Genomic DNA, 195,804 nt, shown 5'->3' on the forward strand with positions numbered 1-195,804 from the left:
CACAAATAAACCAATATAAAAATAAATGAACAAATTGAATGAGTCGTGTAGTATTCATTGGTTAGCGTAGCAAGCAATACAGGTTTTGATTGTGGAAAAATACTCGCCTGAAGAACGGCATCAGCACATTATTGAACAGCTCAGATCACAAAATAAGGTAATGGCGTCCGAGCTGGCAGAACGTTTAGGCACGACGGAAGCAACCATACGTCGCGATCTCAGACATCTTGCCGAACAGGGTTTGTGCAAGCGCATTCACGGTGGGGCAATGTCGTTTGCGCCAGCGTCAGGCACCCAGCAAGAACGATTGCAGCGCAATAGCGATGAAAAGCAACGTCTTGCCGGCCGGGCTTTAACCGTTGTAAAAGCACACCAATTGATATTCTTGGATGCATCCAGTACCAATTTAATTCTGGCCGGGATGTTACCAAAAGATAAGCAACTCACTGTGGTAACCAACAGTCCGTTAATTGCACTTTGTTTGTTGGAACAGAACGCGGTTAAAGTGATTCAAATTGGAGGAGAGTTAGACCCAATAGTAGGCGGAGCGGTTGATAATGTAGCTATCCAGGCTCTCAGCCGATTTCACTTTGATATCTGTTTTCTGGGGGTGTGTGCCTGGTCTTCGGAGCATGGTTTTAGCGCCAATAATTTCCAGGATGCCGAATTCAAACGGGTAGCGGCATCGCGTTCCAGCGAATCGGTGGTCATGATCACGCAGGATAAAGTTGACGTATTCGGGCGATATCCGTTTTTAGCATCAGATCAGTTGGGTTGTTTGATTAGCAGTGACCACAGTAATGCCTTGCACGCGGTGTTTGCCAATGCAACCTGTCAATGGATAACCACGCAATAATAGATGGGACAAAAGCAACAAAGATGTGAAAATAGTTATCAGGTTGTAAATGCAGTCACATTGGTGTATTTTTGATTGAAATGCTACCGGTGGCACAATAAAGTTATTTACAATTAGCCAGTCGGTTTACAACGTGAATTTTCAAAGGTGGTTCATTATGGCAAAAGCCATTACGCTTTTTTGCACGCTAATCTGGTTTGCGCTTTCCCTCTCTCAGGCTCAGGCTGGCGGGCCTGAAAAGGCCTTCGATGGTGCTTTGGGATTTGGTCAGTATACTCAGGGCGGACGTGGTGGAAAATTACTTGTTGTAACGTCTTTGGCCGATAATCCCGAACACCCGGAACCCGGTACACTGCGCCATGCTGTTAAGCAAAAAGGCCCGCGTATTATCGAATTTGCGGTGTCAGGGGTAATTCATCTGCAAGATGTGCTGGAGATTACCCAGGATAATGTCACCATAAACGGGCAGACATCCCCCTATGGCATTGTGGTCACCGGTGCACAGACATCGATTAAAGCGAATCAGGTCATCCTGCGTTATCTGCGCTTTCGTCCCGGAGCCGAACAAGGGGAAGGCGATGCGTTAAATGCCAGAGACAGACAACATATCATTATTGATCATTGCTCGTTGAGTTGGGCAAACGATGAGGTTGCATCTTTTTATAATAATCAATGGTTTACTTTGCAGAACTCAATCGTTTCCGAGAGCTTGAAAGAAGCAGGACACCACAAAGGCAGTCACGGATATGGCGGTATTTGGGGCGGCGCTAAAGCCAGCTTCATTCGTAACCTGATAGCCCACCACGACAGCCGTAACCCGCGTATTAATGGCTATCGGCTAAAACCGCCTTATTCGCAATCTGAGACGCTGGTTGATATTCGCAACAACGTGTTTTTTAACTGGGGCGATAATAGTGGATATGGTGCAGAAGGCGGGAAGTTCAACTTAATTAATAACTACTATAAACCTGGCCCAGCCTCTGAGGCAGAACATTTTTTCCAATTCTGGTCGAGTACTGATTTACCCGGTACCCAGGCATATGTTGCGGGTAATGTTATACACGGAAAGCCTGAGGTAGAAAGTAACAACCGCCTGGGATTGTCGGTAAAAAACCAGAATAAAATGTCGCAGCAGGAAGTTGAAGATGTGTATTCATCTGCATTAGTAAATAGCCCATTTGAACAGCCTGAGGGTGCTACGTTGTCAGCTAACGACGCATTTGATTTGCTGATTGTGAAAGCGGATGTTGGTGCAAACCAAAATGCCCACGGCGCGTTTCAGGATTCAGTAGATATGCGATTACTGAATGAAGTAAAGCGGGGCGAAGCCACGTTTGGCAACGGGCTGATTAACACTGAACACACTGTGTTGGGTGCTGGTGGCTGGGCCGCCTATGCGTTGGAATTTTCTGCCAAAACTCACTAAATAACTTAAGAATGAGACACGTTTTACGTGTCTCTGCCTGCACCGTTAACGGGTGCTATTTTACTGTTTTCCCTTTGTTTGCCCTTTTTCACTCTGCTGTTACTATTTCTTTCCTAACCTGTGCTATTTCTGTTAATAAAATGTTGATCTCGTGATTTAATGGCGATATATTGCCACCGGTGGCACTGGTTTGGTGTGTTATGCCTGTTGTACCTGCCATCAGAAAAAATTATATCGCCACTCATCAACACCAGCCTGCGGGCTCGTGTCTGGAGAAAGGATTATGAGAACATTTAAGTTAAACGCGGTAATGGCCTGCCTGGCATTCAGTTTGCCCGTTTACGCACAGCAAGCTTCGACCCCGGCCGAACAGCAAGCGCAACAAGAAAAAGCCAACGCCACAGCACAGCAGTCTGCTCAACCAGAAGCAGATGCTCAGCAAGCCGAACAAAATGCAGAACAACAAGATCTGGAAATCATCCAGGTTAAAGGCGTTAAGACGGCAGATTTAAAAGCCCGTGACCTTGAACGAATGAAAGACGGATTCAGTTCTGTTATTTCTACCGACGAACTGGGTAACTTTGTTGACCAGAACGTAGCCGAGTCGTTACGCCGTCTGCCAGGTGTTACGCTTCAGCGTAGCGAAGGCGAAGGTAAATTTGTAGCCGTTCGGGGTCTTGGTCCCAGCTTCGTTACAGTTAGTATGAACGGCGCTGAAATGGCCGGTGCAGGTGAAGACCGGGCAGTGAGTCTGGATGCCTTACCGGCGGATTTATTGGGTACTATCGAAGTACTAAAATCACTCACACCGGATCAAAACCTGAACTCCATTGGTGGTACGGTAAACGTAAGAGCTATTTCGGCTTTTGATCGCGGTAAAGAAACGCTGAACCTGAAAATCCAGGACGCTTACAACGAGCTTCGCGAGTCGCATTCTCCCCGCTTCAGTCTGAACGGCACCGAATTACTGATGGGCGACAAAATCGGTATCGGTTACGCATTGTCGTATGAAGACCGCGAAACGCTGATAGACGAAACCCGTCATCACAGCACAAACGAAATGAATTTCTATCGCGCCGATTTCCCGCTATCAGCTGACGACATCGCTGCCGGTAATTTGGGACCAGAAATACTGGCCCCATCGCAACTGGAAATTCGTCGTGAGATTGCCGATCGCACCCGCACTGCAGGTGCACTGAACGTTGAATATAAGCCATCGGATGATGCTTATTACTATATCAAAGGCACCTACACTAAATATGAAGACGGTGACTTTGCCCTGCGTGAGTTTTACGACTTCCAGGATGCCGGTTCGTTTGGCAGTAACGAAATACTGTACGTAAACGACCAGACCAAAGAATTTATCCTGTCTGACATCGACGTGTTCCATCAGCAATTTATTCAGGAAAGTACCAACGAAACCACTACGTTCAGTATTGGGGGAAGAAATACCTTCGATAAAACCTGGATCCTGGATTATGAATACGCCCGTTCCAAGTCAGAAGAAGACTCCCGTGGCGACCGTCGGGTGCAGTTCCGTGAACGCGACTTAATTGTGTATGGTCAGGGCTCGCGTAACAACATTAAAGCCCAGGTGATGACACCTGAAGAGGCCGCCGCATTCGCCGGGTTGGACTATACCGACGACATGTTTGGCAGTTCTGGTCGTGGTGATGCCAGTGATTTGAGTAACTTCGAATTTGATAACCTGTTCCTTGAAGGCGGTTTGCGCACTGATGATCTGGAAAGCTTCCAGGTAAACCTGCGCAAAGACGTGTACAGCGACTATATCAACTACATCAAAGTAGGTGGCTTGTTTACACAGCGCTACTACGATCGCGATAAAAACCGTTGGAGCTTCGACCCTTCTGCTGCCGATTGTAACGGCGACCAGGCGTGTATTGATGTTGTGAATTCCAGTCTGGCAGATTATGTCAGCGCCATTCCTGCTAACAGTACATTCCAGTATCCGTTTGAAAGTGCGGCCACGGTGGATGCTATGGTTGCGGTTACTCGCCAAACGGTAGAAAGCGCGACGAATGGCGAAGAGTCAATTGAGAGCACGAAAGGCGATTACACCATTAACGAAGACACCAAAGCCTTGTATGCCATGACAGAAATTCCGTTGGGTGCAGATGCAACGCTGATCACAGGTGTGCGTTGGGTGGAAACTGAATTTGCTTCTACCGGCTTTATGTCACTGGAAAACGATGACTTTGAGTTTAATGGTGCTGGAAACGGCAGCCTGGACATCGCTATTCCATTACCGGAAGCATCCATTAAGTACAGTGAGTTCTTCCCAAGTGCTCATTTGCGTTACGAGCCTACCGAAAATATTTTGGTACGCGGCGCGGTATGGAGCAGCTTTACCCGTCCTTCATTTAGTCAGGCTCGCGCCTATGCAACGTTCGACAGCGACATTGAATTGTGTCCGCCTGCCAGTGACAACTGTGATGACTCACAGGGTGGAGCAAGCATTCGCCAGTTGCAGGATTACATTCTGGCCTCAGACAACGCGTTGGACGTAGGTAACCCTAACCTCACGGCGATGACGTCAATTAACTACGACGCGTCATTAAGCTGGTACGCCAGTGAAAACCTGTTTATGGAAATTGGCCTGTTTTACAAAGATATTAAAAACTTCATTGTTGATGTAAACGGTATTTCCATGTCATTGGCTGACCTGCCAGTGAGTTTGCCGGTAAATCAGGTAACGCAATTCGTTATTCCCCAGGATCTGGTTTTGGATGAAATCAACATCACACTAAACGGTGACAAAGCCAAAGTGTACGGTGTGGAACTGAGTTACAACCAGTATTTTGAAAACGGCTTCTTTATTCAGTCTAACGCTACCTTCCTCGACAGTGATGCGCGTTTGGATGGCACGGTTCGTCAGGGCTCATTGCCTCTGCCAGATCAGGCTGACCAGACTTTCAACTTCACGGTTGGCTGGGAAAACGAAGTGTTCTCGGCGCGGTTAATTACTAACTACCGGTCTGAGATCCTTGAGCAAATCGGTTCTTGTCCGACGACTGCTGATGTGAGCAATGTGAAAACCTGTAAGATCTGGGGAGACCAGTATCAGGCGGGTTACACCAGCGTAGATATGAAACTGAAATACGACCTTAGCGAAAACATACAGTTGTATTTCGATGCGCTGAATCTGACTTCGGCTGAAGACCTGCGCTACTTCGAGGGTAATGAATACAGCGGTGGCAACATCCTGTACCAGAAAGAAGTGTACGGCCAGACCTATCAGTTGGGTGCCACGATCAAGTTCTATTAATGCAGGGATTGAGGCATAGCCTCAGAACAATTAATCGAATCGGGAACGTGGCATTTCATAACGGGTAACAGCGGTTGCCCGTTAGCCGACTTCCCGCTCCATCATCCTTGGGAGGGTGAACATGAAAAAGCTCAATCGCATAGCCGCCATGATGAGCGGCGCCGTGCTGGTGACCGGCTGCGGATTTGAACAAACCATAAACGTAAAAGAAGAGCCCGCACCTGCGCTTACCGGCCAGTTTGTTGATGCACCGGTTGGCGGCTTAGGCTACCGCTCAGAATCTTTCCCCGACGGAACAACGAATGCCAACGGGGAGTTCTCTTATTTTCGCGGCGACCAAATTACCTTCTATATTGGTGATTTTGAGTTCCCTAGCGCACCGGCATCAAGCATTTTAACGCCGTTGGCGCTGTTCCAAACCGATAACCCATTTAATCCGTCAGTAGTGAATACGCTGCGCTTACTGCAGGCGCTTGACGCAGATGCAGATGCCAGCAACGGTATTAGTATTTCTGCCAACGCCGCAGCGGCTGCACAAATGGCCCTGGCTGATGGCGAAACCATTGAAAGCTTTTTTGCTCAGGACCCAGCGGACTTTGCTGCCGACGTAGAGCCATGGCTTGCTACGGCAGGCGGTAGTGCCAGTTTGGTTAGCTACGACGATGCCGTAGAACACTTTGTGAATTATCTGGAATCAGAATACGGCACGCTGCTTACCAATGCCATTAACGTAGAATTGATTACCGGCACGCTTTACAACACCTTCATTCGCGGCAAAACAGCGGTTAAAAACAGCATCGATTTTACCCCGGATGACGCTACCGGAATGACGGGTACCTTTACCATGGTGGAAGGGGAAACCTCCGTTACCGGTACTTATGGCTATGCCTTTGGTCGTCGGGCGTTGGTGTTGACCACAGAAACCAGCACCCATTACCTGGTGTCGCGTTCGTTTAATACCGTGAATCAGGTTTACAGCATGTGTTGGTTCGACAACCCAACCCAGGCCGTTACCAGTTTGGTACGTAGCTGTGATGCCGACGAAGATCCGAAAAACAATTTACTGGTATTAACCGAAGAGCAAGCCGATCTGGAACTGATTGCACTGGAAGAGGCCGCGTCAGCTATTGAACCAGCGCTGGCGGAAAGCTTTGATACCGATATCACTACGTTCTTCTCTTCGGGTTACAAGCGTTTAAGCGACGATGAAAACGCTGGCCCTATGTACTACAAAACGGGCGGTAGCCCGATTATCGATCCGGATTTAGGCCAGTTAACCCTGGCTGGTGCACGTTTTACTATAGGTAACGCGGCTGCAAATCCAGGCGCAGAAACTGCCGATACCGATACGGTAGGAACGGGTATTTTTAATATCAGCCAGGGCTTTACCATCAGCTTTGACGTGGTTGCCCACAATGGCGCCGGTAGCCTTAACGTGTATGTAGACAACAACACGACCAGCCAAAGCAAGTCAATTCAGGGCGCGGCCAGTAAGTTTATTGGTTTAAGCATTACTGAAGAAAACTTCCCGGTAGGCCAGCGATATACTTACACCTATGTACCGGGCACAGATGTGACCGGATTGCCAGCAGATGATCCGGATGCGCGTATTTTAAACCCAGATGTAACCAACTCGTTCTTCCAGTTCCGTACCGATAGTTCTGGTAGCATCACGATCGATAACCTGACCATTGAAACGGTGGCGGATGCGGTGGATGTGCCTGATGAACCGGAGGAACCAGAAGAGCCTGAAGAACCGGATACACCGGAACAACCTGTTATTCCTCAGGTTGACTTGCCGCTGGTTTACAACTTCGTGGGTGTAACTGAAGACATTTTCTCAGACGCCTTTGCCAGCCTGGTAAACAGTGCCGGTGAAACGCTGCCAATGTACACCCGGACCGGGGGCACGGTGGTAGTGGTTAGCGAAGGTCTACAAATCGATTCTGGTCGCTTTACCATCGGTAACTCCACACCTGATGTGGAAACCTCGGCGGATGACGTTACTCACTCTGGTGTACTGGATTTAAGTCGCCCGTACAAAGTTGTAATGGACATTGTGTCGGTAAGTGATCCCGATGGCGATAACAACTTCCAGATTTATGTTGATAACAACACCAGTAGCAGTAGCAAATCTATACTCGGTGGAGCGTCAAAATTCTACAGCGAACTGATTAACACGCTTACTCCTGGCACTACGCTGGAAGTGGAAGGGCCCATCGCGTCTGAAAACTCCTTCCTGCAACTTCGTACAGAAAGCGGCGGTACCGTTGTGATTAATAACTTGCGTATCGAATATCTGGACGACACCAGCGTGTTCTCGTGTGACGATCAGCCTGAATTGTATTTCTGTGATGACTTTGCCAGCGGTACAACCGACAACTGGGAAGTACTGGCGCAGCCAGATAACACAGAAGGCGCGATAGGCAGTTTCGACATCTACAACGATGAAGGCAACAAAATGCTGCGTTACACCGCAGGCAGTGCCGGTGGCGAAATTCTGCAGTTAACCGAAGCCGCCATGGCGCAAATTCCGGATACCGCAGATTATTTTGTTGAAGCGCGAATTCGTCCTCGTCAGAACAGCACTACTGCCAATAAACAGCTCTACTTTACTGCCCGTTACGACAGTGAAGGTAACTGGTACGGCGGCGGTATGAACCTGCAAAATTCATCCAGTAACACACGGATTGAAATTGCAATCAGCACAGAGGGTTCAATTAGCCGTCCGGTTCAGGCAAAAACACCGCTGTTAATGGGTGAGCAGGACGGAACCGATGGCGTGTGGTATCGCGTACGCTTCGACCTGGTAGGCGAAACGCTCACAGCGTACCTCGACGGCGAAGAAATGGGCTCAGTAACCGATAGTACGTTCACCGCGAAAGGGCTGATTGGTATGTTCACCAACAACCGTTCGTTTGAAATGGACGACTTTAAAGTAGGTGACCCGAGCGTTAAACCCGTACAGCTAACGCTGGACTACAAAGACACTACTTGGGATACCACTACCACCAGTGATCCTCTGTACGTGTATGTCACTGCGGTGAAGAACGACGGCATTACTGACGATACTTACACTGTTACATCGTCTAAAGACAGCGTAGTAGCCGTAACGGTTGATGGCCCTAACGTAACGCTTACTCCGGTAGGTGCAGGTAGTGCTACCATTACCTTTACGTCTGGCTCTGACGCCACACTGACCCGCAGTATCGACGTAATGGTAACCGAAGGTTTCGTCATGCCTTCCAGCGAGTACGGCGATTTAACCGGCAAGGTATCACCAGCGACGTCAGCGACTGGCGCGTACATCGATGGCAAGCTGATGCTGACCTTCGACAGCGCACCTACTTTGGGTGAAGTGGGCGAGGTACGTATTTACAACGCTGCAGACGATACAGTGGTGGATGTGATTTCCCTGGGTGGAGAGATTAACACGCTGGGTTACACCGGGCAGGATCGTTTGCGCAGAGTGAACTACCGTGCGTTTAACGTAGATGGCAACACCCTGACCATTGTACCGCATAACAATGCGCTTGCTTACGACCAAACTTATTACGTTGCAATAGGTGACGGTGTGGTTACCAATACACAACTGAACGGCGTGGACTTTACCGGAATGGGTAAAAACGCTGGCTGGTCATTCTCAACGCAGGAAATTGGCCCGTCAGGCAGCGATGTAACCGTGGATGACGACGGTCAGGCAGACTTCCGTACCGTACAGGGCGCACTGAACTATGTAATGGAAAATGTGGCAAAAGACACCGCAGCTACCATTACAGTGAAGTCGGGTATGTATAACGAACTGCTGTATGTTCGCAATAAAAACAACCTGACCATTCAGGGTGAAGACCGCGATGATACCGTTATTTACTACGACAACTATGAGTCGTTCAACGGCGGCACAGGTGGCAGCGAACCGCTGGGCACAGGCACACCAAATGGTGGTCGCAGTGTGTTCCTGGTAGAAAGTGCTGACATGCTGGTACTGAACAACTTCACACTGAAGAACAGTCATACCCGTAACAACGTGGATTCAAACCAGGCGGAGACCATTTACTTCAACAGTAGTCACCGTTTAGTCGCCAACAACATGAACTTCATGAGTGAGCAGGATACTCTACTGCTGAAAGGCTACAGCTGGTTCTATAACACGCTGGTGGCGGGTAACGTCGACTTCATTTGGGGTTATGTAACGGCGGCCTTGTTTGAAGACAGTGAAATCCGCACTATTGGTGATTCCAAGTACGGTGCTGATGCAACATCGCCAGGTGGCTATGTGCTGCAGGCCCGTGTACAAAACGCAACCGATCCGGGCTTCGTATTCCTGAACAGCGACTTCACACATGGTCCTGGTCCATTGGGTACAACAGTAGAAGCGGGTTCAACTTATATTGCACGCAGTGGTGGTAATAGCAGCTACTTCGACAATATTACGCTGATCAATAATACCTTTGGTGAGCACATTGCTACTGTAGGTTGGGCATACGACGGTATTAACAGTCAACCACAGCCAACACCTGATCCGGCAACGGCTACGGGAGGCTGGCGCGAATACGGCAGCACAGATGCGCAGGGTAACCCGTTGGATCTGAATGCACGTGTGGGCGGATATATTCTCACTGAAAGTGAAGCCGCTAATTACAGCAGCCGAACTGCAGTGTTTGCCGGCTACAACGACGGCGCAGGTTGGGATCCTCAGCCAATTGATGCTCCTGTGATTGTTGAAGCGGAAATTGATAAAGGTTTTGCGGGTTATAACTTCGATATTACCGGTGGTGCTGGTGGTATGGTCGTTACCGTGGATACTGGTGCTAAGTTAACCGCAGCCCTTGAACAGGCCAAAGACGCCAATTCACCTATCACCATTTATGTTGATGGTGTGATCACCGACGCCAACAATGATGGCAGCGGCCGCTCTATCGAGATTAAAGACATGGATAACGTGTCGATTATCGGTGTGGCTGACCGCGGTGAGTTCGACGGTATCGGTATCTCGATTCGCCGTGCAAACAACATCATTGTACAAAACCTGAAGATTCATCACGTATTAACCGGTGGTAAAGATGCTATCTCTATCGAAGGCGATAACGATGGTTCAACTACCAGCAATATCTGGATCGATCACAATGAGCTATACAGCACGCTGAACGTAGATAAAGACTACTATGACGGTTTGATTGACTCGAAATCAGGTGCCAAAAACATCACGATTTCGTACAACTACCTGCACGATCACTGGAAAGCATCGCTGCATGGTCATACCGAGTCTGATACAGGCAGTGATAACACCGAGCGTTTGATCACGTTCCATCACAACCGTTTCGAAAACATTGAGTCGCGTTTACCGCTGTTCCGTTACGGTCATGGACACCTGTACAACAACTACTACAACAACATCAATTCAACCGCCATTAACTCGCGAATTGGTGCAGAGCTGCAAGTCGAGAACAACGTGTTTGAAAACACGCAGAACCCGATTGTATCGTTCTACTCAGACGTGATCGGTTATTGGAATACGTCAGGTAACTTGTTTGGTACCGGTGTAACCTGGACGACGCCATCTGGCACCGACGTATCGGCTGGTCCTGATCAAACGCCTACCAGCAGCTATGAAGTGCCTTACGATTACAATCTGGATGACACCAGCATTGTGAAGAGCAAGGTAATTAACCATGCGGGTGTGGGTAAGCTTGACCAGTCTGGTTTGGATATTCCTGCAATCACAGACGGCAGTGGTGATGGAGATAGCGGTACTGGCACAGGTGAAACTACCGATGTTACCTTGCCATACACCGAAGACTTCAATGCGGCAGATGCCTCAGCCTTCTTCAGTGCCGACTACAAGTCTCTGCCTGATGACAGCTCGGCTGCACTGTACAATGTTACTGGTGGTGGTAGCGGTATCACTATAACCGACGGCCAAATCACTCTGGACAGCGCCCGTTTCTCAATCGGAGACACGCAGCCAGGTACTGAAACGGCTGCAGGTGACACTGCCGGACGGGGGGTATTTGACTTAAGCCGCCCTTACAAAGTGCTTGTTGATGTTATTAGCGTAAGTGATCCGGATGGTGACAATAACTTCCAAATCTACGTAGACAACAATAGCAGTAGCAGCAGTAAGTCTATGCATGGCGGTAGCTCGAAGTTCTATACCAAGCTTATCGGCGAACTGACCGTTGGTACGCTGGAAGTAGAGGGCCTGGTTGCCACAGCAAACTCCTTTATACAGCTTCGCACGGAAAGTGGCGGCGTAGTGGTACTGGATAACCTTCGACTGGTGTATCTGGAATAATATTTCCCGCCAATCCAACATGCAGGTTGGCACCTGCAAAATATAAAAAATCCGCGTAACTGAAAAGTGCGCGGATTTTTTTATAGGTGTAAATAAGATGATTGATTTACACGCTTCGATAACGGGTTTACATACCATTCTTGATCTTTTTTTGGTTTTCTACTGTAATAAAAACAGTCACTAAAATAATTTTGGTATACATTTTTGGTTTTAGTGACGTTTGTATTGCCGCTTTTTATCACAATAGACACAAAGGAGGATGTTATGATGAAAGCAATAAAACGATTCTTCAAACGAGCGCATCCGTACACGGTGGCGTTTTATTTGGGCAGGAAAAATACCCAACGTATTTTGGATTGCAAGATCAAGAAGAAGTCAGAGTTACTGTCTGAACATCACTGAGCAGTTCACGGCAACAAGTCATTGTAAGTCGGTTTCTCTCTACCACGGAAAAAAGAGCGGAATCAACAAGTAACAACAGGAAAAAACCCACAGCAACATCGGTGTGCCCAACTTTATAAAATCGCTAAAGCGGTATTTTCCTGGTTCAACAATCAGCGTCACTATGGGCGAAGCGATGGGTGTCATAAAGGCTGCTGATGCCGCAAATAAAACCGTTAATGCCAAGGGGTAGGGCGATACCCCTAACTGCTGCGCCAGACTAATTGCTATTGGGGCCATCAGCACCGCCGACGCGGTATTCGATAAAATATTGGTAAGTAGCGCAGTAATAAAGAACACCATAACTAATAACGTTTGTGGTGAGGCGCCTTCGGCAACGTGCAGTAAACTCTCTACTATGAGGGTTGTGCCACCGGTTTGCTGAAGCGCATCGGCTAGTGGCAGCATACCGGCCAGCAGTACCAGGCTTTGCCAGTGAATTGCCCGGTAAGCATCGGCGGCACTTAAACAGCGGGTTACCACAGCCGCCAGCGCAGCAATTAATACGGATGCCACCAATGGCATCCAGTTGAACACTGAACTCAACACCATTAGTGTGGTAATCCCCAAAGCTACCGGCATTTTCTGAAATGCCGGTACCACTTCCGATGCCTCTGCGGGCTTTTCCAAAACCACAAAATCATGATTTTGCTGTTGCAGGTGCGTGATTTTGGCCCACGGCCCTGTGACTAACAAACTGTCGGACGGCTGTAAAATGAGATCCTGAAATTGTTCAACGGAACCCCTGTTGCGTCTTACACCGAACACATCCAGCCCGTACCTGTCGCGAAACCGGGTTTCCCGGATGGTTTTGCCGATGAGCCTGGATTCCGGGTGAATCAACACACTCACTGCACCAAACTCCCAACTGCGATACTGAGCTTCCAGTTGCGAAGGATGAAAACCGAATAGTTGATAGGTTTGCTTAACTGTGTCCAGCTGATCAGCCGGAATAGCGACATGTAATACATCATCGCTGTGCAGCACAATATCGGGTGAAACGCCGGCTTTTAGTTCACGCCAGCCCCTTACTCGTTGAGAAAGGTCCAGAATGCGTAATCCATGGCGATTGTAAAGTTCACTTTGTGCAATGGTTTTGCCGTGCAAAGGAGAATCCGGGCCAATTTGCAGGTATACCAATTCCCGGTTTACCCGGTATTCATCCCACAACGCCTGAATCGTGCGTTGTACCGACAGTGTTTCATCTTTACCCGAGTCAGGCAGCCAGTGTTTACCAACTGATACCATGTAAACCATTAGCCCGGCTAATACCACTGCCCCCATTATGCTGAAGGAGAAGAAGCCCAGAGGTTGGAATCCCTGACTGCTAAGTGCGCCGCTGATCACCAGGTTGGGCGGAGTGGCAATGAGTGTAAGCATGCCACTTACCAGCGCTGCATACGACATTGGCAGTAACAGTTTGCCCGGATTGTTTGCCGTGTGACGGGCAATTCGCATAACGATAGGAATAAAAATAGCAACGACTGCCGTAGAGCTCATTACAGCGCTCAACATGGCGCAGGCCAGCATAAGCATGATCAGTAATTTGGTTTTCGACCCCTGGCTGTGATCAGCTATCCAATCGCCAACAAATCTGGCGACGCCCGTACGGTCGAGCATTTCCCCCACCACCAACAGGCCCGCAATGAGCACAACCACCGTATTGCCAAAGCCGGAAAGCGCGCTTCCAACCGTAGTGACACCGGTTAGCATAAGCGCCAGCATAACCATAATGGCAATCATGTCGTACCGTACGCGGTTTGTTGCCATGAGCAGCGCGGCGACGGCAATAATGACAAACACAATATGGACATGCCAATGAGCAGGTATCGATAGCACGATCATGTCTTCCCTGAGGTTGAACGGTTAGTAGGCATATCAGCTTAACGCTGCCTGGTGGGCTGGCACCAGTCATTGGATCAATAAATCAGGTAATAGCAGAAAAAGAGCCGAAAATAATTGTTCGACATGCGCTTAAAACCTCCCGTGTAGTGGGTCTGTTCGCTATCCTTGCGAACAACACGGGAGAGATCCTCAGGTAAATTAACCCATCATTTTAACAGTTGAGTTTTCCGATGGTTTAGGTCAGCTGCGTCTACAACAGGCCAGTTATCGTCCCAGGTAATGGGCAGAATACGTAATTTTTGCAGTGCATTATCGGCGGTTTCATAGGCGTGAAGTACCAGATAGTCTTTTCCGTCGAAGGTGTAGGCCGCATTGTGGCCCAGCGCTACCCAATCTTTATTGCCTTCAATCACCAACGTGCCGCCGCCTTCAAGCAACGACACGCCGTCCCTGTCCAGATAAGGTCCTGTCACAGTTTTACTGCGGCCAACGCGTACGTTATAGGTGCTGTCCATGCCGCGGCAACACTTGTCGAAAGAGACAAACAAATAGTAATAGCCGTTTTGCTTAAAAATATAGGGCGCTTCAATGGCACCTTCTCCCGGATCAGCATCATTAGCGACACTGGCTCCGGGACGTTTGGCAATGGTGTGCCACTCTTGCGGTTCAGCCAGACGCACCATATCGTCATCCAGTTTTACCAGTTTTAACCCTTCCCAGAATGACCCGAAGCTCATCCAGGCATTGCCCTCGTCATCTTCAACAATGGCTGGGTCAATGGCGTTCCAGTGGTCGCGATTGGGCACAGAGTCAATCACAACGCCGTAATCAATCCATTCGTAATCCGGCGATGTTGGGTCCAGCGTGGTGTTAACCGTTACGCCAATGCCAGAGGTGTTTTTGCCGAACGCAGAGGCGGAGTAATACAGGTAGAATTTACCGTCTTTTTGATAAATATCCGGTGCCCATAGATGGCCATTAAAGCCTGGTGCTACGCGGCGGGCCCAGCTTGGCTCGTCGGGAAATACCCGCCCCGTAAGCTGCCAATTCACCATGTCTTTCGATTCGTAGTAGGTAATACCAGGCCCGGTGCTGAATACATAGTAAGTATCTCCGGCTTTGGTCATAACCGGATCGTGCACTTCAACCTGCTTGGCGTGCGCGCCGCAGCCAGCGATGAGCAGGGCGCTTGCTAACACCCCTGAGCCAGCTTTGATTAATCGCGTTGCCAGCGGGAAAGTTCGATATTGAATCATTTTTACCTCAATTCAAAAAGCGTTTGCTAAGTGTAGCAGCGATCATGTTAAATATGTAATACAATATTAATAATTGATTAGCAATTTGGCAACCGCAAAACAGGTGTGAGCTATGTTACAACAAACTATCAAATACGCACTGCAACTGGTAAGCCTTACCCTGGCTGGGGTGAGCATGGTATCGAATGCAGCCCCACTTGAACCAATTGATAACCCGATAGTGGTACAGCGAGCCGACCCTTGGATAGTCAGGCACGATGATACCGGGTGTTATACATTCATTGGCACGTCGCCGAAGTTTGATGAAATTGAGCTGCGTGCCGCCTGCCGGTTAAACGATTTGAAAATTGCTGAGCCAAAAGTGATTTGGAAGAAAAACGCCAAAGGCCCGATGAGCGTAAATATATGGGCTCCGGAGTTACATGAAGTCGATGGCGATTGGTATATATATTTTGCCGCTGGTGATATTGATCACCCGTGGAGCATTCGCATGTACGCACTGAAAAATACAGCAGAAAACCCCATGGATGGAAAGTGGGAGGAAGCGGGGCGCATTGCTACGCCTATCGATTCCTTTTCGTTAGATGCTACCTCATTTGAACATCGTGGAAAGCGCTATTTGGTGTGGGCCCAGCAGGATGCCAAACGAACCTATAATTCCGCTTTGTGGATAGCCGAGATGGACTCGCCCACATCAATTAAATTCGAGACGGTAACCTTACTCAGCGAACCTAAACTTAATTGGGAAGTACTTGGCTATAAAGTAAATGAAGGCGCGGCCGTTATCGTCAGGCATGGTCGTGTGCTGATTACCTATTCAGCCAGTGCTACCGATCATCGTTATGCGATGGGATTGTTATGGGCAGATGAAAACGCGGATTTACTGGACTCTGCTAGCTGGCACAAGCGCGAGGAGCCCATTTTCACTACTAATGCGGAAGCCGGGCGTTTTGGTCCGGGCCACAACAGTTTTGTAAAAGCCGAAGATGGTAAAACGGATGTGATGATTTACCACAGTCGCGACTATGAAACACTGCGCGGTAACCCTTTGACCGACCCAAATCGACACGCCAGAGCGCGGGTTATTTATTGGGATGCCGAGGGATTTCCAGTATTGCACCCCGAGTTAACTGACTAGCGACAATAAGGTAAAAATTAAGGAGCGTGGATGTTTAGCAGATTGGATTATTCCATTCTGAGCGGTATTCTCCAGTGCCATCCTGATTGATATTTTGGCGTACCATCGCGGTTTAATATTGTCTCCTGTCATCGCAGTTTAATATTTTCACCTGTCATCGCGGTTTATAATTTTCTGCTGTCATCCCGGTTTCGCGAAGCGAAGACCGGGACCTCCAGTCTTGCAATGCAATAGCACAACCACTAAGATTAAATTTCATTCAATTGCACGCTTCATAGGGAAATGAAAATGGATGCAATCAGCTCAGTTCAGCTCGTCATATTAGGTATTGTCGTTGTAGCGTTAATGCTCGAACTCATAGCCGTGAAACAAGGCATGTTGGTTCGGGTGGAATATTCCAAAAGAGCCAGGTTTGCATTGGCACTGTTTGTTGTAATAACTTTCGCTTTCTTCGCCATTATTAGTCCCGGTCCGGCTCAACCGCTATTTGCCCTGTGGGGTTTAGCGATAGCGATAATTATTTACCGTAAGAAAGACTGGCATAAAGTGAAACCAGGGCTGTGGGGTTAATATGGAAATAATCGCGTTTTTGTTAGTCGTACTTCTAGGCTTTCTCTTTAGTGTCTTACCCTGGCTTTGTGCATTGTGTTCCCGCAAAGCGTCAGGCGCTAAAAAATTAATTTGGTTTCTTTTGTCTTTTCTTTGTTCCTGGCTAGGTTATGCCGTTTACTATTTCCTGATTGTAAAACCAGAATGGGAAGATAAGCCTGCACGCCCCGAAAAGCGTGTGCCGAGAAATGAAAACGGTATGCCGATTAAAATGGTAGAGCGCAACTAACGCCTACTTGTTACATGCCTTATTCAGGTTGTGAACACTGTCTGCAAAGGCACTACCCAGCGTAATATAGTCTTTTGAATGGTAGTGCCAGCCGTCGTCCAAATGTTGGAAGGACTCGGTTACCGTAACCAAATCAGCGCACACATCTTCCTGCTCAAACACCATTTGTGCTTGTTGCACAATGTGGCCCCAGTTCATACGTAAGCCGTCTTCCGGGTCATTGTGAGAGTCGGTAATTTTGCCTATGACTACCGGTAAGTCAGGTGCTCTCAACGCTGCGCGTAATAGCGCCATGATGTTTTTCAGGTTGTGCAAATACTGATTGGCCACCACTTCGCTGTCGTAGGCATCCGACTCACCTTGCATCCAAATAATCCCCGCTGGAATGAGGGTGTCGGCCTCACCATCGCCATCGATATCTCGAACTGCAAAGGCCTGCTGGAATGTATTCAGTGCGTGATCATACTGATTTATTCCATTACCCCTGCGGTAGTCGGGAAACCAGTTGTTACCTACGCCATAGCCCAGTGCTGAACCACCCAGAGCGTACTTGATAATGGCGACATTGTCGTTGGGGCTAAGTTCAGCTATACGGTGCCCAAAACCCAGTTCCGGACCAAAAAAATCAGAGTGATGATTGGCTTCACCGTCAGATTTAAACTTTCTGCCATATCCGGGTTGTAGCGCATCCCAAATGCCTCTCCCACCACCATTGCTGAAGTCGCCAGCTGGGTTGCCATTGAAGATTCGTATTGCAGGTTGTGCAGAGGTATAGGGCTCGGAAAGCTCGGCATTATTGCCGTAACCCGCCATATTGGATTGCCCACCCAGGTAATACACCTTGTAGGTTTTAGCTTGCGCAGTGAGCGCAAAAAATGACAGGAGCAACAGGATGGAATAAGGTTTCATCGGCATATATTTTTTGTATGTTTCGCGTGATACACCCAGCTTACTGTATGTTGTCGCCGGTGTGTTGCTTTATTTAATTCGGTTTCAAATACGAAAAAGCGGGCGATTACATACTCCGTAATCGCCCGCCATCCAGGGTCAACTCATATTGGGTTTACCAGAAGCGAATATAGATGAACGCAGTAATGCCCAGAATCCCAATGGTGTGGATATAATCCCATTTATCGAGGCCGTCGATCACTTCGCGCATAGTGCCTTTACCCAGTGTTCTGAACGTCAGGCCTTTGAGTTTTTCGTCGCTTGCGCGCTCGGTAAACATACTTACTGCAATCATCACAACCGTAACAATCACAAACAGCAGAATACAGTAGTACAGCCAGTTCATGTTGATGATCCAGGCAAAGGCAGTGCCTTCAATGCTGTCTCTGAAAGGCAGTAGCACCAGACGGATCATGCCAAGTACGAAACCCGATACCAAACCAATATAACCAGCGGCCGGTGTAATTCGGCGACTAATCAAACCGAGCAGGAAGACGGCGGCAATACCAGGCGCAATCAGCGATTGCACGCTTTGCAGATATTCATACAACACATCGGCAATCAGGCTCATCACGGGGATCCACAGAATACCCAGTACCACAATAACAATGGTGGCAATCCGGCCTACTTTTAGCAGGTGCTTCTCGGTGGATTCTGGTTTGAATTTCTTATAGAAATCGATAGTGAACAGGGTAGCTGACGAGTTGAATAGCGATGCCAGCGAACTCATCAATGCTGCTACCAAACCACCAATTACGATACCTTTCACGCCTGAAGGTAATAACTGGGCTACCAGCGTTGGAAAGGCCTGATCGGCGCTGTCGTAGCTGATTATGCCTTTAGTTTTTAAGGCAACGGCAATCATGCCAGGGAACAGGAAAATAAATACCGGAAGCAGCTTGAGATAACCGGCAAACATGGCACCACGACGCGCTTCTTTTATGCCTTTAGCTGATAGCACGCGCTGAACGATATACTGGTCGGTACACCAGTACCAAAAACCAATAATAAATGAGCCAAAGATAATGCCTGGCCAGGGGAATTCGGCATCACTGGCCGAACGAATAAGGTGCAGATTAGCTTCGTTGATGCGTTCAACTTCAGACCAGCCACCCACTTGATCCAATCCCACCACCAGAATGACTACCGAACCAATGATCAGTACTGGGGTTTGCAGTACCGACGTCCACATAATGGCTTTCATGCCGCCAAGGACGGTATAGATACCGGTAATAATGACCAGACCCAACGCCGAGATCCAGAAAAAGTCGATACCCCAGATACTGTCGATACCTAAAATGGTTTTAAAGGCAATTCCACCTGCATACACAGTTACCGCCACTTTGGTGAGTACATAACTGATTAGGGATATCACCGACAGGAACGTACGTGCCGATGAATTGTAACGGCGCTCCAGAAACTCAGGCATGGTGTACACTTTACTGCTCCAGTAAAACGGTACAAAAAACCAGCCCAGCAACAGGATGATCCAGGATTGCAGTTCCCAGTGAGCCAGCGCCATACCCGATTGCGCACCGGAACCAGACAACCCTACCAGGTGCTCAGAACCGATGTTGGAAGCAAATATTGAGGCGCCAATGACTAACCAGCTGGCATTACGGCCAGCGAGAAAATAGTCAGCAGTGTCTTCTTCCTTTTGACGCATCGACATGCCAACAACACCTAGCAGAAGGACAAAAAATCCGGCTAGCACGAGCCAGTCGAGGGTACTTAATTCAACCATGAATGAACCTTGAAATGTACGGCAGAAAATTATTGGATAAAAATATTATATTACAATTCGATGGATGAAAAGTGTTTTTGTTAATACTGCGTTAATGTGTTGCTGTGTAATGTTGTAAGAATCGTGACAAATTAACGCCCGAAGTGCTTGCACTACTGGGCTTTACGTCATTATGATGGGCTCAGAATTTTAACAATAGTTTAGGGCCTGTTTATCTTTGCTGTACAACTTTTGGTCTATATGAAAGCATTTTAATCGCGAAACAGCCCTGCAGGCATAGTTGTTCTACGTCAAAGGGCTGTGACAAAGAGTAAAATGCTTTCATGACGACCCCTTCGGGCAGCGCCTGTTTGTCATTTATCCTGTGTTGACTGTTTTTGATTTAGCCCACTAGACCTGCAAACAGTCGCCTTGTCTAAATGACAAACAGACTGCTGCAAAAGTGTATAGCAAAGTTAAGCAGGCCCTAGCTCAGCGCCGGTGGAAAAGTATGATAGTATGTCGGTGTGAGCCACTAAGCAGAAAAGAATAAACTCCCATGGCGCGAATTGAGAATTTAAACCTATCTCAGCGAGTTACAAATGAGCTGGGTAAGTCAATCATTGCAGGCAAATACGGCGAAGGTAGCGGATTGCCTACTGAAGCACAGTTATGTGATGAATACGGTATCAGCCGCACAGCGGTTCGTGAAGCCGTAAAAATGCTGGCGGCCAAAGGCCTGATTTCATCCAGACCCCGTCAGGGTATACGCGTAGAGCCGCCGGAAAACTGGAATTTATACGATACCAGTGTACTGGGGTGGATGCTTGAAAGCAGTCCGTCGCTGTTGGTACTCAAAGAGTTTTTACAAATGCGCCTTGCTATTGAACCTCAGGCTGCCGCACTGGCTGCCCGTCGCGGTTCGCCAGAAGCCATCGCGCAAATCGAAAAAGCACTGGCAGACATGGACAGCGCAGCACAATCTCACGGCTCAATTCACGAACCTGATTTGGCGTTCCATACCGCGATATTATTGGCCAGTGGCAATCGCTTTTTCTATCAGCTGCGCGATTTTATTCGCACCGCACTGAATGTGAGTTTTCAGTACACCACCAATGCCAAGGACAGCTTACAGACTATTGCCGATGAACATCGCAAAATATATCTGGCAATTAAGAGCGGTGAGGCCGAGCGCGCCAAGAACATGATGGCATATTTAATTGACGAGGCCATGGCGTATATCGAGTTAAAAATCAGTGAATCTGCTAAGGCAGAATAAAGATTTTTAAAGGCATTTCTGTTATGGTGTCACGGTCGTTTAGCGCTGGTAAATTCTGGTTATGATCCAATCTTCTGATACAAACGCACAGTATCCTAGCTTACGTGGCAAAAGCGTTTTCATTACTGGTGGCGGCACCGGCATTGGAGAAGTCATGGTGGAGCAATTTTGCGCACAGGGTGCCAAAGTTTGCTTTGTAGATGTAAATTGCGAAAAAAGTCAGGCCCTGGTTGAACGTTTGAACCAGCGTTATAGTGCGGATGTCCTTTTCATTGAGTGCGATATTCGCGATATCCCCAGTTTGGAACAGGCGATCGCAAAAGCCGGTGAAGTAAATGGTGATGTGAGTGTGCTGGTGAATAACGCAGCCGATGATACCCGTCACGAACTGGAAGAAGTGGATGAAACCTACTGGCAGGATCGCATGGATGTGAATTTGCGCCCGAGCTTTTTTGCCGCCAAAGCCGTGATAGCACAAATGCGACGTGCTGGTGGTGGCAGTATTATAAATGTGGGCTCTGTAAGCTGGCGTCAGAAGCAAACCTGTATGCCTGTGTATACCACGGCAAAAGCGGCCATCGATGGACTAACCCGCACCCTGGCAGCTAAGTTAGGTGCAGATAAAATCCGGGTAAATACGCTGGTGCCTGGCTGGGTAATGACAGAGCGTCAGATGACGCGGTGGGCAAGCCCGGACATCGTGCAAGAAGTCCAGCAAGCCCAGTGTATTCACGAAACGCTGCTGCCGATTGATATTGCTAAAGCCGCCTTGTTTATGGCGTCTGACGACAGCAAAATGATGACCGCGCAAACTCTCATCATCGACGCTGGCTGGGTATAACTGCCAGCATTACTGTTTTTCCATTAGTTTAGTCATTCCCCAACCCCGCTTTTCACGGGGTTACCTAATCGTTTCACCTTACTTTCTCTGACTGGTATCAGTCCGATGGTGCTATGTGTCAGGCAATGAATTGCACCTGGTGTTGTAATACCAATTCGCATTTCATAACAACACTAAAATCTTCCGTAAACACCAGTTGTTGCAAATTTGTGTAAATTCTGGCAATGTCCACACCTTAAAAGTAATATAATATGTAAATTGTTTTAAGTAACACACCCAAATTGTGTTTACGATAGGAATATTTGTTTGACCGATTTTATGCTGGTGTATCTGGTCTTGATTGTGGGTGCCTGCCTGCAAAGCGTTATCGGCTTTGGTCTGGGCTTGTTGGGTGCGCCACTGATTTATCTGCTCATGCCTGAGTTAGTACCAGGGCCTATGATCCTTAATGCGTTACTGCTCACCACGCTATTGGCTGTAAAACATCAGTACGACATCGATTTAAAGCAAACTGGCTTCTCTATTTTGGGAGGCACCGCAGGGGTACTCGTTGCGGGTAGTGTGTTGCTTTACATCGACGCACATCAGTACCAGATGCTATTAGGCTTTTGTATTCTTGCAGCCGTAGTGTTATCGCTGGTAGGGGTAAAGCCCAGAATCAGTATTATCAGCAACCTTATTGCCGCCATGGTGTCTGGATTTATGGGTACCACTACCTCCGCGGGCGGTGCACCTATGGGGTTGCTGTATCAGTCTGAAGACAAGAATAAAATAAAAGCCAATCTCAGCGTGTTCTTTGTATACATCAATATGTTCGGCATAGCCGTGCTGTGGTTCACAGGGGCGGCTGGACACAAGGATTTAGAGCTATTCCTGCGCTGCATACCGGCCATTCTGATCGGATGGTTGTTGTCATATTTTGTTAACCGTAGAATCAATGAGGAATTTACCCGCAAACTCATTCTTGCCGTGGCGGCATTTGCAGGTGTGGTGCTCATTCTGGCACACTAAGCCTTCGTTTTATTCATTATCAAATTGTAAACTTATGGCTGTGGCTGCACTTCGTGCTTTATATCCTGTTGCCTGCACCCTCGGAGAAGGACTCCATTACAGCGCCTCCCTGGATCGCCTGTTTTGGGTAGACATTAAAGCGCCTGCGCTGTTTCAAATGTGTATGCGGACGCGCAGTCATCAACGTGTTCCCATGCCAGAGCCGATTGGCTGGGTTAAGGAAACCGCAAGCGGCCAATGGCTGGGTGGGTTTCAGAGCGGTGTGTACTGGCTTAATCGGCATTTCCAGCCAGAAGATAAAGTGTGCGCACTGCCCGATGAACCACTTTCAAATCGCCTTAACGATGCCAAAACTGATCGCCAGGGACATTTGTACTTCGGCACCATGGATAACCATGAACAACAACCTTCCGGTCAGTTGTACAGGCTCACCGCTCAAGGTGCGGTCTCTGTTGATAGCGGATACATTGTGTCTAACGGGCCGGCGTTCAGCGTTTGCGGAGCGTACCTGTACACAGTGAGTTCTTCTGAACGCGTTATTTATCGGGCCAGGGTTGGGCGTGCGGGCGACTTAATCGACAAACACCCCTTTATTCAATTCAGCATGGTTGATGGCTATCCTGACGGGCTGACCGTGGACTCAAGCGGCAACCTGTGGGTGGCTTGTTGGCAGGGGTTTGGCGTGCGATGTTATTCTGCGTCTGGCAGATTTATCCGGCACATTATGTTACCTGCGCCCAATGTAACCAATGTTACCTTTGCCGGAACCCATTATGACCGATTATTTGTTACCACTGCCCGAATTGGCCTGAGTGAGTCTGTACTGGCAAGATACCCTTTGTCAGGCGCACTTTTCGAACTGGATGTGACGCAGCGCGGTATTGCTGAACACCCGGTTTATATGGGGTGCTAACTGGGCGAGTAGACATACAATCAATCGCGCTAGTTAACCCGTGCCACAGAATCCCGTTTCACAATAGTAGGCGTATATTTAAACGTTGTGCCCGGTTCTGGAAAATGCCCTTTTGCGCAATCCAAAGCAAGACTGGCCGCATGCTTTGCCATCATTTCGATTGGATAACGCAATGTGGTGAGCTTGGGGCGACAGTATTTGGCAAGTAATACGTCATCGTATCCGACTACCGACACTTTATCCGGCACAGAAATGTTGTGATCCAATAACATAGACAGCGCGCCGGCTGCCATCGCATCATTGTATGCCAGAATCGCGGTAAACTTTACGCCTCTGGCTAACAGGTTTTGTACAGCGATTTCACCGCCTTCCTGATCCGGTGTAGCAAACTCAATATGAGACTCCGGCAGGTGCTTACCCGCTTCGCTAAGGGCCAGTTTTATCCCATCCAAACGCTGAACCGGGTCGAGAATTTGATAGCGGCTACTAATTACGGCAATGTTTTCATGCCCGTGATGCAGAATATGTTCTGCCATTAATTTACCGCCGGCCTGGTTATCCAGCCATACGCAGCGATTGCCAATAGCTTCTATGTATCGGTTGATCAGAATAAAGCCCGGTACCTGCTTGGCGAACTGCACCAGCGTATCATCGTCGAGAAATTTACTGTGTACCACCATAGCTTCACAGCGATGCTCCATTAACGTCTCAATAGCGCGCATTTCCGTTTCCGGACTGGTAGACCCTGCACTCATCAGAATCTGGATGCTGTTAGTTCGGCACATTGTTTCGATACCGTGTGCCAGGCTGGCGAAAAAGGGATCGTGTAACTCGGCAATTACTACGCCTATCGCTGGATTTCGCTGGGTAACGAGCGCGCGCGCATTGGCATTGGGGCGATAGCCCATCTCATCCATAATTTTTTTCACGCGCTCGCGCGTTGCATCGCCTACTTTAGGTCCATTGTTTATAACACGGGAAACCGTGGCCAGTGACACGCCTGCCGCGCTGGCTATATCTTTTATTGTTGCCATGTAGCTATGAAATCCTGTTACACATTTTCGTCGTTAGAGTAAAACATTTCCCTGCCGGGCGGTAATGCTTTTTGTCACTCAATAGGCAAGCCTATACAAATTGTTAACAGAGTCTATCACACTTGTTGATTTATGAGGTAAAACGTATAACCTTTTGTGCTAATACAGATAAAAGAGATCAGCATGACACAATTTAAAGCAGGCATTGAATCAGCATCATTTGGTAGTGCAGAGTGCGGCAATGTTGAGTTACTTACGCTCACCAATGAGCAGGGTATGCAGGTAAAAGTGAGCACATTAGGCGCTACTCTGGTGAGCGTGAGCACAGAAGATAAACACGGTAAATTCGCAAACATTGTGCTTGGCATGGATTGCGCTGAAGACTATCTCGCAGACAGCGCCTATTTGGGACGCACGATCGGCCCGGTAGCTAATCGGATTGCTAATGCCCGGTTTAGTCTGGATGGCAACAAGTATGAGCTGGAAAAGAACGACGGTGAAAACTGCCTGCATAGCGGCAGTACTGGTCTGCATAACAAGCTCTGGAGCGCCAGCCATAGTATCACCCCACAAGGTTGTGAACTTGTCTTAACCGTTAAGCACGGCGATCTGGAAGGCGGATTTCCTGGCAATAAGCAATTTCAGGTGTGTTACCTGCTGGGCCACAACAATACGCTGACCATTTCATTTATTGCCCGCTCTGATAAGACTACACCGGTAAGTCTGACTAACCATGCATATTTCAATCTTGCGGGCACCGGTGATGTTCTGGCGCACCAGTTGAGAATGCACTCTAATGCAATTACGCCGGTAGATTCTACCTTGATCACCACCAAGGAATACTTGCCTGTTTCAGGTACGCCTTTTGATTTTGAACCAGCTAAAACTTTGGTTAAGGGGTTGGTAAGTAATCACATTCAAATGCAATATGGCAGTGGTTATGATCACAATTTCGTGCTTGAAGGAGAGGGGGGGCCCTTTGCCATATTGAGTGAGGTTAATAGTGGTAGAAGAATGACCGTATCCACTGATATGCCGGGTGTGCAGCTTTACACGGGTAACTTTGTACAGGGTACACGAAACGCAGTGGGTGATGCTCCATTTGTTAAGCATGCGGGCGTTTGCCTGGAAGCTCAGAATTTCCCTGATGCACCGAACTGGCCTGATCGGCCGGATTTCTGGATCACACCTGAAAAACCATATAAAGCCTATATTCGCTTCGCATTTGACGTGTTGAGCGAGTAATTCACATAGCCTTGCGCTGCCAGCTTTGCTGGCAGCCTGACGTGCTGAGTTTGAGTAAGCTTAAAAAAGTAACCTTACTTCCTGCCGGTCTGTCGTCTCCTAATACGATTCCGGACATAAATATGCTATTGATATCAAGTAATAATTTATTTGTGAAATGATATCCTGAACTGAATTGTTAAAAAATTACATAGTTAGTTTGTTTACAAAAACGAATTTTTATTTACAATAGGTAAAACGTTTAACCTAATCATCATTACACACCACATTGTTGAACAAAGTTCGTATTTTGCAGCGATATTTGGTGTATGAATTGCTTAAAGGGCTTTGGAATGACTACTGCGTTCAATCCTTCTGATCATCCTCATCGTCGTTACAATCCATTGATTGGCGAATGGGTGCTGGTTTCGCCGCATCGGGCAAAGCGCCCATGGCAGGGCCAAAGTGACGAACCCGACAACACGCCCCGTCCGGCCTATGACGAAACCTGCTACTTGTGCGCTGGCAACAAGCGTATTAACGGTGAGATGAATCCGGCATACAAGCAAACTTTTGTGTTCACCAACGATTTTGCTGCGCTGCAGGAAGATACACCAGATGCCGAGTCAAGTGACCCACTGTTTCGCTTTCAGGCTGAGCAGGGTTGTAGCCGGGTAATTTGCTTTTCGCCGGATCACAGTAAAACGCTGCCAGAATTAACCCCTGCTCAACGCGAAGCTGTGGTTGCCACCTGGATGGAACAAACAGCAGAGTTAAGCAACGCTTACACCTGGGTACAGGTATTTGAAAATAAAGGGGCTATGATGGGGTGTTCAAATCCGCATCCTCATGGTCAGGTATGGGCACAAAAACACATGCCTACACTCGCCGCCAAAAAATCTGAGCGCTTTGCTGACTACTTCAATACGCATGGAAGTAGTTTGTTACTGGATTATGCTAAGCGTGAACTCGCGCAGGAAGAGCGGGTAGTCTGCAGCAATGACGACTGGGTTGTGGTAGTGCCTTACTGGGCCGCCTGGCCATTTGAAACCCTGTTGCTGCCGCGCTTTGCTGTGTCCTCATTGGCTGACATTACAACAGAGCAAGCGGTATCGCTGGCCAACATTGTTGGCGTGATCACCACAAAGTACGACAACTTGTTCAACACTTCATTTCCTTATTCGATGGGATGGCATAGCCAGCCTTTCAGTGGCGAACTCCGCCCGGATTGGGGATTGCACGCCCATTTCTTTCCACCGTTGCTGCGCTCAGCAAGCGTACGCAAATTTATGGTGGGATACGAAATGATGGCTGAAGCGCAACGTGATATTACGCCAGAGCAGGCTGCTGAACGCCTGCGCGCATTATCCAGTGTGCATTACAAAGAGAATAAATAAGATGGCGAAAGACAACGCATTATTGGCGGTATTTGAAGAATTCTATCAACACAATCCAACCGCAGATGTACATGCTCCAGGCAGGGTAAACCTGATTGGCGAGCACACGGATTACAACCAGGGATTTGTTTTTCCCGCGGCAATTAACTTCGGCACCAGAATCCTGGGTTCTGCCCGGGACGATCGCAAAGTGAGTGTTGTTGCGGTTGACTACGATTACGCAAAATGTGAGTTTTCATTGGACGACATTGAGCATGTAGATTACCCGGGATGGTCAAACTATGTACGCGGCGTTTGCAAAGAATTGTTGCTGGTATATCCACAATTACAGGGCGCCAACCTGGTCATTACCGGTAACGTTCCGCAAGGAGCGGGGCTAAGTTCTTCCGCTTCTTTTGAAGTGGCCATTGCGAGTGCGTTTAACGCGCTGTATCAACTAGATCTGGATGGTGTGAATGCGGCACTGATTGGTCAGCGTGCAGAGAACAACTTTGTTGGGTGTTCCTGCGGTATTATGGACCAGCTTATTTCTGCTATGGGCAAAAAAGATCAGGCCATGTTACTGGATTGTAGGGACCTGTCTCGTCAATATATAAGTCTGCCAGATGATTTTGCCATTATGATCATCAATTCAAACGTAAAACGTGGGCTGGTAGACAGTGAATACAACCTGCGTCGCCAGCAGTGTGAAGGTGCAGCAAAAGCAATGGGTGTGGCGAGTTTACGCGAAGCGGACTTGGCCTTACTGGCTGAGCATCAGGGGAATATGAGTGATGAAGAGTTTCGCCGTGCCCGCCACATTATTACCGAGAACGAACGCACGGTTGCCATGTTTGCAGCGTTAAAGCAAAACGACATAGCAACCGTAAGTGCCCTGATGGGGCAGTCTCATGTATCAATGCGTGACGACTTTGAAATTACGGTACCGCCAATTGATTATCTGGTAGAGATTGTCGGTGAAGCAATTGGCAGCCAGGGCGGTGTGCGTATGACCGGCGGCGGCTTTGGCGGTTGTGTTGTTGCTTTATTACCAAAAAATCTCACCGAAAAGGTGACTAAACTGGTGGAAGCAAAGTATCATGCCCACACACAATTGAAACAAACGATTTACATTTGTACGGCTGAGCAAGGGGCTTTTGTTTAAAAACGCCTCTTAGCTGCCCGAAATGTAGTATTAAAACAACAAAAAGTGTATGGAAAATAGTATGAACATAGCAACGCTGGATATAGCGCTCTTTGTCGTTTACGTGGTTGGCCTGATTGGGATTGCCTGGTGGGTATCACGTGAAGAGAAAGGACATGAAAAAGACACCAATGATTACTTCCTCGCAGGTTCGAGTTTACCTTGGTGGGCCATCGGTGCATCACTGATAGCGGCTAACATTTCTGCTGAGCAGATTATTGGTATGTCGGGTTCAGGTTACATGGTGGGTCTGGCGATTGCTTCTTATGAGTGGATGGCCGCTATTACCTTAATCATTGTAGGTAAGTACTTCCTGCCTATTTTCCTTAAACACAAAATTTACACCATGCCACAGTTCCTTGAGCAGCGCTACGACCACCGGGTTCGCATGGTAATGGCGGTATTCTGGCTGGGTGTTTACGTATTTGTAAACCTGACTGCGGTATTGTGGTTAGGTGCTCTGGCTATTAATACCATGGCCGGGATTGATTTGATGTACGGCATGATTTTCCTGGGGCTTTTCTCGTTAGCATATTCGCTGTACGGTGGTCTTAAAGCCGTTGCGATGACCGATATTATTCAGGTTGTGCTGTTGGTGGCAGGCGGTTTATTCCTGTCTTATACCGCATTAAATCTGATTGGCGACGGACAGGGCGTGATGGCTGGTTTCAATATTGTAACCGAACAGCTTCCTGGTAAATTCGACATGATCCTCAGCGAGGACAACCCGCATTATATGGACCTGCCAGGATTGTCGGTACTCATTGGTGGTCTGTGGATCATGAACCTGTCTTACTGGGGTTTCAACCAGTACATTATTCAGCGCACACTGGCCGCGAAAAGTGTGCACGAAGCACAAAAAGGGATCGTGTTTGCAGCCTTCCTGAAAGTACTGATGCCTTTAATTGTAGTGCTGCCCGGTATCGCCGCCGTATTACTGGTGCCTGATTTGGAAAAAGCGGACCAGGCCTACCCATCGTTGATGACCCTGATGCCTGTTGGCCTTAAGGGCATTATCTTTGCTGCGCTGGTCGCGGCGATTGTGTCGTCACTGGCGTCAATGACAAACAGCGTATCAACAATCTTTACCATGGACATTTATAAAGATCGCAACCCAGGTAAATCACAGCAGCACTACGTAAAAATAGGCCGAATCGTGAGTCTGGTCGCATTGTTAATCGCCATGGTGGCAGCGAAACCGTTATTGGGACAGTTCGATCAGGCATTCCAGTATATTCAGGAATTCACCGGCTTCTTCACACCGGGTATTGTGGCTCTGTTTGCGCTGGGTATGTTCTGGAAGAAAACTACCGCGAATGGCGGTCTGGTAGCGGCAATTGGCTCAGCGGTATTCAGCCTGAGCTTCAAACTGTTACTGCCTGAACTGCCGTTTATGGACCGCGTTGGCATTGTATTCCTGCTGTGTGTTGGCCTGGCAGTGATTGTAAGCCTGATTGAAAGCAAAGGTGACCATGCCAATGCGGTTGAACTAAAAGACATCGACTTTAAAACCACTTCTGGTTTCAACCTGGCGTCACTGGCGCTCACCATTGTAGTGGCCGCGTTTTACATCATTTGGTGGTAAACCGCTAAACAAATATTACATCAGCCCCTCTTGCAGGGGCTTTTTTTACCCGCTATTCACCTCTTCTTTGGCATGCCTCATTTTGTGGAATGAGGAGGAAACAATGTATAAGACATTATCAGCATTACTGTGTTTATCCGGCATTGCACTTTCTGTGTTGGTGCCAGTCGCACCAATTCAAACGCGTGATGTCTCGCATATCTCGCCGGTTATTCTGACTGTGTGCAATAGTTATACATTGTGATTAGAAAGAGCAGAATCGGTTGAATAGTTGAACAAGAAACGCTATAACCAAAGGTGGTGGCGATGTGCTTATAGGCGCAATGTGCAATTTTTTACCCAATCCATGGAGACGTGAGTGACTACAGCGTCAGCAGTGAAATTGTACGATTCATTTCACTCCGACAAATACGGCAGTGTGAAGCTGCGTATTATTGGTAATATCCTTGTGTCTCAGTTTGAAGGTCCTTGTGGCGTGCGCTTAGCGAAGTATTTTAAGCGAGACGTTATTGATTTTGTTTCCGTACTCGAGAGCCAGCCCTGGGCATACATGAGTATTTCCAACAGTTTCGAAGCTGCCACTACGGATGCGCTGGCAATATTAACCGAATCCTTCCTGGCTTGTGCTAATCGCGGCTGCAGAGCAGAAGCCTACGTTATGCGCTCACCCATAGCTCGCCATCAGGTAAATGCGATGCGTTCAAAGGCCGGACTTGAACATACCCCTGATATTTTCTTTGCCGATTACCGAAGTGCACGGCGACATTTGAATACTGTTTTAGTGGGATCTGCATCCTTCGTACCACCGGCTTAATTCATCCAGAGACATTCCGTTTGTAGGTTATTCGCAACGGCAGTGTGTTTGGCTTTGTCGTTTTAATGTTCCTTTTATACGGTCAATTAGACAAGATTCCTTTTGATGAGCTAGCGGCATTCTTTGCTGAAAGCCTCAAATAGCGGTTTTTGATTGGGTACATAGGCTGTAAAGGGCAGTAGAAACTATTCAGGTCTCTTCTGTCGTTTAAGAGCCTATACAATTGGTTGTAAAGATATGTCGATGGCTTTACTATTTTCCTCATCACTGTTCGCCGGAGTTGCGATTGCTATGCCATTCAGGAAAGTCAGCTTTTTAGGCATTACGCTGGGTGTTACTGCCGACAAATACGGTGCCGGTTTCAGCTTTTCCTATGATGGCGCGCTTTGGAAAAAACTCACTGCCTCGATTCAGCGCAAGCGCCGTAAACAAATGGTTGATAAACACGCTGCTGATGCTGGAAAGTCGTCTTCTAAGCCTGTGTTAATGAACCAGGGATCCCTTGAAGAGCACATAAACAGTACTTACTGGTATCACACACTGCATTTTAAAGACGGGCTAAGTACGCCCGGGCAATTCGATCAAAATCCTATATTAGCGCGTTACTGCCTGCCTGAACGCCTTGACGGTAAGCGGGTGTTGGATGTAGCAACGTTCGACGGTTTCTGGGCGTTTGAATTTGAAAGGCGTGGCGCTCGTGAGGTGTTAGCACTGGATGTTGAAGGACCCGCAGATTGCGACTATTTACCATCCAGAATGGCAAAGGCAACTGAAGAAGAGCTCAGCATTAAATTTGGGCGTGGTTTTGCGATTGCCAAAGCGGCCTACCATTCCAGTGTGAAGAGGGTGATATGTAATGTGTACGACCTGTCACCAGAGACATTCGGTATGTTCGATGTAGTGCATTCCGGGGATTTTCTGATTCATTTGAATAATCCTGTTAAAGCACTGCAAAACATTGCGAAAGTCTGTTCCGAGTACGCCATTATTTCGGATGTTTATGATCCTGGCCTGGATGTAATGGGCAGCAGAAAGTACATACAGTACCATGGCGGGCACAACGATGTTACCTGGTGGAGTTTTAGCTTGTCTGCCCTAAGAGCAATGATTGAGGATGCGGGGTTTAGTAGAGTAGAGCTTATAGCCAACTTCGCTTATGGACAGCGTGGACATCCTGAAAATATGCATCACGCTGTGTTTAAAGCGTATAAATAGCACTCACTTTCTTTGTACGCAAAATGGAGGAAATTGCTTGTGTTGAACGCATATTATACTCCTATACATGTATTTATATTGGACATCCGGGAATAAAAAAGCCCGGACACTAAGCCGGGCTTCTGGGTTAAGTAATTGCCATTATCGATATCTGGCCACCTTAACATACACAGTATTATGCGTTTATCGCAACTCTACGTTTCTTGCCAATTAATGCCAGGCCAAGACCTATCAAAGCCAGACCTGCTGGTGCTGGAACTGTGCCGGTATTATCTCCACCTGCGGTTGCAGAACCAAAAGTAATATCATCGTAGGCAATTTGGTTTACCGTACCGCCAAAGTCAATCGAATAAGCGGTACCCGCGAAACCAGCACCTACAGCAGTCCAGTTACAGAAACCACCATTCGGGTCCCCTGAACAATTGTCAGAAAACTGAGCATTAAGATTGAGGGTTGCCAGCAGATTACCTGTCGCATTCAATCCGTCATAAACAAATACAGACGCTGTTGTTGCTGAAGAATAGAAAAATGAAAATCCATCCGTAAAACCTGCGTTGTAGTTGAGTATTGCTGTACCCGTTAAGAAAAACATAACGGCATCACCGGAAGGTTCATTGGCTATGTTACCGGTACCGCCTGCGTCTGCGTCAGTAATACCCAATGAATTACTACCAAAAGCAATACCGTAATTCGTGCCCGAGTTACCCATGCTATCGGTACCGCCATTATAAAAGTCGTTAATGGCAGCCTGGTTTCCAATACCTTCAAAATCTAATACGATAATGGCTGCGTTGGCAGCGCCAGAAACTGCCAGTAAAGTCAGGGCGGCAATCGTGTTAAGCAGCTTTGATTGCGTAAATTTTTTCATTTAACTTTCCTTTTAAATATCACTTTTTGTCTTTGAGTCGTGTAATTAAATACGCATTGCCATTTCACGAACACGACGTATTGGACTCGAACACCTTTTGGTCCATTCACTTCCTGAGCAAAAAATGAACCAAAATAAATTATCTAATTAAATCAGTGGATAACTGTGGAATGCGAGCAGTATAAAATTTGATCTGTATGAAATATGGACAGTTTTTGTTAGTGCTTAATCACGTGAGTAAAGTCTTTTTACACTTATTAAAGCACGTGGGGTGGCTTTACAGTGATATGGAATCCGGAAAGATGGATTTTTGGGGGATTGATTAGATTGTGCAGATTGTGAAGGGGGTAAAAACCCCCTTCACATTTTCTACTCGCTCAATGCCACAAGGGCTATTTCACCGAGTTCAATACCCCGTCGATGTTCGTGATGATTTGCGCGGGATGCTGGTAACTGAAGCTGTAATCCCGTGAACTGAGTTAAATCCAACGCACTTACTCTATTATTAACGGGTAAAGTGACAGGCATAAACATGGGGTAAGCCCGCGGCATTACTGTTTCAACCGGCTTTAATTCATTCAACGGAATAACCAACGTTTGCCATTCGTTGGTAATGGCAACGCTGGCGCCATACGCAAGGCCATCATTGGCAATGACGCCCAGCGATAACACGTCTTTGTGTGTCGTTGCTCTAACCCTCAATGCGATTGCGTTGTAGCCTGTTACATTACGGGTTGCCAGACTCAGGTTTTTGGGGAGTTCTGTGCGTAGCAATGAGCCGCCCATCATAGGATGAGGCTCAAATACCTCCAGCAACACACTTTCGCCCTCAGCTGAGGCTGATGATGCTGGCCAGGCAATGGCTTGTTGCGGGGTAATGATCGCATTGCGATCAAGCGCCGGATCGAACACCACAATCGGTGAGTGTTTTGGTAATAACACCGTGTGATACTGACCCGCTGTTACATGGTCCCAGTCCTTTGGATTGCCTGCTACTTTGCCCGGAAACGTTGTGGTTTGTCCGCTGTCGTTTACCGTAAAGACATATTCCAGCTTACCCGGATGTTGCCAGGCTTTGTCTTTGGGCAGTGATGTTTCAAATATGCCTTGTCCGTTAGTTGACATGGGCATAGCGATGTAGTCGTTGTAACCCTGATATTTTAGTAGCAGACTAACCTGTGCACTATTACTGACGCCCTCTACTTTAACGCGAAATAGTAACGGGTCGCCCAACGTATGCTGCCGCACAGCCTGATGAATTAACACTGGCTCTGCAGTTTGGATAGCGGGTAAATAGTAGCGATTATCGATAGTGGCGATAGACTTCACGCCGGATTTTTCAGATAGCACATAGATGCCCGGCTGCACGGAAATACGACCGTTTTTCGCCTGAACGGTTTGTTGGGCGGGCTGTGTTTCAGCCCCACCAATACGCACCGCTGTATAGCGGCTACCCAGTTCTGGCAAGTTAATCTGAATATCACGATGCTGCACGTATAACCGGCTTACCTCGCGTTTTAGGCTGGGGGACTGATACGCATCCTGCAAGTTGATCACATCGGGAAAGACTTCTAAACGCCAGTCGCCATTGTCCAGGCGGTCCAGAAAGTAGGCACCACTGCCGGTGTAATTGACCAGCGGTGAGCTGCCGACACCGGCGACATGTTCCAATGTTTCTGTTTGTTTGGGATTGGTATTCGTATTGTTGGTGTAATAAAACTGCTTACCATCGTCGAAAACGGCAAGGTTGTCGGCATAGCTGAGTTGCGTATGGCCAAACTGGTTGTTCGCCGGGTAGTCTGCAGCCTGGTAATCAACCGGCAGTGCACGAAATTCCTCGCCTGCAATCATCAGGCTTATCGCCTTACCCGGTGTGTACAGCAGGTTTAAAAAGTGCGTGTTGTAGTCGGAGTTGGTGTCGGCAATCACCGCAGGATCGTAAGCAAACTGCGTGGCCCACTGAAAGCCTGCCTGTTTAAAGCTGCGCGCCATCGCGGGGTACATGACCGTATGCGGCACGTCTGCGGCATCAAATTCGTACACCATTCGCGCTTTCGGTGCACAGGCTTCAATGCCAGCAAACGGGTCGGTATAGCGAGAAACCGCGGGCAGCATATTGGTATTCATCGCGCTGTATTTCAGTAAACCTGTGGGATACCACTGATAAGCAATACCGTCGATATTGCTGTTACACAAGGCCTGTGCAAATTGCTGATTGTTGCCCTGTTCGGCAATGTTGTAGAACAATGGCTTGGTTACACCCGCGGCACGTACCGCGTTGATTAACCGGTTAACGTAAGCCTTTGCGTCCTCAGAAGGTTGAGGGTGCTTGGGTTCGTTAAACAGTTCAAAAGCAATGATATCGGGGTCGGTACCAATTATCCGATTGGTAAAGCGGTTTTTGTGCTGCAAAAATTGCTTCAGATAGCGTTCCTGAGCGGCAATTAAATGTTCTTTTTCATTCATGTCTGACTTGCTGAAGCCAACTGCAAAGCCGGGTTCCTCAGGATCGGGCTCAGGATAACCTGAGCCCCACCACGCAATCGGCGTAATAATGGCCTTTATGCCGCGTTCCTGTAAACGCATCATCAGATAATCAAATAGCTCAAGATTGTGATTGTTCAGCAAGTTACCTTGCTTATCGCTGATGACTTTGTCCCACACGTGAATGCGGTAGGCATCGAGTCTCAGGCGAGCAATGTGATCCACATCCATGTCGATAGCGGCTTTGTGATCGATACCACGGCGCTTGATGGCGCGATAGCCGTAGGCAAACGGTGCGCTGTAATTCACACCAAACAGGGCGACAGGTTCGCCAGTGTCCTGCCAGCGCATTTCGCCGTTTTCAACCACAACGTCACGCGCATCGGCATTCAGAGCAACTGATAACAGCACTGCACACAGAAACGGCAGTGCGTAGCGAAGAAGTGAACGTGATAGCGACATTGTATTACTCCTTGTCACCCTTGTAGCCATTAGGGTTGTTTGATTGCCAGTGCCAGCTTGAGGCCACCATATCAGTTAAATCCCGTGTAGCCTGCCACCCCAGTAACGATTTAGCGCGATTGGCATTAGCATAGCATTTTGCGACGTCACCTGGGCGACGCGGGGCAAATTTGTAGGGCACAGCGCGCTCACTGGCGGCCTCATAGGCCTTTACCATTTCCAACACTGATACGCCCTGCCCGGTGCCCAGGTTAATGATATGCGAGCCTGGACTGGCTGCCAGTTGCTCCAGCGCGGCAACGTGTCCTTCCGCGAGGTCGCACACGTGAATGTAGTCACGCACACCGGTACCGTCGCTGGTTGAGTAGTCATTACCAAACACCGACAGCTGCTCTCGCTTGCCACAGGCTACCTGAGCGATAAAGGGCATCAGGTTGTTCGGAATGCCATTGGGATCTTCCCCTATCAGGCCACTCGGATGTGCGCCAACGGGGTTAAAGTAACGCAGAGTAATGGCACTGAAACGCTCAAAGGCCACACAGGTATCCTGCATCACCAGTTCAACCATGTACTTACTGCGTCCATAGGGGTTGGTTGGTGCCAATGGGAACGACTCATCAATGGGTACGGTATGCGGATCGCCGTATACCGTTGCCGAAGAACTGAATACCAGTGCCTGTACGTCGGCTTCCAGCATGCACTCAATCAAGGTTTGACTGGCAGTCACATTGTTGCGGTAGTACATCAGTGGTTTTTCAACGGATTCACCTACCGCTTTGGAGCCTGCGAAGTGAATTACGCCGTCGAAGTCATATTGGCTGAACACGCCTTGCAGCAGTGCCTTGTCGCCCACATCGCCTTCGAAGCAGGTAATAGACTGGCCTGTAATGGCTTCTACGCGTTTGAGTGCCTGTGGGTGACTATTGCTAAAATTGTCGATAACGACGACCTGGTGGCCTGCGTTAAGCAGGGCCACACAGGTGTGCGTGCCGATATAGCCCGCACCACCAGTGACCAGAATTTGCATGCCTTAGATTGCTCCTGAATCGTTAAAACGTGAAAGTGGCCTCGGCGAGTCCCGGGCCAGAAACGGTGATGGTTGCGCCGCTTAACTGTTCACCTGCTTCAACTAAAAGTGCAGCTTCACCACGGGCAGTCGCAATAGGGCTTTGATTTAATATGGTAATGTCGCCAGTACTGCTGGCTGAAAGTTCGATGTTATTGACGAAAGCCGGGTTGCCATTGGCGTCTAACAATTGAGCGTACACGAATACCACGTCTTTCACGCCTGCTTGAACCGGCATACCGCTTTCATCAATACGCAAGGCGATTTGGGTGGGGGCTGACGCCGTAGTAACTCTGTGAGTAGCAACAACCTGGTTATCGATGAGCGCTTCTGCGCGCAACGTACCCGCTTCAAACCCAGTCAGCTTAAAAGTAAACGGTGGATGCGCCAGGTGTGAACTAAGTGAATCGGTATCCGGTGCTTGTTGTGCAATCAGGGTATCGTTCAGATACAGCTTAACCTGTTCGGCGTTAGAGAATACCCGCACAGTTGGGCTGGAATCAGCTTGCCAGTCGCTGGCAATGAATACCATAGGCCCGCTGGTGTAGCGAGTATCAACTTCTTCGGGCGAGCGTTGGCTCTGGAACAAGTAGTAACTGTACTTGGGCTGACGATACAGACTCATGATACCTGATGACTCAATGTCGTCAGCGTAGCCGCGGTTGTAGTCAAACATTACCCAGTAGCCGTCTGCAAAGGCGGGCACAGTAAAGTTATCGTTGTGTGCTTCCTGCAGGTTCAACGCCTGTTGTAATAATCGTTGTTCACCGCTGTTGAGCAACTGACGACTGGTACGCTCTTCTTCCTTCAGGCCTTCCCAGGCATCCTGGTTCAAACCGGCGTTCTGCGCATAGTATTCCCAGTCACCGTATTCAGACACAATGTATGGCTGGTTTGGCGTGCTGTAGTGCTGCAAACGGTGTTGGCGGGCCTGCACGAAGATGTCGTAACCCTTTTCCCAACCGGCAGAAAACGCACCAGGGTATTCGGTTTTAACCGTGTTGTGCAGTGTTGCAATGAACTCGTCCGGCATATCCGATTCATTTAACGAACATTCCCAGGCGATCACGCTGGCGTGATTGCGGTCTCGGCGAATGAGGTCAGCGCAGCTGTCGATAATATGCGCTTCGAAGGCCGGATCGGCATTATAAAACTGCCAGCCTAGCACGGCGTTGAGCAGCACTAAACCCAGTTCATCTGCCGCTTGCATGAAAGCGGGTGAGTGCGGATAGTGAGACAGGCGCACATAGTCAAACCCAGCAGACTTAATTTTTACTGCATCGCGATAGTCGGCTTGTGGAGAAACCGCATACCCAACAAAAGGGTATTCCTGATGACGGTTAACGCCGCGCAGGAAGGATTTCTCACCGTTGATCAGCAGTTCGTGGTGTTCATTAAAGGCAAATTCGCGAATGCCGATTTTGCGCTGCTGGCGTTCAACCAATTCATTGTTGCGGCGCAGCTCGGTAGTCAGGGTATACAGGTTAGGGTGAGCGGGTGACCAGAGCCTGGCGTGTTCAACGGTAAGTTGCTGATCAATGTGTTCTGCCTGACCGGGTTCAAGCGAATATTGGGTTTGTTGGGAAAGCGTTTGCCCATTATTTTCTAGTGTTTGTACCAGCGTAAAGGTAGCTGGCGTTGTAGTCTGGTTAGATACGTGGGTTTTGATGTTTACGGTAGATACGTCTTCACTCACCTGTGGGTAGGTTACGAAGATGCCGCCGCCTGCTGGGATATCGGCCAGGATCTCGTCGGTAATGTGCAGCGGGTCTTTCACCATTACACTCACACCGCGATACAAGCCGCCATAAGTATTAAAATCCAGTAATGCCAGTGGTTTCGGGCCCGTAATGGGATTGTCCCGGTTGTCCAGTTTCACGGTTAGCGTGTTACTACCAGGCTGCAGGTAAGGTGTGAGGTTCAGTGTGAAAGGCAGGTAACCACCGAGGTGCTCGCCAAGCGGTTGGTCGTTCAACCACACGGTAGCCACGTTCATCGCGGCTTCGAAGCGCACCAATACGGTTTTATTGTGCCAGTTGGCTGGCGCGTCGAAGGTTTTCTTATACCATGCAATGCCTTGCCACTGATTATTTACCACTTCGGGCTCGAGGTTTGGAGTGTGTGGAAGCTGCACGGTTTGCCACGTATCGGCAGGTGCCAGACCGTTTTCATCGGCTTTGGTGAATTGCCATTGCAGGTTAAAATTTTCCGTTTGGCTTATCGCAACCTCAGACGCGCTGCTATTGGTTTTAGTGGTGTCTGAAGGCAGATTAGGTTGGCAAGCGCTGAGCCAGAGTACATTGCTCAATAGCAATGCCGTACGAGCAAAATAGTTCACGAAGTAACCTCAGTTTATCTAATCGTTGTAACAAAAGGCAGAATGGGTATTGCATAAAAGCTGGCAGAATCTGGCACACACGTCAGATTCTGCCATAACACGCTGCCCGTGGGTCTCAGGCAGCGATGTTCCTTACATAGCGTATTGGAAACCAACCAGGTAACGCTTGCCCCATTCGATGTAACTACCAATGCGGCTTGGGTCGTTATCGAAGTAGCTTTGCGATACTTCGTTCGTCAGGTTTTGCCCCTGCAGCATGATTTTGAAGTTGTCGGTAACATCGTAAGAGATACTGGCATCAACCGTTGCTTCGCCGCGAGTTGTAGTGATTTCCGTTGGATCCCAGCTACCTACGCGTGTATAAGCACTGCGGTAGTTGTAGGATACCTTGGCATCAAATCCGGCTTTGTAGTACCACAGCGTGAGGCTACCCACGTTCTTCGACAAACCACCTAATGGCAGTGGATTGTCTTCCGGTACGAACTCAGTCACGTTGCTATCGGTATAGCTGTAGTTTGAGTAAATACCCAGGCCGTCAAAGGGCTCTGGCAACATAGTAAACGCTTGCTGATATAACACTTCGAAACCGCGGATTTGGCCGCCGTCACCGTTCACCGGACCGCTGAACTGATATTCAACACCGTTAAAGGTAATGGTATCGGTTGCGCTGCCCACGTGAGTTTTCAGGTCTTTAAAGAACAACGAGAATGTCAGTGCTGCGTCTTCCGCAAAGAAGTACTCGTAACCTAAGTCAATCTGATCAGCCACAAAGGGGTTCAGTTTAGGGTTACCGCCCGAAGCTGTTTTCACTGGAGATTGGTTATCCAGCCAGAAACCGGTGCGCATTTCTACCAGTGGCGGACGAGACATAGTGCGTGCCAGGCCAACACGTACCTGAGCGTCTTCGCTTACCGATAAACGCAGGTTAAGTGAAGGCAGGATTTCGCTGTAGCTGTGATCTACTGACGTTGGGTCAATGGTTACGCCGTCTTCGGTTTGGTAACCGGCAGATGTAGACTCTGTGCGAACATAGCGCACACCGGCGTTACCGGTATAAGGAATACCAAACAGTTCGCCGTCCAGGTTAACCATAACGTAAGCCGCAGAGTTGGTTTCCTGCACGTTCCACGAGTTTAATAAGTTCTGCGCTTGTGGTTCGTAGTCGTTGCGGCTGTCAATGCCTCCAAACGCCTGATTTACCACAGATTGCCAGTTATTGATTGTGTAAAGATCAGGTGATACAAAGCCGCCGCCCAGTGCGTAGCTGCTGCCGTAGCCGCTTACCGAACTGTCGGTTACGCCCTGCCACCAGGTCACTACGTCGTTGTCTTTTTCGCGATCAGACCAACGCACACCAAAACTAAACTGCGTAGCATGGCCCCAGTCTACAAAGCGCGACATGTCTGCTTTGATGGTCAGCATTTCGTCGTCGAGAATACGGTCGTTGTCAACTGTCATGCCATTCAGCGTGTAGTAATCCGGGTTGCCGATATCTTCACTGGCGACAACCTCCAGGCGATCACCGCTTACATCCCAGCCAATATCAACCGGCGTTGGGCCTGTATAGGTTGACGTGACATTTACCCAGCGCGATTCGATGGATGCGTTTGAATAGCCCACATCCAGTGCGGTCAGCCACACATCACCCTGCCATTCCAGGTTAAGGCCGGTGCTTACTAATTCGTTTTGCTGGAACCAGGTGGCGTTATTGGCTGAGTGATTGGCCCAAATTAAACCACCAGAAGTGATTTGTTCACCGCCGTTTTCGGTAGATTCAATTTGCGTGTCGTACTGAGAATTCTGGTAGTTCCATACGCTGGTATTCTGCCAGTTGCCCCAGCCGTCAAACCAGAATTGATCTTCGCGCTCTTCGATGTCGAACTTAGAGTAGAACAGGTTGTATTTTACTTGCAGTGAATCGGTAGGTAACCACTGAATCACAGCCATACTGCCAACACGCTCGGTGTTGCCGCCTTTAGTGGCAGATTTACCGCCCCATGGCGCGGCTTCTTTAATACCGTTTTCGTTTACGTCACCCATGTCCCATTCGTATTTATTGTACGAGTAAGACGATGTTTCACGCTGCACGGATGGCTGATCCTGATAGGCCACACCAAAAGCAAAGCCGAAGCGGTCGGAGATAGGTTCAATAATGCTGAAGCTGCCGCGCTTGCCGCTGGCATCGGCGGTGGGAATGTCGTCTCCCAATACATAATCCATAGCGTGAGCACTAATAGTAACCAGACCTTCGTCGCGCGACAAAGGCTCAACAAAATTCATGTTTACCAAACCTGAAATACCGCCTTCGGTTTGGTTGGCCATAGGGCTCTTGTATACTTCTACTGAGCTTATCAGCTCTGCAGGAAATTGCTCATAGCGCACGCTGCGGCTTGGCTCGCCACTGACGATTTCACGGCCATTCATGGTAGCCAGGTTCAAGCGTGGGCCCAGACCGCGAATTGACAGAATACTTGGATTGCCGCGGTCGCGATCGGCAGCTACGCCGGGTAAGCGGGCAAGTGCATCGGTGATGGTTACATCAGGCAACTGGCCCAAATCATCCGTTGAAATAATCTCAACGGTGGAGTCTGCCAGTTTCTTGTGTTGCAAGGAGCGAGTAAGCGTGCTGCCAAAACCCCGAACGGTAATGACTTCGGTTTCTTCTTCCTGTACTTGCGCAGATGAGTCTTCCTGGGCATGTGCCACAGACAATCCTAATCCCTGAATTAATGCGAGTGCGGTAAGGCTCAGTTTAAATGGTGTTTTCATATTTTACTCCCAAGGCAAGAGTGACTCGTTTTTCAAGAAATGCAGTCGTTACCTGTTTATTAATTATTCGTGTGTTTAGGTTAACGGCCACACTAACAATAACATATTTATAACATAGGAGGGAAAACGTTTTCCATAAAAAGTGATGTAATTTACAAAATATTTTTAAATATTCATAAATTACATATATTTAAATGGTGAAACGATTTCCTGTAATTATGTGGAGTGGTTCAAATGTGAACGATTTTGATGAAAGTGGTGGGTGCATCAGGACTGTGGTTCAGGTTTAAATCACTTTGCATGCTGATAAACTTCATTTTGTTTAGCACAACCAGAGTAAAAAGGGCGAGTTGTGATTCCCAGCAAGAAAAGTGGAAAGCGCTTGGCAAAAATAGGTTATACTGGCAAGCTTCGTTAAACATAATTAAGCACGACAGACGCTCAAAGCGTAGAACAGATTTACAGGAGACATCCATGGCAACACGAGGCGTTAACAAAGTCATTCTGGTCGGTAATTTAGGTAACGACCCGGAAGTGCGTTACATGCCCAACGGCAACGCCGTTGCCAATTTAAGCATCGCAACCAGCGAAAGCTGGAAAGATCAGCAGGGTCAGATCCAGGAACGCACTGAATGGCACCGTCTGACGATGTATCGCCGTTTAGCCGAGATCGCCGGTGAGTACCTGAAGAAAGGCTCGCAGATTTACGTTGAAGGTAAATTGCAAACCCGTAAATGGCAGGATCAGCAAGGACAGGATCGCTACACTACTGAAATCATCGTAGACCAGATGCAAATGCTGGGCGGTGGCAGTCAGGGCGGTCAGGGTGGTCAAACCGGCCAAAATGCCGGTTATCAGCAACGTCCACAAGGCAGTGGTCAGCAGGGTGGTTACAACAACGCGGGTAGTTATGGCGGTAATCAGGGCAATCAGGGCGGCGGCTATCAACAGCCACAGCAGCGGCCACAAGGCGGTGGTCAGTCAACGCCTCCTATGGCAGAGCCTGATTTCGACTTTGACGACGATATTCCATTCTAAGCCGATCAATATTCAGCGTGTAATACATAAAAAGCCCCGTTCTCCGGGGCTTTTTGTATTGGCTTTGGTGTCAGATCGCTTGTAGCTGGCTAACCACTAACGCAAACGTCTGCTGGAAATCACTCACAACAGCAACACCGTACCCAATCCCAAAAAGGCAACAAAGCCTACTATGTCCGTTACGGTTGTTAAAATTACCGAGCCAGATAAAGCCGGGTCGATATTAAATTTTTCCAGTACAACGGGCACCAGTACCCCGGATAATGCTGCAGCAACAATGTTCACCAGAATCGCAATGCCAATCACTGCACCTAACCAGGGCTGTTGGAACCACATCATCGCTACCAGGCCAATAATCACGGCCCAAATCACGCCATTGAACCCGCCTACCTTTAACTCTTTAACCAGCAATGCCCGCATGTTGGCGCCAGACACCTGATTGAGTGCCAGGCCACGAATAACCAGGGTCAGCGTTTGGCTCCCTGCAATGCCGCCCATACTGGCAACTACCGGCATCAGCACGGCAAGTGCCACCACTTGTTGCAACGTGGCTTCAAACAAACCAATAAATGCACTGGCCAGAAATGCGGTTAGCAGGTTAATACCGAGCCAGATTGCCCGCCCCTTCGCGCTTTTTCGCACCGGCGAAAACAAGTCTTCGTCTTCGTCCATACCAGCAGTGGCCATTAGCTGTCGCTCGTAGTGTTCGTGGGTTAGCTCTGCTGCTGTGGTGACATCTACCCGGCCAACCAGCTTTGCCTGTTCGTCTAACACAGGCAGAGCACCGTATTCAGACGTTTGCACGGCGATGGCGGCTTCAATACACGATTGTGAAGCACTTACTACTGGCAAGTCATCCAGAGACAGGTCTACTAAAGGAATGTGCTCTGGTTGCGCATGTATCTGGCCCACTTCCACGGCTTCGGAAAACTGCCCCGAACGATTGACTAAGAAAATCAGGTCGGTGTGACGGGGTATCTCACGTCTTAGCAAGCGGTTCGCATCGCGCACTTTTGCATTGAGCGGCAGTACCAGGAAATCATGAGTAACCCAGTGTCCAATTTGTTCTTCTTCGTAGGTATTTGCCTGGGCAAAGTGCATGCGCTGCACTTTATCCATTGCGGCATAAGCGCGCTCGGTTAGGTCACCAGACAGTGAGTCTGCCAGTTCCAGCAAGTCTTCTGCGTCGATATCGGTGAATATGCTGTCCCATTCTTCGTTGCTGGTAGCTTCAATTAGCACCTCACGAGGGTCGCTACGCATTTCAATGAGTACATCGAGCTTTTTGCTGACCGGCAGGTTTTCCCATAGTGCTAAACGGTCATCGATAGGCAATGACTCTAGCAGTAATGCGGTTTCCGATTCGTCTGACTGGGCCAGCAGCACTGATACATTAGCGCTCTTTTGTTCGGAGTCGGCGCAGTGAATGACTTCACCAATTAAATTAGAGAGAGGCTCCGACATGTTTATTTGTTCCTATATTCATATAGTTGGGTTTATAGACGTGTCTGAAAAACAAAAAGGCACATATTTTGTGACTTATTGAAACGCGGTAGCGTCTAACCAGAAATATACCTGTTACTGAACAGGCCATTTACCGGTAAAGTGTGGTAACGGCCCTTCCTGATAAAATGAGTAACCAGAATGACAACGGATGAAGAGAAACTAAAAGCCCTGTTTCAGGCATCTTCGCCTGAGACCAATCATGATCTCGCCTTGAGCAAAGTGCTGGCTAAATCGCACAAGGTTACCGCTGTAAAAGATGTAGCCGGCCTCTTTACAGGCTGGATTTGGGTTGTTTTTCTGGGTTTTGGCGCTTCCCTTTATTCTGCCAGACGGCAGATGCAAAAACACGCTTTACCGCCAAGAAAACAACATAATAAACATAATGGACACACTGGAGGAGCAGAATGAATTTAGACGCATGGACAGAGTCGTTCAGCCAGGCGCTTACCCGCTTCTGGATCGAGATTGCAGGATTTCTACCCAATTTCCTGGGTACCGTATTCGTGGTGGTATGCGGATATTATGTATCGAAATACACCACGCGCTGGTTGGCGAAACTGATTAGTCGTCTGGGCTTCGATAGCTTGTGTCGCAAACTCGCCCTAACCAGTGCATTAAAGTCGATTGGGGTAAAAACCCTGCCATCTGATTTGGTTGGCAAGCTGGTGCATGTGTTTTTTGTATTAGTAATCCTGGTGGCCGGTGCGGACACCCTTGGCCTGGATAGGTTCTCAGCGATATTGGATGAATTTGTATTGTATTTACCCAAGTTGGTAGGTGCGCTGTTTATTACCGTTGTGGGCTTGTTCATTGCAAAAGCAGGCAAGTCCCAGGTGGAAACCTCGTTAAATAACATTGGCGTAGAATACGGTGCCGCGGTAGGCCGGTTATTGCAGTTACTGGTAATGTTTATTACGTTCTCTTTGGTAATTGGGCAACTGGAACTGGAAACCGCACTTCTGAATGTGGTGTTTACAGTGTTAATTGCCAGTCTTGGAGTAGCGCTGGCTCTGGCACTGGGATTGGGTACCAAAGACATTGCCAGCAGTATTGTGTCAGGTATTTATGCCCGGGAGCAGTTACAACCGGGAGACGAAATTGAATTTGATGGCTTTACAGGTTATATCGTTGCGGTTACTACGGTGAATACGTTGGTGGAAAACAGTGAAGGCAAGCGCTTGAGTATTCCCAACGATCAGTTGTTAACGAAAACCTACACCACTACGCAGTATAGTGCTGCGCAGCCGATGGATAACGAGGCAAAGGATTAAACACTGAGATGACGGCAGCAGAGCAACGCATTAAGCAAGTCTCTGCCCGACTATCAGCACTCAAAGATGAAGAGTTGGTAAGAATTGCACGATTGCAACTGCCTTATGTGACAACGGCTTATGAGGTGCTATTTAACCGTTATTACGGTGTGTTAATGCAAATATGTTTCCGCTACCTGGGCAGCACAGAAGAAGCGGAAGAAGCCGTAAATGATGCAATGTTAAACGTGTTTAATCGACTGGACCAATTTGAAGAGCGCGCAAGCTTTAAAACCTGGATTTATAAAATTGCCTTTAATCAGTCGCTCGACCGCCTCAGAAGGAAGCAGGTTGAGCAGGTTGAATTTGACGAGGAATTGCACAGAACTGCAACGCCATTGTTAAATCAACCACAACACAATTCGGCGCAACTTGATGCATTGCTTGCTAAGCTGAGTATTGATGAGCGATCTATCGTTGTGTTCAGACTGGTGGGTAACTTAGAGTTTTCAGAGATTGCAACCATAGTTGAGCAGAAATTAAGTACAGTAAAAATGCGCTACAAACGAGCGCTGGACAAACTGGCTGTTGGTGCACAGAACCAGCAGTAAAACGGTGTTTTTGGGTGTAATGGGAAGGTCGGATTTCCCCTTTGTTTTCCGACGTAAAGAGCTCGTCTGTAGGGCGTGCACAGCTTCCCATTTCCCCCTTTTTTAAGAGGACAAATGAATGCGTAAACAGCTGAATGTTCCCGTTTTATTGATTGTACTGGTAGCCATAGTGCTGGTATTTGGCGCGCATTACTGGCTGAGTAATAACCAATCTGCACTGCCAAATGTGGCGGCTAAAGCCGCCGAGCCTATTCCATCACTCCCCGATTTTACGCTATTCACCGATGTTCAGACCAAAAAAGAGACCTTTTTTGAATTACTGTATCCCATTATTCAGGAAGAAAATGCGCATGTGCTTGCGGTGCGAAAAGCGTTGTTGAGCCTACAACAGGTTGACGCGCTTAGTGATAGTGAGCGGCAGTGGATAAGCGAAGTGGCAGAGTACTACAAAATTGAAAACGATGATGACACACCGGTGGAGATCAATCAGGCGTTAATCGATGAGCTATTGGTACGGATTGATTACGTACCGCCTTCATTAGCATTAACTCAAGCGGCGATTGAATCTGGCTGGGGCACCTCGCGATTTTCCCGCGAAGGAAATAATTTGTTCGGTCATTGGTGCTTTGTCAAAGGTTGTGGCATTGTGCCTAGTGATCGAGATGAAGGGCGATACCATGAGGTGGCAAAGTTCTCAACGGTTAATCAGGCGGTACGCGCTTACTTGCGCAATCTGAATACACACTATGCTTATGAAGAGTTTCGGGCGCTAAGGGCACAGCTCAGAAATAACAACAAACCCCTTACCGGCAAGGCGCTGGCCAATTCGCTGGGGCATTATTCTGAGGAAGGGGAACATTACATACAGAAAGTGTCCCGTTTTATTGATCACAACAAGCTGCAACGTTACACCCGCCAGTTTGAAGAGGCGGTTATTCAAACCGAATCTCAGTCTGAAGCGGCATCCGCCCGTTGAAGTCTGACGGGATGTTAAGAGACACCATCTGTTTGAAAATTATATCTTTTAACGTTGATGTCCCGTCTTTGCAATTACGTAGCGATGCTCAGAGGAAACTTCTGAACACCGATAAATTAAATAACCATTACCGGACGGTAATGCAGCCGGTCATTCTGCTCGTTTGAAATTAGTTGCTTTTGGAATTGGCGGTCGGGGCGGTTGAAGAAGGAAAGCACATTGAAAATTTGTATTCTGTCACGTAACAAAAAGCTGTATTCCACTCGCCGTTTAAAAGAAGCAGCGGAAGCTAAAGGGCATGAAGTCGATGTTATCGACACACTACACTGCTACATGGACATTACCAGCAACAAGCCTTCGGTGCGGTTCAAAGGACAACCGTTACCTCAGTATGATGCCATCATTCCTCGTATAGGTGCGTCGATTACGTTTTATGGTACGGCTGTTGTCCGCCAGTTCGAAATGATGGGCAGTTTCAGCTTGAATGAATCGGTGGCAATCAGCCGTTCGCGCGATAAGCTGCGCTCCATGCAGTTGTTGTCGCGCAAGGGGATAGGCTTGCCGCGTACCGGCTTTGCCCACAGCCCTGATAGTGTAAAAGATTTGATTCAGAACGTGGGTGGTGCGCCTCTGGTAATCAAACTACTGGAAGGCACACAGGGTATTGGCGTGGTGTTGGCTGACACCAATAAAGCGGCAGAAAGTATTATTGAAGCGTTTATGGGCATTAAAGCCAACATTCTGGTACAGGAATTTATTAAAGAAGCGGGAGGTGCCGACATCCGCTGTTTTGTGGTCGGCGGTAAAGTGGTAGCGGCTATGAAGCGTCAAGGCGCGCCCGGCGAGTTCCGTTCCAACCTGCATCGCGGGGGCAGTGCTACGTTAATTAAGCTCACCTCGGTAGAACGTGCAACGGCAGTGGCCGCCGCAGCGGCGATGGGCCTGAATGTGTGTGGTGTCGATTTGCTGCGTTCAAGTCACGGACCGGTTGTAATGGAAGTGAACTCGTCACCGGGCCTGGAAGGCATTGAAGCTGCTACCGGTAAAAACGTAGCTGACATGATTATTGAATTCATTGAAGCCAAAAAAGATAAACCGCACAGCACCAAAACGAAAGGTCAGGGCTAATCAATGGCAAAACAGGCTCCCCTGGAAATTGGCGGGGTGAAAATCCTGCCAGGGACCTCACATAAAATCCGTCTTACTTCTGCCCGACTTTACACAGATACCGATATCGCTATTCCCGTTGAGGTAGTGCGCGCCAAACGCGCCGGCCCAACCGTGTTCATTAGCGCAGCAATTCACGGTGATGAACTCAATGGTATTGAGATTGTTCGTCGGGTGATGGACGCCCGATCCTTCAAACTCACTCGCGGCACGCTTATCGCTGTGCCCTTGGTGAATGTGTATGGCTTGCTTATGCAAAGCCGTTACATGCCGGACCGCAGAGATTTGAATCGCAGCTTTCCAGGGTCAGCCAAAGGCTCTCTCACAGCCAGGCTGGCGCATCTGTTTCTGGAAGAAATTGTTAGCAAGTGTCAGTATGGTGTGGATTTACACACGGGGGCTATTCATCGCAGTAATCTGCCGCAGATTCGCGCTAATCTGGAAGATCCCGAAACGGCGGAGCTGGCCAATATATTCGGTGTACCCGTGTTGCTCAATGCCAATCTGCGCGATGGTTCGCTACGTCAGGCTGCCTCGGAATTTGGTACTAAAATTCTGCTTTACGAGGCTGGAGAGGCTCTGCGATTCGATGAATTGTCAATTCGTGCCGGAGTTAAGGGGATCTTTAACGTGTTGTCGAGTTTAGGCATGGTGCCAAAACGACGTAAACGCGCTCAAAAAATTGAACCCTTTGTCGCCAACCGCAGTTTGTGGCTGCGTGCACCGGAAAGCGGCATAGTGCGCAACCTGAAACAGCTGGGCGACAGGGTAAAAAAAGGCGATTTACTGGCAAATGTGTGCAGTCCAAGTGGTGCCTATATTCATCCGGTCACTGCGCCGCGCTCTGGGATAATCATTGGGCAACAGAATATTCCGCTGGTGCAGGAAGGGGATGCGATGTTCCATATTGCGATGTTCGAAGAGCCAGGTGATGTGGTCGAAAATATGGACTTACTGGTGGAAAACCTGATGCCCAGTGAAGACGCAGTACCAGCGGATCCACAAACTGTTTTATCTGCCGGATAGATGGGCGGGGAGAGAGCAATGAAACGTGCCAAAATGACGGCTATTATTACGCTATTAGTGTTATGTGCCGTGTTTATTTTACAAAACACCAGTACAGTGGAAATTACCTTTATCTTCTGGACAGTGAGTATGCCCAGGGCAGTTTGGATTGTGGTAGTACTTCTGGTGGGTATCGTTATAGGTGCACTATTGAATCATAACAAGCGGTATATTTTTCGGTAGCGCTGTCATTATCCTGAGAGGGCAAACTTCTATGCGAATTGGTATAAATATGTTCTGTCCAAAATGTCACGGGAAATTCGACCATGTGCAAACGCCAATGGGTGTCATTGAACGGTGCAGAAGCTGCGGCGGATTATGGTTTGATGTACTGGAACACGCCGATCACAAAGTGATCGCCAAGGCCATCGATACCGGCGATAAAGAATTGGGCGCCTTGTATAACGACACCCGGGATATACATTGCCCGGTTTGCGTGAACACCCGCATGTTAAAAATGACAGACAGTGCGCAAACTCATATTCAGTTTGAAAGTTGTCCCGGCTGTCATGGTCGATTTTATGACGCCGGCGAGTTTGCCGACTTTGCACAGTTAACTATCAGCGATGTCCTGAAGCGCGTGGGTATACTGAAAAAATAGTATTGTGCTGGCATTTACTTGTGCAGCATAGCGCGCATGTGTCGGGCAATCACTGCTTCCTCATCGGTGGGAATAACCCTTACTTTCACAACACTGTTAGCGCTGTGAATAACGGGTGAATCGTTAAGATTTGCCGTTTCGTTGATTTCTACACCTAACCAGCCAAGTTGCCCACATACTCGCTGGCGAATAGCCGCAGCGTGTTCGCCAACGCCAGCGGTAAACACCAGAGTGTCCAGCCCTTGTAATTCAGCAACCAAGGAGCCTATGGCTTTAATGATATAGTGGCAATATAAGGCGATAGCCTGTTCTACGGCTGGCTGAACGGTGTAGTCCAGCAGTACTCGCAAGTCACCGCTCATGTCAGACACACCTTTTAACCCGGAATCCTTGTATAACATTGCCGTGAGCGTGCTGGCATCTATGCCTAATTGGGTTTGGCAATGCAGCACAAGGCCAGGGTCCAGGGAACCACAGCGGGTAGCCATCATAAGCCCTTCCAGTGCTGTAAACCCCATGGTGGAGCTGATACTTTTACCTTTGTGCATGGCACACGCGCTGGCGCCGCTGCCCAAATGCAAAACAATGCATTTCCCACCACTTCCTGGGGTAAGGACGGCCAGCTGCTGACTGATGTATTCGTACGACAGTCCGTGAAAGCCATATCGACGCAAGCCTTTATTACGCAGCGTCGCTGGCAGTGCATACAGGGTGTGCAGTGTTGGTTGCGACTGATGAAATGCCGTATCAAAACAGGCTACTTGCGGCAATTCCGGGTGCGCTTCCCGTAATACGTCGATAGCATGCAGGTTATGAGGCTGATGCAAGGGAGCCAGTCCACAAAGATCATGCAAAATAGCAAGATTGTTGTGATCAATGACCACCGGTGCTGCATATTTTTCACCACCGTGTACAACACGATGGCCAACGGCTGCCACGTTACCGGCATGATGTAATATGGATTCCAGCGACGAGGAAAAGGTCGCTGGTGAAATATCCATATTGCCACGTTCTGCAACACTTAAGTCGTCAATGTTGAACACGGCATATTTAAGTGTGGACGAGCCACTGTTAATAACCAGATAGTGCCCGGCAGAATCTGCATTCATTGCCCTTGTCCTTCACGTTTGCGCTGAAAGACCAGCGCCATGGCGCAGGACGCCTTGCGCGTCATGGGGCCCCCCGCACGACTGGTGAGAATAATCGGTGCCCGGGCGCCAAGCACAATACCAGCCCCCTCAATGCCAGATAGATAGCGCATTTGTTTGAATAACATGTTGCCGGATTCCAGATCGGGTGCAACCAGAATATCGGCATCCCCTGCTACCTGAGACATAATGCCCTTCGATTTCGCGGCTTCGCTGGAGATGGCGTTGTCCATGGCTAATGGCCCATCCAGCAGTCCTCCGGTGATCTGCCCGCGTTCGGCCATTTTGCACAAAGCGGTAGCATCCAGTGTGGACGGAATTTTCTCTTCAACGGTTTCCACCGCAGAAAGGATCGCCACTTTGGGCGTGCTGTTAGTGAGCGTGCTCACCAATTCGATGGCATTTTGAATAATGTCTTTCTTGGCAGCCAGATTCGGCCGGATATTAATGGCTGCATCGGTTAAAAACAGTGATTTATGGTAGCTGGGAGCATCGAGTGCAAAAATATGGCTCATCACCCGGCCAGTGCGAAGCCCATATTCTTTATTGAGCACTTCGTGCATCAGTTCGTCGGTGTGTAAATGGCCTTTCATCAGGGCTTCTGCTTCACCAGCAGAAACCATTTTTACTGCCGTCTCTGCAGCTGCGTGGCTGTGCGGTGTGTCTACCAGCCTAAACCGGGTAATATCCAGATCGTTTTCCGCAGCAACCTGTTCGATTCGAGCCTTTGGACCCACCAGAATGGGCTCAATCAGGTTGTCTGTGGCCGCTTCTATCGCCCCAGCCAGAGAGTTCACATCAACCGGGTGCACCACACAGGTTTTGAGCGGACGCATGCCTTTCGCCATGGTCATAAACTGCTGATAGCGAGCGCTGGATTCTTCTTTCAGTTCTATTGCGGGCAGCGAAGCGCGCGGGCGGGCAATACTCTCAATCGGTGCTTTAACCAAGGCTTGCCCTGTGATCACCGTTTCGTTTAACTGATTTACACAGGTGCAGTTTAGCAGCACTCTGTGATGCTCCTGCTTTTCGGCTACGGTCACTGTAACGGTCAGATTGTCGCCCAGTGAAACCGGCTTCAAAAAGGTAAAGTCCTGTTTTAGATAAATAGTACCCGGCCCGGGGAGTTGGGTGCCTAACACAGTCGAAATCAGCGAGCCGCCCCACATGCCGTGAGCAATAATGTGATGAAACTGAGAACTGTTGGCGTACTCTTCGTCCACATGCGCCGGGTTCACATCGCCCGACATGATGGCAAATAGCTGAATATCTTTGCGCGACAGTGTGCGGGTAAGTGACGCTGAATCGCCAATGTGAATAGCATCAAATGGCTTGTTACGGATCATATCCATGTAAGGTCTCCGTGAAAAAAGGTCAGAAGCAGCAAATTGCGGTATCAGATTAACTCATTCCGAAAATTCGGAATTGATACCCATCAAGATCAAGCTTTTTAATGATTGCTGGTGATAAATTAATCGTATCAGTCTGCAAATTTTCCTGTGCCTTCAACAAGGAATTACCATGATCAATCGTGAAAGTAATGTCATTGAATACACTTATGCCGACCGGCATGCCACTCCGGATGATGTGAGCGAACCGCTAAAACCCGATTACGCCATCAATCAGCTGTTGAGCCAGTTCACCGGGGGCATTGACCCGGTTGCCTATGGTCTGGCGTTCGCAGATTGGCTTATTCATCTATTGCTGTCGTTGGGCAAGCAGCAGGCACTGCTGGATTTGTCTGTTACGCATGCATGCGGGCAAAACCCCGAATGTGAAGATGCTGCGGACGACAACCGTTTAGCGGGTGCCGAATGGATGCCCTGGCCTTATGCCTTGTATCGTCAAAACTACCTTGCTATGCGTCAATGGTGGCAGCTTGCTACCCGCGATGTGCAAGGCGTGGAAAAGCATCACACCGATATGGTTAACTTTGCCGTGCGACAGTGGCTCGAGGCGTTGTCGCCGGCAAATTATCTATTCACCAACCCCAAGGTAGCGAAAGCTACGTTGGAAACATCTGGTAATAATTTGGTGAAGGGGATGGATAACCTGTTGCACGATATTTCCCGACAATATTTGGGCGAAGCACAAAAAAATGACAGCCCATATCAGGTGGGTAAAAACCTGGCCGTTACCCCAGGTAAGGTGGTGTTTAAAAATGCCTTATTAGAGCTCATTCAGTATTCACCCTCTACGGCAAAGGTAAAAGCAGAGCCTGTGCTAATTACCCCTGCCTGGATCATGAAGTACTACATACTCGATCTTTCAGAGCACAATTCGCTGGTAAAATTCCTCGTTGATCAGGGGCATACCGTGTTCATGATTTCGTGGAAGAATCCTCAGCAGGACGACCACAATGTGGGGTTGGTGGATTACCTGAAACGGGGGCTGGGTGATGCCATCGCTGAAGTGCAAAAACGCACGCCAGACCAGCGTATCCACGGTGTAGGGTATTGCTTGGGCGGCACGCTGCTGAGTATGGCAGCAGCCTGGTTGGAGCGAGAGAACCGCAGTCCGTTTTGTTCGTTGACACTGCTGGCTGCGCAAACCGATTTCAGCGACGCGGGCGACTTGCGGCTGTTTATCGATGAGAGCCAGTTAGCGATGTTGGAAGCGGTGATGGCCAAAAACGGCTATTTACCCAAAGAAAGTATGGCCGGCACCTTTGTTATGCTGCGGGCAAACTATCTGTTGTGGGCGCGCTGGGTACAGGAGTATCTGATGGGTGAACGTCAGCATGCCAATGATTTGCTTGCCTGGAATCAGGATGCCACTCGCATGCCCGCGCGTATGCACTCAGAATATTTGCGCCAGTGTTATCTGAATAACGCACTGGCTGGTGGCCAACTCATGGTAGATGGAAAACCCATAGCGTTATCGGATATTCAGGTGCCGTTGTTTGTGGTGGGTACGGCCAAAGATCACGTTGCACCCTGGCAGTCGGTGTATAAGGTGAACCTGCTGATCGATAAAGACATTACCTTTTTACTTACCAATGGTGGCCACAACGCGGGCATTATCAGTGAGCCGGGCCATGCTCACCGGGTGTATCAGGTGGCAACCAGAAAAGAAGACGGGCAGTATTTACCTCCCCAGGCCTGGCTGGATGAAGTGCCGATGCACGAGGGGTCATGGTGGCCGGTATGGCAACAGTGGCTGGTCGATAATTCGGGAGCAGATGTACCGTCCCGACAAGTTGAAGCTCAACCCGGACTGGCCGACGCTCCCGGCCTTTATGTGCTGGAACCCTGAGGCGAGAGTGAGGCGAGAGCTTATTCGGTAGGCAATTTAGTGCGTACCAGTCGCAAATAAACGGTGCGGTCTTTTTCCTTAATGGAATGACTGGCGTTAAAAAACGCTACTGTCCAGGCGCGCAGCGGATCCAGTACCGACGGCGTTGAGGTCCAGAAGCTGTCTGGAGGCGTGGCAGGGAAAAACGTGCTGTTAATAGCAGGGCGGACACAATCCCGCTCAGCCAGGCTGGCCAGTTCCTTTAAGTTGGGTACCCGCCAGCCCTGTAATAAATCTGCGTCGTATTCATAAGCGTAAGTCAGTGCTTCCTGCCAGGTCATTTGCGATGCCTCACCGGTACAGGTAGTGCCATCGAAGGTTTGCCCTACCGCACAGCGCTGCCAGATCAAGCCGGTGGGCGTGTGTAAGGTTGTGCTGGTGGTAATATTGGCGAAATCCTCGTCCGGCGTAGTGTCATCGGCATTGGCAAGACAGGTTTGTGCAAATCCGGAATGTGAAACCGTTAGTAAACACAACATTGAAAAGAGAATGCGTTTTCTCATGATTATCGCCCCGCTCTTACCAGCCTGATACTGGCCGCAGATGATTTGTTCAGGAAGTTATCAACGCCGGAGATAAAGTCAATTGCCCAGGCATTTTGTGCTGCATCGTTGCTTACGCCATCGGCACTGGGAAGACTGGTCCAATACCACAATGCGCTGGCGGTGCCATTACCGGTATAAGGGAAATACTGGGTATCAATACGCGGTGAACTGCCTTTGCCAAAATGCACCAGCGATAACAATTCACCATGGGTAGGTAAACGCCAGTCGTAAAAACCGCATAAGCCAGCACTGTTGATTGCGGCAATATATTCTTCGGTATTGCAATTGGTAATGGAACACTGGGTGCTGGTGCCATTGAGTGAGCCTTCAGCACCGCCGTTGTTGTCGGTGCTGTACCAGCTGTAAAGGTGATCCTGATCGCGCAGACCGCCATCAGTGGTTTTAATCTCCCAAACCAGCCCGGTAACGTTGTCGCGTACACAACTGAATTGTGTTACGTCATCATCCTGCTCATCACCGTTGGCGTTGAGTTTGGTGAAATCGAACCCGGCCTGTCCGCGGCCAGCTTTATTCAATATGCCTGCGCTTGCCAGTGCGTCTGCACCTTTGTGTGCATCCTGGCCAGGCCATGCGTTTTGATGACTGGTGCCATTGGCCGTGTTATTGGCCTGCAGTGACATACCGGTATCATTCAGTACACGAACCGGAAACGGGCGCACTGTTACCCTTTTGGTTTCCGTTACGACATTCCCGTAACTGTCTTCAACGGTAAGATAGAACTCTAACGACGTTGTGCTGGTCACCAGTGGTGCAATGGCATAGGTATCCGTTTGCGTGGCCTGAACAATGGTTGGCTCACTATCACCGCTGTAAGTCCACAATGCACTCAGTGGGTATGCTGCCTGTAACGAACTGCTGGCGGTACCGTCGAGCAGAATTATTTCGCCGCCAAAGACGGCCTGATCCATTCCGGCGGATACCTGTGGCTGGGTTTCAAAGGCAGACAACACCGTAATCGAATACGTTGTGCTGTTAGTGGCGCCTTCCTGATCGGTGACGGTGAGTGAAAATGTCAGTGTTTGACGGTTATCAGCAATTGGCGTAGCAATAATCAGTGTGGATTGGTCAGCTTCCAGTCCGGTAAGCACATCGCTGCCTGCTGTTTGTTCCCAAAGCCATTTGGCAATGGCGTTGCTGTCAGTGTTATCACTGTCAAAACTGTTCCTGCCATCCAGTGTAACCGATACGCCAGCAGGGTAAGTACCGGGATCGGAATCCGGCCAATCGGCAACGGTAATCACAGCAGTTGGTGCGCTGTTCTGAGGTGTCACCGTAAGTACAAAGCTGTCTGTTGCGGTTTGGCTGCTGGCATCGGTAGCGGTAACTGAAATCGTGAATTGGGTTTCGCTGGTAACCGCTGGGGCAGTTAAGGTTGCCGCCGAACTGGTGGTGGCTTCCTGGCTGATTGTTATCGATGACGGTGCGGTCCAGCGATAGGTTACGTCTCCAGAAGGGTAAGATACCTGAGCTGACAGCGAAATCGAGGATTGCTCTGCTATTGTGCGGTCGCGCCCGGCATTAACGGCGAAGGTTTCGCTGGCGGTCTCTTTGCTCAATCCACCACAAGCTGTCAGCAGCAAAGCAGTCATTATCAGGGCGAATAATTTTAATTGCGTCAAACGGATATACGTCATGTAACCTGAGTTTCGTTGTGAGTCTTTGGAGCCGGACTGTTTAAACCATAGTTGGTTATCGGCAACCCTGCTTAATTCATTGAGGGTTTTGCTGAATTTTCCTTATTACTTTGGCAGGGTGGCCGTAGGCCAGGGCATTGGCCGGAAGAGAGTGGGTAACCACGCTGCCTGCGCCAATTACGCAGTTATCGCCAATGGTTACACCGGCCGAAATATACACATTGGCGCCTATCCATACCCGGTGACCGATGTTAACTGGTAAGGCGGTTTCCTGTTGCTGGGATGGGCCCGGTGTAAAGCGCCCCACAACGGTACTTATCACCGTATTTGGTCCTATCAGCACCTGATTGCCAATATGTACCGGGCAGGCGTCAATAATGCAAACGTGATGATTTAAAAACGTACCCTTGCCTAGTTGCGTATTTATTCCGTACTCCACACTGAGTGTGGATGCCACCTGCACACCTTTAGCTTTTGCGAACAAGTCCGATAACAGCAAAGCGCGTTGAGCAGATTCTGCCAGGGGCAGTGCGTTGAATTTGTTGCACAGCAATAATGCATGCTGGCGAGCATCACTCAGCGAGTTGTCGGTTGTCAAATAGGGCTCTCCGGCAACTACCGGCGACATTGTGTGTGGGGGGCTAGTGGCATTCAATACTTTATGGCCTATGATTAGGAAAGCAAATATTCAGAGCCTTAAAGCCCACAATGCTATCAAGAGACTGATATAACTCAACTAAAAGGTAATACCATGGGCTGGTACTTTAACGCAAACTCTGGTGTAATCGGCATAACTCTTTTAAGGACCTAACTGAATTTCATGCGCATAGGTTGGCGTACATACTTAAAGCAAGCATTCAGAAAAAAATCGGCCTACTACGCGGTGGGTGTTGCGATTTCCCTGGACACAGTCACGTTTTGTGCTTTGCGTAAGCAAGGCGCGGCGTTGCACGTTGCGCATGAAGAAACCGTTAGTTTTGGCCAATGGGGCAAAGCCCTATCCCGCTGGACAGAAAAGCACAATCTGGCTGGCACGCCTGCCTATGTGGCATTTTCGATTCACTGGTACCAGATGTTGCAAATTGATCGCCCTGCTGTAGAAGCGGATGAAATTGTTGCGGCGATGACCTGGTCGGTAAAAGAACTTACCGGCAGCGATCAGGAAATGGTGATTGATTACATCGACTTACCGGTACCACTGGCTGGCGCAGCGAAGGTTAATGTGATTGCGATACCTAAAAAAGACGTGGCGACTACCTGCGAATACATTTTTGAGTCGGGTTTGACACTGCGACACATTACCGTGGAAGAAGTGGCTACCTGCGACTTAATTGAAGCGTCCTCAGACGCCATTCTTACTTTAGTCCAGGAAGCGGGCGAGGAAATCTGTCTTAATATCGTGAAAAATGGCCACTTGTACCTGAGCCGACGTTTAAAAGGGTTTGAAAACCTCGGCAGCTTTACCAACGAAGAGCTGCAAATGGGCATTGGGGAATCGCTGAGTGTACAGGTTCAGCGTTCAATGGATTTCTACGAAAGTCAGCTTCGCCAGGCTCCTGTTCGTCAGATTAAATTGCGACTGGACACCCAGCATACAGATGCACTTGCGTTGCAAATCAATCAGGTTGTGAATGCCGACGTTAGTCAGTTAATACCAGCCGGTATTGTGTGTGATACCCCGCTGCCATTACACCGTTTGAATTACACCAGCCTTGGTGCTGCCCTGGGGGCCACCAAAGCAATGATGGTAGTACCTGCGGAGGCTGCCGCGTGAAGCAGCGTATCAACCTGTATACAGCAGAATTTACACCGCGCCTGGATGTGTGGTCGTTAAGTACGGTAACGGCGGTGTGGGGTCTTGCCTTTGTGATTCTGGCCATGGTGTGGGCTGGCGTGACCTGGTATGGTGCAACTTTACAGGAAGAGTTGATGGCCAAACAACGCCAACAACAGCAACTTCTGCTTACCGTGAGTACGTTGCAACAAGCCCTCGAACAACGCAAACCCGACGCTGGCCTGGAACGACAGTTGGAGCAGCGTCGGCAGGAATTGAGCAACCGTCAGTTACTGTTGAGTGAACTGAGTCTGCGCGAACAAATTAAGCGGCAGGGATTTGCAGATCTGCTGGATAATCTGGCAGCGAAAAACAGCCGGGATATTTGGCTTGAAACGATTCAGGTAAGTGAGCACATGATGTTGCTACAGGGGCAGCTAAGCAAACCTGAGGCGATGCCACAGTGGCTGCAGCGCCTTGGGCAAACAACATCGTTTTCCGGACGAACCTTTGATTCTGCCCGATTGTTCCGCGACGAACAGCAACTGCGTTTTGAACTTAGTATGTCGCGTACTGCTGAGTCAGGTGCGCCAGCGCAAGGAGGCCAGCGATGAGCTTTGCGAAATACGAGGCGCAGTTTGAGAGCCTGAGTCAGCGCGAAAAAGTGCTGATATTTGTTACCGGCCTGATTGTGATTGTGGCGATTATGGTGTTTTTGCTGATCGATCCTGCACTGCAAAAAAACGCCAAAACGGCTGATTCCCTTCCGCCATTAGCAACAGAAATTCAAACACTTCAGCAAACCTCTATAATTTATGAACAAGCGTTAGCCGAAGACCCTAACGAAAAACTGCGTGAGCAAATTGCCGGCGTGAACGACCGTATGCAGGTCCTGCAAAATCAGTTTTCTGCGCAACTGTCGGATTTGATCCTGCCTAGGCAAATGCCGGTGCTGATTGAACAGGTATTTGCTCAGGCAGAAGGGCTTAAACTGGTTGAAATGGCATCAGTGACACCGGTGAATATTTTTGCCGATAACCCGGCAATGACGGGCGTTCCTCTGTACCAGCATGGTGTGAAGCTTACCTTTGAAGGTCGCTTTTTTGCGGTGCGGGATTTTCTGGCCAGTCTTGAACAGTTGACCAACCAAATATATTGGCGTTCAATGGCTTACCAGGTTTCCGAGTACCCTAACGCCGAAGTGACACTGGAAGTGTATACCCTGAGCACAGAGAAGGCGTTTATTGGTGTTGAATAAATTAATTGTTTTACTCATGCTGCTGAGTTCGCCGGTGGTAGCGCAAACACTGGAAGATCCAACGCGTCCGTCTCATTTTTCATCATCAACACAACAAGCAGTCAGTGGCGCAAAGCTGGTACTTGAAGTGGAGGCGATCATGCGGGTAGGTCAGCAGCGTCGTGCTGTAATTAATGGCAAGGTTGTGTCAGAAGGGCAGAGTATTCAGGGGGCAACTGTAAAGGCCATACATCCTTACAGTGTCGATATCGTTCATGAATTGAACGGTGAATGGGTTGAGAAAACCCTTTGGGTTGCCAAAAGCGGTAACGTAAAATCCAATGCAGCAGAGAATTATTAACATGGGATACGTGGGCAAGCGGTTTATCTTCGTTGTCATCGCCACATTACTTTCGGGGTGCCAGTCTTCTGCGCCGCCTTCGGTGGTGGAACAATCGCTAAAAGAGCAACTTGCCAGGCAGATCGCCCACGAGCAAGCCAAACAGCAACAGAATGCAACGGTGTCGTCTTCATTAGAAGCGGTACCCAAAAATGTGACGGATTTACTTAGTGAAGTGCCGTTAACAGGTCAGCCTGCTTCTTTGTTTGGCCCTGAAAAATACGATATCGAAGCTGATGGTGTGGCCGTGCGTGCATTTTTTGCTGGTCTGATGGCCGAAACGCCATACAGCGTTGCAATTCATCCCGAAGTGAGTGGTGACATTTCACTGAGCCTGAAACAGGTAAGCATGGAACAGATCATGGAGTTATTAGGTGATCTGTATGGCTATGATATCAGCCGTAAGAACAACGTGTACCGGGTGCTACCGGCGGGCATGCGTACCGAGACATTCGCCGTAAACTACCTGCTGATGACACGCGATGGCTCGACACAAACCAGTATTATTTCCGGCGGTGTGTCTCAGGCCGATGGCAACAACAGCAATAGCAATTCCAATAGCAACTTCAACAATTTTTCGGGCAACTCCGCCAATAGCAATAATCTGGGCAACCAGTTTGGTAACAATGCCAACGGTACCTCTATTTCAACCCGCACAGAAACCAATTTTTGGGATGATCTGAAAACGTCACTGGAACTGATGGTAGGTAACGAGAATGGTCGGGCAGTATTTGTAACACCACAAGCCGGATTAGTTACCGTGCGCGCCATGCCCGACGAAATCCGCGACATCAAACGTTTTCTGAAGATTTCGGAAGCCAGCTTGCAGCGTCAGGTTATTCTGGAAGCCCGTATTCTGGAAGTGGCCCTTGACGATGGCTATCAGCAAGGTATCAACTGGTCTGAAGTAGTGGCGAGTGCAGGCAGTACTGATTTTACCTTCGCAAATTCAGCAGCCACCATTGGCAACGAGATTTCAGCTTCGCTTGGTGCAGTAACCAGTTTGTCCTTCTTAAATCAGGATTTCTCAGGCGTTATTTCACTGCTCTCTACCCAGGGCAATGTACAGGTGCTCTCCAGTCCGCGTGTAACGGCCATAAATAATCAAAAAGCGGTAATCAAAGTGGGCGACGATGAATATTTTGTTACTGATGTTTCCAGTCAGAATACCATTACCTCAACCACCACGTCGGTTGTTCCCGATATTGAATTAACCCCCTTCTTCTCTGGGATCGCGCTGGACGTAACGCCGCAAATTGATGAAAACGGCTCGGTGTTATTACATGTGCATCCCTCAGTTATTGAAACCCAGGAACAGGAAAAAGTAGTGAGCCTGAACCAGGAGCAGATTGTGCTGCCACTGGCGCAAAGTACTATCAGGGAATCCGATACCATTATCAGAGCAGCGTCGGGTGAAATTGTGGTGATTGGCGGGTTAATGCAAACCAGTATTACTGACAGCGAATCCAAAACCCCTTTGTTAGGCGATATTCCGTTTCTGGGTGAGTTATTCACTAATAAAAGCCAGCGCGAAACGAAAAAAGAGCTGATTATTTTACTGAAACCTACTGTAGTGGGCAGTGGAACCTGGGCTGAGCAAATTGAAATGAGCCGTGAAAAGATGGCTGATTGGTTGTACGTAGAATAACTATGTACCTGTATCACTTTGGTATTCGGGAATTACCGTTCACACTCACGCCAAATACCAGTTATTTCTTTGGCCTGCCCACGCACAATGAGGCAATGCAGGTATTGCTGACAGCGCTGAAAACCGGTGAAGGCTTTATTAAGGTTACTGGTGAAGTAGGTACGGGAAAAACCCTGATATGCAGAAAGCTGTTAAATGAACTGCCAGAACACTTTGTTACAGCCTACATTCCGAATCCTTTGCTATCGCCTACGGAATTGCGCCGGGCTGTAGCTAACGAGTTGGGAGTTGAATTATCTGCAGATTCTGATCAGCAGGAGTTTACGCAACGAATTCAGCAGCGCTTGATTGCCATTCATCAGTCGCAGCAAAGTGCGGTGCTGATCATCGATGAAGCCCAGGCATTGCCAGTTGAGAGCATTGAAGCATTGCGCTTAATGACCAATTTGGAAACGGAATCCAGAAAATTGCTACAAGTAGTGCTATTTGGCCAGCCTGAATTGGATGAAAAACTGGCGCTGCCGGAATTACGCCAATTGCGTCAGCGTATTACGTTCAGTTATAGCCTGTCGCTGATGGATGCCGATCAGGTTTATCAGTATGTGCGCCACCGGGTGTCTGTTGCCGGATATCGTGGAGGTGATTTGTTTAACCGCCGTTGCTGTGAGCTGCTGTTTAAGGCCAGTGGCGGAACGCCGCGCATAGTGAATGTGTTGTGTCATAAAGCGCTGATGCTGGCTTTCGGTGAAGGGAAAACCAGTGTAGAACCTGAGCATATTGCATTGGCGAGCGCAGACACCGAAGCGGCCAGAACAGTCAGTCATCAGTGGTGGCAAACGGCAATGATGAAGTGGGCTACGGTGGCCGTGAGTATTGTATTTATCGGTGTAGTAGTGGGCATTATTTTCATGGAGAAATCTGTTTGAGCGTAGTAAACAAAATGCTCAGAGATTTAGAGCAGCGCGAATCCGGTGACGCAACGCAGGCCAATTACCAGCCGCCAGCGAAGAAAGCCGTGTCTACTCGTTTGTTGCTGATTATTGTAGTGGGCATTATTGCCATTGGTTTAACCCTGTTTTGGCCCGAGCAAAATTCAACGCCTGTAGCGCAATCCCCGGTAGTACAGCCCATTAATCAGTCGGATAGCCAACCGGATAGCCAATCGGATCGCCAACCGGATCGCCAACCTGAGAGTGGACCTGATAGCCAGCCTGCTAATCAGGTGGCATCGCCGGTACAGCAATTATCCGGTAATGTTCAGTCACCCTCTGAGCCCACTCCAGCGTTACCGGCAGCGCAACAAGGTGCCATTGTGGCAAGCAGCACAATAACGGCAATAACGCCGTCTATTACCGTTGATGATGCTCCCAAAATCGCAGCTAAACCCTTGGTTCGCAGCAGTAACGACCCCAATAAAACCGCCTTGAAGGCGCAAATTGCAGATGCCATCGAGCGCAACAATGCCAACGAAGCCATTCGCCTGCTAAAAACACTTATCCTGCAACAGCCCGATAATACCGCAGCGAAAAAGCGCCTGGCCGCGTTGTACTTTAGCGAAGGTCGCAGCGAGGATGCGCAGCGCTTGCTGCAGGAAACGCTATCCAATACGCCTTCCGACAGCAGTGTCCGACTAATGTATGCCCGGTTAATGGCACAAAAAAATGAGCCGGATTTGGCCTATTACACGTTAAGAGAAGCTGACGATTTTCCACCCGCTAACATTGAACTGCTGGGTTTCAGGGCATCTATGGCCCAACAGTTAAACAAGCCGGAAGAGGCGCTGGCCGATTACCGTGTGCTGGTGAATTTAGACGCACGCAATGCCAAATGGTGGCTGGGTCAGGCCGTTGTGGCCGATAAACTGGGTGAGCGCAAACTGGCCATAGACAGTTATCGAGAGGCATTTGCCCTGCAAAGTCTCGATGTCAGCATACAGCGTTTTATACAACAACGCTTACAACTGTTAACCGGAGTAGCGCCATGAGTGTAAAAGTACGCTTAGGCGACCTGCTGGTTCAGCAGGGACTAATAGACGAATCTCAGCTAATGGCCGCCCTGGCGGAACAGCGTCAGACCGGACGTAAGTTAGGGGCCACCCTGATTGCCATGGAACTGGTGTCAGAGCAACAATTGCTCGAGTTGCTATCAACTCACTTAAACGTACCGTTGATCGACATCGACCAATACACGGTTAATCCTGCCGCCGTTAAGTTGCTGCCAGAAGTGCAGGCGCGTCGTTACCGGGCGCTGGTGCTGGAAGACAAAGGCAACACTTTACTGGTAGGTATGAGCGATCCCGCTGATATTACCGCGGTGGATAACCTCAGCGAACTGTTGCCAAAACCTCTGGAAATAGCAGTGGTCAGTGAGCAGCAATTATTTAGTGCCTACGACAGTTTTTATCGGCGAACCGAGGAAATTGCCTCGTTTGCTCAGGAACTGGCCAACGAATACCGCGACGACCAGGAATTTGAACTCAATGCCGGTCTTGCCGATGAGCAGGACACCGCCGTTGCCCGCCTATTGCAATCCATCTTTGAGGATGCGGTACAAGCTAAAGCTTCTGACATTCATATCGAACCCGATGAACAGCAATTACGCATTCGTCAGCGCGTGGATGGTATTTTGCAGGAAACGGTGATCCCCGAGCGCAATATCGCTGCGGCACTGGTGTTGCGCTTAAAACTCATGGCGGGTCTGGACATCTCTGAAAAGCGATTGCCGCAGGATGGGCGTACCCAGGTAAGAGTAAAAGGCCACCGAATCGACGTGCGTTTGTCTACTATGCCAGTGCAGTCGGGTGAAGCCGTAGTAATGCGTTTGCTCGACCAGTCTGCGGGTTTGCTAACCCTCGATCAAACGGGCATGCCCAAGCCACTACTGGATCGCCTGCGCATTTTATTGCAGCGGCCACACGGCATGATTTTGGTTACCGGGCCAACGGGCTCTGGCAAAACCACTACCCTGTATGGTGCGCTCAGCGAACTGAACAAGCCGCAGCGCAAGATTATTACCGTTGAAGACCCGGTAGAATATCGTTTACCACGTATTAATCAGGTACAGGTTAACAGCCGGATTGGTCTGAACTTTTCCAATGTACTGCGTACCACCTTGCGTCAGGACCCTGACATTATCATGGTGGGTGAGATGCGCGATCAGGAAACCGTCGAAATTGGATTGCGCGGTGCACTAACCGGTCACCTGGTATTGTCTACGCTGCACACCAATGATGCTATCTCCAGCGCCATACGCTTGCTGGATATGGGCGCGCCAGGCTACCTGGTGGCCAGTTCACTACGTGGGATCATTGCCCAGCGTTTGGTTCGTCGAATTTGCGACAACTGTGAAACCACCTACACGCCTACACACGATGAATTGTTCTGGTTAAGTCATATCGATAAGCATGTCGACAAGGTTACGTTTAAGCGCGGTATGGGCTGCCAAAAATGCAATCACTCCGGCTATCGCGGGCGAATAGGGGTTTTTGAGCTGCTTGAACTGACCGATCCTATGATGGAAGCGCTTAAAAACGCTGATACCGCTGCGTTTAGTTCACATGCAACCCGAAGCCCGGGCTATAAGCCTTTGTCTCATGTGGCATTAACCTATGCAAAAATGGGCCGAACCACCGTTGAGGAAGTACTTAAATTGGTGGAGATGGTGGCTGAAGTGCCGCAGACTGAACATGGTGTTGAACAGGCCGAAACAGTGCTACACCCGCAGAACGACAGCGAAAAGCCGGGTAAATCCGCAGGCGGATTGAGTCTGGAGGATATTCCGGATGCCTAAGTTTGAATATAAAGGGCGTGAGAGTAATGGCGAAATGCGTACGGGATTAATCGACGCCCTTGATGCCAACGCAGCGGCTAAAATGCTATTGGCCCGCAGTGTTACGCCTATTTCTATTCATCCTGCTGCCGGGGCGGAAGCACAGGCAGCCGTTGAGACGGTTAACTTTCTCACTCCCAGGGTTTCACTTGACGAACTGGTGATATTTTCGCGTCAAATGTACTCCCTTACTCATGCCGGGATCCCTATTTTAAGGGCCGTAAGTGGTCTGGCGGAATCCACCAGTTCGTTGCGGTTAAAACTGGCGCTAACCGATATCATCAGCTTACTTGAACGCGGCCGAACGATGTCGTCAGCCATGCATCAACACCCTAAGATATTTTCAAGGTTATATGTGTCGGTCATCCACGTGGGTGAAAATACCGGTAGGCTGGATCAGTCGTTCCTGCAACTGGCCGCTTATTTAGAGCGCGAGCAGGAAACCCGCCGGCAAATCAAGGCGGCTACCCGCTATCCTATTTTTGTTGTTATAGCCCTGATTGCCGCATTGGTGATTATGAATGTATTTGTCATTCCAAAATTTGCCGATATGTTCAGTAAATTCGGGGCCGAGTTACCGCTGATGACGCGATTTTTGCTGGGCATGTCAGACTTTTTTGTGAATCAGTGGATGTTCCTGGTGGGAGGCGCACTCTTGCTGGTGTTTTCCGTTCGCCACTATCTGAATACTCCCGAGGGACTATTGAACTGGGATCGGCGAAAACTGCGGATGCCAGTAATTGGCAGTGTGCTGGAACGTTCATTGTTAGCGCGCTTTTGCCGCAGTTTTTCCATGATGCTACAGGCAGGTCTGCCACTCACGACGGCGCTCAATCTGGTTGCAGAAGCCGTGGGTAATCGGTATATGGAACTGCGCATCATTACAATGCGCCAGAGTATAGAAAAAGGCGAAAACTTGTCCCGGGTAACCCAGGCTAGCGGTTTGTTCACACCTATGGTGTTACAAATGGTGAATGTGGGTGAAGAAACCGGACGCGTGGATGAGTTGCTTGCCGAAGTGGCCGGTTTTTACGAACGCGAAGTAGACTACGATTTAAAAAGTCTGACCGCCAGAATTGAGCCGATTCTGATTGGGATAGTAGCAGGCATGGTACTGGTGTTGGCATTGGGTATTTTTACGCCAATGTGGGACATGATGAGCGCGATAAAGGGAAAGTAGGGTGAAGCCAAGAGACGAAACCGATGAAAATCTGCGCCGGGTAATGATAAACCTGGTGGTGATTGCGGTTTTCACCATTTTAATGAGTACCGCCATTGTGTACATGTACGATGCAGAACCCGACATTGAGGCCGAATTGATGGACGGCTACGCCAGGCAGTTTGCTGGCAGTGCAACCAATGCTCACTGGCAATGGCAGGCCGAAGGCCGTCCGGAAATGATCATGCTGGTACATTACGATCGCGATGGTAAAGAAGTCGGTCGCAGGCCGGTGCGCATGGCTCACTTTGGCTGGCCAAAGGTAGAAGCTAATTCAGAGGGTTGCACCCGTGTGTGGGAGCAATTGCTGAATATGCCAGCAAAAGTTGAGGGATTCAGAGTAATTGGCGAGTATTACGCCAGTGACAATGACGATGCAAAAGTGCCCAATGCACGATGCCGGTTTCGGGTGAGTACCGGACCGTACTTTGATTACAGTATATACACTGGTGTGGTTACCCGCGGCGAATAAACTGCGGGCAATAAGGGTTAGGAGATAAACATGATAAACCGAATGGCTGGTTCAACTGCACCTCAGGGGATTGCAACCAAGCAGGGCTTTACCTTAATTGAACTGGTAATCGTGGTGGTACTGCTTGGCTTGTTGGCTGCCGTTGCCATACCGAGATTTCTTGATGTTACTGAGCAAGCTGAAGATGCCACTGTAGAAGGGGTGGCGGGTGGCTTTGCTACCGGGGTGGGACTGGTTCGCGCCGAATGGGAACTGGAAGCGCGCCCTCAGGATAATCAGGCCTCCAATCAAACGTTTGTAACGCTGGATGGCATTTTGGTCGCGGTAGACAAGAATACCGGCTACCCTACCGGCCAGTTAAATAACGATGGCAGCACAGAAGACGACAGCATGACTAACCTGGACTGCGAGAGCATTTTCAACCTGATTATGCAAAGCGCGCCAACCATTACGTCTGACTGGGCTAACCGTCCTTTTGACAAATTCAGGTACTTTACCACCGCCAGTAACGGTACGGGCTCCGGTGGTAACGATTTATGTTTTTATTATCTGAGTAAATCGGTGCAAAACCGAACGGTACAACCTACCGACGATACCGCGGGAGATGGCTTTATTTATGACCCGCGAATCGGACAGGTGGTTGTGTTTAATAACATTTCGTCTAATTAACGGGCTTTGCACTGTACTGTAGACTAAAATAGTGAATAATAGCGTTATCCATTTAAAGGGGAATTAACATGCAGCAACGTGGTTTTACGTTAATCGAACTGATCATCGTGATCGTAATCTTAGGGATTTTGGCAGTAACAGCGGCACCTCGCTTTATTGACTTCCAGGGCGATGCCAAAGGCGCAACGCTGGAGGGTGTGAGTTCTGCAATACAGGGTGGCATGCAATTGGTATACGCCAAGTCTGCTATTGCTGGTAATCAGGATTCTATTGCTTCTACCGCTACCGTGAATGGTTCAACGGTTGCTACTCAATTTGGTTATCCCGATGCCGATACCATGACGTTTACTGGCACCATTGCCGTGTGGACAGATTTGAATGATGCGGACTGGGATATTGTTGTTACCACTGCTGGCGCTATAACAAACGGCGCTGTAACCACTGCGGGCGTGGTATCTATTTACCCTGAAGGCGAGAGTTCAGCGACTTGTGCGGTAACGTACGAAGAAGCCTCTTCAGACGGTGATACACCAACAGTAACTGTTACTACTACAGGCTGTTAAGTTAAATCAGGCAGTCGATGCAGCATGATATAAGGTTACGTCGCGGTAATTGCTCACAAACTGGCTTCAGTTTAGTTGAGCTAATTACCGTGGTGATACTGATAGGTGTGCTGTCTGTGGTTGCCGCAACGCGATTCCAAACCCGTAAGGGCTATGTGGAATACGCCTATCAGGACAGACTCATTACTGCCCTGCGAAACATGCAAACCCGCGCGATGCAAGACACTCGCAGCGGGTTTTGTTTTCGTATCAATCTGGCCTACGGTACGGCAAGCGCCTATGGTCCTCCTTCGTTAAATTATGCGCCCGGCAACGGTTCAGCTACCTGCGCGAGTGGAATTAGCACCAGTGCGCCAGGGTATCTGGCTGTTCAGGCAGCAGAATTGGCCGCGGAATCTGTGGTACTCAGCAGTGCAGACGGCAATTACAGCAATTTTTCGTATCTGGCATTCGATGCACTTGGCAGGCCTTTAAATGGCGCAGCCAATTGCAATACCGGCAGACCCTGCCGGATTACCCTGACTGGGGAATCAAGTGTACAGGTATGTGTGGAAAGTCAGGGATATGTGCATGCGTGCTAATTCCCGTGCTTTCACCCGAGCTTACACCCGTGCTTACACCCGTGGCTTTACATTGATTGAGCTGATCATTGGCATCGTGGTGTTTTCCATAATCATGCTGGTGATCATTGGTGTAATTGGGCCGCAGTCGCGTCTGAGTATTGAGCCTATCTGGCAGATCCGCGCCAGCGAATTAGCCCAGTCGTTGTTAACGGAAATCAACGCCAAGTCATTTGATGAGCAATCTGATCACACCGGCGGAGCCACGCGATGTAACGAAGCGCAAAGTTGCACTGCGTCGGGAGCGTTGGGACCGGATAGCGGCGAAACCCGTAACAGTTTTGACGACATCGATGATTACCATGGATTAAATCAAACCGGCGCCAGTATTCTTAATGTGCAAGGCCAATCCATGCTGAATAACGGCGTTAGTCTTTACAATGGCTTTACCGCACAGGTTTCGGTGTATTACGACAGCAACGAAGACGGTATTAACGACGACGATGCCGATCAGAATGGTGTGCCGGATACGGGTACCCTGGTGGCAAATGTGAAACGCATTACGATCACGGTGATAACTCCAGGCGGAGAACCGTTAACCTTTGCCAGTTATCGGTGGAATTTTTGATGCGAAAAAGCAAAGGTTTTACCTTAATTGAGCTGATCACCGTGGTGATTATCCTGGGGGTAGCCAGCGCGGGCATTGCCGCCTTTGTGCGCAGTTCTATGCAAACGTATATCGACGTGAGCACCAGGGAACAACTATTAACAGAAAGCCGTTTTGCTATAGAACGGTTAAAGCGCGAAATAGCCAACGCCGTGCCCAACAGCGTACGTATTACCGGCAATACCAGTTACCATTGCCTGGAATTTGTACCCATAAACTGGGCCACTGTGTATACCCGGTTACCCGCACCGGGCAATCTGACCATGGATGTGGTTGCCTTGCACGATATCAACGATGTGCCTTACTCCCTGCCAACAGGCGATAATTTTGCTGTTGTCTATCCTACCCGCAGTGAAGATGTTTACGACGCTACACGAAGTAAGCGAGTAAACGTAACAGCCTGCAGTGACGATGGCGATGGCAATTGCAACACGCTGGATGATAGCGATGATGTAGTACAGCTTACGGTTACCGGTCAGTTTGCGCAGAGTTCACCTGCGTCCCGGGTATACCTGGTGGATCGCGCCGTGAGTTTTTGCGTGTATCAAAATAAGCTTATCCGCTACGAAAATGACATTATCACCAATCAATTAGGGGCGTTTCCCGGATTGCCTGTGCTGGCTGAGCACGTTGCCAATAGTCTGTCGTCAAATCCGGTCGGCAATCCAGCCGAGGATGATCCGTTTCGGATAGTGTCAACCAGCTTGCAGAGTAATGCCATTGTGGAAGTGCGTCTGCGTTTTGTGGATAACGACGAGCAGATAGCCTATCAACAGGAGATACACGTTGCCAATGTGCCATAATCCTAAACAGCAAGGCAGTATGCTGGTGATCACCTTGTTTGTTATCGTGGTGTTGTCGTTTTTGGGCCTTACCATGATCAATTTATTGTCGGGTACCAGTCAGTCGGTGATCTACGAAGTACTGGGCGCGCGGGCAAAATTTGCGGCGCAAAGTGGCTTGCAGCGTATTGCTGCCAGTGCATTTCCCTTAAATTCGCCGGTAGCCGCATGCAATACCACGTTCACCAGCAGCGCTGCACTGGGTCAGGGTGACGGTTTAGAGAATTGCCTGTATCAGGCAACCTGTACAACGACAGCCATCACCAAACAAAATCAGCAGTATAACTATTACCGTTTCGCGAGTACCGGGGTGTGTCAGGCGGGTGATATCTGGGTGAGTCGTACGCTGGAAATGGACGCATTTGAAGAACAGTAATGCGGCATTCGCCGTAGTGTTATACGTTGAACTACAATAACTGAATATGGGTGTGAGGGCATAAACGTTGAAGCAGTGGTGTAAACAGCTTTTGGCATTGGTTGGGGTGTCGGCCTTTTCTGTTGGGGCGTATTCCGCAACCTGTCAGTCGGTGTTCCCGGATCCGGCTTCTTCGCATTCAACTTCAGGTTACATTCAATTTCAGCCACAAGCCAAATTGATTGGCAGTGACGGTTTGCTCAATGTAGCCACTATGCTCGACAACAGCGGAGGAGTAAGTTGCGATACCGCCGCTTGTCTGATTACGGGGAGCCCCAGTGGTGGTATTTCTTTACCGTCTTATCAGTATTCCTTCAGTGCAACGGATGTGCGGGTAAACGACTACTCCAGCGGTACGCTGCAGGCAGGGCAATACCGCACCGTAACAGTGGGGAATGGCGGGAGCCTTGCTACCAATGTTTCTGCGCAACCGTTTATTATTAAAACGCTGAATGTCAATTTTAATGCCACGCTAACGTTAAGTTCGGGTGTGTATTGGATAGAACAACTTACCCTGGGGCAAAACGCCAAAATAGTGCTGGCATCGAATGCCAGTGTTGTGATTTACACACGGGCAATGTCTACCAATATTAACAATGCCATTAATGTCAATGGTCAGCCTTCTCAATTGCTGATTCTGTCGGAAGGCTATGTAAGTATTGGGCAGTACTCTCAGGTTAAGGGATTCATTTACAGCGCGAGCAGCGTCACTTACAACACCGACATTACTCATGTGGGGGCTACTAATGCTCAGCAGATTATTTTGCATGACCGCACCAGGGTTACATACGACCAGACTGCATTAACCTCGCTGAATGTTGACGGGCTATGCACGCAACCGGCAACTGTACCTGCGCCTATTGCACACTGGAGCTTAAATACTTGTGCACTTACCGGCGCCAGCGGAGAAGTGGTTGATAGTATCGCGGGTAACAACGGTCGCTCGGTTAATTCGCCCAGTATCGACAGCAATGGTCAGTACTGTCAGGCAGCGTATTTCCGCGGAGATAAAGATTATCTCAATCTGCCTCATAGCAGCGCCTATACCGTAGCGCAGGGCTCGGTATCCTTCTGGATGAACACCAATAACCTGGCATATTTTAATGTGCCTCAGGAAGGGGGTATGGCTCTGCTGTCAAAGGACGAAAGCGGGTTGGGTAATGGTGGGCATTTTTCAATGTGGGTAACCAACACTGGTGCGATTAAAGTGAATCAGCAGTCTGCCTCAACTACCTATCAGCTAAACACTTCGCCTGTGATTGTAGAAGGGCAATGGCACCATGTCGTGTATACCTTTGGTTCGTTGGGCATGCAGGTGTATGTTGATAATGTTCTCGTTGGTACTAACGCTAACTATACCTCTGGCTGGCAAAGCAATACGAAGCCGTTACTGGTAGCCGCGAATGCAAACCGGCATAACCCACAGGACAGTGCCTACAATGATCTGGGGGATTTTTACCAGGGCCGTATCGACGACATTCGGTTGTTTCGCCAGCAACTCAGTGCCGAACAAATTGCACTACTCAATGCCCAGGCCGAAGAAACCTGTATTACCTGCGGCTCCAACGCCACCCTGATTTCTCACTGGAAAATGGATGTGTGCAGTTTAACCGGTGCTGCCAATGAAATTGTGGATGTGGTAAGGGGTTATAACGGCAGGGCCGTAAATGGGGCATCAGCGATACCGAATGGTCGCTTCTGTCAGGCGTCTGGGTTCGATGGCAGTGCGCAACACGCTAACATTGCTCATGGCTCCGCCATGCAGTTGTCGTCTGGTACGTTAACCATGTGGTTTAAAGTCGCAGACCTGGACCACAATCGCGACCAGTATGGAAATAGTCTTCAGGGGATTTTTTCTAAGGATTCCAGCGGTCTGGACTACGGTGGTCAGTTTACATTGTATGTCGACCAGGACGGTAAACTCATTTTCCATCAGGAAACCCAATCCCAGTCCTTTGATATTTATACTGGCAGCGTGATCGAAGAGCGCGAGCAGTGGTATCACCTGGCTTACAGTTGGGGGCCGGGCGGTATGAAAGTGCACCTAAACGGCGTTTATCTTGGGGGGTATTTTCAGAGTGGATTCAGCTGGCAGCAAAATCAGGAGCCTATTATTTTAGGGGCCAGTGCAACTAACTCCGGAAACTATCAGTCGCAACCCTGGGAGCTTCATCATTTCCTGCGTGGAGAAATCGACGATGTGAGACTGTATTCTGGTGAACTCACTACTGCCGATGTGCAAGCACTGTTTACCGCCTCCGACTACGCGTGTACTACCTGTAACGGAGCGGGACCGCGCCTTCACTATAAGTTTGAGGAGATAACCTGGCCTGCCATTTCCACTGTACTGGACTCTTCAGCTAACTTGAATAATGGAACCCCAATGGGGAATGTGCAGCCGGTTTCCCCCAGCAATGATATTTCCTGCCGGGCGCTCGATGTGCCAGAGAACTACAACACTTATCAGGCGGCGGTGAATACCAACCTGGATCTGAATCAGGTGGGTGACCGCGGTACAGTCTCCTTCTGGTATCGCAGCGATCAACCGTGGATTGGTGGTGGCAATCGTCAGTTGTTCGATGCCTCATCGCAGTTTTACTTTTATATGTCGCTCACAAATAACGGCGAATTGGGCTTCGGGATGGAAGATGCCAGCGGTAACAACATGGATGTGCGAACCCAGCAATTGGGGTATGCCGCCAACGAGTGGGTACACATTGCGTTAACCTGGAATATGCCAGGCGAAGACATTGATTTGTATGTGAACGGCAGTCGCGTTTTTATGTACGGAAACTGGAATCTGACCAATCCGGCACTGGGCAATCTTACTACCATGAAGGTGGGTGATAATTCGTCATCCAACTTTGTGGGGTACATGACTGCGAATTCCGCAAACGGTCAGTTTGATGATTTCCGCCTGTATGATTACGAGCAGTCACGCGAACAAATGCGCGCTGATATGGCCGATGTCGAACAATGTTATGCGGTACATCATTATGAAATTACGCATCCGTCACAATCACTTACCTGCAGCGCTGCAAGCGTTACAATCAAGGCCTGTGCAAACGCCAGTTGTTCAGAATTAGTGAGTGAAGCGGTGAGCGTTAATCTGCCATCCGGAAACTGGTCTGCGTCTAATCCGGTTACTTTTACTGGTACCACTACGCTAACCCTGGCCGAAACGACTGAGGCACCGTATACCCTTTCAGTTACCGCGGCCAATCAGGCTTCATCACCGTTAAATGCTACTCAGTGTACCAACAATTGTGTGATTAACTTTGTTAATGCAGGCTTTGAATTCTATGATACCGCGAATCCTTATCAGACAGCGTTGCCTGACCTTATCGCCGAGTCTGATTTAGGGAGAATAGGATTAAGAGCGGTGCAAAATAACGCGGGCGTCTGTAAGGCGTTACTCAATGGACAACAATCGGTAACACTGGGCTATGATTGTGTGTCTGACAACACCGCCAGTTATTCACCGGATCAATGTAGCGTGCCATTCGCGGGTATACCCGTCTCAGGCAATGGTTTGGGTGAAAACAGTGCTGCCGTAACGCTGACGTTTAACAACAACGGCGAAGCGAGTCTGGCTGGTCGCTCTTATGCCGATGCCGGGCGGCTTGCGCTGTCGGCAACCGCAACCATTAGTGGCACAACGATTTCGTCTGGTACCAGCCAGTTTGATAGCGTACCAGCACAGCTTCAGGCTACGGTTGATGCTGCTACGGTAAATCGGGCCGGCGCGGGGCATAATCTGAGCATAAAAGCACTGGGCGCCAATGGTAGTACCTTGCCAGGCTATGCGCCGGGCAGTTTACAACTGGCGGTAATACGACTGTTGCCAGTTTCTGCATCAGCCAGTGAAGGCCAGTACTACGTGAGTGCAAATCAGTCGGTAGCCAGCAGTGATGCAACTACCTGGAATACGGTTGCTTTGCCGTCCTTCGTAAACGGTGTTTATACATACAATGACGCTTATATAAGCGAAGTGGGTACTTACCAGTTTGATCTACAGGATGCAGGTTATTTGGGGCAGACGATTGCTGCCGATAGCGTGAACCTTGGACGTTACACTCCGGCGTACTTCGATGTGTCTGCCGCAAATACGCCTCAAATTGAACCGGCTTGTAGCGTTGCATTTACCTATCTTGGTCAGTCTTTTGGTTTTGCCGCAGGCGCCGAGCCTTCCGTGCAGGTAACCGCCTACAATGCACGGGGGCAGGTAACCGCAAATTACACCGATTCGCAATGGGCATTGTCGCCTTCAACAGCGGCACTCAGTAACCTGTATGTCACCGATAACACTGGGTACACCGGCAGTTTGTCTGTGATTTCAGCCGGGACTGAACCGGTCATCACTGAGAATGTGGATTACGATGGCAATGGCGTAATGACTATCTACGATACCCGTCTGTCATACAGTAAAATTGCTACACCCACTGCGGCTTCGGGGTATGGTTCAGCGTTTAACTCAGATCTTGATATCGTGTTAGGGGCCAGTGTGCTCACTGATGCTGATGGTGTGTGTTATCAAACCAGTTATCCCAATGGTTGCGAAAGCTTCACGCTCGCGTCAGTGCAGGGCAGTGAAATGCGATACGGCAGATTGCGGCTCGATAACAGCTACGGGCCTGAGTCGGCATCATTGCGCATGCCGGTAGTGGCTGAGTACTACAATAATGGCAATTGGATACTCAACACTCAGGACAGTTGCACTGCGGTAGCTTTTACGCAAAGCAGTGGTCAGCTAACACTGGAAAATACGTCAACAGGGGCGGATGAACAGGATATAACCGGGCTCTTATCCGGCATAGCCGGTAGCGGTACGCTAACCAATGGTGAAAGTGGCAACGGTGTGATAGCCGTGGGGCCGCCGCTTTCTAACGGGGTTGGGGTGAGGGGCGCTGTACGCATCCGGCTGGATCCGTCTGCACCCGGTGCCAACTGGGCTAATCATCTGAACATAGACTGGGACGGTGACGGTGATATTGATGCCGATGACAGCCCCGCTGCCGATCTCTTCTTTGGCATTTATCGGGGCAATGACCGCACCATCCACATGCGCGAAGGCTTTTAACTGAGATATTTTTTCTTTAATGGGGGCAGTTTACTTGCTCAAAATAGCCCCCATTGTTAAAGTGTGCGCAACGTTATCAGTTTGCGTCTGAGCGCTGTCTTCCCACACCTTACGGTGTTAATTCAGACGTATATTACAGGAAATACCACTACATGTTTAAGAAGCTTCGAGGCATGTTCTCTAACGATCTGTCCATCGACCTCGGAACAGCGAATACGCTGATCTACGTTAAAGATCAGGGGATAGTATTAAACGAACCTTCCGTTGTTGCCATTCGCCAGGAGCGAGCCGGCGGACCTAAAAGTGTCGCAGCCGTAGGTGCGGAAGCAAAGCGCATGCTTGGACGAACACCAGGTAACATCCGGGCAATCCGCCCAATGAAAGACGGTGTAATCGCCGATTTCTACGTTACCGAAAAAATGTTACAGCATTTTATCAAGCAGGTTCACGACAATAACTTTTTACGCCCCAGCCCCCGGGTACTGGTGTGCGTACCTTGCGGTTCTACACAGGTAGAGCGACGCGCAATTAAAGAGTCGGCGCTGGGCGCTGGTGCACGCGAAGTGTACCTGATTGACGAACCTATGGCGGCTGCAATTGGTGCGGGTCTACCTGTATCAGAAGCAACCGGTTCAATGGTTGTGGATATCGGTGGTGGTACTACCGAAGTTGCCATTATCTCGTTGAACGGCGTGGTGTACTCATCGTCAGTGCGCATTGGTGGTGACAAGTTCGACGAAGCCATCATCAACTATATTCGCCGCAACTTTGGTTCACTGATTGGCGAAGCCACTGCAGAACGCATTAAGCACGAAATCGGTGCGGCGTACCCAGGTGAGGAAGTTCGCGAAATTGAAGTGCGTGGCCGCAATCTGGCTGAAGGTGTACCGCGTGGCTTTATTCTGAACTCCAACGAAATTCTGGAAGCGCTGCAAGAGCCATTAACCGGTATTGTGTCTGCCGTCATGGTAGCGCTGGAACAATCTCCGCCTGAACTTGCATCGGACATTTCTGAGCGTGGTATGGTGTTAACCGGCGGTGGTGCACTGCTTAAAGACCTCGACCGCTTGCTAATGGAAGAAACCGGTATTCCGGTGGTCATTGCCGACGATCCGTTAACCTGTGTGGCGCGTGGAGGAGGTAAAGCCTTCGACATGATCGATATGCACGGTGGCGACTTGTTTAGTTACGAATAAACGAACAAGGCAACCTCCTCAGGTTGCCTTGCTGTTTTATGGATACCATTTTTACCCGCGGTCCCTCACTGAATAACCGGCTGGCATTGGCGTTAACCATGTCGGTGGCTTTGATGTTCCTGGATTTTAAGCTTGATGCTTTTTCTTCATCGCGGGTATTCCTGAATTCACTGATGAGTCCAATTCAGTATCTGGCCAATTTGCCCGGACAGTTTCTGGAAGTCAGTGCCCAGCGATTCACCTCCCGACAAGCACTCATAGCTGAAAACGAGCAACTCACCAATAAACTGCTATTGATGAGCGAAAAATTGCAGCGATTTGAAGGTCTTGAACGTGAAAATGCACAACTGCGCAGGCTGCTGGACGCGCCGATAAGACAGGATATGCGCAAAATGGTGGCTGAATTAATGGCGGTAGACAATACCCCTTACAGTCAGCAGATTGTTATCAACAAAGGCGCAATCGACGGTGTTTTTTTGGGCCAGGCTATCCTGGATGAACGCGGGATCGTAGGCCAGGTAATGGAAGTAGGTTCCACTAACAGCCGGGTTTTACTGATCAGCGACGTTACCCACTCCATTCCGGTGCGCTCGGTTCGCAATAATGCACGCTTTATTGCCAGCGGCGGGGGCGTTATCGACGAATTGTTTTTAGAGCATGTCTCCCACAGCACTGATGTCGAAGTAGGCGATGTGTTAGTTTCGTCTGGATTAGGCGATGTATTCCCGGAAGGCTATCCGGTTGCCGAAGTAACCGAAGTGGTACGCGACGAATCCCGCCCGTTTGCACAGGTAACTGTACTGCCTCTAGCGCGCCTCAATCGCCTCAAATATTTGCTGTTGCTGTGGCCAGTAGCTGGTGACGCTGCTCTGGAAACAGATGACGTTGAGGGTGCCGATGATTAAGGTTCGTCACTACACTATTGCCATCAGCATAATCATTGCCATGGTATGCCAAATAATACCGGTGCCCATTCAGGTAGATATGTATCGACCTGATTGGGTGTTAATTGTATTGGCTTACTGGGTTATGGCGCTACCACACCGGGCAAACGTTGGTGTGGCATTTATCAGCGGCTTGGCAATGGATATTTTGCTTGGCACTGCACTGGGCGTGCACAGTTTCGCCCTGAGTGTATCGATTTACGTACTGGCAGCAAACTACCAGCGCCTGAGAAATTACTCGGTATGGCAGCAGGCCGTGATTATTGGAGTGGTAAGTGGCCTTTATCATTCATTGCTATTCTGGCTACTGCGGTTACTCACCGATGTGACATTCCGTTTTGAGGAATTATGGCCAGTAGTGACATCCATGGCTTTGTGGCCCTGGATGTTCTGGCTGTTGCGAAAAATAAGACGTCAGTTAAGAATTGCCTAAGGATAGCCTGATGCAAGCAAAAACGCTGTTGTTGGCGTCGGCTTCACCGCGCCGCGCCGAACTATTAGGCCAGATTGGGGTCAAATTTACACAAGCTGGCGTGGATCTGGACGAGTCGGCATTAACCAACGAGTCGCCCAAAGCACAGGTGCTGCGCCTTGCCGCAGAGAAAGCCAATACCGCTTGGCAACAATCTGAACGCAACGCACAGGTTGTTTTGGCATCCGATACCATGGTGGTACTTGACAACAAGGCTTTGGGAAAGCCGCTAAACGCGGAACACGCCATTGCGATGCTACAATCCCTGAGTGGTCGTCGGCACGACGTGATGACATCGGTAAGCGTAAGGGATGCCACCCGGCAAAAAACTATTTGTGTGGTTACTCAGGTTGAATTTGGACCGTTAAGCAACTCGCAAATCATCGAATACTGGGCAACGGGTGAACCCGCCGATAAAGCCGGCGCTTATGGTATTCAAGGCATTGGCGGGCAGTTTGTTAAGTCGATCAACGGAAGTTACAGTGCGGTAGTGGGGTTGCCTTTGTTTGAAACCGCACAATTGCTCAAAGAATTTGAGGTTATGTCATGAGTGCAGAATTATTAATTAACGTTACGCCGTCGGAGTCACGGGTGGCGCTAATTGAAAACGGCATTCTGCAGGAAATCCATGTAGAACGGCATACCAAACGCGGTCTGGTTGGCAATATCTATCGTGGCAAAGTCAGTAGGGTATTGCCCGGTATGCAGGCAGCATTTGTCGACATAGGGCTGGAAAAAGCCGCCTTTTTGCATGCCTCTGATATTGTTATTCACAATGAAGTGGTTGGTGAAGTGTCAACCAGCCATCTGGAAAAGCACGATATTCGCGAACTTGTCCGTGACGGTCAGGATATTGTGGTACAGGTAGTAAAAGATCCTATTGGTACCAAAGGTGCCAGACTCACTACCGATATCACCATTCCCTCCCGTTATCTGGTATTTATGCCCAGCGTTACCCATGTAGGGGTGTCGCAACGCATTGAAGACGAAGCCGAGCGCGACAGATTGAAGACTCTGGTATCGGAATTCTGTGATGAGGAAGGCGGGTTTATACTGCGCACCGCGGCAGAAGGCGTGAGTCATCCGGAAGTGGCTGCTGACGCGGACTTCCTTCGCCGTTTGTGGAGCAAAATTCAGCAGCGCCTTAAACGTCGAAAATCTCATGTGTTGTACGAAGATCTGCCATTGGCACGACGTGTGCTGCGCGACTTCGTAGGTACCGAATTAGATCGTATCCGCATTGACTCCAAACTGTCGTATCAGGAACTGTTTCAGTTCACCAAAGAATACGTGCCAGAAATGAACCGCAAGCTGGAGTATTACCCTGGCGATCGTCCGATATTTGACTTATATGATGTTGAAAACGAAGTTCAGCGTGCCCTGGAGCGCCGGGTCGACCTGAAATCCGGTGGCTATTTAATTATCGATCAAACAGAGGCCATGACGACCATCGATATCAATACTGGTGCGTTTGTGGGTCATCGCAATCTCGAAGAAACCATTTTTAATACCAATATCGAGGCTACTCAGGCCATTGCACGTCAGTTGAGACTGCGCAATCTGGGTGGCATGATCCTGATCGATTTTATCGACATGACCGATAACGACCACAAGCGCCGGGTGTTAAGCAGTCTGGAAGGGGCCATGGCCAAAGACCGGGCCAAAGTAAACATTCATGGGTTTACGTCACTGGGATTGGTCGAAATGACCCGTAAGCGCACCCGTGAGAGTCTTGAGCATATTTTGTGTGGTGAGTGTCCGGTGTGCAAAGGGCGTGGCTCGGTGAAAACGCTGGAAACCATTTGTTTTGAGATCATGCGTGAAATCGTGCGGGTAAACCGCGCTTACGATGCCGACAAATTTGTGGTTTATGCGTCGCCCACGGTAGTGGATTATTTGCTGGGTGAAGAATCTCACATGCTGGCAGAACTGGAAGTGTTTGTTTCAAAGCAAATCAAAGTACAAGCTGAAACAATGTACAACCAGGACAAGTACGATGTGGTAATGATGTGAGCCGATTCCTGTCTGTTTCCGCCTATCTCGTCAGGAAACTTTGGCTACTCAGCGCCATTGTACTGGTGCTGTTTGCCGTTTTGTTAAGTGTGTTGCGTTACACGCTGCCTTATCTGGATGAAGAAAAACACCTTATCGAGGATTACCTCAGCGCTCAGTATGGCATAAATCTCACCATCGACAGTTTATCTGCGGCCTGGCAAGGTACCGGGCCAAGCATTGTGCTCAATGGTGTTGAATTTACCCAAAACGACCTGTCTCCTGTTGAGCTGCGTTTACAACAGGTGTATGTAGAAGTGGATTTTTGGCAATCCATCCAGCAACGGGAACTCTCTTCCAAGCGCTTCGACCTGGTAGGGTTGACCGCCAAAATTGATACTCAGCGTATTGAGTCTGGTGAAGCCGATGATTTTCCTATTGTTGAGGCATTACGCAGTTTGTTTTTAGATCAACTGCAGAGTTTCTCATTGCAACATGGCGAGGTAACACTGGTAACGCCTACCGATGAGCAGGTTATTGAGCTCTCTGAATTGGTGTGGGTAAACCGTGACGAGCGTCACCAGGGGCGCGGCGAAATTCGGGTCCAGGAGCTGACCAATAATTCTGCGTCTTTTATTCTGGATTTGTTCGGCGATAAATCGTCGTTGCAAGGTACGCTCTACGCAAAAGGTGAAGCGCTGGATATTTCGCCCTGGGTGAGTGCCCTGCTACCAACCCGTTCACCGGTAGAAGAAAGCCGCGGCAATTTCGAACTTTGGGCTTCGCTGAATGAAAATCAGGTAACGGCAGTACAGGTTAACTTCGACGAGAGTGATATCGCCTGGCGTATTGCGGATGATTCAGCCCTGCAGAGCCATATTCGTGGCGGCAGCATACAAGCCATACCGGCAAACGATGGTTGGTCTATCCGCATTGACCAACTGGTGCTGCAATCGGGTAAACACACTTTAGTTACCGATTTAGTGGGCCGTGCCGACAACAACGGCAATGCGCTATTCAATACCGTAAAACCACTCACGCTATCGCCACTTCTGTCGCTTACTCCATTATTTTTAAGTGAAGATGGCGGTGAGCTGATTAACCGGCTTCAGCCAGAAGCGGAACTGGCAACGTTGCAACTGCAATGGCAGGACAAGCAGTTTTCGGCGGTAGCAAAAGTAGTTGATATGCAGTGGCATCAAAGTGGTCATGTACCGGGCGTGAATTCGCTGGATGCTGAGTTTTACTGGTATCAGGACCACGGCGTGCTTGAGCTTGATGCGTCTGACGTGGCCTTTTCAGTAAACAACTTGCTGCCTCAGGATATCGACCTCGCCCGAGTGAAGGGCAGAGCCTATGTGTTTGCCGACAGTAACCAAAACTGGCAACTATGGATTGACCGGTTGGCAGTTGATGGCGAGTTAGTGAGTTTTACGCAGGCATTGCATTATCAGTTCGCAAACAAGCATCTTTCAACCACGTTGAATGTAAGCAAGATGCCGTTAATCAAAGTGCCGCAGTTATTCCCTTCAGCCTACATGGGCGAAGGCACAGTGAGCTACCTGAACCGTGCGTTTAGTGGCGCGGGTGAAGTAGATCAGGCGACGGTTATCTGGCACGGTGCAGTAGACGCGTTTCCCTTCACGCAAAATCAAGGTATCTTTCAGGCAAGCGTAGCCATTAAAGACGCTGAATTTACGTTTTCCGACCAATGGCCAGCGCTTAAAAAGCTCAATATGGATTTGCTATTTGAAAACGAATCCCTGCACATGCGCAGTGATGCCAGTCAGCTTGGCGCTATTCAGTTAACCGATTTGCGAGCAAAAATTCCGCGATTAACGGGGTCATCAATTCTCTCAATTGATGCGAATGGCGCGGGTACAGGTCAGTCGTTGGCCGGGCTAATGCTGGCGTCGAGTATGAAAGAGTCGCTGGGCAAGGTGCTTGCTGAGGACGTAGTGGTGAGCGGTTCGGTGAATGCCAAATTGCACCTGGATATTCCGCTGAGCGGCGAGCAGGTATCAGCCTCAGGTATTGCTACTCTGAACAAAAATCAGGTAGTGGTGACCAGTCTTGATTTAGCCTTTACCAACACGTCAGGTGAGGTGGTATTCGACAATGCCAATATTACGCTCAACGGCGTAACGGCTGAGTTAACCGAGCAACCCGTTGCAATACAACTCACTGGCAGCCAGTTAAGCGATGAATACTTACTGGATATTCATTTAACGGGAAACTGGGCAACACAGCCGCTGATAGCGCGCTTCAATCCTGCTTTTGATACTTACGTTAGCGGGCGCAGCAACTGGCAGACTGATGTATCTGTCTCTCTCTCAAAAAACGGCTTTCAGTACCATGCAACGCTCAATAGTGACCTGCATGGAGTTGCATCACGCCTGCCAGCGCCTTTTAATAAAGCGTCTACTGATCTGATGCCATTAATGGTGCTTGCTGAAGGTAATGAGCAGGCTACCAATGTCAGCGTTAATGTAGGCAGCGAGGTGCGCTTTAACGGTGTGCTTCCCCACGTTGAAAAGCAATTCTCCCGTGCACATTTGGCGTTGGGTAACAGCGATTTTGTGGGGCTTGGGGTGGGCTTTAGCATTTCAGCTGATCTAGCAAAAGTGGATGTGGCTGACTGGTACAAGGCCATAGAATTACTTGTGGGCGGATTTACACCCGCTACAGGAAATAGCGAAACTGCCAGGAAACCCTACTTCTCGGTGCCTGAACGGATTTTCATAGAAGCGGAAAATCTGGTGGTATTTGATCAGATACTCACGGGTGTCGATATCACGGCCAAGCAGCAGAACAATAACTGGCTACTGGATGTGTCCTCTTCCCAGGCCAAGGCTGAAGTGCGCTTATACGATGCCTGGCTAGAGCAGGGGATCGATATCAAAGCCGATTTCATTCACCTTACTGAATGGAAAGAAAAGGAAGGCGATAAGGATAAAAAGAAAAACAACACCAGTGAAACCGTAAAATATCAGTATAAACCGGCTGAGTTACCGCCTATCCGTTTTCATTGCGGTAACTGCGTGTTACTGGATAAGGATTTTGGGGAAGTGGATGTCGAAGTTGTCAGGGTTGACGACGGCATGCGCTTTAAACAACTGAGTGCCAAAAATACCTATGGGGCAATTCAGATGTCGGGTGCGTGGCTCACCCAGGGCAATGCTGAAAGTACCCGTTTAGAAGGCAATGTAAACAGCCGTGATGTCGGCGCGTTTCTCAATCTGCTGGGGGTCAATTCCGGCATTAAAGATTCTGCAGCCGAAGTAGCCTTTGTGCTCGACTGGCAGGACTCGCCTTTCAATTTTTCAATGGCATCGCTGAATGGCAATATTAATACTCAGTTAACCGATGGTTACTTAACCCAGGTCAGCGATAAGGGCTCGCGAATCTTTACCTTATTCAGTCTGAACTCGTTGGTACGCAAGCTTAGCCTGGATTTCCGGGATGTATTTGCCAAAGGCTTCTTCTACGACGACATTCAGGGTAGCCTCCAAATTGTAGATGGGGTAGCCACCACCAATGATACGCTGGTGGATGGCGGAGCCGGCGAAATTGAAATTACCGGTTACACTAATCTTGCCGAACAAACGCTGAATTACAATGTGAGTTTTGCTCCCAATGTAACAGGTAATCTGCCCTTTTTAGTGTACTTTATGGTGAATCCGCCTACGGCATTGGCCGCATTGGCGCTGGATCAGGTATTGACCTCAGCCAAAGTGATCTCTAATGTGAATTATCATATCACTGGCACAATTGACGAGCCGGTGCTGGAAGAAGTGGGCCGCGATAGCAAAGACATAGCGTTGCCAGCACAGCAGCTGCCTGGTGAACGTCAGGCTCCAACGCCCACAGAATCGGATTCACCGGTTATCGTACCCAAGGACTCCAATGACGCAGACAGTTAATCTTGTTGCGCTGCAAATGACATCCGGCCCGGATGTCACCGAAAACTTAAACACAGTAGCAACTCAACTCGCCAGCGCCAACCTGCCTGCAAATAGTCTGGTAGTGTTACCCGAATGCTTTGCTTGCTTTGGTACCCGTGATGGTCATTTACTCACAGTAGCTGAGCCTCAGGGTAAGGGTCCTATTCAAACTGCATTACAGGCGCTGGCCCGTCAGCATAACTGCTATCTGGTGAGTGGCACCTTGCCAATGCAATGCAACAATCCGGATAAATTTACCGCGTCCAGTTTGTTGATAAGCCCGCAGGGTGAACAAATTGCGCACTATCAGAAAATACACTTATTTGATGTGTCGGTAGCCGACAATACCCGGTCGTACTTCGAGTCAAAATATACTCAACCGGGAGCACAGGTGGTGGTGGCAGACACGCCTATTGGCCGCATTGGTATGGCGGTGTGTTACGACGTGCGATTCCCGGGGTTATTCGACGCCATGGGCGAAATTGACATTCTGGTTTTGCCTGCTGCCTTCACGAAGGTAACCGGCGCGGCTCACTGGCATACGTTATTAAAGGCCCGTGCGGTGGAAAAGCAATGCTTTGTGGTTGCAGCAAACCAAACCGGCGTGCACCAGAATGGGCGTGAAACCTTCGGACACAGTGTTATTTTATCGCCATGGGGCGAGCAACTGGCACAACGTGCTACAATGCCAGGAGTAGTTCAGCAATCCGTGAACCTGGCCGAACTCGACACATATCGTCAGTCGATGCCACTGTCACTACACAATCGATTCAGGAGTCATTTTGACAAATCAAGTTGAAACGCATTTACTCGGAGATTCGGGGCTTTCCCGACAAAGCCTGGAATCAGCGCTGGCGTCTATTTATACGCATCAAACCGACTATGCCGATTTGTATTTCCAGTCCAGTTTGCACGAAAGCTGGGTAATGGAAGACGGCATCATTAAAGAAGGCAGTTTTAACGTAGAACGCGGAGTGGGTGTTCGGGCAATCAGTGGCGAAAAAACCGGTTTTGCTTACTCAGACGAAATTAGTCAGGAAGCTATCCTTAAAGCCTGTGGCGCTGCGCGCAGTATTGCACCTCATGGTGGTACGCTAAAAGTAGCATCGCTGAGCGATGTAACAACTGTATCGCGTTATGCCAGTGACAATCCAATTCAGGCAATGGCAGAGGCCGAGAAAATTGCCTTATTAAAAGCTGTGGATGCATACATCCGCCAACAGGATCCCCATATCAATCAGGTTGTGGTGTCGTTAAGTGGTGTGTATGAAGAAATTCTGGTGGCAGGCAGCGACGGCACATTTGCTACCGATATTCGCCCATTAGTGCGCCTGAATTGTTCTGTACTGCTGGAGAATGGCGATCGTCGTGAGCGTGGCAGTGCCGGAGCGGGTGGACGTCATGCTTATTCGTTCTTTACACAACAGGACGACGGTAAACCCTATTATGAAAAGCTGGCCGATGAAGCATTACACATGGCCAGAGTGAACATGGAAGCTGTTGCCTCTCCTGCTGGCCTTATGCCAGTTGTATTGGGCAGTGGTTGGCCTGGTGTGTTGTTACACGAAGCGGTAGGACATGGTCTGGAAGGTGATTTCAACCGCAAGGGCGCCTCTACCTTCAGTGGCCGTATGGGCAAGCGAGTGGCAGCTAAGGGTGTGACCGTCGTGGATGATGGCACGCTGGACAATCGCCGTGGCTCATTAACGGTTGATGACGAAGGGACTCCTACGGCGCACAATATACTCATTGAAGATGGCATTCTAACCGGCTACATGCAGGACAAAATGAATGCGCGTCTGATGGGCGTGAAGCCTACCGGTAATGGTCGTCGCGAATCCTATGCCCATTTGCCAATGCCCCGTATGACGAATACTTATATGCTGGGCGGGCAGTACAGCCCGGAAGAGATTATTGCTACCATTGATAAAGGCATTTACGCGCCTAATTTCGCTGGTGGTCAGGTAGATATTACTTCAGGCAAATTTGTGTTCTCCAGTGCCGAAGCGTATTTGATTGAGAACGGTAAAATCACCGCGCCTATCAAAGGGGCAACGCTGATTGGCAACGGGCCGGAAGTGATGCAGAAAATCTCGATGATCGGAAACGACCTGGCATTGGACCGCGGTGTTGGCGTCTGCGGTAAGGATGGGCAGAGTGTGCCTGTTGGCGTTGGTCAGCCAACCCTTAAAATTGATGAACTAACAGTAGGCGGTACGTCTTAACGCAACCGCCCGACTAAGCCTGGTAACAGGCTTAGTCAACAATAAGGCCTTTCAGGTACTGGAATAACTCACGGTACGCTTTGGGCGGCTTATTGTTACTGCGCTCTTTAACGATAGCCCGATGGAAATGACGCAGTTGCTGACGCTCAAGCTGCGGAAATTCGGTCAGTAACGGTTCAATGGCATCGTCGCCCTGACTGGCAATAGCATCGCGTGCTTTTTCCAGTTTATGAAGCAGCGCATTGTGCTCATTGTGCTGGTGTTGAAGTTTAGCCAGTGCTATTTCAATCGGCTCCAGATCGCGGCTGCGCATTAGCTTTCCAATAAACTGCAACTGACGGCGATAACCGTCTTTTTTGCGGTTTATCCGGCGGGCCAGAGCGACGGCATCACCCAGCTCGTCATCGAGCGGGATGGTTTTTAAATGTGCGTCAGACAAATTAACCAGCTGTTCACCAACTCGTTGTTGTTGGGCAGACTGACGTTTGAGTTCGGATTTACTGACGGGCTCATCAAAACCGGGATAGTCATCGTTACTAACCTGGTTTTCGTCATCGTATTGACTCGGGTCGGTCATGGGACTCTCGTGTTAAACTGAATAATAGTAAATTGTAGCCCATGAACAATGGACATTTATAGCGAAACTTCTATGCAAATCGAACAACAACTCGCAGAAATTCAATCTAAAGTTGCCGATGTACTGAGTCTGGCACTGAAAAAAGGGGCAACGCAGGCTGAAGCCAGTATGTCGAAAGTGGAAGGGATCTCCGTATCTTCCCGTATGCGTGAAGTTGAAAATATTGAATTTACCAATGATGGCGGACTGGGCATCAGCGTGTATGTGGGCAAGCATAAAGGCAGTGCGTCTACAGCCGATCTCAGTATGTCAGCATTGACACTGGCCGTTGAAAAGGCTGTGGATATCGCCCGCTACACCAGTGAAGACCCTTGTACCGGCCTTGCCGACGCAGAGTTGATGGCTACTGAGTTTCCGGATTTAGAATTATATCATCCGATTCCGCTGGACCCCGAAAAGGCCATTCAAACCGCCATTGCTGCGGAAAGCGCTGCGCTGGATTACGATGAGCGGATAACCAATACCGATGGTGCCAGTTACAACGCCAACATTGGACTACGGGTGTATGGCAACACGCATGGGATCAATGCGGGATACACCAGCAGTCGCTATAGCCTTAGCTGTATGGTAATTGGCAGTCAGGGCGAAGATATGCAGCGCGACTACGCCTATACCGTTAATCGCAATGCCAGCTTACTGGACAGCCCTCAACAGGTAGGCAAGGAAGCGGCAAAAGCAACGGTAGATCGCTTAGGTGCACGAAAAATCAAAACCGCAACGGTGCCAGTACTGATCGATAAGCAAATTGCGGCGGGACTATTTGGGCATTACATTGGCGCCATCAGCGGTGGGTCACTTTATCGTCGCTCGTCGTTCCTGTTGGACAAGCTGGGCACTCAGGTTTTTCCATCCTGGCTAAATATCATTGAGCGACCACATTTGAAAGGCGCGCTGGCAAGCAGCAACTTCGACAGTGAAGGTGTGGCAACCCGCGACATGACGATTGTTGAGGACGGCTTGCTCTCAACCTATCTTTACACCAGTTATTCGGCCAGAAAGCTCAATACAGTCACTAACGGGCACGCGGGCGGTATTCACAACCTGATTGTGAACCATACGGGGCAAAGCGATGCCGAACTGCTCAAAACCATGGGTACAGGTTTATGGGTTACTGAACTTATGGGGCAGGGTGTGAATATCGTTACCGGCGATTATTCGCGTGGTGCCGCTGGGTTTTGGGTAGAAAACGGTATTGTTCAGTATCCGGTTCACGAAATAACCATTGCAGGCACGTTGCAGGACATGTTTGCCAACATCGTTGCAATTGGTGCACAGCAGGACGCTCGTGGCAGCGTAAGCACGGGATCTGTGTTACTGGATAAAATGACCATAGCGGGCGCTTAAAAATAAGTGGTACGATCTGTCAGGATTTTTATCACTTTTTAAGAAGTTGGTTTTTTTTAAATAATTTAATCATAAAATTCATATGGTTATTTTTTGGATCGATATTTGCTTAATAGCGGCAGGGAAGAAATAAGGTACAGATCTTTGAAAACACTTAATCAATTATTAGCGTCGTTAGCCGTTGTCGTGTCGATGAGCACAGTAGCGTCCGTTGAAAATGTAGGTACCTATAACCTGATTTTGAAAAACGATCTGAACACCAGCAGTGATATCGAAGGCCGCATTATGATTGGTGGCAACATCGATATGGCTGGCAAGTCGCTGGATGTTGCAAGCCGTATAGCGGCAGACCCCGTGGTTGACGCTGTAACCGTTGTTGGCAACATCACTGCAAACGATGTAAAAACCCAAAACGGTAATATTGTTTACGGCGGTTCGGCTGGCAGTACAAACCTGATTTTAAACGGCAGTGGTGCTGTCGTTCAGCAAAGTCAGAGTGTGCTTCAAAATCAGTTTGATGCGATTTATCAAAGCGTGATTGACGACAGTAATTATTACAAGTCACTTACTGCTAACGGTACGTTTAACACCTCAGATATGAATAACCTGAAGTTTGAATCGACCAGTAGCGATGATCTGCTGGTATTTAATATCAACGGTTCTGATTTGTTAAACGGTAGCTTTAGTTTTGGTTTTACGCCCACAGTGCCAATTATTATTAACGTGGCAGGTACCGGTGCGTTGAGTATTAACGCTAAGGCTTTTGGTAACTTTACAAAACAGGTTGCCTCTCTGGTATTGTGGAACTTCTACGATTACACCTCAATTGGTTTTAATGGCGACGGCTGGAACGGTTCGGTGTTAGCTCCCAATGCAGACATCACCAGTGGTACCGGTAGTCTCGATGGCGGTTTTGCAGCGCTGTCTTATACAGGTACGGTTGAACTGCACAATCAATTGTTCACGTATGTGCCGCCAGGTAACACTTCTGGTGAAGAAGTACCCGCACCACCCGTATTCTTTTTGTTGTTTGGTGGTCTGATCGCCACCCTTGCACTGAAACGTCGTAAGTAGCGCAAAAATACACATGGTTAAGAAAAGGCTGGGATCCCAGCCTTTTTGCTTTTTAAAATTCGTAATATTATGGCAATCACTATGCCCCGGTTACAGGATATAAAGTTACCTTTGTACTCAATTATTTTTGGTAAGCAAATGGCATACGCCGCCGTTACAAGACTCACGAAAGTAGTAGTATTACTCCTTGTTATTGGGGGGGTAAATGCTGAGTCACAATCTGATACGGCGTCAATCGAGTGTGAAAAAGCCGAATTCAGTTACGAACAAGGCGATGCGGATACCGCGCTGATTCACCTTAAGCGTTGTCAGCAAGCAATGCCCGAATATTTGCCTGCACTGGCTTTGCTTGGCAAGATCCAGAGCCGGCAAAAGGCCTATCCTCAAGCAGTTATTACGTTCAACGACGCAATAAAGCGTGGTGCAGATGAATCCCTGTTCGCCCGAGAGTGGGCGGATGCGCTGTTAGCTGTACGTGAGTATGAAGTAATAAAGGATTTTGCGGGTTATGTAGCGTTCCCGGACAGCCAAAAAGCATACTGGCTACTGGCCCGGGCCGAATCCTGTATGGCGCTGCAGGAAGAAACCTGCGCGAGGGAAAGCTATAACCTGCGTGGCGAGATAGCTGATGACATCGAGCAACCCCTTGGGCTTGCCGGTATCGCTATAAAAACGCGAAACTGGAAAGCTGCTAATCGTCATTTACAACAAGCGCGTAAATTCAACGATACTGATATTCGAGTTTGGCTTGCCATGGCACAGGTGAGTCAGGGACAGGGAAAGATTGAGCAGGCATTGGATTATGCCGCACTGGCTTTTCAGATAAACCCTGAGCATCCCCTGGTGCTGAGAATTATGGCCGATTTGTATCTGGCCGCCAACGACGACGCTCAGGCGCTAAGCACGGTTGATGCGATATTGAAGCAGTCGCCGCAGGACCCTTACGCGCTGCTGGTAAGTAATAGCCTGACAAGCAACACCGAACGGGCGTTGCAACTTCAGGCTGTAAAAAATCAAATTGAAAAACTGAGGGCTTCGCTGACCGAGCCTTCAGATGAATTAATGTATTTACAGGGGTTGATTGCCTACCAGGAAGGTGCGCTTGAAACCGCCATTACTCAGTTTGAACACCTTTACAAGGAAAAGGCCTATTTTCCGCAGACTATCGTTCTGCTGGCTAAAACTCAGGTGCAACTCGGGCAGCGGGCAGAGGCGATAAAGGTTCTGGAAGCAAACCAGGATCTATTACTAACGGAAGCACCAACTGCATACGCGTTGTTGATTGAGTTATTCATAGAGCAAGGTACCGTATTTAAAGCACTGGGTAGTTGGCAAACCTTCATCAGTACTTACCCTAAGCGAATTGACGCGCAGTTGCTGGAAGTTAAAATTTTACTCGCCCGTGGCTTACTGGACCGCGGAGCTGAAAAACTTACCGTATTGCAACAGCGTTATCCGGACTCAACCGAAATTCAAACCGTATATGCCGTGGTGATGGCCAGAGCCAATCAACCTGAGCGCGCATTAATGGCCGTAAAGCAATTGTTGGGAGCAGAGCCACAAAGTGCTTATCTGCTTAACTTTAAAGGTGCTCTGCATCTGATGCTTCATCAGTACGTTGATGCAGCAACGGCATTGGATGAGGCGCTCAGACTATCGCCTGATTTAACACCCGCAAAAATCAATCGCATTTGGCTGACTTACCAGCAAGGTGAAACCGAGCGGGCTGTAAATGAGGCGAGAGAGCTTTCCAGCAGGCTGCCAAGAGATTTAGCGGTTGGTCAGTTGTATGCAGGGTTGTTATTGTCGTCAGGGCAGTCTGGTCAGGCAATGAACCAGTATCTGCGTTTAATGCAACTTGATGATACGCAGCAAAGCGTAATAGAAGCGCTGGTAACACTGCGCTTACAAAACAATAATCTGGCTGCCGCGATTCAGGGGCTGTCCCGCCTGATCGAGTTGGAATACAACACCGTGCAAAATTTGTTGCGTCGGGCGCAGCTAAGCATTGCGTTGGGTGAAGTGAAGAAGGCCGAAATCGACATTAAAAAGGCGGCATTACTTGCCAATAACGATCCACTTCTGTTGGTGGCTGCTGCAAATGCTGCTCTACAAGCAGGTAATTCCCGGCTTGCTATTCAAAGTTTACACCGGGCGCGGGAGCTCATGCCTGACGATCTGTTAGCGGGCCTAAAACTAGCGGAAATATTCCTGAACGAAAACCAGAGTAGCGAAGCAGAAGTGGTCCTGAAACAATTAGTGAAGGCCCATGCTAATCAGGTTGATGTGTGGTTGTTAAAGGGCCGTCTGGCAGAGCAACAGGGTGATTTGAATAACGCTAAAAGGCATTACTATAAGGCATTGTCGCTGAATGGCGACTACGACCTGATTTACGCAAAACTCTACACATTAACCCAATACGGCGTGGGCAGCGATGAGTTCGAAAAAATACTGATTGCTAAAGTGTCCAAGCAGCCCAATGTGATATTCACGCGCAACTTACTGGCTCAGTTGTATTACTATCAGTTGCGGTTCGAGTCAGCAGCAAAACACTATACATATTTGTACGAAAATCTGCTGCCTGAAGACAAAAAGCCTGCTTTTGCCCGTCGTCTTGCGCAAACTTACTTTCATTTCAATACTGCAAAAGGGATCGAGTATACCAAAATCGCGCTTCAGAGCGCACCTGATGACCCGTACGTGAAATCATTGGCTGGCTGGTCACTAACACTACAAAACAGGCCCGCAGAGGCGGTGAAGCTGTTACGTGAGGCTTATACTCTGGATGGTAATAATCCCGACACGGCATACTTTCTTGCTTATACACTGGCGCAATTAGAGCTTAACAGCGAGGCACAACAGGTCGTGTCGCAATTAATAAATAAGCAGCGCGGCTTTGCATATGAGAAAGAAGCGCAAGCACTTGTTGCCAGGCTCAAAAACGCATCCTGACAGAAACAAAAAACGCCTGGCAATGCGAACCATTGCCAGGCGTTAAATACATGCTTCGCCTGATTTTAGTTATCTACGGAACCGCAGAAACGGTAACCTTCACCGTGGATAGTTACGATCAACTCTTCTTCACTTGGCTGCGATTCAAAGTGTTTGCGAATGCGACGAATTGTTACGTCAACAGTACGGTCATTCGGGCGTAATTCACGACCCGTCATTTCCATAATCAACTGTTCACGCGTCAGGATTTTACCTGGGTTGCTCAAGAACAGATGTAATGCTCTGAACTCACTGCGCGGTAAACGGAATTCGTGACCACTCGGGGATATTAATGAACGGCTGTCGCCATCCAGCGTCCAGCCGTTAAAGCTTACACGGCTTGGTAAATCATCGTCTTCAGCGCTGCTGTTAGTGCGGTTCAACAGGTTTCTGGCGCGAATAGTGAGTTCGCGTGGATTAAACGGCTTGGTGAGGTAATCGTCAGCACCAATCTCTAATCCTAAAATTCGGTCAACGTCGTTATCACGACCTGTCAGGAAAATCAGACCAACATTTTTGCGGTCACGCACTTCCCGAGCCAGAATCAAACCATTTTTACCAGGCAGATTAATATCCATAATTACCAGGTTAATGGTGTGATTTTCAAAAAAATCATGCATCTGTTCGCCGTTTTCTGCCTCGAAAACGTTATACCCTTCGGCTTCAAACAAACTCTTTAACGTGGTGCGGGTGACCACTTCATCTTCTACTATCAATATATTGGGCGTCTGCATGTTCACACTCTATTTACTATTGTTGTGTTTCTGTTCAAAGTTTAACAGATTTATATCGCTATTGGCGTATTTTGTCTTGCAATTTAGTTGCCACTTTAGGCTAAATTACTAGCTTAACCCAGCATTGTTCAAGAAAAATATCTACTCTGCGCTCATTTAACTTGTTTTTTTACAGTTACCGGAAAGGACAGAACAAATTCTACGCCCTTACCTGGCTCACTCTCCAGCTTTATGCTGCCATCGAGTGCCTGGGTGACCAGGTTAAATACCAGATGCATACCCAAACCTGACCCCCCCTGACCCCGTTTGGTTGTAACAAAAGGATCAAAAATACGTTTTTTTATGGTTGGTGGTATGCCACTTCCGTTATCTCTGTAAATTATTTTCAGTTTTTTGTCATCCGTCAATGCTGCAATGATGTCAATTTGCCCATTTTCAACCCCTTCGAAGGCATGAATGAGCGAATTCATGATTAAATTTATCAGAATTTGATTAATTGGGCCTGCTTTTGACACCACATTCAGTGATTCGTTGCATTCCACGTGAATGTTATGTGTAACTTTTTTCAGACGTGGACGCAATGACATGAGTGTTTCTTCTATCAGTTGCTTAACGTTAATGTCGCGAGCCTCTTCACTAGACTGATCAACCGCTACCTGTTTAAAGCTGGAGATTAAGTCAGCTGCCCGGTTAAGGTTGCGATAAATAATGTTGAGGTTTTCTTTACCTTCTTCAATAAACCGCTTCATGCTGCTGGCTTTTAGGGTTTTATCGGCAAACTGCTGATCGAGCACTGCAAGTCTGTCAAGCATCATGGTAGAGGCAGTAATACCCAGGCCTATCGGCGTATTTACTTCATGAGCCACCCCGGCCACCATATCACCCAATGAGGCCATTTTCTCATTCTCTACAATCTGGCGTTGGAATTGATGAAGTTTTTCCAGGGTTTGGATGAGTTCAGTGTTGGCTTCCTTTAATGCAACAGTGCGCTGATTAACTTCTTCTTCCAGCCGGCTGTTTAACTGTTGATGTTGCTGCTCGGATTGTTGTTGCTTGAGTACGTACTCCTGCATGCGGGTAAGCAACACATTTATGGTATCAATAAGTGCATTGTATTCCCTGATGTTGCAATGTTTGGCCTGGTTTGAGTAGTCGCGGCTGCGCGCGACACTTTGTAGCACCAATACTAAATCCTGCACCGGGCTACTGAGGGTATGACCAAATCGGTAGGCAACCAGAAACGCAACAATGATAATCAGTAGCAGGGTGGCAATTTGCACTGTAATGGAATTACTCACAAACGCGTTGTAAGCCTCGGCTGAAATACGGATATACACATATCCGTAGGTTTGGTTTTTGGCGTTGATCGGGCGGATAATTTCAAACACATCGCCGTCAAATCTGGCTGTGTAATACCGGGCCATGTTACCGATGCGACTCTCTACAGCGGTGTTGCTGGATTTGGTGTATAGCGCCACCATCTCTGGGGTGGGGCTTTCGTTAATACTGTATATGTGGGCGTTTAATACATCGTCGTAGTGTTTAAGACTGTTGAGCAGCAGATTAAGGGCGTCGGTTTGCGCCGCCTTTTGTTCGAAATCCAGTGGGATCACCGATAAAACCGGCAGTGATGCTGCTGCAATCATATCGGCAACTGCGCGCGTTTCATTTTCCAGTTGCGTTTTCATTCTGGAATGCTGGGTATAGTTAGATATCACCGATGAAATCAGCAGCGCTCCACCGGAGATTGACAGCACCAGCCAAAGTAAAATGTTGCGAATGGATAGCCGTGACGGCGTCTGCAGCATGGTTTAATGAAGGTGTATTTGATAATAACTTAATATTGGCGCATAAATGTTAAAAAAGAAAGAAATCAGCAGGATATTCTCAGATATTGTTTCCGGTGAGCGGCTTTTTAAAAGGGAGGATGTTACTTCTTTGCCCAATCCGGAACAGGGACTTCCAATAGCATAAACACATCAGCCACTGGCATCTGCAGATGGCTGGCGATGGATTTGAATGTATCAGGCTGCTGAGGAAGCGGTAAATCAGTTAGATCAGATAAGCACAGACACACCATGCCGCCTTGGGGAATATCGAGAGCAGGAATCGGGGCTTTGGCGATACGGTACAGTGTATGTGGGCAAAGGCTTGTGCGTTCAGGTGCCTGCACGCATTGTTCAGGCACCTGGGCAATCGCTGCCGGACATAACATCACTGCAATCAGTAACAGATGTTTACCTGTGATGTTGCATCCGGTTATTTTCATGCCAGCATACTCTCGTACAGCGCAATATAAGATTCAGCCGCCGCTTTCCAGGTAAAGCGGGTACGCATGCCTCTTTGCTGCATAATTCTGAACGTATCGGTACACTCGTAATAAGCCAACATGGCACGACGGATACAATTTAATAAGGCGTCGGGCGTTGGGTCGAAAAACACGAAGCCGGTTGCGTTCTGTGGGTCTTGTTCAGGGTCGATAACGGTATCTTTTAAACCGCCCACTCCCCGAACGATAGGCACGGTGCCGTAGGCCAGACTGTACATTTGATTTAGGCCACAAGGTTCAAATTGTGATGGCATCAGGAAGAAATCAGCCCCCGCCTCGATGAGATGTGCATGTTCAGTACTAAAGCCGTTAATGAATGCAAATTTACCCGGATGCTGCTCGGCAAATTCACCTAAATCCTGGCATACACTCGGATCGCCAGTTCCAATAATAACCATTTGTAGTTTATGCTGCATCAGGCGGTCCAGGATGGGAACCAGATAGCCAAACCCTTTTTGTTCAGTTAAGCGGCATACCATGCCAAACACTGGCGTGCGAGGCTCTACAGACAGGTTTGAACGCTTTTGCAGATTAGCTTTACATTCTGCCTTGCCGGTTAAATCATCAGCATTGAAGTGCGCAGGAATATAGCCGTCTGTCATTGGATTCCATTGGCTGTAGTCACATCCGTTTAAAATACCTGACAGGTCGCTGGCGCGCTGCACTAAGCGGTCGTGAAGCCCATGGCTGCCCAGATTGGTTAACAACTCGGTAGCGTAGTTTGGACTTACTGTGGTCACTTTGTTGGCGCATTCAATGGCGGATTGCAGGTAATTGATGTAACCGCCATGTACCTGGTCCAGAATGCGAGGATGATGACGTAAAAAAGGAATGTCTTCGAGCCGGTGCACGCCCTGAAAGGCGGCATTGTGTATGGTAAACACCGAGCGGGTGCGGGCAAAAAAGCCTGAAGGGTCCTGCTTCATTAAGAAGGGCAGCATAGCGCTGTGCCAGTCGTGGCAGTGAATAATATCGGGCTGTTCGTTCAGGCTTTGCAAAGCATGCAGCACGGCACCACTGAAAAACGCAAAGCGCTCGCCGTTGTCGCCATATGCCTCATAGGCGCTGTTGTATAATCCATCCCGGTCGAAATATTCCGGGTAGTCAACAAAATACACATTGATACCGCGCCACGCTAAATGACGAAGGGTAAAGTGATACACCTTACTTTCGGTAAACAGTGTCTGCGCCGGACAAACCTCTGGTAAATTGAGTTGTTTGGCGATGGTTTTGTAATAAGGCAGATAGATACTGACATCGTGGCCTGCGGCTTTCAGTGCCAATGGCAATGCCTTGCCGACATCTGCCAGCCCACCGGTTTTTACTAAATCTTCAACTTCCGAGATAGCAAAGACAATCTTCAACCTGTTTCTCCTGCGCTTACCGTGATTCTTATGTTGGAATCACAAATTACCACAGAAAAAATTAATTTTGTGCAAAATAAACAGAGAATCTGGTGTTTTGCGCCAGCGTTGCGGGTTGCTTAAATTGTTCGGTAAGTAATTCGGCATAAGGCAAAAAGCGATTTGCCACCAGATACAGTTTGCCGTTGCTGGTTAAACGCTGCTTTACACCGGCAATAAAGTCGCGCGAAATGCGGTAGTCGATTTTTACTCCAGTGTGAAAAGGAGGGTTGGTTACAATGGTTTGAAACCGGTGATTCACGCCCTGTAGGGTATCCGCCGCAATGATTGTTGCCTGACTATTATTCAGCGACAGCGTATGCGCACTGCTCCATAAAGCCAGTGCACTTACATCAAGTAATTCAGTTTGAATGCGTGCACCAACACTCAGCAGGTAGCTTGCAATCACGCCAGAACCGCACGCAAAATCCAACAAGGTGCCCGACAGCGTAGCTGGCAATTTAGTTAGCAACAGTGCAGTGCCTTCATCGAGCTCCCGGTGACTAAATACTCCCGGCAATGAACACACTTGCCACTCGTGCTCTTTGAGTGAATAGGTATCAACGGCTGTCCAGTCGTGTAATGAAAATTGACCTGGTGCGTTTTCGATATCACAGGTCATCCAACTGCAGTGACGGGCGGAGTCGAGCTTGTGTACCGCACCAAACTGCTGCATGGCTTTGCCTGCGCTTTTGATGCCACCCTTGTTTTCGCCAATCACGTGAACCCGCCCGGTATTGCCTACCAGATGCGCGGCCATAGCCATCAGCATGTTCAAATGCGCTTTGGCTTTTGGCATGAAAATGAGCACATCGGTTGCGCTGGCTTGCGTCACGGCAGGCGCAAATATGTGCTTATGATTACCTTGTTCAGCAACCATATTAATTGCCTGGGGTTTATCGCATATGTCCCGGCTATCGAACTGCGCTGCTCCGCTGTGCCCGGACGCCTGGCAAAATACATCGTAATACTGATGTAATGCCGTGAGGCTGAATGCCTGCAGCGCAGGAAACAATCCTGCATCGTCAGCATTAATCACTAACCAGTCGCCTTGCTCCAACTGGTCGATATTGCGGATAACAAGTTGAGATGCCGGTGATAAACTCATTCAGTGCGCTCGTATATTAAATCCCATACGCCATGGCCCAGTTTTTGGCCACGTACTTCAAATTTGGTAATAGGGCGGTAGGCCGGACGTTCAACGTAATCGCCTTCCTGCGCCGTATTGGTATAACCCGGTGCAGCATTCATTACTTCTGCCATGTACTGGGCATAAGGTTCCCAATCGGTAGCCATATGGAACGTACCACCAGGGGCTAATTTGGTTCTCACTAATTCGGCAAATTCAGCCTGAACAATACGACGTTTATGATGGCGTTTTTTATGCCAGGGATCGGGAAAGAACAGTTGTAAACGATGCAGGCTGCCGTCTGGGATCATGTTCTTCAAAACTTCAACAGCATCGTGTTCCATGACTCGCAGATTTTCAACGCCGAGTTCACCTGCGTCAGCTAAGCATGCGCCAACACCCGGGCGGTGTACTTCAATGCCCAGGAAGTTAAGTTCTGGTGCGGCATGGGCCATGGCAACCAGTGACTTACCCATGCCAAAGCCAATTTCAACCACAACCGGGGCATCTTTGCCAAAGGTGCCGGCCAGGTCCAGCGGCTGAGCTTGATATTCAATACCTTTCGTTGGCCAGTAAGTTTCCAGCGCGCGCGCCTGTCCATTGGTTAAGCGGCCTTCGCGCTTAACATAGCTCTTAACTTTGCTGATATAAATGCCTGCGGCTTCGGCTTCTGCCTGCGTTTTAAATTGACCCATACTGTTCACTACCTCTGTTTCGCAGCGGCATTATCCACTTAGTGCTCGTAAATGCAACGATTATAGCGTGAAATGGCCGGTTTTGGCGGGCTATAGATTAAATCGGCAGGCCTTTCACGATCAGTGATGCAACTTCCTCTGGCTGTTCAATCAGCATCATGTGCCCGCAGTGTTTCAGTATGCTCAGCGTTGCCTTCGGCAGGTTGTTGGCCGCCTTTTGAATTGACGGCAGAGGAACAACTGCATCAGCGTCGGCTGCGATCAGGTGTACCTGCACGCCAAGCGCTGATAGCTGGCTGGTTAAATCCTTACGTGGTGTAGTGCTGGAAACGTGAGCAAGTAATGTTGCGCCACCCAGATCCTCGGCCATGTCGATTATCACAGGGAGCAGTGAATCGTGTTTATCCGGAATAATCATATTGGCCAGATACTGGCTTTGACGCGAAGAGAATTTGCCCTGTTTAAGTACCGCGAGTAATTGTTTGCGACGTGCAGTCTCTTCGTCGGTAAGACCAAGCGGTGAATAGCCTAAGAGTGTGAGTGAACTCACCTTTTCGGGGTAAGTAAGCGCCCACAGCGCAGCGATATATCCGCCCATGGAGTAACCAACCAAATGCACTTTCTCACCGTCGGGTACTCTGTCGCTGGTAAGAGCAAGCATATCCTGCAGGGTATTGGCCCATTGCAGGGGGACGTAACAGCGCTGCATGGCAGGCAGTTTTTTCCATACAGGAAACCAAACGCGTTCGTCGCACAGAGTGCCGGGAAGAAAAAGTACAGTCATAAAAATAAACCTGATTGGGGATTGCAATCGTAACAGGCTCTACGTTGGTGAGGCAATCACTGATACACTTACTGGCTTTCGGGCCGTATTACACACATTATTTTTGGGAAGTTTATGCAGCAGTTGTTTTCCGATCGCATATTAACCTGGTTCGACGAGCACGGGCGCAAACATTTACCGTGGCAACAGGATATTTCGCCATACCGGGTGTGGGTGTCTGAAATTATGTTGCAGCAAACTCAGGTAACTACGGTGATCCCGTATTTTGAGCGCTTTATGGCTCGCTTCCCTACCGTTGTGGCGCTGGCCAATGCTCCACAGGACGATGTATTACAGCTTTGGACTGGCTTAGGGTATTACGCCAGAGCCAGAAATCTGCACAAAGCCGCAATATGTGTTCGCGATGAACATCAAGGTGTCTTTCCTGACACCCTTGAGCAGGTGATGGCACTACCCGGCATTGGGCGTTCCACCGCTGGGGCTATTTTGTCGATTGCAGGTGGGCAGTCGCATCCCATTCTGGACGGCAATGTTAAGCGGGTCCTGGCGCGCTATTTTGCTATCAGCGGCTGGCCCGGCGCGAAAAGTGTAGAGACTTCACTGTGGGAATATGCGACTGAATTAACACCGCCAGAGCGCGCAAATCACTATACCCAGGCCATGATGGACATGGGCGCAACCCTGTGTACGCGCAGCAAACCAAAATGTGATGCATGTCCGCTGCAAACTGATTGTGTAGCTTACGCACAGGGCAAACAAACTGACTATCCGGGTAAAAAGCCTAAAAAGGCACTGCCAGTAAAGCAAACTGTGATGAGCGTTATCCTGTGCCAGCGCGCGGTGCTGTTACAACAGCGCCCGCAAACCGGAATCTGGGGAGGGCTTTGGAGTTTCTTTGAGCGGGCGCCGGACACTGTGCTATCGCCGCAACTACGCCAACTGATTGGGGAGCATGAATCGCTAAATTTGGTGGAGCCGTTTCGGCATACTTTCTCGCATTATCACCTGGATATTCAGCCAGAAATACTGAGCTGTGAGCGTGTTCCACAACAGCTTAGCGAACCTGGCTGGCGATGGGTGAGTCTGGATGAACCGCTGGAAGTAGGTGTACCCACTCCGGTCACCAGAATATTGAAAGCGTTGGGCAGTAACTTATAAACCCGAATGGTTGTGTTGTTCCTGAATCAGTTGGTTTGTTAACTCATCGGCAAGAAGCAGGTTGTAGTCTCCCAGCGCATCTTTAATTTCGGTAAGTGCGTTGAGGTACAAGGGATATGTTCTAATGGATGACGTGATGATTTCAAGGGATTGCGCATTGTCTTTGAATATGGATTGAGAGAGAGACTGCAAGCGCTCGGTCAGTGTCATGGTTAGGTCTATCCCACAGGCGTGATCGTTTTCCTCAGGTGTCTGCTGTGTAAGCCACGCCGACAGCAACGGTAACGCACTCAGCGCATTATTCAGATTCGCTATTTGTTGGTGGGATGGCCGTTTATCACTTTTTAGCGCTGTTTCTATTTCCGCTGCCGTGGCGGAAATGGCAAGCAAACCCAGGTTACCACCTGTGCCTTTTAGGGTATGCGCGAGTGATTTGGCGGCACAGGTATCCCCGATTGCCAGAAACGCTTGCAGGTCTTCCCCTGCGCGTTGGTATTTGCCGATAAAGCTGGTTAGCAATGAATGAAGCAATGCCTGCCTGCCGTTCATGTTTTGGAAAGGCTTCAGTAAATCAATGCCTGCAATATCCGGAAAGGTGGGGGTTTTTGTGGTGGCCGGAGCGGCTATCTCTGCAGCAACGCCATCTAGCTTTAATACGTTAATAATGACCTGCGCGATGGTCTCTGGCGCAATGGGTTTCGATATATGGTCGTCCATTCCACTGCGCAAATGCTTGGCTTTGTCTTCTTCCCGGGAATGCGCAGTCATAGCGATAATTGGCGTATTTGACCGGAATTCTGGCAAATTCCGCAATTCTTTCATTGTGGAAATACCATCCATTCCGGGCATCTGTATATCCATAAAAATAAGGTCAAAGCATTCATGTTTCACTATTTCCAGAGCCTTAAAACCAGAGTCACAGGTAATCACTCTGCATCCCAGATCGATCAGCATTGCCGCGGCTACCTGCAGGTTAATATGATTGTCATCTACAACCAGTACGGCGAGATTAGTAAACTTGGGGGCGGATTCTGTGTCGAGTTTGTCGGTATAGCGAATAATCGATTCACCGGATAATGCCTGAAACAGTTCTTTGGTTCGAACCGGTTTGAGTAAGTGATAATCCGCATCCTCACCGTCATTAATGATGTCTTCATAGTTTTCCAGTGAGATACAGGTTACGTTGCATGCTGGCAGCCTGCTTTTTATGGTGGGTATTTTGATGCGATCAGCATTACTCATATGACTAAGATCCAGCAGGAAGTGCAGCGCATTACCGGATGCATTCAAACTGTCAAATGCTACTTCATCAAAGGTATCGCAAATCGTTAACGAGGCGATACTTGTATTAGAGAATATCGATGTAAGCTTGGTCTGATATTGCAGGCAATTGGTAAGCACCACAACGTGCTTATTGAATAGCCTGGGATTATACACATCACACAGAGTATGTTGGTCTGCAACCATTGAGGCAAGTGAAAAGTAGAACTCTGAGCCTTCGCCAGGAACACTGCGAACGTGTAAGCTTGATGCCATGGCGTTAATGTAACTCGCTGAAATAGCCAGCCCAAGTCCTGTGCCTCCGTATTTTCTTGTTACTGAGGAATCACTCTGTGAGAAGGCTTCGAACAAGTTCGTCATTTTGTCTGGTTGAATACCGATACCCGTGTCTTTTACGCTAATGGTAACACCTGTTGTTTCGTTGAAATCCGCCGTTAATACAACAAATCCCTGGTCGGTAAATTTAATGGCATTAGACAGTAAATTACCGATAACTTGCTGAAGCTTGTGGCCATCTCCAATGAATGAGTTAGGAATTTGTGGCGAAATAATCGTGATGATGTCGAGGTCTTTCTTTCGTGCGTTAGGTGCAAAATTATGCGCCACCGTTTCGAGTGTATGCCTCAAGTCAAATTCGTGTTGTTCAAGTGTTACGCCAACAGCATCAATTTTTGAAAAATCGAGAATGTCATTAATAACGGCAATGAGTAGCTTGCCGCTTTGAATTGCTGACTGGATTAAAGAATTGCGCTGGAAATCACTTTTGCATTTGCGCATTGAGTAGAGCATACCCAGTACCCCATTAAGGGGCGTGCGAATCTCGTGACTCATATTGGCTAAAAATTCAGATTTTGCCTGAGCGAGCTTGATAGCTTCGTCTCTTGCGTCAGCAATTTCCTGAGTGCGCTTTATAATTTCGGCTTCCAGGCCGTCCATGTATTGCTCGAGTTTACTATTTGCCTCATACAGCTGAAGTGACCGTTTTGTGAGTATACTTTCAGCTTCAAGTCTGGCTTGACGCTCTCTTTTGTATTTTCGTTCCATGACTTGTAACTGCTTTTGCAGGTTTTCGAGCTGAGATACCGTTGTTTGTGTAGTCATGAAAACTAACCCTTTTAACGCACAGTTATATATAGACGTCTATGTTTAACTTTTCCAGTCAAGTAAACGTTTGATATTGAATACCTAATTTTATGTGGTTGCTAAAATATACTCTCTTAGTAATTAGTCTAAATTAGTCAATTCTTATATTTTTATATATACATGATTTTTATAATTTATTTATTTTGTCATCGTCAATTGTAAATATTCTAGCTCAATAATTCTACATAATATTCTTTCCAAGTTGACAATTATGAATTAATCTTCTTACACGATTAAGAAAGGGTCTTTTGTTGTTTTGGTGACATATATGACATTGAGCTATCGGCAGATATTAATAATTGATGACAGCAAAGAAGACATTGGTTTTTTGCAGGCCATTCTTAGCGGCGACTACTCCATTGTCGCTGCCACATCCGGAGCGGGTGCTTTAGATATTTGCGCATCTGGAAAAATCACACCATCAGTCATTTTGCTCGACGTTTCTATGCCGGATATGGATGGTTATCAAACCTGTCAGGCAATCAAAGCGCTGTCGGGTTTCGAGCAGGTTGAGGTTATTTTTGTTAGTGCCAACGATTCCCTCGACGAGAAGCGAAAAGGCTATGAAGCTGGCGGTAACGATTACCTGTCAAAACCAGTGAATCGCGACGAAATTCTGCAAAAAGTAAAATTAGCCGTGCTGAGAAAGCAAACTCGTGAAGACTCCGAATCGCAGTCAAAAATGGCGTTGGATACGGCTATGACCGCCATTATGGATGCCAGTGAACAATCCAATGTTATTCACTTCTTACGGCAAAGCTTCTCCTGTCAGAGTGTTGAGGAGTTGGCGCAATCTATTGTTGATACCTGTGATAATTTCGGGCTGTTAAACACAGTTCAAATTCGCACTGACTGGCAGGCAATAACTAAATCGTCAGGCAATAACCCTTCACCGCTGGAAATCGAAATGCTTACGTCGCTCCAACAAATTGGACGCATATACCAGCGTGGACAGCGGTTAATACTCAACTTTGGCAATATTTCTCAACTTATCAAAAATCTCCCGGATGACGAGGCCAAATGCGGACGTTTAAGGGACCATCTGGCATTAATCCTCGAAGGCGCAGAAAGTCGCTTAAAAGCACTTAATGCAGTGGATGAAATGAAAAGTGTTATGGAAGGCACCAACGATGCGCTCTCAGAAATGGCAACCAAGCAGGCTAACCAAAAACGCCAAAACGTGAAAATCATGGATGAAATGATTGAAGAGATCCAGGTTGGTTTATTTGACTATGGGTTAACGGAAGAGCAGGAGAAAGTGCTGCTTGGCATGGTAGAGCGCTATTCAGAGAAGGTTTTTAGCGCGTACGAAGAAGGCCTTCAACTGGAAGACAGTATGGCGGTGATTTCAAGCAGTTTACAACGCGCCATCAAGCAGTTTTTCCAGTCTGATGAAGATGAAGCTGCGATAAACAAAAAGTAAAAACTGAGGATAAACAATGTCTAAAGTCGTATTGATTGTTGATGACTCTGCATCAGTGAGACAAATCGTTTCAATGGTTCTGAAAGCCAGTGGATATACCGTTATTGAAGCTGATAACGGCAAAAATGCACTCGACAGGCTGGATGGCCAGAAAATTCATTTGATTGTAAGTGATGTGAACATGCCCGAAATGGATGGAATGACATTTGTAAAGCATGCAAGGGAACTTGATGCATATAAGTTCACACCAGTTCTGATGCTTACAACCGAAACCGATCAGAAGCTGAAAGACACTGCCAAACAAATGGGGGTAAGAGCCTGGCTGGTTAAGCCTTTCCAACCACCGTTGTTGCTATCCACGCTGGCAAAATTAATGTAGCAGGCACGCCAATGAAAAACGAAGCATGTTCGCAACAGTCTGATTCGACAGCTGTAGAATTACCGTCATCGCTAACCATTTTTGACGTCAAAGATTTTCATCTGATGTGTCAGAACAATTGGCCTGACTCAAAACGAATTAATCTCGATTGCCAGGCCATTACTGATTTCGACGGGGCGGGTATACAGCTACTCATCTGGTTATTCATAAAAGCACGGCGTCAGCAGGTTGAGTTAGTGCTGATAAACGTGAGCGAGTCTGTTAAGACTGCACTTTTAATGTATCAGTTGCCATTCCAATGGCTGAAAGGCGGCGATAATGATTGACCCAGTTGAAACGTTCAAAACAGAGGCCCGGGAGCACCTGGTTAATCTTGAAGGCGCACTGCTTGAACTGGAAGAGGTTCAGGAGGATCGCGAATTAATTGATACAGCGTTTCGTTCCATGCACACCATTAAAGGTGCGGCAGGGATGTTTGGATATCAGGATTTAACTGACTTTACACATCATCTGGAAACCGCGCTGGATAAAGTGCGAAATGGCGAAATGGAAATCAGTAAAGAGTTGATTGGCATTCTACTCGACGCCAAAGACACCATAGAAGAGTCGTTAGCCACGCCTGCGTTTGACACGCATTTGAAAATTGTTACCACCCGGATTATCAGTCGTTTATACGAACTGATCCCTGAAGGTGTGGCATCGCAAAAGTCAGGGGAACAGCTGCCGGAAAAAACGCAAATCAACGGGTCAGATGTGTATCGCGTGAGGATAAAACCCAGCTCAACAACCTACCAATTGGGTTTGGATATTATCCCGATTCTCAGAGAATTGAATAGTTTGGGAACATGCCATGTAACCACTTGTGTGGATGAGCTGGAAGGCACAGACGATTACGACCCGCAACTAAGCTATTTGTACTGGGATATTATTCTGCAAAGCAAACAGCCTGCCCCTTCAATTGCTGATGTGTTTATGTTTGTTGAGGACGACTGGCAAATTGCCGTTGATCCAATCGATCTGACCGACGGTGACGAGCAATCAGACAAATTAGGCGAGTTGCTAGTGTCGAGGCGCATTATTAACAGAAGCCAGCTGGACGCGATATTGTCGCAGAAAGCGGTGATTGGCAGTCAGATGGCTCAGCAAGGGCTGGCAACTGAATCGGCAATTAATGCTGCCTTAACTGAACAGCGTGTAGTCAGGTCTCTCAAGCAGTCTTCTTCGGGTCAGGATGCCACGATACGGGTACCCTCTTCCCGTTTGGATACCTTGATGAATCTGGTAGGTGAACTGGTGATTGTACAGGCGAGACTGAATCAGTTCGCCTTTAACAATGACAGCGAAGAGCTGCTGTCAATTGCCGAAGAGCTGGATGTATTAACTACACAAATGCGCGACCAAACCTTCAGCATTCGCATGGTTCCAATTGGCAGCACATTTGGAAAATTCAAACGCCTGGTCAGAGACTTGTCTAATGAGTTAGACAAGCGCATACAACTTGAAACCTACGGCGCTGAAACTGAATTGGACAAAATGGTAATCGACAAATTGTCAGATCCATTGATTCATTTAATCCGCAATAGTATCGATCACGGTATCGAGAGTCAGACGGAACGGACAGCGTCAGGAAAGAGTGAAACAGGCACCATTGTGCTGAGTGCAGAGCATAGTGACTCTTTCGTGGTTATTCGGATCAAGGATGATGGCGCGGGTCTTAATTCTACAAAAATTAAACAACGGGCAGTCGAGAAGCAGTTAATTGATCCGCAGGAAGTGCTGGACGATGAAGCTGTTCACCACCTTATTTTTGAGCCTGGATTTTCCACATCAGAAACCGTATCCGACATTTCAGGACGCGGCGTGGGCATGGATGTTGTGCGGCGCTCAATACAGGAGCTCGGCGGAACAATTAGTATTGCCACTCAGCCAAACAAAGGGACTGAGTTCACAATACGTTTGCCTATGACACTTGCCATTATTGAAGGCCTGATGGTGAAAGTTGGAGGTGAAAGCTATGTGCTACCGCTCAGTGCAGTTGAAGAATGCATAGAGCTTAGTCATCCCAATGTGGGCAGTCATACCCGTAAACGCATTGTGGAAGTCAGAGGCGAGCAAATCCCCTTTTTATACCTGCGCGAATGGTTTGATATTCGGGGCGAACCGCCATCAATAGAGCAAATCGTTATCACTCATGTCGGACAGGAGCAATTTGGCTTTTGTGTTGATGAAGTAGTTGGACAGTATCAAACCGTAATTAAACGTCTTGGAAAACTTTACGAAGGAGCAACTGGATTCAGTGGCGCTACCATCCTGGGAGATGGAAGTGTTGCGATGATTCTGGATCCTTCTGCCCTGATGGATGCAGTGGGCGAAAATCAACGTCGTACAAAACGAAGCTTAACAATCTCTCACTGAGGGCACCAGAATGAATCGAATTACGTTAAAGGCGTTAATATTATCAGCCTTTATAATTTTAATTGGCTCGATGGCCGTAACTAACTTCCTTGGCATATCGGCGTTGTCAGGCATGAATAGCCAGTTGAATAGCATCGTTGATGAATCTGCTGAAAAAGTGAAACTGGCAGCAAGGATACGTCAGGACTTACTGGCGATCAGCCGCAGTGACAAGAACATGATACTGGCAGATTCAATTGAACAAATGAAAGTGTTTGCGCAGGAAATCGACGATGTGAAATCGGAAATGCTGCAAAAGCGCGCTGAACTGAGAAAGCTTGCCAGTGATGAAGGTAAAATTAAGCTGGATGAATTTTCTGAAACCTGGTCGGAATACGAAGGCGTATTAACGCAAATTAAAGAGTTGGCGTTTCTTAACTCTAATACCCGCGCAATGACACTGAGCATAAATGAAGCCAGAAAAGCACTGGAAGACGCTCAGGGATCGCTTACCCAGTTACTGAGTAAAATGGAACGCACGGTTGTTGAACAAAACTCGGTTGCTGCACTTCGCAATGCCGCTGAAATATTAAAACTCACCACCCAGATAAACCTGAACATGGTTGAGATCCAGCGAAACGAAAAGAATATCATCATTGCCACCGACGAAAAGTTAATGCAGCAATTTGCTGATCAAATCAGTCTGAAAGAAACCGAACTTTATGCGCGATTAGACAAACTGGAGTCGATAGCTGACGCGTCTGACCGTGCTTTGATCAGCCAGTTCAGACAACAGTTTAAAAGCTATTATGACCTGCATTTACAGGTACGCCAGATCAGTCTGGAAAACGGTAATGTGAGGGCGTTTGCACTATCTGCCTCGCGGGGCAAGGACTTACTGGCCAAATCTGAGAAGTATCTTGCCGCGATTGTTGAAGTAAACGAGCAGGCAATGCTGGCAGATAAAGACGCCAGTGACGTGGCTTATAGTTCTGCACGAAATCAATTACTCATAGCACTGGGCGTATCTGTTGTTATTGCCTTTGCTGTTGCATGGATAGTGATCCGTCGGGTTAATGTGGTGAGTGCAATTACCGACAGAATAGGCAAAGGCGACCTGACTGCCACGTTCGATCAAACTGCCAGTGATGCCGACATTTATGGTGTACTGCGCAATATGAACGCAAGCCTGAAACAGGTTGTTTCAGAGGTCGTTGAAGCGTCGAGCAACGTAGCAGCGGGTAGTGGTCAGTTAAGCTCAACCGGACAGCAAATTGCTCAGGGGGCAACAGAGCAAGCGGCGTCACTTGAGGAAATTTCCTCCTCAATGGAGCAAATGGCGTCGAATATTGCACACAGTGCAGACAATGCTCAGCAAACCGAACAAATTGCACGCAAAGCGGCTATTGATGCAGAAGCCACCGGTAAAGCAGTTGAGGAAGCGGTCGAGGCAATGAAGGACATTGCCGACAAGATTGGCATTATTGAAGAAATCTCGCGGCAAACTAACCTGCTGGCGCTGAATGCTGCGATTGAGGCAGCAAGAGCGGGCGAACATGGCAAAGGGTTTACGGTAGTGGCCGCGGAGGTAAGAAAACTCGCTGAACGTAGTCAAAAGGCGGCTGCCGAAATCGTTACCAGAGCCAAAGGGAGCCTTGATGTGTCAGAGCAAGCTGGTCGTATGCTGGCCGAGCTGCTCCCGAACATAAAGAAAACGTCTGACCTGGTTCAGGAAATAAGTGCATCGTCCCGCGAACAGGATGCAGGTGCGGCAGAAGTGAATAAAGCACTTCAGCAACTGGACGAAGTCGTTCAGCAATCTGCGGCTGCCGCAGAAGAAATGGCCTCTACGTCGGAAGAGCTGTCTGCTCAGGCTGAGCAACTAAATGCAACCATTAATTTCTTCAAGATTGACGTTAACCAAGCGAAATCTTCAAGTCGCAATACTCTGGCTTCCAAGACAAAGGCGAAAGCTAAGTCGAAGGTTTCTGCATCAAAGTCAGAAAAAGTACCGTTATTGTCGGGCATAGATATCTCCCTGGGCGACGATAACGACAGCTCTGAGTTTGTAAGATATTAAATTGGGAGGCTAAACCATGGCAGACCAAAACAACACAGTAAAATCCGACGCGGGTGGTATTCCTGGAGCCACCATTCAGCTACTCACTTTCGTACTGGATGATGAAATATATGGCGCAGATATCAATCAAATACAGGAAGTGCTGGAGTATCGCCGGGTTACCCGCGTACCCAGAACACCTGATTATCTGTTAGGGGTAATCAACCTGCGCGGACAAGTATTACCCGTGGTTGATTTAAGGCATCTTTTTGAAATGCATCGCGCTGATATGACAGTAAATACCTGCATAGTTATTGTAGAAGTGAGTGTTGATGGTGAAAACGTTGCCCTTGGCATTTTGGCAGATGCTGTGAGAGAAGTCATTGAATTGCCTGTGAGTGATATTAATCCTCCGCCGAGAATAGGCAGCCGTATTGATACTAAATTTATCAGTGGTATGGGCAAATACCACGATGAATTTATCGTGATACTCAACCTGTCTAAAGTAATGGGTGATGAGGATCTTGGAGACGTTTATGAGGCTGTCAGTGCCACAAAAGACATGGCTGACACCGTGCCGGCAAGCGAGTAGTTGAATTCTATGCAAACTTCAACATTTCAAACAATCAAAGCGGATCCTCTGCAGGAAAATGACCGTCTAAGGATAGCCGACTACATTGAATCGACAGCTGGCATACAAATGCCAGCGTCAAAGAAAACGTTGATTGAATCACGTCTCCGCAAGCGCCAGCGCGCACTCTCTTTTGAAACCCTCAAGTCGTATATCGCTTTTGTGTTTGAAACACCCGACGGACAGAAAGAGCGTTTGCATTTGTTGGATGCGCTGACAACCAACAAAACAGAGTTTTACCGGGAAGCACAGCACTTTGAGTTTCTTAGATCGCATCTGCGCAATAATTACGGCACGCAGGGTCGGGAAATACGATTGTGGAGCGCGGGCTGTTCATCTGGTGAGGAAGCCTATACTCTCAGTATTGAAATGCTGGAATTTCAACGGGAATTCCCGCAATTTTCCTTCAGCGTTAACGCTACCGATATTTCCGCAAGTTGTATAGAGCACGCCAGGCGCGCTGTATATCATCACGACAAAATAGAACCGGTTGATATGGTGTTGAGGCGGCGATATTTACTTCGCAGTCGAAACAAGAGTGATAACTCGGTGAAAATGGCGCCGGAGGTAATGGCCCCGGTAAATTTCGACTTTTTTAACCTGATTAACGGCGATTGGAATACATACCACAACCAGTTTTCAATTATTTTTTGTCGGAACGTCATGATTTACTTTAATCAGGAAGATCGCGCGCGCCTTACTCAGCGCTTTCATCAATCTCTTGTCGAAGGCGGACTGTTGTTTATAGGTCACTCTGAAACACTGCTCGATCCTCACGGGCTTTTCGTGCGGCTGCGACCAACCATTTACCTTAAGAAGACCAAATATGGTCGATAAAATTAAAGTGCTCATCGTTGACGACTCTGCATTAGTGCGTCAGGCGTTGCAGCACATGCTTTCTTCTGCTGACGATATTGAAGTAGTGGGCACCGCTCAGGATCCCTATGTTGCGGTAGAGAAAATGAAGAAAGTGCTGCCTGACGTGATCACACTGGATGTGGAAATGCCAAGAATGGATGGTGTGACGTTTTTAAAAAAACTGATGCAACAACATCCAATACCAGTAGTGATATGCTCGTCGTTAGTGGGGGATGGCACTTTGACACACATTAAAGCGCTGGAAGCCGGTGCTGTTGATATCATTTTAAAACCGCAAATGGGCACAAAGCAGTTCTTCTTTGATAGCCAGGTACAAATTTGCGATGCTATTCGGGCGGCTTCAAAGGCCCGTCCAAAAAAGCTCTTCCGGCCTGCTACGGTACCCGTAAAACACAATGCTGATGTGATGCTTGCAAAACGTCATTCTACCGCCATGGCAGAAACAACTGACAAAGTGATCGTTATTGGCGCATCTACTGGTGGAACTGAGGCGATCAAAGACGTTCTAATCAAAATGCCGTTAAACTGCCCGGGCATTGTGATTGTGCAGCACATGCCTGAAGGATTTACCCGCTCGTTTGCACAACGCTTGAATTCGCTTTGTGAGATTAACGTAAAAGAGGCCTGTAATGGCGATCCTGTGCTGCGTGGCCAGGCGCTGATTGCGCCTGGTAATAAGCACACCATTTTGAAACGTAGTGGCGCCCGTTATTACGTGGAGGTAAAAGACGGCCCGCTGGTCTCACGTCACCGGCCTTCGGTTGATGTACTGTTCCGTTCAGCAGCTAAGTACGCTGGCAGCAACGCGCTTGCAGCAATCCTCACGGGGATGGGCGATGATGGTGCAGAGGGCATGCTTGAATTAAAAGAATCTGGTGCATGGACCTGTGCACAGGATGAGGCGAGTAGTGTGGTTTATGGTATGCCCAAAGAAGCCTATGAGCGTGGTGGCGCATTACAACAATACCCTCTGAATAAAATTGCAGAAGAATTACTACGGAAAGCGTAATGACACATAAACACAAGAGAGTCATCCTGCATGCTGGGGACTATTGTTTCGACAAAGCAGGCACGCAGGTCCATACATTGTTGGGTTCGTGCGTTTCAATTGTTCTGTGGCATCCACAACGAATGATTGGAGGAATGTGTCACTATGCGTTGCCATATCGCTATGAGCGGCAAGACAAACGAATGAACCCCCGTTTTGCGGATGACTGCATGACACTCTTCAAACGTTCAGCGAAGCGTCACAGAACGCACCTCCACGAATATCAGGCCAAGGTATTTGGTGGTGGTAACATGTACCGCAAATTTCGCCGTGCGCCCATTGATGACATTGAACGCAAGCCGGTTGGAGAGAAAAATGTTGAGGCCGCATTCACCTTACTAACAAACGAGGGCGTCGATATACAAGTTGCGCATGTGGGCGAGTTTGGTTATCGGCGCATAGTGTTCGATGTTGCAAATGGCGATGTGTGGGTGAAATTTCAGCCCTTAAACAAAATGGGCAACCAGGATTCATTGACTTGTGTGAGTTAGCGACAGGATTTCCGTTGACGGGCAATAGTGATAGACTGGCACCACATATAAGTTTTTAAGAGAAAGAATAAATGCCAAGAACGGTATTTTGTGTGCGCCTTAAAACAGAAGCCGACGGATTGGATTTTCAGTTGTATCCGGGTGAATTAGGCAAGCGTATTTTTGACAATATCTCTAAACAGGCATGGGCTGAGTGGCAAAAAAAGCAAACCATGCTGATTAACGAGAAAAAGCTGAATATGATGGAGCCAACCGACAGGCAGTTTTTAGAAACACAGATGCAAGCGTACTTGTTTGAAGGTAAAGAGCCCACTATTGAAGGGTATGTACCGCCGAAAAAGGCGTGATTTTGTGCATGTTGAGCAAAGAATGTGCATTTGAAAAAAATTCTGAGAAAAACGGTTGACTTAAAAGCCCGAAACTCGTTAAATACGCACCCACAGCAAGACAGGTAACACACCTGACAATGCTAACCAGTTTTCGCCTCGATAGCTCAGTTGGTAGAGCAGCGGATTGAAAATCCGCGTGTCCCTGGTTCGATCCCGGGTCGAGGCACCATTACACAGAAACCCTGAACAGCGATGTTCGGGGTTTTTTGTTTCGGTTCAAGAAAAATGAAAGAGCATACCCCTGCTGGTAACCGTCCCGGGTCGAGGAACAGTTATTCTATAAAGCCCTGCATGAAAATGCGGGGCTTTTTTCGTTGATAAATCCGAACAATATCATTACCAGAAAGCACGGTTCAGAAATCGTCGGCATTCTGGGTTGCTGTAAAGCAATAATCCAAATCAAACCCATAAATAGCTACCTATCTTCATGCCTTCCCCCAACGCATATATTTCAATTATTTTCACTTAATAGAGCGCTTTACAACCTTTGCGTCAGCGCCGGATTCCCAGAGGGTATTTGTCAAACGAACAGTTGATATCCATAAATCGGATTCAAAAATATAGCAGTTTTATGCCAAATACCTCTTATCTTAATCCGTTCTTAATAAACATTGATTTAACATATTTTACACTTTATTAAATTGCCGTGGAGCGAGTCTTGAGGCTGTTACTGATAGAAGACGAACCCAATTTATCGCATACACTTTCACGTGCCTTACGCGAAGAAAGTTATGTGGTAGATACGGCTGAAGACGGTGAGTCGGGTCTGTATCACGCTATGAACTGGGATTATGATGTCATTATTCTCGATATCATGCTGCCCAAGCTCAACGGTTGGCAGGTTCTGGAAGCTCTTCGTCAAACTAAGCAAACCCCGGTGCTTATGTTAACGGCCCTCAATAACACCGCGAACAGGGTGAAGGGGCTGGACACGGGGGCCGATGACTATTTAATTAAGCCATTTGATTTATCCGAATTGTTTGCCCGAATCCGGGCGTTGATCCGTCGCGTTCATGGCCAGGCCAGGGAAGTAATTGAACTAAACGGGGTAACCGTGAATACCCTGGCAAGAAAAGTATTTCAGGACCAGTGTGAGGTTGAGCTAACCGCCCGGGAATACGGCATTCTGGAATACCTGGCCCGCCGCTACAGCCATACAGTAAGTCGCGCTGAACTGTTCGAACACCTATTTGATGAACATGACGATGCCTACTCAAATGTAATTGATGTGCATGTCTCGGCCATCAGGAAAAAGCTTGGCCAGCAGATGATTAAAACCCGCCGTGGGCTGGGTTATTTTGTGGGAGAGTAAAATGTTTGCCTCCTCTATTCGGTTTCGACTCAATTTCTGGTTCGCTTTCATGCAAGTGGTAATATCAGTGGCCGCCAGCGTGTATTTGTTGTGCCTGGACAATAGTAACCGAATGCAGGATTTGGACGCGTCTCTGGAACGGCGATTAACGCCTTTACATTTTGCTGCGCGTGATAGCCTGGCTCTGGAAAATAACACGCCATCGAGTTGGCAGGTTCCACCTAACGTGAATATTGATGCTGTTACTTCCCGGCGCGACTTTTTGCAACGTGCGTTGCTTGGTCGGGGCAGTGAACTGTTTTCCAAGCAGTGGGTAAACGAAGGCGTTTATTTTGTGATTTGGTCTGCCTCCAAACAAATTCTGGCGGCGAGTCCTAATTTGCCTGAGTCGATTCCCTTACCCGTTGCGCAAGGCGAGAATGGCCCGATAAATCTGCGTACCATCGGCGGCAATCGTGAAGCATTTCAGTTTACGGCGGCACAGGATATTGTGCTGGTGGGTCAGTCTATGCAGGCAATGGAGGCCGAGCATCAGGCTTATGTGATGCAAATTATGGGGTTTGTGCTGTGTGTATTTGTGATCGGTTTGCTCGCCAGCAGAAAAATCATATATAACGCAATCACGCCGCTTGAAGCCATTGCTAAAAGTGCGGCTCAAATGTCATTGGGGAATATTCAGGGGCGCCTTAAAGCGCCTAATCCGGCCGATGAAGTGGGTCAGTTGGTGAATACGCTCAATTCTACGTTCAGCCGGATAGACGAAGCCTTTGCCCAACAAAATCGTTTCGTTGCCGATGCGGCCCACGAACTGCGAACGCCATTGGCCGTTATGCTCAGTGAAACCCAGGCAGTACTCAATCGGCCCCGTTCTAATCAGGAATATGTGGTGTCGCTCAACCGTATTCTGGATGCAATTCAAAAATTACGTAAATTAAGTGAGTCATTACTTACCCTGGCGCAACTGGATGCTGAACAATATCGTCAAACGCCGGAATCATTTGATTTGGGGTTGTTAATTGACGAATGCATCGGAGAAATATGCCGTCTGGCAGAAACTAAAAATGTCACCATTCACAATCGCGTAGAACCAATAACAGTGCTTGGTGACCCCGATCAGTTATGTCAGGTGTTCACAAACTTACTGAGCAATGCCATCGAATACGGCACGCCGAATTCAGAGGTCCACTTGTGGGTGAGTCGTTCTGCTGATTCCGCTAAACCCGCGTTAGGTATCCATGTTTCCAATACGGGTGAAACCATTAGTCACGAAGAGCAAAAGCACCTGTTCGAGCGCTTTTACCGGGTGGACAAATCCCGCTCGCGTGCCGGGAGTCATGCTGGATTGGGGCTGGCAATTTGTCAGCGGATCGTAAACGAACACAACGGCATTATTTCAGTACAGAGCGAAAATGGCCTGACCGTTTTCACCGTCTGGTTACCAGAACCTCTAGCTACTGGTCACAGTCCCTGAACGACCTTCACTGCTTTACAGCCAACGCCTGAACACAGGCAATACCACAATAAAATTACATCAATAATCTACATTCACCTGAATGAGGACGCTATGTTACACACTAAATTTAGCCAATTTGCTTTATCTACCCTGGCCATTAGCGTGGCTTTAGGAACTAATACTGCTGGTGCAGAAGAAGCTGCTACAGAACAGCAAAAAGACATCGAAGTGATTATGGTCTCTGCACAAAAATCGATAAAACCACTGCAGAAAGTGGCGGCATCAATCTCAGTGGTTGATGCTGACTCTATCCTTAATGCTGCCAAGGTCACCGCCGCAGACGTACTTTCCGACGTTGCTGGCGTGGAAGTACAAGGGGCGGCACGAGGTGCGGCGGTTGCAATTCGTGGCCTGGGATCAGATTTACCGCCGGGAGTAGGAGAAAGTTCGGTATCAACGAACTACGATGGCGTGTATTCCATTCGTGCTGAAGCGGGTGTGCTGGGCTTTTACGACATGGACCGGGTCGAAGTATTACGCGGGCCGCAGGGCACCTTATATGGTCGCAATGCTACCGGCGGTGTAATTAATTTTATCTCGCGGGATCCCAGCCTTGATGATACCAGTGGTTATGTGGCTGTCGGGGCAGGAAACTATGATTTTAAGCGCGTTGAGGGCGCGGTGAATCTGGTTGTGTCAGATGATGTAGCAGTGCGAATGGCGGCAACCTATGTTGACCGCGATGGCTATTTATCGAATGGTCATGCAGACAGCAAAGGCGACGGCCAGCGACTCAAGGTACTTTACTCTCCAAGCAGTGAGTTCAGGTTGGTTGCGGGTTACGACCGGATCCACCTTGGGGGCATGGGCTCGGGCGGGGTTGAAGAAGCTAACTGGGTGGCTGGTGATTACTACACCACAGCCGACCCCGACATTGGTGCCGGACAGGACTACACCTCCGAAAAATTGTACCTGGACCTCAGCTGGCAGGTTGGGCCGGGCGTATTAACGGTTCTGCCTGCCTATCAAACAGGGGCGGGAACCAATGAAGGCTTTTTCGGTGGTCGAGGTAGCAGTGGATTTGATCCTAAAAAGATAGAGCAAAACTCTCTTGAGATCCGATATGGCAGCTTGCCGGGCGAGACTCTGGAGTGGGTAATGGGTTATTTCCATTACGACTACGAGCAATACACGATTAATGACGTCTTTAATACCGACGGCAGTATCACCGTCACCAATGAATACCAGGAAAACAATGGGGAATCAGACGCACTTTTCGCACAACTTACCTACCACCTTGCTGACGATTTGCGCCTGACAGCCGGTGCTCGCTACACGCAGGATAAGCGGCAGGCAGAAGGCAGTGCACCACCTCCGCTGTTTATTTTTGACGGAGTCCGGGATGATTCGTTTACAGACTGGAAACTGGGGTTGGAGAAGGATCTGTCAGACTCTGTGATGGTGTATGCCCAAGCCGCTACTGGCTTTCGACCTGGAGGCGTTAATCCTTTTAACGGTGGCACGATTGTGCCAGAAGACCTGCTGGCCTATGAAGCCGGCGTGAAAAGCCGGCTGTTAGACAACACATTGCAAATTAACGCATCCGGCTTTTATTACGATTATGCAGATTATCAGGTGGTGGACTTTTTCTTTAGTGCTACCGGGCCAAACCTCGTGTTCTATAACGCCGATGCGACAAACTGGGGAGGAGAGTTTGAATTACTTTCCATACCAACCGATGTCGACAGAATTAATTTGGCAGTGGCTTATTTAAACTCAGAAATAACTTCTGATTTGTGTCTGAATCCCTACGGGTATTTTGGCGAAACAGAAGCTGTGTGTGATGGGCTTGGTGCCAATGCGATTAACTTTAATGGTGAACGCTTGCCTCATTCACCGGAATGGACAATCAAAGCAGGTTATGAACATACCTTTGTAGGTGAGTCTGGCTGGACATTGGTTCCTCGTTTGGACTTGCGCTATGTGTCTGAACAATACGTTGCCCCCAGCAACCAGACACCAGCGTTGCAAGACAGCTACATTACCGGTGACGCGACCCTTACCTGGACACATCCGGAGGGGCATTTATCGGTTTCTGCATTCGTTAGAAATATCGCCGATGAAGCCGTTAAAAATGCCTTTTTCGTGGGGTATTCCATTGTTCAGCCCCCTCGTATGTACGGGATGAACGTGAATTATCAGTTCTAATTTTTTTCTTATATTGCCGCCGACTCACGGCGGCTTTTTCAGGGTTAACTTATGTTATTAAGAATATTATTTTTGTTGTTGTACCTGACCGCGGTGCCGCTATCAGCACAGGTTCCTCCGCCACCCGGTTCAATGCCAAATGGCGCACCTATGATGATGCCGAGCATTCTGGACACGTCTTATCAGTCGGTGATTCAAATACGTGATGGCAAACTCACTACCCAGCTTGACGGCATCGAGTCGCCGTACAGCATTATCGGCAAACAACTACGCAATCAAACCGATGACTCCAACACCCTGACAGTATTTGGTAAAAGCTCGGCGGTAACGGTAAAAAATGTGGCCGTGGCGTCTGAAGGTGATGGCAGCAATGACTTTCTGGCGAAAGGGGCGGCAATGCTGGTTGCCGAAGGTATGTTACTGCTCGATAACGTGCAGGTAACCACCAATGGGGTGATTGCCAGTGCTGTGGTTGCAGCTGAAGGGGCAACGTTAAAAGCGGTTAACAGCCGGTTTGTCAGCCATGGGGGCGCCTTGCCTGCCGATTATGTTCCGGTAATTGGACCGGGTATGAAAACCCCGCCGTCTCCACTGGGCATTACTGGAACGGCACGTACTCACCTTACTATGAGTAATGCACACAGCTACTTTTACCATTGCGAGTTTATCGCGGATGGTTGGGGTGCATTATCTACCGACGCCGCTGGTGGTGATGCGTATCTGGAAGTCAATGATAGTCGCGTACTGGTGAATAACTCGGGATACGGTACGTATGCCGATTTTGGCGCCCGGGTGGTCATTAACCGCACTGAAATTCAGGCGGCAACTTACACTGGTGTGATAGCAGGCGCAGCAATCCTTGAACTCAACGACAGCACTACCGTTGCCGATGAAAATGTGGTGATGATCCATTCTGTTATGGGGGATCCGCTGGAATCAGGCGAGCTGATCATTCGCGGTGGCGAGCACAAAAGTAAGGGCACCGCTATTCTGGTCAAGAGTGCTAATGCCGATATTCTTCTCTCGGATACGCAAATCGAAGCTCAAAATGGCGAGTTGATTTTAGCCAGAGTCAATGATGACCCCATGCGTACTCAGGTAAATAATGTGGTGCCGCCAGGCAGCCATGTCAGGGTAACTAACAGTTCATTACGCGGTGATGTGATTAACCGCGACACAGAGCGAGCGCTTTTTCTGCAATTAGGACAAGGAAGTCATTTTTTTGGGTCGCTGCAGAACGTTGAGCTAGCACTCGACGCAACCTCAAACTGGACCGCGCTATCAGACAGCAAGGTGTCTGCTGAGTCCATTGATGTGGTTAATCAAATCACCGTTAAAAAAGGGGTAACGGTCACGCTGAGAGTGTCATCGGCTAATCAGTCAGACAAAACAATTACCACTGCCCAGGGCGGCAAAATTATTATTACCGGAGAGCATATTTAATGGCAGCGTTAACCTGTAAGCACGGATTAAAACTATCAGCTTTGTCGGTGTCTTTGCTGGCTGGAGCAGTAAGCCTGAGCTATTCCCCGGTGATCCTGGCAACAGTGCAGTCGTTACCGGTAAAAGAGGTCGCGGTAGATAAAACCTGGGTGATTAGTCAGGATGTTGAACTGGCAACACTGGTGCTGCATCCCGGAGCGAAAGTCATCCGGCCGGGTAAATCGGTGACTATGTTGGTTGATGGCATTGAAACGACTATGAAAACGGGGACTTATCACAAGGTTCAGTTGCGAGTTTCCGATAAGTTTAGCCAAAGTCCTGCGGGTAAAACTGCGCGTGGGGTGGATAACTTCAGGGCGGCGCTCTATGTGAATGCCGACGGCGTGAACGAGGCTCACTCGATTGAGCAAGCGGTTATCAGTGGTACCTTTGATGCCACCCTGGCAAAAGACATTCAGATCACCTCTGCCAGCCCCAATTTTAACGGGATCATGGTAGATGGCCCGGTGATCTACCGGATTGAAAACGCAACGCTTAATTTTCGTAGTCAGGGTGATGGCAGTGATGTGTCGGACTTCGCTGGCTATGGTGCTCCGGTTGCTGCTTATAACGGCGCAAGACTGGTAGTGGATAACAGTACCATTCACTCGTCTGGCGTCGGGCGACTGGCGGTGTTTAGTTATGAAGACGCCGATGTAATGGTGTCAAACTCTACGTTAAGTGCCGATGGTGGGCAGCTATATGAGGGATATGCTAATTCAGCAGATTTTTCGTTAATGGTGGCTCCGCCATGGGTACTGGGGATCAAAGGCACAGCACGTACTACCAACATGATGGGAAATAAGACCTCGTTTACGTTGGTAAATAGTAGCGTGACAGCTGCAAACTGGGGTGTTGTATCAACCGACCTGGGCGAAGCGATGCTGTTAACCATAGTCGACAGTACGCTTACGTTGAATGGACATAAAGATCCCTTTAGTGCCAAATACGGTAGCGGGTATGGCACTTATATCCTCGGCTCTGAGCAGTTCTATTACGGCGCAACAATTAACGCCGGGACGTACGGCGGCATTATTCGCAATGGTAAGGCGTATTACGGCTCTTCACGCTTTTCAGAGCCACTGGCTATTTACCCCCGTGATCAGTTGCCTACCGGTAAAACACAGGTCGATTTTTTTGGTATTGAACGCCCAGTTTACGATGTAAAGCCAGCTAAGGACGCGGTTTTTACGGGTATTACCGGCAAGGGCCAGCACTCACGTATTATCTCAGATAATTTTGGCTGGATGGCTCATGGTGACGGTGATATTACCCTGGACGACGGTACTGAAGTGAATTCTGGCAAGAGTACTTTCTTGTTAAAAGAGGGCAATATTAACATTCAATTACAAGGGGGCGTGAAGTTAAATCCCGCCGATGGGATCCTGGTTCAGTTGATGGACAACGACGATATGCTGGTAGGGTTACAGCAAGATTCACAAGTGGAACTGCACTTTAATACCACCTTTTCCGAACCTGCCGGATTTGCTGGTCTGGACTATCCGGTAACGGCAAATAACAACAATTCAACCACAGTCACAGTGAACACAGAACAGGTTGAGCTGGTGGGCGATATGTTTAACGGCACAGGATACTTTGGTGGCCAGAGTGGCGATAACCTGCATATTACCCTTGGTAAAGACACCTCGCTTACTGGCCGAATTAGTGCAACAACCGTGCAGCATATTAATGAAAAAGGTGAGCAAGTTACGCACTTCACCGAAAGTCAGTATTACTATCTTGGTCATGTAGCAAATCGTATATTCAACAACGGCCATAATCAGGTTCAGGTAACCATGGAAAGTGGTTCGAGCTGGCACGTTACCGGTAAAAGTGTGTTGCATAGTCTAACCATAAAAGCCGGTGCTAAATTAAGCGGCGACAACCTAAGGTTAATAGTAAATGGGCAGGCTGTTGCAGTAAAACCAGGTGAATTTAAGGGCGAGATTGTTCTTCAAGCCGGGTAGGTTATCGGAGCTAAAAATAAAAAGGCCGCTTCAATTTGAAGCGGCGCAGATTGATAACAAGTCCTTAAATATGTGTTGGCGTGAAGTTGTAGCAAGATTTCCGTAAATGAATGCTTAACTCACCCACGGGCCAGCGAACACAGTCGCTCGTTGATTTCATCTTCACACAATGGTTTTGACCAGTGATAACCCTGGCCGAATCCACATCCCATTTCGACTAAAAGTGCCAGTGTGGCTTTGTCTTCGATGCCTTCGGCAACGGTATGCATACCCAGGCTTGATGCCATGGTAATCATGGCCTGGACCAGAGGCACGTCGTTGTCGTCGCTGGTGAGAGGGTGGATAAACGAGCGATCAATTTTGAGCGTGCAGGCGTGAAAGCGGCGTAAATACGCCAGATTAGAGTACCCAGTGCCAAAATCATCAATTGCAATAGTTACACCTATATCGGTGAGATCTGAAAGCTGAGACAGAATATTGGTGGACTCATTAATAAACAGCGATTCGGTCAGTTCTAGCTCGAGCGCATCTGGAGGCAGATCAGCACGTCTTAACGCTTTTTCCACATTGTGTTTTAGCTTCCCGTCATTGAACTGCAGCGCCGAAATGTTCACGGCAATACGCAGTTCGGGAAACCCGTTTTTACGTTGATTTGCGCAAAACGCACAGGCTTGTTGAATTACCCAATTACCGAGGACATTTATTATGCCTGCACTCTCGGCCAGTGGAATAAATTTATCTGGGCCAATCATACTGCCATCCGGTTGCGGCCAACGCAGCAGGGCCTCAACTGCTACTACGTTGCCGGTTCGCAGGTCTATTATGGGCTGGTAATTCAGTGTAAACGCGTGAGTGTTAACCGCATTGCGCAATTTTTGAAGTAGTGTAAAGCGTTCTTCGCTGTGGGCATCCTGTTCAGGGGAGTAGTAGCTAAACGTATTGCGGCCATTGTTTTTGGCCTGATACATAGCAATATCGGCTTTGCGACAAAGTTCTTTGAAGTGCTCACCATCTCTGGGAGCAACAGCTACACCAATAGATGACGACACGATAATGCGATTTTGCTGAACGTAAAACTCCCTGGCGCATTCATTCAGTAATGTATTGATAAATCCATTCAGCGTGCCGTTATTCTGGCAATCACCGGAACAGGGGACAAGCACCAAAAACTCGTCGCCACCAAATCGGATTAAGTGCTGGCCGTCGGTGAGTAATTCACTTAATCGCTGGGCCAGTTCCTCCAGCAGAATATCGCCGGCAACATGGCCCAGTGCGTCATTCACCGGTTTGAAATTATCCAGATCTAGAAATAATACTGCCAGTTCAGTGTTGTTTTGTTTGCACTGACTCAACAGGCGCTGAAACAGTAATTCACCATGTAAACGGTTAGGTAAGCGGGTTAACGGATCGTGATGCGCCAGATGCTGAATTTGCGCTCTGCTGAGCTCCACTTTCTCATTTTCTTCCTGTAGCGAGATCATGAGCTGTTTGATGTCGCGAACCAGTATATACACACTAAAGCCAGTAATAATAAAAATCACCTGTACAAAAATCAGGTGCTCCCAGCTTAATCGGGGAGTGCTGGGTAATACATAGCCCTCCAGATTAAGCCAAACCAGTACAGAGCACTGCACAATAGTGAGAGACAGCAGCGTGCTGAATAACCCCACTCCGCCCAAAATGGCCGCAAATATCAGCAAGCAGGGATAACCAATAATGGCAATATCAAACAACCCCGCGCCTACCAGGGCCAGCGCAAATAACATAGCCGACATAGAGCTGAGTAATACAAAGGAAGAGGCCTGGATTTTGTGTTTGTAGGCCAGCAAAAATGCAATCAGTAAAGATAAGAGTCCAACTGAGAATATGGTAAACGCAATCCCACGCGAGATAAGCACCGAAGCGAGTAAACCCACTGCGCTTACGCCGCAAATTTGTAATAACCGATGTCGGCGAACCTGCGCGAATGAGCTGGCAGAATTCAGCTCAACACCCGTGTCTACCTTATTGTTATTATTCATGTATGGGGCCTGTTTATGCTGTGTTGTCACTATAGCACCAAGTGGTAACCCTCTCTACACGATTTGGCATTGCTCTGCAGTGGCGGGTTACTGGTAGTTAAACGCTGGTCACTGTTCAAAGCAAATACTCATAACAGATTTAAAGTGTTACTGTTATACCAACTTTGCTGGTTACGGGGTATTCAGTATGGCTAAGTACGAACAATTGGCCGACAAGTTGGCTTCTCAAATCAAACAGGGCATCTGGCAGCCCGGTGAAAAGCTGCCTTCTCTTCGCAAACAATCGTCGCTTACCGGTTATAGCCTCATGACCGTGCTGCATGCCTACCAGTTACTGGAAAGCCAAGGGGTATTAAGTGCTGTGCAACGTTCGGGGTACCGGGTTGCCGACTCAGTTGAAGTTGCCAGTACCACGGGTGTTATGCAGTCGGCTGAATCGGTTAGCGTTAACGACTTTGTGTTTGATGTTCTACAAGCCTCGCGCGACCCTCACATGTTTAGCTTAGGTTTTGCTTATCCCGACCCGGCTTTGTATCCTCGACACCAGCTTACCAAATCACTTACCGCCGCCGCTAAACAAACAACGGTTACCAGCGCATTGGACAACTTACCGCCTGGTAACCGGGAACTTCGCCAGTTAATTGCCCAACGATATGCTGCTCGGGGGCTGCATGTTTCACCCGATGAAATAGTCATTACGGCCGGAGCATTGGAAGCACTTAGCCTGAGTCTGCAGGTAGTCACCAAGCCTGGAGATTGGGTGTTAATTGAATCGCCGGCGTTCTACGGAGCGATGCAAGCCCTAGAGCGTTTGGGGCTGCGCGCAGTGAGTGTTGAGGTGACGCCCGATAAGGGGATCAATCTGGCAGCAGTAGAACGCGCCTTGCAGAATAAACCGGTACGAGCGTGCTGGCTGATGTCTAATTTTCAGAATCCAGTGGGTTACAGCATGACAGACCACACCCGGCAGGCACTCGCTGAACTGCTGGCAAAGTACCGTGTTGCACTCATTGAAGATGATGTATACGCGGAGTTGTATAGTAGCGGTCAGCCGCTATTACCTATTAAGCACTTTTGTAAAAACGGTAATAGTTTGTTGTGTTCATCATTTTCCAAATCCCTGGTAGCCGGCTTTCGCATTGGTTGGGTCGCAGCGGGAGAGCATGCAAAAGCAATTCAAAAACAGCAGTTAATGAGTACCATTTCTACCAGCGTGCCTATACAAATGGCGCTGGTGGATTATTTGGAAACCAGAAATTACGAGAAACATTTGCATCAGCTTCGCAGTGCTTTGAGACAGCGCAAAAAGGCAATGTATGAATATCTTAGTGGGCACTGGGGAAGTTTCGCTAAAGTGCATCATTCATCCGGGGGATATTTCCTGTGGGTTGAGTTTTCCCCGGAGGTGGATACGCTCGCTATCTACCATATGGCGCTGGCGTTGCACATTACACTTGCTCCTGGCAGGTTGTTTTCGTTGCATGGCGAGTACAGTCATTGTTTCCGTATCAATGCGTCACTTGAACTCACGCCTGCCCGATTGCAACTGCTGAACAGGTTAACGCGTAAAATAATCCATTACTTAGAACAGATTTAATTTATATCTGTTCTATATTTTCCGATCCCATCTGTATCTTTTCTCTTTAATCTAACCTTCTACAATCCGCCCGACTAACAGCTACAGGGTGGCATACATACCAATGAGTTTACATATTCCCGATAACAGCGCGATTATCTTTAAAGTACCAGTGGCGCAAAGCAAGGTATATATCCGTGAACAGCAAGGGTACTTTCAACGTGTCAGGCGTGGGTTAAATATGCTGTTAATGGCGCTATTTATTGGTCTTCCCTGGATTTCCTGGCATGGCAAGCAAGCAATTTTGTTTGACGTAGGCGCCCAAACCCTGCGGGTATTTTCCTGGGTATTGTACCCACAGGATTTAATGATCTTTGTATTACTTTTTTCGCTTGCCGCATTTGTGCTGTTTTTTGTGACCAAGAAATACGGCCGGATATGGTGCGGATTTACCTGTCCACAAACGGTATGGACACTGATGTTCAACTGGGTTGAGCGGCGCATTGAAGGTTCGGCGAACCAAAGCCGGTTACTCGACAAACAACCGTGGAGTGCAAGAAAAATAGCAGTAAAAACGGCAAAACACCTTGTGTGGGGGCTTGCTGCAAGTGTTACTGCTTTGGTGTTTATGTCGTACTTTTATCCGGCCAGGCAGCTGTATGTTGATGTGCTGACCTTGTCTGCACCGGCACTAATAACCGGATGGGTGGCTTTCTTTGCACTCTGCACGTATGTCAACGCTGGCTGGATAAGAGATAAAATGTGCCAGCACATGTGCCCATACGCGCGCTTTCAGTCGGTGATGTTTGATGCCAGTACTAAACTGGTCACTTACGATCATCAACGCGGCGAAAGCAGAGGGCCAAGAAAACGCGGCAGTAACAATTTTGCATTAGGCGATTGCGTGGATTGTTCCTTGTGCGTGCAGGTTTGTCCGGTGGGTATAGATATTCGCAACGGCCTGCAATATGAATGCATAAACTGCGGATTGTGTGTTGATGCTTGCAATCAGGTCATGAACAAATTCCATTATGCGCCTGATCTGATTAGCTTTACTGCGCTAAAGCCAGTGAAATCATGGAACATTGCACTGTTGTTGTATGGGGCAGCAATTGCGGTGATGCTGCTTGGAATGTGGGCATGGGCCGCAACCAGAATGGATTTTGAAATCAACATTGCCCGGGATCGCCAACAACTGTACAGAGAGCATTACTCAGGAGATATTGAAAACTCGTTTCGCATAAACGTGCTGAATAAATCTGAGCGCACAACAACCTATCATTTGTCTCTTCTTGGGCTGCCGTCTGCGCGGATATCTGACACGCTTATTGAAGCCGTGAAGCCGGGTGAAAAACGCGAGGTTGCAATAACGGTTTCGGCTAATGCAGCATCGGGAGTAAGTAGCGAGCATTTTTACTGGATTATTGCCAATCAGAATGATGGTACGACCACACAAAAAAAAGGGGTATTTATTTATCCGGATGGCAATAAATAATCATTTGCTTTTCAATTGGTTGAATTTTGTACTTTGCTTATTTAAGGGGCTATTTCTCTTACACTTTAGTTAAACGTACGTGTTTTGAATTGCAAATCAAAAATTCTGTGTAACACTTTGATTAACCAACTCGTGCCTGCAGCTAAGGGGCGACAACATGACTGATTTCAGTCAATACAAAGTACGCGTTAAATTTTCTTTCCCTCTGGTGGTGATATCAGCACTGTTTTTAACCGTAGCCATTATCAGTGGCATTGCGCTGTCGAATTTATCATCGGAAGCCCGGGATATTTCGACGCGTTATATGAATTCGGTGAGTTTAACCCTGAACGCAGACCGAGATCTGTATCAGGCCTACACTGCGCTGCAAGACATGATTGTTACTGCCAGCCAGGGGGCGCTTAGTATTTCCTCTCAAATCAGTGATTTTGAAGAAAACGCAAAGCAAGCATTGGATCGAATGAACCAGGCTAAACCTGTAATTGAAGATGATCCGGCGGTATCGAGGCAAATCGCATCGTTCAAATCCGACTTCGATGCCTGGTATACCTCTTCCAAGCGTTTGGTTGGATTGGTGCAAGCCAATAAAGTAAGCGAAGCGGTTGCGCTGCGAGATGCAGAAGTGGCAAGTAGTTTTAGCCAACTGCGAAGCCATTACGATGTGCTTGGAGAAGCGGTAAAAAACAAAGCTGACGCGCTGACAGCAAGTATGAGTGACGACGCAGCGTTTTATCAAACCATCCTGGCTGTGGCCACGGTGTTTACGTTATTCATATGTGTCGGCTCGATGGTGTATGGCCCCCGATTGATTACCGATCGGCTGGATAACCTGATTGTAGTCATGCGTGACATCAGTCAAGGGGATGGTGATTTACGCAGTCGTTTGGACGCTAAAGGTAAGGATGAACTGGCTGAGATTGCCAGGGCGTTTAATTTGTTTATGCAAAACCTGCAGCAATTAATTCAACTGGTGCAGGAAGACTCAACCAGTCTGAATCAAGCCGCATCGAAGTTAAAACAATCGTCTACAACAGTGTCTGATGTGTTCCATCAGCAAAACGAAAACCTCAATCAAATTGCAACAGCGGTAAACCAGTTAAGTCATGCCGTAAACGACAATGCCGGAAACAGCCAGCAAGCGTCTGAAAATATGAAAGTGGCCTCAGAAGTCAGCCTGAACTCTAAACGCGTTGTAAGTGATTCGGTTAAAAATGTACAGAATCTTTCAGACTCCATTTCAAACGCCAAGGGCGTGATCAGCAGCCTGGCAAAAGAGTCGCAAAATATTATTGCCGTGTTAGATGTAATACGTGGTATTGCTGAGCAAACCAACTTACTGGCACTCAACGCAGCCATTGAAGCAGCGCGCGCCGGTGAGCAGGGGCGAGGCTTTGCGGTGGTCGCCGACGAGGTACGAACGCTGGCTAGCAGAACGCAACAATCTACGCAAAATATTAACGAGATGCTTGGCCGCTTAGAGCACAGTGTGAATGATGCGGTTAACGCCATTGAGCGTGGCTCGAATGAAGTTGAATCGGTAGTCACCGTATCGAGTCAGTTGGTCAGCGCGTTTGATCAGGTGAGCCAGGCAGTAAACCAGGCTAATGAAATTATTTATCAAATAGCCACTGCCTCAGATGAACAACGGCAAGTAGTGGGTGAAATCAATGCCAATGTGTCCTCGTTGCACGCATTAGGCCAGCAGAACCTCAAAACAGTGGAAAGCAGCGGTAAAATCTCAGACAGCGTAAACGATACTGTTCAGCGACTGAATCAGAAGATTGGCCGGTTTAAAACCTGATGTGCCACGCCTTTTCACTTTGAACGCACACTTTTCTTCAGGATACCAATATGAACCCATTGAATTCTTTTCGCAGCCGGGAAACCGGCTGTGACAGACGCAGTGTAGCTGCTAAGCGCTTGGCTGGTGCAGCACTGGCGTCATTGCTTCTCAGTACTTCGGTTACCGTAAACGCTGCCGAGAGCCCTAAATATGAGTGGTCTGGCGAATGGAACCTGCGTTTTGAAAATCTGGTTAACCCGCTGTTTCCGACAACGTCCCCCTCATTTCATCAGCACAACCAGCGGCTGTCTTCCAAATTTGAGTTAAAAGGCAGTGTAACCTGGTCGAATATTCAGTTGGTGGGTGCATTTGCTGATTCCAGAGTCTATCTGGATAATGACGATCCAACTCTGGGACGTTCTCAGGTGAACACGTTGGAGCCTGTTCAATTCAATGTAGGCTGGTTAGGGGATGGAGACAAAGGTAACCCTGCACTACAAATGACCAAAACCAGTGTCGGCCGCTTTGTACTGGATCACGGCAGCCGGCGGTTATTAGGTAGTGGGTACTTCCGCAATGCACTCAATTCCTTCGACGGACTCATTACCGACTGGCACTGGCGCGACTGGTCGGTAAGGGGCTTTTATTTGCACCCGGTATCGCGATTGCCATCCGATGCCGCCAGTATTGATAATAACGACAGAGCTTTCGACAAAACTGAATCGGAGCGGTTGTTCTACGGTGTTTACGCGGAGTCTGACGACAAAACCTGGCATTTACAAAGCTATTGGTTAAATGAAGACGATAGTCAGGAATTGCGCACACGTAACCGCCAGCTATTAACCGTTAGTGCCCAATATACCAGCCCTAAAGGCAGTGAATGGTTAACCGATGTGGAGCTTGCACTACAAACGGGTACACAGCGCCAAACAACGTCAGCTAGTGATTTGACAGACCTTGATCACCAGGCTTGGATGTTATTTGCCTCTTTCGGAAAAATGATCGACTCAAAAACGTCACTTAGCGCGGTATTGGATTGGATCAGTGGTGATAACAACAGCTCCGATAATAAGAGTAATGGCTTTGATGGATTATACGGGGTAAGGCGTTTCGACTTTGGTCCTACCGAAGTGTATCGCTCTTTCCCTCGCCAGAATCTGGTGGGTATTGGAGCCCGCATGGTCAGCAAATTTACCAGTAAGGATAATTTGATGTTGCACTATGGTGCATACTGGTATCAGAAAACGCCCAATGGCAGCGACAGTTTCCTGGGTAACCAAATTGAAATGCGCTGGCGCCATCAAATCACCAAACCTCTGCGCCTGGAATTTGGCAGTGCCTACATGTTTAAAGGCGATGCTTTGGCTCAGGGTAATTATCCGGACGACACCGCTTATGTGTATTCAGGATTCCGTTTGCAGTTTTAAGCGCCGGATCCCAAAGCCACTGCGCGTTGCCAATGCGGCCCAAAGCAAAGAAAACAGTGGGCCGCCAAGGCAAAAAAGCGCCCAGGGCAAATAGTCGATGGTTGCCACGCCCAGCGTGGTAGCCATAAACAGCCCTGATACTGTCCACGGAAGCAGTGGATCCAGCAAGGTGACCGAATCTTCAATACTGCGGGATAAGTTCACGTTGGCCAGATTGTGCTTCGTGTAGGCAGGCTGATACAGGTTACCGATGATCAAGCTGCTTACTCCGCCGTGACTGGTAAGTGACAGCAAGGTAACACCACTTACTAAGGTACTGGCGACCAAGCTGAACGTGCCTTTTACTGCTTTTAACATACTTTGAATGATGACATTTAGCGCGCCGGTTGCTTGCATGGCACCAGCCAGTAAAAATGCAGCAATGATAACAACCAGAGTGCCAACCATTGAATAAAGCCCGCCACGTACTACCAGCTTTACAAATGCAGTATTAGTTGCGGCGTCATGTTGTTGGGAAGCCGGTAGCATGTCCAGCGTAAACCCATGCAAATAGGCATTAACGGCATCGACAACACTAAAAGGTTGCAGACCTACTGCCAGAAGAAGCGCCAGTAGGGTCGATAGCGTTATCCCCACTACCGGAGGCCATTTTTTCACAATGGCAACCATGATCAGTAGCGGCGGGAGCATTTGCCACCACGCGGGTAAAAACACGTGTTCAATCATTATTTGCATGGCTTGGGTGGCGTGTTGCGCATCAATTGAATCACTGGCCTGATTGACTGGGATAACAGCGAAAATCACCAAAGCGATCATAAACGACGGAAGGGCGGTGTAGATCATGTGCCGAATATGCTCGTATAGGTCGGCCTTTGCCGCAATGGCGCTAATATTGGTGGAGTCAGAAAGTGGCGACATCTTATCGCCAAAATACGCGCCAGAAATTACTGCGCCCGCGGTAATCGGTAAGGACGCATCCATTACCGTTGCCAGCCCCATGAGTGCAACGCCAATTGTGCCCGCCGATGCCCATGATGAACCGGTGAACAGGCTCATTACCGACGCAGCGACAAAGGCCGAAACATAAATATACTGCGGGTCGATTAGTGCGATCCCCAGCCAAACAAATAAGGGAATAGTGCCGCTTAACATCCAACTGCCAATTAGCCCGCCAATAGACAGCAATATGAGTACAACCGGGAATACGTCAGCGAACTTGTCTACCGCTGCTTTTTCCATAGACTGCCATTTAATCCCACGTGCATAACCAATCAAACCGGCAACGACTGCGGAAAGTAATATGGCTACCACAACAAGGTTACCACCCAGCTCTGTAAACAACGCGCCTCCAATGAACACGCACAGCAGTGTGAAAAGCGGCAGCACAGCTATCCACAAGGGCATTATTCTATTTACAGCGTTACTGTGCATGGATAAGCGCCTGTTGTAGATCTTGAATGAGGGTATCCACTGACTCCAATCCCACCGACAGTCGGATCAAGCCCTGAGGCAAACCCGATGCAGCCAAAGCCTGCGTGTTGTCTGGACGTTGTGGCGAAATAGCCAGGCTTTCAAAGCCACCCCAGCTTACCCCCATTCTGAAGTGCTGAAGCGCATTGAGTACGGTTGCCACTGTGTTGTAGTCGGCCTTTTTTAGGCTGAAGCTGAAGAGCCCGGTGTATCCCAGCATTTGGTTGTCAGGCACAGATGGAGCCGGATTCATGGCGGGGTGAAATACGCAGTCTACGGCTGCGTGGGCTGCTAAATATCGCGCTACGGTCAGACCATTCGCTTCGTGCTGCGCAAGCCTTACCGGCAGGGTACGCAAACCGCGCTCAATTAAATAAGCATCCATGGGACCAATGGCGGCCCCGTTTAATAAAAAGGTTTTAAAGAAAATCTCTTTTAACAAGGCTGCCCGGGTAATGAGGGCGCCGGCCACTACGTCACTGTGGCCCCCAATATACTTGGTAAGTGAGTGTGCAACGATATCCACCCCCATCGTAATGGGCTTTTGTAACAGTGGGGTGGCCCAGGTGTTATCAATACCGGTAAGAATGCCCCTTGCCTTTGCAACGGCGACCAGTGCTTTGATATCCAGTTGAGTAAAGGTCATGGTGCCAGGGGTTTCAAACCAAATCAGCTTAGTATTCGGCTGAATAGCGAGTTCAGCTTCGGTTACATTGCCTGATGGCACACACGTAAAGCTAACACCGAAGCGCGCAAGTTGGGTGGCAAGTTGAATGGTTGGCCCGTACACCTGATTGACAAACAGAATATGATCGCCCTGGCTCACCACAGCGCTAATTGCCGCACTAATTGCCCCCATACCCGATGCAAACAACTTACAGGCTTCGCCCTGCTCCAGTGCTGCCAGCTTTTGCTCTACGCTGGTCATTGAAGGATTTCGGCCCCGGCTGTATACCGGCGTGGTAAATTCGTTGGCTAACCCATTCGCCAAATCTTCAAAACGATTAAACGAGAACAGTGAGGTTTGGTGAATTGGCGTGGAAATGGGTTGGCTGCCCGTTGGGGCTTCAGCCGTTATGTTTTTTTGATGGCCGCAGCAAATATCTAAATCCTGAGAGGATAGTTTCATGTTCAGTCGTCGCGCTATGTATTTTGGTTGTTTTTTGTCACCTTAGCGCGAACATCGAGTGAATGGCAATGCTGAAAAAAAGAATGGGGTGAATCAAAGGTCAACAGCCCCTAATAAAAAAGCCGATGAAACTGACGTGACATCGGCTTTTGCACTAATCCGCATGATGATTAGCCAGGCCTTTCGGCCTGAGTTACTGTTGAGTGTTGCTTTTTATTTTTGTGACGCGATCCAATCGTCTACCATGCGCTCCAATATATTCAGAGGTACTGCACCATTGCCCAGAATAACATCGTGGAAGGCGCGAATATCAAACTTGTCGCCCAGTGCTGCTTCCGCTTTAGCGCGAAGCTCCAGAATTTTCAGCATACCGATTTTGTAGGAGGTAGCCTGTCCTGGCCATACAATATAGCGGCGTACTTCTGCCAGAATTTGTCCTTCAGATACCGGTGAGTTATCGCGGAAGTATTGAATAGCTTGTTCTTCGGTCCAGCCTTTTGAGTGAATGCCGGTATCAACAACTAAACGAATTGCACGCCACATCTCGGAGACCAACCGGCCAAATTCAGAAGTCGGGTTTTGATAACCCCCCATTTCTTTGGCAACGGTTTCAGCATATAACGCCCAGCCTTCCACATAGCTGTTAAAGAACGAAGTGGTGCGGAATCTTGGTACGCCTTCCAGTTCCTGTGCAATCGAGATCTGCATGTGGTGACCGGGATTGCCTTCGTGATATGCAATGGCTTCCATTTCATTTTTGGGCATGGAAGTCATGTCCAGCAAGTGCGCGTAGTAAGTACCCGGCGTGCTACCGTCTGGCGAACCCGGGAAGTAATGCTGAGGCGCACCGGCTTGTTCGCGATACGGTTCAACGCGTTTTACTACCAGATCAGCTTTAGGCAGGATGCCGAAAAATTCGGGCAATTTCGCTTTGATGTTGTCTAAGTACACGGTGGTATCGTCGATATACCCTTGGCGACCTTCGTCGGTGTTGGGGTAATAAAAACGCTCATCCGTTACGTCAGACTTAATGTAAGTGAAGAATTCACTCAGTGTGCCGTCGAAGCCCACTTCGTTTTTCACCTTTTCCATTTCAGCCAGCAAACGCGCTACTTCGCTTAAGCCGATATTGTGAATTTCATCGGCAGTTAAATCGGTAGTGGTACGCATAAACAGCATGGCGTTATAGAACGCCTTGCCATCTGGCAGGGCCCATGCCCCTTTTGCATCACGAGGGATATTGGGTAAGTCGTTCTCGAACCAGGTGATCAGTTTACCGTATGCGGGTAGTACACTGTTCAGCAAGGCTTGCTTAGCCTGTTCGGTATAGTCGGCAGCTTGTTCTTCATCAATTGCGCCACTTTCCTGCAGTGCTGCAATCTTCTTTTTCGCGTCGGCAAACAGCGCAGAATCGGTGTCGCTGTTGGCATCAAATGGCTGGCCGGAAATCACTTTCTTGCTTTGGTCAATTACGCCTTCGTAAGCAAAGTAAGGCGCTTTTACGCCTTCATCGGCATTAATCGCTACTTGCGTGGTAAGCTGCTCAACGGCTCTGCCTACACCATTCAAACGCGAGATATAGGCGTCCATGTCGCTGCTTTCTTCCACTTTGTGGTAGTTGATTAGCAGCGTGGGCAACATGGATTGCGCGCCGTTCATTTGCGTAAGCACGTAGCCGCGGCGGCTGAATGGCTGCATAACTTTGGCCACGTCATACTGATACACCCACAGGTCATAGGAAATCTTGGCCGACTCATCCAGTTTGCTGTAGTCGAAGTTGCTCTTTAATTCTTCAACCGAAGCGGCTTGCCAGGCCAGCACTTTTTCTTGCGCTTGTTCCGACATGTCGTCGATTTGGTCGTACAAATCCTTGCGACCCAAACGGGTCATCATTAGCGGAGAAAACTGCAATTGTTCCTCGTATTTGGCATCAAACCAGGCATTCAGTCGCTCTGATTCACTTTGCTGTTGTTGCTCAGCTGCGGTGGGGGCCGCAGTGCCCGCATTTGGAGCAGGGGCCTCGGAGCAGGCTGTAATGGCCAGCGCGAGCGTGCTTAAAAGAAATAGTCGTTTCAATGTTATTGTTCCCTGGTTCGGTGCTTATAGTTATTACTACAGTAAACCGCGAGGCTTACTGAGATTCAAATTTTAAATGTTACCTGTTATGTCTGATTTATCGCGCCGCCGTAAACACCTGAATACGTTTTAACCCTTCATGCAGGTTCTGTTCAGACGTTGCATAAGACAAGCGAACATAGCGGTCGGCGTCACTGTTGCCAAAATCATTACCCGGTGTAAGCGCTACACCCGTTTCACTCAGCAATTGTTCACAGAATGTCATGGCGGTTAAACCGGTGCTGCTCACATCGATATACACATAGAATGCGCCAGAAGGTGCAACGGGCACGCAAAGTCCGGCTTTTTCCAACCCGGCCAGTACGATATTGCGTCGGGTGAGTAATGATTGTCTTCGCGCTTCACATAGCGCTAACGTGTCGGGTGTAAAGCAAGCAAGGGCTGCCAACTGCGCTGGGGTAGAAGGGCAAATATACAGGTTTTGAGCCAATCGTTCGATTACTTCAACCATGTCCTCCGGCACGACCATCCAGCCTAAACGCCAACCTGTCATACCGAAGAACTTTGAAAAACTGTTGATCACAATGGCGCCATCATCCACCGCGAGCACACTTTTTGCGGGTCCTGGAGCGTGATCGCTTAAATCCAGGTAGATTTCGTCGATTATCCGCCAGGCGTTTCGCGCTTTGGCAAACGCGCACATCTTGTCTAGCTCATCCAGTGTTACCGCCGTGCCGGTTGGATTGGAAGGCGTAGCAATCATCAGAGCTTTAGTGTTGGCATTCCAGTTATCCGAAACCAGCTTGCTATTTAACTGAAACTGACTGCTCGCACCCGTGGGTATCAAATTAACGTCGCCACCAAAGGTTTTTACAAACTGGCGGTTACACGGATAAGACGGATCACCCATTAACACTTCGTCACTGGGATTAATCAGTGCAGCACAGGTTAGCAACAGCGCCGCCGATGCGCCTGCTGTTACCACCACCCGATTGGGGTTAAGACGAATCTGATGCTGCGTGTAATAAAACTCAGCTATGGCTTCTCGCAGTCGCCTGTCGCCCAATGCGCCAGTGTAAGGCAGGTTATTGTTGGCTACCGCTTGTTGCATAGCTTGTTGCACGGCCGGTGGGGCGCCAAAATCGGGCTCACCAATATTGAGTCGAATAACAGAACGACCCTGACTTTCTAATGCTGTGGCCTTTTCTCCAAATGCCATAGCAAAAAACGGGGCGATAGCATTCGCCCTGTTGGAATATTGCATGTGTACTTACTCAAATAATGATTACGGCTATTTCAGCCAACCGGCTTTAGTGCCGCGCTTGCTGACCATCACCAGAATAATCGCTATCACTACTACCAGGGAAGGCAGGATCACAACACTGGGCCCTAATAAAGCAATAGAATCAATAATGACAAAGTTATAAAACTGCTGAACCAAAACGCCAACCAGGGAAAGAACTAATAAGGGAAATGCCAGCTTTTTACCCAAAGCCAGCATTAAAGTGCCAAGCAAGCCACCAAATACGGCCAGAGCGTAAGCAACATAAGACCAGAGAGGAATGTTGTTATAGGCTTCTTGTTGCGCTTCTGGCAACAACGCAATCATTTCTGGTGTTAACAGTAGCTGGCTTACAAATGCCATCACCCCCAACGCATTCCAAACCACCATGATCCACGCAAAAATTTTTGTGCCTGTCGTCATTTTTGTCATTGTTTTTTTTCCTGTGAACGAAGTGTGCTAACACGCTCACTATACGAATAAACCCGAGTAATTCGCAAAGATTTATTGGGAATATGTCTGAGTCTGTAGCAAAGGAGAGTAGCGTGTCGCACTGTTTATACTTTTGGTTAATATTGGTGCGTTGTGTGATTTGTGTTCACCACAGCTGTGCATAGTTAAAAAACGCAATGAAAACAAAATGTAAAGATTTTGTATTTTATAGAAAGTATACGATATTAAATCTGCAGATCGCCGATGTGCATGGTTTATTCATCCCAAAACGGGGGGTAGTGGAAACGATTGGTACAGACCTTGATTCATTTCTGGCATTACCGCCCAAGGAAGTCGCGGCTTACAACAAACAGGGTTCTCCCCGGACTATGACTGAGACCTGAATAAATTATGATGAAGCAAGCAAAAACCAAATCGTTTTCGTTAACTGTATTGGCTGGTGTTATTGGTCAGCTTTTATTTTCTGTGCAAGCAAATGCGCAATCTACCGATACTGAAGCATCCACGGCTGAAGAGAAAATTGTGGTAGTTGGGCGACGTGTTTCGCAAACTGATGTCGCGATCGGTACCGATGAAGCAACCAATACCATTGCTGTAACGCGAGAAGAATTGCTATCTGCGCCTTCTGGTATTTCCGGGCTGAAAATGCTGGAAAGTTTGCCAGGATTCAACGTGCAAACCGATGGCGCACTCGGGCTTTATGAATTTGGTAACTCAGTACAGGTGAGGGCCTTTCAGTTAAGTCAGATGGGGTTTGTACTGGATGGCATTCCGATGGGGCGTTCTGACGCCTTTGGTGGCAGTCCAATTTTCCGCTATGTAGATAACGAAAACCTGGGTTCAGTGGTGGCATCACCCGGTGCGGGCGATGTATCGGAACCCAGTTATTCTTCACTCGGCCCAATAGCGTCCTATAACACAGTGAAGCCATCTAAAGAAATGGGCGGCATGGTTGCGGTTACCTTGGGTGATTTTGACCTGCAGCGTACTTTTGTAAAACTGGAAACGGGTGACATTAATGGCTTCCGTGCTTACGTTAGCCGTTCAAAAACCGACAGTGATCTGTGGCGTGGACCAGGCACAATTGACCGTGAACATATCGAGGCCAAAGCCTTATATGAATTTGGTGATAGCTATATTCAGGCGACCATGGTGTCGAACGACTTCTTCGATTACGACTCTCCTTCAGCTTCAGCCGCTACGTTTGCCAGCAATTATTATTACGGATATCAAAGTACGATTCCGGAAGGGTGTATTGACGCTAAAGAAGGTGTTTACGATTTTAATGGCGATGGTACGATAGATGACAGTGATTTCACTCCTGTTTTCACCGGCTCAAACTGTACATCCTATTATGAAGACCGTATTAATATTCGGGATGACAAGCTCTACTCGCTGGGTTTTGGTACTTACTTGTCAGAAGACATCCAATTAACCGCTACGGCATATTACGAAGATAAAGACGGCTATGGTGTATCACCAGACGGCTATGCAAACTCATTAGCTATTTACCAGGATCAGGCGGCGGCCGGACTGGACGTTGTTCATCCGCGTGGTGTGCAATACGGCCTGTCCACAGTTGGCGGCGAGCGCGAGGGATTGGTTGCCGGGTTAAGCTGGCATCTGGGCGATCATAAAGTAGAGTTTGGCGGCTGGGTAGAGCAAGACACCTATAACCGTACACAGGCCCGCTTGAACAAAACTGGTGGCAGCGCCGATGGTGATGTTATTTGGGACGAAGTGGTGTATTACCGCAGAGATTACACTGCGGTGCGTGATACTACTCAATTGTACCTGAAGGACACTATTAGCCTGTTGGATGATGATCTGATTTTGGAAGTGGGTATGAAATCACTTTCAATTGATTACTCTTTGGATGGCTATCGCGATTACGAAGATTACGAGATCGATGGTGAAGAAGGGTACGGACCACAGCATGTTGAAGCTGAATACACCAATAACTTCCTGCCTATGGTTGGGGCCGTTTACCGCTTAAACGATACGGATCAGTTATTTGCCTCAATCGCTCAGAATTATGCCTTACCTGCGGGCACTGATGACATTTTTGACAACGCCATTGGTTTTGCCGCAGACGCACCTAAGGGTGAAGAGTCGGATAACATTGAGTTTGGTTACCGTACCAACCGCGAAAATTACAACGGTGCAGTAGCCGTGTTTTACACTCGATTCGACAATCGCTTGATTGCCAGCAGTGTATTGAACCCCGCAACTGGCCAGCCAGAAACGTTTTATGTCAACGCAGGGGCATCGAAGGCCTACGGTATTGAATTCAGCGGTGTATTCCAGCCAGCGATGTTCGAGCGCGAACTGTATTTCAATGCCAACGTGTCCTATAAGAAAGCGACACTGGTGGACGGATTCGGTAGCAACCCGGCAGGCAGTCAGTTGCCAGACAGTCCGGAATGGCTTGCAACAGGTGGCGTAACTTACGAGCCGACTGAATGGCTGGTGGCTAACTTCTCTGCAAAATATACCGATACCCGTTTTACCGACTTCAACGAAACATATGAGCTGAAGAGCTACGTGGTCACTCAGGCGTATGTGGATATTGGCGGACCAAACAGTTTTGGTATGCCAGAAAACATGCGTTTGCGTTTTAACATCGACAACGTATTTGACAAGCAGGTGATGTCGTTTGGCTTCACAGGCTCTTCATTTGGCCGCCCGTTAAGTCCGCGTACTTTCCAGGCAACGTTGACGGTAGATTTTTAACATGAACAAGTTTGCAATAAGTGTGTGTGCAGGTGCGGTGGCTGTGTTAAGCAGCCCCGCATTCTCCGCTATCGATCAACGAACCAGTCACGCCATGCATGAAGAGCTGGTGGTGATGGATACGCATCTGGATACCCCTGCGCTGCTGGTGCAGCCAGGATTCGACATTATGCATGCGCATACTTACGACAGTGATTTTTCACAGGTCGATGTACCACGCATGAATGAAGGTGGGCTGGATGGGGGCTTTTGGGTTATCTATACCCCTCAAGGACCGGTTACCGAAGACGGATTCAAGTCTGCCCGTGATACTGCATTGCTGCGCGCAATGGCTATTCACAACATGGTGGCGGCGAATTCCGATACTTTTGCGCTGGCAACCAAACCAGAAGATGCAGAAAAAATTGTGGCTGACGGCAAGAAGATTGTCTATGTCAGTATGGAGAATGCTTATCCGCTCGGTGAAGACTTAAGCTTGCTGGAAACGTTTTATAAAATGGGACTGCGTATGGTTGGGCCAGTCCATTTTAAAAATAACCAGTTTGGCGACAGCTCCACCGATCCGGATGGGCCACAATTCGACGGCTTATCGCCGCTCGGAGAGGCCCTGGTAAAAAAAGCCAACGAGCTTGGCATTATACTGGATGGTTCACATTCCTCTGACGCGCTGCTGGAGGACATGATTGAACTGTCGAAAACGCCGGTCATTCTTTCTCATTCCGGTACTAAAGCTGTGTACGACCATCCGCGAAACGTTGACGATGCCTTGCTGAAAAAGCTGGTGGCAAGTGGCGGGGTGATTCACGTAAATGCTTACAGTTCATACCTAAAAGAACTGCCTAGTGATCCAGAGCGTAGTAAAGCCTTTGGTGTGTTGATGAAACAAATGGGCCGAATGTCTGACATGACGCCGGAACAAGTGGCAGTATTTAAAGCGCAGCGCAAGCAGATTGAAATGGAACACCCGGCCGTAAAAGCCACCTTTGAAGACTACATGGAACACTTCCTTCACATACTGAAAGTGGCGGGCCCTAAACACACAGGTGTAGGCGCGGACTGGGATGGCGGCGGCGGTGTTGAAACCATGATGGATGTAGCCGCACTGCCTAAAATCACCGCGCGTTTGCTGGCCGAAGGCTATAGCAAAGAAGATTTGGCCGACATCTGGGGCAACAACGCACTGCGCTTATTGCAACAGGCGCAGGACTACGCAAATAGCCTGAAGGAAACGGCAAAAGAGTAACAGTTTTAGCTTGTATATCTCCGTAAACATAGCAAGCAGGGCACGTCATTTGGCGTGCCTTTTTCATTGCGCTGAAAAAAAGTTAAAAATAAATGTCAGGGTTTTGTCATGCGTCTCGACTATAGGGGTAACTGACTTAAAAGGAGAGATGCATGACAACCCTAACCAACACCACTTCAGGCAACGTAACAACAGCGAAACAAACTAACAATGCCAACTCTGCATTTACTGTACTTCGCGATTGGCTGACGCAAGGCGCTCGTGTTTATCGAAACGCACCGATTAGCCTGACGCTGACTTCACTGGTGCTGATGATTATTGGCGGGCTGGTACAGGGACTGCCAGCACCTTACGGTATGTTTGCATCTAAATGGCTGTCGGCTGGCGTAATAACGCTACTTTGGCCACTGACATGGCATGTGTTGCAAAACGGAAAATTCAGCCTGCGTAGCCTGAAGCAATTCAGTGGATATCGATATTTGCCCGCGCTGGGCATGTTAATGATGCTGCCCTTTGCTTCGCAGGTTGTCTTCGGGGCATTGGCGTTTGGCGCACCGGGCGTCGACCTGGTGTTGTATCAGGATATGACGAACTTTAGCCGTATTCACGTAGCAAGTGTACTGATGGCTTCGGCACCACTGGGTTTACTGATGAGCTTTATCCCGGCTTATGTGCTGATTAAACAGGCATCACTGAAAACGGCCACGGTAGAAGGTATTAAACTGGCTGTCCGTGCAATCAAACCACTGTCGCTGTTAATGCTGCTGAATATGGCGCTGATGTTCAGTGTGCCTTACACCTTCGTACTGAGCGCCATCTTAGTAGGTCCGCTACTGTTCTGTGTGAATGTGGTTGCCTTTAACTACTTGATTAGCGAAGATACGCAAACTAAAAATAATGATAATTCAGCTAGTTAAGGATAGATGTGCTGACCGAAGCTCAACGCGACGAGGTAGTTAAGGAATACGCGCCCATGCTGGCGCGTATCGCCTCTTCATACGAAAATGACAAACATCTGCAACAGGATTTGTTGCAGGAAATTAGCTTAGCGGTATGGCGCGCCTGTGCCTCGTTTCGAGGTGATGCCAGCGTAAAAACCTTTGTAGCAAAAGTAGCTCACAACCGCTGTGTTGATTACGTTATAAAAGCCAGTAACCAAACTGAAAACGTGGAATTGTCCGACGGCATGTTAATTAGTCAAAACAGTGATAACCAGGAAAAGAGTCGGGATTTAATGTCGGCTATTAATCGTTTGTCGCTGCCACTGCGGCAGGTAATTACCATGCAACTTGAGGGGTTTACTTACAGTGAGATTGCCAGCGTGCTGGGTACTTCTGAAGCTGCGGTAACTAAACGCGCCGGGCGGGCAAGAACGTTACTGGAACAACTATTGGGCAGCAATAACAATGGATAATCAGTTTGAAAAATGGCAGGCCGCCTATCAGCAACAAACACCAAAGGTGGATACATCGGCGCTGCTTAACGACGTAAAAGCAACCCATAGGAAAGAAACACAAAAAGCCTGGGTTGATCTTCTTTCGGGCATCGCGGTTAGTATATTTGTGTTGTACACGGCTATATTTGTTACCGAAAGTACTCTGGCCTGCCTTTTACTGAGTGCTGTAGTGCCGGTACCGATGGGCTTTTCTGTGTGGTCTTTTGTATTGAGAAGACGCGGTAGCGACGATACCCAATCAGTTGCAGCGTTGTTGGCAGAGAAAAAGCGTCAGTTGCAAAATAAAGTAAAGTACTGGAAGGTATCTGCGATAGGCATAGCAGTGCTGTGGATAGCGCTCACGTTAGTATGCGGCGTGTTCTGGTTTGGGGGCGATCACCAAACAATGTGGTTGGTGCTGCCGGTTATCCAATTATTGGTAGTTTTGGCGACGTGGGGGCGCTACGTTGTTGTAAAACGTCAATTGCCAGTGCAGTTAAGGAAGATTACTGCGCTTTACACACCTTCGGATAAGTGAGTCAGGCCAGGCAGCAAAGGCAGTAGCGGTAAAGCTTTGTTCAGAACAACGTCGCCAGCTGCTCCTTTTATAAAAACTTGGCAAGGTATTTGAGTGTAGTTGGGGTAGCACTTTCAAACCACAAAAAATTGACGCTCATGAGACTACCTACCAAAAGCTTAATCGCCAAAATTGAATCACTGTCGGCTCAACTTAATGCGGAACAACTCAGAGATTTTCTGGACGTGCTCGATTCCATGGCCGTAATGGTTGAAGAAGCCAAAGCCCTGCCGCCATCAACGGAAACTCAAAATCTGGCGAAGCCTAAAGCTGAGTTGCATTGAACGGCAGACATCCTGCTATTGAGAGACCGATCCTCTGCGAAACTGGAGTGGGCAATGGCTCTTTATTCGACAGGCTAAATGTCGCAGCGCGCAATGTTAATTGATGTTGTTTCGCTCAGATTAACAACCCGTCATTAATTTATGCTCACTTGCAGGCACTTATGGTACAGAGCGCCATCCTTCTACTTTTGCTTTCAATTCCGAAGTCATTAAACGCACTTTGGGTTTGAGTTCCTCAGTTTTCTTTGAGATGGCTTGTTTAACGTCCTTTGTGAGTGAAGGTGATTGTGAACGCATTTTCTGACCAAGGGGAGACTGGTAAAACGCGATAATCTGGTCGAGTTCTTCTTCGCTGTAATAATTAAGGTAAATTTGCCCCAGTTGCTGGTCGAAAGACGGTTCGTCAAGCTTTTCAACAAGCTCCGTTTCCAGTTTAGACAGGTATTCGTCGAGAAGCTGCCTTTCTTTTTGCACAATCTTCAACCGTTGTTCAACTAACGTTGCTGTTTGTTGCTTTATTTGTTGCACTATCAGTTTTTTAAGATCATCCCCACCCAGAACCTCAGATACATAGGAGGCTTTTTTCAGGCTGTCTTCATCCGCGAGCGAGAGCGCACTAAAAAGTACCGATACAGCTAAAAGATATTTCATCAAGGATCCTTTTGATTTAAAAATATATTTTCCAACCGAGGAAAGGGTGAAACGCACTTCGTACAGACATGTCGAGAGCAATGTTCATGGCAATAACATTTGGGCAGCTAAAACATATTCTGACCAGTAAATGCAGACACTTTAACATTCGGGGCGATAGTATTCTAAAACTTACGGTTGGGTAAATACTGCTTTAACTAATATCACTATTTTAACGAGTAGCAGTGGTGAGGGCAGAAGCACGGCGGAACCAGGAATACAGCACAGTGAGCCTCCTTTTTAGGGATGACGTGGAAGGGATTCAGGGATGGTGAAGGTGAAAATGCAAAAATGGCTAGATAGTTTATTTCAAATAACGTTCGTGTTTTTTTCAACAAAAATGAGTTTTCTACTCAACGATATAGCTTAAAAAATGCACTTAAATTGACAAGTAAGCTTTACTTTTGTCGCGTATTCACTACTATATGTAAAGTGTGTTTTACTTTATGTAAGGTTTTAAAGATATGGGCAACGATACTGGCATGTCCTGGCAGCAACGAAATACCAGAAATGTCCGTCGGTTAGGCATGTGGACGGCAGCCTGGTTGGTGAGTTTGGCCAGCGTGTTCTTTGGGCATAAATACCTATGGGATGGCAATCAGGCGCTCACCGCTGGCGTGATAGCGATCAACGTTGTGTTAGGTGGCTTTATGATTTGGGCGAACAAGCAACATTTGCAAGGACTGGACGAGCTACAGCGACAAATGCAGTTAGAGGCCATGGGGCTGTCGTTGGGTGTCGGTATGGTACTTGGCTTTGCTTATTCAGCTCTGGATGCCACAGGAGTGATTCCTTTTCGGGCGGAAATTTCCCATTTGGCGGTGATCATGTCGCTGAGTTACCTGATTGGTTTAGCGATTGGTGTAAGGAAGTACCAATGAAAAACCGGCTAAAAGTACTGCGTGCAGAGCGTGACTGGACTCAGGCAGATCTGGCTGAACGGTTGGATGTATCCAGGCAAACTATCAACGCCATCGAGAAGGGCAAGTTCGACCCGAGTTTGCCGCTGGCATTTAAGGCGGCCAGATTATTTAAGCTGACAATTGAAGACATCTTTCAAGATGAATAAATTACCCAAAGGAAAACACGATGAATTTTTTAAAAAGCTTGTACCACAAACCCGAACTCTTTAGTGCCGTTATTTTTGCACTCAGTATACTGGTGATGAGCTACCTGGTGGGCGACCATGAGAATGCCGGTGCGTTGATTACAATTATGCTGAGTATCTATTTTGTGGTATTTCAGCGCGTTAAAACACACCGCAAGCAATGTGGCTAAGCAAAGAATATAATTGCGTTTTCAACAGAGGATAAATGATGACTATTCTGGCAAACCTGAAATGTAATCCGCGTTTGATAGTTGCACTGACCTTTGCATTCGCCATGCTGTTAGCGGCGTTTCTAGTCGGTGATCACGACAATGCCGGTACTCTGGTACTCGTCATGATTGGCGCATACGTCATCGTCGCCGGGCAACTACCGGGTAAGACTACTAATGCAAAGCCATGTATGCCTTGTAAAGCCAAAAGTGGTGCCTAACCGGTGTCGATGGAGAATAAACACCATTCAGTTAGCCCTGACTATCAGCGTCAGGGCTTTGTTGTTATAGACGGCTTTTTGAGTGAGCAGGAACGAATCTGCCTGTTAGCCGTGGTGAATGACTTTCATCAGCAATGGCTGGTTAAAAACAGCGAGTTTTATGCCGAGAGAGCGATTAACTCAGCCTATCTTACCGCCAGCACTTACTTAAATGATACGCAGCGACAAGTGTTGTTCAACTTTATTGGCTCACACCGCGTAATGGCACTGGCGTATGCGTTGTTAGGTGAGCAACCGGCGTTTATGAATACCCAGTTGTTTTTTGACCCCGCTAACCCGAACCAGAAAAACTACTGGCATCGGGATGCGCAATATCACTTGTCGCTGGATGAGCAACGCGCAGCACTAGCAGGGCCACAAGTACTGCATTTTCGTTTTGCCCTGGTCGACGAGCCTGGTTTAGACGTTATTCCGGCGAGCCATATTAACTGGGACACAGTTGAAGAACTGGATGTGAGAATGGGCAACAATGGCAAAGCACCACATCACGATCTGTCTCATCAACAACGTGTGCCGTTAAAGGCAGGCGACCTGATGATTTTTAGTGCCAACCTTATCCACCGGGGTATCTATGGCATGGACAGACGTGCGTTGGATATTCTGTTTTGCGACCCGGAACCAGGTATTCTGAAATACGCTAATCCCGATTGCTTGCCAAATGCCGAGCAAAAATTACAAATTAAAGATCCTACCGCATTTTCTATTACACAATCATTCCTGAATTAGCCGGACTTTCTTACCGTGCTCGGTAAGACGCGGTCTCGTTAATAAAATTAGCAACCCACTTATGCTTTCGCATTGAGCAAAAATCGTAGAGAATACCGCCTGAAACAGAAGTCGGAGGGATGGCCCCTTCGACCAGCTATTGCAGGAATATCCCATGCCAAAGGCCAGTGAAATAAAAAAGAACAACACAATCGTGTTTAACGACAAAACCTGTATCGTGCGTGACATTGAACGCTCTGTACCGCAAGGTCGTGCCGGTGGAAGTCTTTACCGAATGCGCATGTATGACGTTGTAACAGGTGCCAAGTTTGACGAAACATTTAAAGATTCAGATATGCTGGATTATGCCGATCTGATCCGCCGTCCGGCGATGTTTTCTTATATGGATGGCGATGAGTATGTGTTCCTCGACAAAGAAGACTACACACCCTATCACCTGAATAAAGAGTCTATTGCAGATGAAGCATTATTCATTACAGAAGCGACCGATGGTATTCAGGTTCTGATCGTAAAAGAAGTGCCGGTTGCGCTTGATCTGCCAATGAGTGTTGAGCTGGAAGTGGTAGAAACCGATCCTTCTATAAAAGGTGCATCGGCAACTTCACGTACTAAACCGGCTAAATTATCTACTGGTTTGGTAGTTCAGGTGCCTGAATATATCAGCACTGGCGAGATGATTAAGGTAAACACAGAAGAGCGTAAGTTCCAAAGCCGCGCTTAATCGCCTTTGATGCATTTACGGTTAGCCCTGCGGCGCAGTCCAGCAGGGCTACACACCTAGAAATCTATCGATTCACCCTCATTCAGAATATACAGCGGCACTTCAGCATTGAGTTCATCGTACATATGTAACAGTCGGAACAACGCTGAATGTGAAGTTATGTCGCCCATTCGCCAACTGGCGTTTCCATATCCCCAGGGCACCATGGCTTTACATCCCAATTCTTTTGCAGCAACAAGTGCATCTTCCGGCGTTGTATGCACTTTTCGATAGAATTTGGGGGCTTCTTCGCTGAAGTAAGAAGCAATAGGTAACAGGCAAATATCTATATTGCCAAACCGCTCTGCTATATCTCTAAAATGAGGTGAATAGCCGGTATCGCCTGCGAAAAATACTGTTTTTCCGTTGTTTTCCAATACCCAGCCCCCCCACAATGACTTGTTTTCGTCTTCGTAAATATACGGCACCAGTATGCGATTACTAAAGTGATGCGCTGGCACAAAATGCAGAGTAGTGTTGCCTATTCTTTTACTGGCATACCAGGCCATTTCAGTGATGTTGTATCCACCTTGGCCGAAATGAGAGGCAAAGCCTAAAGGCACTAAATACGCCGGTTTGGTACCTATTTTGCCAATGTCATGCTTATTAAAATGGTCGTAATGAATATGGGAGTACATCACCGCGTCCAGGTTGTTAAGGGCGCCTTGTGGTAAGGGAGCGGGTTTATTGCGAAAAAATCCCTCAGACAACCTAAAAGCCCAGTTTACCGGCCAGTCAAACTGGTCAAACACTGGGTCGAACAGAAAATGCTGGCCTTGATCTGTTGTAATGGAGAAACTGGCGTGACCCAGCCAGGTAACGTGAAAGCCTGTGTCTGTGGTTACTTCGCGCTTTTCACCCGTGTACACGCAATCCTGCATAGGCGTCTCGCATTGAATAACCGGTGACAACGGATAGCAGTTTTCGCTGCACGTTACCGGATAATCACTGAATTTGGCGTATATATTCTGGAATCTGTCTTCATAACCCTCAATATTTGCATACACCACCACGGAAGACTCGGGCGCAATAACATCTACCTGGTTCCTCACGCTGCATGCCTGCAGTAAGGTTATTCCCAACAATAATAAGACTCGGCTCACTTTATCTTTCCTTTCAATAAAACGCCGGCAAGTTTAGCAATATTCAGCGAGGTAAGGCACGACTGTGGATGATGTTTGTGTAACCAAACGTATCGGTTGGTGTTTGCAAATAAAAAAGGTATGGTCTGCATTTTCATGAATAGGGTGGCTGTTGTGCTCGGGCTTATGCGTTTTACTGTCTTCATTGTGTTTGCGCTGCTCTTTGCATGCACAGCTGAACGCGAGCCTGTAAGCGACAAAGGCCAATGGCAAATTACTGAACAATTCATTCTGTCAGCCGCGTTGTCTGAGCGGGGCTTGTATACTGCCTTGTTATTCCCGGAAGGGAGAATCGTGGTTTGGGACAACGACACTCAGCGCAGGTTGATTGAATGGCAAGCGCCTGACGTACTGCCTGACACATCGATGATTCATATGGATGAATCAGGCCGATATATCTTGTCGGCAAACCGCAACGTAGTGCAGATTTGGGATTCGGGTAGTAGGGTTCCTGTGGGGGCGTTGAATGTATCTGCTCAACTCGGTGACGCCAGTATTACATCGTTTACCTTTCAACAGGCTCCGTTTGCCCTTGTGATAGGCACCAGTGGAGGAGACATCCTGTTTGCCGACATTCACAACAATGTTTATCAGCTGGCTCACCAACACGATACTGACGTTGTGAAGCTAATTGTGTCGCCTGGTGGTGAGCTATACAGTGCGGGCAATGATGGTGTGGTTGTGAGGTGGGACATGCAAACTCAAATGCCTTCACAAACACTGACTGTGCCGCATCGCGTCACCAGCCTTGAAGTGGGGCAGGATCATAAAGTCTTTGTTTCTGACGCGCTGGAAACCCAAGTGGTCTGGCAAAGTCAGCGTAATGAAATTGTAAGTGAACTGGCGTATTGGGAGCGATTTCAATGGTTCCGCGTGGCGCGATTTGCGCCGGCCAATGCCTGGTTGGTAACGTCATCGCCTAAAACTGAATTGTATTTGTGGGATACCAACACCGGCGAGCCACTAGCCCGGTGGTGGGCTCAAGCGCACGGGTTTGGCTCTGCTATATTGGACATGCGCTTTGTAAATTCAGCAACGTTGCGAACGGTTACATCCGATGCGGTGTTACAGGACTGGGATTTAGTTGATATAGCCGGGCAAACCGGGATCACTCAAGCCAATAAATAGCAATATTCAAGCGCTCAGAAGAACCCTGAACGCCTCCGGAGCAGACACTGCGCTAGCTTGGAAAAGCAAAACTAACACCTTCTCTGACACCACTTGAAGGCCAGCGCTGGGTGATGGTTTTGCGTTTGGTGTAAAATTTTACACCATCGGGTCCGTAAGCGTGCAGGTCACCAAACAAAGAACGCTTCCAACCGCCAAAACTATGATAGGCAACAGGCACGGGTAACGGCACATTGATGCCTACCATGCCCACCTGAATATGGTCGGAAAAATACCGTGCGGCTTCGCCGTCGCGGGTGAAAATGCAGGTGCCATTGCCGTATTCGTGGTCGTTTATTAAGTCCATTGCCTGTTGCATCGTCTCAACGCGAAGTACCTGCAGCACCGGGCCAAAAATCTCTGCCTGGTAGCTGTCCATGCTGGCAGTAACGTTGTCGATAAGCGTAGCGCCAACGTAAAAACCATTGGGGTAACCGGCAACCTGCGGGTTTCTGCCATCTACCACAATATCTGCGCCTTGTTGTTGCGCACTGGTGATGTAACCTTCCACCTTCGCTTTATGTGCCTGGGTGATCAGTGGGCCAAAATGGTTTGAGTCATGTTCGTAGCTGCCAACCCGAAGGTCTTGCATGGCCACTTTTAGCTTTTCTACCAGTTGGTCTGCTACCTGATCGCCAACCGCTACTACCACCGACAATGCCATGCATCGTTCGCCTGAAGAGCCAAACGCGGCGCCCAATAGTTGGTTTACGGCGTTATCCAGGTCGGCATCGGGCATCACGATAGCGTGGTTTTTGGCGCCACCCAAGGCCTGGCAACGCTTGCCGTTGGCGTTAGCGGTGGTGTAAATATATTCGGCAATTGATGTTGAGCCGACAAAGCTAACTGCCTGTACGCTTGGGTCTGTCAGTAGCGTATCTACTGCGGTTTTGTCGCCATTAACCACATTAAATACGCCATCAGGCAGCCCGGCTTCCTGCAGTAATGCAGCCATGTAAAGCGCACAACTTGGATCGCGTTCTGAGGGCTTCAGTACAAATGTATTGCCGCATACGATGGCAAGCGGAAACATCCACAAGGGCACCATCGCCGGGAAATTAAACGGCGTAATACCAGCCACCACGCCTAGTGGCTGAAACTCGCTCCAGGCATCAATGCCCGGGCCTACGCCTTTGCTGTATTCGCCTTTCAGCATTTGTGGGGCAGCACAGGCAAACTCAACATTTTCAATGCCTCGCTGTAATTCACCCGCGGCGTCATGACCGATTTTTCCGTGCTCTTCGCCAATTAATTTAATGATCGTATCGGCATGTGCTCCCAGTAGTGTTTTGAAGCGGAACATGACTTGAGCCCGCTTGTTTACCGGCGTGTTTCGCCAGGCTGGATAGGCCGCTTGCGCGCAGCTAATCGCTGCTTTTACGGTGGTTTCAGAGGCGAGTAATACCTGTTTAACAGCCTCTCCGGTTGAAGGGTTGTACACTGGTTGAGTGGCGCTTTGAGGGGAGCACAGCTCACCGTTAATAAAGTGTCCTATTACGTCCATTTCTTTCCTATTCCTGACAACATGCACGGCATGTTTAAGCCTGTGATGACAACTGACGATAACCGCGCTGGTGGTATAACAATGCGCCAGCCTCGGCAGCCTGTTTAATGGCCAGCACTTCACAAAACAGTACATCGTGTGTCGCTACGCTTTTGCGGTCGGTGATAATGCAGTCAAAGGAAACTGCTGCATCCGTTAGTACAGGTGAACCGGTAAGTAAGGTTTGCCAGTGACCATGCCCAAAGCGTTCAACCATGGCAGCCTTTCCGCCAAAGATGTTCGACAACGCCTGCTGGTCTTCGCGCAATGTATTGATGGCCAGATACTGACTGCGTTTAAACACTTCGTGTACCGAGGCACTGCGATTCAGGCATACCAACAATGTTGCCGGGCTGTCGCTAACGCTGCACACCGCGGTAGCGGTAAAACCCGCTGGGCCCGCGCCATCGTTCAGGCCGGGTGTTGTGACAATATTTACCGCGCCTGCCAGGTTGGTCATGCCCTGACGAAACATCTCCGGCGTAACGCCATCCGACATCGAAAGTGAGGTAGATTCCATTACTGTAGTGGTCATGGCGAATTCCTTGTGACTTTAAAAAATGACTGTTGAGGACTCATAGCACCTGACAGGCCTCGTCGAATGACAGGCGTGGTAAGCGCTTGTGCACTTTTTTGCCGTCTCCATAACCTATATTCAGCAGGAAATTAACCTTCCAGGTACTGTCGGCAAAAAAGGTTTCATTCAGCAATGCAGGGTTGAAGCCCGACATCGCACCGGTATCGAGACCAAGCGCTCTGGCTGCATACATAAGATAAGCACCCTGTAACGATCCATTGCGCATGGCGGTTTCATAGGCCGCTTGCGGACTGGACGTAAACCAGCTTCGCGCATCGGCATAGGGAAACAGCGTTGGCAATTGTTCATAAAACTCGGAATCGAATGCCACAATAACCGTGCAGGGTGCGGTCATGGTTTGTTCCAGATTACCACTCGATAAACACGGCTTGAGTTTTTCTTTGCCTTCCTCTGAAGTGATAAACACAAACCGGGCAGGGCAGCAGTTTGCTGACGTAGGCCCAAATTTGGTGAGCTCATAAAGTTGCTTTATCAGCGTGTCGGGTACGGGCTTGTCCTGCCAGGTGGTATGCGTATGCGCGTCGGTAAAAATCTGGGCAAGAGCCTCATTACTTACGGGAGTTGCCATAGCGAATTAATCCTTTTACACAGCCTGTGCGGCTTGTTGTTGGGTAGATAAAAACGTGAGAATTGTGCTGTTAAATATATTGGGTGTAGTGACGGATGATGCATGGCCACCGTAATCAAATAACCGAAATTGCGCATTGGGCAGCTTATCTGCCAGATGTTGAGATTGCTGCCAGGGCACCAATACATCGTCTTTATTAGCATAGACCAGTGTACGTGCTTGTATTTGTGCCAGTGATGCGTCGATATCAAACTGGCTTAACGCATCAATGCGTTTGAGCAAATTCGCCTGATTAGGGAAGTTTGCCAGCATATGGGCTTCTTCCTGCTCAAGCTCCGAAATATGACGGGCAATGTAATCCGGTGGATACAGGATCAGTGCCTGCATCTGCAAAAACATCTGTGGCTCACAGTTCGCCAGTAACGCTTTGCGAATAGCGAAGCACCGCAGGGTATGCGGGTTGGGTTGCGACCAGGCATTTACCAATACCAACTTGTTAATTAACTCTGGTTGGGTTTTGGCGAGCACCAGTCCAACCAAACCGCCCAGCGCATGCCCGATAAAATTACACCGGGTAACCGACAATGACGCCAACAGGTTAAGCAGCTCGTTGGCCATATGCTCAATACTGTAACCATTGGGCAGCGTAGCCGGACTGCGCCCCGTGCCTGCGTGATCGTAAAGCAATATGCGGTAGTCTTTACCTAACGTGGCCAATTGTCCTTTCCAGTAATGCGCAGATCCGCCCAAACCGGAAGAACATACCAGCACAGGCGCTGAGTCTAACTGGCTGCCATGCCATTCATAGTGCATAGGCGTTTATCCGATATGGGCAACACTGGCTATTTCGATTAAGGCATCTGGCTTCACCAGTTCAACCTTAATGCAGTAACGCGCCGGTTTCTCGCCTGGAAAATAGGAGGCGTAAACTTCATTTACGGCTTTGTAGTTTGCCCAGTCGGTTATAAAAATGGAGTTAAACGTAATGTCGTCCATGGTGCCTCCAGCTTCTTCCACCACACTTTTAATGGTTTCCAGCACATGCCGGGTCTGGGCAGCGGCATCGCCTATGTGTACAACGTCGTTGTTCTCATCGAAGGGCAACGTGCCTGACACGTACAGGATATTGTCTGCCATTGAGCCAGGTACAAAAGGCGCAATGGGCGTACTGGTTCCCGCAGGAATAATTGCTTTTTTACTCATGACCTGTTTCCTTTGTGTTAACTACGCCTGTTCGGCGAATAGGTGGCAGAACTCGCTGGTTTGAGACACCCAGCCAAAAAACGTTTCAATGTTATAAAGTGATGCGGTTTGAATTTCCGGAGGGCCAGCCTGATGAGTGGCATCTGCCAGCACCACGCCAAAATACTCCAGAAAGAACCCATCCCTTAAGGTGGATTCAACGCACACGTTGGTTGCGATGCCGGTGAAAACCAAATTGCGAATGCCGCGGCTGCGTAGCATGCTATCCAGATTCGTGTTGTAAAAGCCGCTGTAACGGGTTTTTGGGATCACAATATCACCGGGTTGAGGAGTTAACTCATCCACAAGGTCGTAATCCCAGGTGCCTTTTGCCAGTAGCGAACCCATAAGCTCCGGATTTTTTCGCATGGTTTTTAGCGCATTGGATTTATACCAGTTAGGCGAGCCTGGGCCGCCCGCTTCTTTGTACTCCGGATCCCAGCCATTCTGAAAAAATACCACCGGCATACCTGCTGCGCGGGCTGTGCTGAGCACTTTCAGTGTATTTGCAATTACCGGTGCTGTTGTTGAAACATCAAAGCCTGCCTTGTCCAGATAACCCATTTTACTGGCATAAGCATTTTGCAAATCCACTACAATTACCGCTGTTTTTGAGGGATCCAATAACAGCGGCTCTGGTCGGGCTTTGAGCACCAGCCCGGTATTATCGCCATGTTGAGCAGCGAAATAGCCGGATACTTCAATGGGCGCAGTCGTTGCCATTACGCGGCTCCCTGTGTTGCCGTAATGTGCTGTCTTGACTTCATCAATGGTTGAATTTTGGTGCCAAAGTCATCCATGCCTTTTATGAAATCATCGAAGGTGAGTAAAACACCGCCGCACCCTGGCACGGTGGCAATCTCATCTAACATGCCTGCAACGGATGCAAAAGAACCTACCAGGGTGCCCATGTTCAGGTTGACTGCTGACGTGGGATTGGTCATGTCTCTGACGTTGGTATCCTTACCAGACGTTTTGTCTGCCGCACCTTGTTCTGCCATCCAGTCCAGAGCGGTTTGATCCTTGCCCTCTTTATATAGCTCCCACTTTGCCATGGCCTTTTCGTCGGTTTCATCGGCGATCACCATAATAAGCACAGCGGAATCGACGTTGCGTTCCTCTTTGGCTGCTGCTTCAATTAGTCGCTCGGCAGTCGGCGCAAAGGCGGTTGGGGTATTAACCCCTTTGCCAAAGCAAAAGTTGTAGTCGGCGTGCTTGGCGGAAAATGCCATGCCCGCTGCACTTTGCCCGGCGCAGATTATCGGGATCGGGCGCTGTGGTTTCGGTAACATGCGGCAGTCATCCATTTGGAAATGCTCGCCTTTGAAATCACTTTGCCCGGTTTCCCACAGTTCTTTTACTACCGTAATGTACTCTTCAAGGTATTCGTAACGGTTGCCAAAGAACTGATCGCCCGGCCACATGCCCATTTGAGAATACTCAGGGCGCTGCCAACCAGTAACCAGATTGACCCCAAATCGTCCGTTCGAAATAGAATCAATAGTAGTCGCCATTCTGGCCATGACTGCCGGTGGTAACACCAGCGTGGCAGCAGTGGCATAGAGTTGAATTTTAGAAGTAACCGCGGCAAGTCCTGCCATCAGCGTAAAAGATTCAAGGTTGTAATCCCAAAACTCGGTTTCACCACCAAAGCCCCGAAATTTGATCATGGATAATGCAAAATCCAATCCGTAGGCCTCGGCCTTCAGAACGATTTCTTTGTTTAAATCAAAGCTCGGTTTGTACTGGGGTGATGTTTTGGAAATTAGCCAGCCATTGTTGCCAATAGGAATAAATACGCCGATATCCATATTACTTCTCCCTTTTTAATAAAATGTCGTTAGATGCTTTTTTTATTTACGGATAAACGGTTTGCGTTACCGCAAGGCCGTTCAAATAGTATTCAGCATAAAGCGGGCCAACTATTATTGTTGTTATTAATCAATTGGTTGTGATTTTTTCTTGTTTGAAAGTGGACTTATTGGTCCAATTTGGAGCGTGAAATTGTTTGTGTTGTACTCAACTGGTGCAATACGCAGCATCGTGTAGAATTGACACGCAGCACAATTAAAGGAATTTACGTACTGATGAAGTCATCTTCCGCCGACCAATCAGCGGCATCTCAAAAGCCGGCTCGCGTGTTCAGACCGTCAACGCAAAAAAGACGGGAAAAAGCATTACAGGACAAACGTGAACGCGTTATGAAAGCCGCGCTGGCCTTGTTCTCACAGCACGGGGTAAATGGCACCAGCGTTGAACAAATTGCCGCTAAAGCCAAAGTGTCCAAAACTAATCTGCTTTATTACTTTTCCAGCAAGGAGCAGTTGTATCTCGATGTCATCAAGCACTTACTGGATGTGTGGCTAAAGCCCTTGCATCAATTCAGTGTTGAACAAAACGCCATCGATACCCTTACTAACTACATTAAAGTGAAGCTGGAAATGTCGCGGGACAATCCGGCTGAATCTAAATTGTTCTGTATGGAAGTAGTGCAGGGCGCACCGCTGCTGTTGAATGAGCTGGAATCGCCACTATGTAAACTGGTAGAAGAAAAAGCCAAGGTGATTCGCGCCTGGATCAGTCAGGGACAACTGGATGAAGTAGACCCGTATCATCTCATTTTCAGTATTTGGGCCATCACCCAGCACTACGCTGATTTTAGTGTGCAGGTAAAAGCTGTAACCGGGAAAGACCTGAATGACCCGGACTTTTTCCAGAGCACGCTTGCATCGGTTACACACATCATTTTGGGCAGTATCCGGCCGGAATAGGGGGATTTTGGTTTCACGGCCTTTTTTAGTAGGTCCCGGGTCAAGCCAAGGTCCCGGAACAAGTCCGGGATGACGGGGAGAAGGAATGTATCCACACAGTCGTCCCGGAAAGTGCGGAGCACTTATCCGGGATCTAAAGCAACAGAACAGGGTTGTTTAAATATCGCGGCCTGTTTGAGAGGATCCCGGAACAAGCCCGGGATGACGGAGAAGGGATGTATCCACACAGTCGTCTCGGAAAGTGCGAAGCGCTTATCCCCATCCGTCGTCCCGGAAAGTGCGAAGCACTTATCCGGGATCTAAAGCAACAGAACAGGGTTGTTTAAATATCGCGGCCTGTTTGAGTAGATCCCGGAACAAGCCCGGGATGACGGATATCCTGGATCTTATAGCTTAAACTTGCTCACTTCGTCGTCGAGCTGCTTGGCAAGTTCTGCCATTGTCTTACTTGTTGCTACCATCTGCTTGGCCGAGCGCAGGTTATTGTCGCTGTTGTCGCTGATATCGTGAATATTGCGATTAATGTCTTCTACCACCACACTTTGTTCGTCGGTAGCGGTAGCAACTTGCGTATTAATGCCGTGAATAAGCTGAATGTCGTCGGCAATTTCTTTTAACATGGCGTCAATTTGCATCGCCGCATCTACCACATCTGTCGTTTGCTTATTGCTGATCCGCATTTGCTCAACGGCGGCTTGCGATTCTTGTTTGAAGCTGTCTATTTTGCGTTGGATTTCTTCGGTTGAGGTGGCTGCGCGTTGCGCCAGTGTGCGCACTTCATCTGCTACTACCGAGAAGCCGCGGCCGTGATCGCCAGCGCGCGCTGCTTCGATAGCGGCATTCAGTGCAAGCAGGTTCGTTTGGTCTGAGATGCCGCGAATGGTTTCTAAAATGCTTACAATGTCATCCGTATGCGCATCTAGTGATTCAATTACGCTGGTCACGTTATTGATTTGTCCGGCAAGTTGATTAATGGTGTTTACGGCCTGTTGTGTAAACGCCTGGCCATTGGCAGATGCACTGGCACTGTGGTTGGCACTGTTGGCCGCATCATGTGCAGATTGGGCGATCTCGTTCACCGTACTGCCCATTTGATTTAATGCTGTTGCTACCTGCATGGTGCGGTCGCGTTGTTTTTCGCTATTGGATTCAGTGAGTGCAGACTGCTCAGCTACCTGTGCGGCTGACTGTCGAATTTGCACACTGGTTGCGGCAACGTTGGTTAATATGCCATGCAGGCTGGCAGTAAACTGGTTGAATCCTTCTACCAGTTTGCGGGTTTCTTTCTGATCGGGCAGTGGAATACGCGTTGTTAAGTCACCCTGGCCATTACCCAATTGCGTAAATACACTCGCCAGGTTTTCCAGCGGCTTACTAATGCTACCAGCGAACCAAACGCCTAACATGGCAAATCCCAGTGCAATGATAACAGACCAGGTGATCATCGACACACTGGCACTGTTCATTTCAGTATAAAGCTCACTAACCGGAACCTGTGCGATTACATACCAGCCTGCGCTTGTTACATAGGTACTGGCAAATAGCATGTCCTCACCTTCTACTTCACCGCGTATAAGGTTGAAGTCTTGCTTGGTAAGCAATGTGCTGGCAATGGCGCTGGAGGTAATGTCTCGAAGATGTGATTTACCCAGTAAATCGGTATTGCCATGAGCATTAATAGTGCCCTTTTCGTCAGCCATGAAAATGAAGCCACTTTCGGCAATCTTTACGCTGTTAAGTACGGCCATCAAGTCGTCAACAGACTTGGCAACACCGGACATGCCCCGTCCATTTACCTGCTGGTAATTGGCAAATAGCCGGTAACCTTGTCCGGGTTCGTTATACAGGCTCAACGAAATCGGTTGGCCACTGTCTTTATAGGCAAAAAACCAGCCGTCGTATTGATCGTTTTTAAGTACGCGCAGAAAACCATCCTGATTCCAGTATTTGTGCGTTTGGCGATCGACAAAGGAGGTAACCGTAAGGTCGTTAAAACTTTTAAGCTGGCCCAGGTACTTTATCAACTGCGCCTCGCCCGCTGGGTTCGCACCCGCCTGAGACCAGGCAATGACGTCGGGATTATTGGCAATGGAGTAAGCAACAGACTTCATTACTGCCACTTCTTTATCTACCCGGTTGGCAACCTGCTTAACCATATTGGGTAACTGCACTGATTCCATGTTCTGCTCAACTAATTGTCTGGCAATATACTGCTGGATAGTCCCGACCAACAGGGTAGATGCCAGTACGGCAATCACCAGAATAAAAATTAATTTTTGTTTGATACTAAGGGATGCAAAACGCATGGGTAAAACTCTTCTGTGCAACATTAAAAACCAGACCGAATGGTCCAATCTAAAAGGTCTTAGCGGCAGTTACAAGCGAATTGGCGGAAAAAATACCTGATGTTTATGGGGTGTGAGAATGGTGTTAATCAAGTGTGCTAAATGCCCCTGAACAGTGCTTTTTTTGCTGTTCAGGGGCGTTGTTTTCTTACCAGTTACGCTTTTTATGGCCAATCAATGCGTAATAGCAAATGAAGGCATAGCCAGGTAACATCACAGCGTAGGCCGATTGCGCGTCGAGTGCGTCAGACAACCCGCCGTACACCAATGGCAGAATAGCGCCGCCGGCGATACCCATTATCAGAATAGCCGAGCCTTTGGGGGTGAACTTGCCTAAGTCAGCAAGCGCCAGCGGCCACACTGTCGGCCAAACCATAGCATTAGCCAGCCCCAGTAAGGCGATCAGGGCTACGGTATCAGGCAGAGTTTGAATGCCTGTCCAGCCCCACAGCACAGTGGATATCGTATGAGATTGGTCTGAACCCAGTATGATCCCGACGGTAAATACGATCCCCAATACACCAGACATCAACATGGCATTAGATTGGTTAATAAACCGGGGAATACAAAATAGTCCCAGGAAGTAGCCAATTACCATGGCGGTCATGGTAAATGACGTAAGAGATGTCGCATTGGCAACGCCCAGCGACGAGCCATATAACCCAATAGTATCACCGGCAATCACTTCAACGCCCACGTAACAAAACAGGGTGATGGCGCCCAGCACCAAATGCGGGAACTGCAACACGCCATTGGCTTGTGTGCTGTCGTTACTATCGTCACTCTCAAATTGTATATCCGGCAGATTCACGCGCATAAGACCCAAAGCCAGAATGCCCAGTGCGATAGCAATGCCAATATAAGGCTGAATGAGCTGACTCGACATCTCGTTTAACTGCGCTGTTCGCTCAGCTTCCGGCAGTTGAGCCAGGCTCACCTGACTCACATCGCTGAAGTTACCCAGCACCAACGCAGTAAACAACAGCGGTGCTAATACGCCTGCAAATTTGTTGAGTAAGCCCATAAAGGCGATGCGAGCAGCTGCACTGTCCTGCGAACCTAAGTGCACAATAAACGGGTTAGACGCGGTTTGCAGAATGGTGAGGCCGGAACCTACTACAAATTGGGCAATCAAAAACACCGCAAAGGTTTTACTTAGCGCTGCAGGCACAAACAGCAGGCAGCCGAAGGCAATCATTGCCAGCCCCAGCGACATGCCTTTCTTGTAACCCGTGACTTCCAGTATTTTGGCCATGGGTAAAGCCATTACCACATAGGCAACATAAAAACAGAACGCAATGAATAGCGCTTCCATTTCACTGAGTTCACAGACCATTTGCAGGAAGGGAATAAGTGCCCCGTTTAACCAGGTGACAAACCCAAAGATAAAGAACAACAGGCCAATGGTGAGAATGGGCATCAGGCTTTGCATGCCTGTGCGCGGTAGGGTTTGTGTTGTCATGCTGTCGCTTCCTGTTCTGCGGCTACCGGCTTACCGTGCAGCCATATGTTGTTTATTGTTAAGTTATTATCCAGTAACAGTAAATTAGCTTGCTGACCAATGGCAATGCTACCCAGCGTATTCTGCAACGACATAAACTGCGCCGGCGACAGACTGGCCATTTGGCTACACGCCGCCAGACTAAAGCCAAGGTCGCGATGGGTATTCAATACCGCCTGGTGCATGTCCAGGCATGAACCTGCGAGGGTACCGTCTGGCGTGGTCAGCTTGCCGCCGTGGCGGGTAATGGTGGTATCAAAAAAGGCCAGTTCATTCATATCACAGCCCACATGGGCCATGGCATCGGTAACCAGCATGATGTAATGCGGGCCCTTTGCTTTAATAGCCAGCGCCGCGCTTTGGGGGTGAACGTGGTGATGATCCACTATCAGGCCACAATATGCCGCACTGTTTAGCGCGGCGCCGACCATGCCGGGTTCGCGCGACTGTAGGGCAGACATGGCATTGTATAAATGAGTAAAGCCGGTGGCACCGGCATCGAGCGCGGCCTGAGTTTGTTCAAATGTGGCGTTGCTGTGCCCCAGTGCGACTACTACGCCTTCCGCGGTTAATTCCTGTATAAAACTCAACGGCACATTGTCGGGCGCAACGGTAACAAGCACTCTGCCTAAATCCTTGCGGGTCAGAATAGCCAGCTCTGAATCCTTTGGTGTACGAATATATTGTGCGTCATGCACGCCCTTTTTCTTGGTATGAATAAAAGGTCCTTCGTAGTGCACGCCCACAATGCTGGGGTGTTTACGCTCTATTGCTTCGGCAATGGCATCGGCCGCTTTTGCCATCACTTGCTCACAATCGGTAATGAGGGTGGGGAGCAATGACGTGGTGCCGAATTGCAAATGGGCACGGGCTAATACATCCAGGCTATGGTAGTCGAGGTGCTGGTTAAACAGTACGCCACCGCCGCCATTGACCTGGGTGTCAACATAGCCGGGTAGCAGCGTTCCGGCAGTCACTGGTAAATCGCCTGCTTCATCAATATGCGTGATCACGCCCTGCTCAATGGTGATGGCGGCATTATTTAACATGCCTGCCGGGGTGATGACGCGTTCAACACATAGTTTCATGGTTATACCGTTTGAGTCACTTTGTTTAATCCAGGCGGTGCATCGGGGTTTAAGCCCATGTCGGCGGCCACTTGTTCGATATCCAGATAGAAGCGCTGCATCAACAGCAGGGGCAGTAATCTGGGGTGCAATGCCTTGTTTATATTTGCCAGCTTAACAACTTTTGCGCGTCGTCGGCTAATATCTTCTATCATTGCGCGATGAAACGTGTGTGACTCGTCCTCAATCTCTAAGTCAATGATCGACAGTGGCTTTTCAGCCAGCGTAACCGGACCGTGAATAAATTCAGCACTGCTGAACGCTTCGGCGTGAATACCCAGTACTTCTTTAAGTTTAAGCGCCACTTCGCGGGCAATGGCGTAGCCAAATGCGCGGCCAAGTACTATACAGTTATGCACGCCGGTGAGATGTGCCTGCGTAAGCTGCTGTGGTTCATTGCATACGGCTTCAAGTGCCTCGGGAAGCTGATTCAGCGATGCTTTTAGCTCAGTATTGCCCGACCACTCAGCACATAGTTGCAGTAGCGCAGACAAGCTGGCCAGATAGCTTTTTGTGGCCGCTACGGCTTTTTCTTCGCCCGCTCGCACGGGCAACACTTCGTCACATAGCTCTGCCAGCGGTGAGTTTTCGTCATTTACGATGGCAACGGTATAGGCACCGCCCGCTTTGGCATCCTTGGCCTGACGCAGAATATCCGGGCTACGGCCCGACTGCGAAATCACGAGCACCAGCGCATTGGTAAGGTTTAGCTGCTTATTGAAAATGCCTGACACCGAGGGCGCAGCGGCGCATACCGGCAAGCCCAGTTCTACTTCGAACAGGTACTTACCAAATACACCGGCGTGATCGGAAGACCCGCGAGCAATCATCATGATCATGCCGGGCTTGCGTTGCTTTAAGGTATTTGCAAGGCGTTCACAGATCGCCTGGTTGTGGGTTAACTGGCCGGCAATGGCGCTGGCGGCTTGCCTGGCTTCTTTCGCCATAATACTGCTGGTCATTGAAAATCTCCTGCTTGTTTTGCCAGTAAAATAGCGCCTTCTTCAGGGCTGAGCTGGCAGGGTTGAATGCGGTCTTGAACCGTATTGCTTAACATGGGGTGGTAAAGTTCGGTCAGGCCGCCTATCAGGCACAGAGCCATTTCCGGTGTATTCAACACTTCGTCGGCGAGTAATTGCAGGTAACTCAGTCCTTCCTGTACGAAACCCTCAATAACACTGTCACCTTTGCGGTATAGCGGCAACAAAGGCAGCACGATGGCGGCATAGTCGTTGGAATTGAAACCTGCACAGGCTCGTACGATATCTTCAGCGCTGTTTGCCTGAAGGTGCTCGCATACGGCGTTAAATGTCGCGTCTTTTGGGGCCAGGCCGTCAAAGGCCAGCAAACTATGCTTCACGGCTTGCAAACCCAGCCAGGCGCCACTGGCCTTATCGCCGATGGGGAAGCCGTGTCCGCCAAAATCGGTGAAGCAGCCTGATGCATAGCGGGTGGCTGACGAGCCCGTACCACATACAATCACTGCGCCGTCATTCCCGGCATGCGCGCCAGCGCAGGCTGCGTGAAGGTCGCTTACCAGATGAACGTGTTTAAATGGCAACTGCTTTGCCATTAATGCCTGATGTGCGGAGGCAATGTTGGCGCCTGCTAATCCTGCGCATAACACAATCTGCTGCGTAGTGATGGATAGCTTTGCTGCCTCAACGGCTTTCGCTGTCGCATCCATTATGGAGGCGCAAGCTGTGTCCAGACTACGCATCACATTTGCAGGGCCGCTTTGACCCTTGGCCAGCAAGGTGCCGTCTGCGGATTCAAGGCGTACCCGGCAGCGGCTACCGCCGCCGTCTACGCCGATGAAATATAATTCGCTATTCATGCTTACATTTACTCAATGTCCCGGTTTGAACAGAGGTTCAAACTTACTAATTCAAAAGATTTACTGTGCTAGTGGTGAGTGAAGCTGCACCACTCTGCTGGTCTTGTTGGTATACAGTACCCGGGCTCGTACCATCATGGCTTCACCTATGCGCAGCGGCGCAGAGTAGCGGTGCCAGTGGACGCCGTCAGGGCTGTATTCCAGTGCCAGGTTGGGGAGTAGGGCACGTAAAAACAGTTGTTCATTGTCTTGCTTCACGCCCGGTGGAGGAACACGAACATTGATATCGTGGGCTATCAGGCGCGGGTAATGCCGTGTTGCCATGGCATGGGCAAATGATGCATAGTCGTTGTTCACTTCCCCGGCAAAGTTAGGCTGAGCCACCTTGCCTTCCCAGTCAGCGTGATGCCAGGCGCGTTCGGCAAATGCCAGCAGTCGTGGGAAGAGCATGTATTCCACGCTGTCGGGCGTGCGGGTTACTTCGGTCCAAAGTTGAGACTGCATGCCTGCAATGGGGAAGTCCCCCGATACCGGCGTATCTTCATAGGTTTTACCCATTCTGTCGGTCCAAAGCTGTGCCATTTGATGCATATCTTCTGGCATAAACTCGAACACTTTGCGAAGCGAGACTGACTTAGCTGCCCAATAATAGCCAGGCTCGAGCGGGTTGTTCTGGTATGGAAAATCAAAGTACAGCACGTCGGGTAAACTCAGTACCGTGGGCACCTTGGCATGCAGCCAGTGCGACACGGTTTTGGTGGCGCCCCAGAACAGGGTGTCCCATACGTTTACTTGTATTTGACTGTTGGTCAGGGCGGGTAACGCTTTGTCCATGCCATCGCTCCAGCCTGCCATGGTGAGCCCGTATCGATTACCCAGTTTTACCACCCGCTCAATGAACATTCCGGTGAGGTTTTCCTGATCCACACCGCTTGCCAAACAGGCCGGAGATTGGGTCCATGCCCCGGCGGTTTCATCTGCGCCCATGTGATAAGTGCGCAGCGGCACACCAGCCTCTGCATGCATCACTTTGAGTTCGTTAAGGACTTTATCTAAAAAGCGATAGGTACTGTCGATACAGGGATTCAGCGTATTGTCGTTGTAGAACTGTATCGAGCGGTATTGCGATGGGTCACCCGGCTCGGTGAGCAGGTACATGCGGGCCTGCTCGGGTTTACCTTGCGCCATCAGTTTGTTGTAGCGAACCTGCATCGACTTCACGGCAGCACGAACGTGCCCGGGCATATCAAACGACGGAATAACTTCGATGCCCAGGTTGTTTGCCTGTACCAACAGTTGCTGATAATCCGCAATCGTCAGGTAGCCATTATTGGGGCTGTTACGATCTGGCCCTGCACCTAATTGAGGTAGCAGACACTGTTGCTCGCTAAGATCATGGCAGCGATAAGCGCCAATGTCAGTTAACTCAGGTAGTCCTGGAATTTCCAATCGCCAGCCTTCGTCGTCGCTAATGTGTAGGTGCAACTTATTGAGCTTGAGAATGGCCATTTGCTCAATAATGGTGGTAAGTACTTGCTTACCGTTAAAGTTTCTCGCGATATCGATATGTACGCCGCGATAGTCAAATCGCGGTGCGTCTTCGATGTGCGTGTAATTAACGCGCTTGGTTTGCGGGTCTACTAACTGCGCCAGGGTTACCAATGCATAACCGGCTGCGTGTTCCGATGCGGCATGAATGGCTATGCCGGTTTCGTTGACTGTTAAGCGGTAGGCGTCCTGGTTGTTTAAGTCGCTAAAATCGCTTTCGTTAATGCGTATATCAACAGGCGCATAGTCAGTTTGCTCACCGACTGATAATCCCAATTGTGCTAATAACGGTTGCCATGCTGTTAATGCGGGCAAAGCTTGGGGTAGCCGGATACCTGTCAGGCTAAGAAATCCCAATTGTTCTGACTGCGATGTCACCTGCGGAATAATACGGTTGCGTGATTCCACTGCCCATTGCGCAGGCGCTTGATCATAGTCGTATTGCGCAGTTTCAAAGGGCAGGTTGTCGTCGTTGTTTCTGCGGTACTGTTCTGGCTTTGTCCAGCGCTGGGCATGGCCTGCTACAGGTAACTGTGAGTCAGCCCTGTGTTGTAGCTGTGTGCTGTCGATGACCACAGGTTCTAACTCACCTGAAACCAGATAATAATTGGGCATCACATCGGAGCGCGAGGCGTGCCAGAACGGCGCTTTAATGTTGATTGCTATCGAGGTGTTGGTATTTACCTCTTCCAAAAAATCGATGCGGTGCAAGTCGCCATTTATGTGGGTTACGCTTATGTTAGTGCTTTCGGCTACTGCATCGGCAATGGGCGACATATGGCTAAAGTACAGCGATGTGCCCTGGGCTACCGGAATATCCTGCGTAGATAACGTAAGCTGGGCAGTGAAACACTTGCCTTCCATGATGTCGGTGTTGCAAGGCACCTGTGCAATATTGTTTTGCACCTGGTAGCTCACAATCAGAGTGCGTCCCAGTTGATTGAGTTCGGGCTGTGTGGTTGCCAGTGCTTGTGCGCTCGCCAGGCACAATAGCCATCCCAGATAGTTCTTCATCATACTCACTGCCAGGTAAAAGAGTGTCGTTGTAATTATGGGTGTAGATGGGGCAGCTTATCAGGGATAAGACAAGCTGCCCATTAGCTGGTGGCTACCAGCGATGGCCGGGCTTAGAAGCTCATGCTCGCGCCCACAAACAGTCTGCGGCCGTTGGCACTTTGCGTGCCGCCAAGGCGCAGTCCGTCACTTTCCCTTACGTAGTAGTTTTCCCAAATTTCATCGGTAAGGTTGAGCGCTTCTGCTTTGATGGTCAGGTTTTCACTGTATTGCCAGCTAACCTGCGCATCTAGCTGAGCTTGTTCGTCGCGGTAGCGAGGACCAATCTCGGTTTGCGCAATAAAGTACTCTGAACGGTAGTTGTAGTTTAAGCGCGCGCTATACTCGTCTGCTTCGTAGTACACACCAATGTTGAACGAGTTCTTAGAGGTGTTCGGGAAGCTTACGGTACGGGTAGACAGGGTAGCGCCCACAATATTACCTGCATCGTCATACACAGCGGCCGCTTCATCAATTTCGGCATCTGCTACGTCGGTGTAGGTATAGTTGAAGTAACCACCAAAGCCGTTTTCAAACGCGTGTTGCAATTGGAATTCAAAGCCTTCAATTGCCGTTGTGCCACCGTTTTCAGGCGTGCTCAGCTGATTGATTTGCTGGCCGTTGATTTCTTTTGCCACGGTTTTGGTAAAGATGAAGTCGCTGATGTCTTTCTTGAACAAGGTGAAAGAGACCAGTGACGCGCTGTCGTAATACCATTCCACACCGGCTTCAAACTGGTTGGCTGTGAGTGGATTCAGACCTGGGTTACCCGCTGTACCTGAACTGGTTTCTGGTGTCAGGTTAACCGCTGGAGCCAATTGGAACGGCGCCGGGCGGGTGATTACTCGTGATGCCGCAAAGCGCAGCACAACATCTTCAGACAGGTCGTAAGCGATGTTTGCACTTGGCAGCCATTCGTTGTAATCACCGTCGTAAGCCACTGCCTGGCCACTGTTCAGATCGAACCCTTTTGACGTTGAGTCGGTTTCAACATAGCGCAAGCCAATGTTACCGCGCAGGCCATCAGTTGCGAATTTCGCCATGACATATAGCGCAGTGATGTCTTCTTCGATATCAAATGACGCATCTTTCAGATATACGTCGGAATTACGGCACAGACCACCTGAATTGCTGTCGTTACACTCTGCTACGGCATACAGCGCATTGTACATGGCGGTTTTATCCGGCATGAAGTAGCTGGCGGCTACGCCGTTAGTTTGTGCATGCTCTACATTTACCATATCGCCAGACCAGAAATCACTTGCCGGGCCCAGGCTGCCTTCACCAGTAGGGGCAAGGTTCGCCAAGTCAGTGCGGTAACGGTGCTGACCAAAGCTACGGTCACGCATTTTTAAACCGGTTTTGATTTCAGTTATGGCGCCCCACTCAACAAAGTGTGAGTAGTCGAGTTGCAGATAGTTTTCTTTATCTTCTGTGCTGTTAACCTGATCGAAGATACCGCCTAACCACATTTCATCGCCGGGATTCGCTAACCAAGGGCTTGCAGAGGTGAAATCAATATACGGGTTAGCGCCGCCTGGATTGTAGAAGTCAAAGTTGGCGCGCTCGTCGTCTGGTGTTACCCAAAACTCAGTAAAGAAATCTCGGTTTGTACCTTCGCCCGTTGTGGTACCCAACTGGAAGTGCAACTGGCCACTTGGCAGAGTATAGCGACCTTCAATGTCGAGTAATTCAGTAGACATTTCTGAACCGTCACGGAAGATGTTGTCGTAAGCCATATGGCGGGCCCAGCCCGGACGCTGCGGTAAACCGGTTACTTCCAGAGATTCTACTACGCCGTTACTTACTGTACCGCTGTTGGTGTCTTCGCCCATGTAGGCAATACCGCGGAACGGAATACCAATCAGGTTAGAGTTGACGTTGTCGGCTTCCATGGTGGATGAAAGATAGTGAACAGAGATGTCCAGATCGTCAGTGGGAAGCCATTGTGCAGTTACGTCGATACCCTGACGTTTACGATCCTGCTTAAACAATGCTGAACCCATACCCCATGGAATAGCGCCTTTGCTGCTGGCACCTTGTGGGGCTTCGATCAGTGGGTCGATACGTGGAATACTCGGACCAAACCAACCAAAATCTTCATTCGTTTCGCGGTGAACGGTACGCTGCTGATAACTGCCTGACACTAAAATACCAAACGTGCCGTCGTCGTTTTTCCAACTGTAAAGGCCTGAAAGCGATGGATCCGTTTCGGTAGAAATATCGTTATACTGAGCTTCTACCGATACCTGTGCGGAATTGGCATCCAGGTCCAATGGCTTGCGGGTACGCAGAATTACCGTGCCACCCAGCGCGCCTTCGTCGAGGTCGGCTTGAGATGATTTATACACTTCAAGGCCTGCTACCATTTCAGATGCCAGGATCTCAAAGTTAAAGTTACGCGTTGCGTCTGACAGCACGAACCACTGCGCCGTACCCACTGCCTGACCGTTCACCAATGTCAGGTTTTGGTCTGGCTGTACGCCACGGATGGTCACACCCTGACCTTCACCAAAGTCACGGTTGATAGTCACACCCGGGATACGGGATAAAGACTCCGCCACGTTTTTGTCGGGGAACTTACCAATGTCTTCTGCGGTAATGGCATCAACTACTGAATCAGAAAAGCGCTTGGTATTGATATTGGCTTTCTGACTGGCACGAATGCCACGTACTTCAATGATTTCTGTCGTATCGGCACCTTCTTGCGCAATTGCGCAAGGTACTGCAGTGGCTGCCATTGCTCCGACGGTGAAGGCGAGACGTAGCCCGCGAGTTAGTGTATTTATTTTATGTTGTTTCATCACTCAAATCCTTGTTCTTGTAAGGAATGTTCTCAGAAGAATGACAACGCTGTCATTTGACTCACAAATAAAATGACAGACGCGTCAGATTTCTTAAAAAATGGATGACAACGCTGTCATTGAGTGTTAACGTTACAACAACAAATTAACGTTTGCAAACACAAAAATTAAAAAGTCTGTTCAAAATTGTTGCAACATAATGAATTAAAAAGAATTATTTTTGGATAAAATTTAATCTGGAGGCGCGATGTCTGCCACAATTAAAAGTGTTGCCGAACATGCCGGTGTATCCATTAAAACGGTCTCTCGTGTAATAAACAACGAAGGTACGGTTAAACCCGACACGCTGGCCAGGGTGCAAGCGGCCATTGACCTGCTTAACTACAAGCCCAACAAAGCGGCGCGGGATTTGGCCGGACGCGACAACTATGTGCTTGGGTACGTGTACGACAACCCTAACGCGTATTACATCATCGATATGCAAAAAGGGATTTTAAATGAGTGCCGGGCGAACGGGTACGAATTACTCATTCACCCCTGTGATGCCAGCAGTCACGACATCATTCAGGAAATTCTTGGCATGGTGGACAGCGCAAGATTAGCCGGATTGATTCTGTCGCCGCCGCTCTCGGAAATGCCAGAAGTGCTATCTTCTCTTGACGAGAAAGGCGTGCGTTATGTGCGTATTTTGTCGGGCAGCGAAGCGCTTGAGAGCGGTCAGCCCTGCGTGCTGGTTAACGACTTCCAGGCGGCTTACCAAATTACTGAGCACCTTATTCAGCAGGGTCATCGTGACATTGGCTTTATTGCCGGTGAAAAGCAGCACAACTCGACCATCGAGCGTCAGAAAGGCTTTGCTGCGGCGTTGGCTGCGCATGGATTGCCACAACATCCTGAATTCGTGATCGAAGGCACTTACTCGTTTGGTACCGGGGTTACAAGCATTGAAACATTGCTGAGCTTGCCCAAGAAGCCTACTGCGGTGTTTGCCTGTAACGATGAGATTGCGGCGGGGGCCTTATTTGGTGCGCGCATGCGAGGGGTGGATGTACCGCAAACCCTGGCGATTGCCGGGTTCGAGAACAGCCCATTCTCCCGGCAAACCTTTCCGCCGTTAACGACGGCTTCCCAGCCTACTGATAAAATCGCCCAGCGCGCGACGTCCACACTGATCCAGTCGTTGAAGGCTCGTAAGCTTGGCAATGACAAGCAAGCCATTCCGGCGCAAGTGTTTGTGCCAGAGCTGGTGGTTCGCGAATCAACTAAACGGTCGTAATGATGAATCAAACACATCCGGCATCAGTTATTATTGTTGGTGGTGGTACCGCCGGCTGGATGTGTGCGGCGTATCTGGCGAAACAATGGGGCACTAGTACTCACATTACCCTGATTGAGTCATCGCAAATTGGCACCGTTGGAGTGGGCGAGGGTTCAACGCCATTTCTAAAGCAGTTTTTTGCTGATTTGGGCTGGCAGGAGCAAGACTGGATGCCTGACTGTGATGCTACCTATAAAACCGGCATTGAGTTCGCCAATTGGACAAATAGCGCGCGTTTTTCTCAGTACTTCCATCCATTTTTTACCCCTCTCGATCAACACACCGGCGAGCTGTTTTTTAATAGCTGCCAGCAGTTGCGAAGCGGCCTGGCAAATGCCGATGTAAAGCCTGAACATTACTTTAGTGCCGCTGAAATGGTGCGAAAACGGGTTACACCGCAAAGCAGCAAATTACCCGGAGATATCGACTACGCCTACCATTTTGATGCCAGCAAATTAGCCCTGCGTCTGCACTCGTTCTCGATGAAACAGGGCGTAACGCATCGCGAAGGAAAAGTCGCAGAGGTTTATACCGAAGCAGGCAATATCCGCGGTTTGCGTATGGAGCAGGGCGATGTACTGCATGCGGATTTATACGTAGACTGCTCTGGCTTTATTGGCTTATTAATGAAAAAAGCGCTGAACGCGCCGTTTAAACGTTACCGTGATACGTTATTCAACAATGCCGCTGTTGCACTGCCCACAATGCATGGAAATGATGATCCTATCACGCCTCAGACCCGCTCGGTTGGCATGGATAGCGGCTGGATGTGGCAAATTCCACTGACTACCAGAATTGGCAACGGCTACGTATACAGTGCTGATTTTTGTTCAGCCGACGAAGCCGAAGCGGCCTTGCGCAAGGCGTTAAATGTTGATGACGGCATACCCGCTCGCCATCTGAATATGGAGGTTGGACGCTTAGAGCAGCACTGGCAAGGTAACTGTGTTGCGATTGGCCTAGCTCAGGGGTTTATTGAACCCCTGGAGGCGACGGCGCTTATGCTGGTGCAATACGCGCTTTATCAATTGGTGGATGGTGTTGGCTCGGATAAACCGTTGGCCAGGGCACAACAGGAATACAACTGCGAAATGAATCGCATGTTCGACGGCATTCGCGATTACATTGCTGCGCATTATTACCTGAACACCCGTACAGATTCAGCCTATTGGACTGCGTGCCGGCACGATATGGTTGTGCCTGACAATCTGCAGTATTTGCTGGAAAAGTGGGATAGCGGTGCCTGCTTCGAAACCGCGTTGGATCATCTTGATTCGGAACTTGTATACCTGCGCCCGTCCTGGTATTGCATTCTGGCTGGAATGGGGCGCTTTAATCAGCTCGATACAAGCCAGCCTGCGCCGGTTAATCGTGCTTCAATAGCGCACCTGGAAAAACTGGTTGGGCATTACTTTTCGCATCAGCAGCGCCCGCTAAGTGTCTAGAAATCGTGCTTAATGTAACGAATTGTTAATAATTTTAACAATTCACCGCGTGTCTTCTAAACTCTATCGACATTACATAGGAATTTTGTGTTCCTGTGGCATAGTCGCCCGCGGATTGAAGACAGTAGACACAACTATGATATTGCGATGTACAGGCTGGCTGTTGCTGGCTGCGATGTGCCTGAATCCGGCACTTGCCAATGACCTGTTGATCAGTGAATCTGAACAGCAAACTGTTACCCATATTCCTTTTATCGAGGGCGAGGTAACCATTGACGGCAAACTGAATGAGACCCAGTGGCAGCATGCCCAGGTTATTTCGCTGGAATATGTAACCCGGCCATACAACAATACCATTCCACCTGTGGCTACGCAGGTTAAGCTTTTTGAAGACGGCGAAACACTGCACATTGCCTTTATTGCTGAGGATCCTGACCCTCAGCAGATCCGCGCATTCTTCCGCGATCGCGATAAAGTATGGAGCGATGACCTGGTTGGCATCAAACTGGATACCTTCAATAACGGTAGGCTGGCGTATCAGTTCTTTATCAATCCTCTTGGGGTGCAGGCCGATGCCATCCAAAACGAAATGACCGGGAATGAAAGTGACGGCTGGAATGCGATTTGGGAATCAGCAGGTGTCATTAATGACCATGGGTATATTGTGGAAGTGGCTATCCCGCTACGCATTATGAATTTTGAGGAAGGCGAGCGCAGTAAGCTGTGGGGAGCTGAATTTATTCGATTCTATCCGCGCGAGGAACGCTTGCGGATTGCCAACATTCCCTGGGATCGCAACGATGCCTGCTCACTCTGTCAGCTTGGCGACGTAAAAGGATTCGAACAGGCAACCCAAGGAAAGAACCTTGCGCTGGTGCCTACTCTGGTATTGGGAAAAGGCCGCAGTCGCGATCCGTTTTCGTCGAATCAATGGGATGACATAGAAGTTGTCGAACCGGGGCTGGACATAAAATGGGGTATTACCCCTGAAATGTCTTTGCAGGCAACGCTCAATCCGGATTTCTCGCAGGTAGAAGCCGATGATGCGCAGGTGAGTATCAACAATACCTTTGCACTTTTCTTCGATGAGCGGCGCCCGTTTTTTGTGGAAAATGCTGACTATTTTTCGTCGAATCAACGCTTGGTGTATACCCGTAACATTGGCTCTCCGGATTACGGTTTAAAGCTAACCGGGCAGAAGGAGCGCCATACGTTTGGCGTATTTATGGCTGACGATGCTAACACCGCCTTTATTGTGCCGGGGAATATTGGCTCGGGTGTGGCTGTACTCGAAGAAGAATCACTCAACGGCGCACTTCGCTATCGTTTCGACTACAACAATGATTTATCAGTGGGTTCGGTGACGACCTTCAGGCAAGCCGGTGATTACCACAACTTTGTGAACGGGCTGGACGTAAAATACCGGCTTACTCAACAAGACACTGTTCGCGCGCAATATGTGGTGTCAAACACGCAGTACCCGGATGATTTATACCTCAATTTTTGTGGCGACGACTGCACAACCAAAGAAAACTTATCGGAGACCGCACTTCGCACCCGATTAACTGAGGCATTTAGCGGCACAGCCTGGCGAGTGAATTATCGCCACGAAGAACAGGACTGGTTCTTCCGCGCAGATCGCTACGAAAACGATGCGGGTTTTCGCGCCGATCTGGGATTTGAAACCAAAGCAGATTTTAATAAATCCGTGGTCGGTGGCGGCTACAATTTCTGGAACGAAGGGAGCTGGTGGAACCGCATTCAGCTAAAAGGTGACTGGGATCTCACGCACAACGATAACGGCGAGCTGATAGAGCGCGAGCTGGAAGCTACATTTAATATTCGCGGAAAGTGGCAGTCGTATCTTGAGCTGGGTGCCGTAAAGCGCGAAAGAGTGGGGCTGCGTCGTGACCCGTCAACACTGGCGGTAACCGGCAATACCGATAGATTTGAAGAACAATCCGTGAATGTTTATGTTGAAACGCGGCCCAACCCCACACTCTTTGTAAGTACTTTTGCCAGTAAAGGCGACCAGATAGATTTTGCCAATAACCGGCTGGGTAACGAACTGTTTGTGGAGTCCATGATTGACGTGAATTTAGGTAAGCACACACAGGTTAGATTCACGCAGCTATACAGCAATCTGGATGTGGCCGGTGCAACGTTATTTACTGCGCGGATTTCCGATCTGCGACTCACCTATCAATTGGATACCCGACAGTTTGTGCGACTGATTGGCATATATAACAACACGCATCGCAACCAGAGCAACTATACCTTTGAGGTGCAGCCGGTCACACGTACTTTGGGCGGCCAGTTGTTGTATTCCTATAAACTCAATCCGCTAACGCGTTTCTTTGTGGGCGTGTCCAGCGCTGCTATTGAAGAAAATCCGTTAACCGGACTTACTACTACTGATAAATCCGTGTTTATGAAGTTGAGTTACGCGTGGCTTTACTAAGCGCGTAAACACAGTGAAAAGAAGCGGCCACAAGCCTCGCGCTGGTGAGGGGGCCGCTTATAGAAACTTACTTATAGAAACTTACTTAAGTGTGGATGCGCCAGTTCTATCCATTGACGCACCGACGGTTCGTCAATAAAGCTAAAATCCGCAAAATCAAAACCCGGAGCAACCGAGCAACCTACCAGTGAATAGTCGCCGGTGGTTTGTGCGGCCTGAAAATGACCACCCGGCACGATGGCTGCCATGTCGTTATCATTACCGCCAATGCGCTTTTCATGCAGTTGTTGCTGATGCAGTTGATAAAGCGTTAAGGGCGCGCCGCTATAGTGGTTCCAGATTTCATCATGAAGCACGCGGTGAAACCGGCTAACCTGTCCTTTCAGCAGTAAAAAATAAATATGTGTTACCGCCGGGCGGGATAACCCGTGCTTTGGCGATCTCACTTCAGTTGTTGACCGATAAATCTGCCGGTAAAACCCACCCTCCGGGTGCGGCTCCAGCCTCAGTTTCTCAACGAGAGGGTGCATGTTTAACTCCGCCTGATGGCTAATCGATGTGATTAGCGGGTGCAAAACTGCCACAGTTAAGCGCCGTTGCTCCACACTGACGTCTTATTGTTGTGCTACGAGCATACCTAAGCGAGTTACGGAATGCACGATATTTATTAACATTTCATTAATCATTGGGCGGCATCTTAACGGCGCAGTGTCACGATGAAAAGTGAACTTTTTCCTGTGCTCGGTACGTAGGAATAATGTGAAATTTCATTCATGCTCGGCTTTTTGCACTCTGTAGGGTTAGTTCCGCAGACAGGATCGGGTTGTTGGAAGCGGTCTGCAATTAGCCTGTGCCAAATTAAGGATGCTGCAACATGACACAATACCAATCGTTTTCATCGTTAACGGTGGGTGACCATCAATATCGCGCAGTGAATTTAAATGCGCTGTCTGAACGTTACGACTTATCGCGCCTGCCTTTTTGTATAAAAATTTTATTAGAGAACCTACTGCGGCACGAAGACAGTGAGTTTGTTACCGCCAATGATATTGAAACGGTAGCAACCTGGGACACCGCTAAGCCAGAAGAGCATGAAATAGCGTTTGTGCCTGCCAGAGTCATTCTGCAGGATTTCACCGGTGTGCCTGCCATTGTGGATTTAGCCGCTATGCGAGATGCAGTAAATCGACTTGGCGGTGATGCTCAGGCCATTAATCCGCTCAATCCGGTTGAACTGGTTATTGACCATTCTGTGATGGTGGACCACTTTGCACAACCGGATGCGCTGGAGAAAAACACGGCCATTGAAGTACAGCGCAACAAAGAACGTTACCAGTTTTTAAAATGGGGCCAGTCGTCATTCGATAACTTTAAGGTAGTGCCGCCGGGGCGGGGAATCGTCCATCAGGTAAATCTGGAATACCTGGCGCGATGCGTATTTGCTAACAAACAAGGGCAGGAAACCATGGTCTACCCTGACACCCTGGTAGGTACTGACTCGCACACCACCATGATAAACGGCTTAGGTGTTCTTGGCTGGGGTGTTGGAGGTATAGAGGCAGAAGCTGCAATGTTAGGGCAACCGGTTACTATGCTTTTGCCGGAAGTCGTAGGTTTCAGATTAACGGGTAGCCTTAAACCCGGCGTGACAGCCACCGATATGGTACTCACCATTACTGAGCAACTTCGCAACCACGGTGTAGTGGGTAAGTTTGTAGAATTTTACGGGCCCGGATTGTCGTCTCTCACAACCGCCGACCGAGCCACCATTGCTAACATGGCGCCTGAATACGGTGCAACTTGCGGGATTTTTCCTTTAGATCAGGTTGCCTTAAATTATCTTCAACTTACCGGACGTGATGAGCAGCAAATCAAACTGGTAGAGGCATACGCCAAACATGCCGGCTTGGGGCATGACGACACCAGTAAAGATGCTACTTACCATGAAACCCTGGAACTGGATTTAGGCGATGTAGTGCCCTCGGTTGCGGGCCCTAAACGGCCGCAGGACCGCATTGCATTAGCGCAAGCTGCCAGTGCCTACGAACGTTGGTTGTCAGAGCAAATTGACATCACAGACGTCACTCAGGCAAACGAGTTTGTCGCTGAGGGGGGCGCAGCGCCAGTCGTTGACGAAAACCAAGCGTCCTATGTGGCATTTGACGGTGAGTCATTCAATCTTGAAGACGGGGCAGTGGTCATTGCAGCAATTACAAGTTGTACCAACACCTCAAACCCGTCGGTATTGATTGGTGCAGGGCTGTTGGCGAAAAAAGCCAACGAGCTGGGGTTAACCCGTAAACCTTGGGTCAAAACATCTTTGGCTCCCGGGTCTCAGGTAGTAACCCAGTATCTCGACGACGCAGGCTTAATGCCGCATTTGGAAGCGCTTGGATTCAACCTGGTTGGATACGGCTGTACAACCTGTATCGGTAATTCTGGTCCACTGCCTGAACCCATTGAAAAAGCCATTCAAGGCGCGAAACTCTCGGTTACCTCGGTGTTGTCGGGCAACCGCAATTTTGAAGGCCGTATACACCCTGAAGTCGCTGCTAACTACCTGGCGTCTCCGCCATTGGTGGTTGCCTATGCGCTGGCTGGCAACATGAAAATCGATATCACCAAGGCGCCTTTGGGTCAGGATAAAGACGGCAATCCGGTGTTTTTGAAAGATCTGTGGCCGAGCAGCGAAGAAATTGCGGAGTATATTGCTGAGCACGTGTCAGGAGAAATATTTAAGGCCAAATATGCCGATGTGTTCACGGGCAGCAGTGTGTGGACTGATTTGGACACCAGTGACTCGGCGGTTTATGACTGGCCTGATTCTACTTATATCAAGCATCCGCCATTTTTCGAAACCATGTCTGCCGAACCTGATGAGGTGGGGGCAATCGACGCTGCACGTTGTTTGGTGAAAGTGGGCGACTCTATTACCACCGACCATATTTCGCCTGCGGGCTCTATAGCGCCGGATAGCCCGGCTGGCCAGTATCTGCAATCTCTCGGTGTTAGCCCGGCTGACTTTAACTCCTATGGTTCTCGTCGGGGGAATCATGAGGTGATGATGCGTGGTACGTTCGCAAATGTGCGGTTAAAGAACCAATTAGCGCCTGGTACCACAGGTAGCGCAACGACGCACTTTCCTTCAGGCGATGCCATGTCGATTTACGACGCGGCAATGCGTTACAGAGAAGAAGGAATGCCGGCGATTGTAATAGGGGGCAAAGAGTATGGTACAGGCTCCAGTCGTGACTGGGCGGCAAAAGGCCCGGCTCTCATGGGCGTACGCGCAGTCATTGCCGAGAGCTTTGAGCGAATTCACCGTTCAAACCTAATCGGTATGGGGATATTGCCGCTGCAGTTTAATGAAGGAGACAGCGCAGATTCACTGAACATTAACGGCAACGAAAGCTTTTCTATTGCGGCGGTTAGCGCAGGTCAAAAGACGACCATCATGACCATTACCGATGATAAAGGCAATCACCGGGACGTAGAGTTGCAGGTGCGTATTGATACCGGTAATGAGTTTACCTACTATCAGCACGGCGGCATTCTGCACTACGTGATCAGGCGCTTTCTGACACAATAAAAACTGAGGGCAGGGTATTGCACCCTGCCTGATATTGGCAGCTCAAAAAGTCTTTTCGTATTTTATAACGTCTGGTAGAGTCTTTTTTGAACAATGAACACACTCAAGGAAGACATCATGAAGTACCTGTTAGTTGCTTTTTTACTGACATTAATCACCGCCTGCTCGGTGACAACTATTGCGCGGCCTGCGCCAAGACCCTCTCCTTCGGTGCCGGTAATGACACCTGAGCCAACACTGCTGAAGTACAAAAATCCTGAGTTTCCTGATGCCGCGATAACCAAAACATCCTCGAGTGTGATTTTGCAAAACGGATGGGTGCTGTTGCAATACAATGTGGATGAGAGCGGTAAACCGGTAGACATCAAAGTGGTGGATGCCAGCCCTAAAGGGCTGTTTGAAGAGGCGTCGATCGAAGCGCTACAAGGCTGGGAGTATCAGCCGCCTATGAAAGACGGAAGAAGGCAACCCATGAGTGGGCTGCATAATCTTTTCACATTTAAAATGATGTAGTGTTTGCGGTAATCGCTAAAAATAACAAAACCGACGGCAAAACCCATTACCGTCGGTTTGTTTTTTGAAAAAGATATTACTTGCTTTGCAGCGTGGTAACCGCAGAGAAGCCCTGGCTAATGGTGCGAACCAGGTCATCTGTTTGGTCGCGCTCTACGAACTTGTGCTCAATACCCGCCAGTTCGCCATTTGCGAAGATAGTAGCGAAATCGATAGTGCCTTTACCCACATCCGCAAAACTGCCGTCTTCTGCCAAATCTTTAACATGCCACATTTTGAAGCGGCCAGGCTGGCGCTTGAACAGGGCTACCGGGTCGAATCCCGCTTTAACAGTCCAGTATAAATCCAGTTCCATCACCAGCAGTTCGCTGTCGCAACGATCCAGAATCAAATCGTAAGGTAATTCGCCATCCAGCTCCTGAAACTCGAAATCGTGGTTGTGGTAAGCCAGCTGAATTCCGCGCTGTTTACATTGCTCTCCCCACATGTTCATTTCGTCAATCAGGCTGTAGTAGTCATCAATGCTCTTGCGGTCGTCAGGCATTAAATACGGCACAACAATGTATTTGTGACCCAGTGCTTCGGCTGCGTCTAAATGGGCGTTCAGATCCGCTCTGAGCAGGTGAGGCATTATGTGCGTAGATGGGCTGGTAAGGCCATTTGATTTAAGCAAATCTGCAAACTGTTGCGGGGTGTTACCAAACAAACCTGCTAATTCCACTTCTTTGTAGCCTACTTCAGCCACTAACGCTAAGGTTTCTGCCACGCTCTTTTCCATCATACTGCGCAGGGTATACAACTGCAGGCCAACAGGCTGCGCCGAGGCAGAAGATGAAGCTACGGAAGCGGCGGGTTTACACGCTGCTGCACCCAGCAACGCCCCCATACCGGTTGCACCTAATTGCAAAAAACGGCGGCGATTTAGCGTTAGTTCAGACATGGTTACGTTCCTTATTATAGGTTAGCTGTTGTTGGCGCGGGGCCAGTACTTTGTCGGGTGATCACTTCAAATGGCAAAATCACCTTAATGGCGCGCTTGGTTTTACCGTTCAGCACGTCAATCAATAAATTCACTGCCGTTTCGCCAAACTCTTCAGCAGGCTGTGCAATGGTTGTGAGCGGTGGCTCAGCATAAGCAGAGAAAGCGATGTTGTCGAAACCAGCAATCGAGATATCGCCGGGAATCGATAATCCTGCTTCGCGCACTTTGCGCATCGCGCCCATGGCCATTTCGTCGTTTTCGCAAAAAATAGCAGTGGGGCGGTTTGGTAAACTGAGTAAGGTAGTTGCAGCCCGATACCCCGATGCCAATGTAAAGTCTCCAGCACACAACAGCGATTCATCGATGCTGAGACCTGCCGCTTTGAGGGCATCTTCATAGCCTGCTAACCGGTCGCGGGTGAGTGGGCTCGACTGTGGACCTTTCACCATGGCAATACGGCGATGGCCCAGTGAAATAAGATGTTCTGTCATGGCTTTTGCAGCAGCGCGGTTATCCAGTGTTACCGTTGGGAAACGAGCGTCATCGACGATTTCACAGGCGTTTACCATAGGTAATAATGCTTCCGACTGAAACTGATCCGGTGCAAAAGGATTAAACGCCCTTAATTGGATCACGCCATCTGCCTGGGAAGTATCAACTAACTTTGCGCAATTGCGCTCGATTTCGTCATTGCCCATAGTATTCATAAGCAGCAATGAATAGCCCTGAGATGCAGCGGCTTCCTGCATGCCTTTTATTACCCGGGCAAAGAACACATTGGCAACAGTGGGCACCAGGGCAACCAGCACCTGGGTCTTGCCGGAACGGAATTTCACCGCCATGAGGTTGGGTTTGTAACCGAGATGATCAATGGCTTCCTGCACGCGCACACGGGTTTTGGGTGATACGCGATCAGGTTGTTGCAGAGTGCGTGACACCGTTGCTACGGATACGCCTGCTCTATCTGCCACTTCACGAATCGTTGACAACCTGTTCTCCTGATATTTCTACTGCAAAATGTAACCGATAACATCTTTTACGCTAATTGTTAAAAGATTGCAAAGACAAATTCATCAAAAAACCGCCATTTGGGCGTTCTAAGCGGCATTTTATCGGTTTCCATTCGACTATTTGTTAAAAAATTAAGTAAATTAAGACTGGATCAGACAGGCGATCTTGATATACTCGAATGTAATCCGTTACATTTTTACAAAATTAACATATTTCGTACATGTGGTGTAGAGTAGTGTGCGTGGTGCACACGGGTGTGCACGAGCAGCCCGCTTAGGTACGCCGGGTTATTAGTGCATTCAGAACCCGGATAAGTGCAGGCACTACTTCAACAGGCAGTACATCTACAGGCAGTAAGTGTTACACAGGAGCAAACATGCAGAAGATTCGACTGGGTATGGTTGGCGGCGGGCAAGGTGCCTTTATTGGTGCTGTGCACCGGGCAGCGGCCGGGTTAGATGGTCAGTATGATTTAGTCGCCGGGGCATTTAGCCGCAATCCAGAAAACAATCTGGCAACCGCCACTCAGCTGTGCATTGCTGCCGACAGGGCTTATCCAAGCTGGGAAGCCTTAATTGAAGGTGAAAAGCAGTTACCCGCAGACAAGCGCATTCAGGCCGTTGCAGTAGTTACGCCCAATCATTTGCATGTGCCGGTAACTAAAGCCGCGTTAGAAGCCGGTTTTAATGTGTTTTGTGAAAAGCCGTTAGCCATAAATTTAGACGAAGCAAAATCGCTTGAGTCTGTATTGGCGAGCTCTGGCGCGCTGCTGGGCTTAGCGCATACCTATATTGGTTATCCCATGGTGTGGCAGGCCCGTCATCTGGTTGCAACCGGTAAGCTGGGCACTATTCGCAAAGTTTATGTGGAATACCCGCAAGGCTGGCTAAGCAACAATCTGGAAGCCAGCGAAAACAAACAGGCAAGTTGGCGAACCGATCCGGCGCAATCTGGCGGCAGTGGCTGCATGGGCGATATTGGCACGCATGCTTTTAACATGGCTGAGTTTGTTACCGGCAGTAAGGTAACTCACTTGTGTGCAGATCTGCACACGCATATTCCGGGTCGTCGACTGGACGATGACGGCGCCGCATTCCTGAAGTTCGACAACAACGCCTCTGGTGTGCTGATTGCCAGTCAGGTGGCTGCAGGCGAAGAAAACGGCCTGAAAATTCGTGTTTATGGTGATAAAGGCGGATTGGAGTGGTTCCAGATGCGTCCTGACTCACTCATTGTTCGCTCACTGGATGCGCCAATGACCATTTTACGTGGCGGTCAGGGACAGCCCGGATTGTGTGAAGAAGCATTAAAACGGTGCCGGATTCCTGTTGGGCATCCGGAAGGGTACTTAGAAGCCATGGGTAATCTGTACACTTTATTTGCTCAGGCTATCCGTAACGGTCAGCAAGGTGCGGCAGACGGCGTACCTGGGTTGGCTGAAGGTATACGCGGGATGGCGTTTATTGCCACCATGCTGGCAAGCCAGAACAGCGAGCAAAAGTGGACGGCTTTGTCGCTGTAAAACCGTAAATGGATACGCCTTGTTCGTATCGGAAAAGCATAAAGTAAGCAGGAGAGTACACAATGTCTGCAATAAAAGGCCCAGCAATATTTCTGGCCCAGTTTTTAAGTGATAAAGCGCCATTTAACCGCTTGGACACCATCGCTGCCTGGGCAGCAGATTTAGGTTACAAGGGCATCCAGGTGCCTACCAGTGATCCGGCGATTTTTGATTTGGAGCGCGCCGCGGAAAGTCAGGAATACTGTGATGAGATTCTGGCAACGTGCCGCAAGGCGGGCGTAGAAATTACTGAGTTATCCACGCACCTTCAAGGTCAATTGGTGGCAGTGCATCCAGCATACGACGAATTATTCGACAACTTTGCGCCTAAGCACTTACACGGCAATCCCAAAGCCCGTACCGAATGGGCTATTAATCAATTGAAATGCGCGGCAAAGGCCAGTCAACGTCTTGGCCTGAAAGCCCATGCTACCTTCTCTGGTGCATTGATGTGGCATCTGGTTTACCCATGGCCACAGCGTCCTGCAGGTCTGGTTGAACAAGGTTTTGCAGAGCTGGCAAAGCGTTGGTTGCCCATTCTGGATGCCTTCGACGAAGCAGGCGTTGACGTGTGCTACGAGATCCACCCGGGCGAAGATATTCACGACGGCGCAACGTTTGAGCGTTTCCTGAAAGCCGTTGATAACCACCCACGTGCGAACATTCTGTTCGACCCGAGCCACTATGTGCTGCAACAACTGGATTACCTGGACTTCATCGATCGTTATCACGATCGCATTAAGATGTTCCACGTTAAAGATGCCGAATTTAACCCAACGGGTCGCTCAGGCGTGTACGGCGGTTACGAGGATTGGGTAAACCGTCCTGGGCGTTTCCGCTCATTGGGTGATGGACAGGTCGATTTTAAAGGTATCTTCAGCAAGTTAACCCAATACGGGTTTGAGGGCTGGGCGGTGCTCGAGTGGGAATGCTGTCTTAAAGATTCCAATCAGGGAGCTGCGGAAGGTGCACCTTTTATTGCCAGTCACATCATTCAGCGTGCTACCCATGCCTTTGATGATTTTGCTGGCGCCACCAGTAGCGACACGCGCAATCGTCGCATACTTGGATTAGACAACTAACAACACTAACCATAACCATAACGAAGGAATTGGCGGTGAGCCTATGAACACAATAACAATACGGCTAAGCGTAATGATGTTTCTCCAGTTTTTTATCTGGGGTGGATGGTTTGTCACATTGGGGACATTCCTTGGCGGTACGCTGGGTGCAACTGGCGGTGAAATTGGTATGGCGTTTTCTACCCAATCTTGGGGGGCGATTATTGCGCCGTTCATTATTGGCTTGATTGCAGACCGTTTTTTTAACGCCGAGCGCATTCTGGGTATTTTGCACTTAGTGGGCGCAGTGCTGATGTATTTAATGTACCAGTCTGGTGACTTCGCAAGCTTCTACCCTTATGTACTGGGCTACATGATTGCCTATATGCCAACCCTGGCGTTAGTTAACTCCGTGTCGTTTGGTCAAATGAAAGACCCAACCAAAGAATTTGGAAAAATCCGCGTATGGGGCACCATTGGCTGGATTGTTGCCGGTCTGGTGATCAGCTATGTGTTTTCCTGGGACTCTCAACAAGCCATTGCTGACGGCATGCTGCGTAACACCTTTATGTTGTGTGCCATTGCGTCTGCTGCGCTGGGTGTATACAGCTTTACGCTTCCTGCTACGCCACCAGCCTCAAAAGGCAAACAAGCCTCTGGCTTAGGTGAACTGCTGGGCCTTGATGCACTGTCACTACTGAAAGACAAAAACTTCCTGGTGTTCTTCTTATCGAGCGTACTGATTTGTATTCCGCTGGCGTTTTATTACCAGAATGCTAACCCCTTCTTAACCGAGATCGGTGTAGAAAATGCCACAGGTAAAATGACTCTGGGTCAGGTATCTGAAGTGTTGTTCATGCTGGCATTGCCGCTGTTCCTGAACCGTTTTGGTATTAAGCTTACATTAATGCTGGGTATGGCAGCCTGGGTGTTGCGTTATGCGTTATTTGCGCTGGGCGACGCCGACGGTGGCGTGATGCTGCTGATCGTAGGTATAGCACTGCACGGTATTTGTTACGACTTTTTCTTCGTGTCAGGACAAATCTATACCAACGCGAAAGCCGCAGAACAGTGTAAGAGCGCGGCTCAAGGCCTTATTACCCTGGCGACTTACGGTGTAGGTATGCTGGTGGGTTTCTGGGTGGCAGGTCAGGTTACTGATTCTTATGTTACCAATGCAGGTCACGATTGGGCGCCAATTTGGTACTTCCCGGCAGGATTTGCGCTGGTGGTACTGGTAATTTTTGTACTGCTGTTTAAAGGCGAAAAGGTAGAAGCCAATGACTAAGCCAATGGATTCGCTGGCCAATGATGTAACCCGCCGCTCGTTGCTCAAGCAACTGGTGGTAGGCGTAACCGGCGCAACGCTGACGGGCAATGCACTGGCGCAACTGGGCAATGTAAAGCCAAGTAGTCCTCTGAAAGGGGCGGTGAATCATTCAGTGAGTCGCTGGACTTACGGCAAGCTGTCTATCGAGGAGCTGTGTCAGGTCGTTAAACTTCTGGGTTTTAAAGCCATTGATTTAGTGGGGCCTGAAGACTGGGCTACACTTAAACAATATGGTGTAGACAGCTCCATGTGTAATGGCGCAGAGCTTAACCTGACTGATGGCTGGGCAGATCCGCAGTTCCACGATGCGCTAATTACGCGCTACACCGCGCATATAGACAAAGTGGCAGATGCCGGTTACACGAACTTAATCTGTTTCAGTGGTAACAAGCGTGGGAAAACACCGGAGGAAGGGTTAATCCATGCTGAAAAAGGACTGAAGCAAGTATTAGGGCACGCTGAGAAGCGCGGCGTAGTGCTTCAAATGGAGCTGTTTAACAGCAAGGTGAATCATCCGGATTATTTTGCAGATAACTCCGCGTGGGGCATTGCGTTGTGTGATCGATTAGGCTCCGACAATTTTAAATTGTTATATGACATCTATCACATGCAAATCAGTGAGGGTGACATTATCCGTACTATTCAGGATAACCACGCTTACTTTGGTCACTACCACACTGCCGGGGTTCCTGGCAGACACGAAATTGATGATACCCAGGAGTTGTATTACCCGGCGATCATTAAAGCCATTGTAGCTACTGGTTTTACCGGCTACGTGGCGCAAGAGTTTATACCCACACCGTCTGATATCAGCGGCCAAATCGCCTCGTTGCGCCAGGCCATTGATATTTGTGATGTTTAAAAAATAGCAATTACCCTGTCGATTATTAGGCACAGAATTAGAGGGGAGATGTAATGGCGAACAACGAATACGATGCGATTGTTGTCGGTTCAGGGATCAGTGGTGGCATGGCAGCAAAAGAGCTGACCGAAAAAGGCCTGAAAGTACTGATGCTGGAGCGTGGACGCAATATTGAACACATAAAGGATTATACCAACGCGCACAAAGAAGCCTGGAATTATCCGCACCGCGACCTGCCAACGCAAAAGCGCAAGCAGGAAGAGCCGGTTATTCAACGCGATTATCCGTTGAATGAATCGACTAATGGCATGTGGGCCAGTCATCAGGACTCTCCCTATGTCGAGAAAAAACGTTTCGACTGGTACCGCGGTTATCACGTGGGCGGACGCTCATTGCTGTGGGGTCGTCAAAGCTATCGCTTAAATGAAGAAGACTTCCTGGCTAACGCCAAAGAAGGCATTGCGGTTGACTGGCCCATTCGCTACGAAGATCTGGCCCCTTGGTACGATTACGTAGAGCGTTTCGCTGGGATCAGCGGCAGCCGTGACGGTTTGGACGTGTTACCAGATGGCCAGTTCCTGCCGCCAATTCCCCTGAACGTAGTGGAAAAAGAAGTCGCTCAGCGCTTGCAAAAAGCATTCGGTGGTACGCGTCACCTTATTCATGGTCGTTCAGCTAACATTACTGAACCTAAGCCAGAGCAAAACCGAGTGAACTGTCAGTACCGTAATAAGTGCTGGCTGGGTTGCCCGTTTGGTGGCTATTTCAGTACACAATCGTCAACGCTGCCGCTGGCAATGAAAACCGGTAACCTGACACTGCGTCCATTCTCTATTGTTACCCGTGTGCTTTACGACAAAGACAAGAAACGCGCTACCGGTGTGGAAATTCTGGATTCAGAAACCAATCAGACTTACGTATTTAAGAGCAAAATTGTGTTCCTGAACGCGTCAGCACTTAACTCAACATGGATGCTAATGAACTCAGCAACTGATGTATGGGAAGGTGGTTTGGGTAGCAGCAGCGGTGAGTTGGGCCATAATATTATGGATCACCACTTCCGCGTGGGCGCCAGTGCTGAAGTAGAAGGCTTCGACGACAAATACTATTACGGTCGTCGTCCGTCGGGCTTCTACATTCCGCGTTTCCGCAACTGGCATGACGACAAGCGTAACTACCTTCGTGGCTTCGGTTATCAGGGTAGCGCAAGTCGCGATGGCTGGAACCGCAATATCGCTGAAATGGGCATTGGTGCAGGCTTAAAAGATGCTATTACCGAGCCGGGTACCTGGCGCATTGGTATGACGGCCTTTGGTGAAATGCTGCCACACCACGACAACCGTATTTACCTGAACAAAGACAAGAAGGATAAATGGGGCTTGCCAGTACTGGAAATGGACGTGGAGATCAAAGAAAACGAAATCGCCATGCGTAAAGACATGAAAGACGATGCCGTAGAAATGTTCGAACGTGCGGGCTTGAAGAACGTAAACGGCTATGAAGGTGACTATGCTCCTGGCATGGGTATCCATGAAATGGGCGGTGCACGTATGGGCCGCGATCCTAAGACCTCGGTTACTAACAAGTTTAACCAGGTATGGGATGCGCCAAACGTATTCATGACTGACGGTGCGTGTATGACTTCTGCGTCGTGTGTAAACCCTTCTCTTACTTATTTGGCATTAACTGCGCGTGCTGCAAGCTATGCCGTAGAAGAACTGAAAAAGAGGAATCTGTAATGGAACGTCGTGACATATTAAAACTGATCACGGCTGCCACCGGGGTAGCCATGGTGGGTGCCGATGCGTTTGCCTGGGACAAAGCGCCTGAGGCAACCAGCGCCAAAGATGCGGGATTTACCACAGAGGACATCAGCCTGTTAAACGAAATTGGTGAAACCATCATTCCTGCAACAGACAGCCCGGGGGCGAAAGCGGCTAACGTCGGTGCAACTATGGTTGGTTTGGTTGCTGATTGTTATACGCCGCCTGAACAAGCTGAATTCCGTCAGGGTCTGAAAGCCATTGATGTGGAGAGTAAAGCGGCGTTCAGTAAACCTTTCCTGCTGCTGTCTGCTACGCAACGTCATGAGTTATTGACTAAACTTGATTCTATCGCCAAGGCACAGGACGAGAAAGTGGGGCTGGGTTGGGCCGTGCATCAGAAGCCTAGTCACCGCAATATGGAAGACAAAGGGCCGGTTCCGCATTACTTCACGTTAATGAAGCAGCTTACTTTATTCTGCTTCTTCACATCCGAAGTGGGTGCGACTAAAGCGTTGCGGTATGTCAGTATTCCGGGCAAATACGATGGCGACATGCCGTATCAGAAAGGTGATCGCGCCTGGGCTACTTAAGCGCAGGTTTGCATTCACCCTTTTCAGACACTAAAGAATAACAGGACCTTAATTATGCAATTAAACTGGTCAGTAAAAGGTACGCTTGCCCTGTGTGCGTTGGGCACTGCAGGATTTGCAGTGGCACAGGGGCAAGCTCTCGAACCCTGGCAACAGGCGCAAAAAACCGAAGTGTGGGAGCCGGTTCCCGAAGTGGTTAGTGCGCCAGCCAATGGCGTGCCGTCTGATGCTATTGTATTGTTCGATGGCAGCGGTTTAAGTGAGTGGGAGTCGGTGAAAGGCGGCGACGCTCAGTGGACGGTAAAAGACGGCGTGTTAACGGTATTGCCGGGTAAAGGTGATATTAAAACCAAGCGTGATTTCTGTGATGTGCAATTACACGTTGAGTGGAAAACACCTACTGATGTCGACGGCATGGAAGGGCAGCAGCGCAACAATAGCGGCATATTCTTCCAGCAGAAATATGAAATTCAGGTACTGGATTCATATAACAATGCTACCTATCCGAACGGTCAGGCTGGTTCAGTTTACAAGCAGACTATTCCATTGGTAAATGCCATGCGTCCTGCGGGCGAGTGGCAGGAGTACGACATCCTGTTTACCGCGCCTCGCTTCGATGGTGAGAAACTGGTGTCGCACGGTTACGTTACCGTGATCCATAATGGCGTAGTGGTGCAAAATCACACGAAAATTCTGGGTACAACCGAGTGGATTGGTGCACCTAAAACCATCCCTCACGGCTGCGCACCGATTCAGTTACAGGATCACGACAATTTCGTGAGCTTCCGTAATATCTGGATCCGCGAGCTGTAACTTCAGCGACCTCTTTGTGAGTTAAAACCCGGCTTGTGCCGGGTTTTTTGTTTGTATTGGCCAGAGGTAGTGTGCGCAGAGGTTGTGCTATACCAATTCGCATAGAAATTTGCCCTCTCAGAGTGATCCCTGAGGGCTAGTCGAAAACGACTTAGATCACGACGCGTCCTCTGAGGCATAGTCATTCTATGTTCAGAGGGCGCAACATAGATATAAGTCGTTTTGGCCGCTCCCTTTGGGCAACTCCCTAATGGCAAACTGGCAGACATTTTAGCGTTGTTACGCTTGCTTGATTTGGAACCACCAAACCTGCACAAACAAGCCTAGCTAAAAAGCCTGCCAGTTCACCCTCAGGGGGGGGCTGAGTGGGCAAATTTCTATGCGAACTGGTATTTAATACAAGACTGCAATTTGCATAAGGTATTGGTTACACTTCACGCCTTCTTTCTTTTATTCATTAATTTCTGTATGAAAAACTGGTTGTTTCTCGGCATTGCCATTGCTTGTGAAGTCATGGCCACATCTAACCTAAAGTTAAGCGAAGGATTCACCAAATGGGTCCCTTCAGCCCTGGTGATTGTCGGCTATGCTGCTGCATTTTATTTCTTATCGTTAACGCTCAAGACCATTCCTGTGGGCGTTGCCTATGCGGTTTGGTCTGGGCTGGGTATCGTCGCAATTTCAATAGTGGCGTGGTTTGCTTTTGGGCAAAAGCCTGACTTTTGGGGAGTGGTAGGAATGGGGCTAATTATAGCGGGCGTCGTTGTGCTAAATACGCTTTCAAAAACCACCGCGCATTAGCACCATAACGTCTTAATATCTTGTGGCTTATATCACGCGCGGTAATGTAAGCCTGGGTTACTCAGCCCGGAATGCCGTTCGACGCTTAACGCTGTGCGATGGATTCGATACCTTGAAGTTGTCTGTAAGGGATTTGAGTTTGTTACCCATTTTAGTAATGTCTTCACCAATACTGGCACTCAGTTCAATAGCATGCTGGTTTAAATCAAAACTCTTGTCCATTAGCTTAAAGTTTTCAGATACTTCATGCAGTTGGGTTTGCTGCTGTCTGGAAACCGCGCCAATTTGCAATACATGCTGATTAATATTGGCAATGGCAGATTCAATCAATGCCCAGCTTTCTTTGGTTTCGTTTACCTGTTTAACGCATCCCTGGGCATTCGCCAGGCTCTTGTTCATTATGCTTACGGCATGCTGGGTACTGTGCGATATGTTATTTACCAGTTCCGCAACACTGGTGGTAGAAGAGCGGGTTTGACTGGCAAGGTTTCGCACTTCATCAGCCACTACCGCAAACCCTCTGCCAGATTCACCCGCCCGTGCGGCCTCAATCGCCGCATTTAATGCAAGTAAGTTGGTTTTCTCAGCGATTTCGTTAATTACGTCGATAACCTTAGAAATGCTTTCGGCATCGTGTTTTAAGTCGTTTACTGCGCTTGATACATTGGCAAGTGTTGCACCCAGTTGGTCCATGTTGTGGATCGTTTCGTCTACAAACTGTCTGCCGTCTGTTACGCAGGATTCGGTGTCGCGCGTGGCTTGTTGAATTCCACCCACTTCATCTGCCACTAACTGGCTGGAGTTTAGTGTGTTATTTAATTCGTCGCGCACTATGTCGGATTGCTTGTGTAAATTGTTAGACGAAGTAATGAGTTCTTGGTTGACTTCTGTCACGTCTATCGACATGGGTTTCATGCGAACAATGGACGCCAGTAACTGAGAAAATGTGGTGTCCAAATGTTCAATAAATTCGTTGAAGCTGCCTGCCAGTGCAGACAGTTCGTCGTTGCCCTTGGCGGGTAATCTGATGGTAAGATCGCCATCGCCTGAGCTAAGTTGTTTAACGGTTTCGTGCATTTGAGATATGGGAGTGATAACAGGGCGGGCCATAAACCAGCCAACCAATAAACTGATGAACAGTGCAAACACCGAGAGCAGCACAATATTTAAAACGATTTGTTCGTTTAAGTGTTCAATAAATCCCAATGCTTCACTGTAATCGATCTCACTGAGAATCACCCATTTTAGCCCTGCTATATCCAGCGGCTTATAGGCCGAGAGTACTTCTACACCGCGATAATCGGTAACCAGTGCATAACCACTACTGCCCGCCAAAGCACTTTTAGCCGCGTCGGATGTTACCGACTGTAGGCCGATGGAGGTGGTAAATACATCCATCGCGCTCAGTGTGGTTTTGTCGGTGCCGATGGATTTCATTGTAGCCAGGTAACCACTTTTATCTTCCAACAGAAAGCGGGAATTTGAGCGCATCAGGGTATCGGCACCTACCAGATAGGTTTCACCCGACAAACCATAGCCTGCTTCTTCCCATTTCTGATTATGGGTCATAATGCTATCGATACGGTCGAGTGGCAGTTGCATTATCAGCACGCCAATCGTTTTGCCGTTTTGTGTAATTGGGGAAGAGACAAACGCCGCCTGGGCATCATACGAAGGAAGGTAGGTTTCAAAATCAGTGAGAAAGCTGGTTTTACTGTTGCTTAGTGCTAATGCGCCCCGATAGGCCTTGGCCAGCCCACTTTTTGCGTAAGGACCATTGATGAGCGAAGTGGCGTAATCCAGCTCTTTGAACGCGGAATACACCACGTAGCCGCTGCTGGCGTCCACCAAAAAGATATCGTAGTAGCCATAGTGTTCAATGTAGTCCTTAAACACCTCGTGATAGGCTTTATGCGTGTTGTCATAAGCAGAGCCTGAGCCATCACTGGTAAGGGCGTCTTTATTGCCCAGTGGGTTGGGGTTGTCGGCAATGTACTGCTGCTGAAAATGACGGGTGAGTGGTGACAGTGACTCAAGTAATGCCAGGCTGTTTAACTTGCTGTTTGAATTCAGCGAGCGGTATTTTCCTGCGAAATCATTGTTGTAATAGCTGGTGAGACTGCTACTTACAGTGTTTGACACCCTGGTTTGCGAGAACGCGGCAGTAAATTCAGCCATCGCATTTACAGTGGTAGGGTTAAACGACAAGGTTTCTGCCTGAGACTGCACGTTGGCAAGGTAACTTTCTACTTGTTGAGCCGTTTGATCCCGTGCGCTGATTAACCGGGCCTGAGTGGTTTGCAATATTTGCGCTTTGGCGTCGGTTTCAATAAACCAGCCCAGCGTTAAGCAACTCACAATAACGAAAATTACTCCAATCGCGGTGTAACTGGATACCAACTTGGCTTTAAGCTTCATTCACGCGCACTCATCATTCAGGTGTAATTTTAATCTTACACCAATGTACTGTGATTGGAATTGGCTGTACGTATATTTTTACGCTTTATCGGGCTGGTAAAACCTGTTTGTGGTGGTGCAGTAAATTTAATGTAATCAGTATTTTATCTGTTTTTAATGGATTGGCTGTTTACCTGTTATTCTTGCCAAAGCCAGCGCAGTCCTTCAGGTAATAACGCGCCGGGGTGCGAGTCGTTATGTTCGCCGTCTGTCCAAACCGTTTTTAGCGCGTAACGTGGGCCTGGGAGCGCTTGCTCATCGGCGTGTTTATTGACGTAACGGAACGCAGCGGCCATTTGTTGATTGGCTAAAAACCAGTTACCCCATTCGTTGTCCAGGTCGTTAATACCGTCCTGCATAAAAATACGCAGGGGGCGAATGGGCTCCCGGCGAATTAATGCCGGGTAATCCTGTCCGCCGGTTTGCATACCAGGCTCTGCCGGGTGATAGCCAATCGATACAAAGCTGCCGATTGAGCTATACACCTTTCTAAAATAATCGGGTCTGAACCAGGCTGCCGTAAATGCGGCAATTGCCCCACTGCTGGTCCCCCCAATGGCCCGTTGGTTGGGATCATCGGTTAAATGATAATTCCGCTCCAATAACGGGATCATTTCTTCAATTAAAAATCGCGCATAAGTATTGTTAACTACATCGTATTCCTGCCATCGGTGGTTTGGGTTACTCCAACCCAAATCGTCCGGGTAAGTGGGCGACATATTACCCGGCGTAATAAACAGCCCAATGGTTACCGGCATGGCCTTTTGCGCTATCAGGTTTGCCATTACGGTTTGTATTCTTATTGATCCGTTGGGATTGGATGCCCGATGTCCATCCTGAAATACGAGTAAGCTGGCAGCGTTCGATGCATCGTATTGGGCTGGTACAAATACCCAGTAGCGTCTTGAAGTACCTGCATATATCTGGCTTTGAAATTCAAAGGTGCCTTTTAGCTCGCCAGGCGGTACGCCGGGTTGTAATTCGTGATCCGGTGTAAGCGTAACCTGCGAGCGAATTGACGGTGCAGTATTCAGCTCTGCCAGAGCCTGCTGTGCGCTGACTAATGCAGGGAAAGTAAGGGTAGCCAAGCATGCCGTACACAAAAGCCGAACGAGTGTCATTTTCTATCCTTGAAAGCAGTGTATGCCGCAATAGTATGCATTTTGTTGATTAACAAAAAATTAACCGGAATTGGAGGGTAATGCAATCCGAATAACCCGCTGATTTTTTACAACCGACTTTTTACAACCTATGCGCTGTAAACGGTTTTAACTATTGTGTTAACTATTGAGAGGGTAAATAGTTGGTATCTTTTCTATCGTTAATGGCTGGGCGGGAATTCTGCTAAGATAGTCGGGTTATTATAATACCCGTGATTTGCCAGTCAGTTGGCAACACTGCTATCGTCTGGTCAATATGTATAATCAGCGCCCACCCAGATTCTTCGTAATTTATCTCTCGGCCTTAATTGCGGTAGGCCCGTTTTCCATGGAACTCTATTTGCCCGCTATGTCGGCCATGGCGTCGTACTTTAATACGAATATGGCGGCGCTTAACTATACGGTAACGGCGTTTTTCTTTGGCGCGGCTATTGGGCAACTGCTGGGTGGCCCTTTGTCGGATCAAATAGGCAGAAAGCCAATTGTGCTCAGCGGGCTACTTATTTATATGCTGGCTACAGTGAGTATTGCAAATGCCAATTCTGTAGAGGCAATTCAGTGGCTGAGAGCGCTACAAGGGATGGGGAGCGGTGCAGCCGGCGTAGTCTCCATGGCGTTATTGCGCGATGTGTATCCACCGCAGGACGCGGCCAGAAAAATTCCCGTGGTGATAACCGTGATGATGCTGGCGCCGTTAGTTGCGCCATTGATGGGCTCGTTGCTTGTTTACTTTGGTTGGCGGGTGATCTTCTTTACGCTGCTCGGCTTTGGCATGTTGTTGTTTAGCTGGCAGTGGCTGGCAATCCCTGAAACAAATCAACCCAAGGGCAATCTGAACATTACTCAGTGGCTGGGTAACTTTAAAGTGGTTATTTCGCACCGGGTAGACGGCAAGCTCATTGCCACGCGATATATTCTGGCTGGCGGCTTTTGCTCCGGCGTACTGATGACCCTGATCACCAACGCCGCCTTTATCTATTTAGAGTATTTTTCTATTCCGGTTGGGGTATTCCCCTTGTACTTCTCTGCGAATGTTGTGTGCCTGATCATGGTTACGCTTTGCGTGGGCAAGGCCGTTAAACATGTTGAGCCACAAACGTTGTTCAAAGTGGGCACGCTTTTTCAATGTCTGATTTTGGGGTGTTTAACATTACTCGTTTCAGTTGGCGTTTCAGATAAGCAGCTAATTATACCGTGTCTGGCATTAGCGATTGGCTGTGGTGGGTTAATTCAACCCTGTATTACATCAATGCTGATGGCGTATTTTCGCCGTTATAGTGGCAGTGCGGCTTCCCTGGCTACGGCCATTAAGTTTTCAATTGGTGGGTTGTTAGGCGGCATCAGTAATGTGTTTTTTAACGGCACATTGGCACCGGTTAGTCTTGTTATGCTGTGCAGTTCAATAATGTGCTGTGCGTTATTGTTTTCTATTCCCAAGCAGCCGTTGGCGCTCATTAAGGAAGATAAGTCACTGTAATGGTTATGTTGCTACAGTAACGAATAGGATTCTCGCTTTTCATTTATCTGCAAATTTGATTTCATACGGTGTATTCACAGTGCATTGGCTAGCGTTGCTATGGATTTACACACCCTTACCACCGACATTGAAAAACTGGATAGTGAGCCGCCGTTCGATCAATGGCATCCGCCATTTTGTGGCGACATTGATATGGTAATTAAGGCCGATGGCAGCTGGTGGTATAACGGTAGTCCTATTGGTAGGGAGCGCATGGTAAAGCTATTCGCCAGGGTGTTACTCAAAGAAGGTGACGACTATTTTCTTAAAACCCCCGCGGAAAAGGTTCGCATTCAAGTTGAGGATGCGCCTTTTGTTATTTCACAGTGGCACCAACATGATACCGACGAAGGCCCCGCCATTGAAGTGGTGAGTAACCTGGGGCACTCCGCGATTTTATCGCCAACCCACCCACTGGTAGTAGACGAGACTGATATCGAGAACCCACGCCCCTATGTAACATTGCATCGCGGTTTAACCGCCCTGGTTCACCGAAATGTGTATTACCAGTGGATCAATATCGCATCACCTGCAATCAAAAACGGCGAAGAGCACCTCATGCTAAAAAGCGGTCAAGCTGAGTTCAGTTTGGGAAAGTTGTGAGCTTTGTAATAAAGTAAAAAATAATTACCTGTATCGGTGTATTAGACGCAAGAAAACTTGCATTGCACCCTGTTTACTCGAATGATGGGGTTGTTTTAAAAGAACCTTTGCGGTAGTTATGAGAGAACTATATACACCAAATTGGTGTGAGTTTTTACACCATTTGAAGTCATATTAAGCTGTTAGGTGCCTATGAAAAAGTATTTAGTTCTATTAACTTTTGCGGTGCTGATTTCAAGTGATTGCTGGGCATGTTCTTTTCCAGAAAAAACTCGTGAGGAGATGTTTGATGATGCTGAACGAGTATTTATTGGAAGAATAATTAGCACACAATTGAAAACTGAAATAATCGAGAACGAAACTCTTGATGTGGTAAATGCAACCTACCAGCTTGTGGAGTCATTCAAAGGAGAAAATCCACAAATTGGTATAGTTAAAGAGATTCCATTTTCACCAGGCAATTGTATGCTCGGACTATTAACTGGCTTGGAATACGTCATTTATCTGGAAGACCATCATTTTGTAACCTTACCAAGTGGTTCTTGGGGCTATTTCAATGCTGAAGCAAAGGACGTAAAAGAAGAGTTAAATAAGCTGAGAGATATATCAAACTCCGGCACCTAACAATCGCATTAACCACTCGCTGCGCTCGCTGGGGACAAAAACACGTAGGCTCTCCTCGCTCCGCTCGTTATTATAGCCTACGTATTTTTGCCCGTTATGCGGGCGTTATACGCCGATTCGGGCTAGCTGTTTCAATGCATCAGTGGGTTAGATTTTTGGCTAGGTAGGGCTGTTTGCTAGGTTGTTTTTACTCCCACCATTTTCAGTTGTATCAGCAGCTTTATCATCGCGGTTTTAGATGTTCCGCAACTCCAACTGTCAGCATTCCAGGTTGTTTACAGAATCAAAAGTGCGTCTGGTATTTTGTAGGTTGTTGTTTTAAGGTAATTCAAGGCGTTATGCGTTGCGGTTGTATCAGCAGGTTGTGGCGGCAAGCCGCGACAGTTCAGAGCTCGCACGTATAACAATCGTTTCAAGTCGCGCGCCGGGACGCGCTGGGACAAAAACATGTAGGCTGCTTCGCATTATAGCCTACATGTTTTTGCCCCTTAAACGGGGTGTTAGGCTCTATGTCGATAATAGCTATTTTATTAAGTCTTTTATTATTTTTTCCGGCAGCTATTGCAGCCTTTATTTGCGCTATGGCTACTGCTTTTTCAATCCTATCTCCAATATTTATTATTCCTTCCTTATTGGTGAGCACGCTTATTTTTTATATCTATTATCGTCAGTTTCAACTTTGTAAAAAAATTGGAAGAAATGAAGCTTTTGATGCAAAAATGAGTTCAAGCCTGATACTTGCAATATCTTGCCTATCCGGAGTTAGCGCAATACTGTATATGTATAGTTACATTAAAAATCTGGAAACTGTGGTTTTTAATCCAGATATTCTTTTTACGGCGGCTTCAATCTCACACACTTTAGCTTCTATTGTTTTGTTGTTAATTTATACAAAGCGAAAAGCCTAACACATATGAGCCTCCGGGCTGTCAATGAAAAAAGATAGCCCCTTGACCACTATTTCAAGATCAATATTTAGCCC

Annotated in this window: 160 protein-coding genes and 1 tRNA gene; 109 read left to right on the forward strand and 52 right to left on the reverse strand. The window is 48.6% G+C overall.

Annotated features, from left to right (window positions below):
* Nucleotides 1-91 precede the first annotated feature (91 nt).
* The 5 genes from FJ444_RS12765 (at nt 92) to FJ444_RS21395 (ending at nt 12,265) form a co-directional block, all read left to right on the forward strand.
* On the forward strand, nt 92-856 hold the full coding sequence (locus tag FJ444_RS12765) for a DeoR/GlpR family DNA-binding transcription regulator (protein WP_140958700.1): 765 nt from the start codon (nt 92-94) through the stop codon (nt 854-856).
* A 157-nt stretch (nt 857-1,013) separates the two neighbouring features.
* The gene (locus FJ444_RS12770) at nt 1,014-2,282 is read left to right on the forward strand and encodes a polysaccharide lyase family 1 protein (protein WP_140958701.1); all 1,269 of its coding nucleotides are present in this window, start codon (nt 1,014-1,016) and stop codon (nt 2,280-2,282) included.
* A gap of 283 nt (nt 2,283-2,565) precedes the next feature.
* A complete protein-coding gene (locus FJ444_RS12775) occupies nt 2,566-5,568 on the forward strand; it encodes a TonB-dependent receptor (RefSeq protein WP_140958702.1) in 3,003 nt (1,000 codons plus the stop codon).
* 3,616 nt (nt 5,569-9,184) lie between these two features.
* Nucleotides 9,185-11,863 (forward strand): pectinesterase family protein, encoded by a 2,679-nt coding sequence (locus tag FJ444_RS21800; RefSeq protein WP_370298053.1) that lies wholly within the window; start codon nt 9,185-9,187, stop codon nt 11,861-11,863.
* 264 nt (nt 11,864-12,127) lie between these two features.
* Complete coding sequence (locus FJ444_RS21395; protein ID WP_181405152.1) at nt 12,128-12,265, forward strand: hypothetical protein; 138 nt, start codon at nt 12,128-12,130, stop codon at nt 12,263-12,265.
* A 39-nt stretch (nt 12,266-12,304) separates the two neighbouring features.
* Here the strand turns inward: FJ444_RS21395 and FJ444_RS12785 are convergent, their stop codons facing one another.
* Together FJ444_RS12785 and FJ444_RS12790 are read right to left on the reverse strand one after the other, a co-directional pair.
* Entirely contained in the window at nt 12,305-14,149 is a 1,845-nt protein-coding gene (locus FJ444_RS12785; RefSeq protein WP_140958704.1) for an SLC13 family permease, read from the reverse strand.
* Nucleotides 14,150-14,355: 206 nt separating this feature from the next.
* Nucleotides 14,356-15,405, reverse strand: a complete 1,050-nt coding sequence (locus tag FJ444_RS12790) for an arabinan endo-1,5-alpha-L-arabinosidase (RefSeq protein ID WP_140958705.1) — start codon at nt 15,403-15,405, stop codon at nt 14,356-14,358.
* A gap of 112 nt (nt 15,406-15,517) precedes the next feature.
* On the opposite strand from FJ444_RS12790, the gene FJ444_RS12795 reads away from it, so the two are divergent.
* The 3 genes from FJ444_RS12795 to FJ444_RS12805 all read left to right on the forward strand — a co-directional run bounded on the left by FJ444_RS12795 (nt 15,518) and on the right by FJ444_RS12805 (nt 17,381).
* Nucleotides 15,518-16,543, forward strand: coding sequence for a family 43 glycosylhydrolase (locus FJ444_RS12795; protein WP_140958706.1), 1,026 nt, complete (start codon nt 15,518-15,520; stop codon nt 16,541-16,543).
* Between the two features lie 288 nt (nt 16,544-16,831).
* A complete protein-coding gene (locus FJ444_RS12800; RefSeq protein ID WP_140958707.1) occupies nt 16,832-17,113 on the forward strand; it encodes a hypothetical protein in 282 nt (93 codons plus the stop codon).
* A 1-nt stretch (nt 17,114) separates the two neighbouring features.
* Complete coding sequence (locus FJ444_RS12805; protein WP_140958708.1) at nt 17,115-17,381, forward strand: hypothetical protein; 267 nt, start codon at nt 17,115-17,117, stop codon at nt 17,379-17,381.
* Nucleotides 17,382-17,384: 3 nt separating this feature from the next.
* Here FJ444_RS12805 and FJ444_RS12810 read toward each other — a convergent pair whose 3' ends face one another.
* A complete protein-coding gene (locus tag FJ444_RS12810; RefSeq protein ID WP_140958709.1) occupies nt 17,385-18,290 on the reverse strand; it encodes a sialate O-acetylesterase in 906 nt (301 codons plus the stop codon).
* A gap of 154 nt (nt 18,291-18,444) precedes the next feature.
* A complete protein-coding gene (locus FJ444_RS12815; RefSeq protein WP_140958710.1) occupies nt 18,445-20,073 on the reverse strand; it encodes a sodium:solute symporter in 1,629 nt (542 codons plus the stop codon).
* A gap of 538 nt (nt 20,074-20,611) precedes the next feature.
* Here FJ444_RS12815 and FJ444_RS12820 point away from each other — a divergent pair.
* The 4 genes from FJ444_RS12820 (at nt 20,612) to FJ444_RS12835 (ending at nt 24,096) form a co-directional block, all read left to right on the forward strand.
* Nucleotides 20,612-21,331 (forward strand): FadR/GntR family transcriptional regulator, encoded by a 720-nt coding sequence (locus FJ444_RS12820; protein WP_140958711.1) that lies wholly within the window; start codon nt 20,612-20,614, stop codon nt 21,329-21,331.
* A gap of 61 nt (nt 21,332-21,392) precedes the next feature.
* A complete protein-coding gene (locus FJ444_RS12825) occupies nt 21,393-22,172 on the forward strand; it encodes an SDR family NAD(P)-dependent oxidoreductase (RefSeq protein WP_140958712.1) in 780 nt (259 codons plus the stop codon).
* A 306-nt stretch (nt 22,173-22,478) separates the two neighbouring features.
* On the forward strand, nt 22,479-23,183 hold the full coding sequence (locus tag FJ444_RS12830; protein ID WP_140958713.1) for a sulfite exporter TauE/SafE family protein: 705 nt from the start codon (nt 22,479-22,481) through the stop codon (nt 23,181-23,183).
* A gap of 40 nt (nt 23,184-23,223) precedes the next feature.
* Nucleotides 23,224-24,096 (forward strand): SMP-30/gluconolactonase/LRE family protein, encoded by an 873-nt coding sequence (locus tag FJ444_RS12835; protein WP_181405153.1) that lies wholly within the window; start codon nt 23,224-23,226, stop codon nt 24,094-24,096.
* A gap of 29 nt (nt 24,097-24,125) precedes the next feature.
* On the opposite strand, the gene FJ444_RS12840 is transcribed toward FJ444_RS12835, so the two are convergent.
* Nucleotides 24,126-25,130 (reverse strand): LacI family DNA-binding transcriptional regulator, encoded by a 1,005-nt coding sequence (locus FJ444_RS12840; protein WP_140958715.1) that lies wholly within the window; start codon nt 25,128-25,130, stop codon nt 24,126-24,128.
* Between the two features lie 183 nt (nt 25,131-25,313).
* On the opposite strand from FJ444_RS12840, the gene FJ444_RS12845 reads away from it, so the two are divergent.
* The 7 genes from FJ444_RS12845 to FJ444_RS12870 all read left to right on the forward strand — a co-directional run bounded on the left by FJ444_RS12845 (nt 25,314) and on the right by FJ444_RS12870 (nt 32,548).
* Nucleotides 25,314-26,375: an aldose epimerase family protein gene (locus tag FJ444_RS12845; RefSeq protein ID WP_140958716.1), complete on the forward strand. Its 1,062-nt coding sequence runs from the start codon at nt 25,314-25,316 to the stop codon at nt 26,373-26,375.
* A gap of 332 nt (nt 26,376-26,707) precedes the next feature.
* Entirely contained in the window at nt 26,708-27,751 is a 1,044-nt protein-coding gene (locus FJ444_RS12850) for a UDP-glucose--hexose-1-phosphate uridylyltransferase (RefSeq protein ID WP_140958717.1), read from the forward strand.
* A 1-nt stretch (nt 27,752) separates the two neighbouring features.
* On the forward strand, nt 27,753-28,895 hold the full coding sequence (galK, locus tag FJ444_RS12855) for a galactokinase (protein WP_140958718.1): 1,143 nt from the start codon (nt 27,753-27,755) through the stop codon (nt 28,893-28,895).
* A gap of 61 nt (nt 28,896-28,956) precedes the next feature.
* On the forward strand, nt 28,957-30,519 hold the full coding sequence (locus FJ444_RS12860) for a sodium/sugar symporter (RefSeq protein ID WP_140958719.1): 1,563 nt from the start codon (nt 28,957-28,959) through the stop codon (nt 30,517-30,519).
* 103 nt (nt 30,520-30,622) lie between these two features.
* Nucleotides 30,623-30,763, forward strand: coding sequence for a hypothetical protein (locus tag FJ444_RS21400; RefSeq protein ID WP_181405154.1), 141 nt, complete (start codon nt 30,623-30,625; stop codon nt 30,761-30,763).
* 114 nt (nt 30,764-30,877) lie between these two features.
* A complete protein-coding gene (locus FJ444_RS12865; RefSeq protein ID WP_140958720.1) occupies nt 30,878-31,333 on the forward strand; it encodes a hypothetical protein in 456 nt (151 codons plus the stop codon).
* A 243-nt stretch (nt 31,334-31,576) separates the two neighbouring features.
* Complete coding sequence (locus FJ444_RS12870) at nt 31,577-32,548, forward strand: bifunctional 2-polyprenyl-6-hydroxyphenol methylase/3-demethylubiquinol 3-O-methyltransferase UbiG (RefSeq protein ID WP_181405155.1); 972 nt, start codon at nt 31,577-31,579, stop codon at nt 32,546-32,548.
* A 175-nt stretch (nt 32,549-32,723) separates the two neighbouring features.
* On the opposite strand, the gene FJ444_RS12875 is transcribed toward FJ444_RS12870, so the two are convergent.
* The 5 genes from FJ444_RS12875 to FJ444_RS12895 form a co-directional block, all read right to left on the reverse strand.
* Entirely contained in the window at nt 32,724-33,416 is a 693-nt protein-coding gene (locus tag FJ444_RS12875; RefSeq protein ID WP_140958722.1) for a PEP-CTERM sorting domain-containing protein, read from the reverse strand.
* 369 nt (nt 33,417-33,785) lie between these two features.
* Nucleotides 33,786-36,362 (reverse strand): cellulase family glycosylhydrolase, encoded by a 2,577-nt coding sequence (locus FJ444_RS12880; RefSeq protein ID WP_140958723.1) that lies wholly within the window; start codon nt 36,360-36,362, stop codon nt 33,786-33,788.
* A gap of 4 nt (nt 36,363-36,366) precedes the next feature.
* On the reverse strand, nt 36,367-37,389 hold the full coding sequence (gene galE / locus FJ444_RS12885; protein ID WP_140958724.1) for a UDP-glucose 4-epimerase GalE: 1,023 nt from the start codon (nt 37,387-37,389) through the stop codon (nt 36,367-36,369).
* 22 nt (nt 37,390-37,411) lie between these two features.
* Nucleotides 37,412-39,766 carry a glycoside hydrolase family 2 TIM barrel-domain containing protein gene (locus FJ444_RS12890; RefSeq protein ID WP_255439161.1) on the reverse strand — a complete coding sequence of 785 codons (2,355 nt, stop codon included), beginning with the start codon at nt 39,764-39,766 and terminating at the stop codon, nt 37,412-37,414.
* 132 nt (nt 39,767-39,898) lie between these two features.
* On the reverse strand, nt 39,899-42,535 hold the full coding sequence (locus tag FJ444_RS12895) for a TonB-dependent receptor (RefSeq protein ID WP_140958725.1): 2,637 nt from the start codon (nt 42,533-42,535) through the stop codon (nt 39,899-39,901).
* Between the two features lie 474 nt (nt 42,536-43,009).
* Here FJ444_RS12895 and FJ444_RS12900 point away from each other — a divergent pair, with 474 nt between their 5' ends.
* Nucleotides 43,010-43,573: a single-stranded DNA-binding protein gene (locus FJ444_RS12900; RefSeq protein ID WP_140958726.1), complete on the forward strand. Its 564-nt coding sequence runs from the start codon at nt 43,010-43,012 to the stop codon at nt 43,571-43,573.
* A 123-nt stretch (nt 43,574-43,696) separates the two neighbouring features.
* On the opposite strand, the gene FJ444_RS12905 is transcribed toward FJ444_RS12900, so the two are convergent.
* The gene (locus FJ444_RS12905; protein ID WP_140958727.1) at nt 43,697-45,037 is read right to left on the reverse strand and encodes a magnesium transporter; all 1,341 of its coding nucleotides are present in this window, start codon (nt 45,035-45,037) and stop codon (nt 43,697-43,699) included.
* Between the two features lie 180 nt (nt 45,038-45,217).
* Between FJ444_RS12905 and FJ444_RS12910 the strand changes: the two genes are divergently transcribed.
* The 8 genes from FJ444_RS12910 to FJ444_RS12945 all read left to right on the forward strand — a co-directional run bounded on the left by FJ444_RS12910 (nt 45,218) and on the right by FJ444_RS12945 (nt 50,749).
* Nucleotides 45,218-45,487 carry a hypothetical protein gene (locus tag FJ444_RS12910; RefSeq protein ID WP_140958728.1) on the forward strand — a complete coding sequence of 90 codons (270 nt, stop codon included), beginning with the start codon at nt 45,218-45,220 and terminating at the stop codon, nt 45,485-45,487.
* Nucleotides 45,484-46,350 carry a mechanosensitive ion channel domain-containing protein gene (locus tag FJ444_RS12915; RefSeq protein WP_140958729.1) on the forward strand — a complete coding sequence of 289 codons (867 nt, stop codon included), beginning with the start codon at nt 45,484-45,486 and terminating at the stop codon, nt 46,348-46,350. Before FJ444_RS12910 ends, FJ444_RS12915 begins: the two co-directional genes overlap by 4 nt.
* Nucleotides 46,351-46,358: 8 nt before the next feature.
* Nucleotides 46,359-46,940 (forward strand): sigma-70 family RNA polymerase sigma factor, encoded by a 582-nt coding sequence (locus FJ444_RS12920; protein ID WP_140958731.1) that lies wholly within the window; start codon nt 46,359-46,361, stop codon nt 46,938-46,940.
* Between the two features lie 118 nt (nt 46,941-47,058).
* Nucleotides 47,059-47,916 (forward strand): glucosaminidase domain-containing protein, encoded by an 858-nt coding sequence (locus tag FJ444_RS12925; RefSeq protein WP_140958733.1) that lies wholly within the window; start codon nt 47,059-47,061, stop codon nt 47,914-47,916.
* Between the two features lie 219 nt (nt 47,917-48,135).
* On the forward strand, nt 48,136-49,044 hold the full coding sequence (gene rimK / locus FJ444_RS12930; RefSeq protein ID WP_140958735.1) for a 30S ribosomal protein S6--L-glutamate ligase: 909 nt from the start codon (nt 48,136-48,138) through the stop codon (nt 49,042-49,044).
* A gap of 3 nt (nt 49,045-49,047) precedes the next feature.
* Nucleotides 49,048-50,109, forward strand: a complete 1,062-nt coding sequence (locus FJ444_RS12935) for a succinylglutamate desuccinylase/aspartoacylase family protein (RefSeq protein WP_140958737.1) — start codon at nt 49,048-49,050, stop codon at nt 50,107-50,109.
* Between the two features lie 18 nt (nt 50,110-50,127).
* Complete coding sequence (locus FJ444_RS12940) at nt 50,128-50,331, forward strand: lipopolysaccharide assembly protein LapA domain-containing protein (protein ID WP_140958739.1); 204 nt, start codon at nt 50,128-50,130, stop codon at nt 50,329-50,331.
* 31 nt (nt 50,332-50,362) lie between these two features.
* A complete protein-coding gene (locus FJ444_RS12945) occupies nt 50,363-50,749 on the forward strand; it encodes a zf-TFIIB domain-containing protein (protein ID WP_219993900.1) in 387 nt (128 codons plus the stop codon).
* 14 nt (nt 50,750-50,763) lie between these two features.
* Here FJ444_RS12945 and FJ444_RS12950 read toward each other — a convergent pair whose 3' ends face one another.
* On the reverse strand, nt 50,764-51,858 hold the full coding sequence (locus FJ444_RS12950) for an acetate/propionate family kinase (RefSeq protein ID WP_140958743.1): 1,095 nt from the start codon (nt 51,856-51,858) through the stop codon (nt 50,764-50,766).
* Nucleotides 51,855-53,249 carry a bifunctional enoyl-CoA hydratase/phosphate acetyltransferase gene (locus tag FJ444_RS12955; RefSeq protein ID WP_140958744.1) on the reverse strand — a complete coding sequence of 465 codons (1,395 nt, stop codon included), beginning with the start codon at nt 53,247-53,249 and terminating at the stop codon, nt 51,855-51,857. The genes FJ444_RS12950 and FJ444_RS12955 overlap by 4 nt, the downstream gene beginning before the upstream one ends.
* A gap of 169 nt (nt 53,250-53,418) precedes the next feature.
* Here FJ444_RS12955 and FJ444_RS12960 point away from each other — a divergent pair, with 169 nt between their 5' ends.
* Entirely contained in the window at nt 53,419-55,152 is a 1,734-nt protein-coding gene (locus tag FJ444_RS12960) for an alpha/beta hydrolase (protein WP_140958746.1), read from the forward strand.
* A gap of 20 nt (nt 55,153-55,172) precedes the next feature.
* On the opposite strand, the gene FJ444_RS12965 is transcribed toward FJ444_RS12960, so the two are convergent.
* From FJ444_RS12965 to FJ444_RS12975, 3 genes are all read right to left on the reverse strand, one after another.
* Nucleotides 55,173-55,694 (reverse strand): DUF1566 domain-containing protein, encoded by a 522-nt coding sequence (locus FJ444_RS12965; protein ID WP_140958748.1) that lies wholly within the window; start codon nt 55,692-55,694, stop codon nt 55,173-55,175.
* Nucleotides 55,695-55,696: 2 nt separating this feature from the next.
* Nucleotides 55,697-57,391, reverse strand: a complete 1,695-nt coding sequence (locus FJ444_RS12970) for a DUF1566 domain-containing protein (RefSeq protein WP_140958750.1) — start codon at nt 57,389-57,391, stop codon at nt 55,697-55,699.
* A gap of 76 nt (nt 57,392-57,467) precedes the next feature.
* On the reverse strand, nt 57,468-58,019 hold the full coding sequence (locus tag FJ444_RS12975) for a sugar O-acetyltransferase (protein WP_140958752.1): 552 nt from the start codon (nt 58,017-58,019) through the stop codon (nt 57,468-57,470).
* Nucleotides 58,020-58,211: 192 nt separating this feature from the next.
* Here FJ444_RS12975 and FJ444_RS12980 point away from each other — a divergent pair, with 192 nt between their 5' ends.
* The 25 genes from FJ444_RS12980 to tldD all read left to right on the forward strand — a co-directional run bounded on the left by FJ444_RS12980 (nt 58,212) and on the right by tldD (nt 87,538).
* Complete coding sequence (locus tag FJ444_RS12980; RefSeq protein ID WP_140958753.1) at nt 58,212-59,165, forward strand: MSHA biogenesis protein MshI; 954 nt, start codon at nt 58,212-58,214, stop codon at nt 59,163-59,165.
* Nucleotides 59,162-59,779 carry a hypothetical protein gene (locus tag FJ444_RS12985; protein WP_140958755.1) on the forward strand — a complete coding sequence of 206 codons (618 nt, stop codon included), beginning with the start codon at nt 59,162-59,164 and terminating at the stop codon, nt 59,777-59,779. The genes FJ444_RS12980 and FJ444_RS12985 overlap by 4 nt, the downstream gene beginning before the upstream one ends.
* The gene (gene gspM, locus FJ444_RS12990; protein ID WP_140958757.1) at nt 59,776-60,423 is read left to right on the forward strand and encodes a type II secretion system protein GspM; all 648 of its coding nucleotides are present in this window, start codon (nt 59,776-59,778) and stop codon (nt 60,421-60,423) included. The genes FJ444_RS12985 and gspM overlap by 4 nt, the downstream gene beginning before the upstream one ends.
* Entirely contained in the window at nt 60,413-60,763 is a 351-nt protein-coding gene (locus tag FJ444_RS12995) for a hypothetical protein (protein WP_181405157.1), read from the forward strand. Before gspM ends, FJ444_RS12995 begins: the two co-directional genes overlap by 11 nt.
* Nucleotides 60,744-62,450, forward strand: coding sequence for a pilus (MSHA type) biogenesis protein MshL (gene mshL, locus FJ444_RS13000; RefSeq protein WP_255439163.1), 1,707 nt, complete (start codon nt 60,744-60,746; stop codon nt 62,448-62,450). Before FJ444_RS12995 ends, mshL begins: the two co-directional genes overlap by 20 nt.
* A gap of 2 nt (nt 62,451-62,452) precedes the next feature.
* Nucleotides 62,453-63,376, forward strand: coding sequence for an ExeA family protein (locus FJ444_RS13005; RefSeq protein ID WP_140958761.1), 924 nt, complete (start codon nt 62,453-62,455; stop codon nt 63,374-63,376).
* Nucleotides 63,373-64,434 (forward strand): lipopolysaccharide assembly protein LapB, encoded by a 1,062-nt coding sequence (locus tag FJ444_RS13010; RefSeq protein ID WP_140958763.1) that lies wholly within the window; start codon nt 63,373-63,375, stop codon nt 64,432-64,434. Before FJ444_RS13005 ends, FJ444_RS13010 begins: the two co-directional genes overlap by 4 nt.
* A complete protein-coding gene (locus tag FJ444_RS13015) occupies nt 64,431-66,239 on the forward strand; it encodes a GspE/PulE family protein (protein ID WP_140958765.1) in 1,809 nt (602 codons plus the stop codon). Before FJ444_RS13010 ends, FJ444_RS13015 begins: the two co-directional genes overlap by 4 nt.
* Complete coding sequence (locus FJ444_RS13020) at nt 66,232-67,458, forward strand: type II secretion system F family protein (protein WP_140958767.1); 1,227 nt, start codon at nt 66,232-66,234, stop codon at nt 67,456-67,458. Before FJ444_RS13015 ends, FJ444_RS13020 begins: the two co-directional genes overlap by 8 nt.
* Before the next feature lies 1 nt (nt 67,459).
* Complete coding sequence (locus tag FJ444_RS13025) at nt 67,460-67,969, forward strand: hypothetical protein (protein ID WP_140958769.1); 510 nt, start codon at nt 67,460-67,462, stop codon at nt 67,967-67,969.
* A gap of 30 nt (nt 67,970-67,999) precedes the next feature.
* Nucleotides 68,000-68,638 (forward strand): prepilin-type N-terminal cleavage/methylation domain-containing protein, encoded by a 639-nt coding sequence (locus tag FJ444_RS13030; RefSeq protein WP_140958771.1) that lies wholly within the window; start codon nt 68,000-68,002, stop codon nt 68,636-68,638.
* 68 nt (nt 68,639-68,706) lie between these two features.
* Nucleotides 68,707-69,201 (forward strand): prepilin-type N-terminal cleavage/methylation domain-containing protein, encoded by a 495-nt coding sequence (locus FJ444_RS21740; protein WP_181405158.1) that lies wholly within the window; start codon nt 68,707-68,709, stop codon nt 69,199-69,201.
* 17 nt (nt 69,202-69,218) lie between these two features.
* A complete protein-coding gene (locus FJ444_RS13040; RefSeq protein WP_140958775.1) occupies nt 69,219-69,782 on the forward strand; it encodes a type IV pilin protein in 564 nt (187 codons plus the stop codon).
* Complete coding sequence (locus tag FJ444_RS13045; RefSeq protein WP_140958777.1) at nt 69,772-70,389, forward strand: prepilin-type N-terminal cleavage/methylation domain-containing protein; 618 nt, start codon at nt 69,772-69,774, stop codon at nt 70,387-70,389. Before FJ444_RS13040 ends, FJ444_RS13045 begins: the two co-directional genes overlap by 11 nt.
* Nucleotides 70,389-71,231: a PilW family protein gene (locus tag FJ444_RS13050; RefSeq protein WP_140958779.1), complete on the forward strand. Its 843-nt coding sequence runs from the start codon at nt 70,389-70,391 to the stop codon at nt 71,229-71,231. Before FJ444_RS13045 ends, FJ444_RS13050 begins: the two co-directional genes overlap by 1 nt.
* Nucleotides 71,221-71,646 carry a pilus assembly PilX N-terminal domain-containing protein gene (locus FJ444_RS13055; protein WP_140958781.1) on the forward strand — a complete coding sequence of 142 codons (426 nt, stop codon included), beginning with the start codon at nt 71,221-71,223 and terminating at the stop codon, nt 71,644-71,646. Before FJ444_RS13050 ends, FJ444_RS13055 begins: the two co-directional genes overlap by 11 nt.
* Nucleotides 71,647-71,713: 67 nt before the next feature.
* Complete coding sequence (locus tag FJ444_RS13060; protein ID WP_140958783.1) at nt 71,714-76,765, forward strand: LamG domain-containing protein; 5,052 nt, start codon at nt 71,714-71,716, stop codon at nt 76,763-76,765.
* A 152-nt stretch (nt 76,766-76,917) separates the two neighbouring features.
* A complete protein-coding gene (locus FJ444_RS13065) occupies nt 76,918-77,961 on the forward strand; it encodes a rod shape-determining protein (RefSeq protein WP_140958785.1) in 1,044 nt (347 codons plus the stop codon).
* A 38-nt stretch (nt 77,962-77,999) separates the two neighbouring features.
* Nucleotides 78,000-78,866: a rod shape-determining protein MreC gene (gene mreC, locus FJ444_RS13070; protein WP_140958787.1), complete on the forward strand. Its 867-nt coding sequence runs from the start codon at nt 78,000-78,002 to the stop codon at nt 78,864-78,866.
* Nucleotides 78,859-79,338 carry a rod shape-determining protein MreD gene (gene mreD, locus FJ444_RS13075; protein WP_370298050.1) on the forward strand — a complete coding sequence of 160 codons (480 nt, stop codon included), beginning with the start codon at nt 78,859-78,861 and terminating at the stop codon, nt 79,336-79,338. Before mreC ends, mreD begins: the two co-directional genes overlap by 8 nt.
* A 10-nt stretch (nt 79,339-79,348) precedes the next feature.
* Nucleotides 79,349-79,927, forward strand: a complete 579-nt coding sequence (locus FJ444_RS13080) for a nucleoside triphosphate pyrophosphatase (protein WP_140958789.1) — start codon at nt 79,349-79,351, stop codon at nt 79,925-79,927.
* Nucleotides 79,924-81,390: a ribonuclease G gene (gene rng / locus FJ444_RS13085; RefSeq protein ID WP_140958791.1), complete on the forward strand. Its 1,467-nt coding sequence runs from the start codon at nt 79,924-79,926 to the stop codon at nt 81,388-81,390. Before FJ444_RS13080 ends, rng begins: the two co-directional genes overlap by 4 nt.
* Complete coding sequence (locus FJ444_RS13090) at nt 81,387-85,292, forward strand: YhdP family protein (protein WP_140958793.1); 3,906 nt, start codon at nt 81,387-81,389, stop codon at nt 85,290-85,292. Before rng ends, FJ444_RS13090 begins: the two co-directional genes overlap by 4 nt.
* Nucleotides 85,276-86,112, forward strand: a complete 837-nt coding sequence (locus FJ444_RS13095) for a carbon-nitrogen hydrolase family protein (RefSeq protein WP_255439164.1) — start codon at nt 85,276-85,278, stop codon at nt 86,110-86,112. The genes FJ444_RS13090 and FJ444_RS13095 overlap by 17 nt, the downstream gene beginning before the upstream one ends.
* Nucleotides 86,096-87,538 carry a metalloprotease TldD gene (tldD, locus tag FJ444_RS13100; RefSeq protein ID WP_140958795.1) on the forward strand — a complete coding sequence of 481 codons (1,443 nt, stop codon included), beginning with the start codon at nt 86,096-86,098 and terminating at the stop codon, nt 87,536-87,538. Before FJ444_RS13095 ends, tldD begins: the two co-directional genes overlap by 17 nt.
* Before the next feature lie 31 nt (nt 87,539-87,569).
* Here the strand turns inward: tldD and yjgA are convergent, their stop codons facing one another.
* Nucleotides 87,570-88,115, reverse strand: coding sequence for a ribosome biogenesis factor YjgA (yjgA, locus tag FJ444_RS13105; protein WP_140958797.1), 546 nt, complete (start codon nt 88,113-88,115; stop codon nt 87,570-87,572).
* A 72-nt stretch (nt 88,116-88,187) separates the two neighbouring features.
* On the opposite strand from yjgA, the gene pmbA reads away from it, so the two are divergent.
* The 3 genes from pmbA (at nt 88,188) to FJ444_RS13120 (ending at nt 93,545) form a co-directional block, all read left to right on the forward strand.
* Nucleotides 88,188-89,519: a metalloprotease PmbA gene (gene pmbA / locus FJ444_RS13110; protein WP_140958799.1), complete on the forward strand. Its 1,332-nt coding sequence runs from the start codon at nt 88,188-88,190 to the stop codon at nt 89,517-89,519.
* Between the two features lie 144 nt (nt 89,520-89,663).
* Complete coding sequence (locus FJ444_RS13115; protein ID WP_140958801.1) at nt 89,664-90,593, forward strand: choice-of-anchor A family protein; 930 nt, start codon at nt 89,664-89,666, stop codon at nt 90,591-90,593.
* An 81-nt stretch (nt 90,594-90,674) separates the two neighbouring features.
* Nucleotides 90,675-93,545, forward strand: a complete 2,871-nt coding sequence (locus tag FJ444_RS13120; RefSeq protein ID WP_181405159.1) for a tetratricopeptide repeat protein — start codon at nt 90,675-90,677, stop codon at nt 93,543-93,545.
* Between the two features lie 65 nt (nt 93,546-93,610).
* Here FJ444_RS13120 and arcA read toward each other — a convergent pair whose 3' ends face one another.
* The 7 genes from arcA to FJ444_RS13155 form a co-directional block, all read right to left on the reverse strand.
* Nucleotides 93,611-94,318 carry a two-component system response regulator ArcA gene (arcA, locus tag FJ444_RS13125; RefSeq protein WP_140958805.1) on the reverse strand — a complete coding sequence of 236 codons (708 nt, stop codon included), beginning with the start codon at nt 94,316-94,318 and terminating at the stop codon, nt 93,611-93,613.
* A 152-nt stretch (nt 94,319-94,470) separates the two neighbouring features.
* Nucleotides 94,471-96,126 carry a sensor histidine kinase gene (locus tag FJ444_RS13130; protein WP_140958807.1) on the reverse strand — a complete coding sequence of 552 codons (1,656 nt, stop codon included), beginning with the start codon at nt 96,124-96,126 and terminating at the stop codon, nt 94,471-94,473.
* 122 nt (nt 96,127-96,248) lie between these two features.
* Nucleotides 96,249-96,587, reverse strand: a complete 339-nt coding sequence (locus tag FJ444_RS13135) for a hypothetical protein (protein WP_140958809.1) — start codon at nt 96,585-96,587, stop codon at nt 96,249-96,251.
* Nucleotides 96,584-98,011, reverse strand: coding sequence for a glycogen synthase GlgA (gene glgA, locus FJ444_RS13140; protein WP_140958811.1), 1,428 nt, complete (start codon nt 98,009-98,011; stop codon nt 96,584-96,586). Before glgA ends, FJ444_RS13135 begins: the two co-directional genes overlap by 4 nt.
* Before the next feature lie 61 nt (nt 98,012-98,072).
* Nucleotides 98,073-99,158: a methyltransferase gene (locus FJ444_RS13145; protein WP_140958813.1), complete on the reverse strand. Its 1,086-nt coding sequence runs from the start codon at nt 99,156-99,158 to the stop codon at nt 98,073-98,075.
* The gene (gene trmB / locus FJ444_RS13150) at nt 99,155-99,874 is read right to left on the reverse strand and encodes a tRNA (guanosine(46)-N7)-methyltransferase TrmB (protein WP_140958816.1); all 720 of its coding nucleotides are present in this window, start codon (nt 99,872-99,874) and stop codon (nt 99,155-99,157) included. The genes FJ444_RS13145 and trmB overlap by 4 nt, the downstream gene beginning before the upstream one ends.
* 97 nt (nt 99,875-99,971) lie before the next feature.
* Entirely contained in the window at nt 99,972-100,658 is a 687-nt protein-coding gene (locus FJ444_RS13155) for an alpha/beta fold hydrolase (protein WP_140958818.1), read from the reverse strand.
* 114 nt (nt 100,659-100,772) lie between these two features.
* Here FJ444_RS13155 and mutY point away from each other — a divergent pair, with 114 nt between their 5' ends.
* Complete coding sequence (gene mutY, locus FJ444_RS13160) at nt 100,773-101,816, forward strand: A/G-specific adenine glycosylase (protein ID WP_140958819.1); 1,044 nt, start codon at nt 100,773-100,775, stop codon at nt 101,814-101,816.
* Here the strand turns inward: mutY and FJ444_RS13165 are convergent.
* Nucleotides 101,811-104,198: a response regulator gene (locus tag FJ444_RS13165; RefSeq protein ID WP_140958821.1), complete on the reverse strand. Its 2,388-nt coding sequence runs from the start codon at nt 104,196-104,198 to the stop codon at nt 101,811-101,813. The two genes, mutY and FJ444_RS13165, sit on opposite strands and share 6 nt — an antisense overlap.
* A gap of 310 nt (nt 104,199-104,508) precedes the next feature.
* On the opposite strand from FJ444_RS13165, the gene FJ444_RS13170 reads away from it, so the two are divergent.
* From FJ444_RS13170 to FJ444_RS13245, 16 genes are all read left to right on the forward strand, one after another.
* A complete protein-coding gene (locus tag FJ444_RS13170; RefSeq protein WP_140958823.1) occupies nt 104,509-105,663 on the forward strand; it encodes a PleD family two-component system response regulator in 1,155 nt (384 codons plus the stop codon).
* Nucleotides 105,664-105,679: 16 nt separating this feature from the next.
* A complete protein-coding gene (locus tag FJ444_RS13175; protein WP_140958825.1) occupies nt 105,680-106,042 on the forward strand; it encodes a response regulator in 363 nt (120 codons plus the stop codon).
* 11 nt (nt 106,043-106,053) lie between these two features.
* Nucleotides 106,054-106,368 (forward strand): lipid asymmetry maintenance protein MlaB, encoded by a 315-nt coding sequence (locus FJ444_RS13180; RefSeq protein WP_140958827.1) that lies wholly within the window; start codon nt 106,054-106,056, stop codon nt 106,366-106,368.
* Nucleotides 106,361-108,457 carry a chemotaxis protein CheA gene (locus FJ444_RS13185; protein WP_140958829.1) on the forward strand — a complete coding sequence of 699 codons (2,097 nt, stop codon included), beginning with the start codon at nt 106,361-106,363 and terminating at the stop codon, nt 108,455-108,457. The genes FJ444_RS13180 and FJ444_RS13185 overlap by 8 nt, the downstream gene beginning before the upstream one ends.
* Nucleotides 108,458-108,467: 10 nt before the next feature.
* Nucleotides 108,468-110,516, forward strand: coding sequence for a methyl-accepting chemotaxis protein (locus tag FJ444_RS13190; RefSeq protein ID WP_140958831.1), 2,049 nt, complete (start codon nt 108,468-108,470; stop codon nt 110,514-110,516).
* Nucleotides 110,517-110,532: 16 nt separating this feature from the next.
* On the forward strand, nt 110,533-111,087 hold the full coding sequence (locus tag FJ444_RS13195) for a chemotaxis protein CheW (RefSeq protein WP_140958833.1): 555 nt from the start codon (nt 110,533-110,535) through the stop codon (nt 111,085-111,087).
* 9 nt (nt 111,088-111,096) lie between these two features.
* The gene (locus tag FJ444_RS13200; RefSeq protein ID WP_140958835.1) at nt 111,097-111,963 is read left to right on the forward strand and encodes a protein-glutamate O-methyltransferase CheR; all 867 of its coding nucleotides are present in this window, start codon (nt 111,097-111,099) and stop codon (nt 111,961-111,963) included.
* Nucleotides 111,953-113,014 (forward strand): chemotaxis response regulator protein-glutamate methylesterase, encoded by a 1,062-nt coding sequence (locus FJ444_RS13205; protein WP_140958837.1) that lies wholly within the window; start codon nt 111,953-111,955, stop codon nt 113,012-113,014. Before FJ444_RS13200 ends, FJ444_RS13205 begins: the two co-directional genes overlap by 11 nt.
* Before the next feature lie 134 nt (nt 113,015-113,148).
* The gene (locus FJ444_RS13210; RefSeq protein WP_255439170.1) at nt 113,149-113,544 is read left to right on the forward strand and encodes a hypothetical protein; all 396 of its coding nucleotides are present in this window, start codon (nt 113,149-113,151) and stop codon (nt 113,542-113,544) included.
* A gap of 71 nt (nt 113,545-113,615) precedes the next feature.
* Nucleotides 113,616-113,891 (forward strand): oxidative damage protection protein, encoded by a 276-nt coding sequence (locus FJ444_RS13215; RefSeq protein ID WP_140958841.1) that lies wholly within the window; start codon nt 113,616-113,618, stop codon nt 113,889-113,891.
* Between the two features lie 135 nt (nt 113,892-114,026).
* Nucleotides 114,027-114,102, forward strand: a tRNA-Phe gene (locus FJ444_RS13220).
* 489 nt (nt 114,103-114,591) lie between these two features.
* Complete coding sequence (locus tag FJ444_RS13225; protein WP_140958843.1) at nt 114,592-115,245, forward strand: response regulator transcription factor; 654 nt, start codon at nt 114,592-114,594, stop codon at nt 115,243-115,245.
* A 49-nt stretch (nt 115,246-115,294) separates the two neighbouring features.
* Nucleotides 115,295-116,716 carry a cell wall metabolism sensor histidine kinase WalK gene (locus tag FJ444_RS13230; protein ID WP_181405160.1) on the forward strand — a complete coding sequence of 474 codons (1,422 nt, stop codon included), beginning with the start codon at nt 115,295-115,297 and terminating at the stop codon, nt 116,714-116,716.
* Between the two features lie 93 nt (nt 116,717-116,809).
* Complete coding sequence (locus FJ444_RS13235) at nt 116,810-118,906, forward strand: TonB-dependent receptor (RefSeq protein WP_140958847.1); 2,097 nt, start codon at nt 116,810-116,812, stop codon at nt 118,904-118,906.
* Nucleotides 118,907-118,957: 51 nt separating this feature from the next.
* Nucleotides 118,958-120,349 (forward strand): hypothetical protein, encoded by a 1,392-nt coding sequence (locus FJ444_RS13240; RefSeq protein ID WP_140958849.1) that lies wholly within the window; start codon nt 118,958-118,960, stop codon nt 120,347-120,349.
* The gene (locus tag FJ444_RS13245) at nt 120,349-122,355 is read left to right on the forward strand and encodes a hypothetical protein (protein WP_140958851.1); all 2,007 of its coding nucleotides are present in this window, start codon (nt 120,349-120,351) and stop codon (nt 122,353-122,355) included. The genes FJ444_RS13240 and FJ444_RS13245 overlap by 1 nt, the downstream gene beginning before the upstream one ends.
* Before the next feature lie 119 nt (nt 122,356-122,474).
* On the opposite strand, the gene FJ444_RS13250 is transcribed toward FJ444_RS13245, so the two are convergent.
* The gene (locus FJ444_RS13250) at nt 122,475-124,376 is read right to left on the reverse strand and encodes a bifunctional diguanylate cyclase/phosphodiesterase (RefSeq protein WP_140958853.1); all 1,902 of its coding nucleotides are present in this window, start codon (nt 124,374-124,376) and stop codon (nt 122,475-122,477) included.
* 187 nt (nt 124,377-124,563) lie between these two features.
* Here FJ444_RS13250 and FJ444_RS13255 point away from each other — a divergent pair, with 187 nt between their 5' ends.
* From FJ444_RS13255 to FJ444_RS13270, 4 genes are all read left to right on the forward strand, one after another.
* Complete coding sequence (locus tag FJ444_RS13255) at nt 124,564-125,973, forward strand: PLP-dependent aminotransferase family protein (protein ID WP_140958855.1); 1,410 nt, start codon at nt 124,564-124,566, stop codon at nt 125,971-125,973.
* Between the two features lie 103 nt (nt 125,974-126,076).
* The gene (gene ccoG, locus FJ444_RS13260) at nt 126,077-127,447 is read left to right on the forward strand and encodes a cytochrome c oxidase accessory protein CcoG (RefSeq protein WP_140958857.1); all 1,371 of its coding nucleotides are present in this window, start codon (nt 126,077-126,079) and stop codon (nt 127,445-127,447) included.
* Between the two features lie 157 nt (nt 127,448-127,604).
* Complete coding sequence (locus tag FJ444_RS13265; RefSeq protein WP_140958859.1) at nt 127,605-129,248, forward strand: methyl-accepting chemotaxis protein; 1,644 nt, start codon at nt 127,605-127,607, stop codon at nt 129,246-129,248.
* Between the two features lie 50 nt (nt 129,249-129,298).
* Nucleotides 129,299-130,657 (forward strand): alginate export family protein, encoded by a 1,359-nt coding sequence (locus FJ444_RS13270; RefSeq protein WP_140958861.1) that lies wholly within the window; start codon nt 129,299-129,301, stop codon nt 130,655-130,657.
* Here the strand turns inward: FJ444_RS13270 and nhaC are convergent.
* The 5 genes from nhaC to FJ444_RS13295 all read right to left on the reverse strand — a co-directional run bounded on the left by nhaC (nt 130,634) and on the right by FJ444_RS13295 (nt 137,046).
* A complete protein-coding gene (gene nhaC / locus FJ444_RS13275; RefSeq protein WP_140958863.1) occupies nt 130,634-132,088 on the reverse strand; it encodes a Na+/H+ antiporter NhaC in 1,455 nt (484 codons plus the stop codon). The two genes, FJ444_RS13270 and nhaC, sit on opposite strands and share 24 nt — an antisense overlap.
* Nucleotides 132,078-133,256 carry a PLP-dependent aspartate aminotransferase family protein gene (locus FJ444_RS13280; RefSeq protein ID WP_140958864.1) on the reverse strand — a complete coding sequence of 393 codons (1,179 nt, stop codon included), beginning with the start codon at nt 133,254-133,256 and terminating at the stop codon, nt 132,078-132,080. The genes nhaC and FJ444_RS13280 overlap by 11 nt, the downstream gene beginning before the upstream one ends.
* 213 nt (nt 133,257-133,469) lie before the next feature.
* Nucleotides 133,470-135,332, reverse strand: coding sequence for a DUF885 family protein (locus FJ444_RS13285; RefSeq protein ID WP_140958866.1), 1,863 nt, complete (start codon nt 135,330-135,332; stop codon nt 133,470-133,472).
* 97 nt (nt 135,333-135,429) lie between these two features.
* On the reverse strand, nt 135,430-136,596 hold the full coding sequence (locus FJ444_RS13290; protein WP_140958868.1) for an aminotransferase class I/II-fold pyridoxal phosphate-dependent enzyme: 1,167 nt from the start codon (nt 136,594-136,596) through the stop codon (nt 135,430-135,432).
* Between the two features lie 27 nt (nt 136,597-136,623).
* Nucleotides 136,624-137,046 carry a hypothetical protein gene (locus FJ444_RS13295; RefSeq protein ID WP_140958870.1) on the reverse strand — a complete coding sequence of 141 codons (423 nt, stop codon included), beginning with the start codon at nt 137,044-137,046 and terminating at the stop codon, nt 136,624-136,626.
* A 411-nt stretch (nt 137,047-137,457) separates the two neighbouring features.
* Here FJ444_RS13295 and FJ444_RS13300 point away from each other — a divergent pair, with 411 nt between their 5' ends.
* The 6 genes from FJ444_RS13300 to FJ444_RS13325 all read left to right on the forward strand — a co-directional run bounded on the left by FJ444_RS13300 (nt 137,458) and on the right by FJ444_RS13325 (nt 143,339).
* Nucleotides 137,458-139,800, forward strand: a complete 2,343-nt coding sequence (locus FJ444_RS13300) for a TonB-dependent receptor (RefSeq protein ID WP_255439165.1) — start codon at nt 137,458-137,460, stop codon at nt 139,798-139,800.
* A 1-nt stretch (nt 139,801) separates the two neighbouring features.
* The gene (locus FJ444_RS13305; RefSeq protein WP_140958872.1) at nt 139,802-141,043 is read left to right on the forward strand and encodes a dipeptidase; all 1,242 of its coding nucleotides are present in this window, start codon (nt 139,802-139,804) and stop codon (nt 141,041-141,043) included.
* A gap of 152 nt (nt 141,044-141,195) precedes the next feature.
* The gene (locus FJ444_RS13310) at nt 141,196-141,960 is read left to right on the forward strand and encodes a hypothetical protein (RefSeq protein WP_140958874.1); all 765 of its coding nucleotides are present in this window, start codon (nt 141,196-141,198) and stop codon (nt 141,958-141,960) included.
* Between the two features lie 8 nt (nt 141,961-141,968).
* Nucleotides 141,969-142,457 carry an RNA polymerase sigma factor gene (locus FJ444_RS13315; protein ID WP_255439166.1) on the forward strand — a complete coding sequence of 163 codons (489 nt, stop codon included), beginning with the start codon at nt 141,969-141,971 and terminating at the stop codon, nt 142,455-142,457.
* On the forward strand, nt 142,450-143,016 hold the full coding sequence (locus FJ444_RS13320; protein ID WP_140958875.1) for a hypothetical protein: 567 nt from the start codon (nt 142,450-142,452) through the stop codon (nt 143,014-143,016). The genes FJ444_RS13315 and FJ444_RS13320 overlap by 8 nt, the downstream gene beginning before the upstream one ends.
* Before the next feature lie 137 nt (nt 143,017-143,153).
* The gene (locus FJ444_RS13325; RefSeq protein ID WP_140958877.1) at nt 143,154-143,339 is read left to right on the forward strand and encodes a hypothetical protein; all 186 of its coding nucleotides are present in this window, start codon (nt 143,154-143,156) and stop codon (nt 143,337-143,339) included.
* 159 nt (nt 143,340-143,498) lie between these two features.
* On the opposite strand, the gene FJ444_RS13330 is transcribed toward FJ444_RS13325, so the two are convergent.
* Nucleotides 143,499-143,990: a DUF2059 domain-containing protein gene (locus tag FJ444_RS13330; RefSeq protein ID WP_140958878.1), complete on the reverse strand. Its 492-nt coding sequence runs from the start codon at nt 143,988-143,990 to the stop codon at nt 143,499-143,501.
* Nucleotides 143,991-144,493: 503 nt separating this feature from the next.
* Here FJ444_RS13330 and FJ444_RS13335 point away from each other — a divergent pair.
* The 6 genes from FJ444_RS13335 (at nt 144,494) to yeiP (ending at nt 147,074) form a co-directional block, all read left to right on the forward strand.
* Nucleotides 144,494-144,910 carry a hypothetical protein gene (locus FJ444_RS13335; RefSeq protein WP_140958880.1) on the forward strand — a complete coding sequence of 139 codons (417 nt, stop codon included), beginning with the start codon at nt 144,494-144,496 and terminating at the stop codon, nt 144,908-144,910.
* The gene (locus tag FJ444_RS13340; protein WP_140958882.1) at nt 144,907-145,098 is read left to right on the forward strand and encodes a helix-turn-helix transcriptional regulator; all 192 of its coding nucleotides are present in this window, start codon (nt 144,907-144,909) and stop codon (nt 145,096-145,098) included. Before FJ444_RS13335 ends, FJ444_RS13340 begins: the two co-directional genes overlap by 4 nt.
* Nucleotides 145,099-145,118: 20 nt before the next feature.
* Nucleotides 145,119-145,307, forward strand: a complete 189-nt coding sequence (locus FJ444_RS13345; RefSeq protein ID WP_140958884.1) for a hypothetical protein — start codon at nt 145,119-145,121, stop codon at nt 145,305-145,307.
* Nucleotides 145,308-145,342: 35 nt separating this feature from the next.
* Nucleotides 145,343-145,567, forward strand: a complete 225-nt coding sequence (locus FJ444_RS13350; protein ID WP_140958886.1) for a hypothetical protein — start codon at nt 145,343-145,345, stop codon at nt 145,565-145,567.
* A 9-nt stretch (nt 145,568-145,576) separates the two neighbouring features.
* Nucleotides 145,577-146,353 carry a phytanoyl-CoA dioxygenase family protein gene (locus FJ444_RS13355; RefSeq protein ID WP_140958888.1) on the forward strand — a complete coding sequence of 259 codons (777 nt, stop codon included), beginning with the start codon at nt 145,577-145,579 and terminating at the stop codon, nt 146,351-146,353.
* A gap of 154 nt (nt 146,354-146,507) precedes the next feature.
* Complete coding sequence (gene yeiP, locus FJ444_RS13360; RefSeq protein ID WP_140958890.1) at nt 146,508-147,074, forward strand: elongation factor P-like protein YeiP; 567 nt, start codon at nt 146,508-146,510, stop codon at nt 147,072-147,074.
* Between the two features lie 56 nt (nt 147,075-147,130).
* On the opposite strand, the gene FJ444_RS13365 is transcribed toward yeiP, so the two are convergent.
* The gene (locus FJ444_RS13365) at nt 147,131-148,165 is read right to left on the reverse strand and encodes an MBL fold metallo-hydrolase (protein WP_370298052.1); all 1,035 of its coding nucleotides are present in this window, start codon (nt 148,163-148,165) and stop codon (nt 147,131-147,133) included.
* Nucleotides 148,166-148,351: 186 nt separating this feature from the next.
* Between FJ444_RS13365 and FJ444_RS13370 the strand changes: the two genes are divergently transcribed.
* Nucleotides 148,352-149,383: a WD40 repeat domain-containing protein gene (locus tag FJ444_RS13370; protein ID WP_140958894.1), complete on the forward strand. Its 1,032-nt coding sequence runs from the start codon at nt 148,352-148,354 to the stop codon at nt 149,381-149,383.
* Nucleotides 149,384-149,435: 52 nt separating this feature from the next.
* Here the strand turns inward: FJ444_RS13370 and FJ444_RS13375 are convergent, their stop codons facing one another.
* From FJ444_RS13375 to rutA, 7 genes are read right to left on the reverse strand one after another with little or no spacing between them, the layout of a single operon-like run.
* Nucleotides 149,436-150,926, reverse strand: a complete 1,491-nt coding sequence (locus tag FJ444_RS13375; protein ID WP_140958896.1) for a CoA-acylating methylmalonate-semialdehyde dehydrogenase — start codon at nt 150,924-150,926, stop codon at nt 149,436-149,438.
* A gap of 34 nt (nt 150,927-150,960) precedes the next feature.
* Nucleotides 150,961-151,500, reverse strand: a complete 540-nt coding sequence (locus FJ444_RS13380; RefSeq protein ID WP_140958898.1) for a flavin reductase — start codon at nt 151,498-151,500, stop codon at nt 150,961-150,963.
* Nucleotides 151,501-151,540: 40 nt separating this feature from the next.
* Entirely contained in the window at nt 151,541-152,131 is a 591-nt protein-coding gene (locus tag FJ444_RS13385) for a malonic semialdehyde reductase (RefSeq protein WP_140958900.1), read from the reverse strand.
* Nucleotides 152,132-152,146: 15 nt separating this feature from the next.
* Complete coding sequence (rutD, locus tag FJ444_RS13390; RefSeq protein WP_140958902.1) at nt 152,147-152,944, reverse strand: pyrimidine utilization protein D; 798 nt, start codon at nt 152,942-152,944, stop codon at nt 152,147-152,149.
* A gap of 6 nt (nt 152,945-152,950) precedes the next feature.
* Complete coding sequence (gene rutC, locus FJ444_RS13395) at nt 152,951-153,334, reverse strand: pyrimidine utilization protein C (RefSeq protein WP_140958904.1); 384 nt, start codon at nt 153,332-153,334, stop codon at nt 152,951-152,953.
* A 21-nt stretch (nt 153,335-153,355) separates the two neighbouring features.
* Entirely contained in the window at nt 153,356-154,096 is a 741-nt protein-coding gene (rutB, locus tag FJ444_RS13400; protein ID WP_140958906.1) for a pyrimidine utilization protein B, read from the reverse strand.
* Nucleotides 154,096-155,184 carry a pyrimidine utilization protein A gene (gene rutA, locus FJ444_RS13405; RefSeq protein WP_140958908.1) on the reverse strand — a complete coding sequence of 363 codons (1,089 nt, stop codon included), beginning with the start codon at nt 155,182-155,184 and terminating at the stop codon, nt 154,096-154,098. The genes rutB and rutA overlap by 1 nt, the downstream gene beginning before the upstream one ends.
* A gap of 276 nt (nt 155,185-155,460) precedes the next feature.
* Between rutA and rutR the strand changes: the two genes are divergently transcribed.
* Nucleotides 155,461-156,144 (forward strand): HTH-type transcriptional regulator RutR, encoded by a 684-nt coding sequence (gene rutR / locus FJ444_RS13410; RefSeq protein ID WP_140958910.1) that lies wholly within the window; start codon nt 155,461-155,463, stop codon nt 156,142-156,144.
* A 386-nt stretch (nt 156,145-156,530) separates the two neighbouring features.
* Here the strand turns inward: rutR and FJ444_RS13415 are convergent, their stop codons facing one another.
* From FJ444_RS13415 to FJ444_RS13445, 7 genes are all read right to left on the reverse strand, one after another.
* Nucleotides 156,531-158,450: a methyl-accepting chemotaxis protein gene (locus FJ444_RS13415; protein ID WP_140958912.1), complete on the reverse strand. Its 1,920-nt coding sequence runs from the start codon at nt 158,448-158,450 to the stop codon at nt 156,531-156,533.
* Nucleotides 158,451-158,637: 187 nt separating this feature from the next.
* Nucleotides 158,638-159,951 (reverse strand): sugar MFS transporter, encoded by a 1,314-nt coding sequence (locus FJ444_RS13420; RefSeq protein WP_140958914.1) that lies wholly within the window; start codon nt 159,949-159,951, stop codon nt 158,638-158,640.
* Entirely contained in the window at nt 159,948-161,078 is a 1,131-nt protein-coding gene (gene nagA, locus FJ444_RS13425) for an N-acetylglucosamine-6-phosphate deacetylase (RefSeq protein WP_140958916.1), read from the reverse strand. Before nagA ends, FJ444_RS13420 begins: the two co-directional genes overlap by 4 nt.
* Before the next feature lie 2 nt (nt 161,079-161,080).
* Nucleotides 161,081-162,079: a glucosamine-6-phosphate deaminase NagB-II gene (gene nagB-II, locus FJ444_RS13430; protein WP_140958918.1), complete on the reverse strand. Its 999-nt coding sequence runs from the start codon at nt 162,077-162,079 to the stop codon at nt 161,081-161,083.
* A complete protein-coding gene (locus FJ444_RS13435) occupies nt 162,076-162,954 on the reverse strand; it encodes a BadF/BadG/BcrA/BcrD ATPase family protein (protein ID WP_140958920.1) in 879 nt (292 codons plus the stop codon). Before FJ444_RS13435 ends, nagB-II begins: the two co-directional genes overlap by 4 nt.
* Before the next feature lie 60 nt (nt 162,955-163,014).
* On the reverse strand, nt 163,015-165,519 hold the full coding sequence (locus FJ444_RS13440) for a family 20 glycosylhydrolase (RefSeq protein ID WP_140958922.1): 2,505 nt from the start codon (nt 165,517-165,519) through the stop codon (nt 163,015-163,017).
* A 110-nt stretch (nt 165,520-165,629) separates the two neighbouring features.
* Nucleotides 165,630-168,359 (reverse strand): TonB-dependent receptor, encoded by a 2,730-nt coding sequence (locus FJ444_RS13445; RefSeq protein WP_140958924.1) that lies wholly within the window; start codon nt 168,357-168,359, stop codon nt 165,630-165,632.
* A 247-nt stretch (nt 168,360-168,606) separates the two neighbouring features.
* On the opposite strand from FJ444_RS13445, the gene FJ444_RS13450 reads away from it, so the two are divergent.
* The 3 genes from FJ444_RS13450 to FJ444_RS13460 all read left to right on the forward strand — a co-directional run bounded on the left by FJ444_RS13450 (nt 168,607) and on the right by FJ444_RS13460 (nt 173,583).
* Nucleotides 168,607-169,635 carry a LacI family DNA-binding transcriptional regulator gene (locus tag FJ444_RS13450; protein ID WP_140958926.1) on the forward strand — a complete coding sequence of 343 codons (1,029 nt, stop codon included), beginning with the start codon at nt 168,607-168,609 and terminating at the stop codon, nt 169,633-169,635.
* The gene (locus FJ444_RS13455) at nt 169,635-171,122 is read left to right on the forward strand and encodes a tryptophan halogenase family protein (protein ID WP_140958928.1); all 1,488 of its coding nucleotides are present in this window, start codon (nt 169,635-169,637) and stop codon (nt 171,120-171,122) included. The genes FJ444_RS13450 and FJ444_RS13455 overlap by 1 nt, the downstream gene beginning before the upstream one ends.
* 136 nt (nt 171,123-171,258) lie before the next feature.
* Nucleotides 171,259-173,583, forward strand: a complete 2,325-nt coding sequence (locus FJ444_RS13460; protein WP_140958930.1) for a carbohydrate binding family 9 domain-containing protein — start codon at nt 171,259-171,261, stop codon at nt 173,581-173,583.
* A 71-nt stretch (nt 173,584-173,654) separates the two neighbouring features.
* Here FJ444_RS13460 and FJ444_RS13465 read toward each other — a convergent pair whose 3' ends face one another.
* Nucleotides 173,655-174,113: a cupin domain-containing protein gene (locus tag FJ444_RS13465; RefSeq protein ID WP_140958932.1), complete on the reverse strand. Its 459-nt coding sequence runs from the start codon at nt 174,111-174,113 to the stop codon at nt 173,655-173,657.
* A 344-nt stretch (nt 174,114-174,457) separates the two neighbouring features.
* Here FJ444_RS13465 and acnA point away from each other — a divergent pair, with 344 nt between their 5' ends.
* Both acnA and FJ444_RS13475 read left to right on the forward strand, forming a co-directional pair.
* Nucleotides 174,458-177,172 (forward strand): aconitate hydratase AcnA, encoded by a 2,715-nt coding sequence (gene acnA, locus FJ444_RS13470; RefSeq protein WP_140958934.1) that lies wholly within the window; start codon nt 174,458-174,460, stop codon nt 177,170-177,172.
* A 117-nt stretch (nt 177,173-177,289) separates the two neighbouring features.
* A complete protein-coding gene (locus tag FJ444_RS13475; RefSeq protein WP_181405161.1) occupies nt 177,290-177,685 on the forward strand; it encodes an energy transducer TonB in 396 nt (131 codons plus the stop codon).
* Nucleotides 177,686-177,761: 76 nt separating this feature from the next.
* Here FJ444_RS13475 and FJ444_RS13480 read toward each other — a convergent pair whose 3' ends face one another.
* Nucleotides 177,762-178,625 (reverse strand): sugar phosphate isomerase/epimerase, encoded by an 864-nt coding sequence (locus FJ444_RS13480; RefSeq protein WP_140958938.1) that lies wholly within the window; start codon nt 178,623-178,625, stop codon nt 177,762-177,764.
* 14 nt (nt 178,626-178,639) lie between these two features.
* On the reverse strand, nt 178,640-179,656 hold the full coding sequence (locus FJ444_RS13485) for a LacI family DNA-binding transcriptional regulator (RefSeq protein ID WP_140958940.1): 1,017 nt from the start codon (nt 179,654-179,656) through the stop codon (nt 178,640-178,642).
* Between the two features lie 398 nt (nt 179,657-180,054).
* Between FJ444_RS13485 and FJ444_RS13490 the strand changes: the two genes are divergently transcribed.
* The 8 genes from FJ444_RS13490 (at nt 180,055) to FJ444_RS13525 (ending at nt 188,462) form a co-directional block, all read left to right on the forward strand.
* A complete protein-coding gene (locus FJ444_RS13490; RefSeq protein WP_140958942.1) occupies nt 180,055-181,200 on the forward strand; it encodes a Gfo/Idh/MocA family protein in 1,146 nt (381 codons plus the stop codon).
* 62 nt (nt 181,201-181,262) lie between these two features.
* Nucleotides 181,263-182,321, forward strand: a complete 1,059-nt coding sequence (locus FJ444_RS13495; RefSeq protein WP_140958944.1) for a sugar phosphate isomerase/epimerase — start codon at nt 181,263-181,265, stop codon at nt 182,319-182,321.
* 43 nt (nt 182,322-182,364) lie between these two features.
* Nucleotides 182,365-183,588: a nucleoside permease gene (locus tag FJ444_RS13500; RefSeq protein ID WP_140958946.1), complete on the forward strand. Its 1,224-nt coding sequence runs from the start codon at nt 182,365-182,367 to the stop codon at nt 183,586-183,588.
* On the forward strand, nt 183,581-184,492 hold the full coding sequence (locus FJ444_RS13505; protein ID WP_255439168.1) for a hydroxypyruvate isomerase family protein: 912 nt from the start codon (nt 183,581-183,583) through the stop codon (nt 184,490-184,492). Before FJ444_RS13500 ends, FJ444_RS13505 begins: the two co-directional genes overlap by 8 nt.
* 53 nt (nt 184,493-184,545) lie before the next feature.
* Nucleotides 184,546-186,231 (forward strand): GMC oxidoreductase, encoded by a 1,686-nt coding sequence (locus tag FJ444_RS13510; protein WP_140958948.1) that lies wholly within the window; start codon nt 184,546-184,548, stop codon nt 186,229-186,231.
* Entirely contained in the window at nt 186,231-186,848 is a 618-nt protein-coding gene (locus tag FJ444_RS13515; protein ID WP_140958950.1) for a gluconate 2-dehydrogenase subunit 3 family protein, read from the forward strand. Before FJ444_RS13510 ends, FJ444_RS13515 begins: the two co-directional genes overlap by 1 nt.
* A 54-nt stretch (nt 186,849-186,902) precedes the next feature.
* Nucleotides 186,903-187,661 carry a DUF1080 domain-containing protein gene (locus FJ444_RS13520; RefSeq protein ID WP_140958953.1) on the forward strand — a complete coding sequence of 253 codons (759 nt, stop codon included), beginning with the start codon at nt 186,903-186,905 and terminating at the stop codon, nt 187,659-187,661.
* Nucleotides 187,662-188,129: 468 nt separating this feature from the next.
* On the forward strand, nt 188,130-188,462 hold the full coding sequence (locus FJ444_RS13525) for a multidrug efflux SMR transporter (RefSeq protein ID WP_140958986.1): 333 nt from the start codon (nt 188,130-188,132) through the stop codon (nt 188,460-188,462).
* 57 nt (nt 188,463-188,519) lie between these two features.
* On the opposite strand, the gene FJ444_RS13530 is transcribed toward FJ444_RS13525, so the two are convergent.
* Both FJ444_RS13530 and FJ444_RS13535 read right to left on the reverse strand, forming a co-directional pair.
* Nucleotides 188,520-190,880 (reverse strand): methyl-accepting chemotaxis protein, encoded by a 2,361-nt coding sequence (locus FJ444_RS13530; protein ID WP_140958955.1) that lies wholly within the window; start codon nt 190,878-190,880, stop codon nt 188,520-188,522.
* A 176-nt stretch (nt 190,881-191,056) separates the two neighbouring features.
* Nucleotides 191,057-192,040 (reverse strand): esterase family protein, encoded by a 984-nt coding sequence (locus FJ444_RS13535; protein ID WP_140958957.1) that lies wholly within the window; start codon nt 192,038-192,040, stop codon nt 191,057-191,059.
* A 295-nt stretch (nt 192,041-192,335) separates the two neighbouring features.
* On the opposite strand from FJ444_RS13535, the gene FJ444_RS13540 reads away from it, so the two are divergent.
* From FJ444_RS13540 to FJ444_RS13555, 4 genes are all read left to right on the forward strand, one after another.
* On the forward strand, nt 192,336-193,556 hold the full coding sequence (locus FJ444_RS13540; RefSeq protein ID WP_140958959.1) for a multidrug effflux MFS transporter: 1,221 nt from the start codon (nt 192,336-192,338) through the stop codon (nt 193,554-193,556).
* 99 nt (nt 193,557-193,655) lie between these two features.
* Nucleotides 193,656-194,198, forward strand: coding sequence for a DUF1285 domain-containing protein (locus tag FJ444_RS13545; RefSeq protein ID WP_140958961.1), 543 nt, complete (start codon nt 193,656-193,658; stop codon nt 194,196-194,198).
* 192 nt (nt 194,199-194,390) lie between these two features.
* Nucleotides 194,391-194,822, forward strand: coding sequence for a hypothetical protein (locus FJ444_RS13550; RefSeq protein ID WP_140958963.1), 432 nt, complete (start codon nt 194,391-194,393; stop codon nt 194,820-194,822).
* 509 nt (nt 194,823-195,331) lie between these two features.
* Nucleotides 195,332-195,730: a hypothetical protein gene (locus FJ444_RS13555; RefSeq protein WP_140958965.1), complete on the forward strand. Its 399-nt coding sequence runs from the start codon at nt 195,332-195,334 to the stop codon at nt 195,728-195,730.
* Nucleotides 195,731-195,804 lie beyond the last annotated feature (74 nt).

This window comes from Aestuariibacter sp. GS-14, from assembly GCF_006494365.1.
Lineage (GTDB): Bacteria > Pseudomonadota > Gammaproteobacteria > Enterobacterales > Alteromonadaceae > Alteromonas > Alteromonas mangrovi.

What these genes read in the sequence shown, in the direction of transcription:
- FJ444_RS12770 (WP_140958701.1), top strand. Translation starts at nt 1,014, where the DNA reads ATGGCAAAAGCCATTACGCTTTTTTGCACGCTAATCTGGTTTGCGCTT.
- FJ444_RS12775 (WP_140958702.1), top strand. Translation starts at nt 2,566, where the DNA reads ATGAGAACATTTAAGTTAAACGCGGTAATGGCCTGCCTGGCATTCAGT.
- FJ444_RS21800 (WP_370298053.1), top strand. Translation starts at nt 9,185, where the DNA reads ATGGGTAAAAACGCTGGCTGGTCATTCTCAACGCAGGAAATTGGCCCG.
- FJ444_RS21395 (WP_181405152.1), top strand. Translation starts at nt 12,128, where the DNA reads ATGATGAAAGCAATAAAACGATTCTTCAAACGAGCGCATCCGTACACG.
- FJ444_RS12785 (WP_140958704.1), bottom strand. Translation starts at nt 14,149, where the DNA reads ATGATCGTGCTATCGATACCTGCTCATTGGCATGTCCATATTGTGTTT.
- FJ444_RS12790 (WP_140958705.1), bottom strand. Translation starts at nt 15,405, where the DNA reads ATGATTCAATATCGAACTTTCCCGCTGGCAACGCGATTAATCAAAGCT.
- FJ444_RS12795 (WP_140958706.1), top strand. Translation starts at nt 15,518, where the DNA reads ATGTTACAACAAACTATCAAATACGCACTGCAACTGGTAAGCCTTACC.
- FJ444_RS12800 (WP_140958707.1), top strand. Translation starts at nt 16,832, where the DNA reads ATGGATGCAATCAGCTCAGTTCAGCTCGTCATATTAGGTATTGTCGTT.
- FJ444_RS12805 (WP_140958708.1), top strand. Translation starts at nt 17,115, where the DNA reads ATGGAAATAATCGCGTTTTTGTTAGTCGTACTTCTAGGCTTTCTCTTT.
- FJ444_RS12810 (WP_140958709.1), bottom strand. Translation starts at nt 18,290, where the DNA reads ATGAAACCTTATTCCATCCTGTTGCTCCTGTCATTTTTTGCGCTCACT.
- FJ444_RS12815 (WP_140958710.1), bottom strand. Translation starts at nt 20,073, where the DNA reads ATGGTTGAATTAAGTACCCTCGACTGGCTCGTGCTAGCCGGATTTTTT.
- FJ444_RS12820 (WP_140958711.1), top strand. Translation starts at nt 20,612, where the DNA reads ATGGCGCGAATTGAGAATTTAAACCTATCTCAGCGAGTTACAAATGAG.
- FJ444_RS12825 (WP_140958712.1), top strand. Translation starts at nt 21,393, where the DNA reads ATGATCCAATCTTCTGATACAAACGCACAGTATCCTAGCTTACGTGGC.
- FJ444_RS12840 (WP_140958715.1), bottom strand. Translation starts at nt 25,130, where the DNA reads ATGGCAACAATAAAAGATATAGCCAGCGCGGCAGGCGTGTCACTGGCC.
- FJ444_RS12845 (WP_140958716.1), top strand. Translation starts at nt 25,314, where the DNA reads ATGACACAATTTAAAGCAGGCATTGAATCAGCATCATTTGGTAGTGCA.
- FJ444_RS12850 (WP_140958717.1), top strand. Translation starts at nt 26,708, where the DNA reads ATGACTACTGCGTTCAATCCTTCTGATCATCCTCATCGTCGTTACAAT.
- galK (WP_140958718.1), top strand. Translation starts at nt 27,753, where the DNA reads ATGGCGAAAGACAACGCATTATTGGCGGTATTTGAAGAATTCTATCAA.
- FJ444_RS12860 (WP_140958719.1), top strand. Translation starts at nt 28,957, where the DNA reads ATGAACATAGCAACGCTGGATATAGCGCTCTTTGTCGTTTACGTGGTT.
- FJ444_RS21400 (WP_181405154.1), top strand. Translation starts at nt 30,623, where the DNA reads ATGTATAAGACATTATCAGCATTACTGTGTTTATCCGGCATTGCACTT.
- FJ444_RS12870 (WP_181405155.1), top strand. Translation starts at nt 31,577, where the DNA reads ATGGCTTTACTATTTTCCTCATCACTGTTCGCCGGAGTTGCGATTGCT.
- FJ444_RS12875 (WP_140958722.1), bottom strand. Translation starts at nt 33,416, where the DNA reads ATGAAAAAATTTACGCAATCAAAGCTGCTTAACACGATTGCCGCCCTG.
- FJ444_RS12880 (WP_140958723.1), bottom strand. Translation starts at nt 36,362, where the DNA reads ATGTCGCTATCACGTTCACTTCTTCGCTACGCACTGCCGTTTCTGTGT.
- galE (WP_140958724.1), bottom strand. Translation starts at nt 37,389, where the DNA reads ATGCAAATTCTGGTCACTGGTGGTGCGGGCTATATCGGCACGCACACC.
- FJ444_RS12895 (WP_140958725.1), bottom strand. Translation starts at nt 42,535, where the DNA reads ATGAAAACACCATTTAAACTGAGCCTTACCGCACTCGCATTAATTCAG.
- FJ444_RS12900 (WP_140958726.1), top strand. Translation starts at nt 43,010, where the DNA reads ATGGCAACACGAGGCGTTAACAAAGTCATTCTGGTCGGTAATTTAGGT.
- FJ444_RS12905 (WP_140958727.1), bottom strand. Translation starts at nt 45,037, where the DNA reads ATGTCGGAGCCTCTCTCTAATTTAATTGGTGAAGTCATTCACTGCGCC.
- FJ444_RS12910 (WP_140958728.1), top strand. Translation starts at nt 45,218, where the DNA reads ATGACAACGGATGAAGAGAAACTAAAAGCCCTGTTTCAGGCATCTTCG.
- FJ444_RS12915 (WP_140958729.1), top strand. Translation starts at nt 45,484, where the DNA reads ATGAATTTAGACGCATGGACAGAGTCGTTCAGCCAGGCGCTTACCCGC.
- FJ444_RS12920 (WP_140958731.1), top strand. Translation starts at nt 46,359, where the DNA reads ATGACGGCAGCAGAGCAACGCATTAAGCAAGTCTCTGCCCGACTATCA.
- FJ444_RS12925 (WP_140958733.1), top strand. Translation starts at nt 47,059, where the DNA reads ATGCGTAAACAGCTGAATGTTCCCGTTTTATTGATTGTACTGGTAGCC.
- FJ444_RS12935 (WP_140958737.1), top strand. Translation starts at nt 49,048, where the DNA reads ATGGCAAAACAGGCTCCCCTGGAAATTGGCGGGGTGAAAATCCTGCCA.
- FJ444_RS12940 (WP_140958739.1), top strand. Translation starts at nt 50,128, where the DNA reads ATGAAACGTGCCAAAATGACGGCTATTATTACGCTATTAGTGTTATGT.
- FJ444_RS12945 (WP_219993900.1), top strand. Translation starts at nt 50,363, where the DNA reads ATGCGAATTGGTATAAATATGTTCTGTCCAAAATGTCACGGGAAATTC.
- FJ444_RS12950 (WP_140958743.1), bottom strand. Translation starts at nt 51,858, where the DNA reads ATGAATGCAGATTCTGCCGGGCACTATCTGGTTATTAACAGTGGCTCG.
- FJ444_RS12955 (WP_140958744.1), bottom strand. Translation starts at nt 53,249, where the DNA reads ATGGATATGATCCGTAACAAGCCATTTGATGCTATTCACATTGGCGAT.
- FJ444_RS12960 (WP_140958746.1), top strand. Translation starts at nt 53,419, where the DNA reads ATGATCAATCGTGAAAGTAATGTCATTGAATACACTTATGCCGACCGG.
- FJ444_RS12965 (WP_140958748.1), bottom strand. Translation starts at nt 55,694, where the DNA reads ATGAGAAAACGCATTCTCTTTTCAATGTTGTGTTTACTAACGGTTTCA.
- FJ444_RS12970 (WP_140958750.1), bottom strand. Translation starts at nt 57,391, where the DNA reads ATGACGTATATCCGTTTGACGCAATTAAAATTATTCGCCCTGATAATG.
- FJ444_RS12975 (WP_140958752.1), bottom strand. Translation starts at nt 58,019, where the DNA reads ATGTCGCCGGTAGTTGCCGGAGAGCCCTATTTGACAACCGACAACTCG.
- FJ444_RS12980 (WP_140958753.1), top strand. Translation starts at nt 58,212, where the DNA reads ATGCGCATAGGTTGGCGTACATACTTAAAGCAAGCATTCAGAAAAAAA.
- gspM (WP_140958757.1), top strand. Translation starts at nt 59,776, where the DNA reads ATGAGCTTTGCGAAATACGAGGCGCAGTTTGAGAGCCTGAGTCAGCGC.
- mshL (WP_255439163.1), top strand. Translation starts at nt 60,744, where the DNA reads ATGCAGCAGAGAATTATTAACATGGGATACGTGGGCAAGCGGTTTATC.
- FJ444_RS13005 (WP_140958761.1), top strand. Translation starts at nt 62,453, where the DNA reads ATGTACCTGTATCACTTTGGTATTCGGGAATTACCGTTCACACTCACG.
- FJ444_RS13015 (WP_140958765.1), top strand. Translation starts at nt 64,431, where the DNA reads ATGAGTGTAAAAGTACGCTTAGGCGACCTGCTGGTTCAGCAGGGACTA.
- FJ444_RS13020 (WP_140958767.1), top strand. Translation starts at nt 66,232, where the DNA reads ATGCCTAAGTTTGAATATAAAGGGCGTGAGAGTAATGGCGAAATGCGT.
- FJ444_RS13030 (WP_140958771.1), top strand. Translation starts at nt 68,000, where the DNA reads ATGATAAACCGAATGGCTGGTTCAACTGCACCTCAGGGGATTGCAACC.
- FJ444_RS21740 (WP_181405158.1), top strand. Translation starts at nt 68,707, where the DNA reads ATGCAGCAACGTGGTTTTACGTTAATCGAACTGATCATCGTGATCGTA.
- FJ444_RS13040 (WP_140958775.1), top strand. Translation starts at nt 69,219, where the DNA reads ATGCAGCATGATATAAGGTTACGTCGCGGTAATTGCTCACAAACTGGC.
- FJ444_RS13045 (WP_140958777.1), top strand. Translation starts at nt 69,772, where the DNA reads ATGCGTGCTAATTCCCGTGCTTTCACCCGAGCTTACACCCGTGCTTAC.
- FJ444_RS13050 (WP_140958779.1), top strand. Translation starts at nt 70,389, where the DNA reads ATGCGAAAAAGCAAAGGTTTTACCTTAATTGAGCTGATCACCGTGGTG.
- FJ444_RS13055 (WP_140958781.1), top strand. Translation starts at nt 71,221, where the DNA reads ATGTGCCATAATCCTAAACAGCAAGGCAGTATGCTGGTGATCACCTTG.
- FJ444_RS13065 (WP_140958785.1), top strand. Translation starts at nt 76,918, where the DNA reads ATGTTTAAGAAGCTTCGAGGCATGTTCTCTAACGATCTGTCCATCGAC.
- mreC (WP_140958787.1), top strand. Translation starts at nt 78,000, where the DNA reads ATGGATACCATTTTTACCCGCGGTCCCTCACTGAATAACCGGCTGGCA.
- mreD (WP_370298050.1), top strand. Translation starts at nt 78,859, where the DNA reads ATGATTAAGGTTCGTCACTACACTATTGCCATCAGCATAATCATTGCC.
- FJ444_RS13080 (WP_140958789.1), top strand. Translation starts at nt 79,349, where the DNA reads ATGCAAGCAAAAACGCTGTTGTTGGCGTCGGCTTCACCGCGCCGCGCC.
- rng (WP_140958791.1), top strand. Translation starts at nt 79,924, where the DNA reads ATGAGTGCAGAATTATTAATTAACGTTACGCCGTCGGAGTCACGGGTG.
- FJ444_RS13095 (WP_255439164.1), top strand. Translation starts at nt 85,276, where the DNA reads ATGACGCAGACAGTTAATCTTGTTGCGCTGCAAATGACATCCGGCCCG.
- yjgA (WP_140958797.1), bottom strand. Translation starts at nt 88,115, where the DNA reads ATGACCGACCCGAGTCAATACGATGACGAAAACCAGGTTAGTAACGAT.
- pmbA (WP_140958799.1), top strand. Translation starts at nt 88,188, where the DNA reads ATGCAAATCGAACAACAACTCGCAGAAATTCAATCTAAAGTTGCCGAT.
- FJ444_RS13120 (WP_181405159.1), top strand. Translation starts at nt 90,675, where the DNA reads ATGCCCCGGTTACAGGATATAAAGTTACCTTTGTACTCAATTATTTTT.
- arcA (WP_140958805.1), bottom strand. Translation starts at nt 94,318, where the DNA reads ATGCAGACGCCCAATATATTGATAGTAGAAGATGAAGTGGTCACCCGC.
- FJ444_RS13130 (WP_140958807.1), bottom strand. Translation starts at nt 96,126, where the DNA reads ATGCTGCAGACGCCGTCACGGCTATCCATTCGCAACATTTTACTTTGG.
- FJ444_RS13135 (WP_140958809.1), bottom strand. Translation starts at nt 96,587, where the DNA reads ATGAAAATAACCGGATGCAACATCACAGGTAAACATCTGTTACTGATT.
- FJ444_RS13145 (WP_140958813.1), bottom strand. Translation starts at nt 99,158, where the DNA reads ATGAGTTTATCACCGGCATCTCAACTTGTTATCCGCAATATCGACCAG.
- trmB (WP_140958816.1), bottom strand. Translation starts at nt 99,874, where the DNA reads ATGGGTCAATTTAAAACGCAGGCAGAAGCCGAAGCCGCAGGCATTTAT.
- FJ444_RS13155 (WP_140958818.1), bottom strand. Translation starts at nt 100,658, where the DNA reads ATGACTGTACTTTTTCTTCCCGGCACTCTGTGCGACGAACGCGTTTGG.
- mutY (WP_140958819.1), top strand. Translation starts at nt 100,773, where the DNA reads ATGCAGCAGTTGTTTTCCGATCGCATATTAACCTGGTTCGACGAGCAC.
- FJ444_RS13165 (WP_140958821.1), bottom strand. Translation starts at nt 104,198, where the DNA reads ATGACTACACAAACAACGGTATCTCAGCTCGAAAACCTGCAAAAGCAG.
- FJ444_RS13170 (WP_140958823.1), top strand. Translation starts at nt 104,509, where the DNA reads ATGACATTGAGCTATCGGCAGATATTAATAATTGATGACAGCAAAGAA.
- FJ444_RS13175 (WP_140958825.1), top strand. Translation starts at nt 105,680, where the DNA reads ATGTCTAAAGTCGTATTGATTGTTGATGACTCTGCATCAGTGAGACAA.
- FJ444_RS13180 (WP_140958827.1), top strand. Translation starts at nt 106,054, where the DNA reads ATGAAAAACGAAGCATGTTCGCAACAGTCTGATTCGACAGCTGTAGAA.
- FJ444_RS13185 (WP_140958829.1), top strand. Translation starts at nt 106,361, where the DNA reads ATGATTGACCCAGTTGAAACGTTCAAAACAGAGGCCCGGGAGCACCTG.
- FJ444_RS13190 (WP_140958831.1), top strand. Translation starts at nt 108,468, where the DNA reads ATGAATCGAATTACGTTAAAGGCGTTAATATTATCAGCCTTTATAATT.
- FJ444_RS13195 (WP_140958833.1), top strand. Translation starts at nt 110,533, where the DNA reads ATGGCAGACCAAAACAACACAGTAAAATCCGACGCGGGTGGTATTCCT.
- FJ444_RS13200 (WP_140958835.1), top strand. Translation starts at nt 111,097, where the DNA reads ATGCAAACTTCAACATTTCAAACAATCAAAGCGGATCCTCTGCAGGAA.
- FJ444_RS13205 (WP_140958837.1), top strand. Translation starts at nt 111,953, where the DNA reads ATGGTCGATAAAATTAAAGTGCTCATCGTTGACGACTCTGCATTAGTG.
- FJ444_RS13210 (WP_255439170.1), top strand. Translation starts at nt 113,149, where the DNA reads ATGTGTCACTATGCGTTGCCATATCGCTATGAGCGGCAAGACAAACGA.
- FJ444_RS13215 (WP_140958841.1), top strand. Translation starts at nt 113,616, where the DNA reads ATGCCAAGAACGGTATTTTGTGTGCGCCTTAAAACAGAAGCCGACGGA.
- FJ444_RS13230 (WP_181405160.1), top strand. Translation starts at nt 115,295, where the DNA reads ATGCAAGTGGTAATATCAGTGGCCGCCAGCGTGTATTTGTTGTGCCTG.
- FJ444_RS13235 (WP_140958847.1), top strand. Translation starts at nt 116,810, where the DNA reads ATGTTACACACTAAATTTAGCCAATTTGCTTTATCTACCCTGGCCATT.
- FJ444_RS13240 (WP_140958849.1), top strand. Translation starts at nt 118,958, where the DNA reads ATGTTATTAAGAATATTATTTTTGTTGTTGTACCTGACCGCGGTGCCG.
- FJ444_RS13245 (WP_140958851.1), top strand. Translation starts at nt 120,349, where the DNA reads ATGGCAGCGTTAACCTGTAAGCACGGATTAAAACTATCAGCTTTGTCG.
- FJ444_RS13250 (WP_140958853.1), bottom strand. Translation starts at nt 124,376, where the DNA reads ATGAATAATAACAATAAGGTAGACACGGGTGTTGAGCTGAATTCTGCC.
- FJ444_RS13255 (WP_140958855.1), top strand. Translation starts at nt 124,564, where the DNA reads ATGGCTAAGTACGAACAATTGGCCGACAAGTTGGCTTCTCAAATCAAA.
- ccoG (WP_140958857.1), top strand. Translation starts at nt 126,077, where the DNA reads ATGAGTTTACATATTCCCGATAACAGCGCGATTATCTTTAAAGTACCA.
- FJ444_RS13265 (WP_140958859.1), top strand. Translation starts at nt 127,605, where the DNA reads ATGACTGATTTCAGTCAATACAAAGTACGCGTTAAATTTTCTTTCCCT.
- FJ444_RS13270 (WP_140958861.1), top strand. Translation starts at nt 129,299, where the DNA reads ATGAACCCATTGAATTCTTTTCGCAGCCGGGAAACCGGCTGTGACAGA.
- nhaC (WP_140958863.1), bottom strand. Translation starts at nt 132,088, where the DNA reads ATGCACAGTAACGCTGTAAATAGAATAATGCCCTTGTGGATAGCTGTG.
- FJ444_RS13280 (WP_140958864.1), bottom strand. Translation starts at nt 133,256, where the DNA reads ATGAAACTATCCTCTCAGGATTTAGATATTTGCTGCGGCCATCAAAAA.
- FJ444_RS13290 (WP_140958868.1), bottom strand. Translation starts at nt 136,596, where the DNA reads ATGCAATATTCCAACAGGGCGAATGCTATCGCCCCGTTTTTTGCTATG.
- FJ444_RS13295 (WP_140958870.1), bottom strand. Translation starts at nt 137,046, where the DNA reads ATGACAAAAATGACGACAGGCACAAAAATTTTTGCGTGGATCATGGTG.
- FJ444_RS13300 (WP_255439165.1), top strand. Translation starts at nt 137,458, where the DNA reads ATGATGAAGCAAGCAAAAACCAAATCGTTTTCGTTAACTGTATTGGCT.
- FJ444_RS13305 (WP_140958872.1), top strand. Translation starts at nt 139,802, where the DNA reads ATGAACAAGTTTGCAATAAGTGTGTGTGCAGGTGCGGTGGCTGTGTTA.
- FJ444_RS13310 (WP_140958874.1), top strand. Translation starts at nt 141,196, where the DNA reads ATGACAACCCTAACCAACACCACTTCAGGCAACGTAACAACAGCGAAA.
- FJ444_RS13320 (WP_140958875.1), top strand. Translation starts at nt 142,450, where the DNA reads ATGGATAATCAGTTTGAAAAATGGCAGGCCGCCTATCAGCAACAAACA.
- FJ444_RS13325 (WP_140958877.1), top strand. Translation starts at nt 143,154, where the DNA reads ATGAGACTACCTACCAAAAGCTTAATCGCCAAAATTGAATCACTGTCG.
- FJ444_RS13330 (WP_140958878.1), bottom strand. Translation starts at nt 143,990, where the DNA reads ATGAAATATCTTTTAGCTGTATCGGTACTTTTTAGTGCGCTCTCGCTC.
- FJ444_RS13335 (WP_140958880.1), top strand. Translation starts at nt 144,494, where the DNA reads ATGGGCAACGATACTGGCATGTCCTGGCAGCAACGAAATACCAGAAAT.
- FJ444_RS13340 (WP_140958882.1), top strand. Translation starts at nt 144,907, where the DNA reads ATGAAAAACCGGCTAAAAGTACTGCGTGCAGAGCGTGACTGGACTCAG.
- FJ444_RS13345 (WP_140958884.1), top strand. Translation starts at nt 145,119, where the DNA reads ATGAATTTTTTAAAAAGCTTGTACCACAAACCCGAACTCTTTAGTGCC.
- FJ444_RS13350 (WP_140958886.1), top strand. Translation starts at nt 145,343, where the DNA reads ATGATGACTATTCTGGCAAACCTGAAATGTAATCCGCGTTTGATAGTT.
- FJ444_RS13355 (WP_140958888.1), top strand. Translation starts at nt 145,577, where the DNA reads ATGGAGAATAAACACCATTCAGTTAGCCCTGACTATCAGCGTCAGGGC.
- yeiP (WP_140958890.1), top strand. Translation starts at nt 146,508, where the DNA reads ATGCCAAAGGCCAGTGAAATAAAAAAGAACAACACAATCGTGTTTAAC.
- FJ444_RS13370 (WP_140958894.1), top strand. Translation starts at nt 148,352, where the DNA reads ATGAATAGGGTGGCTGTTGTGCTCGGGCTTATGCGTTTTACTGTCTTC.
- FJ444_RS13375 (WP_140958896.1), bottom strand. Translation starts at nt 150,926, where the DNA reads ATGGACGTAATAGGACACTTTATTAACGGTGAGCTGTGCTCCCCTCAA.
- FJ444_RS13380 (WP_140958898.1), bottom strand. Translation starts at nt 151,500, where the DNA reads ATGACCACTACAGTAATGGAATCTACCTCACTTTCGATGTCGGATGGC.
- FJ444_RS13385 (WP_140958900.1), bottom strand. Translation starts at nt 152,131, where the DNA reads ATGGCAACTCCCGTAAGTAATGAGGCTCTTGCCCAGATTTTTACCGAC.
- rutD (WP_140958902.1), bottom strand. Translation starts at nt 152,944, where the DNA reads ATGCACTATGAATGGCATGGCAGCCAGTTAGACTCAGCGCCTGTGCTG.
- rutC (WP_140958904.1), bottom strand. Translation starts at nt 153,334, where the DNA reads ATGAGTAAAAAAGCAATTATTCCTGCGGGAACCAGTACGCCCATTGCG.
- rutB (WP_140958906.1), bottom strand. Translation starts at nt 154,096, where the DNA reads ATGGCAACGACTGCGCCCATTGAAGTATCCGGCTATTTCGCTGCTCAA.
- rutA (WP_140958908.1), bottom strand. Translation starts at nt 155,184, where the DNA reads ATGGATATCGGCGTATTTATTCCTATTGGCAACAATGGCTGGCTAATT.
- rutR (WP_140958910.1), top strand. Translation starts at nt 155,461, where the DNA reads ATGAAGTCATCTTCCGCCGACCAATCAGCGGCATCTCAAAAGCCGGCT.
- FJ444_RS13415 (WP_140958912.1), bottom strand. Translation starts at nt 158,450, where the DNA reads ATGCGTTTTGCATCCCTTAGTATCAAACAAAAATTAATTTTTATTCTG.
- FJ444_RS13420 (WP_140958914.1), bottom strand. Translation starts at nt 159,951, where the DNA reads ATGACAACACAAACCCTACCGCGCACAGGCATGCAAAGCCTGATGCCC.
- nagA (WP_140958916.1), bottom strand. Translation starts at nt 161,078, where the DNA reads ATGAAACTATGTGTTGAACGCGTCATCACCCCGGCAGGCATGTTAAAT.
- nagB-II (WP_140958918.1), bottom strand. Translation starts at nt 162,079, where the DNA reads ATGACCAGCAGTATTATGGCGAAAGAAGCCAGGCAAGCCGCCAGCGCC.
- FJ444_RS13435 (WP_140958920.1), bottom strand. Translation starts at nt 162,954, where the DNA reads ATGAATAGCGAATTATATTTCATCGGCGTAGACGGCGGCGGTAGCCGC.
- FJ444_RS13440 (WP_140958922.1), bottom strand. Translation starts at nt 165,519, where the DNA reads ATGATGAAGAACTATCTGGGATGGCTATTGTGCCTGGCGAGCGCACAA.
- FJ444_RS13445 (WP_140958924.1), bottom strand. Translation starts at nt 168,359, where the DNA reads ATGAAACAACATAAAATAAATACACTAACTCGCGGGCTACGTCTCGCC.
- FJ444_RS13450 (WP_140958926.1), top strand. Translation starts at nt 168,607, where the DNA reads ATGTCTGCCACAATTAAAAGTGTTGCCGAACATGCCGGTGTATCCATT.
- FJ444_RS13455 (WP_140958928.1), top strand. Translation starts at nt 169,635, where the DNA reads ATGATGAATCAAACACATCCGGCATCAGTTATTATTGTTGGTGGTGGT.
- FJ444_RS13460 (WP_140958930.1), top strand. Translation starts at nt 171,259, where the DNA reads ATGATATTGCGATGTACAGGCTGGCTGTTGCTGGCTGCGATGTGCCTG.
- FJ444_RS13465 (WP_140958932.1), bottom strand. Translation starts at nt 174,113, where the DNA reads ATGCACCCTCTCGTTGAGAAACTGAGGCTGGAGCCGCACCCGGAGGGT.
- acnA (WP_140958934.1), top strand. Translation starts at nt 174,458, where the DNA reads ATGACACAATACCAATCGTTTTCATCGTTAACGGTGGGTGACCATCAA.
- FJ444_RS13475 (WP_181405161.1), top strand. Translation starts at nt 177,290, where the DNA reads ATGAAGTACCTGTTAGTTGCTTTTTTACTGACATTAATCACCGCCTGC.
- FJ444_RS13480 (WP_140958938.1), bottom strand. Translation starts at nt 178,625, where the DNA reads ATGTCTGAACTAACGCTAAATCGCCGCCGTTTTTTGCAATTAGGTGCA.
- FJ444_RS13490 (WP_140958942.1), top strand. Translation starts at nt 180,055, where the DNA reads ATGCAGAAGATTCGACTGGGTATGGTTGGCGGCGGGCAAGGTGCCTTT.
- FJ444_RS13495 (WP_140958944.1), top strand. Translation starts at nt 181,263, where the DNA reads ATGTCTGCAATAAAAGGCCCAGCAATATTTCTGGCCCAGTTTTTAAGT.
- FJ444_RS13500 (WP_140958946.1), top strand. Translation starts at nt 182,365, where the DNA reads ATGAACACAATAACAATACGGCTAAGCGTAATGATGTTTCTCCAGTTT.
- FJ444_RS13505 (WP_255439168.1), top strand. Translation starts at nt 183,581, where the DNA reads ATGACTAAGCCAATGGATTCGCTGGCCAATGATGTAACCCGCCGCTCG.
- FJ444_RS13510 (WP_140958948.1), top strand. Translation starts at nt 184,546, where the DNA reads ATGGCGAACAACGAATACGATGCGATTGTTGTCGGTTCAGGGATCAGT.
- FJ444_RS13515 (WP_140958950.1), top strand. Translation starts at nt 186,231, where the DNA reads ATGGAACGTCGTGACATATTAAAACTGATCACGGCTGCCACCGGGGTA.
- FJ444_RS13520 (WP_140958953.1), top strand. Translation starts at nt 186,903, where the DNA reads ATGCAATTAAACTGGTCAGTAAAAGGTACGCTTGCCCTGTGTGCGTTG.
- FJ444_RS13525 (WP_140958986.1), top strand. Translation starts at nt 188,130, where the DNA reads ATGAAAAACTGGTTGTTTCTCGGCATTGCCATTGCTTGTGAAGTCATG.
- FJ444_RS13530 (WP_140958955.1), bottom strand. Translation starts at nt 190,880, where the DNA reads ATGAAGCTTAAAGCCAAGTTGGTATCCAGTTACACCGCGATTGGAGTA.
- FJ444_RS13535 (WP_140958957.1), bottom strand. Translation starts at nt 192,040, where the DNA reads ATGACACTCGTTCGGCTTTTGTGTACGGCATGCTTGGCTACCCTTACT.
- FJ444_RS13540 (WP_140958959.1), top strand. Translation starts at nt 192,336, where the DNA reads ATGTATAATCAGCGCCCACCCAGATTCTTCGTAATTTATCTCTCGGCC.
- FJ444_RS13545 (WP_140958961.1), top strand. Translation starts at nt 193,656, where the DNA reads ATGGATTTACACACCCTTACCACCGACATTGAAAAACTGGATAGTGAG.
- FJ444_RS13550 (WP_140958963.1), top strand. Translation starts at nt 194,391, where the DNA reads ATGAAAAAGTATTTAGTTCTATTAACTTTTGCGGTGCTGATTTCAAGT.
- FJ444_RS13555 (WP_140958965.1), top strand. Translation starts at nt 195,332, where the DNA reads ATGTCGATAATAGCTATTTTATTAAGTCTTTTATTATTTTTTCCGGCA.